Below are 230,686 nucleotides of genomic sequence, written 5' to 3' on the forward strand. Positions count from 1 at the left end.
GGCCATCTCTGATGCCAGCGCCGGCTGATTGCAGAACAGATCCACCAACCACGTGCACGATGTCGACTCCATGACAGATCGCTCTCCTCTCGGCAGGGCCCGCCCGTGGCGCAGCCGCAGGAAGACAGCCGCTCACGGCTCCGTCCTTCGGCACGCTGAAAGCGTTCCCTGCTCTGATGAGTTACGGAGACCTGTTCAGGTTGTGCGTGAATGATGCATCGCACTTCATTGCACGAAATCGCGTGCCGATGCGTAATGCGAGGCTGGCATGTGCATGAGAGCGGAAACGCTCACCCCCTCCACTCGACCAGAGGCGGACGCCCCGCGCGCAGGTACGTGATGCTCATGGTGCCAGCGCGCCCGAGCTCGTGGAGCTTTTCGCCACGGGTCGTCTTCATCGAGCCCGAGAGCGTGATCAGCAGGTCGTTGAACCTGTCGAATCCCGCCGGGCCTCCACAGATCTCGATGCATCCTGCCGTGGCATAGGCCTCGTTGTGCGGGTCGTCCGGGCCGTCGTGGATCAGGTAGTTGTCGAACACGTGCCACGCGCCCATCTCTGGCGACGCCGCGCTGTGGACGCTGTAATCGGGGAGCCACCCGCGGATGACGTACCGCTGATGGTCCGCAAGGCCGACCACCCGCGTCGATTCGGCCGGCGTCTTCCGGTGTACCCCGAAGCGGATCACCTCGAAGGTCTTCGTGACGGTGGCTCGTCTGGCGTCCGTTCCCCTGACCTCCAGGTTGTACGTCGGGATGGAATAGTGTTTCCCGTCATCGGACGGGTACGACCACGTCTTTGCCCTGCCAACCTCCGTGCCGCCGACGGTGAGTTCGATCTTTCGTAAGGCCATCTCGTTCCACCTCGACGCCAGTACACCAAACGGCCTGCGCTGGCGCGAGCCTCCTGACGAGGGGATCGCGCGGCGGCCGTCATTGCCCTGGTGGTAGGATGCGCTCGTGCACGTCACCACCACGTCTGCCGCTCTCCGTGTCGCCGCCCGCCCCTGGCCCACAGCGCGCGGCGGCTGGACGCTCTCCCTGGTCTGCAAGGCCACCTACCGCCTCCAGCCTGGTGAATGCCCGCTCCACGACGTCCCTGAACCCCTGTACGAGGACGACACCCACTGGGACGACGATCCCACCCGCAGCCTCGCCGTCGCTTCCGACCTCGCCCCCTTCAAGCCCCGCGCCGACGTCCTTCTCGTCGGCAGCGCCTTCGCCCCTCGGCGCCAGCCGGCGCGTTCCATCGCCGCGCGCCTGATCACCGCCAGCATCGACAAATCGCTCGAAGCTTGGGCCGACCGCGCCTGGACCCAGGACGGCCTGCTTCGCGAGGGCCCCCGGGTCACCAAGGTCTCTCTCCGCTACGAGCGTGCTGCTGGCGGCCCGGGATCCTGGAACCCCGTCGGCGTTCGCCCCGACGCGCAGCCCACCCTCTACGGCCAGGTTCCCCTTCCCAACCTCCAGCCGATGGGCCTGCACATCACCCGCCGCGAGGACTTCATCGAACCCATCGGCTTCGGCCCCATCGCTCCCACCTGGCCCAGCCGTCGCGAGCGCCTCGGCGGCCGAGCTGGCACGTGGCGCCACGAGCGCTGGTGGGAGCAGCCCCTGCCCGAGGGCTTCGATCTCGCCTTCTTCAACATCGCCCCCCTCGACCAGCAGGTCACCGAGTTACGCCACGACGAGCGTCTCGTCCTCGAGCATCTCCACCCCGACCATCCCCGCCTCGTCACCAACCTCCCCGGCCTGCGCCCTCGCGCCATGGCGGAGCGCCCCGGCGCCGCCCCGGAAGAGGTCGCGCTCCGCAGCGACACCCTCTGCATCGACACCGACCGTGCGCTCTGCACCCTCGTCTGGCGCGGCTGGCTCCCCCTGCGTCACGCCGACGAGCCGGGCTGCATCACCCTCAGCGCAGAGCGCCCGAGCACCTTCCGACTCTCCAAGCAAACGATCGTCTTGCCCGCCGCGGATGAAGACGACGAGGCGGGGCGCACCCTCCACGCCCCCCTGCACGGTCTCCAGCCTGCCAGCGTCCTCCCCTTCGTCTCGCGCCCGCCCACCGAGCCGCGCCCGCCTGTGGAGTCAGGGGCGACAGGAGCATCGCGAGGCGAGCTGCCTGCCAGCCCGCCACAGACACCCCTGCGGCACGACAGGGACGACGACGAGGACACCATCCGGACGCTACCCCCCATGGATCCATCGAGGGGAGATGCCGTTGCACCGCGGGGGCGCACGGAGGCGTTGCTGTTCCAGACCGAATCGGCACCGCTCGCCACGCCGGCCGACGCGAATGTCTTGCCGTTCCGTGAATCCGTGCCCGCCCTCGGCGCGGTCACGAAAAGCGACCGAGACCAGGATCGACCCGCCTCACCACCTCCGGCAGCATCGGTGGTTCCGGACGTGCCAGCCCTGACGGCGGCTCCCTTCCAGCGCGGGCTCGCGGAAGAGTTCCCGGTGTCCTGGCACCGCGTCCAGACGCCGCAGGACTGGCCGCCCATCACAGAGACTGCGCCGCGCGTCTTGCCACCGCCCCCACCCATGATCGGTCCCCTGTCGCGGCCAGATCTGCTGACGCACGAGCCCACGCCGGAGGAGCAACTGCCAGCGCAGACGGTGGCCACGCCTGCGTCTGAAGCGACGTCGGCGCTGCCGCTCGCGCCGCCCCCACCACCCCTTGCCGACGTCTCGCTGGAGCGCTGCGCCGCACTCACGGCGCGCATCGCGCGAAACAAGGCGAAGAAAGCTGAGATCCTCGAGGAGGAGGCGCTTTCCGACCGCGACTGGTCGAGCGCCGAGCGCCGGTGGGCCGAGGCGATCCGCGCAGAGACCTCCCGCGGCAAGCACGCCCAGCTCCGCAGATTCGATGCGGCCTACGTGAGCCAGCTCGAGCAGGAGCGGGGACCGATCGAGCCCGAAGAGTACGCGCGCATCTCGGTGGCGGGAGAGCGAGGTGCCCTCGACGACGTGCTCGCCGATCTGGATCTCCCCCGCGGATCGATCATGCGGATCGAGCGGGTGTGGCTTCATCGCATGGCGACGGAGCCGGCGACGGCGGAGCGGGTGCGGGTGGCCATCGACACGATGCGGGAGGAAGGATGAACCACCCGCCCTTCTGTCAATCACCGAGGAGAACGGTCGCATCCCCTTCCGCGATGACGCCACCGTGGCAGGTCGTGTCCCCCTTGCGTGCGGCCGGCAGGCCACCGAAGAAGACCGTGCTGGAAGCCTTCGCGATCTGATCCAGGAGGGGAACGCAGTCCGCGATGTCCCCATCACCACAGCCTCCGAGGAGCTGCGCCATCAACGGGTACAACTTCAGCACGTCCTCGCCGAAGTCATTGGGCGACGGGTTCGCATTCGGCTGCTTGGACGGCCCGAGATTGTAGAGCGACGCCAGGATGTCGGGTCGGTTGGCAATGGAGGGAAACGCCGGGTCCCACTGATCCTGGAAGTACTTCAGGTAGGCCGCTGCATACATGGCGTTGATGCCATTGTCTTCGAGCTTCGTTTTGCGCGCCATGTTCTCGCTGCCCGAGATGAGACCGATCAAAGGAATGTTCCAGCCGCTGGTGGCGGGCATGTAGCCCTGCTCCTCGATGAAGCGTGCCGTGGCGACCTGGACCTGGGCGAGCCCGATGGAGGGCTTCCCGACGGGTCCCCAGTCTTCGGAGAGGAAGCCCATGGGCATCTCCAGGAGCTCCTTGATGATGTTGTTGTCGGCATTCTCTCGCAAGATGATGGCCGCCAGCGTCCTGGGGTCGACGCCCTTCGTTCTGGCGGCATCGAGAATGTGCCTGGCATTGTCCCGGATGAGCTTCTGCAGATCCTCGGACAGGTCGGACAGGTCCGGCGTCGTCCCCGAAGAGCCTCGCGCTGCAGGGGAACCGCCAATGAGCACCGTCGTGCACCCGGGGGGAAGGATGGGACCTCCGACATGCGGCTCCGGCGCCTCCTCCGGACAGGTGTGCCAGTCTCCGACTCTCGCTGCTGGTTTCATGGCCGAATGTCTCCCGGGATTTCGCTAGCAGTTGACCTTCACCAGCGGCCCACCCTGGATGACCACCTCTCCTGCGATGGATCCGAGGGTGAGGCCCGAGACGCCTCCCACGTTGGCCTGACCAACGGAGGTCACATTGACGGCACTCGTCGCCCACAGGGAAATCGTCTTGGCGATCAGGGTGATCGCATCCCCCTCCAGTGTGATGGACGCTCCGGCGCCGGTATCGAGGACGATCTTCTTGTTCTGCATGAGCGTCGTCGTATTCCCGCCCCCGCCACCTCCCTCGCTCGGAGGCACGATGGTCACCACGTGGGTGTCTCCCACCATCGTCGAATCGATCGACCCCACCTGCGTCGCTCGATTCACCCCCACCGACCAGCGCTGGTTCATCCCCACGGAGACCTGCTCGTTCAACTGAACCCGGTGCGTCCGGTTCGCACCCACCATCAAGCTGTCGTTCGATCCGATGGACTTCGAGCGATTGCGACCGATGGTGACGCTCTCGTCATTCTTGACCAGCTTCTTGAGGTCCTTTTCTGCCTGGATGTTCAAGAGCTCCTTCCCCTTGGCATCCTCGAACATCATCTCGTTGTAGCCGCCACCGCCGCCGGTCGAATTGCTTCTCAATCCCGTCTGCGTCTTGTTGTCCGGCAGCTTGTACGGGACCTTCTGCAGGTTCGTGTACACCCGGCCCACGATCACCGGCCTGTCTGGATCGCCGCCGAGGAAGTCGACGATCACCTCCTGCCCGATCCGGGGCAGGTTCATCCCGCCGAAACCTGCGCCGCCCCAGGGCTGGCTCACGTGGATCCAGCACGAGCTGCTCTCGTCCATCTTGCTCTCGCGGTCCCAGTGGAAGTGGACGCGCACCCGCCCAAATTCATCGCAATGAATCTCTTCCTTTGCGGGCCCGACCACCGTCGCGCTCTCCACCCCGTTCGTCTTCGGCTTCGGCATGGTCAGCGGCGGCCGGTAGGACGCGTCGGCGCTCACCACCTCGCAGCTCTGGTGCCACTCACCATTCTGGGACCCACTCAGGTTGCACTCCACGACGAGGAGCTGCTCGTCCGCGCCCAGCTCGGACTTCGGATGGTCGAGCATGCTCATCACCATTCCCGGCGCCAGATCGTGCGCATCCGTCGTGAAGGTGCACCGGACCGCCGTGGACCGCTTCGCCTCCAGCCGCTTCCGCGCCACGCGCTCCCCCTCGTTCTCGTCGGTGCGCGTCTTCCCTCGGTCGTCGGCCACCGGGCTCTCGTCCCCCTTTTCCGAACGGAACAGGAAAGCCCCTGGCGTGTAATGGAATCGCTCCAGCTTCGACTCGACCTCCACGCTCGACGCTTCCGCCGACTTCGCCAGCCGATAGGTCGGTGAGCGCCGGTAATCGTGGTCCTGGACGGTGTAGCGCCCCGGTCGCACCCGCTGACCGATGCGGACTGCCGTCACGTGCTCATTCCCGGCGGCCGACGTGGCGTCATCGTGGAAGCGAATCTTCGGGAGCCGCAGCGCATTCGATTGTGGCGCATCGGAGAGCACCACCCTCGTCTCCCCCCCTTCCTCCGCGAAGTAGAACGTGACCCCCACGTCCTCGAGCATGCGGCACAGGAAGGCGAAGTCGCTCTCCCCGTACTGGACGCGGTACTTCCGTGGTTTGTACGTGTCGCTCAGCTTCTCGCTGAAGGGGATGCTCCACTCGTCGAGCAGCTTCCGCGCGATGTCCAGCTCCGACATCTGCTGGAACATGCGGTAGTTGCGCCGCTGGGTGAGCAACCACAGCGAGGGAACGATGCTCACCTCGTACGTCGACGCCCCATCCTCCTCGACGCGGACCTGCTGGATGTGATTGCAGATCCCCGTCCACGTGCGCCGATGACCCCCATGGGCCAGGCGAAAGATCGCCTCCCGACCGACCACCGCATCGAATGCGATGTCCGGATTCAGGCAATGCGCGACGACGCTGATGCTGAAGAGCGTGGACAGGCGCTCGTTGACCGAGAACTGGTTCACCTCCAGCGTGTCGTCCGAATCCACGGTGATGGCGACCCCGCCGGCCGGCGTTCCGTCCGGTCGTCGAGGTGAACCGATGGCATCGTCGCCACGGGGCACGGAGGCACGCGGCGGCCTGGGAGCAGCACTCATGCTGGAGACCTCTCGGGTAAGAAGGGATCCCTGTCCGCGGGCATGCGCTGCGTGGCATGCCAGGTCAGGTCAGGGCGGGGAGCAGGAAGGTCGAGACAGGGGAGAAGAGACGAGGCCGGCGTGGCCTCCGAGCCATCAAGACGGCGTAAACGCTTCGCTGGAAACCTCGAGATCACCCAGCGGGAAGGGGCGGAGGGCGCGACGAGCGCACCTCGGCCGCCCCACCAGGGGATGCTGGAGGCGACGACGACGGCCGAGGCACCTGGAGCCGGCGCCACGCCTTGCGTCGCCAGCAGCGCCCCTGGACGCCCGCGCTCCTGAGCTGGCGCGTCGTGCGGACCGTCCGTGGTGGGCCAGTGGAGCATCTGTGTTCGTTGGACCACAACGACCACGAGGTCGTCAAGCCGTCGTCACCGGTCGTCTCGGTGCACGCCGCCATGCGGCCAAGCCCTCCGCGGCAAGCCCTCCGCGGCCAAGACCTCGGCCAAGCCCTCCGCGGCCAAGACCTCGGCCAAGCCCTCCGCGGCCAAGCCCTCGGCCGAGCCCTCCGCGGAGACGTGTTGCGGCCAAGCCTCGGCGACAAAGCCTTCAGCGACACAGCCCTGAGCCGTAGCGAAACGCGGTCGACGCAGCGGAGCCGCGACCGTGGCGTGCAAAGACCGGGCTTCTCTAAGCGGACGACGCGCCGGGGCTACCTTTGGCGGGCGGCTTGGCATCGAGCAACGCCAGCACCCTGTCCCTCGCCGCGGCGGGAAACACCACGCGCAGCATGTGTGCTTCGCCCGGCTTCCAGCTTCGCACGGCCTCCGCCAGCACCTCGACGTACGTGTGGAGCTCCGCCGGTGCGATCGCCGGGAGGTCCCGGTGCACCAGGACGACCTCGTGGGCGGCCAGCCAGTGGAGGTCACGAAGGCAATCCGACAAGGCATCCCAGTTGAAGCCGAAATACCCTGGAAGCCGGAGCGCCTCGTACAGCGACGCGAGCAACGCCTCCACGCTCGAGAGCCCGGTGGGCACCTCGGCCACGAAGTCTCCCGCCTTGCTCGCTCCCGTGCCGAACTCGAAGACCTGCTGCTGACGACTCATCGACGCTGCCCTCAGTTGAGCGGAATGAAGGTCTGATAATGATCGGGCGTGTAATACACCTCCCCGCAGCGCCCGACGATGAGCCGCTGAGGGCCTGCGCCCGAGATGCCGGGCGTCGGGTGCACATACTCCGTGTAATAGCCGTAGGGCTCTTCGGGTAACGGAGGCTCCGTGCTGCCGGGCAAGGGGCGGTTGCTGAAGGTGCTCCCGTCGTTGCGATGCGGGTAGCTGCCGCCCGCCGCGATCCTGTCCAGCGTGGGCCCGAGATCGATGGGCCCCTCCAGCACGATGTCATCCCTCCGATCCTCCACCCGGACGCCATCGACGATGCGCCTCGGCGGGCCTCGGGGCGTGTCGAGGCAGGACGGGCCATCCACCCCGTCGGAGATCACGGATGCCTGGTCGGACGCCTGGTCATCCAGCCCTTCTGACGGCGCTGGCGGAGCGATGACCGCGGAGCCCGAGCTTCCACCGGATTCCACGCGCGTCTCCGCTTCGTGGGCGAGGAGCGTCTCGACGGCTGGCGTGCTCGCCAGGAGCGCCGGCCCTTCGTCCTCCGGGGGCGTCTCGGCGCTGGGCTCGTTCCGGGAAGGCGACGCGGTCATCTCTCCTGGTATGGATCGAAGCCATGCGGCGCGCCTGTCTGCGGGCGGGTGCCCTGCGGATCAGGATTACGCTGGGTCCACGAGCAGCCCGGGCGGTGACGCGCGGCGGCTGCCCAGCACGAAGCTGACCCCTCATGCAGGACGGAGGTCAGCGACCCGTCCGGGTGACCCCTCTCGATCGGGCGCGCGCACCAGCGGCTCATCCTCGCATCGAGCGTCACCACCAACCGCAAGGTGGGGCAGCGATGCTGCGCCTCCCGACGGTTGATGAGGCCGCTCCGGAGGGCTCTCTCATGGCCTGCTGCAGTGTTCTCGAACCAGCAGATTTCCCACAACCTGGGGTTTCGGCCGAGTGCGCGCCATTCCTTCTCGATACGCGTCAGCGCCTCCGGACCTGTGACCCCCCAGGGGACGAAATCGTCCATGGTGCGACCAAACTCGCCAACCACCATCAAGTCATTCGAAACAACGTAGCTGATGACAGCGATCGTGTTCTGAAGCCGTTCTTCGTCGAAGACGCCCGGGCGTGTGTCGGGGAGGCCCAGGCCCTCATTCACTCGAGACGATATCCAACCAAGGTAAAGCCAGTCGTCGTAGCCATCGACCACCACCTCATCGACAATTGCTTCCAGCTGTTTCGTCATCGATGCACCTCGAAACCCTCTCTGTCGAGCGGGTGGACATCGCCTCGGAGGGAGGATGAGTCGGAGGGGCAGAAGCTCACGGTGGGGGGACGATTCCCTCGTCGATCCTGCGCCAGAAGGTTTCAACCTGAGCCATTTCCTGATCGATCATGCGATCGTGAGCGTCGATGTCCTTGGCGACATGTGGCGGACCGAGGATGAGTTGCACCTTCCCCGTGGACAGTGTCGTGCAGATCCAATCCTCCGGTATGCTCGCATCGACGATCTCGAATCGAGACCTGGGTATGAAGACGTGATCATGCAGTCCTTCGCTCCAGAAACGCGCGGATTGCCTCGACGGTGGTGAACCACTCCGAGATGGGCCTGCCGCCTTCCGAGATGATGTGTCTTTCCTGCATCGAGTCTTCAGGCCTATCCAGCGAGAATGGTCGGTCGAGTTCTTCGAGGGGGCAGAACTGATCCTGCACGGCGATCAAGTCACCGGCACGATAAAAACCCCACCACCGGAAAAAATTCGCACCCGTCGGCTCGCAGATCGAAGCCATCATGAGGGCGCGGTCGTGGGTCATGATCCGCCGCGCCGCCCCGATCCATTGTTCTTCATACCGGTCTCTGGACCAGAAGAGGCTATCCAGAGCAAACTTCTCACGAAATGAGCCAATGCAAATTTCGCCGAAGTAACTGCCTTCCATGCCGGCAACGTAAAAATCGTCCAGGAAGTAGATGTCGAAAAAATCCATGGCGAGCCCTCTGACCCAATCGAGATTGAACCCGTATTTCCGGTCAGCTTCTGTTTCTGTCAAGCATTTCCCAGGAGACCGCCGTCGTGTGAATCGAACTCCTTGGTGATGTCGTTCTCCCCTTGGCTGAGTACCGGCTGACCGTCGAGCGCTGGCTCATGCGCGCACGAGTCGATTGTGAACGCTCGTCACGAAAAGGTCGTACGACGATGAACGAAATGGATGATATGGGCGCCAGAATGGACGCCGGTGCTGGCCTGGACCCTCGAACCGTACCCGGGGGTGCTGGCCCGTCATGGCAGTCGCCGCCGGTAGCGCTCTCCCCACGCCTTCAAGTCGAGCAAGATGGGCACCAGGCTCCGCCCGAACGGGGTCAGCTCGTACTCCACACGCGGAGGCACCTCGGCGTAGACCGTGCGTTTGACCAGCCCGTCTTGCTCGAGCTCGCGCAGTTGCAGCGTCAACATGCGCTGCGTGCAGCTGGGCAGCAGGCGGCGAAGCTCTCCGAACCGAAGCGTCCCCGTCGACAGCCAGTAGAGAACGACCCCCTTCCAGCGCCCCCCGATCACCGCGAGCGCCGACTCCACCGAGCACCCACTCTTGCCTTCCGCTCGTCGTGCCATCCGCAATGGTTCCTTATTTGATACTACATACCGAATTTGTGCGTACTTGCACCCGTTCGCTGCGAGGACGAGAAGCACCTGGGGAACGACCAGGAGGACGTCCATGCCGTCGAACAGCAAGCCACTCATCACGATCGTTGGCGCAACGAGCAAGCAGGGGCGGAGCGCAGCCCGTTCTTTGCTCCAGAGCGGTCGCTACCGCGTGCGCGCCCTGACGCGCAACACCGACACCCCCGAGGCCAGCCGCCTCGCCGAGCAGGGCGCAGAGCTCGTCGCCGTGCCGCTCGGGCTCGGTCACGAGAGGCTGCTCGTCGAAGCCTTCCGAGGCTCCCAGGGCGCGTTCCTCATGACGCCGCCGATGAAGCCCGGAACTGGCGAAGTGGAGGTCGGCAAGCAGCAGGCGGATGCGGCCGTCGAGGCGGGCGTACAGCACGTCATCTTCTCGGGCCTGGAGAACGTCGACGAGATCACCGGCGGAACGAAGTACGCGCCGCACTTCACCGACAAGGCCCGCGTCGAGGCGTACATCCGCACGCTTCCCGTGGTCAGCTCCTTCATCTACCTCGCGTACTTCTACTCGAACTTCGTCGAGTACTACCCACCGCGCCTGGAGGGCGACACGGTGGTGTTCCCCATCTACTTGCCGAAGGACTTCCGTGCGCCGTTCGTGGACCCGCTGACGGCGACGGGGCCGGCCATTCTGGAGATCTTCAGCAATCGGGACAGGTACGCCGACCAGACCTTGCCGGTCGTCGGCGAGCTGATCACGCCCGAGGAGATGGTCGAGACGTTCCGCCGCGTCACCGGGAAGAAGGCCGCCTACGCTTCTGCATTCACGAGGGAAGAGTTTCTGCACCACTTCCCGAAATTCGCCGGTGCCGAGGATCTCGTCCGAGAGTCCCAGGGAATGGTCCAGTACACCGTCGAGTATGGCTACTACCGGAAAGACCGCGACCTGAATTGGAGCAGGCGGGTAGACCCTGACGCAGCCACGTGGGAGCAGTTCCTTCGCAGGACCGGGTGGCAAGGCGAGCCACGAAACTTCGGCGTGTAGATCGCACGACCCTCGCCCCGTCTCTCGGTCGTGCCCCCTGGAGGTGAGCCGCTCCTCCCTTCCTGCACGGTGTTTCCAGGAGGGGCTGAGGCGGTGGGGCACGGCGGCTGCCCAGCACGAGGGTGGGCCCTGGAGCGGCGTATGCTGGGCGTGCTGTCGGAGCGCCGCGCCGCCCAGCGAGAGGTGGACGAAGGGGACGACGCCAGGAACTGGCGCTGACGGTCTCAGGAAGCTGTGGCGGTGAACAGCTCTCGGGCATCACGCACGAGCGCCGCCCGCCGGATCCAGCCGTCCAGCTCGGCGAGGTCCGTGCTGCCCAGGATCCGCTCGCGCACGTCCTGAGCGACTTCCAGCTCACGCGCTTCGAGGACCGCGATGACGGCCTCTGCCTTGGCTTTCAGCTCACCCTCCTTCTTGCCTTGCGCCACGTAGGATTTTGCGAAGTCGCTCTGATACTCGCGCCCAGGTCTCATGATCGCCTCCAGCCGTCGCCTCGCTGCCTCGTGGAGCGAGGATAGCACCAGGTCTGTATAGATGGCCCGCCGCTCCTCATCGAACCCAGCGGTCACCGCCATGAATGCCTTGCCAATGGCTTCTCCTTTTTCTCCCTTCCCATGTGCGATGGCCGAGAGCCTCGCTCGAGCCGCTTGTAGCAGAGCACCACGCCCGTGCCGTCCCACGTGAGCACTTTCACGCTCTGACGGCGCTTGCCGAAGAACACGAACAGCGCCCGCGAGCGCGGCTCGCGCTTCATCCGCTCGCGTACCAGCGCCCCCAGGCGCTCGAACCCGAACCGCATGTCCACCGGCTCGAGCGCGACGAAGATCTCCACGCCGTGCGGGATCATGTCGACACCCCCACCGACAGTGCCGCCACCACCGCGCGAAGCAGCTCGGCGTCGAACGTCGTCTTTACCCGGATCCGCGCTGCGCCCACCTCGACGACGAGCTCACGGTCTCGCGCTGGCGCTGCGACCACCAGCCGAACCAGCCCCGGCGCTCCGCTCCACGTCCCTTCGGCCGCCGCCCAATTCCGCAGCGACGTCTCGGTGTACCCGCGTCTCGCGGCGTAGCGCGCCATGCTTTCCCCGCTCGCACGCCAGCCCTGCACCTCGGCACGTCGCTCTTCCTCTGTCCATCGTTTGGCCATGCCCACACGCTCTGCTTCACCAGCCTGGGCCTCAACGTGGGGTCCGTGCAGCGGTTACGGGTCTCAGCGGGGGGAGGAGATCGGTGCGCGGGGAGCGGTGGGGTCCAAGCCGGGGAGAGGGCGGGGGAGAGGCGTGGTCCAGGCGAGTGAGCGTCTGGCCCAGGGCATGCGGCGGCACTTGCCCTCTTCCAGAGAACCCAACGGCGTTGGCTAGAAGCCCTCTCTCGTCGAGCTATGGATGGATGTGAGCGGCAACCTCGTCGGCTCAAACTTCAAGGGCATCTATCGCACCGAGGCCGAGTGCAAGGTGCACGGCTTCTCTTCAGAGCCGCGGCATGCCCATCGACAAGCCCACGCGATGCCCCTGGTCGATGCGCTCTTTCAATGGGTGCGTGAGACCCAGCCATCGCTCGTGCCAAAGACGCCTCCGGCGCGGGTCGAGCCGAGGGCCTGTCGCGTTCCAGACCGACGCCACCGAGGTGCGGCGACCGAAAACCCCGGCCCGACGTAAACACCTTTTCGTGAGCATCTTACCCATCGTTCTTCTTTGAAGATGGGTGTCGCACGGGAAAGCGGAGCGCCGAGTCTACCCCTCAAGGCCGCCATTCTCGAGTGATCCGGTGCGGCGTGGCCGCTGCACTACGTGGCCTCTGAGGGAGAATGAGTCGAAGGTCCAGAGTCTCAGGGTGGGGGGACGATTCCATCGTCGATCCTGCGCCAGAACGTCTCAACCTGGGCGATCTCCTGATCGATCATGCGATTGTAAGCGTCAATGTCCTTTGCGACATGTGGAGGGCCGAGGATGAGTTGCACCTTACCGGTGGACAGTGTCGTGCATATCCAATCTTCCGGGATGCTAGCATCAACGATCTCAAATCGGGATCTAGGTATGAAAACAGGGGTGGAGAGATCGTCGACCACCTGAAGGCATGTGATCCCGTCGTAGACTGAGACCGTATACACGGTATAGAGTTTTCCTCGTGTCAGAAAGGTCTGCTCCGGTGGAGAGAACGATACCTCTTCGACATCCAACTCATCGACAGCAACTCTGCAACTACGTACACGCATCCTCTTGTCTCTTTCCTTGGGCTATCGTTGAGGTTTTCGGAATACTATCTTAGAGTGCCTAACAGAACCGGGACACGAATCTGAAGCAGAGCAGCGCTACGCCCAACATCAAGAAAGCACGGTGGATATCCGCCCGACGCTCGTACCTGATCACCAAGCGTCGGAAGCGGTGAAGCCAAGCGAGGGTGCGTTCCACCACCCACCGATGACGTCCAAGCCTTTGGGAGGACTCGATCCCTCGACGCGCAATCCGGGCACGGATGCCTCGACGCCGACACGCTTGGCGGCATCGCCGGTGGTCGTAGGCCTTGTCAGCGTGGAGTTTGGAGGGACGCTTGCGGGGTCGTCCACGCGGCCGACGGATGGGAGACACCTTGTCTAGGAGGCGCTCGAATGGGATCGAATCGTGGACATTGGCGCCAGTCAATTCGACCGCGAGTGGAACCCCTGACGCATCGACAAGAATGTGGTGTTTGCTGCCTGCTTTGCCGCGGTCGGTCGGGTTCGGTCCAATCTCCGCGCCCCCCTTTTTGCAGGTACGCTCGCGCTGTCCAGAGCTGCCCGGTTCCACGAGATTCGATCGGCACGACCCAACTCATCCAACAGAGCTTGATGGAGTTGCGGCCAGACCCCTGCTTCGTTCCAGTCTCTCAAGCGACGCCAGCAGGTCATCCCACTGCCACAGCCCATCTCTTGAGGCAGAAGTTCCCAAGGGATACCCGTCCTCAACACGAAGATGATACCGGCGAGTGCGTTCCGCGCTGGAACACGAGGCCGCCCGCCACGAGGCCTGGAAGGATCAGCCGGGATGAGAGGAGCGATTCTTTGCCAGAGTTCGTCAGGCACCAACTGCTTGCCCATGGCCCCAACCGTAGCCGCGCTTCGCTAGCGCGCCACGGGTTCTGTTAGGCACTCTTAATGGTGCTGAGGGGTCGGTTGAGAGCGTCGTAGGTAGCAGCGCTGGTGAAGGTCTCGACCTCCAGGGCAGCGGCCGGGGTCGCTGCCCAGTCGAGCTGGTTCTGGTAGTCGACGGCCAGGGTGCGGGTGCTGCCGAGCAGGTTGCCCTTGAAGTCGAAGCCATCGCTGGTGACGAGGCCGGCGCCGTCGAACTGCTGGTAGACCTTGCCGCGCAGGTTGAGGGTGGCCGCGCTGGGGACGCCCTCGCCGTAGACGGTGCGCTCGGCGAGCACCTCGGGGTCGATGCCCTGCTGCACCCACAGGCCGGTGGGCCTGCGGAGCACGTCGTAGGTGGTCCGGAGGGTGTGGCCGCGGCTGTCCCATCCGCGCAGGGGGCTCCCGAGCACGTCCGAGAGCATCCAGCGGGGGCCAGCGTCGACGCTGTGCTGGTGGACCTTGCGACCGGCCACGTCGAAGGTGTGGACCATGCAGTCGTTGCCGCGGGCATCGGTGATGATGCGCGGGTTGCCCTCGAGGTCGAGCGTGCTCGTCGTATAGAGCTTCGTTCCACCTCCCAGGTCGGCGACGCTCACCACGGAGCGCCCGAGCGGGTCTACGTGGACAGCGGAGGGCGTGCCGGCATGCGCTGCGGCCAGGGTGGCGGCGCGCTGGTCGGCGGCGCTCGGCGTCGGGGTGGCTCCTGGCTGGCGGGCAGCAAACCAGAGGTTGCCCTCGTCGAGCACGGTGTCGTTGGCATCCCACGACGTTTGCGACCAGGGCGAGAACTCCACCCGCGCGCAGGTGCCATCCGGGAAGTCGGTCCGCACGAGCCGCCCCAGAGGGTCATAGCGAAGGACCGGCGTCACGCCCCAGTGCACGAGCACCTCGTCGTCCTCGAACTCGAAGGTGCTGCTGAAGTAGGGCTCGTACTGCTTGATGGGGTTGCCCTTGTTGTCGACGACGGTGCGGCCGTTGCCGCCCCACCGCGGAGTCGCTGTCGCCATCTCGGGCTTGCCGTCGAGGCCGAGCACGGGGTGACCCTGCTCGTCGAGCAAAGGCGCCAGGCCCGGGGGGGCCTGGACCTTGCGCATGATTTCGCGGCCCGACCCGTCGGAGTACGTGTAGCTCTCCTGCCAGCGGGTGTTCGGGTCTCCGTGGGTCTCGCGGGCGCGGGCGTGGATGACGCCAGGCTTGCCGGTGTTCATGTACCGGAACAGGTCGATCTCCAGCGTGGTGGTCGGATCGTCGAGCGTGTCGCCGTCGGGGCTCCCGAGCTTCCCCATCAACGCCGTGGCGATGACCATTCCCAGGGCGACGAGCTGTACGGCGCCACGGTTGCCATTGGGGTCCGTGATCATCACGGGTGACAGGACACGGTAATCGTTGGTGACGACCACCTCATTGCCCAGCGCGTCCTCGGTGCGCTCCACCAGCAGGTGGTAATCGTCGTACTCGACCGTGCTGACGGTCCCCCAGGGATCGATCACCGAGGTGGGCAGGAAGAACTTCGCCGCATCGAAGATCTGCCGCCCGGAGGGGATCCACCATCCCGCTTCATCGGGGAGCTGCACATAGCCACCTTCGAGCAGGATCGCCGAGGTGACCCGCGTCGAGCCGTCATTGAAGGTGGTGTCGATCTGCCCCAGCGTGAGGGCGAGCTGATAGCTCTCGTAGGGAATCGCATGCACGTCCGCCACGCCCAGCGCGAGGGGGGCCGGCAGGTCGTCGCTGTCCTGATAGCGCACGCGCAGGTCCTCGATGAGCCGCCGCTCGGGCAGCGATGGCATCGGCGCGCCGCCGGACGGAGGCCATAAGGCATGCGAGCGCGGTGCGTGCGAAAGTACTTCAGCTCGGTGGCGAGACTTTGACGACGTGGGTGTTGCTTCGTCAGGTGCACCAGCGAGCGGATGATCTTCGCAACACCTTTGGGATCCTCCAGCAGCACGTGCCGTAGCTTCTCGAACTGCGCACGGCACTTCACCGAGCCCTCACCGTAGGCGGCGACGAGGGCCGCATGGAGGTGCTGGGCGGCGTGGTAGAAGTCGACGACCTCGACCCCCTCGGGCAGCGCTTCGTGCAGAAACGTCCAGTTGTCTTTGGCGCCATCAGCGACCTTGACCACGGTGAGATCGGAGCGCTGGCGCAAGGCCACGCTGAGCTCCTCCGAGAGGATCGACTTGAGCGTCGCCTTACGGCACTCGGGCATCCTGCCGATTTGAACGGTGCTCAGGCGCTCTCCCTCGGCATCGTAGAACGAAACCGTCCCACATCCGACCTCCTGAAAGCCTGCCGGCCCGCTCGCCGGTCTGTCTCCCTTGCTCTCGTGTACGCGCCCGCTTGGTCACCCCCTCGCCATCGCGCATCGGCACGAGAATGCCATCCAGCGAGACCGCTACGGCCACCGGTTCCTCAGGCACGATGGCCTGGTCACGAAGCTGCGACTCGAAGTCCTGCCGTTGCTCTTCCCATCGTTCGCTCAGCCGCTTCGGCAGTCGATCCAAGCTGCTCTTGCCGGGTTGCATGCGCCCCAGCTTCGCGCAGAGCTGGGCACTCTCCTGCGGCGTGTCGACATGTACGTCTCGGTGCAGCGCAGCACGCGCCGGTACGGCACCCCTTCGATCTGCACCACCGTCACGTCGACGTCCTGCCGCTGGAGTTCCTCGGCGAGGAGCTTCCGTTCGATCTCGGCCATCCGAGCGTGAAGCTGTCGTTCGAACTCACCGAAGTTGTCGACTGGCGCACCACGCCGGCTCTGCTCGACGAGCAGCTGCTCGAAGAGTGCCTTCGCTTCCGAGGGAATCTCAGTCCGGTGAGCGTGCGTCACGTCGTTGGCAGGCAGCCGGATTCTCATACCCATAATAATTCCGGCCAGCCGTGACAGTTTCTCCCCGGCTATCGAAAACGTGTCACCGCGTCGCCCCTTACGACCACTGACTCTACTTTGCCTGCCGCTCAGTTTGAAATCCGCACCCAATACGGTTCGCAACTACGCCGCGATAGGGACGCTGGCCTGCGTTCTCTGCTGGCTACGAATTCAAGGACACGCCATAGATCAACGGAGGAGATCCCCTGGAGTTGTTATCTCCGCCGAGCAGCTCGGCCTTCGTGTGTAGAGCTGCAATACTAGTCCGATGGCCCCGGTTCACCTTCCAAATCGTCACCGTCAAAGCCGGAGAGATCCTTATCGACTAGGACCGATACCGCCGCCGTCTCAGGATCAATCGCAACCTCAAAAAATATCTCTGTCCGTCGGGGCGTTTTAAACACAATCATTTTTTCCATAGTTTTTGGATCGGTTTTTACAATATACCAATTGTTGTCCAGTTGCTCCCATTGCTCACCTTCGAGAAGGGGTTCTTTGTATGAGACAGAGAATGAGACAATCCACCTCCTTTGGTTGTCGCTGCTGGTTGAAATAGAGGTGCTTTTTCTAAACCATTTGGGCCACGTTTCACGGGGATGAAGTCTCTCAAACTCCTCAGCTGCAAAAGCTATGGCTATATCATCGTCCATGCGACTTTTCTTCCTCGTCATTTCCTATTCTCCCGTCCGTAATATATTTCCATCGCCTTTCGGCGGTCTTCAATGTCGTAGACGATATCCTCTACCGGTGTTCTGGAAAACCTCTTGGGTGACTCTGCATCCTGCGCCGACAGGCCATCAAAGCCTTTGCGCAGGTCCGTGGGCTCCGCCGCGACGTAAACCCGCACCGACGGCGGGAGCATCAGCATGCGCCAGCGCCTCCAGCCACACGGAGCACCCGCGCCAGCGTCGTCGTGTCGAAGCCCTCCTGCACCCGTACGATGCACCCATTGGGGAGCGCCAGCTCGATGCCGGTTGCGGTGGCAGGCGACGGCGCCACCCCTGCGCGCGTCAGCTGGGCCTGTGGCGACTTGACGACTCGGACCGGGAGAAACCTCGGCGGTGTGCCCTGAAGCGCCGCTCCAGAGGACGTACGGAGCCTCGACGTCCACCAGTACAACGACTGGACCGTCAGCCCCTCCAACCCGGCAAACGCCTTTGCGCTCAAGCCGCTCTGCTTCCAGCGCTCTACCCGCTCACTCCACTCCGCTCGCGTCGCCATCCCAACCTCCAGTGCCGTCGATGGCCTCTGGAGTTACCCGCACGCACTCGGCTGGTCACGATGGCGGTGACCGGACGGATACGGCGAAGTTGCCGGCCGCCTGAAATTAGAGCCGCTACTCGAACAAGGCTATCATTGCTGTTTTGAATCAATAATTCGGACGAGCTGCAGGTGATTCGTAATAACTTGAGCCACCAGAGCCGAGCACTTCCGTGAATATGCTTGCTGATCATGTTCTGAAGGCCGTTGCCGGTCTACAAGGCGGCTCATGATGAGATTTGGGGGGATAGGCTCTTGGCCGTTCATACTGCATGCAAGAGGCGCGTCTTGGCCCTTATGATCTCACGAGCGCTGTGAGTTCTTCGTGCAACTGCGGTGCAAGAACCTCGACCCAGCCGATGGACGCTTCGAAGTTCTCATCGATCCCCTGTTGAGCCAGAAGGCTGAATTCTTCGGGTATCCAAGACAGCAGCACTGGATGGCGACTATCATTATGCAGTGCTACTTCTTCTATAAAATCGACCCAGAGGTCGCAGTGTGGAAGGTTATGTCCGCCAAAAAACTCAGAACTTGCGACGCACGCCGCTCCATCCATCAGGTTATAAGATTTTACTACCAGCAGGAACCGTCCTGGCAGTAGCGGTGTTCGCGATGGTCCGGGCCATCCAGACTGTCTCAGCAGCTCGGCACGAGCATTCAGAAGCTTCGGCACGTGGTCCTCTGGTCGGACGGCTGCATCTTTTTCATTCACCGCAAGTCTGCTACGACGTTGAACCATTTTTTCTGGAGGAGCCGAGAGAGGCTTTTCCAGAACCCACCAAGCCATTGTTTCTGCTATCCGGATCGCCAGAGTAGGGTGTGTCATTTTTTTGCTCTCCGCTCACTCACTCAAGAGATTACCCAATTTATTAAGCAAAATTTCACGACCGAGCGCACTCGGATTTTTACTCTTATTCAGACGGCCGGTGACGTTGCCCGGGTGAGCCCTACGTTGGGCTCACCATGGTTCGCCTCGATCTCAGCAGCCGGGAGATCACTCAACTCGAGGAGATCTTCCAGACCACGACCGACCGCCGCTTCCGCAATCGGGTCCAGGCCATCCTGATGACCCATCGGGGCCGCACACAACCACAGATCGCAGCCGATCTGCTGGTGGACGAGCGTACGGTGCGGCGTTGGCTCACGGCCTGGCGCGACAAGCGACTCGAAGGCCTTCGAATCCACTGGGCGCCCGGAGCGCCCGCGCGGATCCGTGGGCCGCTTGTGGCAGAAGTCATCGAGTGGGTTCGCCTTGGACCTCAGGCGTGTGGCCTGAATCGGGCCAACTGGACCCGTGCTGAGCTGGCGCAGCACCTGTGGAGGACCCATGGCGTTCGCGTTGCGGAGCGCAGCATGCGTCGCTTCTGCAGACGCCATGGCATTCGACCCTACCGACCCACCTACCGCTTCCTGCGGGCCGACACCGCCCAGCAAGCGCAGGCGCGTCGAGACCTCCGGAGGTTGAAGAAAAGAGGCGTCCAGAGGCGAATGCGTCCTGCTCAGCCAGGATGAAGCCCGCTTTCCGATGGTCCCGACCCTGGTACGCACGCTCGGCGTGAAAGGGCACCGGCCCATCGTGGGCACCCGCGACAACAAGGACCTGATCTACGTCTTCGTCTCGATGAACCTGGTCACGGGAAGGCTGACGACTCGCCTTCTCCCGAGTCAAACCAGGCATCGGCGCCGGTACGGCACACACAAGACGCGGCGACTGCAACAAGCGTTCGCTCGGCACCTGCGGGATGTGGCGCGCGCCTATCCGGCCCAGCGACACCGCCGTGTTGTGCTCACCATCGACAACGCTCCCTGGCATCGGGGCAAGCCTATCCAAGAGGTACTTGCACAGTTCCCTCATCTCGAACTGTATCGACTCCCCAGTTACAGCCCCCAGCTGAACTGTGTCGAACGGCTATGGAAACTGCTCCGGCGGCGAGCGACCCACAATCGTCTCTTCGAGCACCTGGCGGAGATGGCTCACGCTCTTCGCGGAAGTCTCAGCTACTTCCAGATGCTGCCGCGGCGCATCCTGTCCCTCGTCATGTCACCTCGCCGCCGGGCGAAGTTACCGGCCGCCTGAATTAGAGTGCCTAACAGAACCGGGACACGAATCTGAAGCAGAGCAGCGCTACGGCCAACATCAAGAAAGCACGGTGGATATCCGCCCGACGCTTGTACCTGATCACCAAGCGTCGGAAGCGGTGAAGCCAAGCGAGGGTGCGTTCCACCACCCACCGATGACGTCCAAGCCTTTGGGAGGACTCGATCCCTCGACGCGCAATCCGGGCACGGATGCCTCGACGCCGACACGCTTGGCGGCATCGCCGGTGGTCGTAGGCCTTGTCAGCGTGGAGTTTGGAGGGACGCTTGCGGGGTCGTCCACGCGGCCGACGGATGGGAGGCACCTTGTCCAAGAGGCGCTCGAATGGGATCGAATCGTGGACGTTGGCGCCAGTCAACTCGACCGCGAGTGGGACCCCTGACGCATCGACAAGAATGTGGTGGTTGCTGCCTGCTTTGCCGCGGTCGGTCGGGTTCGGTCCAATCTCCGCGCCCCCCTTTTTGCGGGTACGCTCGCGCTGTCCAGAGCTGCCCGGTTCCACGAGATTCGATCGGCACGACCCAACTCATCCAACAGAGCTTGATGGAGTTGCGGCCAGACCCCTGCTTCGTTCCAGTCTCTCAAGCGACGCCAGCAGGTCATCCCACTGCCACAGCCCATCTCTTGAGGCAGAAGTTCCCAAGGGATACCCGTCCTCAACACGAAGATGATACCGGCGAGTGCGTTCCGCGCTGGAACACGAGGCCGCCCGCCACGAGGCCTGGAAGGATCAGCCGGGATGAGAGGAGCGATTCTTTGCCAGAGTTCGTCAGGCACCAACTGCTTGCCCATGGCCCCAACCGTAGCCGCGCTTCGCTAGCGCGCCACGGGTTCTGTTAGGCACTCTTAATTGAGTCTTGCAGCAACGTCCTGTATGCGTCCCGGAGCCGGAATACCTCCTCAGCCGAAACGCCCAGGGCCCTAGCTTCTTCGACCGTGATCGACATAGCCATTTTAATCGAATCTTCAGTGCCCGTCAGACCTGTACCCCACTTCAATTTGTCGCTTAAATCATTCATGTCTTTGAGGCCAGGCGGAGCCTTCGTGAGTTCAAGCGCGGCCTCTTTTACAGTCATGGAAAGCGTTTGCGCTCCCCTTCCGGCAGGTCTTGAAGCGTATCCGTCCGGTCACCGCCATCGTGACCAGCGGTGTGCGAGCGGGTAACTCCAGAGGCCATCGAAGGCACTGGAGGTTGGGATGGCGACGCGAGCGGAGTGGAGTGAGCGGGTAGAGCGCTGGAAGCAGAGCGGCTTGAGCGCGAAGGCGTTTGCCGGGTTGGAGGGGTTGAAGGTCCAGTCGTTGTACTGGTGGACGTCGAGGCTCCGTACATCCTCTGGAACAGTGCTTCAGTGCACACCGCCGAGGTTTCTCCCGGTCCGAGTCGTCAAGTCGCCACAGGCCCAGCTGGCGCGCGCAGGGGTGGCGCCGTCGCCTGGCACCGCAACCGGCATCGAGCTACACCGGGCCGCCTTCGAGAGTTACTGAGAGTGGCCAGGGCTCCAAGATGCACGCGAGACGAGGATAAACCATCCTGCCTCCTTCACATCGTTGCGAAGCACCAAGAAGCGCTCACACTCGCAATCGGTGAATGCTGGTCTTCTGCAAAACGTGGACACTTGCTGCCGCTGGTCTCCGAGCAGATCGACAACAGTGAAAGGCTGCCACGCGAACTCGACGCCATCACGTGAACGCGCGATTCCCTCCGTCCCAGCACGCTCCACGTCACGAGAACAAGGAGGCTTGTGAAACACCAGCCGCGCAGAATTCGTGGCTTCTGAGGGGCGCACTGCAGCGACCTCCGATCTCAGGGACGACCCCTTCGAACAGCCCTCCAGGGTCCACAGGTTCCTCGTGCGCTGCGTGCCCACAGATGCGTGACACACCACCCCGCGTTGATCGACGACCATGAACGCCTCGCCGCGAGAGGGGTTTCGAGCACTGTAGCCTGGCACAGAGGAAATGAAGAGTGTCCCGTCCACCGCTGGAATGACTCGGAACACGTCGACCCCTTCCGGTTCCACGACTCCTTGCCCTGGTGAAAAACGATAGGCTTGGTACGAGTTGCAACGTTCGGCAGAATAAAATTCAAAGGCTCCTCCCCCATGAACGTCGTCGCCACTGTAAATGCGACGAACATGAACGTCTTCTGTGCCTTCCGGACAGGCGAGATCAATCTCCGCTGCCTTTCGCACATGAGCCACGAGGCCATCGTCAGCACGGAGTTCATGCGGCAAGTGCGCCACCGCGGACTTCGAGTCAATTGGAACAGGGGGAGGGCACTGGCCCTGGTTCACGGTGATGAGCATGTCATCACGTGTACCGGCGCACCCGACGCAAGCCGAGACCAGAGCTGCAACGATGGAATACCGCAGCGACATGGCAGATTTGTTCTCAGAAAGCATCGTCGGCTTGAATCCTCGCACAGCTGAACATGCTCGTCGAGCACGGCGGGTTTCAAGGCTGTTGTCGAACCAAGGTATTGGGCAGCAATGAGTTTCCGAGCTCGAGTCAAGTCCAGGAGGTCACCCGACCACCGCTCGAGTCAGCGGCGGCGAGCCTGGTGGCGGACACGCTGACCGGCGATCAGGATCGTGGCATCGGGCACCCTCTTCAACTTCCGCCAGCGTCTCATCGACCACGATCTGGACCGCGAATTGGTCAGTTCTCTAGCGCCGTTGGAGTAGGCCGTGTCGCGTCACCCTGCAGTTCAGGGCGAGCCGGCTTGAGCGCCTGTCGCCCAGCGCTGACCTCTCGGGACACGGACGGCCCAGATCGCCTTCCTCAACGGGTACGAGCCGATCCAGGGACGAACTCGGGGAACCGAGTACTAGTGCAGCCCTTCAGAAGTTGGATCGGGGTTGGTGGACCACGACTTGGGGCGGTAGGACCATTTGAAAGGCCGCCCCCGTTCATTGTGTCACCCCATATAGGCATGCACCTTCTGTTGTAGGTCTTGTTTGGAGGCGAAACTGCCTCGGGCAAGCACCTGGCGCTCCAGGTCGGAGAAGGCGCACTCGATCTGGTTGAGCCAAGAGGCATGCTTGGGTGTGAAGTGCCTCTGCCAGCGAGGGTGCGCTTCAAACCATTCAAGAACATCCTCGGTGGTGTGCGCCGATAGGTTGTCCATGATGATGTGACCGCGCTCCTTCGGGTAACAGGTGTCTACCCAGTCGAGCAGGTCCACGAAAGTTGCGCTGTCATGGCGCTCTGCGTGGAAGCCGAAGAGCTTGCCACGGCGCACATCGTAAGCCCCCATCAGCGTGACTGTGCCGTGACGGATGTACTCGAACTCTCGCCGAACAGGCCTGCCAGCTTGCATTGGATAGTCAGGGTAACGGCGCTCCAGCGCCTGCATCCCCGTCTTCTCGTCCACGCAGATGATGTGCTCGTGAGCCGGGCTATCGTAGTAGACGCGCAGCACATCATCGCGCTTGCTACGGAACTCGTCGTCTTGGGAAGTCATCCACATCCGCTGGCGATGTGGCTGCAACTCCGCGTCGTTGAGGATGCGACGCACACTCGAGTCGCTCACCTGGAGCTTGAGCGACCGTACATGCTCTCCGAGGAGCGAGATCGACCACTGCGTGACAGGGATGCCCACCTCAGAGGGAGGTCGGGTCGCCTCCGCCACTACCCGGATGCAATCCTGCTCCGAGAGAGAGCGAGCGCGGGCGCCCCGAGCGAGGAGCGTCCGTCAGTTTGGCCACCGGATCACCGGAGGAGAAGCGCCTTCGCCACTTCTCCACCGTGCGGCAGTGGACGCCCAAGAGCTGAGCAATATCCGGGGCGGGGACGCCATCTGCCATCAGGAGCAAGGCTTGCCCACGCTGAACAATTCGCTTCTCCGCCTTCGCTGGTCGAATCCGAGCCTCCACGCTCCGTCGCTGCTCATCGGAGAGGACCAGCGGCATAGTCGCTGGTCCTGGGTGTCTGCGATGAGCCCATGGCGCAGAGTCAATCATGCCTGCTGCCTACACCAGGTCACGATCCCCGGCCAAATTTCCGACGGACGGCAACGGCACTAGAGAGCCCTCTCTCGTCGAGCTATGGATGCATGTGAGTGGCAACCTCGTCGGATCAAAATCCACACAGCCACACTACCCTCGACCAGTCGGGTGAGCACTCTGCGTCCCCGCCTTGGTCGGAGGTCCAAGTTCAATTCGCTGTGGGAGAGACCATCGCCGAGACGTACAGCAGCTCCGTCCTCTTCACCAGCTCCGCTGTCAACGCGACCGCGTGTCGCAGTGTGTTGTGCGACGCGATGACCTCTGCTGGAGCACTTCGGAGAAATCGAAAAACATCCAGCCGCTCCTCATCGGTCAGTACGGGTCGTCCATAGAAGGTGTCTTCATCCTGCCTCCATTCCTGAACACTGGGCGCCCACTTGAGCAGGTACTGATAGAGCGTTTGCCACCAGGGATCCCAGTGAGTGTCCTCAGCGCATACGTAGAGGAATGAACGGGAGAGTTGTTGTGGTACGTCGATGCGGATCGTATGAATATGGCGACTTCGAATGGTCATTTGGCCCTTGCCGGTGGAATGTGGACGATTGTCCCATGCTGTCTTATCAGTTCGACTGCACCAGGTTGAAAAATCCACTCCATTTGCTTCGGCATGTCGCTGATGGGTCGCGGAGTTAGTTGCCCGAGCGATCGGATACGGTTTGTAATATCACGAGGTATTGCTATTGCAACGACACCAACCTCTCCTTGGCCGGCCTTGGCGACAGTGCGTTGGCCGAAGTGCAGAGCGACGTCCTCGAACATTGCCGTGAAAAGTCGTTTTCCCGCATGCGGAGTAAACTCAGCCGCAGTTTTCGATGTTGTTCCGTGGAGGAAAATTTCAACTTGATGTATCGGCTCGTCGATGTGCTGTGAGACTATCTCACGAATCCTTGCTTGTGAGACCAGCCGTTCCTGGGTGAGTCCGTAGTTCTCAGCGAGGCTTGCAAGCCTCTGCGCATCCGTAATAGGACGGCCGCCGCCGCCCGATCCAAAGCCAACCCACCCCGGCATCTTCCCTGCCGCCGCTCGCACTCCCGTGACAATCCCGCCCCACGGGACAAGGCTGAGTCCAGCCTGCATAACCTGAGAAAACGTTCGGCCGTCGCTGTAACTGTTGTCCAGCTGAAATTTGCGGAGACCCTCTGCTCCAGCCGACGGTGCTTTTTCACCATGGAGCCATTTCATATCGACGAACAACGATGCCACTACTATCGGCGGTCCAGCAGGCAGGGCCACCGAGGCAAGTACGAAGTGCCCTGCGTTCTCGATCAAATCGTGCTTCGCGCCAGTTTTTGCTGCTTTCCATTTCTCCTGCTTCGTTGCGGGAGTGGCGCGGGCTTTCAGGGCCTCCTCTCGTGCAGATTCGGCTCTGGCCTTCGCGGCTTCGGCTGCCTGCTGCCCTTGAGCCTTCTGCTCTGCGGGAGTGGCAGAGGGGAGGTCGAGTTGGGCAGCATTGACCTGATTGATTCTCTGGAGCGCCTCGAGCCCGTAGTTCGGATCGTCTTCGTGCGTTCCGCTCGGATCTCTCAGGCGGACAGGGTTTCCTCGTACATACCCGTAGAGATTCGGACCATCCACCAGTCCCATTGGATCTGTACTCGTCCACCTAGCGAGCCACGGCGCGTAGTAGCGTGCGCCGTGATAGTAGAGCCCCGTTTCCTCGTCCTTCTCCTTTCCGGTGTAGCGATACCGCCTCCAGCTGACTTCCGTCGCGCCCTTGGCCGACCAGTACGATGTCGTTCCGAATGGGTGGTATTCTTCGTAGGAGATGATGAGTCCGCTATCATCAAGTTCCAGTGTTGAGGAGCCCAGGTTGTTTTCTAGCTGGTAACGAATGCACGAATGTGGCGTCACGAGCGGGCCCGATGTCGCTACCGTCTTGGTCTCCACCATGGCGACGCGCCGCGTGCCATCCATCACATGGAGCGTTTCACGCTCCAGAACGAGGTCTTGGTTGAGCCCTTCCCTTCGGCGGTACAGCTCGTACCCTCCGAGGTAAGTGCGCTCCTCCGTGATGCCGCTGTGCTCGTAAACTTTACGGACGCGCGCCCCGGCAGCGTCGTACACGTAGTAGGCGGTTCCACCGCCTCCGAGGTCGATTGTTCGCTGCTGGTCCTTGAAATCCCACCCGATGCCTGCCAGGTGAGGCATGGCGGTCATATTGCCGTGAGCATCATATGTGTAGTGCGCCGAGTAAGGTGCTGGTGGAAAGTCTCCCGGGAGGCTGTTGGAGAGCAGCCGGTTGCTGTTGGCGTCGATCTCGCAATGGCGTGTCCACCCGCCCCCGACAGCTTGGTGCGCCATGGTGAGGATGTTGCCAACTTCGTCGTAGTCGTACGATTCCGTGTAGTTGCGGAGTGCTTGAGGGTCGTTGGGGTGAGCAGCCTCGACGAGCGGGAAGCCTTCGGCGTCCTGCTGGATGTTTGCGTTCTGGCCAGCGTGCTCGCGGCCCTCGGCGTGGATCAGGCGATAAAGGGCGTCGTATTCGTAGCGGGAGACGGGCTCGACAAGCTGGCTGTTGTGGTAGAGGTCCTGTTGCGCTTTGTCCTCGGTGAGGACGATGTTGCCGACAGGATCGTGGGTGTAGCGTAGGTCTTGCAGGACCACGCTGTCCGAGGTGCGCGTGGTCTCGAGGCGCGTGAGTCGAGAGGTGAGGCGATTATAGGTGTATTCGGTGATAATCCCGTTGCCGTAGAAGATGCGCTCGCGCTGGCCCTTGGCGCTGTAGGCGATGTGGTCGACAAAGGAGGTCGGGGTGAGGGCGCCACGCAGCCGGACGTCGACGGCTTCGAGCTGGCCGGCTTCGTTGTACGTCGGCCGAGTCTCGCTCTGGTCGGGCTTGGTGGTGCTGACGGGCCGGTTGAGAGCGTCGTAAGCGGTGGTGCTGGTGAAGGTCTCGACCTCCAGCGCGGGGGCCGGGGTCGCGTTCCAGTCGAGCTGGTTCTGGTAGTCGACGGCCAGGGTGCGGGTGCTGCCGAGCAGATTGCCCTTGAAGTCGAAGCCATCGCTGGTGACGAGGCCGGCGCCGTCGTACTGCTGGTAGACCTTGCCGCGCAGGTTGAGGGTGGGCGCGCTGGGGACGCCCTCGCCGTAGATGGTGCGCTCGGCGAGCACCTCGGGGTCGATGCCCTGCTGCATCCACAGGCCGGTGGGCCGGCGGAGCACGTCGTAGGTGGTCCGGAGGGTGTGGCCGCGGCTGTCCCATCCGCGCAGGGGGCTCCCGAGCACGTCCGAGAGCATCCTGCGGGTGCCAGCGTCGATGCTGTGCTGGTGGACCTTTCGACCGGCCACGTCGAAGGTGTGGACCATGCAGTCGTTGCCGCGGGCATCGGTGATGATGACCGGGTTGCCCTCGAGGTCGAGCGTGCTCGTCGTATAGAGCTTCGTTCCACCTCCCAGGTCGGCGACGCTCACCACGGAGCGCCCGAGCGGGTCTACGTGGGCGATGGAGGGGGTGCCGGCATGGGCTGCGGCCAGGGTGGCGGCGCGCTGGTCGGCGGCGCTTGGCGTCGGGGTGGCTCCTGGCTGGCGGGCAGCAAACCAGAGGTTGCCCTCGTCGAGCACGGTGTCGTTGGCATCCCACGACGTTTGCGACCAGGGCGAGAACTCTACCCGCGCGCAGGTGCCATCCGGGAAGTCGGTCCGCACGAGCCGCCCCAGAGGGTCATAGCGAAGGACCGGCGTCACGCCCCAGTGCACCAGCACCTCGTCGTCCTCGAACTCGAAGGTGCTGCTGAAGTAGGGCTCGTACTGCTTGATGGGGTTGCCCTTGTTGTCGACGACGGTGCGGCCGTTGCCGACCCAGCGCGGAGTCGCCGTCGCCATCTCGGGCTTGCCGTCGAGGCCGAGCACGGGATGGCCATGCTCGTCGAGCAGGGGCGCCAGGCCCGGTGCGGCCTGGACCTTACGCATGATCTCGCGGCCCGACCCGTCGGAGTACGTGTAGCTCTCCTGCCAGCGGGTGTTCGGGTCTCCGTGGGTCTCGCGGGCGCGCGCGTGGATGACGCTGGGCTTGCCGGTGTTCATGTACCGGAACAGGTCGATCTCCAGCGTGGTGGTCGGCTCGTCGAGCGTGTCGCCGTCAAGGCTCCCGAGCTTCCCCATCACCGCCGTGGCGATGACCATCCCCAGGGCGTCGAGCTGCGCGGCGCTGCGGTTGCCATTGGGGTCCGTGATCGCCACGGTTGATAGCACGCGGTAATCGTTGGCAACGACCACCTCATTGCCGAGCGCATCCTCGGTGCGCTCCACGAGCAGGTGGTAATCGTCGTACTCGACCGTGCTGACGGTCCCCCAGGGATCGATCACGGAGGTGGGCAGGAAGAACTTCGCCGCATCGAAGACCTGCCGCCCGGAGGGGATCCACCATCCCGCTTCATCGGGGAGCTGCACATAGCCACCTTCGAGCAGGATCGCCGAGGTGACCCGCGTCGAGCCGTCATTGAAGGTGGTGTCGATCTGCCCCTGCGTGAGCGCGAGCTGATAGCTCTCGTAGGGGAGTGCGTGCACGTCCGCCACACCCAGCGCGAGGGGCGCTGGCAGGTTGCCACTGTCCTGATAGCGCACGCGCATGTCCTCGATGAGCCTCCGTTCGGGCAGCGAAGGCATCGGCGCGCCGCCGGTCGGAGGCCAGTCTTCATAAGCACGTGCAGCTTTCCCACGTGCCTCGGCGACCGCCGTGACGACGTCCTCGAAGGCATAAACCCCGGTGGGCGTGGTGAGGCCGTGCAGCTCGTAGGTGCGCGTGGAGATCGGGATGCCCAGGCGATACCCGTCCGACGCATTCGCCAGATGCACCACCTCGGTCTCCGTCAGCGTCACATGCAGCTCGTTCTGCGCTGCCACCGTGCTCGGCCCATGGCGCCTCGGGTACGCCACCGCGACACTCGCCCGCGCGACGCCGAAATCATCGACCTCGAGCGTGAACGCGTGCGACACCCGAGGATCGAGCCTCCCCTCTGCATCCTCGTGCCGCTCGTAGTACAGCGAGATCGCTTCCCGCGGCGACACCAGGAAGACCCCCGGCGTCTCTCCGCGCGCCGCTTGCTCCCGCCGCACCGCGTGACTGCTCTCCACCACCGAGTAGGGCCGCGTCTCCGCCTCCGACCCATCCAGCGCGTACACCTCCTGCCGCAGCGTCTGCCCTCGCAGCGCCCGACAGGCCTGCCGCATCTCGTCCGGCCTCAATCCAGCCGGCAAGATCGTATCCGGCAGCCGCGGCTCCTCCACGAGCCCCCCGCCGCCACCACGCTCGCCCTGATAGTACTCTTTCTCGTACTGCCGGCTGATCTCCGCCCCTTTCCGCCAGGCTCCCGTGTGCAGCCACGTCTTCGTCAGCACCGGCGGCTGCGGCAGCTCGCCATTGACCGGCGTCACCTCCGGAAACAGCCCCACCCCCCGCACCGCCGAGAATGCCTCGGTGTCCACCTGCTCCACGAGCCCGAACCCGCGGAACTCTCGCTCCTCCCCGTCGTAGTACCCGTGGTGATAGCGGTACTCCGACGCGAACCGCACCCGGCTCACGTGATCGTAGCTCTCCACCCGCTCGACCACGTGCACGGGGAACGGCAGCTTCGTCACCCACGGCGTCCCCGCCGCGCGATCCTGCAAGAAGAACTTCGTCGACGGCGCATACTGGAGCCTCGTTTCCAGCCCCAGGTTGTTCTTCACCGACGTCATCAGGTGCGGCTTCTTGCCGGCCAGCAGGTCCATGTAGCGCAGCGGTGCTGCCGCAAACCCGGGCAGAGGACTCGACCAGACGAGGCACCCCGTCCCCGTGCCGAGCAGGTCGAGCACGGCAAAGGTCGAGTGAAGGCTATGGTCCGGCATGCTCGGGAACTTCACCCCGGCGCCCAAGCCATTCCCCGCCTGGTTCGGGTACCACCAGATCCCGTCCCCGCGCACGTACAGCACATCGGTCGTCCCCGACCCGTCCACGTCCGCCAGCCGCACCCGCCGAGGATCGAACTTGTCCGCATGATCGAACCACGGCGCGCCGTGCAAGATCACCTTCGCGCCGAAGCGCCCGTGCCCCAGGTTCGGCCAGTAGCAAACATTGCCATTCGTGACCCGGACCAGATCGCTGAGCCCATCCCCGCTCATGTCGGCCAGGAACACCGTGTGGTGCCCGTCGGTGAACAAGAGCGCCGCCCCTCGCTCCCCATCACGTGGTGCCGCCAGCGTCACCGGCGGCTCGAACCCGCCCTTGGCCCGCGACGGATACCAGACCAGCGTCGTCCCCCGTGCAATGAGCACGTCATCGGACCCATCGCCATTCAGGTCGACGAACTGAAGGTTCGGGTCCGACCAGTCGATGACGGGCTGCGCCGGAAACGCTCGAAACGGCGCCCACGCCTCCTCCTCGGTTCGATCGAAATACCCCGCCACGGGCCGCTCGAAGAAGACCATCTCCTTCTGCCCATCGGCGTCCAGATCCAGCACCTGCAAGCCGCTCGCGCCGAGCGAAGGCCTCGACGGCAAGGCGCGCGCCGGCCCGAGCTGTCCCGCACCCAGGTTTCGCTTGTACAGCAGCGCGCTCCCTTGCCGCACCAGCAACCCCGGGAGCCCCTCGCCATCCAGATCGACCCACTGCGTCGACCCCTGAAGAGCACCCGCGAGGTCGCGCACGCTCTCCTTGTCGAGGAAGCGAACGGTGGTATCGAGCTCCGGCTCCGAATACCCGAACTCCACCGGCGGGAACGATTTCTTCTGGTAGCCGCTGCCGTTCGAATTCCGAACGTAACCCGAGTGCGTCACCGCCGTGAGCTTGGAGAGGACCGGGTTGTCGTCGTAAACGAAGTCCGTCGAGCGCACGAGCGTGGGCGCAAAGTCCCCCGGGGCGCTGGAGGTGGCCTCGGGGTCCAGCTCCGCCATGTGGTGGAACATCAGCACCCGCCGGCACAGCCGCGCGGTGCGCACCTCGAACCCGGCGCGGTACGTCGAGAAGGGATCCTGCCGCCGCGACCACGGCTGGACCTCCTCGGGCGTCGGCACGGCCTCGTCGTGCTCGCCATAATCGAAGACGACCTCGAACAGCATCGTCTCGTCATCCCCTGGCGTCACATTGCCGTAGCGAATGCGCTTCAGGTGCCGGTTGGCCTCCGGCGAGAGCCCCGCATGACGGTGCGCCTCGTACGTCGCTGCCTGCGACGCTCCCGCCAGGTCCTCGGCCTTGTACTCATAGGTCGTCACATGGCCCCGGTCGTCGCGCGTCTCCTCCAGGAGCCACGCGAAGACCCGCCGGGCATTCTTCGGGTCTGCAATGCGGCCCTCGTCCGCCTTGCCATAGAGGCTGGTGACGTTGTCGCGTGTCGTCACCTTCCAGTACGTGCGACCCGTGGTGGTGTTCGTCCGCCGCTCGATGCGCGCGAACAGCCCCTCGGTCCGAGGTCGATAGCGCAGCACCGACTCGTCCCCGTCGATCTCGGGCGTCAACGCGCCATGCTCGTCCGGCACGGGGACCAGATCCTCCGCGCCTGACAGCACGAAGGTGTCGGACTCCAGCGCATCCTCGTAGCGCGGCAATCCCTTGTCGGTCTTGCGCGTGATCCGCGGCGCCGAGAGCTGCCATCCTGCACCGAACAGCCCATTCCCCGTGCTCGAATCGTACGACAGCCCGAGGTCCGGCTGCGCGCCCGCCCGACCCGGGCTGACCGCGATGGGAACGGTGAGAGAGCCGGTGCCCGTCGCCGGGCTGACCGAGAACTTCTCACCGATCCCGCGAATGGCCCCGCCGCCCTTGGGAAGGGAAGGGGACGGCGCTGCGACGGGCGTCAGCCTGCGCGGAGGCGAAGCTCCTGTGCCCTCTTCGGCACCGACTGCCCCGCTGCGAATCGTATGAGGCGAAGGCTGCATCGACACGTCGTCCGTGGGGCTTCGCGGATTCATGAGGCGTTCCTTTCAGTGGGGCGAGGCATGAGCGAGCCCAGGGACCTCTGACGGTCCCTCGCATGGGCAGCCTTGCTGAACTCCCGTGGAGAAGGCGGCGAGGGATCAAGCGAAGGTAGATTCTTTGGGGGAACGGAGTCCGTCATCCCTCCCGCTCAGGGAGTACACGGTGCTCGTGCGCATCGTCGACATCTGCCAATGCATGCCGAGATGAGCGCGTAAAGCGATTGCGGTCGGCCCTCATGCAGAGCGACCCGGGCGAGTTCAGTTTGCCCCGTCGCTTCGGCGAGGGTCAATCATCGAACACCAGGCGAGATACCGCGACAGCGCCGTATCTCGTCGAATTTGGGATTTGTGTCTCGCGCGCGCACGAGTGGGTTGTGAACACTCGTCACGAAGAGTTCGTGCGAAAATGAGCGATATGGACGCCAGGGTGGATGCCGGCGATGGCTTGGACCCTCGCACCGTGCCCGCACTCGAGCGTCGCTCTGTCGCTCTCCTCGACTGTGAGGGTAGGGGGCGGGATCGCCGGGTCGCGTCTGGAAGTTGAGCGCCGCCCAGCGAGAGGTGGACGAAGGGGACGACGCCAGGAACTGGCGCTGACGGTCTCAGGAAGCTGTGGCGGTGAACAGCTCTCGGGCATCACGCACGAGCGCCGCCCGCCGGATCCAGCCGTCCAGTTCGGCGAGGTCCGTGCTGCCCAGGACCCGCTCGCGCACGTCCTGAGCGACTTCCAGCTCACGCGCTTCGAGGACCGCGATGACGTCCTCTGCCTTGGCTTTCAGCTCACCCTCCTTCTTGCCTTGCGCCACGTAGGATTTTGCGAAGTCGCTCTGATACTCGCGCCCAAGCCTCATGATCGCCTCCAGCCGTCGCCTCGCTGCCTCGTGGAGCGAGGATAGCACCAGGTCTGTATAGACCGCCCGCCGCTCCTCATCGAGCCCAGCGGTCACCGCCATGAATGCTTTGCCAATGGCTTCTCCTTTTTCTCCCCTCCCATGCGCCATGGCCGAGAGCACCACGTCTTCGGGGGAAGCCCGGGCTTGCTCGGGGTCGGTCACGACGGGAATGCCTTCGGGGCCGAGGACGATGGGCGTCAGCGACCAGCCCGGGTGACCCGTCTCGATCGGGCGAGCGCACCAGCGGGTCATGTTCGCATCGAGCGTCACCACCAGCAGTAAGGTGGGGCAGCGGTGCTGCGCTCTGGTCTGGATGACGTACACGGGCCAGGTGTACGGCTTGTCCGCGTCGGGGCCGAGCTGCACCTCGATGACGATGGCCCGCAGGGGCTGGCGCGCCTCGTCGTACAGCACCAGCACCAGGTCGGCGCGGCGGTTCGTGGGGATGAGCTCGGTCAGCTCGGCCATGTCGATGCTGGCTTCCTTGAAGGGGGGTAAGACGTGCCCGAGAGCGAGCCGGAGCTTTTCTGCGGCCAGTGTCGGCCGGTTCCGGAAGAGATCGACCAGGCCTTCGTGCGATAGCGAGGTCACGCAACCTTGTTCTCCTTTCGGCAAGGGGGCGTCTCGTGCTGAGCCGTTCACTGTCGGCCAGCCGCTGGCTGGTCCGCCTTCGGGCTCGCGGGGCGCATCCCCTGCATGAAGGAGTTACGAAGGGCGGTCTGATCTTGTCGTGACTCCTGGTTGCAGATTGTCCCACGCTGGAGCGATTGAACTCGTAATACGGCGATCGATGGGAATGCGGGAATGGGAAGGCTTTTCGTGTGGGGCAGCGAGGTTTCCGTCGGCGTAGCTGGGCTGTGGCTGGAAGCGGAAGTCCCTCCCGACGACACGAAGAAGGTTCACGTGGACACGAACGTCGTTCGTGCGACACGAAGGAACTTCCTGTGGACGTGAAGCGTAATCACGTCGCACGGTTTTTCTTCGTGTGGTCATGAAGATCGTTCGTGTCCACGTGAACCTTCTTCGTGTGGTCATGAAGTTTCTTCGTGCGACACGAAGATCTTTCGCGTGCTCACGAAGAACGACCGTGCGGCGTGAATGCGGTTCGTGTGGTCACGAAGATCGTTCACGTCGACACGAACGAACTTCGTGTCGCGTGAAGAGATTCCACGTCCACGTGAACGATCTTCGTGTCCACACGAAGCAAAACCGTGCGACGCGAAGTTGCTTCGTGTCCTCATGAAAAAACTTCGTGTGGTCACGAAGTGAATTCGTGTCCACGTGAGCCACCCTTCGTGTGGTCAGGAAGGGTGCTTCATGAGGACACGAAGATCGTTCGTGTGGTCAGGAAGGATGCTTCATGAGGACACGAAGTTTTTTCCTGCCCTCGTGAACGGTGGTTCACGTTGTCACGAAGATCGTTCGTGTGGTCAGGAAGGGTGCTTCATGAGGTCACGAAGATCGTTCGTGTGGTCAGGAAGGGTGCCTCATGAGGTCACGAAGATCGTTCGTGTGGTCAGGAAGGGTGCCTCATGAGGACACGAAGATCGTTCGTGTGGTCAGGAAGGCTCCTTCACGAGGACGCGGATGCAGCTCGCGTTGACAGAGAGTCTGGTTACATTGATGTAAGCGACCACCCAGTCGCGCAAGGGCGCCGTCATGCGCGCCGACTGCTCCGCACCTTCAGGTTCCAGAGCACAGACCTTCCGACTGATGCCTTGGTCTCCTCGTGAGACGTGGCGCCGTATCGTGAGTTCCTCGCGTCGAGGATGCGCTCTCTTCATCCAAGCGTTCGAATGGGTTCACGATTTGATCGTTCAACCGCGATCCGGGTCGCGTCCGAGAGCGCTCCCGCCCCTCGGCCATCGGCCCCACGCGACCTCTCGACGCGACGCTGTGAAGGCCATCCCGTGCGCCCAGGGCCTCCTGTCATCCTCCGCCGCGGATCTCCGACCAGAGCAAGTGGCATTCCACCTCAGACTGGCGTCGGCAATGGCTTCCAGCGGCTGCACATCAAGAATCGCGCCGCGAGCGACCTCACGCGCGCCGATTCCCACGCGCTGCTCGTTTTCTCTCGCAATCTCGCATCGATACAACATCGTGCGAACCGTCGGCCTGCCCCGCTCAGGATCGCGTCGCCCTCCTCGCCGGCAACTCCGAGGCGTGGCGGCGCCTCGACACCTTCGACCCTGCCGAGCAAGTCCCATTCCAGAGGGCTCGCCAATGTGCGCATCAATCACCCATTGCGCGCCGTCGTTGCACCGCCAGCATAAAAACGAAAAATCGTCATCCGGCTATTGACGGTTTCCGTTTCGAGCGCCATCTATGGGGCCGTGCGAAGCTGGTTTTTCACCAGCGCGTACATCCTTACCTTGCGCCCTCTTCTCGGAGGCGCGCCGCTTCCTTTCATCCCAATTCCAACATCAATCGTTCAGGAGTTTGCACCATGGCGAGCAGCATTGTTCAGCCGTACAAGGGCGCTCTCGTGCTGGATATCCAGCACCTGAGCAACGTGGTCGTCGACGTCGTTCCGGGGGCGACGCGGGGCCTTCGTCGAGAGAAAGAGGGGTGGGCGAGGGTCGACAAGGAGCTGTCGACCAACGTGCCATTCCAGGCCGAGCTTCTGGGCGTCGCGCCCGACATTTATGCACGGGTGGAGAGGCTGACGGAGCAGCTCGGCTCGGTTCGCGAGGCGCAGTTGTTCGTCAGCAAGCTGGCCCAGGTCCTCGACGAGACGGAGATCGTCCTCGAGGACGAGCGTGAGGGGGTCGTCGCGACGGTCGTCGATGCGGCGCGGCGGACCGCAAAGCGCAAGGATCCCACGGTGCTGGCGGCCTTCGAGCAGACCATTCGCTATCACGGGCAGGTGGCGCTGCGCGCCGCGAAGACGCGCCGCCGAAACGCCGAGGGGACCGAGGAAGAGTCGGAGTCGCAGGCGGACGCCGCCGAGTGAGGTAGGGCGCGGCGCCTGCGGGATTCTCAGCGGGCGCGGTCCTTGCGGGGCGCGGCGTGCGGGATTCTCCCTGGGCGCGGCCCTGCGGGGGGACGGCACGGTCGTGACCCGTCGGCGAGGCATGGCCATGGCGAGCCGTGAGGTGTCGCCGTGGCGCTTCGACGGCGAACGGCCGTGAGTGCTGGTGAATGAGGCCTCTCGGATGAATGCATCGGTACAGAGGCATTCGCTCGGATGGGCACCATGCATTCACCAGGTGGCCGCGCTCAGGCTGCCCATTCCCTGGAGCATTCGCGCAGCTTCAGAGCGCCCCGCCTGAATCGGCTCAGCGCAGCCAGCCTCTCCTCAGCGCAGCCAGCCCCGCCTCACTCCGCCACGCCCTTCTTCAGCGCCGCCAGCCGCTCTGCATCCGGGAACGCCTCCACCCGGTAGCGCGGCGGGTACGTCTCCACGGCCTCCAGTGCATCCCCCAGCACTTCGGCGACGTGCTCCCAGGGGCAGCACAGCATCTCCGCGTCCTCGGGGGCGTCGGGCTCCACGAACAGCACGTGGCCGGTCCTGGGCAACAGCGTGGGCTTGCCGGGTTGCAGGGCGCAGTAGGTCACCACGTCGTCGCCTTCGTCGTTCACCCGTGCCTGGTAGCTGGCGACGACCACGGATTCCTCGCGCTTCTCGTGCAGGGCGTCGAGGAGCTGCTTCTGGCGCAGGTACTCGGAGTTCAAGGTCGCCACGCGCAGGGCGGTGTACCGCGGGTACAAGGGGTGGTCGGGCTCGGGGACGAAGGGGACCCAGGTGTCGTCGTCGAGGAGGCAGACGGGGATGCAGGTGATGGCGCGGGGGGTCTCCATCACGGACTCGGTCATGGCGGCCATGGCGTCGAGGCCGGCGATGTCGTCGGTGCCGGTGATGATGAGGGTGTCGCGGTGGGCGACCATGGCGACGGGGTCGCCGCGGACGAGGAGGCGGCGGAGGGGGTCGACCAGCGTGAGGCGGGCGGCGTCGTGGTTGTCGCGCCAGGGGGAGACGTAGACGCCAGAGCGCACGCGCTCGAAGGGCTCCTGGCTGATGGTCTGGAGGTTCTGGCGGGCGATGGTCATCGCCTCCTCGAAGGGGATGCCCCACTGGGAGAAGGCGCTCTCGGGGACCTCGATGATGTGGTCGGGGAGGTCTTGCACCAGGCCGAGGGCGAGGTGCTCGGCGATGGGGCGAAAGAGGCCGCCGCGGGGGCCGGCGATGCCCTCGATCTCCAGGCGCAGGGGCATGGCCGTGTAGAAGAAGCGGTCGCGGACGCGCGGGAGGAGGCGCGGGAGGATGTCTTCGAGCCGGTCGCTCTCGGGGGAAGGAGCGGGGCCGATGGCGTAGCGGCGGAGGATCTCGCTGCGGAGGCGGCGCGGGGTGCGGAGGTATTCCTCGTAGCCGTTGGCGAGCCAGGCGACGGCGGCGGGTTCGTCGCCGATGCGGAGCTTGAAGCCCTGGGGCTCGTAGTGGATGGGGCGGGCCTCGCCCTTGGCCCGCATCGCCTTGATGATCATCTGGGCGAAGTCGTCCCGGGTGGGCTTGCCCCGGAGGCGATCCCAGAAACCCATCGAGCGCGGTCGCTCAGGTCGAGGCCGGCTTGGCCGACGCGGTGATGGGCACGAAGCTGCCGGTGCGGACGCGCTCGCCGCGGGCTTGCGCGGGGATGCCGGCCGGGTAGACGGTGACGCGCGCTTCGCCGACGGTCTGGCCGCGGCCGCGGACCCACTCTTCGCGCTCGGCGACCCAGGCGAGCACCGCCTCGCGGGCCTCGGGGGTGATGGGGCGGGTGTCGTTGACGTCCACCAGCTCCAGGTCGCGGTCGTAGCGGTAGCGGATCTCCATGGGGCGATCGGGCGGGGCGCTGGCCAGGGCGGCGCGGTGGGCCTCGGCGGTCGCTTGCTCGCGCTTCTGGGCCTCCTCGGCGCGCTTCTGGGCGTCTTCCAGGGCCTTGGTTTCGAGGGCCTGGGCCTTCTCGCGCTCCTCGTCGTCGAGGGGGCGGAGGGCAGCGCGCAGGCGGGCGTCGATCTCGTGGGCGAGGCCGGTCATGGCGACGCCCATGACTTCCTGGAAACGCGGGCGATCGTTGAGCCAGGTGATGGCCTCCTCCTCGGAAGGGAAGGAGGCGATGGAGCGGTCACCCGTGTCGAGGTCCCGGACCTGGAGGTCGATCGGCGGCATGCGCCCACGATCGCCGACTTGCTCACGGCGCGCAACGGGTACACGCGGGCGATCGGCACGGCGTACACTCGCCGTCCCCCGCGCGTCATGGCCGTGCGCGAAGGTCGGGCAGGTGTCGCCCGACCCAGAGGCGTGGGGATCACCGAAAGGATCGCCCATGCTGGCTGGACGCATGATGGATTTCCCGCTGACCGTGACGCACTTCCTCGACCGCGCGAAGAGCCTCTTCGGCGGCGTGGAGGTGGTGTCCCGGAACCCGGACCGCTCGCTGTCGAGGACGACGTACGCCGACATCTACCGCCGTTCGGCGCGGCTCGCCCACGCGTTGACGCGGCTCGGCGTGGCGCCCGGGGACCGGATCGGGACCCTGTGCTGGAACCACGCGCGGCACCTGGAGCTGTACCTGGCCGTACCGGCGATGGGCGCCGTGGTCCACACGCTGAACCTGCGGCTGCACCCCCGGGAGCTGGGGTACATCGCGAACCACGCGGGGGACCGGGTGATCGTGGTGGACCGGTCGCTGCTCAAGCTGTTCCGGGCCTTCAAGGACGCGGTGAAGACGCTGGAGCGGGTGATCGTGATCGGCGACGACGGGGAGGTCGAGGAGGCCGATGGGCTCGACTACGAGAAGCTGCTCGCGGCGGAGGCGGACGCGTTCCCGTGGCCGAAGCTCGACGAGCAGGCCGCGGCGATGATCTGTTACACGTCGGGCACGACGGGGGACCCGAAGGGGGTCATCTACACGCACCGGTCGATCGTGCTGCACACGCTGGCGTGTGCCATGGCGAGCGTGACGGGGGTCCGCGACTCGGACACGGTGCTGCCGGTGGTGCCGATGTTCCACGCGTCGGCGTGGGGGTTGCCGTACGTGGCGGTGGCGACGGGGGCGAAGCAGGTGATGCCCGGGCCGCACCTGGATCCGGCGTCGCTGCTGGAGCTGATGGCCGCCGAGAAGGTGACGGTGGCCGGCGGGGTGCCGACGATCTGGCTGGGGATGCTGGCGATGCTCGATCAGAGCCCGGGGAAGTGGGACCTGTCGTCGATGCGGGCGATGCTGATCGGGGGCTCGGCCGCACCACCGTCGCTGATCGATGGGTTCTGGCGTCGGCACAACCTGCGGGTGGTCCACGCCTGGGGGATGACGGAGCTGAGCCCGGTGGGGACGATGGCGCACGTGAAGGCGACGATGAAGCTCGACGAGGAAGCCGACCTCGCGGTGCGGTCGACGCAGGGCTACCCGCTGCTGTTCGTGGAGCAGCGGCACCGGGGCGAGGACGGGGAGCTGCTGCCCTGGGACGGGGAGAAGATGGGCGAGCTGGAGGTGCGCGGGCCGTGGGTGGCCGCGTCGTACCTGGGGGACGAGGGCGCCGATCGGTGGACCGAGGACGGGTGGTTCAAGACGGGCGACGTGGTGACCATCGACGCCGAGGGCTACGTGCGGATCACGGACCGCTCGAAGGACGTGGTGAAGTCGGGCGGGGAGTGGATCAGCTCGGTGGCGCTGGAGAACGCGCTGATGGCGCACCCGGCGGTGCTGGAGGCCGCGGTGTTCGCGGCGAAGCACACGAAGTGGGGGGAGCGTCCGCTCGCCGCGGTGGTGCTGAAGCCCGGGCAAGAGGCGACGAAGGAGTCGCTCTACGGTCAGCTCGAAGGGCAGTTCACGAAGTTCTGGATGCCGGACGACATCGTGTTCATCGAGCAGATCCCGCGGACGTCGACGGGGAAATTCCTGAAGACGAAGCTGCGTGAGCAGTACGGGGACTACCTGCTGAAGCAGGCGTAGGCGAGGGGAGGGCGCTCCGGGGGGGGGCGCCGGTTCGCCGAAGGCACCACGCGAGAGCGGGCCTTCACGACGCCACCGGGACAATCTCTACGTTGTAGGACGCCTCGGGCCGCTGGTGACGACGAGGCCCTGGATGGGGTTCGTCCTGGCGAGCTCTCGGTTCAGCACGACCACCTTGGGATTGAGCCAGCGGAGCTCACGCTTGATGGCCTCCGCGAGGGCCGACGCTGCGGCCGGCGAAGCTGGGCGATCTTCCTCCAGCCAGAGGACGACGGCGACTTTGCCAGCTCGGGCGACGAGTGGCTCGACGAAGGTGCGGAGCTGGCCGTCGTCGAGGAGGGGACGGTCACAAGCCCAGACCATGCCCGCCACCGTGTCTCGGACCTTGGCGGCCACCTCTCTGGCGAGGTCGCCGCTGGAGAGCCGCGTCTTGTTCTCGATGCGGGACGCGCGGAAGTCTTTGACCTCGATGAGCCACGGGCGGCTGTCGAGGTACGGGCCGAAGAAGTCGATGGCCTTGGTCTCTCGAAGCCTGCCGAATCCGTCGACGTAGGCGTGATGAGCGTCCCACTTGAGGATACGCCAGGCCTCGTCATCGAAGCAGAACTGGAGGTCCTGCTCCTGATGGACGGTCATGACGACGACTCCGTGGACTCGTCGAAGAGCTTCCGCTCGAAATCGTAATGACGGTTGAATTCTTCGAGGATGGGGTTCTCTCGGAGTTCAGCCAGGGTGGCGCCCGAGGACACGGAGACCGGGCCGTGACCGTCTTCACGGTGGAAGCTGAAGAATTTGATCGGCACGTCGGGGTGCTGTGTGTACTCGGCGAGGAGCGAGAGCTGGTGCGACAGCAGGTAGTCGTGGGTGGTCAGGAAGATCTGCACGCCATGCTTGCCGAGCTCGATCAGGAGTTCGACGACGAGCTTGACCAGCTTCGGGTTCAGGTTGGCCTCGGGTTCGTCCCAGAAGAGGAGGCCGTCCTTCGTGAGCGAGCCGTTGTTCACCAGGTGGGCGAGGCTCGCGATCTTGCGAAGCCCCTCGGCGACGAGGTGGGCTTCCATCTCGCCATCCTGATCGACGACGTAGAAGCGGTTGCCCTGGAGCTTGACCTTCCCACCGAGCGCTCTTTCGAGGGGCTCCGTGAGCCGCTGCGCTTCTTCGGAGCGTGGACCTCGAAGGGCGCTGCGGTTGAGTGCCATGCAGGCGTCGAAGTAGGTCTCGTCGAACGAGAGTTCGCGGTCCTGGTACGCAGCGATGAAGCCTTCGTACATGGCGAGGACCTCGCGCGTGGGCAGGTAGATGGCTGCGGATTCGCCCTTCCAGGTGTTCTCTTCCACCTTCACCGGCTGTTCGGTGGGCTCGCTGTCGAGCGAGAAGGCAATGCGGCCAGCGCTGCCTTCGATGCGCACGTTTGCCTGACGTTGCCCTGACTTGCGTCGCACGATTCGCCCGGCAGCGCGATCCTCGGGCATGAAGACGTTGGCCAGCTTCGCTGCCAGCCGCGACGCGATGGAGAGGTTCTCCTCTTTCGTCTCGAAGACCTTGAGCGTGGCGTACAGCGCCTTCATCGCGTGCGACTTGCCCGTCGCGTTGGTGCCGATGATGACATTGATCCCGGGCGAACAATCGATCTCGGCCCTTTGGAAGGCGCTGAATTCCAGCAGTTCGAGGCGCGTAACCGTCATCCCATGCTCCCTGCGGCGGGAGGCTACACCGACGGGGTGGAACCAGGCGAGGGGCGTGGCCAGGCGAAAGGCGTAGGGAGAGGGGAGGGGGCGACGGCGTGTGGCGTCGCCCTGCGGTGAGGCTTCAGCGGAGGTGGGTGCGGCCGGCGGTTTCGAGGAGCATGGCCAGCACCATCGGATCGCCCATGGTGCCGGTGGAGCCAGCCTGGGCGCGGAGGCGAGCGAGGCGCGCGGCGTCGGTGTAGAAGAGGGGCTCGCTCAGGGTCTCGGCGGCCTGGCGAAGGATGGCTTCGCGCTCCTCCAGCAAGGCGGCGGCGCCGGCGCGGTCGCCGCGGGTCATGTACAGGGCGGCGGTGGTCAAGGCCTCGCCCGCGGCGAAGCCCTGCACGGTGCGGGCGACGGAGGGGTTCTGCGTCGCGGCGCTCGCGGCGTCGCTGTCGGCGAAGCGGACCTGGATGGGGAACTCCTCGGTGACGTTCTTCTTCGCGAGGCGGTCCTTGTAGCGAAGCTCCACGGTGGCGACGCTCGACGTGCTGACGCCAGGAGCGGCGCGCAGCTTGAAGAGCAGGGCGTGGCTGTCGTCGCGCGAGAAGGCGGGCATGAAGAAGCGCATGCCGCCTTCGCGATCCTCGTGGCGGTTGGCGCGGATGCCGTCGCGCTGCTGGGCGTGGACGTCGGCGGCGATCTCCTGGGTGCGGACGCGCACGGCTTCGTCTTCGCCGAGGCGGCGGGAGCCGTAGACGCGGAGCAGTTCGACGCCCTCCTTGAGGCGGACGCGGACCTCGACGGCGGAGGCGACGGGATCGAGGCGGCGCTCCAGCTCGGTGGTGAGGGCCGGGGCGATCTGCTCGGGGTCGCGCAGGTAGTAGTAGCCGCCTGCGCCGTCGCTCGCGATCGCGCTCATCAGCTCGCCGTCATACGAGGTGCCGATGCCGAAGGTGCTGGTCTGGATGCCGCTCTGGAAGGCGTCGAGCGCGAAGCGGGCGAGGCGGCTGCGGGCGGTGATGCCGTCGCTGGCCTGGCCGTCGGAGACGAGGAGGACGACGCGCACGGCGTCGTCGGCGGTGCCGGGGAGGTTGGCCTGGCTGTACGCGAGGCGGAGGCCTTCGCCGATGTTGGTGCCACCCTGGGCGCGGAGGCCCGCGATGACTTGCTGGATGGCCTTGCGGCGATGGCCGACGAGGCCGGCGGGGACCTGGACGGTGGCGTCGCTCTCGAAGGTGGTCAGCGAGAAGTCGTCGGTGGGGTCGAGGCGATCGACGAGGGCCTGGGCGGCCTGGCGCGCGCGGGTGATGGACTCGCCTTCCATGGAGCCGCTGGTGTCGAGGACGAGGTGCACGGAGAGGTGGGGACGCGCGGCGGGGGCGTCGCTGCCGGAGCGCAGGGCGAGGCGAAGGTGGAAGGCGCCGCCGGCCGGGGGAAGCGCGGTGCGTTCGAGGTCGGCGCGCAGGCCGAGGGCGTGGCCCGGGGTGACGTTGAAGGTGGGGGTGTAGCGGGCGCCGACGTCGCTCACGATCTCGCGGTCGGCGTCACGCACGACGCCGCGGGCGACGGCGGACTCGAAGGCGGCGAGGTGGCCGCCACCCGGGCGGTAGGTGGTGGCGAAGCGGCCGTTGGGATCGATCGGGGCCTCGGCGGCGAGCTCGGGGTGGACGGGGGGCGCGCTGGCGCCGGCGAGCTGGTAGGCCTGCGCGGGCGATGCGCTGCCGCCGCCGAGGCGGCCGTGGCCCGCGCCGAAGCCTTGTCCTTGCTTTGCGCGACCGCGGGGGCCGATGCCGCCGCCGAAGCCCTGTCCGGCGCCAGCGCCAGCGCCATGGCCGATGGTGCCGATGCTGCCGAGGCCGATGCCCTCGCCCGCGCCTCCGATGCCGGGGCCGGTGCCCGCAGCATCGCCGATGTCTCCACCCAGGAGGCCCTGTCCCGTGGCGTTTGCGCCTTGGCTGACGTCACGGCCCCAGGGGGCGGAGGGGGCGTTGGGGTCGCCGCCGCTGCCGTGGTTGAGGAGGCCGATCATGCCGAACTCCGCTGCGTCGCGCAGGGCATGCTGCCGCGCGATGTGGGGATCCTGGGCGTCGGCCGGACCGCGGACGCCGTAGCGGTTGCCGCTCGTGCGCGTGGACGGGGAGCCGGCAGAGCCCTCTTCGCCGCGAGCGCGGGTGCCCATGCCACCTTCCTTGTTGTCGGCGCCGGGGAGCGCGACCTCCTCGGTCTCCGTCTCCTCCATCTCCCGCTCGGAGGCGGCGGCGAGGTACTGCTGCATCAGGAAGATCTGATCGGCGGTGGGGCCCTCGTCGTCCGAGGGAGGTGCAGGCGGCGCGAGTGCGAAGGCACCGATCGCAGCGGCGTGCGCGAGGGCCGAGAGGGCGACGAGGCCCAGCGTGCGGCGGCTGGCGCGGGGCTTGAAATCGTGGGCTTCGAGGGGCTGCGAGGCGGTGAGCTTCAGGTGGACGCCACCGAGGTCGACGTCGAGCGCGTCGAGTTCGTCGAGGGGGATGGCCACGGCGCCGTCGAGGCCATCGACGGGGTGGTCGGCGTAGCGTGCACGGGCTTCGGTGGTGGTGAGGGACGTGCCGGCGACGAGCAAGGTGCCCTCGGCGCTGGCAGGGAGCGCGAGGTGCGCGCGTCCGCGGTCGTCGTGGAAGACGAGGGCGAGGCGCAGGGTGCCGAGCACCTGCTCGGGGAGGAAGCAGTCGCAAGGGCGGCCGTCGGGGCGCGCTTCGCCGAGATCGAAGGGGCGAGGGGTCGCGTGGTGGGCGACGTGGAGGACCGTCTCGCCCCAGGCGATGACGATCTCGATGGCTCTCCCAGCAGCAGCAGATCGGGTGACGTCAGATCGGGCGCTCGAGTGGGTGGTGCTGGACATGGCTTTCCCTCTCCGCAACGGGTGCGGCTCTCCGCACGGGGTGCGGCACGGCATGGCGAGGCGCGTGGAGCCAGGCGCTGCGGTGACGAGCGGTGCATCTCCGCTCGTTTCCTCGCGTTCTTCTCGCGCGCTCCAGGCTGACAGCGAGGTCGGGAGAAGGTTCCAGAAACAGGCGACGAACGGTCCGCAGGGAGGAGGGATGCAGGAAATTGGTTCCCTGGGAAGCCTCGACGTAGGGTCCCGCCGCGTTCACGGGGTGCGGTGGGCCGCGGTGCCAGGGGTCGGTCTGGAGACCCACAGGTTTCCGCTCGGGACCGACCATCACCCACCTTCATCACCAGATGAAGGCAACCGGTGCCAGATGTCACACATAGGATCTGGACACCCGCCGGAACGCAATGTTAGTAGAAGGGCGTGACGATGTAGGTGGGTGCGCACATGAAGCGCACGGCGGCCCCTCGGCAGGACTGGCAGGCCCGGGAGTCGCGAAGTAGATGGCTTGGCGTTGGCAGTGCCACCCTCAGTGGATACCCGGAGAAGACCAATGAAACTTGCATGGGCCTGGATGAGCGTTGCGACGGGAGCACTGCTCATGGGGGGGTGGGGCTCCGTGGCTGCGGGTCAGGATGGCTCGAAGGCCGTGCAAGAGGTCCCCGCTGCTGCCGTCGCCGAGGCGTGCGGTCAGGAGATGGTGAGCTGGGCCTACGATGCAGAGCGTCAGGTGCTCGCGCTGAGCGACGGCAGCGTGCAGCTCAACTGCTGCGGGCAGCGGTCGATGCAGGTGGAGCGGGTCGACAACGTGATCGAGATCACGGAGCGTGACCGCCCCGACGAGGGGGGGCGCTGTGCGTCGTCCTGCACCTTCGACCTGGGGACCTCGGTGACGCAGGTGGCGCCCGGCAGCGTGTTCGTGAAGCTGCTGCGTGACGTGACGGACGAGAACGGGAGCCCGGTGCTGGTGTGGCAGGGCAGCCTGGACCTCGCGCAGGGGACCGGGCAGGTGGCGATGGAGGACGCGGCACCCGGGCCGTGCCAGGTCGCCGCGCGCTGAAGCCGAGTCGCCCGCGCCACGTTCGCCAGACGTGAGCGCAGGCCCGAACGCCCGCCCCTCGAGAGGCGGGCGTCGTCGTTTTGTGGCGCGGGGCCGCTCCACGAAAGGTCGCCGCTCTACGAACGGAAGGAAGACCTCCGCTGCCGTCTCCGGGCGGCGAGGGCGGTCAGGGCGGCGAGGGGGAGGAGGAGCGCGGACCCGTGACGCGCTGAGTCGGCCGCAGGGTCATGGCCCGGGGCGGTGCAGGTGCAGCCGCCGATGGGGCGCAAGGAGGGGGGAGCGGCGGTCGGCGGAGGGGCGCACATCTCCGGGGTGAGGGGGGTGGCGGCCATGCGCGAGGAGCCCTGGGTGAGGGGGGTCTCGAGGTTGCCGGTGTTGCGGTTGTCGTGGTGGAAGCTCTCCCACTCGATGCGGGTGTCGGTGGGGGCGTCGGTGTGCCAGGCGTAGAGCCAGCCGTCGCGGGTGCCGACGGCGACGTCGAGGAAGCCGTCGCCGTCGAGGTCGCCGAGGGCCGGGGTGGAGATGATCCACTGGCCGGTGAACTTGGGGAAGCCGGTGGCTTCGCGGCCGCACGCGTCGACGGCGCGGAGGAAGTAGCCGCCGGTGCCGGTGAGGACTTCGGGGTAGCCGTCGTCGTTCAGGTCGGCGATCGCCTGGTTGTTGAAGAAGGTGTAGTCCTCGAGGACGACGGGGGAGCCGGGGAGCATGGCGCCGGTCTTGCCACTCCACATGGCGAGGAGGTGGTGGTCGCCCGGGATCCTGGCGCCGCCCTGGAGGAGGCCCGCGAGGGCGAGGGAGCCGCCGGAGGTGACGATGTCGGGCACGCCGTCCTGATCGAGGTCGCCAACGGAGGGCTGGGCGAAGAGGGGGAGGAAGCTGTTGGGGCGGTGCGCGGTGGACGCGGGGCCGAAGTCGCTGCCGAGGGCGAGGCCGCGGGTGCCGTCGGGCTGGACGGGGAGGGCGTTCGCGGGGAGGTCGGTGAGCGTGCGCTGATCGCCAGGGCGGGCGGGGAGGACGAGGGGGGATGCGCCCTGGCCATGGGTGATGGTGGCGAGGGTGTCGTCGAAGCGGGCGATGGCGCCGGCGTTGGGGATGCCTTCGCCGATGAGGGGGAAGAGCTCGAAGGAGGTCATGGTGACGGGCCAGCCGGGGAGGATGGGGCCGTCAGGGGCTTCGTTGCCGCGGCCGTCGACGAGGTAGACGGCGCCGGCGTTGCCGTCGTCGCCGAGCTGTTCGCTGGAGCCGACGAGGAGGTCGGGGATGCCATCGTCGTTGAAGTCGCCGACCGCAGGGGTGGTGAGGATGCGGCTGCGCGCCGGTTCGTCGGCGAGGGGGCCGGTGTAGTGGAGGGCGACGGGGAAGCCAGGGAGGTCGTTGCCGGCGGCGTCGAAGGCGTGGATCTGGCCGTCGAAGGCGGCCTGCACGATGTCGAGCGCGCCGTCGCCGTCGAGGTCGACGAGGACGGGGGAGGCGAAGGTGCCGCGCGTGATGCGTGCCTCGGGGGACATGCAGGGGGTGACGACGGGCGCCGCGGGATCGAGGGGGCAGGAGGGGATGTCGGGGAGGCGGCGAGGCCAACCGGGTTTCGGCTGGCCGTCGTGTCCGATGACGTAGAGGGTGCCAGGCCAGGTGCTGACGACGATCTCGACGTGGCCGTCGCCGTCGAGGTCGTCGACGGCAGGGCTGCTGACGATGGCCTCGCGGGCGAGGTCGGGGCGGAGGTCGCCGGACTTGTACGCGGGCGCGGTGAGGTACGAGGGCCTGGCTGGTTGCGATGCGGGGTCGGCGAGGCCGTCGATGATCGCGGTGCGGAAGGGGAAGCCGGCGAGAGGGATGGGGCCGGTGGGGGTGATGCGGAGGACGTGGACTTCGCCGCCGGCGGTGGGGAAGACGAGGTCGCGGATGCCGTCGCCGTCGACGTCGGCCATCTTGGGGCTGCCTTCGCCGCTGTCGCTGCCGGTGTCGCTGCCGCCGAGGTGGATTGGAAAGCCGCGGAGGAGGGTGGGGTCGCGGTGGATGTAATAGGTGCGGCGCAGCTCGCCAGGGACGTCGCCGATGTCGCCGCCGTAGTGGGCGACGGAGCGGACGCGCACGGTGATGGCGCGATCGTTCTCGCCGCGGGGGCTGTCGGGATCGCGGGCTTGCTCGGGGCTGAACTGGACCGAGCGGAGTTCGAGGTTGGCGAGGGGGCCTTGCTCGCCCGAGACGATGGTCGAGGGGATGTTGTTGGCCTGGGCGAGGACGGTGAAGGCGTCGTCGAAGGGCTGGACGCCAGGGGCCCATTCCACGACGTAATCGTACGCGGTGGCGCGTCGGGCGGAGACGGTGCCCTGGATCGGGATGGGGCCGCTCACCCTGTCCTCGTAGAGGACCTGGAACCAGAGGGGGGAGGTGATGTCGACGGCCGGTGGGATGCGTCGATCGCGAATGGCTTCGACGGCGCGGTTGGCATTGACGCGGCCATAGCCGAACCGCTGGTCGAAGCCGCGCTGGGACCACGCGTACGGGGAGCCCTGCTCGCGCGACTCCGGTTTGTCGATGTCGTCGGCGGTCATGAAGAGGAGGCTCTGCGCCTCGCCGGGAGAGAGGGGGACGCTGTACTTGAGGGACGCGGCGTAAAGGAGGCCAGCGATGCCCGAGAGCTGGCCGGTGGCCTCGCTGGAGCAGCCCTTGCCCGAGGCCGAGAGGAAGTTCTGGCCGCCGTAGTTGGAGCAGGGGTGGAAGTCGAGGTACGTGGAGGAGGCGGTGGCGCTCGCGCCGTCGTACCGGATGGCGTGGACGGGGAGGGTATGGTTGCTGGTCGCGGGGTGGTTGTGGTGGCGTGAGCTCTCGTCCGCCATCGAGGTGATGACGAGGACGCCGTTCTTGTAGGCGTAATCGAGCGCGGCCTGGGTGAAGCGGGTGTTGTCGATGGTGCCGAGCGCGCACTGGACGACGCTCGCGCCGTTGTCGGCCGCATAGGCGAGGGCCTGGGCGAAGTCGGAGGCGTCGGCAATGAAGCTGTCGCCCACACGCAAGGGGATGAAACGGCAATCCGGGCAAGCGCCGGCGCCACCGATGCCGTTGTTGGCCTGGGCTACCGAGTCGCGCGCCTGGCCGGTGCCGTGGCCGTAGCGGGTGTCGTCGTGGGGGTCGTTGTCGTCCTTGAAGAAGTCCCAGCCGGCGATGTCGTCGATGTAGCCATTCTGGTCGTCGTCGATGCCGTCGGAGAAATTCAGAATGAGGTCGCCGGCGTCGAGGTGGCCGTTGCCATTGAGGTCGCCTCGCACCGAGGTGGAGCTGGGTGGCGGTTGCAAGGAGGGGGTGTCGCGGTAATCGGCGACGGTGAGCTTGCCGTCGCCATTGCAGTCGAAGCCGGCGAGTTCTCCCTCGCCACCGCAGGGGTCGTCGTTGGCGGTGCGGGGTTTGTGGCTGGTGAGTTCGCGGTGGTTCAGCCAGACCTGCTCGACGAGGTCGGGCTCGTCCCAGTGGATGCCGGAGTCGGTGATGGCGATGCGAACGCGGGGGTCGCCGGTGGTGAGGCGCCAGGCGAGGTCGATCGACATGCCGGAGGCGGTCTCCTCCGGGCGTGGGGTGATGAAGCCACTCGGGTCGGGGACGAAGGAGTAGTAGTTCCACTGGCCGTCGCTTTCGCTGCTGTAGGCATAAGCGGGATCGTTGGGCCAGTGCTGCGGGGTGGCCATGTCGGCGGCGGTGGCCGTCGGTGGAGGAGGCCAGGCCGCGGACGCGCCTCCGGGGACGAGGGCGCCCGCTCCCATGACCAGGGCCAGCAGGCTCGTCAGGGGGAGGTGGCGAGCGCGGTGCATGGGGATCAACCTACCACCGGGGGCGTGGCATGGGTAAACCGGGCCTCGATGGCGCTCGGGGATCTGTCGCGCTTGCCGCGGGTGGACCGCGTTTCTCAGCATCCGTCACTCGCGTCGCTGCGGCGTCGTCTCGGCGCGGAGGCGCTGACGCGGTTGGCGCGTCGGGTGATCGAGGAGGCGCGAGGCGTGGTGCGCGCTGGAGGCGCAGCGCCGAGCGAGGAGGAGGCGGTCGCGCAGGTGGCGGCGCTGGCGAGGGCGTCGCTGTCGTCGCGAAGTCGGTCGGTGATCAACGCGACGGGGGTCGTGCTGCACACGAACCTGGGGAGGGCACCGCTGGGTGCGCGTGCGGTGGCCGCCGTGGAGGCGTCGGCGCAGGGGTACGCGTCGCTGGAGCTGGATCTGTCGACGGGTCGGCGCGGTCCGCGAGGGGCGTTCGCGGAGGGGGCGCTGGCGTCGCTGGTCGGTGCCGAAGCGGCGCTGCTGGTGAACAACTGCGCGGCTGCGGTGATGCTGGCGCTCGGTGCGCTGGCGGCGGGGAAGAAGGTGGTGGTGTCCCGGGGGGAGCTGGTCGAGATCGGGGGCGGGTTCCGGGTGCCCGAGGTGCTGGCACGCTCGGGGGCGGAGCTGCTGGAGGTGGGGACGACGAACCGGACGCGGGTCGCCGACTATGCGCAGGCGCTGGATGGCGGGGGCGTGGCGGCGATCCTGCGGGTGCACCAGGGAAACTTTCGACAGGTGGGGTTCGTGGAGCGTCCCGAGCGGCGGGCGCTGGCGGCGCTGGCGCGCGAGCGAGGGGTGTGGCTGGTGGAAGATCTGGGGGGTGGGGCGCTAATGGATCTGGAGGCGTGGGGGCTTCCAGGAGAGCCGACGGTGCAAGCGTGCGTGGCCGGTGGGGTGGACGTGGTCTGCTTCAGCACGGACAAGGTGCTGGGGGGGCCGCAAGGTGGTGCGCTTCTGGGGCGCACAGAGGCGGTGGAGCGTGCGCGGCGTGATCCGCTGGCGCGGGCGCTGAGGATGGGGCGGTTGCCGCTGGTGGCGCTGGAGGAGACGCTGGCTTGCTACCAGGAGGGGGCGCTGGACGAGGTGCCGGTGCTGCGGATGCTGCGGACGTCGTGCGAGGCGCTGCGCGCGCGCGCCGAGGGGTGGCGTGCGTGGTTGTCAGCGCGTGGGATCGCGGTGGAGGTGGTGTCGCTGGAGGGGGCGGTGGGGGGCGGAGCGCTGGCGGAGACGCCGCTCGCGTCGGTGGGGATCGCGGTGGAGGGCGAGGAGGCGGAGGGACTGGCGGAGCGGCTGCGCACGGGAGCGCCAGCGGTGCTGGGGCGGGTGCAGGCGGAGCGGTTGCTCGTCGATGCGCGGACGGTGCTGCCCGAGGAGGATGAGAGGTTGCTGGCGGCGATCGAGGCGGCCGTGACGCAGGGGCGTGGAGGCCGGGAGCAAGGGCAGGCGTGAAGGCGGTGGGCTGCGGCGCGTGAGATGCGAGGCGAGCTGCGGCGCGTGGAACGCGAAGCATGCGGTGACGCGCGTGGTCAGCGCAGCGCTGCGGCGTGCTCGGTCACGGGAGGCAGAGTGCCGGGGTCGGGTAGGCGGCGCAGTGGGCTGGGTCGGTGGGGGGAGCGATGTGCAAGTACGTGCTCTGGGAGTTGAGGCGGCGTCGGCTGCCGCATCGATCGCCGCTCGCAGGTTCGAGATCGGCGCACACGCCTGCCTCGTTGGGGAGAGTCCACGCCTGGCCGGTGCCATAGACGAGGTTCATGGAGTAGCCGCCTTCGGGGAGGCACCCTTGCTCGACGCGGATCTCGCGACCGAACTGCCGTGAGAGGGCAGCGCCGAGGGCGTCGCGGTCCGGGATGATGGGGTTGCCCTGGCTGTCGTCGAAGTGGGGGACGACGAGGACGCCGCCGCGAGAGGGATCGGCCGGGAACAGGCAGAGGGCGGCAGGGCGGACGGCGATGAGGGCTTCGGGTTGTTCGGGCTCCGTGAGCGGGAGCTGGTTCAGTGCGGCCGTCTCGAGGAGGCTCTTGTAGAGGGTGAGGCCCTGGATGATGACGGTCGGCGAGGTCTGCCGCGCGATGGCTTCGCCAGGCGCCGCGAGCTTGTTGAAGGCGGAGATGGGGGAGAGCGCTGGCAGGAACGGGGCGTCGGGGACGACGTCGGGGGCGCCGTCGCCGTTCATGTCCTGGAATCCGTAACGGATGGTGGGCGTGGTGCCGCCGCCGACGGGGAAGAAGAAGGGGGACTTCGCAGCGTCGTCTCGCTCGTCGGCAGGGACGCCGGCCGCGAGGCGGAGCCGGACGAACGAGGCCTCGGTGTCGGAGGGCGAGCCGAGGGAGAAGTGCGCGAGCTGGTGATCCGAGGCCATGGTGACGGTGGCCGTGGTGCCAGGGGTGGAGGAGAGCGCGTCGGGGACGTGGAAGACGGGGCGCTCGGTGGGGATGGGGAGCGCGAAGGTGACGGCGACGTCGCTGACGCGGGCGCCTTGCTCGGGGATGCGGCCGCTCTGGCCGAGGGGGATGGGGCGGTACTGCGGGCGCGCGCCAGCGAGGACCGCGGCGGCATTGGTGATGGCGCCGCCGGCGATGTCACCTCGCGTGGGGAGGTTCGAGATGGAGAAGGTGGGGTCGAAGTCGCCGTCGAGATCGTAGAAGCCGCGGATCTGGTAGGTGCCCGCCGGCAAGGGGGCGATGCTCCAGGTGGCGCTGACGGTGATGTTCGGTGGGTTCGCGCCGGGGCAGCCCTCGGTGTAGCCGAACTGGGCGCGCACGCTGGCGAAGAGCTCGTCACCGGGGACGGCGTCGAAGCTCGCGGCGGTGGTGCCGAGGCCGTCAGGGGGCGGCAGGAGGCGGGTGTCGAAGGCGAGGAGGATCGCGGCACCGACGACGCGCCCGTTGCGGATGCACGGTGGCGGTCCGGTGTAGGTGATGGTGCCTTCGATGACGCCCGCGGGGCCGCCGAACTCGGGGCGCGGGATGAAGGTGTCGATGTCGCCGCACGCGGTGGTGGACGCGAGGGCGAGGGAGGCCGCGAGGAGGAGCAGGGGCTTCGAGGGGAGGGTGCTGTTCATCGCGGCGCCTAGAGGTTGTACGTGAAGAAGCCCATGAAGCGTCGGCCGACGCGGTTGCCGAAGGGGTGCATCTGCGGCGACTCGGGGCCGGTGATCCCTGCGAGGGCGTTGAAGACGGTGGCCGAGAGTTCGGCGTGGTCGCCGAGGAAGCGGTAGCCGAGGCGGGCGTTCACCAGGGTGTATCCCGGGAGGTCGAAGACCTGCGGGAAGATGCCGGTGGCGGTGGCGACCTGCTCCACCCACTGCTGGCTGGACTGGTAGTGGAACATGAGCTCGCCATCGATGCCGATCTTGGTGCGGGCCTGGACGCCGACGTTGATCTTGTGGCGGCTGGTGCGCCGGTCGGCAGGGACGAGGCAGCCGTCGCCGACGCTCTGGTTGGAGAGGTTGAGGGCGTAGTTGGCGATGACGTCGATGCCCTCGATCGGGAAGAGGCGTCCACCGACCTCGCCGCCGACGACGTTGTAGGTGTCGCACTGGTTGTCCCAGCCGCCGAAGCCGACGGTGTAGCGGCCCGTCGCAGGATCGATGCCGCCGAAGCCGTCAGCGCGGTTGGAGAGGGTGAGGATGCGTCGGTCGGCGAGGGCGATGAGGTCGGTGACGCGGTTGTAGTAGGCGGTGACCTCGAAGTTCACGAAGTCGCTCTGCTGGTTGAGGTAGCTGGCCTCGGCGGCGACGATCTGCTCGGGGTTGAGCTTGAAGCCAGGTCGGTCGCGGGCGTTGGTCTCCGAGAACAGCTCGGCGCCGGTCTGCGCGAGCTGGATGGGGAGCGCGAGGTAGGCTTCGAGGAAGGTGGGCGAGCGGAAGGCGGTGGAGCCGGAGAGGCGGATGGCCTGCTGGCTCGTCGGCTTGATGATGAAGGCGCCGCGCGGTGAGGGGATGACGCGCTCGAGGAAGGGAACGTAGTCGAGGCGGCCCGAGGCGACGAAGGTGAAGTGCGGGCCGATCTTCATCGCGTCCTGGAGGAAGATGGCGCCGTGATGCTCGGTCGGCGGGTCGTCGATCAGGTAGCTCCAGCGGATGTGCTTGAGGCGGTAGCTTCCGCCGAGGTGGAGGTCGTGCTCGACGGCCTCGGGGAAGCGCAGGGTGCGAACGAACTCCGCCTCGGCGTGGTAGAGGTGCTGGAGGGCGTTGGTGGGGTAGAGGGTGCGCCCGGCGTATGCCGCGTTCGACTGCGCATCCACGTCCATGTTCGTGTAGTAGGTGCGGACGTTCAGGAAGTCGCTGGTGAACATGGCCGTGGCGTCCATGTTCGTGCCCTGGAAGATGTAGTCGTTGAACGGGCCGATGCCGTAGATGTTCATCTCGTTGCGGGAGTAGCCACCACCGAGATGGAGCATGCGGCCCTTGCCGAGGCGCTGCGTGGTCCTGAGATCGAGTCGTACGTTCTGCGCGCCGAGGTTCTGGCTCTGGCTGGTGAGGTCGAGATCGATGCGGTCGGGGGCGACCTCGCGCGTCCAGCGGGGATAGCGGGTGAAGCCTGCGGAGAGGCGGTAGCCGAAGTCGCCCTCGCGGCCGGTGGTCCACACGGAGCCGTAACCCTGGACCTGATCACCGACGCCGACGCGGGCGCCGTCGCGGCCTTCGCCTGGCGCGATGGTGATGATGTTGACGATGCCCACGAAGGCGTCGGCGCCGTAGAGCGCGGAGCCAGGGCCGCGTACGACCTCGATGCGTTCGATCTGGTCGACGTCGATGGTCAACATCTCCCAGAAGGTGGAGCCGAGGATGTCGTTCTTCGCGGTGCGTCCGTTGATCAGGACGAGCAGCTTGTTCGAGAGGCGGCTGTTGAAGCCGCGCATCGAGACGCTGGTGTCACCACCCGTGATTTGCATGACGTCCATGCCGGCGACGCGGCGGAGCAGCTCCGGGATGCGGGTGATGCCGGAGAGGCGGATGTCCTGCCGGGTGATGATCGTGGTGGAGCTGGGGGCGTCGAGGGGGCTCTGCGCGTTGCGCGAGGCCGTGACGACGGTCTCCTGGTAGATGTCGTCGGTGCGCGCCTCGCCGACGAGCTGTCGGGTGTCGGGGGTGACGGGGGTGCCCGGCGTGTGCTGTTCACCCGAGGGGCGCTGAGGCTCGGTGGGTCGATCGGGTTGCTCGCCGGGCCTGGGGGGCTGGCCGGTCGGGGCCGTGGGGCCCGTGGGCGGTTGCTCGCCAGGCTGCGGTGGGGTCAGCGGTGGAGGCTGGGTCGTCGACGGGGGTCTGGGCGGCTCGGTGGCGGCGCGCTGGGCGGCGAGCTTCTCTTCGAGCTGGCGGAGGACCTGGGAGACCTTGTCGCGATCTTCGGGTTCGCTCGCGAGGTATTGACGGTAGCTCGCGACGGCCTGTTCGAGGTTGCCTGCCTCGGCGTGCGCGCGGGCGATGTTGTAGACGACGCTGGGGTGCGGGAGGATCTCGTTCGCCTTCTCGAGCTCCTTGATGCCTTCATCGAAGCGCCGCTTCGTGATGAGCTCCATGCCCGTCTTGAAATGACGGCGGGCTTCGGTGCGAGCATCGGCGAGGGCGCTCGCGGGGAGCAGGGTCGCTGCGAGCAAGGCGGCGAACGCGGTGAGCCGGATCCGCTGCGAGCGGCGGCGCCTTGGCGGCGTGGAGGCTGCGCTCGGCGTTCGGGAGACGGGATACGCCATCGATCCCGTTGTCGCTCAGGTGGCCTGCCCGGGGCAAGCTTCGCGGCAGGGCGGTGAGTGTGGTCGCGGCGGGTTGCGGGAGCGACGACGCGGCGCGCGGTCCACCAGCGGGAGCGCGACCAGGGCCCTGCTGGGCGCGTGGGTTCAGTTGCCGAACGGGTTGTCCTTGTACCCCTCGGGCTTGGGCGGGGGGAGGCGTCCGGCGGGTGCCGCTTCGAGCTTGACCTTTACCCTGTCCTCGGCGCCGATGACGCTGACCTTGGTGGGCTTGAAGCCCCGCTTCTCGAAGGTGAGCTCGTGCTTGACGGCCGGTGAGGCGTCGTCGCCGTGCCAGGTGATGCGACACGGCGTCGCTGCGCAGAGTTCCTTGGCGCCTTCGAGGACGACGGCGCCAGGGGGATTGCTCTCGACGTCGATGGTGAGGGACGCAGGCTTGTCGTGCGAGACGGCGAGGCTCGTGGGTGCCTGAGGAGCAACCGAGGGGGTGGGCGCGGGCGCTGCGGTCGTCGCCACGGAGGGGGCGCCGGTGCTCGCCTGGTCTGCGCCCGTGGTGGGCTTGGAGCCGCTGGAGAGGACCACGCCCACGCCGATGACGGACGCGAGGACGCCACCCACCGCCCAGGGGAGGAGCCGGCGCATGCCGCTCGGTGCCGCGGCGGGAGCGCCACTCGGAGGTCGCGGTCTGGGGCCCAGGGAGTCGGTGATGGGGGGCGGGACGAAGACGGGCGCGCCCGGGGGAGGTTGCGAGCTGGCGTCGGGTGAGAGCAGGCCCGGGTAGGCGATCGGGTTCGTGGGCGGGGCGGAGTGCGGACCCGAGTGCGCGCCGGAGTAGGTGCCGGAGTAGTTCCCCGTGTAGTTCGCGCCGTAGTTGACGGAGGCGGTCGAGTGCTCGCCGCTCGTCGCGAGCGAGGGGCGCGAGCTGCGGCTGTAGTTGCCCGCGACCGCCGGCAAGACGTCGTTCGTGTCCGTCAACGTCGCGCCACCCGTGCGCTTCAACGCGATGAGGACGTCGTTCATCGAGGCGAAGCGGGCCCTCGGGTTCTTGTCGAGGCACCGGTAGATGAGCCCCTCCATGGCAGGAGAGATGGCGAGCCCCGGGTAGACTTCGTGCATCGGCGGCACGGCGTCGTGCACGTGGGCCATGAGCGTGCTGACGCTGGCGCCACGATCGAACGGGACCTGGCCGGTCAGCATCTCGTACATCATCACGCCGAGCGCGTAGACGTCCGTGCGCGCAGAGATCTCGCCGCCGGTGATCTGCTCGGGCGCCATGTACTTCGGCGAGCCCATGAACAGCCCTTGCTGGGTGAGGTCCTGGCCGCTCTCGACGTCCTTCACCAGGCCGAAGTCGAGGACCTTCACATGGTCCTGCTCGTCTTCGTGGGTGACGAGCAAGACGTTGCCCGGCTTGAGGTCGCGGTGCACGACACCGAGGCCGTGCGCTTCGCGGAGAGAGCGGCAGATCTGTCGCGCGATGTACGAGGTGCGCTGCTCGTCGAAGGGACCTTCCTCGCGGAGGGCGCGGTGCATGGTCCTGCCCTCGATGTACTCCATCGCGATGTAGTAGATGTCGTCGCTCTGCCCGTAGTCGAAGACGGTGACCGTGTTCGGGTGGGTGAGCTTGGAGGCCGTCGCGGCTTCGAGGACGAAGCGGCGGTGGAACTCGGGATCGCGATCGCCGTCGTACTTGGGGCTGAGGACCTTGAGGGCGCAGATGCGTCCGAGCGGCGCTTGCTCGGCGCGGTAGACCTTGCCCATGCCACCACGCGCGATGACACTGACGATCTTGAAGCGATCGTTGATCACGCGACCGATGAGCGGATCCGACAGAGCAGCACCCTTCGGCGAGGTCGAGCTGCCAGTTCCCTCTCGCTGGCGGTCGTCGGACATGATCTGCGCGCTCCCCGCGCGGTTCAAGAAGGAGACGTGGCGGGGCTGACAACCGCCTCCGTCGCAGTCTGACCGAGGCGGCTCCGGCGTGTCAATCTGTCGACATCTCCTTCCTGTACGCACACCGGCAGGAGGGTCATGGCGACCGGGATGGCAGGTGACCTTTCCGTGATAGCGGCAGCCCAGCCGGGCGATGGCGGCCGGCCTGCGCGGAGGCATCCGGCGCTGGAGCCGAGCTGTCTCGAGGAAACGGTCTGGGGTTGGACGTAAGGGGAAACGCGAGCGATGATCCGCTTCTGCGGAGGCCGCGTTACCGTCGGGCCAGAACGACGAAGGTGGTGACGCCGCCTGGAAGGGTCAGGCCCACCCAGACCCGGTTGTCCTCGTCGGTGGTCAGCGCGAGGGCCGTGTTCGGGGTGGTGAGGCGGAGGACCTCGGCAGGCTCACCCTGGGGCTGCACCGTGGCGCCCGACGTGTAGGGGGTCGCCAGCGGGTCGAGGTAGTCATAGGTCGCGGGATCCGTCGGCTGGAAGACGACGAGGCCGGGAGCGTCCCCTTCGGGGGCCATGGCGGCCAGCGCGTCCCCAAAGCCAGGGAGCTCGAACAGCGTGGTCCCCTGGGTGGCCCCCGCACCACGAGCCACCTGCCCGGCTGCGTAGGCCCGCGCTTCCTGACCGTCCGAGAACGTCGGGAGGATGGCGAAGGCGTTGCCGGCGCGGTCGATGGTGAGCGGTCCGGAGAAGTCACCCCAGCTGTCGACCTCGACGGGGGCGGAGCAGGTGGCGTCGCCCTCGGGCAAGAAGCGCGGGTTCTGATCGGCCGTCCCGCAGCTGTCGGCGGCATACAGCGCGTTGGCGCCGCTGGCGCCTTCGCCGAGCAAGGAGAGGCCCGTGTAGAGCAGGCGCCCTGCCAGGGCCGTCGCTGCATAGAAGCCGTTCACGGTGTACCGCTCCGTGACGGTGTCGTTGGTGACGAGGAGGAGCTCCCCTTCGGTGTTGGGGAAGGCGCCCGTCCAGGAGAGTGCGGTCCAGTCGAAGAAGGGGAGGTCGAGCGCCTGGCCTCCGAAGTATGAGCCCGCCGGGGTTCCGGTCTCGATCGTCGTCACCGTGGAGGTCATGGCGCCGGTCGCGCCGGCCGGTGGCGAGAGGCGTACGAGATGCGCGGGGTCTCCGTGCTGGTTGTCCACCTCCAGGAGGAGGGGGCCGCCATGTCGGCCCCAGGTGACCGAGCCGAGGGAGACGTCTGCGGTGTAGACGCCGACCGCACAGAGCGTCGAATCCACGATCGAGAAGGCGTCCGCGTAAGTCGAAGGATCGAGGCAATCGCCGCTGTCACCCCCCGCGCCGCCCGTGCCGCCTGCGCCGCCTGCCCCGGCGCCTCCCGCGCCGCCCTGGCTGCTGGTCGATGCACCCGAGCCGCCCGAGCCATCCTCGTCGCCTCCTCCGCATCCGCTGGCGGCGGAGACACCCACGGCCACCATGGCGCACAGCCCGATCGACGTCCAGGAGAGGTCCCAGCGACCGCCCCGCATGCTTCTTTGCCGTCCCATTGCTGCTGTCCTTTCCGGGCGCCACACCGCGCCGTTCCACACGGTCGACTCCGTGCTCGGGGCAGCGCGCGGCCAGGCGAGGACAGGGCGAGACCTGATGCCCGCCGCATGCTCCACCCCGGAGCCGCGGACGGTCTCATGCAGCAGGTTTCCTGGCTCCCGGATCGTCCTCCAGCGGTCCTTCCCAGAGGCGGCGCTTCCTTGAAAGAAAGGCGCCGGAGCTCCAGTGGATGTTCCGCCTTCGTCCCCGGTCACAGTGGCGGGGGCCGCGCCGGTCTCTCACCGGCTTCCCTGTTGGCTGGCGCGAGGCGTCGCTGCGAGGACGACTGCCGCCCGGGACGAGCCCCGGGCATCGGTCGGCCGACACGGCTGTGCCTCGCGCCCACTGCGCGAGATCGGCAGGCCCGACAGGCCTGCACCCGCGACCTAGTTCAGGTCACGGTAGAGCGTCAAGCGCTCCGATCGGTGTCCTGGCGTCCCAGGCGTGCTGCAGGGGGCTTCCGGTGCGGGTTGGGTGGAGCCGGCCTCATGGGGATGGAAACTTCGAAGGCCGAAGGGTAGGAGGAGGGTAACGCCGGCACGTCTCTTCTCTGTAACGACTCGTTGCGCTTGTCGCTCAGATAGACGACGCTGTCGCCCAGGTTGGTGTCGGCACGCACCGGCGTTGAGGCTCTACCGTTTTGACTGAGGCCGTGACCAAGACGTCTCCCCCTCCCATCACTGCCGGAACGGTCATCAATGACCGTTACGAGATCCGTCAGAGCCTTGGTAAAGGCGGCATGGGCGAGGTCTTCCTGGCATTCGATCGCTCCACCCAGCAAACGGTGGCGCTCAAGGTCGTGCGTGAAGAGTCGCGCATGCCCGGAGACGACGAGGCGCTTCGTCAGGAGCTGCTGCTCGCGCGATCGGTCGGCCACCCCAACGTCTGCCGCGTCCATGACCTGGCGCCGAGCCTCTGGGGCCCGATCCTGGTCATGGAGCAGATCCCTGGCCAGACGCTGCACACGCACATCCGCAAGCGGAAGGCGCAAGGGGGGTACTCCGCCGACGAGTTCCGCAAGATCGCGAGCGAGGTCTGCAACGGTCTTGCGGCGATCCACGCCCAGGGGCTGGTGCACGGTGACCTGAAGCCCGGCAACGTGATGGTCTCCGAGGGGCGGACGGTGATCCTGGACTTCGGCTTCGCTCAGGAGCGCGCGCGTGCTTCGGCGCGCAAGCCGGGGGCGCCGCCCGACGGCGGGACGCCGAACTACATGTCCCCGGAGCGGTTGCGCAGTGGTGGTGCCAGCCCCGAAGACGATGTGTACGCGATGGCCCTGACGCTCTGGGAGATGTGGACCTGCCGCGTCCCCGAGCCTGGCTACAAGCCGCGGGTCAAGCCGATGAAGCAGCAGATCATGTTCGATGTGCCGGCAGGCCTGTCGCATGACGAGATCCGGCAGATCTTCCGCGGTCTCAACGAAGACCCGACGATGCGCCCGCAGGCGCGTCACATGCGGTTCTTCAACCCGTCGCAGCTGACGACGAGCCCCATCCAGCTACCGCGAGAGCGTCTCGATCCAGGTCCGCCGCCGGGTGGCGCGCTTCGGACGAACTTCACGCCTGGCGCGCAGTCGTTGCTGGTCAGCTACGCGAGCAACGCGCCGGACATCGTGGGGACGCTGCTGCCGCTGGACAAGTCGGTGATCACCATCGGGCGGCGGAGCGATCAAGACATCGTGCTCTCGGAGGCGACGGTCTCGGGAGCGCACGCGACGCTCCGGTGGCAGACGGGGACGTGGCTCGTCGAGGATCACGGGAGCACCAACGGGACGTACGCCGACTTCAACTACGAGCGGAAGACGCAGGTGTCGCTGCTGCATGGCGGCGAGGTGCAGCTCGGCGAGTGTCGGCTGAAGCTGGTCACCTTCGGCTCGGACTCGCCGCACCACAAGAAGGCGAAGCAGTACCTGGCGAAGCGAGACGGGCTCACGGGGTTGCTCGTGCGCGAGCATCTGATGAAGGCCATCGACGAGGATGGACTCTTCGCAGAGTGGGCCGAGGTGCCGATGCAGATTGCGCGCTTCGAGCTGCGGGGGCCGAACCGGCAAGTGAGCGAGCGGCCGACCATCCTGGAGATGCTCGCGCTGCGCAAGGCGGCGCAGCGGGTCATCGACTTGACCGAGATGCTGCTGCTCAGCCTGACGCCGGCGGTCGCGGGCCGTACGGGGCCCCTCAAGTTTGCGGTCTCGGTGGTGGGGCCGAGCCTCGAAGAGGCGCGCCACGTCGTGGAGCAGGTCGTGGCGCAGGTTCAAGGGACCTTGCCCGAAACGCTGGAGCTGGCGGCCACATTGGTGAAGTTCGAGCCCGGGCGACCCGCCCGGACGCTGGTGGATTGACGCAGTAGCGCGATGAACAGGCCGCTCTTTCCTTCCAGCCCTCCCTCGCAACCGTCTCCCTACCGCTACCTCGGTCGTGGCGGGGGTGATCGACCGGTCCGTCTTCAGATCATCATCGCGCTCGTGGCGGGTCTGATCCTCGTGGCGGTGCCGCTCTATCTCTGGCGACGACCGCGGCCCGAGCCGATCCCCACAGCGGATGCTGCGCAGGCCAATGCCAGCGTGCTGGCGCTCCCGATCCCGCTGCCGGAGACGTCCACGCCAGCAGCGGTGACGCTGTCTCCGTTCACCACAATCCGTTGCGAGAATCCTGGTCCTGGCAAGACGGCGCCAGAGCGTTGCGATCACGTGACGTTCTTCGAGGATGCGCTGTCACGCGCCATCCGCGAGAACGCGAGCTGTGCACCGTCTGGGAAGACGCCTGTCACCGTGAGCTTCGTCCTGGAAATGGATTTCCGACGCAAGCGGACCAACCTCTATTCGGGCAAGTCGAGCACCATCAAGCGCGCCAAGGCGAAGGAGCTGATCAAGTGCATCGACCGTGCGATGCCGAAGCCCGACTGGGGGACGATTCCGCATCAGTACGTGAAGTACAAGGTCAACGTCATCGCCACGTACCCGCCGGACACGTCCCTGTAACCAGAGCGCTTCGGGCACGCGGCGTCGTCCGGGCGATCCTGGTCGCGGGCTCTCTTCTCCTCCTCACGAAGCCGGGAGAGGCCGATGAGGGGACGGTCGCTCCGCGCCCTGCCGTCGTGCAACCGCGTCCCGGTGTGGCGCCTCCACGAGCACCCGGTGCGGGGCAGCTCCCACCCGAGCCGAGCGCTGCGGGCGCCGGCGCGCTCGCGGGGGCCCCGACGGCCGCCACGGATGCGCCGCTGCAGCTGCGCTACTCCCCTTACGAGGTCGAGACGATCCGGCGCGCGCTGGCGCGTCTCGACGCCTCCATCGACTCGGAGCCAGAAGGGAAGATCATCGAGGGGATCGAGATCATCCCGCTCGAGGTCTTCGAAGATCGCGATCCGGCGCCTGCGTTCGTCAACTGGTTCCACTCGACGTCGCGGCCGTTCGTGCTGCGGCGCGAGATGCTGCTTCGTTCGGGTGAGCCCTATCGGCAAGTCCTCGCCGACGAGACGGCGCGCAATCTGAGAGGGCGGAATCAGCTCTCGCTCGTCCTCGTGTTTCCGGTCCGGGGCAGCAGCCCCGATCGGGTGCGCATGGTGGTGGTCACCAAGGACGTGTGGAGCCTGCGGCTGAACTCGAACTACCGTTTCGCTGCGGGGAGGCTGGAGTACCTCCTGCTCCAGCCCAGCGAACAGAACCTGCTGGGGACCCACAATTCCATCGCGGCGCAGATGCTCATGGACCCGGCGACCGTCTCACTGGGCGGGAGCTACACGATGCCCTACGTGGGGGGCAGCCGGATCGTTCTCAGCACCGACGCCAACGTGATCCTGGGACGCGACAGCGGCGAGGTCGAGGGGTCCTTCGGGTCGTTCAGTTACGGTCAGCCGCTCTACGCCACCATCGCGGAGTGGTCGTGGGGGGCGGTCGTGAGCTGGCGAGAAGAGATCACCCGACGCTTCGTCGCAGGGCAGGTGGCCACCTTCGATGCGGATGCCACGCCGGAAGAGGACGACATCCCGTTCCGATACCGGAGCTCTGTGCTCGGGGGGAGCTATACGGTCACCAGGAGTTTCGGTCGCCTGCTCAAGAACGATTTCTCGCTCGGGATCCAGGCGAGTCGCCGAGTGTATCGGGCCGGTGACCTGTCGAATTTCGATCCTGATGCGCGTCGAGAGTTTCTTCGTCGAGCCGTCCCGACGAGCGACACACGCATCGGACCCGCGTTCGAGTACCACACCTATTCGGCGCACTTTCGACGGGTGCTGGATCTGAACACGCTGGGGCTCCAGGAGGATTTCCGGATAGGACATGATGTGTCGCTGAAGCTCTATCCGGTGCTCCAGGGGCTCGGATCGACGCGCAACTTCGCGGGCGTGGCCGTGGCGGCGGGCTACACGGTGCCGCTCGGCGACGGTCTGGCGCGACTCGTGGTGGAGAGCGTCACGGAGGCCGAGCCGTCCCGGATCGCGGATGGCTCGATCCAGATCGCTGGCCGTATCCATACGCCTCACTTCGGGATCGGGAGGCTGGTGTTCGATGCCGTCCTGATGCACCGCTACCGCAACTACATGAACCGGCTCACGCAGCTCGGCGGGGAGTCGCGCCTTCGTGGGTACGCGACCGGGGAGTTCATCGGTCCCGACATGTTCGCTGCCAACCTGGAGTTTCGCAGCGTGCCCCTGGAGATCTGGTCCGTGCAGCTCGCGGGGGCTGCGTTTTTCGATGTGGGGGATGCGTTCAGGGGCTTCGACGACTTCAGGGTCAAGCAATCGACAGGGGTGGGGTTGCGTATCCTGTTTCCACAGCTCGACCGGACGGTGATCCGGGCCGACTGGGGATTCCCCCTCACGCGCGGTTACGTGGCGAGAGATTCCTTCCCTGGAGACATCATCGTCACCTTCGGGCAGGCGTTTCAGCTCCCTGCCCCGTCGGTGTCTTCTCTGTAGTCGTTTTGGCCGACCTCGAGCCCATGCGCGCGATGCGCGTCCTGTACGCGGCGAACACGCCCTCGTGCTCGGAGGAGACCCGCTCCTTGTCGAGCGCAGTGAGCACTTCCGTGCGGGGTCGACCTGCGAGCAGGGTGTACCAGGCGCGCTCGATGGCGCGTCGTAGCCGGGTGGTCTCGTCGGGCGCTGTCGGTTCGGTGGATGGGGAGCGCGATTCCGTGGTGAGTTCTCTTGCGCGACGTGCGTGGTAGGCGCGCGCGGCGGCGCTCTGGCCTGTGTAGCGGCCGGATTCGAACGTGGCGATCTCGAGAAGGTCGGGCTGGAGCTGATCGGTCTCGACGGGCTGCGGGCGACCTCCGAGCGACAGCCCGCTCCCCGGCTCGATGTCGAGGGCGAGTGTGGGGAGGGTGGTGAGTTCGATCGGGTACGGGGTGGCACTGAACGCGCGGAGGGACCAGACCTCCAGCGTGCCAGCCTCGCTGCGGAGGACGACATCGAGGGAGCCATCGCCGTTGAGATCGCCCAGGGACGCGCGCTGGATGTCGTCGTCGTCCAGGGGCACGTCTCCGAGGAGAGGATGGGCAAGTAGCTCGGTGGCGCGGAAGTGGTCGAGGTCGCGCAGCGACCGAGGCCCGAGCGTCAGGACCAGTCCGCGAGAACTCACGACGCGGACTGCCGTGATGGGGCGCCCGAGCCGGTCGACGCCTCGATACCCACGCGCAACCACCTCACCGCCCCCCCGGGGGAGGTTGCCTCGGAGCTCCGTCACGACGGTCAGCCCGCGTGCTGCCGTCTCTTGATCGATGATCTGAAGCTGGGCGCCGAGGTCTGAGGCCTGGATGAGCACCGAGGGGGGCGGCGCTTCTCCCCCACCCCAGGGCGAGACGCTGTGGTTTCCGCCGCACGCGGTGACGAAGAGAAGGCACGCCGCCAACGTCTCGTTTTCTGTTACCTTGAGGCCTCGCATGCGTCTGCTCGTCGCCGACAAAATGAACCTCTCCGCCCTCGAGGAACTGCGGATCCTCGGGATCGAAATCCTCTATCGGCCCGAGCTTACCAGGGACACCCTGGCGGCCGCCCTGGATGGCATAGGCATCCTCGTGGTTCGCTCGACGGAGGTCACCGCAGCAGCGCTCAGCGCGGCGAAGCACCTCAACCTGATCGTCCGCGCAGGCGCCGGGGTGAACAACATCGACGTGCAAGCGGCCAGCGTGCGCGGCATCTACGTCGCCAACTGCCCCGGGAAGAACGCGATAGCGGTCGCAGAGCTGGCGATGGGGTTCATCCTGGCGCTCGACCGTCGGTTGGTGGATGCGACGACCGACCTCCGCGCTGGTCGCTGGGAGAAGGCGAAGTACTCGGCAGGTCGGGGGCTGTACGGTCACCGGATCGGGATCGCAGGGCTCGGCGCAGTTGGTCGTGAGCTGCTGGAGCGCGCGCGAACGTTCGGGCTCACACCCCACGCATGGTCACGCTCGCTGACACCTTCACGCGCGGCGAAGATCAACGTCGGCTTTGCCCGCACCCTGGAGGAGCTCGCGGCGAAATCCGACGTGCTGTCGATCCACCTTCCTCTCACGCCCCACACGCGCGGCGTGGTGAGTCGACGGGTCCTCGAGGCACTTCCCGAGGGCGCCATCCTGGTCAACACCTCTCGCTGGGAGGTTCTCGATTACGCGGCTCTGGCCGAATTTGCGCCGAAGAAGAACCTTCGGGTAGGTCTGGATGTCATCCCGGACGAGCCGAACGAAGGGAAGGGGACCATCGATCCTGCGCTGTTCAGCCAGGGGCTCATCTACGGCACCCCGCACATCGGCGCCTCGACCGAGCAAGCGCAGCTCGCCATCGCCATGGAGACGGCGCGGATCGTGCGCTCTTTCCTCACCAAGGAAGACGTGCCCAACGTCGTGAACATCGCGGCAGCCTCGCCTGCGCGCTTTGCGGTGGTGATCCGGATGCTGGACAAGGTCGGGGTGCTGGCGAACTGCCTCGCCGTCCTCAAGCGCCACAACATCAACGTCGAGGAAGTGTCGAACACGGTGTTCGAAGGCGCGCTGGCGACGTGCACCAAGCTGCGTGTCTCCGGTCGTCCGAGCGAGGCTTGTGTGAAGGAAATTCAGGCATTCGACGAGGTTCTGCACATCGATGTGGTAGCCTTGCCGAACCTTGCGTGAGGTCCTGACGTTCCGCGGGGCGCTCACTCCTTCGGCGGGATCGATGTCCGTGAGTGAGCTGGAAGTGCGGCCACAGAGGCCGGTTCGGTTCGAGTGAGCAGGGTCGGCCCTGCTGAAATCGTGAGCCCTGGGCCGCTATCCCGTCCTGGGACGGGATAGGTCTCCTCTTGCGCGCATGCGCATATGGGACTAGGGTGCCGGTCACAACTAGGTGGATCCGCGGGCCGGGTTCCCAGTTTGGGAATCGGCTCTTTTTTTTTGGCGTGTGGTCACCGGGATTGGAAAGCCCGGAGTTGGACGCCAGAGTCGAGCGGGGCCATCCGAAGGCGATCTTCTATTTCATGCAGCACTCGATGGGCGGCGAAACGAAAGGCACGGTAGATCTCGCGCGAGTTCGAGAGGCGATCACGCCTGCGCTCGTGGCGTACGGTGTCCAGCTCGTCGATGCGGAGTGGCTGACTGAGCGTGCGGGCTGGACACTGCGCGTCACGATCGAACGAGAGGGCGTTCTCGATCTTTCGGGTGGAGTCACCCTCGAGGACTGCGCCGAGGTCTCTCGTGATGTGTCTGCGGCCCTGGACGTTGCCGATCTGATCTCGTGTGCTTACAACCTCGAGGTCAGCTCTCCGGGCCTGGATCGACGCCTCAAGTCGCCTGCCGAGTTCAAGCGCTTCGTGGGGCGCACCGCGAAAGTGAAGCTCTCGCGGCCCGCTTCCGATGGGCAGAAGCTCCTGCGCGGCGAGCTGCTCGAAGCACCGGAGGGGCTGGTCGCTGTCATGGTCGATGGGAAGCGCATCGAGGCGGCCATTGAAGATATCGCCGAGGCGCGGCTCGTCTTCGAGCTCACGCCTCAGCCCAAGGCAGGCAAGAAAGGGCGGCGACGTCCTTCCGGCCAGGCTGAAGGGACAGAGCAGGGCGCTCAGCCTGCTACTCCAGGCCCCCGAAAGAGACCGTAAGAACGCAAGGACCAGGAGACACGAACGTCATGGCAACGATGGCAGCGGCGCCGTCCTCGGACACGAGCCTGGGCGGCATCCTCGAGCAGGTCGCAAAAGAGAAGGGGATCGATAAGAAGATCCTCGTCGAGACGATCGAAGCGGCGATTCTGAAGGCGGCTCAGAGCGTCTTCGGGCCAAGCCGCGAACTCGAGGCGCGCTTCAACGACGAGAGCGGGCAAGTCGACCTCTTTCAGTACATGACGGTGGTCGAGACTGTCTCGGATCCAGAGCGCGAGATTGCCTTGCCAGACGTCGAGCGGCTGAAGCTCGAGGCTGCGATGGGCGAGGAGCTGGGATTCCAGGTCTTCTGGCGCCCGGAGGACGCTGAGAAGGCGCGCGAGCAGGACAAAGAGTACGGGGACATCCTGAAGCTCAAGCACGGCCGGACCACGTTCGGACGTATCGCCGCTCAGACGGCGAAGCAGGTGCTCCTGCAACGTGTGCGTGACGCCGAGCGCGACCTCATCTACAACGAGTACAAGGATCGCAAGGGCGAGCTCATTCGCGGGATCGTCCGCCGCTTCGAGAAGGGGAACAACATCATCGTCGACCTCGGCCGCACCGAGGGGATCCTCCCCTTCCGAGAGCAGACTCCGCGCGAGACGTACCGTCCCGGCGATCGCATCGTGGCCTACGTCAAGGACATCGATCGCGAGGCCCGTGGGCCCCAGATCATTCTGTCGCGTGCCGATCCTCGTCTGGTCGAGAAGCTGTTCGAGGCTGAGGTGCCCGAGATCTACGAGGGCATCGTGCGCATCGTCTCGGTGGCACGAGAGCCTGGGGCGCGCTCGAAGATCGCGGTCACCAGCCGTGATGCAGATGTCGATCCGGTCGGCGCATGCGTGGGCATGAAGGGGTCGCGCGTGCAGGCCGTCGTGCAGGAGCTGCGTGGGGAGAAAATTGATATCGTTCCCTACGATCGGGATCCGGCGCGCTACGTCATCGCGGCCATCCAGCCTGCCGAGGTGCACAAGGTCATCGTCGATGAGGCAGACGGGCGCATGGAGCTCGTCGTCCCGGATGAGAAGCTGTCCCTGGCCATCGGGCGAAAAGGGCAGAACGTGCGGCTCGCAGCACAGCTCACGAACTGGAAGCTGGACATCATCAGCGAGTCGAAGTTCAAGCAGATGGAGGAGGAGGCGATCTCTGCCCTCCAGCAGATCGACGGCGTGAACGAGCAGATCGCCAAGTCCATGTACCGGCTCGGCTTCCGCGCACTGGAAGAAGTGAGTGAGGCCACGACCGAAGAACTCGCCGCCATTCCCGGGCTGGGCGGCTCCGATGTCGCGGATCGGATCAAGACGCAGGCGGAGACGACGATGGAGCGTCTCCGGCAAGAGCGAATCCGTGCCGCTTCGCAGCGGTCCGAGGCGCTCACGGATCGCGAGCGTCTCATGTTCATCCGCGGCGTGGGTGAGCGGACCGTGACGCTGCTGGAAGAAGCAGGGTACCGCTCGGTCGAGGATCTTCTTCGTGAAGACGAGGATCGGCTGGCGATCCGCACGGGGCTCGGAATCAAGAAGGCGCGCGCCATCAAGCAAGGCGCGCGTGATTTCGTAGAGAGCGAGCAGAAGGTGCTCGACGCAGCGCGGGCCGAGGCACGTCAACGTGCCGCCGCTGCCAAGCAGGCCTAGGAGGACGACGCGGGGAATGACGGAAACGACGGGTAAGCCGAGTACAGCAGAAGGGGACGCGGTGCACGAGGTCGAGCCTCGGGCATCTGCAGTCGCCCTGTCGCCTCATGGCCGCACGCGCATGTGTGTGGGCTGTGGTGAGCGTGTTGCATTCGACTCGTCCGAGGCGTCATCTCCGCTCGTGCGCCTGATTCTGGCTCCGGAGGGAGCGATCGCGGTCGACCCTGGCAACGGGGGGTTCGGGCGAGGCGCTCACGTTCATGCGCGGCCAGAGTGTTTGGCGAAGGCCGTACAACGGGGCCTTCCGCGGGCTGCGCGGGGTCGAGTTCATTCGATCTACCTGGATGACGCGCTGGAGCCGTCTCCTGCTCTCCCCGAAGCTCCCAACCTCCCCGAGGGTGCCGACCCGCGCCCAGAAGTCGAGACATCGGAGCGCACGGCAGGCCCTCGAGCGGTCGCGTTGACAGCGGAGACGCTGGCGCTGGCCATCCGCCAGGCAATGACCCGTCGGGTGGAGGGGCTGATTCGATCGGCCGTGCGGTCACGTGCTGCGGCCATTGGTGCCGACGCCGCCTCGCAGTCCCTGGACCGAGGTGCTCCGCTCGCGGTCGTCGCTTGCGATGCAGCGGCTGGATCTCAGCTCTCTCACGTGCAGTCCGCCATTGCTTCGGGCCGCGCTGTTGCATGGGGGACGAAGGTCTCCCTCGGCAAGCTGGCGGGAGGTCGTCGGGAACAGGGAGTTGCTGTAATGGCGATCACCTCTGTGAGGCTGGCGTCAGCCATCCTGGACTCCGTACATGTGGCAGACGCCTGCATGAGCGTCGAGCAAGGCACGGTGAGGGGGGTCAAGCGCCCAGCGAGGAGACCACGCGAGGAGTCGAATTCCTCGGAAGGTGGGAACAAGCGCGCAGAGACCGGTGAGTCGAGGCAACAAGCTGAGTCTCCCCGGGCGCATGCTGCCGAGGTGTCCGGTGCGACTGGGCACGGTGAGGCGAGAAAATCCCTGCAGCGCGGTGCGCCCCGTCGTAAACACGAAGCGGGCGCGTCGAACGATGAGAAGATGAGTGCTCGTGGCGGTACGGGGAGCGACGCGGCGGCGCGTCGAAGCCGGCGCGGGTGGGCGAGGCGGACTGGTAACGTGGAGCGAGGTGCATGAGTAAGGTTCGGGTCTACGAGGTGGCTAAGCAGCTCAACATGGATCAGAAGACGCTGGTCGCGCTCTTCCAGTCCATGGGGATCGGCGACGTGCGAAATCACATGAGCGCCGTCGAGGCTGACGTCGTCGAGCGCGTGAAGCGCCACCTCGAGCGACAGAAGGCGCCCGAGGTGGTCGAGGAACGCATTCGACCTACTGTGGTGAAACGCAAGGCCCGCCCAGGGGCCGAAGGAATTCCGGCGCCCTCGCCTTCGCAACCCGGAGCCGTGCGGCCGCCCGAGCCGGCGATCCCCGCGCGTCCAGCACCTGCTCCGGAACCGGTCGCCGCCCGGCCCGTAGCTCGCCCTTCGGAGTCGACGACGCCACGCCATCAGCCCGCTGCAGAGTCGGTCGAAGCGCGCCATGTCGCGCCCTCTGAGAGCCCCCCTGTGACGCCGAGCGCACCCACCAAAACGCCGGACCGCGAGCCGCAGGAAGCTGCAGCACCCGTGGCACCGGTCGCATCCGCACCTGTCGTCTCCACGACCGAGAGCGTTGCGGCCCCGACGACCAAGCCCGAACCCCCCGCAGCAGCCGCGCCTCGCGTCGAGGCTGCGCCTGTTGCTGCGACGGAGACTGGATCTCCGCCGGCAGCGGAGGCCGCTGCCAAGACGTCCGCGCCGGAGGCTCCCACGCCTCGCGCGGAGAGCGCGCCTGCTCCCGTGGCTGCTGCAACTTCTGCAGTGGCGCCCACGGCGGCCGCGCCTTCGCCGGAAGCCTCGGCGTCCACGCCTCGCGCTCCGGCGCCTGCGGTCGCCGAACCTCCGGCACCTGCTGCTACGGCGACGCCTCCTGCTGCTCCTCCTGCGACAGCGACGGCAGCTCCGGCGGCTCCCGTTCCGGCCGAGCCTCCTGCTCCCACGCCTGTGGCGGCAGCGCCGGCTCCGGCAGCCGTGAAGCCTGCGTCGGGGGCAGCTCCCACCCAGGCTCCGAAGGCAGCAGTTCCCGCGCAACCGTCGAGGACCGCTCCGCCGTCGCCGAGCGCGTCATCGACCGTCGGCACGAGACCATCGACTTCTGTTGCTCCTGGGCGCGCTGCTGCTCCCGGAAAACCGGACGAGCCGGCACCCGCCGCACAGGCGCCGCGTCGCCCCTCGTCGCCGCCGAAGACCGGAATCGAGGTGTGGCAGGGGCGGCCTGGCGTCACGGTGACGCAGCCGCGACCGAGTACACCCCAGCCGCGTCGCACGACGTTCGATCCGCGCGCTCCCAGCGCGCAGGGCGGACCTCGTGGCGCAACCACCGGCTTCGGTCCTGGTGGTCGACCGCGTCCTGGTCAGGGGGGGCGTCCTGGATTCGGGCGTCCGCGTCCTGGTCAAGCCGGGCCTCCCCGGAAGCCGGGCCCGATCGCGACGCAAGAGATGGCCTCCCACAAGAAGGTCATCAAGATCGAGGAACAGGTCACCCTGCAGCAGCTCGCCGCGAAGATGAGCCTGAAGGCGACCGACGTGTTGATGAAGCTCCTCTCCATGGGGATGACCGGAGTCAACATCAACAGCACGCTCGATGCAGACACCGCGAAGATCCTCGCCAGCGAGTTCGGCTGGACGGTGGAGGACGTCGCCGTCAGCGAGGAGCAGAGCCTCACGGCCGCCACCGAGGTGAGCGGCGAGTCCGAGGAGGGAAGCGAGGCTCGTCCGGCGATCGTGACCGTGATGGGTCACGTCGATCACGGCAAGACCTCGCTCCTCGACAGGATCCGGAAGGCGAGCGTGGCGGACGGTGAGGCTGGTGGGATCACCCAGCACATCGGCGCTTACCGGGTGGAGACGCCGCGAGGAACCGTGGCCTTCCTGGATACACCAGGCCATGAGGCCTTCACGGCCATGCGCGCGCGTGGCGCTTCGGTCACGGACATCGTGATCCTCGTGGTCGCCGCGGACGATGGCGTGATGCCGCAGACGCGCGAGGCGATCTCGCATGCACAAGCGGGCAAGGTGCCGATCGTCGTTGCGGTGAACAAGATCGACAAGCCGGCCGCCGATGCGGAGAAGATCATGCGTGATCTCTCTTCCCTCGGGTTGCAGCCCGAGGAGTGGGGCGGCGAGACGCAGTTCGTTCATGTCTCCGCGAAGACGGGGCAGGGCATCGATCGGCTTCTCGAGTCGGTCCAGCTCGTCGCCGAGATCCAGGAGCTCAAGGCGAACCCGAAGAAGCGCGCGAGCGGTACGGTCATCGAGGCGCTGCTCGATCGAGGCCGCGGCCCGGTGGCGCGTATCATGGTGCAGGACGGCACGCTGCGTACGGGTGACGTCCTTCTCGCTGGCAGCGCCTGGGGTAAGGTCCGCGCGCTCACCGACGAGATGGGCCGTTCCGTTGCCGAGGCTGGACCTTCGACGCCCGTCGAGGTGCTCGGTCTGAACGAGGTCCCCAGCGCTGGGGATCCCGTGCACTCGGTCAAGGACGGCAAGACCGCCGAGGAGATCGCCGAGACGCGCCGGAAGAAGGCAAAGACGCTGATCCCGCAGGATTCGCGTGTCTCGCTCGAGGCGCTCACCAGGAACCTGCAGGAAGCCGATCAGCTGGAACTCAAGTTGATCATCAAGGGCGACGTTCAGGGCTCCGTCGAGGCAGTCACCCACGCCGTCAGCAAGCTGTCGAACGAGAAGGTCAAGGTGACCATCGTCAACGCGGGCGTCGGTGGCATCACCGAAGGCGACGTCAATCTCGCCGTCGCGTCGAAGGCCATCATCGTGGGCTTCAACGTTCGATCCGCCGGGAAGGCGGGGCAGCTCGCGGAGAGCGAGGGCATCGAGATCCGCCTTTACAACATCATCTACAACGCTGTGGATGACATCAAGAGCGCGATGGAAGGCCTGCTCCCCGCCACCAAGGTGGAGAAGCAGCTCGGTCGCGCGGAGGTCCGCCAGGTCTTCAAGATCACCAAGGTGGGCATCGTTGCTGGCTGCATGGTCGTGCAAGGCACCATGAAGCGCACTGGCGAGGCGCGGCTCGTTCGAGACAACGTGGTGATCTGGACGGGACGGCTCTCGGGTCTCCGCCGCTTCAAGGAAGACGCGAAGGAAGTCGAGCAGGGATTCGAGTGCGGCATCTCGCTCGACGGATACAGCGACGTCAAAGAGCGCGACATCGTCGAGAGCTTCGAGATCGAGGAGATCAAGACCAAGCTCTTCTAACCAGACGAGGGGGTGAGCCCCCTCGTGCTTTCAGCCAATGTTCGTAGGTATCCTGAGGCTCCGTCTGGCCGTCGTCGGAGCTCGTTCCCTCAAGGACAAGCGCCGCGTGGTGAAGTCCATGAAGGAGCGAGCTCAGGCCAAGTTTCGGGTGTCCGTGGCCGAGGTCGGCCAGCTCGATGATCCTCGACACGCCACGCTGGGCGTCGCCGTGGTGTCGAACGAAGCGGCACAGTGTGACCGCGTGCTGGCGGACGTGGCGGCCATGGCGTCGACTCTTCCCGATGCGGTCCTGGCTGACCGCGCCACGGAGATCATCGCGCTGGGTGATGGTGGCTCAGGAGTGCAGGGGGGGATCGAGCAAGCGCTCGGATCCCCCCTGGATGCTCATGATGATGAGGAGGATGCTTGAAGGACGGCGGTAAGCGCACTGGCAGGGTGGGGGAGGCGCTCCGGGCCGAGCTGGCGAGGGAGATCCGGGCCCTCAACGATCCTCGCGTGCTGGGTGTGATCGTCAGCCGCGTGGAGATCGATCCGGATCTTGCGCGAGCAAAGATCTACGTGCGCCACGATCTGGGGGTGGCCGAGCCGTCCGCGCGGCGGGAGATCCTGAGGGGCCTCGCAGCCGCCTCGGGGCGTCTTCGGAGAGACGTCGCCCGCAGGCTGACGTTGAGGTCCATGCCAGAACTCCACTTCCACTACGACGAGGCTCTGGACGAGCAGCGTCGGATCGAAGAGATCCTGCACGAGATCAAGAGTGAGGAAGCGCAGAGGAAGCCGGGAGGCAGCTCGGGCGCTCCTCAGTCCTGACGGATCCTTCGCGCTCCAGCGCGCTCCAAGGTGCAGGGCTCACCTCCTGCCGCGCACTCATCCTCCGCTGGCCAGCTCATCTCGGCGCAGGAGATCAACGGCTTCAGCTGGCGAGAGATCGAATCGCCAAGGCCCCGGTCGAGTTGGCCGCTCGAGGCATGCACGCAGAGTTCGCAGAAACCTGCGGCGTGGCCACTCCACGGCACCAAATCGCTCCAGATGCGTCGTGTAGGCCTGGCAGTCGACGAGATCGAAACCCCAGTGGACCAGGTTGCCGAGCAGCGTCGCGAACGCGACCTTGGAGGCATCTGGGGCGCGGGCGAACATCGACTCGCCGAAGAACATGCCTCCGAGAGAGAGCCCGTACAGCCCCCCCACGAGCCGCCCTTCGTGCCAGCACTCGATGCTGTGTGCGTAGCCTTGCGCGTGCAGCCGCGCATACCCCGCGAGGAGCTCGTCCGTGATCCAGGTTCCTTCTTGACCGGGCCGAGGAGTCTCACTGCAGCTGCGCATCACCTCGGAGAAGGCCGTGTCGGTCGTCACCTCGTATGTCCCTCGGCGAGCTCGTTTGCGCAGCGAGCGGGGTAGGTGCGCTTCGGTCGGGACGAGGACGAACCGGGGATCTGGGCAGAACCAGAGAAGCGGGAGGCCTTCATGGGGCCATGGGAAAATGCCCATGTGATACGCGGCGAGCAGGCGCTCAGGGGACGCGTCTCCACCCACGGCCACGATCCCTTCCGGCGTGGCGCGTTCTGGCGAAGGAAATGCAATCGCGGGAGTGAGCACCGGGATGCGCATGAAACGCTTCAGGATCCTCGCATCTTATTTCGTCGTGGCAAACACCTACGACGCACAGATGTAGTCGCTGCCCTCCACGAACCCCTCGCCGTCGAGGTGTCCCCGGATCAGCGACCGCGCCCCTCGCGCCCCCACTGCAACGACCACCGTCCACTGCCCGCGCTCCAGGCCTGCCGGGTCCACGATGGGCGCCCCCTGGGCGATCCGTCCGATCTTGCGCGGGTCGATGTCGACGAACAGACCCGGCGAGACGCCATTCTCTCTCAGCGCGGCGCTCACGCGGCGGCCTGTCCGCCCCGCGCCCCACACCGCGACGGGCTTGCCTTCTCGCCGCAGTCGAGCCGCGAGATAGTACCCCTTCGCTTCGATGAAGCGCGCGAGTGCATACCGAGGATCCGTGAAGGTCGCTCTCCCAGCGCGATGCCGCCAGCGCAGCCCCACCTCCGGAATTTTCGCCATCCGCACGCCAGCGCCGATCATTCTCAGCCACAGGTCATAGTCCTCGGCCCAACGCGTCTCCTGAAAGCCTCCCACGGTGTCGAGCGCAGCCCGTCGCATCATCACCGATGGATGGCAGAGCGGTGACTCGACGAAGATCTCGCGGACATGATCCTCGGGCGTGATGATCCCGTTCAGCCACTCCACATAGCGGCGCATGCCTTCCCCCAAGTCGCCGTCGGCGAAGGCTTCCACACGCGCTCCCACCACGCCGAGGTGAGGATCTCGGGACAGCGCAGCAACTTGCTTCTGCAGCCGCTCGTTGATGGATACGTCGTCCGCATCCATGCGAGCCACGAACTCGCCGCGCGACATCGCCGTTGCCTGCGAGAGCGCGCGCGCGATGCCGACGCCCGCGGTGGAGATGGGCACGATGCGCGGATCGACGGCTGCCCTTCGCTCCACGAGGACCGGGCCTGCATCGTTGGAACCATCATTCACGGCGATGATTTCGAGATCGATCTCTCGCTCCGAGAGCACGCTCTCGAGCGCTTCGTCCAGCGTCTCGGCTGCGTTTCGGTAGGGTAGAAGCACGGAGACCAGGGGCTGCATCGACTCGCTCGCTCCTCGACCCTCGTCGCGTCGTCAGCGCGCAAGCCGGATCCCGCTTGCCTGCCAGCGTGCCGACGGCGGGAAGAAGTTCCGGTACGTGGTGCGCATATGGGACGCCGGCGTGAAGCAAGAGCCACCGCGCAGCACCATCTGCCCGCTCATGAACTTCCCGTTGTACTCCCCGAGGGAGCCCGCCCAGGCCTGGTAGCCCGGATAAGGAAGGTAAGCGCTGGCGGTCCACTCCCAGACGTCACCGAACATCGCGCGTGGCCCTCTGGCAGGCTCATCGACCTGGGTGGGTCGAGGATTCAGCCACCCACTCTCGGCGAAATTTCCCTGAACGAGCGCGCTCTCCGCGGCCACCTCCCACTCCATCTCCGTGGGGAGGCGCGCGCCTGCCCACCGCGCACAAGCGTCTGCCTCGTAGAAACTCACATGACAGACCGGCTCGGAAGGAGCGATCTCCCTCAGCCCGTGCAGCGTGAACACCTGCCAGTGATCTCCCTCTCGCTCCCAGTACAGCGGCGCCTCCCACCCTTGCTTCTGGACGGCGTCCCACCCTTCGGACAACCACAGCTCGGGGCGCCGGTAGCCACCCGCCGCCATGAAGGAGAGGTATTCCCCGTTCGTCATCGGCCGGTCCGCCAGCGCGAAGGCTTCGACGAAGGTGCGGTGCCGTGGTGACTCGTTGTCGAAGGCGAAGCCCCCGCCTCCGTGCCCCACCGACCGAAGCCCCTCTTCGAAAGGCGAGAAGTCCGTCGGCCGTAGCTCCGGGCCCGAAATGCCTCGAGCGGGTGACGCCCCGGTCCGCAGCGCTGGCCTCAGGGGATTCTGGGCGAACAGATGCTTCACATCGGTCAGCAGGAGCTCTTGATGCTGCTGTTCGTGATGGAGTCCCACTTCGATGGTGGCGATGAGATCCGCATGCGCGCCGTCGGCGAGTTCACCCCACAGGGTCCGCATGGCGGCATCGACATGCCGTCGATACTCGTACACTTCCTCCACCGAAGGCCTGGTCAGCATCCCTCGTTGCGGACGCTCGTGACGAGCTCCCACGCTCACATAGTACGAGTTGAACAGGTAGCCGTAGCGTGGATGGAACGACGTGAAGGGAGCGCGTCGAGCGCGTGCCGCAGGCTCGAGGACGAAGGTCTCGAAGAACCAGCTCGTGTGGGCGAGGTGCCACTTCACTGGACTCGCGTCGGGCATGGATTGCACGACATAGTCTTCGGGTTGCAGCGTCACACAGAGCGACTCGGTGAAGGCACGAATCGCTTCGTACCGCGCTGCCATTTCGGCCACCTGCTCCGCACTCTGGGCGGCTCCTCGCGCACTTCCCGCACCCTGCACCATGCTCATCCCTCGGAGACTCTTGGATGCCGCTTACTTCTTTTTGAAGCGGTTCAGGTGCGTGATGTACCAGCGACCTTGCCACGAAATGACGGTGTGGACGTCGAGCGAGTACGTCTTGCCTTCGAGCTCGTATCGCAGCTTTCCCCGGAACGAGCGGTAATAGCCGATCTTGTTGACCTCGTCCCCAGGCGGAACCCACTTGGGTGTCGACCCGAGCTGGAAACCGACGAACCGAGCGCCCTCCCATTTCTTGCGCTTGCGGTGCAGCGACCGGATGTCGTTCACGTAGGTGGCGTGCAGGTTGTCCCAGTACTTGCCGGGCCCTTTCACATCCTTGAGCGGGATGAAGGGCTCCTTGGGGAACCAGAACGGCTCTCCCAGCGGGGGTTCGTTCTTCACGATGGCCTCGAACAGGCCCTGCGCTCGCTCGGTCAGCTCTGCGCTTTCACGTGGCGGCAGGATCTTGTTGTCCGCCGCGAAGGAGGGAGCCGCCTCTGGCTCCTGGCCTGGTGCCCCTGACGTCCCGGAATCTCCACCGCCAGCGTCCTGTTCGGCCCCGAGCGCGCTCGGCACCTCTCCAGCGGCAGCTCCAGGCGCCGTGCCAGCAGGCGCCGACATCGCGCTGGCGACAGTGGACGCTGAAGCTGCGGCGGTGACGCCTGTTGCAGTCTCCCTGATCGGTTCCCCGATGGACGTGCCCATGCCCCTGGCAGACGTCACCCCGCGACCCTCGTCGCTCTCGCTCGAGGGGCCAGCGCAGGCGGTAGAGGCGGTCAGCAGCCAGCCGAGGAGTGCACAGAGACGGGCGCGCCACGAAAGGCGGCCTCCTCCCCGCGCATCGCCAGCATGCTCTCGTTTGGCAGAGGAGGAGAGGAAGCTCAATTCTTCTCGGTGATGATGAACTGCACGCGGCGGTTCTTCGCTTTGTTGGCGGGAGTCACGTTGGGCGCGATGGGCCTGTCCTGTCCGTATCCCTTCGAGGTGAGCCGGTTCCCGTCGACTCCCGCCTTGACCAGCCACGTCCGTACGGAGCTTGCTCGTGAGTCGCTGAGCTTCTGGTTGTGCTCCCGGCCGCCTGTGTTGTCCGTATGCCCCTGGATCTCCACCTTGCGGATGTTCGGATTGCGCTGGAGCACGTCAGCGATCTCTTCGAGCAGCGCGTTGGAGTCGCCGAGGATCTTTGCCGAGTCCGTCTCGAAGTGGATCTGCTTCGAGATCCTCAGTTCGTTGCCGAGCAGATTGACCAGTCCGCGCTTGGGTCGCTTGTTGACGGACACCGTCGCGCGGGTGTCCTCCGAGGCCCGGATGTCTGCCTGGTCGACATGGTTCATGTAACCCTGCGCCTCGACCTTCATCGAGAGCTGTCCCGGGGGCAGATCCTTCATCTGGAAGTTCCCGCTCGCATCCGCGGTCACGGACTGCTCTTTGCCGCTTGCGTCCGTGATGCGCACCACGGCTCCTGCCACGATGTCGCCGCTCTCAGCGTCTTTGACGGTGCCGAGCAATGTTCCTACTTTGGGCTCCGCTTCCAGCGCGCAGGCGATCTCCACATAAGATGGCCCTTGGGATGAGCCTTGCCCCGGCGCGGGAACGCCTGGCGCGTTGGGTTGCCCGAACTGCTGTGGCTGTCCAAAGGGCTGCGGCTGTCCGAACTGCTGCGGCTGACCAAAGGGCTGCGGCTGCCCGAACTGCTGCGGCTGTCCAAAGGGTTGCGGCTGCCCGAACTGCTGCGGCTGTCCAAAGGGTTGCGGCTGTCCGAAGGGCTGCGGCTGCGGCTGTCCGAACTGCTGCGGCTGTCCGAAGGGCTGCGGCTGTCCGAAGGGCTGCGGCTGCGGCTGTCCGAACTGCTGCGGCTGTCCAAAGGGTTGCGGCTGCCCGAAAGGCTGCGGCTGACCAAAGGGTTGTGGCTGCCCGAAGGGCTGCGGCTGTCCCGAGGGGGCGTCCGCGCTGCTGCTCGTTACCGTCGCCGAGCACGTCCCCGGCTTGAAGCCGGGTGCCTTGATGCTGAACGTGTAGGTTCCGGGTTCGAGGTGCCGCGTGACGAAGCGACCGTCGGGACCCGTTGCGACCGGCGCCTGGGAGCCTCCCTCGAAGCTCACGATGGCGTCGGCGACGACGATTTCAGGCTTGTTCTGCTCGTGGACGAGGCCACGGACGAACGTCTGCGGAGCCGGGACCACCTGCACCTGAGGAGGCGGCGGCGGCGGCGGCGCCGGAGGCGGCGGCGGCTTTTTCTCCCGGGTGTCATAGGCGTAGCCCAGCCCGAAATACAGCGTCCACGGCGCCTGAGGAGCTACCTCCTCGATGAAGGTGCTGGTCGCCGATAGCCCGATGTCGAGGCCGAGCTGCGCAGACAGCCCACGGAACGCTTTGCTGAACGGCGTCACGCGTGCGCCGAGCGACAGACGCGAAGGCACGGCCGCGTATCCTGGGCCTCCCTGATTCACAGGATCGGACGAGCTGAAGTCGTCGAGACCGAGGCAGACATCGCCACGCGACACACGGCCGGTGTGACACTCGTATCCCTGCCGGTTGACGGGCACATCGACCGAGTACTCGAGATAGGGCTGCACCCATCGGAAGGGCAGCTCGGCCCCGAGCGAAATCTGGAAGAAATCGACCTTGTTGATACCCAGACCGAAGCGTTCGATGCGGCTGATCGGTTGACGGGTGCGACCATCCGTGAACGCTTGGGCCCGCTGAATCTCGACGTCTTCGACCAGCTTGCCCGAGTTGTCGAGCTTGTAGCCCAGGTTCAAGTGGGTCCGCAGGGGGAACCCTTTGCCGTGGGGCTTGCGCAAATCCATCGTGGCGAGCCCACGGAATGCCGCGCTGGTCCCACCACCAGCGAGCCCCACGGAGCCCGTCCCGTTGAGCAACATGAGCTGAATCTCGCCGCCGAAGGTGAACAGCTTGCCGATCTTGGGCGGGGTGAATGCCTTCACACCGAAGGTCGTGTCACCGAGCACCTGGAGGAGGGTGGGGCGCCCCTGATCATTGGAGTTCGCGTACGTGCGGATGTTCGCGTAGCCCTCGAGCCAGGAGAATGGCGTCGCATTCAAGGTGAAGAACGCGCCGACATGGCTGGCCGAGTCCTTCGCGGCGTTGGGGCCGCACACGATGGGCACACCGGCGGGGGTGCTGTCGTCGGGATCGCACAGGAAGCCGCTCGTGGAGAACCAGTCCATCACGAACGCGACGCGGAATGTTCCTGGTGCGCCCGACCCCGCATAGGAGGTGCGCATCAAGCCCGTCGAGCCCCAGAGGTTGGGCTGGTTCATCAGGGAGAGGGCGCGCTCTTCCTCGTCCCACGCCGAGTCCTCGGGAACCTCGGTTCCCGCCTGCGTGCTGGCATCAGCGCCCGCATTGGCTTGAAAACCTTGCCCTCCGAAGGACGCATCCGCACCAAACGAAAAGCCCGCTTCTGCACCACTGCCAGGTTGCTGCCCAGGCTGCGGCTGCTGACCGAAGCCAGGCTGCGGCTGCTGTCCGAAGCCAGGCTGCGGCTGCTGTCCGAAGCCAGGCTGCGGCTGCTGTCCGAAGCCGGGCTGCGGCTGCTGTCCGAAGCCTGGCTGCGGCTGCTGACCGAAGCCAGGCTGCGGCTGCTGACCGAAGCCAGGCTGCGGCTGCTGACCGAAGCCAGGCTGCGGCTGCTGACCGAAGCCAGGTTGCGGCTGCTGCGCCCCTGCGGTTCCCGCTAGGGCGACGACACCGAGGAATGGGAGCGCGGTGCGCGCCATGCGACGCGTGTCAGCAAGGACAGCCTGAAGGAGGGTATGCATCGAGCCTCATGTGCGAGAGCGGTCGAGGGGCGTCTCCCGGAGCTGCCGCCGTGCCGCACGCGCGCTGGTTGTATCATTCTCCCCGTCTCTGACGAAACAGACGACATGCGGCGCCGTAATGCTGCGGGCTTATACATGTGCATTGGCGTCAGCCCGCATGCCCCGCGACCCTGCCCGTACCCTCGTGAGCCAGCCTCGGAGGTGCGCGACAGCGCGTCCTCGATGGTCTCGGCCGCGGGTCGCTGACGGCACCGTGCGCAAAAGGCAGCGGGAGTCCTGCTCGTCGGCGCCCGCGACAGGGAGTCAAAGGTCAGCCTGCTCGTGGGAGTGCAGGGCAGGCGTCGGGATGGCTCCCTCCGGGCCACCATGAAGGATGTGACGGCACTGTGGTTTGGAACACATGCGAAGCGTCCGTCCGCGAGCTACGTACCAGCATGGAGACCGCCGGATGCCTCGACGCCAGGCGTGGAAGAACGTCCACGGACATCGACGGAGCCATCGACGCATGCGTGTCACATAGGGCAGGATCGCTTCGCCTCATGCCCTGTACAGGTCCCCATTTGCCAGCATCTGGCGTCCTCCCGGACGGCCTCGTGCTGCCCGGAGCCTGCAGGGGCCTCGCCTCATTATCTCCGCCTGCTCTTCCGCGCTTCTCCCCTGGTGGATGGCTGCTCAGCGCTCCTCGGATCGAGAGCGCGCTTCCTGCCATCGGTGAACCTTCGTCCATCTCCGATGACATCGGCAGGGACTTCCGGGAGCGGCGCATCGTAACGCAGGGGGAGAGTTCGGTGGCGGGGGGACCCGGGGCGCCGCTCATCCCGAGGCAGCGAGGGGCGAGACGGCTCATGAGTTTCGAGCGGGGCGGGGGCCGCGGTCGTCGCGATGACTCGTCCCGAGCACTGTGGAGCGGCTCGGGGGAGTCAGTCCGGGTAAGGCCGTTCGATCACGTGAGTGGAGGGTAAAACGACATGTCCAAGCGCGACGTACTGGACTCGCAGCTTGCCGGGCAATTCGCGTGGCGCATGGCCCTGCCTGCGGAGTTCGTCTCGAGCACGGCCCCGCCGCCAGTTCCGAAGAGCGCTCCGCCAGCTCCTCCTCCTCCTTCAGAAGAGGCGGAGCCGCCCGCGGCCATGGCGGAGGCGGAGAGAGAGCGCTGGGAGCGCGCAGACCGTGAGTGCTCGGAGCTGGCCAAGCAGGTGGAGCGGGCATGGCAGATCTCCGAACCATCCCAGCAGGCGGCGGCCACCGCCGTGTTGCTGGAGCGCGCTCGGAAGCTGGGTCTCGATCTGTTCGGGATGAGTGAGTACCCGATGGCCAGCGTGCGTCTCTGGCGCCTGGTCGTCAGGCATTACCAGCGGTTTCCGGCGCGTGAACGCAAGCCAGGGGTGCACGCGCTCAGTGTCGCGGCAGCTCCCCCCGAGCAGCGGGAGACGGTGGACTTGCTCATCGAGGTCGCCGAGACGGGTGACGCCTGGCTCGCCTTCATGATGGAGCGCGGACCCGCCTGTGAGGCCATGGGTCGAAGGCATCCGGAGCTGGGCGCCCGACTCGCTCGTGTCCTCGATCATGGCAAGACCTGGGCGGCCCGCGAGACGGCGGCGCGCTGGCTCTCCTTCGCCGACCTTCGCGCCGCCATCCCGACGCTCCGGCGTGCCCTGCGGCGTCCACATGCCCGTGTGAGGTGGTTCGCGCTCGAGATTCTGCTCGAGCGTGCCCCCCAGGCGCTCACTGCGGACGATGTCCAGTGGCTCCTCGACGACGCCGTGGAGCATCCGCTCCCCGAGGGCTACGGGACGCGCTCCTACGAGACCTCCGAGGGGTATGCAGACACGCTGGTGACCGCGGTCGCCAAGGTGCGACCTCCCGATGGCTGGAAGCCGCTCATGATCATCGCCGATGGCGGCGGTGCTCACATCCAACGCGACCGCGCCGGCCTCGATGTCGGCTGGGCCCTCCGCGCGCTTGCCGCCGGCTACCCCGAGCGTGCGCTCTCTCGGATCGACAGGGAACTCGCGGAGACACGGAGCTGGCGTCGGATCGATGCTGTCGAGGCGGCGGGGCATCTCCCCGATGGGCTCCTCCGTCCTCGCCTCCTCGAAGCGGCCATCGGCCCAGGCTACCGCATCATCGAGCGCGCGAAAGCGCTCTGGTTCGAGCGCTTCGGAGCCGAGTGCCCGGTCGAGCCGCTCGCAGGTGTCCCCGTCGAGATCCTCGCGGAGCCACCGGGGGATCGGCTCCTCGCGCGCTTGACCGTGCTCCGTGGCTCCTCGGATGAGGCGAAGGGCGCGATGCTGGTCGCGCTGCTCACGGGAGAGCCCACGAGTCCCACCGAGAGCGCCACGGCGAGCGAGGCGCTCCCCGCAACCACTCCAGCAACTCAATCCGCCCCAGGGGCAGAGGCCGGTGCCGAGATCCCCGAGCCAGAGCTCTCGGCCGACCAGCGCGAAGCCCTCGCTCTCCTCCTGTACAGCTTGCGCGAACAGGGCGCTGCACACCGGCGGCCTGGGCTCCCCACCACGGAGGAAGCGTGGGCCGAAGCCCTGGTGCGGCGATTCGGCGACCTCGCCTTCGACGGCCTCACGGCGCTCGCCTCTCGAGGCGCCAGAGCTGGGGTCGATCATGAGTGGCTCGGTGCGCTCGCGTCGCTCGCCAGGCGCGGTGTGCTGCGCTCCGCGTGGCGTGAGCGCCTGCGAGACGTGGCTGTCGATGCGCTCCGGGCTCCTGGATGGGATGGCGCCACCGCGCCGCTGATCGTCCTGACCCAGGTCGGTGCGCCGCCCGACCTGCTCGACTTCCTGTGGGACATCACGCTGGAACCAGCGGAGAGCAGCAGCTCACGCATGCGTGTCTACACCGTCCTCTGGGCGGCCGACGTGCTGGTCACCATGAAAGACGCGCCCTCTCTCGACACCCGGATCACGCTCGAAGGCGAGAAGGCGCTCCAGGCCCGAACCTGGGAGACCCTCGAGCGCATCGTTCGCATCGGCTGTCGCAGGCGCCTCGAGGCTGCCTTCGCGCTCGCCAAGCGCTGCATCGCGCTGGTCGAAGACGAGCCGGAAGCGCAAGCGGGGGCGGTGCAATGTGCTCACTTCCTCGCCGAGGCCAAGCAGCTCGATCCGGCCTGGGTGCTGGCGTCGCTCCGACGCCCGGAGTCTCCGAGCTTCACGGTCGCCTCCCGCTTCGTCGGGGACGACTCCCCTGCCGAGGTCGTCGCTGCCATCGAGGAGGCGTTGACGTCTCCGGCTCGCGAAGGCGCGGCCGCAGCCGAGTCAGCCAGAGCGCTCGTCTGGCGGAAGGTCCTCGGCATCGAAGACCCTCGCCTGGATGGCATCCTGGAGGGAGCCCCCGCCCGCGCTCGTGCTGAGCTGCTTGGTTCCCTGCTCCTGCTGGATGCGCCCTTTCCGCCCCTTCGGCCCCACTATCACGCCCTGCTCCTGGGCCCAGACGAGAAGGCAGCGGCAGAGGCCTTCGAGGATCTCTATGTCAAGCAGCCCGAGGGCACCTGGGAGCTGCTCGAAGAGATCCTTCCTCTCGGCCCCAGCCCATCGGTGCGCGAATCCATCGCCCACTTCCTCCGCGAGCCGACGGATGCCGAGCTGTACTGGCGCCACTCGGATGACGACGAAGAAGAAGAAGACGAGCTGGAAGAGCTCCTCGGCGACGAGCTCGACTGAGAGCATCCCGCTGCTCCGCCTTGCGTGACATCTCCTCCCCCACGTCCGCCGCTCTCTCCCTCCACAGCGCCCTGCATCTCCGAAGCGGCATCGGCTACGATGCGGCGATGAGCGAGGAGATAGAGCAAGCGTTGCACCGGAAGGTCTCCGAGCTCTGTGAGCGAGGAGATGCCCACGTCGAAGCAGGGGAGCTCGATCGTGCGGTCGAGCGGTACGAAGAAGCGCTCTCCTTGCTACCCCGCCCCCTTCATCAGTGGCATGCCGCCACCTGGATCCTCACGGCCCTCGGCGAGACCCTCTACTTCCAGAAGCAGCATCAGGAGGCCGTTTCCGCGCTCCTCGAGGCCCTCCGCTGTCCTAGAGGCCTCGGTAACCCACTGGTCCATCTCCGCCTCGGTCAGGCTGCGCTCGGGCTGGGTGATGACTCGCTGGCGCGCGAGCACCTCGCCCGAGCTTACCTGGCAGCCGCTGAAGAAGTATTTCAGGGTGAAGACCCCAGGCACCTCGAGATCGCCCGCGAAGCTGCAGGTGCCCGGCTGGAGTCCGCCCAGGCCCATGTCGACGAGGTCGCTCTGGGGGACGCTTCCCGCGAACCGTGAGATCCCTGATTCCGATGGCCGGGGCTTTGCCCGCTTCCCGATGCCATGAGGTCAGGCCCGAAGCGGCGAGACATGACAGATTTCCCGAGTGGATCGCGGAGGGGTGGAGCCCCGACGAACTTTGCTCGGCCGGGCGGCGAGGGCGCGCGCCCCTGCCGTGTGAATGAGGGGCTGCGGACCCGGGCAGAACCACTGGTGTCGGAAGGCTCGATGCGCTGGATAACCCGTCTCTTCATCATGACCGCAGCGCTCGTTGCCAGCGGATGCATCCTCGACTTCGGCGGACTCTCCGACGGAGGCGCTGGAGGAAACGCTGGTGGAGGAGGCGGTGGCGGCGTCGCGGGTGGAGGAGGGGAGGGGGCGAGCGCTGACTGCCCCGCCTGCACTCTCTGCGAGGGGGCCTGTGATGAACAGGGCTGCCGTGCGCTCGCCGAGACTTCCGGCCAGAATGTCAGTCCGTTCCGCCTCGCCTACGCGCGGAGTGCATTTCATGCCAGCGACCCCGACGCGGGAGAGCTGGTGCGGCTCGCGCCAGGGGAGCCCCTTCAGCGCTTCCCCGTCGGAGGCAGACCCGCGGCCCTTGCTGCGAACGACGACTTTCTCGTCTGGTCCACGAGCGATGGTGGCATCCACCGCTGCACGCTGCCAGCGTGCTCCAGCCCCGCGACGCTGGCTCCCCCTGGCGAAGACACCGTGGCCCGTCAGATCGCACTCGACGGCGATCACATCTACTGGCTCAGCGGGCCGGACAACTACGACGCAAAGCTCCTCCGCTGCGCGCGGAACGCCTGCGCTCCCGAGACCCTCGTGCAGGGGCTGCCGCGGCCGCACGCCTTCGTCCTCGTCGGCGACCTCGTCTACTGGACCAACCACACCTCGGGAGGCGATCCCGACGGCTCGGTACAGCGCGCCAACAAGGATGGGACGGACGCTGTGACCTATGTCTCAGGCTTGATCGGTCCCTCGGGCATCGCTGTGAACGCGACCCATCTCTATGTGACGCTCGGAGAACCGGAAGGCCGCATCTACCGGTGTGAGCTCGGCCCCGAGCGCTGCGGCGCGCTGGAGGAGGTCTCACCGCGCTTCGCCTCGCTCCCCGATCCGCTTCGCTCTCCTCGTTCGATCGCACTGACCGACGATCGCGTGTGGTGGACCAACGATCATGTCGACACGGTGATGAGCTGTCCTGCAAGCGGCTGTTTCGAGACCAACGATGGTCTTCCCGATCGTGTCCTTCGGGGGATGTTGCGGCCAGAGGGGATCCTCGCCGCGGGAGGCTGCGTGCTCTGGACGGGCGCAGACGGGATCTACGGCACGAGGGCACGGTAGCCTCGAACCTCCTCACCCGGCTTCGCACCAGGCCGGCGTGACGTGCTCCCTCGAAGACGACTCAGAATCGGCCATCCAGGGTCAGGCCAGGTCCTGCCCCGTGGCCGAGATGGAGGCGTAGCGTGGACCTTGCACCCGTCGTCGTGGGGGTCGAGGTCTCCGGCTGGCTCATGAACAGCAGGACCACGCCCGTGCCCAGCGCCGCCACGCCAGCGCCGAGTGCGACGTTCGCCACGAGCGCCTCTCGCTTCGCGGCGTCGACGCGATCGGCGTCGCAGTGAGGCGCGCATGTCCCGCGCATCTCGCGCACGTCTCCCTGCGCGCGTGCTCCGAAGATGGCGAAGGTCGCGCCTCCTGCCACGGCGACACCACCGAGCACCCAGGACGACAGAGGTACATGCCACCCGTTCGAAGCGCGGACCTCGGGGGTCGGCGTCGCTCTCGGCTGCATCGAGGGCAAGACGAGGTCGACGATCCGGCCTCGCTCGCGCTCACGCACCTGGAGCACCTGCTCCACCGGGGCAAACCCCTGGGTCTCCACCCGCACCCGGCGTGAGCCAGGATCGACGGAGATGGCGCGCCCATCGAGGACGGTGGCCCGCTCCTCACCGTCGATCGACACCCGCACGTCGGCCCGCTCATGCCCTGCCGTGTCGCGAACCCGGAGCAGGATCGAAGGCTGACGCATGTCGAGATCCTCCAACCACGAGGCGCAGTCGCGCTGCACGACGGCCGGGCACTCGGCGGCTGCACAGGTCAAGAGCAACGCGCGCGCCGCGCGCAACTCTCCACGATCACGCCGCGCTTGCGCCTCCTCGGAGGCTTCGGCGCACGTTTCGATCACATCGGCACGCGCCGAGCTGCTCGCCGCGAAGAGCGCGAGAGCCGTGGCGGTGGCGAGCACTGCCCGCTCAGCGCAGGCATTCTCTCTTGTAACGTTTGTGACCCTGCTCATTGATCGTATAGGGCGGATTGCAGTCAGCCTTCACTGCGGGACGGGTCGTCATGGGGGCTGCGCGCGGCGACGCTGCCTTCACACTGCCCGACCCTGTGGGCGGCGTCACGCCAGTGGCACGCTCGACGCTACCCGTCGCAGCGCCAGCCTTCGGCGGGGAGAGGGGGGGCAGCTCGGGGCCACGCTCGGGCACGAGCGGCGCTGCTGCAGCCACTTCGGGGCCTCCCTCTGAGCGAAGCGAGGCCGTCGCGTCGCCGCGTGTCGGTGCTTCGGTCGACGCCGGCGGAGCTGCCGAGTGCGCGCTGGACGCGGCAGGGGGTGCCTCCGTGGCCACGAATGCGGCCGGCAGATCAGGGGCGGGCTGACCGCTGCGAAGGACGAGGATCGTCGCCGCACAGGCGCTGAGCGCCGCGCCGGCGAGGAGGACCGCGAGGCGTGCGTGTCGAGACCAGGACGCGAGCGCGGGCTGAGGCCGCGCCGTGGCATCGTGGGGCGCTATGGAGGCGCTGGGCATGGCCAGCTCCGTTGGACGCGACCACAGCATGGCGCTGCTGCTTGCGTCCGCGCCTCCGCTCACCTGGACGGGCGTCGAAGCGCCCGACGCCGACGAGGGGCTCGGGGGCCTCTCCTCCTGCAGCGCGCTGGTCCGAGCGATGCTCGAGGCCTCTCCGGCGGCTGACGACGTCGTGTCCGCCTGGTGCTGGAGGCGAGCGATCTCCTGGGCGCGCTCCTCCAAGGGGGCACCCCCGAGGGTATGCACCCAGGTTGCCACCTCGCCCGGAGGAGCCATCGTCAGCGCCACTTCGAGCGCCCTGGCCATTTCCAGGGTCGTCTCGAACCTGCTGGCTGGCTCGCGTGCGACCGCGCGGAGGACGACTTCATCGAGGAGAGGGGGCACGTCGGGGACGCGCAAGCCAGGAGGTTCCACCGACGCCGTGAGCACCTTGGCGAGCGCCGGCCCGTCATCCTCGCCTGCGAAGAGTCGCTCGCCCACCAGCGCCTCCCACAGCACGACGCCGGCAGCGTAGACGTCGACCCGACGATCGAGCCGCTCCCCATAGAGCTGCTCGGGAGGCATGTACCCGAGCTTGCCGCGGATCGAGCCATCCCGCGTCGTGTGCAGCCTGCCCGCAGCCTTGGCGATGCCGAAGTCGGCGACGCGGGTGATGCCGTCGGCGCCCACCAGGAGGTTCTGCGGCGTGACATCGCGATGGACGAGGTGGAGCGGCTGGCCATCGCTGCCCTTGGCCTCGTGCGCCGCGTGCAGGCCGAGGAGCGCGGAATGCACGATCGCCGCCGCGACCGGCGGAGGCAGCCGCTTACCCGCGCGATGAGCCGCCACGATCAAGCGCGAGAGCGTCTCCCCGTGCACGTACTCCATCACGAGCAGGAGTTCCCCCCCCTCGGAGACCACGTCCAGCGTGGGGACCACGCTCGGGTGCTGGATGCGCGACGTCAGCCGGGCCTCGTCGGTGAACATGGCGACCAGCTCGGGCTCGCGCGCGTACTGCGCGTGCAGCCGCTTGATCGCCACGACGCGCGTGAACCCGGCGGCTCCCTGGAGGCAACCGAGGTGCACGGAGGCCATCCCGCCACGGGCAATCTCGCCATGCAGGGCATACCGACCGGCAAGGAGAGGTAGCGGAGTGGCGCCTGGAGCACTCCGGAAGGCCGCGAGATCCGGGGAGGCGTGTCCCGTCATCCGCCTCCGGCGAGCTTTCGCGTCCGCGCCTGGATGACCTGGAAGTAGCGCCGCGCGATGCCCGAGGCCGCCGCGGCGCGGGCCACGTTCCCGCCGTGCCGGCGCAGGACGTCCTCCACGTAGCGCTGCTCGAACTGCTGCAGGATCTCGTCACGCGCACGAGGAAAGGGCAGCTCCAGGGCGAGCACGCGCGTGATGGAGTCCCCTTCGGCGCCCGCGAGGATGCCGCCGGCGGCCACCTTGCCTCTGGAGCCCGTCGAGGTCGCGTCGAGGGCATCCTCGGCGAGGTCCCCGAGCGCGGCGCGGCGGGCGACGGCGTTCTGCAGCTCGCGGACGTTCCCGGGCCAGGCGTAGCCCTCGAGCCGGGTGATGAAGTCCTCGGGAGGTACTTCACCAGGGCGCGCCATGCGGGACCAGAAATGCCGTGCCAGCAGGGCGATGTCCCCACTCCGGCGTCGGAGCGGGGGCAGCTCCACGCGCGCGACGGCGAGCCGATCGTAGAGATCCTCCCGCAGTCGCCCCGCCGCCACCTCCTGGTCGAGGTTGCGGCGCGTGGCGACGAGCACGCGCACATCGACGCGGAGCGGCTGTCGACCGCTCACGCGACGGAACTCCCCTCGCTCCAGCGCGCGGAGGAGCTTGGCCTGCAGCTCCAGGTCGAGGTCTGCGATCTCGTCGACGAGGAGCGTCCCACCGTGCGCCTCTTCGAGCGCACCAGCCCTCGACTCCGCGGCGCGCTCCATGCCGAAGAGCGCGGTCTCGAGCTGTGCGGGCGCGGTCGCCGCGCAGTCGAGGACCATGAACGGCCCGCTCGCGCGAGGGCCGGCCTCGTGGAGCGACTCGGCGAGCGCCTCCTTGCCCGTGCCCGTCTCCCCCTCGATGACCACAGGGACCTGGGTCGCTGCGAGCCGCTCGCACAGAGGGTACAGCTTGCGCATGGCCGGGCTCGCGCCGAGGAGCCGACCGAACCCCGTCGCCAGGGTGAGCGGCTCGTCGGTGCTCTGCTCGGCGCGCTGAACCTCGACGACGGTCGCGCCCAGCGTCAGCCGCTCACCGCCCGAGAGCAGCGCCTCGATGAACAGCGCCCCGTTCACCCGGGAGCCGTTGCGCGACCCGAGATCGGTCGCGCGCAGCAGATCATTCTCGGCGATGTCGAGACCGAGGTGCCTGCGCGACACCTCACGATCGTGCAGACACAGCTCGCAGGCCGTGCTCTGGCCGACGAGAACGCGCGAAGGTTGAGACGGCGGGATGGCGAGCGTGTGGCCGGCGTCAGGCCCGGCCGTCACGCGCAGGAGGAAGCCGACGCGACCTGCCGAGGGACGGGTGAGCCTGGGTCGGAAGGCCGTCTCGACGTCTTCGAAGCCCCTGCCCGAACTCATGGACGGTCGACTCTATCATCGAGCGCCTCGGTGCTTCCACCGGCCCGGGGTCGAGGCCAACCCCGCGCCTCGGTCAGCACGTCGGCCCGAAGCGTGAGGGGCACGAGCCGACGGCTGCGAGCATCCGTGAGCATCAACGGGTGGCGCAGAACCCGAAATCGGCGACCTCCGTCGGGTCGAGCGTGGCGTTGTGCTCCACACCGCGGAACCGGGTCTTGGCGCCAGCGGGCTCGGCGACAGCGTTCCAGATGTCGGTCATGGTGCCCTCCACCTCGCGCTCGAACGACCACGTGAGCGGCGAGCTGCCCTTGTTCGTCACCTTGACCGCAGCGCAGTAGCCGCTTCCCCAGTCGTTGTTGAGGTCGAACACCACATCCAGACCGGACGCGGGCGGCGGGTTGTTGGTGCCAGGCGGTGGATCGGTGGGCGTGCCCGGCGTGCCACTGCTCCCGCCATCGACGGGCTCCGTCTCGGACCCATCACCGACGCGCGAGGTGAAATGCCGAGCCTTCACCAGGCCGACGATGAGATCCTCCACCTTGAGCCCGCTCGCGGTCAGCTCCTCGCCCACGGCCTTCGCGGTACAGGAGAGCTGCGCGTCTTCCTCGACGCCGTAGCCGAAGCGCATCCACTGGAGCGAGAAGCAGTCGTGGACCTCGGGGCTGCCGGCGAGCTTCTGCGTCAGCTCGTCCGTGCCCGAGAAGGCGCCGTCGGTCTGCGTGCTCGCCACGATCTCACCGCTCACGTCGAGGGGCTTGCCGTTGTCGTCGTCCCGGAGGCGGCCGATGCCGTCGAACTGCTCGAAGGCGAACCCGATGGGATCGACCAGGCGGTGGCAGCTCGCGCACGCCATGTTCGTCGAATGCTCGGTGTACCGCTCGCGGCCCGTCTTCGCAGGATCGAGGGGCGGAGGCTGAGCGTTCAGGCCCGGGGGAGGCGGTGGGAGCGGCTGGCACAGAAGTTTCTCGCGGATCAACTCGCCACGGTGGATCGGCGACGAGCTGTTCGGACGTGCGTGCGTCGCGAGGACGCTCCCCTGGGTGATGATCCCGGCGCGCGGCGTACCACCCAGCTCGACCCGAGCAAGGCCGTCATCGCCGAGGTCACCTGGGCTCATCCCGTAAAACGCCGCGAGCTCCGGGTTCACGAAGGAGTATTTGGCCGTGAGTAGTTCGGTCAATGTTCCTTCGCCCTCGCGCACTACGTGCTGCACGAAGCGGCGCGTCTCGCTGCGCATCGCGGCGCGGATGGCCATGTCGAACTCGGGGAAGGTCACGGCATCCTTGGGGACGACACCGAGGCGCTCGATGTCGAGCCACTGCTCGATGAAGCGCATGATCGCCTCCTCGCTGCGATCATCGGCGAGCATGCGCCGCGCCTGAGCCTCCAGCTGCGCTGGCGTCGCGAGCTGCCCGGCGTCTGCGGCAGCGAACAGCTCCGCATCGGGCATCGTCCCCCACAGCATGTAGGACAGCTCGACCGCGATCTCGTACTGCGTGAGCTGCACCTCGCCCGCCACCTCGACCGGAGCGCCGATCTCGGTGCGGTACAGGAAGTGCGGCGACTGGAGCATGGCCGAGATCACCGTCTGCACCCCCATGAGGAAGCCCTCTCCCGCAGCGACCGTCTCGTACAGCGCCGTGTACCGGGCCTTGTCCTTGTCGGTGAGCGGGCGCCGGAACGCGCGTCGGCCCAGGTCCTCGACGAGCTTCTCGGCGCACGCCGTGTTGCCTGCAGCGACATCGCAGGACAGGAGCGCGCCCGGGTTCTCCAGCGCCTTGGCGGCGATCTCGTCGGCCGCGCGGCGTGCCTGATCCGCGAGCAGTGGGCTCACCCGCAGCGCCGCCGCATTGTTGTCGAAGCCGTTCACTACCGTGTCGGCCGTGAACCCGGCTCCCCAGTGGCTCTCGATGCTGAACAGATCGCGGATGGTCGCGTCGTACTCGGCGCGGGACAGCCGGCGCAGCATGCGCGCTCCCGGCGTGGGGACGTCGCAGCTCGCGACCGGCACATCGCATCCCTGGCCCTTGTTCACGCGGCTGACGAACGTCTCCAGCGCTTGATATTGCGGGCTCCCGCGTCTCATCAGCTCCCCGCCCGTGTGCCCGTTCTCGTGCAGGTTGGCGGGCTTGAGCAGCAGCACGGAGTTGCCCCCGGCATCCGTGTCTGCGGCGAGCGCCTTGGCCATCTCGAAGTTCGCTTCCATGGCGGCCGGGTCCGTGCCGCGCTGGAGGCTCAGCCGCGTACCGGCCGCGAGGCCACCCTCGCTGTGACAGATGACACACTTCTTGGACAGGATGGGCTCCCAGACGTTCGCCTGGAAGTAGGCCGCGTCGTTCGCGCAGCCGCCCTTCGAGGCGTCATCGTCGCTGCCGCCGGAGCAAGCGGGAGCGAGCGTCGCGAGCAAGGCCGCGCCGCCCAGGAGAGGCGCGAGAGAAGACAAGATCCGGATCGGGGGGCTGAACTTTCGCATGATCACACCGGCTTCCAGAGGGTCATGGTTTCGAGCGCGCTCACGCGAGGCCCGGGAGGGGGCCGGTGCCCTTCGACGCATCGCCGAAGGTCTGGTTGTCGAGGCCCACGGAGTGACAGAGCGAGACGAGGAACTGCTGGTGCGGCGCGCCCCCGAAGTTCATGTAGCGGCCCAGCGGGAAGTACTTACCGCCAGCGATGATCATCGGGACCGAGCGACAGTCGTGCATGCGCGGATCCCCGAGCTCCTTGCACCAGACCAGCGTGGTCGTGTCGAGCAGCGTCCCGCCTTCGGGGTCGGGCGTCGCGGCGAGGCTCTCGATCAGGTAGGCGAACTGCTCGGCGAACCACCGCTCCGCCTGCACGAACTGCTGCACGCCGGACACGTTGCCGTCGTCCATGTGAGAGAGCGAGTGGTGGCCTTCGCTGATGCCGAGCCAGCTCGGGACCACCGGACCGACCGTGTGGCTCCACTGGATGGACGCGACGCGGGTCATGTCGCAAGCGAGTGCCATCACGAGCAGGTCCATCTGGGCCTTGCCGATCTCGGGGAAGTTGTCGTTCACGTGGGGTGAGAGCTGCATCGGGGCGACCGGCGCCGTGCAGCTTCCCGCCCCACCCGTGAGCCCTGCCTCCAGCTTGCGCACCGCCGTCAGGTGCTCTTCGAGCTTGTCCTTCTCGACCTTGCCCACCCGGCGCTGGAGATCCTTCAGCTCGCCACCCACCAGGTCGAAGACGCTCTTCTTGCGCGCGATGGCGCGCTCGATGTCCTCGGGATCGCCGATGAGATCACCGAACATGCGCTGGAAGGAGCCGGTCGGGCTGTCCTCGGGCGGCACGAACTGGCCAGGCCCCAGGTACGACATGCGGGTCTGGTTGCTGCCACCCCAGGCGCTGGTCTGCACGCCGAACTCCAGCGACGGAAAGCGGCTCTCTTGCCCGATGCGGCCGGCGACGTACTGATCGATCGACATCCCCCCCGACGCCGAGCCGGCGTCACCGTTGCCGGTGAGCATCGCGGCCATGCCCGGCTCGTGGTTGTCGGTCGCGTGGAAGTCGATCCCGTCGCAGACCACCAGCTTCGACTTGTGCGCCGTGAGCGGCTCCAGGATCGAGCCAGCAGGGAAAGAGAAATTCGTACCACTCCCCGTGGGGCGCCAGTGCTTGTGGATGGTGCCGTTCGGGGAGAAGAAGAGGACCAAGCGCTTGGACAGCTTGCTGGTGTCGGCACGGGTGGTGCCGGAGAGCAGGCCGAGGATGGGCGCAGCGAGAAGAGAAGCGCCCAGGCCGAAGGTGAACCGCCGTCGGGACATCGAGGTCTTCTTCATGGCAGCCCAGGCTAGAGCAGCCTGTATGCCATCGAAAGCGCTGGATTTTTCGGTGTGGGGGGTGATCTGACCGATCGCGGTTGCCGGTCGCGCTCGGGCGAAGTGGAGGGGGGTGATCCGATCGATCACGGGGGGGTGAGCGTCTCGATCGTGGTCGGATTGACCACCCCCCCTGGACGATTGGTGGTCCAGGCGCCGAGGTAGGTTGCTGGGCCACGGCCTCGCGCGTGGTAGGTAAGATCCATGCCTTCGCGGGGTCGGATCCTGATCGTGGACGACGAGGCCAACGCCCGAGCGGCGCTCTCCGAGATTCTTCGGGAGGACGGCTACACCACGGAGACCGCGGCCGATGGCTTCAAGGGGCTCGGTAAGCTCGAAGAGTTCGGCCCCGATGTCGTCCTCACCGATCTGAAGATGCCAGGGCTCGACGGCATCCGGATGATGGAGAAGGCGCACGAGGTGCTCCCGGATACGACCTTCGTGGTGATGACGGCCTTCGGCACCATCTCCAGCGCGGTCGAGGCCGTGAAGAAGGGCGCCTACAACTACCTCACCAAGCCACTCGACTTCGCGGTGCTGGCGGTGGTGGTGGAGCGCGCCGTGGAACGAGCGCGCTTGCTCCAGGAGAACTCACGCCTGCGCGAGCGGCTCCGTGAGCGGAACGCCTTCGGACATTTCATCGCCAGCCATCCGAGCATGGTGAAGCTCCTGCGCCTCGTGGAGCAGGTCGCGCCGAGCCGCGCCAGCGTCCTCCTCATCGGCGAGACGGGGACCGGCAAGGAGCTGGTCGCGGAGATGATCCACCGCTCGAGCCCGAGAGCGCGCGCCCCGTTCGTGCGGCTGAACTGCGCCGCGCTGAGCGAGTCCCTGCTGGAGAGCGAGCTGTTCGGCCACGAGCGAGGCGCCTTCACCGGCGCCATCGGCCGGCGCGAGGGCCGCTTCGAGCAAGCGAACGGCGGGACGCTCTTCCTCGACGAGGTGAGCGAGATCCCGCTCGCGACGCAGGTGAAGCTCTTGCGCTTCCTGCAAGAGCGCTCGTTCGAGCGCGTCGGCGGCAACGAGACGCTCAAGGTCGACGTGCGCATCCTCGCCGCCTCGAACCGTGATCTCCGGCAGCGCATCCAGGAGGGCCTGTTCCGGGAGGATCTTTACTACCGGCTCAACGTGGTCACCCTCGAGATTCCCCCTCTCCGGGAGCGAGGCAGCGACATCCCCGAGCTCGCCACGTTCTTCCTTGGCCGCTACGCACAGGAGAACGGCAAACGGCTCGAGGGCTTCTCCGACGAGTCCTTGCAAGCGCTCCTCGCCTACCCCTTCCCCGGCAACGTGCGCGAGCTGGAGAACCTGGTGGAGCGTGCGGTCGTGCTTTGCGACGGCCCACGCATCGAGATCGCCCACCTTCCCGCTGCGCTGAACACCGAGCCGCAAGCGGCTCCCGACGTCATGCCCCAGGTTCCAGGGAGCACGATCTACGAGCTGGAGCGGTTCGCCATCCTGCGGACGCTGGAGGCGTGCAAGGGCTCCACCTCCAAGGCGGCGACGATCCTCGGGATCAGCCCCCGTAAAATCCAGTACAAGCTTCACGAGTACAGCGCGGCGAAGCGGGCAGAGGGCCGCGAAGGCGCGCTCGGCCCTATCGACGGTGCGGGTGATGGCCAGGACGACGAGCCCCGCTCCCGCGCTGGATCCTGATGCGAGCGAGGTGGCGACGGTGAGCGAGGCGTTGGTGGAAGAGCGGAGCGCGGCATCCAGCGCCTCCAGAGAGCCCGATGGACGCGCGTCGGGAGCACCAGAGCGCGAGGAGCGACCGACCGCGGATGTCCTCATCGACGTCCGCGACCTCGCGAAGACGTTCAAGATCGGCTTCATCGGCAGGAAGCAGGTGCACGCGGTGCGCGGCGTCAGCTTCGAGGTCCGGCGTCGAGAGATCTTCGGCTTCCTCGGGCCGAACGGCGCCGGCAAGACGACCACGATCAAGATGCTCACCGGCCTCATCGCGCCGACCAGCGGCGAGGCATACCTCTTCGGCGAGCGCGTCCCTTCACCCGAGGCGCGGCGCCGGATCGGCTTTCTCCCCGAGAACCCCTATGTCTACCCGTACCTGACGCCGCGCGAGTTCGTCTCGCTCTGCGGTCGCCTCTCGGGCATGGGCGGCTCGAAGCTTCAGCGCCGCACGATGGAAGTCCTGGAGCAGGTCAAGATTGCGTATGCAGCCGATCGACAGGTGCGACGGCTCTCCAAGGGCATGCTCCAGCGCACAGGCCTCGCCGCCGCGCTGGTGTCAGACCCCGAGATGCTCATCCTGGACGAACCGATGAGCGGTCTCGACCCCGTGGGGCGCAAGGAGGTGCGCGATCTGATCTTCTCCGAGCGTGAGCAGGGGCGGACGATCTTCTTCTCGACCCACATCCTGAGCGACGTCGAGTCGATGTGCGATCGCGTCACGATCCTCCGGGAAGGCAAGGTGGTCGTGAGCGGAAGCATCCGCCAGCTCTTGCGTGGAGAGGTGCTGCGGACGGACATCACCTTGGCCAACGCCTCCGAGCCCCTCGTGGCCATGCTGGAGCAGACGGGGGCGAAGGTGAGCCGCCATGCGGACGTGGTCGTCATCGAGGTCGAAGGGGACGTACGCGTGCGGGAGACCCTCGAAAGTGCCCTGAAGGGGGGCGCACAGGTCGTCGAGGTCACACCTCGCCGCGAGACGCTCGAAGATCTGTTCCTTCGCCGTGCCCTTTAGGGCTTCCCCCGCCTGACGCCCTACGCCGAGCGCCGGATGCGGATTCAGGAACCTATCGGTTTCCCGCGCTGTCTCGCCAGGATAACTACAAGGGTACGCACCTCGTAGGCAGTCCTGCAGGATCCCAACCCACTGTCGGGCGGCCCTGATGGGCCCTCGCATGCTCCCCCCCGGGTATGCTCTACAGCCCTCCAACGACTGACACAGGGCCTCTGGATCGTCGCTCGGACTCCTCTCCGGAAGAGTCCGCGGAGACACGGCCCGAGGTCCCCGCCCCGCTCCACGGGGCGTCCTGTGCCCAGAACTATGCGGATTCGACCGCAGCGGAGGCGACGATGCTCCTGGAGGAGACCCGGAGGACGGCGATGCGACTTCGCATCATCGCCGAAGCCTCCGAACGCTTCGCCGAAGTTGGCCTCGATCTCTCCGCGCTGCTCCGAGAGGTCGCGCGCAAGATCACCGACGAGATCGGCGACATGGTGGTCGTCTGGATGCTGGCCGACGACGGCGGCGCGCTCGAGCCCGCGGCGATGCGACACCGTGACCCGCAGAGCCATGAGGCCCTGGTCGAGCTGCTTCGAGCCGTTCGGCTGCAGCCGGACGAGGGGCTGAACGGGCGGGCGATGGCCGCGGGGCAGAGCATCTTCCTCCCGCGCACCTCGACCGCCGACGTCCTCGCCGCCATCTCGACGAACCCCCGAGCGCATCCAGGGCGGCTGGGGATGCACAGCTTGATCGTTCTACCTCTCGTCGGGCGCGGGTGCGCCTTTGGCACCCTCGTGGTCGCCCGTTCACGCGGGAGCGCCGTCTTCTCGGAGGTCGACCGCGAGCTGCTCGAGGACCTCTCTCGCCGTGCAGGTGTCGCGATCGAGAACGCGCTGCTCTTCGCGAAGGAGCGAGAGGCGCGGCGTGCCGCCGAGGTCGCGCGGGAGCGGCTGACGTTGCTCGCGGACGCGACCACCCTCCTCGGCTCTTCGCTCGACGTGGAAGCGACCGTGGAATCGCTCGCGAGGCTGGTGCTACCGGGGTTCGCCGATCTGTGCATGGTCGATCTGCTGGACCTGGACGGTGGACGCTGGCACGTCGCGCTGGCGCATGTCGACCCACGAAAAGAGCGCCTTTTGCGCGTCGCGCGTGGACGACTCGACGATGGCGAGCGGAGCTGCGCCTCGCACTCGACCCTCGAAGAGCGGCGGCCTCTGCTCGACCAGCACCTGCCTCGGGTCGACGGGGGGGACGGGGGACCTCCGTCCCTGCGCGAGGACGACGAGCTGCTGGTCGCGCTCCGACAGGCGGGCGTCCGCTGGTCGATCTTGGTCCCGCTGTGGGCGCGTGGCCGCCCCGTGGGCATGATCTCGTTCGGTCGTGAGGTCGGTGCCGCCTATACCGACGAGGACACGACGTGGGCCGATGAGCTCGGGCAGCGGGTGGCGGTCGTGATCGACAACACCCGCTTGTTCCAGCACGCCCAGCAGGCGGTGCGGGTCCGGGACGATTTCCTCGGCATCGCCGGGCACGAGCTGAAGACGCCGCTCACCGCGCTTCAGCTCAGCCTGCAAGGCCTGGCGAGGCTCCCCTCGGTGGCTGGCGCGGGGGGCGAGCAGAACGTGGCATCCAGGCGGCTCGGGTCCTGCCTGCGTCAGGTCGACCGACTCGGGAAGCTGACCAACGAGCTGCTGGACGTCTCACGGATCACCTCGGGGCGTCTGTCGCTTCACCTCGAGAGCGTGGAGCTCACCGCGCTGGCCCGTGATGTCCTCGCTCGCATGGCGGACGAGCTGGCGCGCGCCGGGTGTGACGTGCGGCTCCGCGTGGAAGGCGAGCTGGTCGGTCACTGGGATCGCGCGCGGGTCGATCAGATCCTCTCCAACCTGCTCTCGAACGCAGCCAAGTACGGCAAGGGCAGGCCGATCGAGCTGTCGCTGCGGCGCGGGGAGGGCACCGCCCAGCTCGTCGTGCGCGACGAAGGCATCGGTGTGGCCCCCGAGGATCAGGGCCGCATCTTCGAGCGGTTCGAGCGAGCCGTGTCGGAGCGCAACTACGGCGGGTTGGGCCTAGGCCTGTGGATCGTGCGTCAGATCGTCGAGGTGCATGGTGGCGCTGTGCGCGTCGACAGCGCCGTCGGTCAGGGCTCCACCTTCACTGTGGAGCTGCCGCTGCTCGACGCGTGACGCGGGCATACGGGGCGCCGACGTGCTCGGCGTAATCCACGCCGATCTTCCTGCTTCGTGTTTCCTCGCGAGCGCCGCGCGCAGGGACTTCCTCCTGCTGCATCGAAGCTCGGAGGGGATGCACATGACGAAGCGCGGACACGGCTTGCTCGTGATCGGCTTGATGCTCGGCGTTTCTGGCGTCAACGTGGGCTGCGGCGCGGAGGAAGGCGTCACGGTCGAGGAGTACGGCCGACTGCCCGACCGAGGCGGTGATGGAGGTGGGATGGGAGAAGGCGGCCCTGGTGGCCGCGGGGGGAGTGACGACGGAAGGCCCGAGGTCACTCCACAGTCGGAGCTACGCGTCGCACACCTCTCCCCGAACGGCGCGGCGTTCGACGTGTGCTTGATCCACGGCGACGAGCGGCTCGGGCCGCTGATGGGCGGCCTCGGCGTCGAGGGCGGGATCAAGTACACCTCGGTGACCCGCTATTTCTCGTTCGCGCCCGGCACGTACACGATCCGGCTGGTGGACGTGGGCGCGCTCGACTGCGAGTCCCATTTCCTGGGCGCCAGCGACATGGACAACGTGGTCCTCGCGCCGGGACGGCGCAGCACCCTGGCAGCCCTGGGAGAGATGGACGCCGTGCTCACGGCCGAGAGGTTCAGGTTGGAGCTGCTGCCCGACGAGTCGTCCGTCGCGAGCGGGTCGACGAGCGTGCGCCTCTTCCATGCGGTGCCCGACGCCAAGCTGGTGGACATCGGAGAAGGCTCGGGCGCGGCCTTCTCCGCTGTGGTGACCGAGGTGCCCTTCGGGCGCTCGGGCGTCGGAGCCGACGGGCTCGGGTTTCTCTCGCTCCTGCCGCGCTCGGGGACGACGATCTCCGTGCGGTTGACCGACGAGGCCGACGATCTGATCACCAGCCCTCCGCTGACATTCCACAGTCAGCAAGCGTCGTCGGTGTTCGTGGTGGGGAACCTCGACGATCTGCCCAGGCCTCTCGCGGTCATGCACTGCAACGATCTCGCGGAGCCGTCCGAGCACATGACGAACTGTCAGATCTTCTGACCCTGCTCCCCGAACTCTTCGGACGATCGATCCACGGGCCTGTGTCCTCCGCCGACGGCTTGGATACAGGCCGTGCGCCCAGCCAGGCGCTTCGCAAAGCCTGCGCTGCTCCCGGCGTTCATCGTGGTGTCGGCGGACCGTGCAGCGCCCCCTCTCCTCGATGGTCAGAGCGAGCTGCGTCACGATCGGGAGAACCCATCCCGGAGGCGAGAGACTCCCGTTCGTCTCAGGACCATCTCCAGGTCATGGTGGAGTGACTTCCAGATCGCGCTCATGGACCACCAGGTCATGGTCGACGACCACCAGGTCATGGTGAGGTGACCACGAGGGCGAGGTCATGGACCACCAGGTCATGGTCGACGACCACCAGGTCATGGTGAGGTGACCACGAGGGCGAGGTCATGGATCACCAGGTCATGGTCGGCGACCACGAGGTCATGGTGGGGTGACCACGAGGGCGAGGTCATGGACCAGCAGGTCATGGTCGACGACCACCAGGTCATGGTCGGCGACCAAGAGGTCGTGGTGACGTGACCGCGAGGTCGAGGTCATGGACCACCAGGTCATGGTCGACGATCACGACGTCATGGTGGGGGTGACCTCCAGGTCATGGTGGGGGTGACCTCCAGGTCCCTTTCAGTCAACTCGTTGAAATCGCTCGAGAGGTGCCCGGACGGCCGGACAGACCCCTGGAACAGCCGGTCGTCCTTTCAAGGACCGAGCCTCCCCCTGCATCCCTCGCTCCTCGATGGGCTGGCCGGTTCTCACCGAAGCTCCCCGGAGCGACACTCCCGCTTTGCTGTGCCGCCGGCAGGTCGACCGATCCGCTCGGTCCAGCCTGCTGGACAGGCTCTCCACGTTCCGCCGGATCGGGTAGAGTAGGATCAGCGGAGTAGCGTCGAGATCATCGCCGTCCGCTAGATCCAGGGATGCCTCCCCAATGGCGCGGAGTTGAAGATCGTGAAAAGGTTGGCTCGGATTCGGACGGGGGTTGCAGCGGCAGCGCTTGCTCTGAGCGCGGCGATGGGAGCGGCCTCGTGCTCCGGCTCCAAGGGGCAGCTGATGCTCGTCTTCCAGACGGACATGTCGCTCCCCAAGGACATCGACGCGATCCGCCTCCTGGTGACGGTCGAAGGGGCCGTCGTGTTCGACGAGACGTACCGGCGGCTCGGCGAGGAAGACAGCATCAAGCTGCCCGCGACGCTCGGGTTCCTGACACCGGACGATCCCTCGCTGCCGCTGCGTCTGCGGGTCATCGGGAGCCGGGGCAGTGACGAGGGTGTGCAGGTGCTCCGAGAGGTGGTGACCACCGTCCCCGATGGCCGGACCGCCATGTTGCAGGTGCCGATCCAGTTCCTCTGCTACGGCTCGGCCGAGGTCGAGCGCGACGAGCAGGGGAACGTCAAGCGCGACGCGGATGGCCAGGTGGTGGTGAAGAGTTCCTGCGCGGAGGGCCAGACGTGCATCGCCGGCTCTTGCGTGGTGGCCGACCTGCCGTCGGATGATTTGCCTGATTTCGTGCGCGCCGAGGTCTTCGGCGGAGGGAGCGGCGCAGGCGACGGCCTGTGCTTCGACACGCTGAGCTGCTTCGGGCAAGGGGCTGCCACACAGCCGAAATTCATGGCCCTTGCCGATGGCCAGCGGGCCTGTGTGGCCGATGTCCCCCCCGGGGGCGCTGCGCTGAACGTGGCGCTGAGGACCCAGGGCGGTGGCATCTGTGGGGAGCTTGGCTGCTTCGTTCCGCTCGACGCTGGCGTCGATGCGGGGTGGAAGTCCATCGAGGGCGATCGTCTCAGGTTGCCGGACGCCGTGTGTGATCGCGCGGAAGCCGGGACGCTGCTCGGCCTCACCATCGCTGCGGCGGGGGTGGACACGTGCAGGCAGAAGGGGACCGACCTCCCGACCTGTGGCCCCTGGTCCTCTTCAGGGGTGCAGTACACGCAGGCCGATGTCGCGCGCCCGCTGCCGATCGCGCTCGGCCTCACGCACCCGGTCGCGCTGACCGTGGCGCCCAGCGGCATCTACTGGATCGAGTCGGGCAAGTTCGATGCGAGCGGGGCCTCGGCGGGCGAGGGGGCGGTCAAATCGGTGCCGCTCGGCGGCGGTGAGCCGAAGAGCCTTGCGACGAACCTGGTGGCGCCGCGCGATCTCGCGGTGGACGAAGCATCGGACCTCGTCTTCTTCACCACGGCGGGAGCTTCGGTCGAGGAAGGGGCCTTGCTCGCGGTGTCGCCTTCCCTGGGCGTCGTGACGACCTTGCTGGGAGAGCGCAGGTTGCCGGACGGCATCGCGCGACGCGCTGGTTCGCTGCTGTGGGCGGAGATGTGGGGGGACGAGCTGATGACGATCGCCACGACGGGCGAGGGGACGAGCCTCACGGTCCAGGGGCAGCCCAGCTCGGTCTCGCCCGGAGCCACGCTCGGCAAGTCACCGCACCGTGTGGAGGCCACGGTGGATGTCGCGTGCTGGACCTATCAGGGGACGCTCGCCGTCGGCGATGGCGCCGTGGCATGCCAGCGTGGGACTGCGCCGCCCGAGGTGATCGCGCAGCAGCAGCTCACGCCGCGCGCCCTCGCCTTCGATGTGGATGCGGATGGCCGCGCCACGGCCGTTTACTGGGCCAGCTTCGACGGCGGGACGATCTCGCGGGTGGCCATCGACAGCAGCGCTTTCGGGGCGCCGGAGGTGCTCTTCCAGGACCAACCGCTGCCGAGCGGCGTCGCCGTGGATGACGCTCACGTGTACTGGTCCAACCGGGGAGATGGGACGATCCTGCGCGCTCCGAAGGCGGGAGGGGCTGCCGAAGTGATCGCCAGCGGTCAGCGCCGGCCTGGTGCCATCGCGGTGGATGGCGAGGCCATCTACTGGTTGAACGGAGGCTCTCCCGACGCGGAGCCCGGCGTGCCGGCGCGTGACGGGGCGCTGATGAAGCTGCTGAAGTGATGCGCGGTCTCTCCGCCCGAGGAGAGGCAGGTTCTGGTGGCCGAATCTGCCCTCGCACGCCACCTTGGGGGTAGCGTTCGAGGCGCAGCTCTTTCAAGGTGGCCGCATGACCAAGCTCGTCCTCATTCGCCATGGCGAGAGCCTCTGGAACCTGCAGAACCGCTTCACCGGCTGGACCGACGTCGATCTGACCGACAAAGGTCGCGAAGAAGCCCGCGAAGCGGCCCGGCTGCTCAAGGAAGGCGGCTTCGACTTCGACGTCGCGTACACGTCCGTTCTGAAGCGCGCCATCCGCACCCTGTGGATCCTCCTCGACAACATGGATCGCATGTGGCTCCCGGTGCACCGGAGCTACCGCTTGAACGAGCGTCACTACGGCTCCCTCCAGGGACTCGACAAGACGGAGATGGTCGAGAAGTTCGGCGAGGAGCAGGTGAAGATCTGGCGCCGCAGCTACGCCACGCCGCCTCCGCCGCTCACGGCCGACGACGAACGGCACCCGAGCCGCGATCCCCGGTACGCTGGCCTTCGTCCCGAGGATCTCCCGCTCTCCGAGGCGCTCAAGGACACGGTCGCGCGCTTCTTGCCGTACTGGCATGAGACCATCGCGCCCTCGATCAAGGAGGGCAAGCGGGTGCTCATCGTCGCTCACGGCAACAGCCTGCGCGCGCTGATCAAGTACCTGGACGGGATCTCCGACGAGGCCATCGTCGGGCTCAACATCCCGACCGGGGTGCCGCTGGTCTACGAGCTGGACGAGAACCTGAAGCCGCAGAAGAACTACTACCTGGGTGACCAGGAGGCTGCCCGGCAGAAGGCGGAAGCCGTCGCGAACCAGACGCAGAAGCGCTGAACCCACGAGGCCGCTGTTCGAGCGGCCGCGGCCTCCCTCTTCGTCCAGCCGCGGTGCTCCCCAGGCGACCGCGGCTCACCTCGATCCGTCACACCCTCCTCGGGCGACCGCGGCCCTCTTCAGCCCGCGGGGGCTGACAGATCGAGCCGCGCGGCTGCCAGGATGTCCTGTGCGAAGGTGCGGATCTTGTCCGCGTCTTCTCCCTCCACCATCACCCGGAGCTTCGGCTCGGTGCCGCTCCACCGCACCAGCACCCGCCCGCGATCGCCAAGCTCCTTCTCCACCCGGACGACGGCGGTCTGCATCTTCACCATGCTTTCCGTCGGCAGCCGCGTCTTGAAGGTCTCGTTCTCCAGCACCTGCGGCACGCGCTGCATGGCCTGGTTCGCGAGCTCGCTGAGCGGCTTGCCTTCCTCGATCATGATCGCCAGCACCTTGAGCGCGGCGACGATCCCGTCACCCGTCGTGGCGTGATCCAGGAAGATGAGGTGCCCCGACTGCTCTCCGCCGAAGCAGTACCCTCCAGCGCGCATGGCCTCGACGACGTACCGATCTCCCACGGCGGTGCGCTCCACGCGCCCGCCATGCGCCTCGAGGGCTCGCTCCAGGCCGAGGTTGCTCATCACCGTGGCCACGAGGGTCCGCTTGGGGAGCCGCTCGTGGCGCAGCATCTGCAGCGCGCACATCGCCATGATCGCGTCGCCGTCGACCACCTCGCCGCGCTCGTCGACCATGATCACGCGGTCTGCGTCGCCATCCAGCGCGATGCCCAGCGCTGCCTTCCGCTTCAGGACCTCGTGCTTCACGTGCTCGGGGTGCAGCGCGCCTGCGTCGCGGTTGATGTTGCAGCCGTTCGGCTTCACGCCGAGGGCCGTCACCGATGCCCCCAGCTCGCTGAAGACGGTCGGCGCGACGCGGTAAGCGGCGCCGTGCGCGGCGTCGACGACCACCTTCACTCCGTCCAGGGTCAGGTGGGCCGGGAAGGTGTTCTTGCAGAACACGACGTAGCGGCCGCGCGCGTCGTCGAGCTTCACGGCGCTCCCGATGTGGTTGCCGACGGCGCGGCCCTCGTCGAGTTCGTCGCTCTCCATGAGGCGCTCGATCTCCGCCTCGTCGGCGTCGGGCAGTTTGAATCCGTTGGGGCCGAAGATCTTGATCCCGTTGTCGTCGTAGGGGTTGTGGCTCGCGCTGATCACGATGCCGGCGTCCGCGCGCATGCTCTGCGTGAGCTGAGCGACCGCGGGGGTCGGGATGGGACCGCTCAGCATTACCCTGCCGCCCATCGCGCAGATGCCCGACGCGAGCGCGGTCTCGAGCATGTAGCCGGAGAGGCGGGTGTCCTTGCCCACCACGACGCGCACCTGCCGGTTCTTGCTGCGCTTGGCGACGTAGGTGATCGCTCGACCGAGCCGCAGCGCCATCTCGGGCGTCATCGGCGGCACATTGGCCACGCCGCGCACGCCGTCGGTGCCGAAGAGCTTGCGGAGAGGAGGGGTCGTGGCCGCGGTGGACGCGGCGGGGGAGGTTTTCTTCGTCTGCTTCGCCACGGTCAACCCTGGGTTCGTTGGTGGACCGCGATTTCTAGCAGAGCGGATGGAGGCCGACTATCGCGATCGGCTCGCTTCACGGGCCGCTGATGGCGGCGCCTCGTTGTTGTTTCGCGCTGCGTCGTCCGACAAGCGCACGGCCATCGACCCGGGCAGAGCGCTGTCCACGTCGCGGCCTCGCTGCACGCGCGGAGCTTCTTCGGCGTCCTGCGGCTCGGACGACGGGAAGAGACTGCCGGCGGCGGCGATCGCGCGCGTGGTGAACCCCGGCGCCATGCCATGCGCCAGGCTGGCCGCGTGGGCGGAGAGGCCGAGCTTCACCTCCTGCCGCCCATCGAGGGTCGCTCTGACGATGGCGCGCGCGGCGTGGCGCGCGCTCACGCTCACGATGGGCAACGACGCCAGCACGCTGAACCACGCGAACTCGGCCTCCGCGTCGCCCCCGAACGTGGCGTTGTAGATGGACCCCGTGCGCATCAGGCCCGGCACGACCGTGGTCACCTTGATCCCGCTTCGAGCGAGTTCCACGCACAGACCTTCGGAGAAGCCGGCCATCGCGAACTTCGACGCGGCGTAGCCCACCATGTGCGGGATGGCGACGCGGCCCCCCACCGAGGTGATGTTCACGATCCTGCCGGCGCTCCCGCGCGCCTTCAGGTGGGGCAGTGCGTGCAGGGTCACGTAGGTCGCGCTCCAGAAGTTCGAGCGCATGGCCTCCTCGATGCCCTCGACACCGCTCTCCTCGACCGGGGCGACGTGGATGGCGCCGGCGTTGTTCACCAGCACGTCGATGCGCCCGAAAACATCGACCACACCGTCGACGAAGGCCTCGGCCTCCTCGCGCTCGCCCAGATCGCAGCCGAGCGCGTGGACCTCGATCCCCAGCGTCTCCAGGTGCGTGCGCGCCCTGGAAAGTGCGTCGGCGTCGCGGCCGCAGATGGCGATACGGGCCCCTGCGCGGCCGAACTCTTCGGCCATGAGCAGCCCGAGGCCACGTGAGCCGCCCGTGATCACCACCACCCGACCACGCAGGTCGAGCCGCCTTCGACGGGCGAGGAGGTTCCGGGCCAGAGCGACCGAGGCCAAGCTCGCTCCGATGAGCGTGAGAATGCGGGCTGAACGCCTTGAGACCCTGAGCATGCCCCGGACGAGGCACGGTGTAGGCCAGCACGGTCGGGCGCGCGATGCTCACCTCGGTGCCGGAGGGGGGGCTGGAGGACGGCAGAGGGGCGAGCGCGTCGACGGGAGGTGGCGGATCAGAGGGCGATCGCGGGGTCTGGCTCGAAGCCCAGGATCGAGGCCCGCAGGGCGCCCACGAGGTAGATGGATCCTGCGATGAGGCACAGCCCGCCCGGGGGCGTCATGGCGAGGGCGCGTGCGAGCGCGGCCTTGGGTTCGGGCTCGGTCTCGCCGGAAGCGATGGCCACGAGCGAAGCGAGCGGCGCCGGGGATCGCCCCTGAGGTGCGGTGTAGACCCGTCGTGCAGCGAGCGGTGCGAGCAGGCGCAGCATCTCGGGCCACGCCTTGTCTTCGAGGGCGCCGAACAGGAGCGTCACCTGCTCGGGCTCGATGGCTTCCTCGGCGAGCGCCGTGGCGAGCGCAGCAGCGCCGTGGGGGTTGTGCGCGCAGTCGAGCAGCACCTGCACGCCGGAGGCGTCGAGGCGTTCCATGCGCCCGGGCCACTTCACCCCTTCGAGCGCGTCTGGCAAGGCCGTCGCGATGGCGGGCCAGCGCTCCGCGAGGTGCATGCCGATGCCACAGGCCACGGCCGCGTTGTCGGCCTGGTAGGCGCCCGCGAGGCCCAGCTTCGCTTCGATGGCGAGCCCACGAGGGCCTTCGACGCGCACCTGTCGCCCCGAGCGCGCGACCACGAGTTCGCCTCCCTCACCCGGGTGACGCACGCGCCAGACGGAGCCAGCGCCCACGGCGCGCGCCTGGTCGAGGATCGCGGCCTCCGCTGAGGTGTCGAGCGGGCCGAGCACCACCGGCGCACCTGGCTTGAGGATGCCGGCTTTCTCACGCGCGATCTCGGGCAGGGTGCTTCCGAGGATCTGGGTATGCTCGAGCGCGATCGACGTGATCGCCGTGCAGAGGGGCGCTTCCACCACGTTGGTGGCGTCGAGGCGGCCCCCGAGGCCGACCTCCAGCACGGCGAGTTCGACCCCGGCTTCGTGGAAGGCAACGAACGCCGCCACCGTCATCGCCTCGAAGAAGGTCAGCTCCAGAGGGACCCGCGTGAGCGCGGCTTCGAGGGCCGACGCCAGGGCGGCGTCGCCGATCGGCGCGCCGTCGATCCGGATCCGCTCGGCGAACCGCGACAGGTGAGGGGAGGTGTAGAGCCCGGTCCGCAGGCCCGCACGTCGCGCGGCCTCTTCGACCATCGCGCACACGCTGCCTTTGCCGTTCGACCCGGCGACGTGCACGCATGCGAGCGCGCGATGTGGTGCGCCGAGGGCGGCGAGCGAGTCCTGCATCCGGTCGAGCCCCAGCTCCATCCCACGGCGTGTGCGGCCCTGGAGCTCGACGAGCATCTCGGAGAGGCGGTTCACCCCCTCGGCCGCGCTCCCGCGAGCAGGTGTCCGAGCATTGCCGAGAGCTGATCGCGCAGCTCGTGCCGGGAAACGATCACGTCGACCATGCCGTGGTCGACGAGGAACTCCGAGCGCTGGAACCCCTGGGGGAGCGTCTGCCGGATCGTGTTCTCGATGACCCGCGGCCCCGCGAACCCGATGAGCGCCCTGGGCTCTGCGAGGTTCACGTCCCCGAGGAAGGCGAAGCTCGCTGCAACGCCTCCGGTGGTCGGGTGGCGCAGCACGGACAGGAACGGCAGGCGCTTCTTGCGGAAGCGTTCCAGCGCCGCGACGCACTTGGCCATCTGCATCAGCGACAGGATTCCCTCCTGCATGCGAGCGCCGCCCGAAGCGGAGAGGAGCACCACGGGCAGCTCTTCTTCCCCTGCGCGCTCGAACAGGCGGGTGATCTTCTCACCGACCACCGAGCCCATGCTGCCGCCCATGAAGTCGAAGATGAAGGCTCCATAGCCGATGGGGCGCCCGGCCATGCGCGCTCGCCCGATCTCGATGGCCTCGCCGGCGCCGCTCTTTCGCTGCGCGACGCTCACGCGATCCTTGTAGGCCTTGCCGTCGCTGAACCGGAGCGGATCGGTCGGCATGAGGTGTGCGTCCCAGGCCGTGAGTTCGCCTCCGTCGAGCAAGAGCTTCCGCCAGCCGGCGGCGTCGAGCCGATGGTGATGCCCGCACTCGGGGCACACCTCGAACTTGGCCGCCAGCGCTGCGGCGTCGAGCGTCTGCCCGCAGCCGTCGCACCGGCGGAAGACGCCAGCGCCCAGGGAGCGCTTCTCGCTCGCGTCGAAGGAGGGAGGGTTCTTGTCGGGCCAGCCCATGCGTACTCCAGGGTCAAACACTGAAGCGCATCTCGGTGAGGTCAGGGGGCACCTTGACCGTGGGCTCGGTGCGCTCCTGCACGTCCCGCGCGCTCACACCAGGGGCCAGCTCCTTGAGGATGAGGCCCTCGGGCGTCACGTCGAGCACGGCGAGGTCGGTGATGATGCGGTGGACCACCCCGCGCCCGGTCAGCGGGAGCTGGCACTCCTTCAGGATCTTCGGTGCGCCGCTCTTGGCAGCGTGATCCATGATCACCACCACCCGCTTTGCGCTCACGACGAGATCCATCGCCCCGCCCATCCCCTTCACCATCTTGCCGGGGATCATCCAGTTGGCGAGGTCGCCCTTCTCGGAGACCTCCATCGCCCCCAGGATGGCGAGGTCGATGTGCCCTCCGCGGATCATCCCGAACGAGTCGGCGCTGGTGAAGATCGACGAGCCGGGCAACATGGTCACCGTCTCCTTCCCCGCGTTGATGAGGTCCGCGTCCTCCTGCCCGGCGACGGGGTAAGGCCCGATGCCGAGCAAACCGTTCTCGCTCTGGAGCACCACCTCCATCCCGGTGGGGATGTAGTTGGCGACGAGCGTCGGCATGCCGATGCCGAGGTTGACGTAGTAGCCGTCCCGGAGCTCCAGGGCGGCGCGCTGTGCGATCTGCTCACGTGTCAGTCCCATCGTCGTCCCCGTCAGGCTTTCTGGACCGTGCGCCGCTCGATCCGCTTCTCGTATCCCTCGCCTTGGACGACGCGGTGCACGAAGATCCCGGGCGTGTGGATGTGGTTCGGGTCCAGCGAGCCGACCGGGACCAGCTCCTCGACCTCGGCGATCGTCACGCGCCCCGCCGTCGCCATCATCGGGTTGAAGTTCATCGCGGTGTGCCGGTAGACGAGGTTGCCGTAGCGATCCCCCTTCCACGCCTTGACGATGGCGAAGTCGCCGGTGATGGCGGGCTCCAGCACGTACTCACGGCCGTCGAAGGTGCGGGTTTCCTTCTTCTCCGAGTACTGCTTCACCGACCCGTCGGCGTCGTACAGCACGGGGAGGCCCCCCTCGCTGATCGCCGTCCCGGCGCCCGTCGGTGTGTAAAACGCGGGGATCCCGGCGCCACCTGCGCGGATGCGTTCCGCGAGCGTCCCCTGGGGCGTCAGTTCCACCTCGAGCTCCCCGGTGAGGTACTGGCGCTCGAACTCCTTGTTCTCGCCCACGTACGACGAGATCATCTTCCGGATCTGCCGGTTGCGCAGGAGGATGCCCAGCCCGAAGTCGTCGACGCCGCAGTTGTTCGAGACCACCACGAGGTTGCTCGTGCCGAGCTCGCGCAGCGCGCGGATGCAGTTCTCCGGGATCCCGCACAGCCCGAACCCGCCCGCCAGGATCGTCGCGCCAGCGGGGATGTCCCGCACTGCGTCGATGGCGCTCTTGTAGACCTTGTCCATACGGACCGGGAGAGGTAGCGCATCTCGACCCCAGGCAAAAGGCCGGCTTTTTGCCGCGCCGCGGCGCGACGGGCTATTCCTGCGCAGGCCCGGTGGGGACGAGGCCCGTACGAGGACCCACCCCCACAGGCGACCGTTCGAACCGGAGATCCCGATGGCCGAGCTCCCCCTTCCTGGCGCCGATGACGCGGTCTACCTGCTGGACATCGCGGGCTGGGTTCATCGTGCCTTCCACGCGATGCCGCCGCTCCAGTCTCCCCGTGGCGAGCCCATCGGCGCCGTCAGCGGCGTCGCTGGCATGCTCGTCAGGTTGCTGGTCGAGCGTCGCCCCGGTTACCTCGCGGCTGCGCTCGATCCCCTCGCGCCCTCGTTCCGGCAGGCCCTCTTCCCTGCGTACAAAGCGAGCCGACCTCCTCGTCACCCCGACCTCGATCCGCAGTTTCCCCTGGTGCGGCAGCTTCTCGACGCGCACTGCATCCCCGTGTTCATGGCCGAGGGCTTCGAGGCCGACGATCTGCTCGCCGCGGCCACCACACGCCTGCGCGCGGCCGGGCTCCGCGTGGTCATCGTCACGCATGACAAGGACCTCTGCCAGCTCGTGGGAGATGGGGTCGTGATCTGGGATGGCCGGGATCGCGTCACGGGGCCGGAGGAAGTCCGCGCTCGCTGGGGCGTGGGACCCGAGCTGCTCGGTGATCTGCTCGCCCTGTCCGGCGACGCTTCCGACGGCGTGCCAGGCATCCCGGGCGTCGGGGCGAAGACGGCCGCCGAGCTGCTGCAGAAGCGCGGCTCGCTGGAGACGGTCCTGCACAAGGCGGACTGGGAGTCCTCGCGCACCTTGCGAGCAAAGCTTCGCCGTCACGCCGAGGAAGCGCGGCTCAGCCGGCGCCTCGTCGCGCTCCGGGACGACGCTCCCCTGGAGCTGAGCTTCGACGCGCTCCGGGTCGGCTGGGGGGATCCGGGACCCATTCGCGACTTCTATGAAGCGCTGGGCCTCACCCGGCTCGCCGCCGAGGTGGAGCCGCTCGACAAGCTGCCGGTTCCCCCTGCGCTCCTCGCGCGCCTCGACGCGGCGCCGGTGAACGACGCGTGAACATCAGCCGCGCGGCCGCACGTCCTCCGCGCGCACCGCGTTCACGAGCGGCTCCCCGCGCTCGAAGGCCTCGACGCTCTCGAGCGTCGTCCTGGCGATGGCTCCGAGCGCCTCGCGCGTGAGAAACCCCTGGTGTGAGGTAATCAGCACGTTCGGGAACGTGAGCAGGCGCGCCAGGGTGTCGTCCTTCAGCACCTGGCTCGACAGGTCCTGGAAGAACACGCCTTCTTCCTCCTCGTATACATCGAGCCCCGCCCCTCCGATGCGTCCCACCTTGAGCGCGTCGATGAGCGCCCGACTGTCGATCAGCGCCCCGCGCCCGGTGTTGATCAGCAAGCTCCCAGATTTCATCCGGGCGAGCGCCGAGGCGTCGATGAGGTGATGCGTGGCTGGCGTCAGCGGCACGTGCAGCGAGAGGATGTCCGCCTGCTCGTAGATCTCTTCGAGCGGCACGTAGCGCAGCCCCAAGGCAGCCTCCAGCCGCCCGTCGGGCTGCCGATCATGGCCGAGCAATCGGCAACCGAATCCGTGGAAGATCCTGGCAGCCACCGCACCGATATTCCCGGTGCCGACCAGACCTACCGTTTTGCCGTGAAGGTCGAATCCCACCAGCCCATCGAGTGAAAAGTTCCATTCGCGCACCCGCGCATAGGCGCGGTGAATCTTCCGGTTCAGGGCCAGCACGAGGGCAACCGCGTGTTCGGCCACGGCGTGGGGCGAATAGGCAGGGACCCGGACGACGGAGAGATCGAGCCTCTCGGCGGCCTCGAGATCCACGTGGTTGTAGCCTGCGGAGCGGAGAGCGATGAGCCGCACCCCTTCGCGCTGGAGAGCTTCGAGCGCCGAGGCGTCCAGCTCGTCGTTCACGAAGGAGCAGACGGCGCCGAAGCCTCGGGCCAGCGACGCCGTCGTTCGAGTCAAGCGTGGCTCGAAAAATACGAGTTCATGCTCGCGGCCCTGGTTTGCGTCTTCCAGAGCCTCGCGGTCATAACGGTGAGTGTCGAAAATGGCGATCCGCATGCTTCTCCGCGCATCTTACCGCACCGCCGCCGCCGGCTGCAGAAGGCCGGCAGGGGACGCTCGGATGAGCGGAGTATGCTCAGTCGGTCACTTGCTTCGCCGGGTCCTCTTCGGCGCATCGGACTTCGATGGGCTCGAAGTCTGTGCTCTCCGGTGACACCTCGTCGTGGCTGTCACCCTGGAAGAAGAGGTCCTGGTCATCGATCTGGTCCATTTCTGCCCAGACCTGCTCGTCGCTCGTGGGGGTGCTCATATCGATCTCCTTGAGCGGCAAGGCAGCTGCCGCCGTGGCAGCGAGCATGGCGCCGAGACGTAATCGTAACACGGTTCAGCCGATTGACACCCCCCGCCGCGTCATTTTCTTCGCATGTCCAGTCGGTGGATCGGTGTGTATGGCTTCGCCCAAGACGAGCCGACACGTTGACGGTTTCACCTGCCGTCTCCACGTAGACCTTCGAGGGAGGAAACCATGGCGGGACCGCAAGGCGGAGTGGAGCAGAAGCGCTACGTGGATGCCGACGAGGTGGACGCCCGTGAGAGCGCGCCGGGAGTGCATGGGCGGCTCGATCCTGCAGGCGCGGATCCCGACCGCTCGGGGCGCGCTGGCGCGGAGCCCTTCAGCGAGGCGGAGCCGGCAGGGTGGGGGGACGAGGGGGGCGCTGGCGTGCATCGGGGTGGTCCCATCATCTCGGACACGGACGATGACGCGGAGGACGAGGTGGACAGGCGCCGCCGCGCGGCGGGAATTCGCTGAGAATCGTCGAGATTGCCGAGGTGAGGTGAATGCACCGCGTCACGTCGCGGATCGCCGTCACCGCCGCTGCCACGCGTGCTCCTGGCGGGTCGTTCTTGCCGGGTGATCGATGTGTCGCCTCGCTGCCCCGTGATACAAGGCCTCGTGCTGATCGAGACTTTTCAAGCAGGCCCGCTCGGGTGCAACTGCTCGCTGCTCATCGACCCGGCGACGAAGCAGGCCATCGTGGTCGACCCGGGGGGCGACGTCGACGTCATCCAGGGCCGCCTGGAGCGCCACGGCGCCACCATTGCGGCGATCGTTCATACCCATACCCATATCGATCACGTGGGGGCCACGGCGCCATTGCAACGATGGTCCGGCGCGCCGGCGCGCATTCACGAGGCCGATCGATTTCTTTATCAAATGCTCCCGGTCCAGTCCGCGCTCGTGGGATGCGCGCTTCCCCAGAAGGCCGAAATCGACGGTGATCTCCGCGACGACATCACGGTGCGTGCGGGGGGGCTCGACCTCCAGGTCCTCCACACGCCGGGTCACACGCCAGGGAGCGTCTGCTTCGTCCTGCGGGCCGCGGAGCGCTCCATCGTGTTCGCTGGGGACACGCTCTTCCGGCGCAGCATCGGGCGCACCGATCTGTGGGGTGGGGACAGCGATCTCATCCAGCGATCCATCCGTGATCGCCTCTACGCGCTCGACGAGGACACGCAGGTCGTCACCGGGCATGGTCCGGCGACCACCATCGGAGAAGAGCGACGACAGAATCCCTTCGTGCGGGCGCGCTGACGGAGGCATGCCGAAACGCCGGCATCGCGATCGCGCTGGACGCATTGAGGAGGAAGCGAATGCAGTGGTAGTGTCCGCGCAAGATGCGCTCACCATTTCATGGTCGTGGCGTCGAGCGGGCTCCATTCCGATCTCGTGCCGTCGTCATCGGCGGGGGCATTGCCGGGTTGCTCGCCGCGCAGGTGCTCTCCAGGCGCTTCGAATCGGTCATGCTGGTGGAGCGCGACACGCCCCCGCAGCAGCCGGCACCCCGGGCGGGGGCGCCGCAGAGCCGCCACTGTCACCTGCTGCTCTTGCGCGGGCAGCAGCTCATGAACGACATGTTCCCTGGCCTCGCGGCGGAGCTGTGCGCCCGCGGTGCGGAGCCGATCGACTGGATCGACGACATCGCCATGTTCTGGCACGGCCGCTGGGTGCCCCGCTTCCCTTCGGGCATGCTGGGGCATTGCAGCAGCCGGGACCTGCTCGAGCTGGTCCTGCGCGAGCGGATCCAGCGCATCCCGAGCGTCACCTTCGTCTCGGGCCACGAGGTCACCGGGCTGGTCCAGGAAGCACGGCAAATCCGCGGCGTCTGCGTCCGGGCGCGGGACGGGGGCCGCTCCGACATCCTCGACGCCCCCTTCGTGGTGGACGCCAGCGGTCGGTCGTCCAGGGCCCCCCACTGGCTCCAGCTCCTCGGCCACGACGCCCCCGAAGAGACCCGCGTCGACTCCCGCGCAGGCTACGCCAGCCGCCTCTACGAGCCGCCGCCCGACGCGAGCCATGACTGGAGGGTCCTCGTGGTCCGCGCCCTCTCCCCGTCCAGCCGCGGCGGCGGCATCTACCCCATGGAGGGCCGCTGGCTCGTCACCTTGACCGGCTACGCCGACGAGGCCCCGGAGGCCACCGAGCGTGGGTTCGACGAGTTCCTCCGCGCGCTCCCGGATCCCGCGATCGGCGACGCCTTGCGGGGAGCACGCCCTCTCTCTCCGGTCTGCGGCTACCGGGGGACCGCCACCCAGCGGCGCCATTACGAGCGCCTCCGCCGCGCCCCCGACGGATTCGTCACCGTGGGGGACGCCTTCTGCGCCTTCAACCCCGTCTACGCCCAGGGGATGGCGCTGTCCGTGCTGGCCGCGCAGGCCCTCGACCGTGGCCTGATGACGCAGCGCCTCCGCGGCGACTCCCTGACCGGCTTCGCCGCGCGCTTCCACCGCGAGCTCGCGAAGATCACCCACGGCCCCTGGCTCATGGCCATCGGGGAGGACTTCCGTTACCCCACCACCCAGGGCCCCCGCCCCCCGGCCAGCGTACGCCTCGCCCAGCGCTACATGAACCTGCTGATGGCGGGGATGGGCGACGACCCAGCGCTCCTGCGCGACATGATGGAAGTCATGCACATGCTCAAGCCGCCCCAGGCCCTGTTCACGCCGACCATCCTGGCGAGGACGCTCCTGCCCGCGGCGAAGCGGGCCGCTGGCGTGGCGCTCGGCGCCGGCTGAGGCGACACCGCCGCAAGGAGGTCAGCCCTCGCTGCGAGCACGTGCGAGGGCGTCGACCGCCATGACCCCCATGTCGTCTTCTCCCCGGCCTGCCGCGATGAGCTGATCCATCCTCGCCGCGATCCCGGGCAGCACCGCGAGCGGCAGATCCCCTGCCGTCTCCAGCATCAGCCGCACGTCCTTGCGCGCCATGGCCAGCGCGAACGACGTCTGGGAGAACTCCCCCCGCGCCATCCGCGCCCCCCGCAGCGGGATGGTCTCGCCCGGGTTGAACCTGTCGAACAGCCCGAGGGCGTCCTCGGGCGAGATCTTCATGGCCGCCGCGATCGAGAGCACATCGGACAGCCCCGCCGACAGCGTGACGATGATCGCGTTGCCGAACAGCTTGTACGCCGCGGCCAGGTCGGATCGCTCCCCCAGATACCAGACCTTCCCCGTCATCTGCCCCAGCCACGCCTCGGCCTTCTGGAACAGCGCCTCGGGGCCGGCGCAGAGCATCATCCCCTTGGCCTCCCGGCACATCGCGGGCGACATGAACACCGGCGCGTGGAGCAGCGCGACCCCGCGCTGCGCACAGTCCGCGGCGCGGGCCGCCGTCGCCTCGGGCTGGGTCGTGGTGTGATCGATCACCAGCGCCTCGGGCTCCAGACTCGCCCGCATCAGCTCCACCACCCCGTTCACCGCGGCGTCGTCGCTGAGCGCCAGATGCACCCGCGTCGCCCCGCGCACCGCCGCAGCGGGCGACTCGGCGACCCGCGCCCCCTTGGCTTCCAGCGCCTTCGCCTTGTCGAGGCTCCGGTTCCACACCGTCACCTGCTCGCCGCGGCCGAGTGCTGCTTCGACGAGGCCCGCTCCGATCAGGCCAGTCCCCAGGAATGCGATCGTCATGGCGCGCATGTTCCTCATCGGGCCCACCGCGACAAGCGCGCTTGCCGCTCCGGTCCGTCCGTCGGCGCGTCTCGACCCGACGGGGCACGGCGTGGGGTTCCCCGCCGCCCGCGAGCGGAGCCCGACGCGCTCAGGGGATCTGGAGGATCTTGTGGGTCTGCAGGCTCAGCCGCCAGCGCGGGTGCTCCAGGCAATACCGCACGGCCAGCTCGGTGTGGCGCTCGCGCCGGGGCCCATCCATGGGCTGCAGCAGAAAATGCTCGAACGCGAGGTGCTCGTACCGCTCCGGCTCGGCGCCCTCCTGAGGGAACACCAGCTTCAGCTCGTGCCCCGACCGCAGCGAAAGCTCCGTTCCCGCCTTCGGGCTCACGCAGATCCAGTCGATGCCGCGTGGCGCCGGCCGCGTCCCGTTCGTCTCCACCGCGACCTCGAAACCCTCGTCGTGCAGCGCCGAGATCACTGGCTCGTCGAGCTGCAGCAGCGGTTCTCCGCCCGTGCAGACCACGTACGGCTTTCCCCCCGAAACCCCCTGCGGCCATGCCGCCGCGACCGCGCGAGCCAGCGCCCCGGCCGTGGCGAACTGCCCGCCGCCCGGCCCATCCGTGCCCACGAACTGCGTATCGCAGAAGCGGCAGATCGCCCGCGAGCGATCCTCCTCACGCCCCGTCCACAGATTGCAGCCCGTGAAGCGGCAGAAGACGGCGGGACGACCGGCGCGCAGCCCCTCGCCTTGCAGCGTGTAGAAGATCTCCTTGACGAAGTACGCCATCGCCTCGATGCATCGCGGGCTCGTTCACCGCGCTTCCGCACCCGTAAGCGTCACCCGACCCCCTGTCAACGGCCCGTGACCCGTGGGGGGCTCCTGGCCCACGAGGGCGTCGTGGATCGCCGCGCGCAGCTCTTCCACGGAGAAGGGTTTGTGGAGGAAGCCCGCCTGCCCCAGGTCACCGTACCGCTCGATCACGTCCTCCTCGAGGTAACCGCTCATCAGGATCACCGGCACGTCCGGCCGGAGCTTCCGGGAAGCGCGCACCACCTTGTCGCCCGACACCTCTGGCATCGTCAGATCGACCAGCACGAGCGTCAGGTTCGGGATCCCCGCGCGCATCATCACCATCCCCTCGGTCCCATCCTCGGCGACGCGCACCACGTACCCCAGGCGCCCGAGCGTCTGCTCCAGGGTCACCCGCATGACCTCCTCGTCGTCGATCACCAGCACCGTCCCGCGCCGCGCTGGCAGCTCCACGGTGCGAGCCGGCCCCAGCGGCTCGGGCGTCTCGGCACTCGCGGGCAACCACACCCGGAACGTCGTCCCCTCGCCCGGCGTGCTGGCCACGGTGAGCACCCCCCGGTGGGAGCGCACGAGCCCCTGCACGGCCGCCAGCCCCAGCCCGCGACCGCTGACCTTGCTCTTCGTCGAGAAGAACGGGTCGAAGATCCTCCCGATCAGCTCCGGCGCCATCCCCGCACCGGTATCGGTCACGGTCACGCGCACGTATGACCCTGGCTCCCGGTCGGCGCCGGGGGCCAGCTCGTCCAGCTCCGAGCGCGACAGCCGCTCCACCGAGGTCGACAGCGTGATCGTGCCCCCCGCCTCCTGCGAGATCGCGTCGGAGGCGTTCCCCAGCAAATTGAGCAGGATCTGCCGCAGCTGCGCGGGATCGGCGATCACCGCGGGCAGTCCCTCACCGAGCCGGTAGATCACCCGCGCGTGCTTGCCGACGACGGCCCCGAGCATCTCGTCGAGCCCCCCGATCACCTCGTCGAGCGAGACCGGCCGCGGCACGACCCGCCCTTTGCCAGCGTAGGCCAGCATGTGCTTCACCAGCTCCGAGGCCCGCTTGGTCACCGAGATCACCGCATCGACGCTCTCCCGCGCTGCGGGTCGCGCGCGCAGATCCAGGCTCAGCACCTCCGCGTGTCCCAGCACCGCGGCGAGCATGTTGTTGAAGTCGTGGGCGATCCCCCCAGCGAAGACCCCGAGGCTCTCCAGCCGCTGCGCCTCGGTGATCTTCACCTCCATCCGCCGACGCTCCTCCTCGGCCTGCCGCACGTCGGTCACGTCCAGCGCGATCACCAGCCCCGCGACCACCGCGCCGCTCTCCCCCCGCACCGCGATGGGCTGGCTCATGAAGAACCGTCCGGCGTACTCCACCGGGATGGCCTCCTGGGGCTCTTCCTTCAGCGCGGCCAGGAAGATGGGCGCGACCTCCTCGTACTTCTCCGGCGTCAGGGCCTCGCGCAGCGTCCGCCCCTCGAGCTGCTGCTCGGCGCGGCTCACGACCTCGATCGCCTGTCCATCCGCGACGAGGAAGCGAAGATCGTGGTCGAAGAGGAACACGGCGCCCCCCGGGAAATGCCGCACCAGCGTCCGGAGCCGTGCCTCGTTCGCCCGGAGCACGCTCTCTGCGTGCGCGCGCTCGACCACCTCGCGCCGGAGCGCCTCATTGGCCTCCCGGAGGGCCCACGCCTGATCCCGCGCCTTCAACCAGAGCACCACACCAATCAGCGCCAGCGCGATCAGCAGCCCGGCGAACACCAGGTCGGTGAGCACGGAGCCGCGCTCCACCGTGGCCAGGTACGCCACGGAGCCCAGAAAGATCAGCGTCACCGCTCCGACGACGAGAAGAGCCAGGGAGAGTCGGAGCCGGCGCATCGAGGACATCGAGACCATCCAGCGCCATCAGCACGAAGGCCCGAGGCCGATCGCGACCTGGAGTGCTGTTCGAGGCGGATGGTTCATCTCCGGAACTCCAGGCATGTGTGCGGAAACCTCATGTCGATAATCGCAGCCCACTCGGATCGATGAACACCTGCCTGCGCATGATTCACGGTTCCAGGGCCGTGCGGACCACGGTGCGAAGCTCGTCGAGCGAGAACGGTTTGTGAAGAAACGCCGTGTGACCCAGCTCCCCGTACCTCGCCGTCACGTCTTCCTCGCAGTAGCCGCTCATCAGGATGACGGGAACATCCGGCTTCACCTTCAGCAGCTCGCGTACCACATGATCCCCTGGCATGTCCGGCATGGTCAGATCGACCATGGCCAGGGCGGTGTCCTGCCGATCCTCCTGCAGCATCGCCAGCCCCTCCTCCCCGCCCTCGGCCATGCGCACCACGAAGCCGATGCGCTCCAGCGTCCGCTGAAGCGTCACCCGCACCACCTCCTCGTCGTCGATCACCAGCACCGTCCGCTGCCTGGCGGCGATCGCCGCGGAGGGCGGGGGTAGCTCCTCGTCGGGCCTCAGCTCGCTCGCGGGCAACCAGACCCGGAAGGTCGTCCCCTGTTTCGGCTCGCTCTCGACCAGCAGCAGCCCCTGGTGCGACTGCACGATGCCGTGGACCGCGGCGAGCCCCAGCCCTCGACCGACGAACTTGGTGCTGAAGAACGGCTGGAAGATCTTGGTGACGGTCTCTGCGTCCATCCCCGTCCCGCTGTCGCTCACCGTGAACTTCACGTAAGGACCCGGCGCGCGTTCGGTCCCTGGCGCCAGGCGTTCGAGGGTCGACGACTCCAGCGACTCCAGTGCGGTGGATACCAGGATCGTGCCCCCTCTCGCTGTCCTGCTGGCTTCCCCCTCTCTGGCGTCATCGCCCTCCTTGGCGTCGTGCCCATCCTCCCCGCTCGTGTGCGCCTCGATCGCCTCGGAGGCGTTCACGATCAGGTTCATCACGATCTGCCTTAACTGAGCGGCATCGGCGACCACCGCCGGCAGCGTATCGGCCAGCTCGTACTGGACGCGCGCGTGCTTGGCCACGGAGGCGCGCAGCAGCTCGCCGAGATCGCGGATCAGCGCGTTGAAATCGAGCGGTCGCAGCGAGATCCGCCCTTTCCCTGCATAAGCCAGCATCTGCTTGACCAGATCCGACGCCCGCTTCGTCACCGTGACGATGGCATCCACGTTCTCCTGCTCGGTCGCGTGGGCTGGCAGGTCCTGCCGCAGCAGCTCCGCGTGCCCCAGGATGGCCGTCAGCATGTTGTTGAAGTCGTGCGCGATGCCCCCAGCCAGCACCCCCAGGCTCTCCAGCCGCTGCGCCTCCTCGAGCTTCTCCTGGATCCGACGCCGCTCCTCCTCGACCCGCCGCACCTCGGTGACGTCGAGCGAGATCATCATCGCCGCGATGATCTCGTCTCCGTCCCCGCGCACCGGCACCGGATAGTCGACGTACAGCCGGTCACCGTACCGGATCTCGATCTTCTCTGGCGCCGTCCCCGCCAGGGTCGCCCGGTAGAGTGGCTCGAGGCGCTCGTACTCCTCGGGCGGCACCGTATCGATCAGCGCCTTGCCTTCCAGCCCTTGCCTGGACAGCCCTGCTGGATGGAGCGCGCGACCGTCGGCCACCAGGTAGCGAAGATCGCGGTCGACGAGAAAGATCGCCCCGTTCGAGAAGTTGCTCACCAGCGTCCGGAGCCGCGCCTCGCTCGCGCGCAGCACCTCCTCGGCGTGCTGCCGCTCCTCCACCTCGCGCTTCAGCGCCGCGTTCGCCTCGGCCAGTTCCGCCGCGCGCGCCCGCTCCCGCGCCCTGAGCCAGAGCGCCAGGATCGCCAGCGCGAGCGCCACCAGCCCGCCCACGAGCGCTCCGAAGTCCAGCTCCCGCTCCATCAGGGCAGGGGTGCTTCCGAGCGGCGTGAGTGGGAGCAGGTTTGCTCTCAAGGACCTCCGGGGGGGTTGCGGAGAAAAGGTGAGCATCACCACGCCTCTCGAAGCGTTTACTACCTCATCGTCCAGATCAAGACCTTTGGTCCACCACCGAGCCGTCCCCATCGAGCCCCGGGGAACCGCGTGGTACCGTGCGCGCTCCGTGCACACCGAGCGCTCAGAGCTACAGGCCCAGACCGTGGATGTCGGCCCTCCACCAAGCTTCGACGAGCAGGCCCTTGGTGACTGGATCCTGGACGCCCTGAAGAGCGAGTTCCCGATCGTCTCGGGATCCCATGCGCTGCGCCTGGCCCCTTTGTCGGACGAGAGCCGGGAGGCATGGGGAGGGCAGACCGGCCCTCTGGTCTTCACCCGGCATCTCATCTACGCCCATCTCCACTTCGAGAAGCCCGATCACCGGGGAGGCTCCTTCAGCACCCCCTTCGTCGCTTTCCTGTGCGAGCGCTCCGAGCGCTCCGAGCGCTCCGAGCGCTTCCGTGAGCGCATGTCCTTGCTCGTCGAGGCCTTTGCCCGCGTGGCCCGGAGGCTCATGCAGGACGCCCAGGACACCTCTTTCGACGATCGCCCCCCCCTTACCCCCTCCCATTTCCTGGCGGCGCTTCGGGCGCTCTGGTCCAAGCCCAGGACCCGACACGACGAGCCACGCCTCTCCCCGACCAAGACGCGCACCCTCGCCGAATGCGAGGCGACGATGCTCGGCGCTCGGACACTGGAGAAGATCCTCGTCATCCCCGCCGCCATTCGAGAGAACGCCGTCGCGGCGCTCGACACCTGGCTCGCCGCGCACACACCCCTCGTGGAGACCCCCACTTTCCAGCTCGTCCACGTCCCGGACCCGAGCTGGTCCCCCACCTCGCGACCCTCGCCCCAGGGGGTCGAGACCTCGCGGGCCGGGCTGCACGTGACCTTGCGCACCATTCTCTGGTCCCTGGAGAACGGCACGCCAATGATCACCGACGTCAGAGAGCAGCAGGTGCTCCTCGTCCTCCCCTCGATGGCCGGCGACATCGAGCGCGTGATCGCATTCCTCGACGGTCTGGTCGCCACCATGCCGCGCGCCGTCGAGCAATGGGAACGATCCGGAAAGCTCTGCAGCATGCTCCCCCTCGACGTCATGGCGCTTTCGGTGCTGGATCTGAAGAAGCCCCAGACGTCGCAGGACTTCGCTGCCGCCCTCGCAAAACACTGGAAGCTCCCCCGATAGCGTCGTCCGCTTCGGGTCGTCACCCGCGCGACACCCTCCACGGATCCAGTGCCCATCCCATTTGCCCATGGCGACCCCATCACTGCGGCCGCGCATTTCATCGATCAATGAGCAACGTCCTCGAGGGGATAACGCGCGCGTTACACGAAGAGGCAACTGAACTCGCAGGCACACGGCGAAGCTCCTCTCGTCGCGCCTCGGGACTGCATGGCGCGCTGCTTTCATCCGGAAGGCCGCGCATGAGGGGTTCTGGGTGATCGAGATCCAGTTTCCGTCTCGTGCAGGCGACGCACTGCACCAGCGGGTCCACGCCGCTGCTCCAGCATTGAGCGATCCGAAATGCAGATTGAAATCGACGCCGCGACGCCCAGGGGACGATGACGGCCAGGGTGTCATGCTGCCAGACGAGCGCCGTGCCGAAGCCGTGCCTCAGCGCAGAAGCGAGGAGCAGCTCGGGCGCAGAAGCGAGCAGCAGCTCGGGCGCGGAAGCGAGCCACGTTTGGGCGTGGTGGCGAGCCACGTTTCGGGGTGCAGACGACCGGTAAGACTCAGCGCTCCGAGAGCCGTTTCCATGGATGTTTGCACGAGGAACGGTGAGGCGATTTGCCCACTTGATTCTGAGGATGACTCCATGCTTCAGATGTTCTCGACATGGCGGCATCCAGCCCGATGCGGAGGGATCGCTGCGCGTACTGCTGATGGCATTTCGGGTATGCCGAGTGGCACATGTGGTGCGGTCTCGGCGAGTGTCAGCGCCGGTCCTTCAAAATCCCCAGGAGGCAGGATGAGTTCGTCAGTTATCGAGCTTCCTCGATCTTCGCCTCCAGTGTCCCCGGTGGTCGGAGAAGTCGTGCAATCGAGCGAGCAGGTCACACAGCGCATTGCCGTCGGACGACACACCCTATGGCGCGAGCCCTCGGACGTCGTCCGAGCGGTCGTCGTCGGTGACGTCTCCGCCGAGGAAATGCAGCAGATCCTGGAGATGTACCAGAGCGCCGCCGCCGACCACGGCTATGTGCTGGTCATGGCCGACGCCTCGCTGCTCGGCACCGTCTCGGCGAGCGCGCGCAAGGTCATCACCCAGCGCACCGGCCTCCCCATGCGCGGCACGGTCCTTTTTGGTGCAACATTCCAGGCCCGCGTCGTCGCCCGGCTGGTCGTGGCGGTGTTCGGCCTCTTCTCGGGAGGCTACCCGCTCGCCTTCTTCCCTACCGAGGAAGAAGCCCGGCGCTGGATCGACGAGCGCCGCGCCGAGCTTCGCTGAAGCTCCTCTCGCGCAGGCGGCGGGGGCGCGTGCCCTTGCCGTGGGAAGGAGGGGCAGCGCGTCGGGGACGCTCTCTCACCATCGCGGCCTGCACCGCGCTTTTTCGACTGACCCTGGTTCGATTTCCAAATCCTCGCGGGCACGGCGACACAATGGAGCTGTGTGAAGATCCCTCGTCCCGCTGGCCCGAGCCGTCGAGCGACCCGACCTGGACAGGTCCACGACGTGGACCCCGAAGCCCCCATCGCCCCCGTCGAAGGCCTCTGCCCACAGCCCATCCGGTCCTCCGGGACCACGCCCGGCGGAGACGGCGCCCTGGCGCCAGCGGCCGACGAGGGCAGCGGAGCGACGCTCGCGTTCACGCAGGAAGTGCGCTCGTTCGTGGTCGCCTACCTGTCCCACCTCGGTGTCATGGCCAGGGACGTCGAGGATGTCGCCCACAACGTGCTGATGGTGGCGTGGCGTAGGCGTGCCGATTTCGATCCCGACAAAGGCAGCGCCCACGCATGGCTCGCCGGCATTGCCCACAGCATTGCACGCAACTATCACCGCCACCTCGTCCCTCGCCGGAACCGAGAGCACGCGAGACCGCTCGACGATGCCACCATCCTGGCCATGGAGAGTCACGGCCCCCACCCGGAAGAGCACGCCATTGCGACGAGCCGGGCCGCGTTTCTCGGCGCGTGCCTGGAGGCCATCCCGCCCGTGCAGCGGCGCATCATCGAGGCCCGTGATCTCCAGGGCCAGACCTACGGCCAGATCGCCGCCGAGCTGCACATGCCGGACGGCACCGTGCGCGACAACCACCGACGCGCCTGGGCGAGGCTGCGTCAGGCCTGCGCGCGGTGGCAGGCCCTGCAGCGGCGTCGTGGCCTGTCCTCGACCCCCCTGGTCCTCGCGCCGTTCCTGATGCTCCGTGACGCCTGGGCGGCCCGTCGCTCGTGGCTATCGAAGGTCGTATCCCTCGCCGCCGTGGGCGCGGCGGGGCTCGGGTGGTCCCCCACCGATCTCACCCAGCGTGCTCCTGGAGCCCCATGGCCGGCTGACGCCCTCACGATGCACCCCGCCTCCCAGCCCACCGAAGCGCTCGGCGCCTCCCTGGTCGAGCGCCCCGTGACCCCCTCCGAGCCCGACCCCCCCACCGTTGCTCCCACGCCACCCTCGCTCCCGCCACCCTCGCTTCCGCCACCCTCGCTCCCCTCCAGCCCCTCCGCGCCGCCGCGCTCGCCCGAGACCTGGCCTCACCGCCAGGAGCCCCTCGAGACCGCCGCAGCACGCCCCCGGGAGGCCCGCTCCTCACCCCCTGAGCTTCCCTCCCTCTCGACCGAGCGAAAGCTGATGCAGGAAGCACGCGCCGCGCTCCTCGCGGGGAACCGGGCCGTCGCGCGACGCCTCCTCGAACGACATGCCCGTCGCTTCCCCGAGGGCCATCACGCCGGGGAGCGCCGCACGCTCCTGCGGACCCTGAGCGAGCCGAGCGCTTCCTGAGCATGTCACCACCGACCCATCGCGGCTGCCCCCGCCTGCGTGGGCGACACCGCGGGCAGAACCTGGACGGCCTGCCGCGATGCCCGACCGCCCCATGGCGTCCACCAGGTCGACGCGAGGGCGGCGGCGCCGAGCGTCCCCGCAGCGACGAAACCGATCATCGCCCCACCTGCCAGCCGATCGCGCGCCTCCGCGAGCTGGCTCAGCGCTTTGCACGCCTCGCTCGGCTCGCGCCCGGAGCAACCATGCAGCCCCAGGGCGCTGGAGCGCTCCACCAGCGTCCCCTGGAGCGACGCCGCCCCGAAGGCCAGGCCAGCACCGAGCGCCAGGCTCACGCCCGCCGCCGAATAGCCAACGATTCGTGCCACCGCCGCCGTCGCCCCGGTCGCCTCCTGCTCGGGCGGGCATGTCGCGCCGACCCTGGGGAGAGAGGGCGTGGCGGTCGCTTCGGGCGGCAGCGGGCGCAGCGCGAGGCCGAGATCCAGCGTCGCGCCAGCGCGCGCGGTGACCGTGGCGAGGGCATCGCGATGACCTGGCAAGCTTGCGCGCAGTGCATGGCGACCCGGATCGAGAAAGACGAGGTACGTCGGCCGAGGCGCACCGAGCGACCGACCATCCACGAACACCTCCGCCGTGATCGGGCTGCTGCTGATCGCCACGGTCGCCACCTCGCGCTCGGCGCGCACCTGCGCCAGCTCGAAGCGCCGCCGCTCCACCGGCGTGAGCTCTCCGGATCCTTCGAGGGCCACATGCAGGTGCTCCGCGGCGTCTCGGTATCGCCCCAGCACCACCTCGCAGACGCCCAGCTCCCCAGCGATCTCGCTCCGACGTTCGGGTGAGGGCACCTGCTTCCACGCCGCCCCGAAGGCCTCGACCGCTTCCGCCCAGCGTCCGGCGTCCCGCGCCTTCGCGCCCCGCTGGAGAAGCACCTCCACCGACGCGGACCGCCTCGCTGGAGGGCCCGACGCGGGCGCCCCGGAGGCCGGGGTGGCGACTTGCTGCGGCGGCTCTGCCGCAGCCGCGCTGGCGAGGGCGAATCCCGTGCATCCCCCCACGAGCATCGCCGTGGCGATCCTCCTCCCGCTCGGCGACACGAACGATGAACCGAATCTGACGGCACGCGACATGAAATGCTCCCTCGGACGACTGCTCCCCGACATCCATTGTCGCGGGTGCGGCGTGCTGATTTGTGAATCGACGACAACCGAAGGCAACGTGTGAAAGCACCGTCTGGCGCATCACGTCTGGCCGGGACGTGCATCACGCGGTTGCGCGCATGGCAATCGCTGACACGGGTCCGTAAGCCAGAACCTCAGGACGGCGCGCACCCCACGAAGTGGCGCGGCATTGCGGGCGCATTGCAAGGCGTCTACCCTCTGCGCCCCCTGATCCGAGGCTGGAGATGAATACGACCACGCGACGAATCCGGAATGCGACCGCTGCGAGGAGAGGGACCGGAGACTCCCCGGGGCGGGCCGCCACCCTGGTGGTCCTGATGGGGGTGACGGCCAGCGTCGGGTGCGAAGGGCTGAGCTATTACCCGTACGACTGCAAGGAGCTGTCGGAATGTCCTGGCGCCGCATGCACAGGGCAGTGCGTGCCGCTGGCCCCGCTGGGGTTCGACGGGCCGGCGTTGCTGTGGACGGGTCCCGGGGAAGAAGCGCCGGAATGTCCTGCGCGTGCGCCAGTGGAGGTGTACACCGGGTATGCCGGGCTCGAATCGTCGCACGTCTGCCCGGAGTGCGCCTGCTCTGCACCAGCGTGCGTGCTTCCGACCGGGGTGACGGCGAGCAACACGCAGCAGTGCCAGGGGCCGGTCTTCACGCCGGTCGACGCGCCCGCGAACTGGACGGGCACGTGCCAGGCGGCGGAGACGGTGATCGGCCCAGCCTCCTTGCGCTCGGTGACGATCGAGCCCGTGACCGAGCGGCCATGTGCTCCGCTGCCCCCGACCACGCCAGCCGGCGTGGCGCCGACCCGGTGGACGCAAGTCGCGCGGGCCTGTGCGGGTGAGGCCGTGCCTGGCGTGTGCAACGATCCCGGGCTGACGTGCCTTCCGAGCGCCGCGCCACCGCCGCCTGGGTTTCAGCAGTGCATCATGCACCTCGTCCCTGACGACGGGAAAGGTGTGCACTGCCCGGCCAGCTACCCGGACAAGAAGGTGTTTTACGGCAGGTACGAGGACACGCGGGCTTGCGAAGCGTGCACCTGCACCGAGACCGCGCCGAGCTCCTGCTCTGCGTGGGTGTCGCTCTACCAGGATGCCGCGTGTAATCCCGGGGAGATGTTTTTGACGATCGCCATCGACCCCACGGATGCGTTGTGCACTTCCGTCCAGGCCTCGATGGCGAACCTGGGGAGTATCTCGGCCTCGTGGATGACGAACGCCCCCGGCTCATGCGAAGCCGCTGGCGGCGAAGCGCTGGGCTCCGTGGAGCCAGCGGATCCCCGGGTTTTCTGCTGCCAGCCGCTGCCAGGAGGCCGACTCGATGAGTAGACCCGTGCTCGTTCCATCGGTTGTGGCAGGGGGGCTGGTGCTGGTCATCGCCAGCACCGGGTGCGAAGGACTGAGCTATTACCCGTACGACTGCAAGGATCTGTCGGAATGTCCCGGCTCCGCGTGCACTGGGCAGTGCGTGCCGCTGGCCCCGCTGGGGTTCGACGGGCCGGCGTTGCTGTGGACGGGCCCTGGGGAAGAAGCGCCGGAGTGTCCTGCGCGTGCTCCGGTGGAGGTGTACAGCGGGTATGCCGGGCTGGAATCGTCGCATGTCTGCCCCGAGTGCGCCTGCTCTGCACCAGCGTGCGTGCTTCCGACCGGCGTGACGGCGAGCAACACGCAGCAGTGCCAGGGGCCGGTCTTCACGCCGGTCGATGCGCCCGCGAACTGGACGGGCACGTGCCAGGCGGCGGAGGCGGTGATCGGCCCCGCCTCCTTGCGCTCGGTGACGATCGAGCCCGTGACCGAGCGTCCATGCGCTCCGCTGCCCCCGACCACGCCAGCCGGCGTAGCGCCGACCCAGTGGACGCAGAGGGCGCGCGCTTGTGCCGGTGAGGCCGTGCCTGGCGTGTGCAACGATCCCGGGCTGACGTGCCTTCCGAGCGCCGCGCCACCGCCGCCCGGGTTTCAGCAGTGCATCATGCACCTCGTCCCTGACGACGGGACCGGCGTGCACTGCCCGGCCAGCTACCCGGACAAGAAGGTGTTTTACGGCAGGTACGAGGACACGCGGGCCTGCGGAGCGTGCACCTGCACCGAGACCGTGCCGAGCTCCTGCTCCGCGTGGATGTCGCTCTACCAGGGTGGGGCGTGCACCAACGAGCTTCTGTCAGTGGCGCTCAGTCTCGGCGACACCGGCTGTACATCGATCCTGATGTCTCCTGCGACCCTGGGGAGCATCTCGGCTTCTTGGATGACGAACGCCCCCGGCTCATGCGAAGCCGCTGGCGGCGAAGCGCTGGGCTCCGTGGAGCCAGCGGATCCCCGGGTCTTCTGTTGCCAGCCACTGCCAGGAGGCCAGCTCGATGAATAGACCCACTCTGGTGCCATCGATTGTCGCAGGGATGCTGGTCCTGGTCACGGCCAGCACCGGGTGCGAAGGGCTGAGCTACTACCCGTACGACTGCAAGGAGCTATCGGAATGTCCTGGCGCCGCATGCACGGGCCAGTGCGTGCCGCTGGCCCCGCTGGGGTTCGACGGGCCGGCGTTGCTGTGGACGGGTCCCGGGGAAGAAGCGCCGGAATGTCCGGCCCGCGCTCCGGTGGAGGTGTACAGCGGGTATGCTGGGCTGGAGTCGTCGCACGTCTGCCCCGAGTGCGCCTGCTCTGCGCCAGCGTGCGTGCTTCCGACGGGCGTGACGGCGAGCAACACGCAGCAGTGCCAGGGGCCGGTCTTCACGCCGGTCGACGCGCCCGCGAACTGGACGGGCACGTGCCAGGCGGCGGAGACGGTGATCGGCCCAGCCGCCTTGCGCTCGGTGACGATCGAGCCCGTGACCGAGCGGCCATGTGCTCCGCTGCCCCCGACCACGCCAGCCGGTGTGGCGCCGACCCAGTGGACGCAAGTGGCGCGGGCCTGTGCTGGTGAGGCGGTCCCGGGTGTGTGCAATGATCCCGGGTTGACGTGCCTTCCGAGCGCCGCGCCACCGCCGCCCGGGTTTCAGCAGTGCATCATGCACCTCGTCCCAGACGACGGGACCGACGTGCACTGCCCGGCCAGCTACCCGGACAAGAAGGTGTTTTACGGCAGGTACGAGGACACGCGGGCTTGCGAAGCGTGCACCTGCACCGAGACCGCGCCGAGCACTTGCACTGCGTGGGTGTCGCTCTACCAGGACGCATCATGTGGTGACGCGCTCCACTCGACAACGATCGGACTTGGCGATCCGGTATGCCTCCCCGTGCAGCTCTCGACGGCGACGCTGCACAGCATCTCGGCCTCGTGGATGACGAACGCACCCGCCTCGTGCGAAGCAGCCGGCGGCGAGGCGCTGGGCTCCGTGGAGCCAGCGGACCCCCGGGTCTTCTGTTGCCAGCCTCCCCCAGGCACTCCATCCAGCGGCTAGCACTTTTCTGGAGGGCCGGCGGCGGCGCTGCGACGTCGATGTGCGTCGACATCGCCTTCGTTCATGCGAGCGGCCTACTGCTCCTCACGCATCTCGTCGCTGGGGGCGAGACCTGTGGGCCTTCGTTCTCCTCGTCGGCGTGGATTGACGGTCTTCGTGGCGGTGCTGTTCCCTCGACCATGCCTCCCGGAGCTGGCGCCGCGCCCTCGCATGTCGCTTGTACACCGTCGATGTCGGGATACCGAGCCACGCGGCGATCTCGATCATCGGCGTGTCGTCGAGATCGTGAGCCGTGAGCACCACGCGCAGGTCCGTGTCCACGTGCTGGTGGAGGAGGCTGAGCAACTCCTTGCGTGTTTGCTCCCGGACGAGCTGTTCCTCGGCGGTTGGTCGCTCGTCCTCAAGGGCAACCTGGAGCGCTGTGGTCAGCTTCGTGCGCCGGTTCCGGCGAACTTCGTGGTACTTCGACGCAACGCGTACGGTGATTTTGTTCAGCCAACGCTCGGGCCGAGCGCGCCGCGGGTCGTAGCTCTGGAAGCTCTGGTGCGCCGCGAGCAAAACGTCCTGCCGTGCGTCGTCGCGGTCCGTTGAAGGGACACCGAGCCGAGCGAGCCATGCCTTCACGGCGCATCGTGTCCTCGGGTCGAAGATGGCGGTGTAGGCCATTCGTCTTTCCTGCTCCCAGGTTCCGGAGCGTGCGCCTTGGACTCGTCGCATCGGGGCTCGAGAGGCCATTGTGACGACGAGGCCTGCTCGATGTGGAAATCGACGGCCGATGCATGGATGCTCACGCTACAGGAGCGAATCGTCGGCATGCAGGAGGGCGCGCAGGGGCGTCATGCTGGGCATGAGGCGTTCCGCGCGGTGGATGCTGGACGGCACCCATCGAATCGGTGCGTCGTGCAGGGAGCCAGTCACGCAGCGATGACCGAGTAACTCGTGATTCTCGGCATCGCGGCACGTGCGTCGTGGCGAGGTGAGACTCGTCGGTCGATTAGGATGCGAGGCATGTCTCATCGGGCTTCATTGGCCTGCCAGGAGATAGCGCGCCCATGCCGACACAGGCCTCCCGCCCTCAGCACGCCTTGCCCTCCGTATCGGGTTGTTCTTTCCCCTCGCAACGACGCCGTCCCCTCCCTCCAGCGTTGCTCCTCCTCATCGCCGTGCTCCTCGTCGGCGCGTGCAGCGACGCTGGCTCACCCCTGGTCTGGTCCAGCGCCTCCCAGACCCTCTGGGATGCGTCACCGATCCCGCCAATCCCCCCGCTCCTGTGCCTCGGTCCCGACGAGGGTCCTTCCCCGTTCCCACCTGACCTTGCGCAGGGCACCACATCCGCCGCAGGCACCCTTCCAGGCTCCTTCTCGGTCACGAGCACGGGCGAGGCGACGTACACGATCCCGGTTCCCACGCTGCCAGGCCGCGCCGGCATCGAGCCTTCGCTGGCGATCACCTACGACAGCGCGCAGGGCGAGGGGCTCCTCGGCATCGGCTTCCACCTGCAAGGCCTCTCGTCCGTCGAGCGATGTCCGCGGAATGTGGCGCAGGATGGTCACATCGCGCCGGTCCGGGATGCCGAGGACGACGCGCTGTGCCTTGATGGGCAGCGGCTCGTCCCCGTGGACCCGCAGCCGGGGCGCGTGGCGCGGGAGTACCGCACATTCCCGGACAGCTTTACGCGCGTCGAGGCCGACTTCGCGGAGAGCGAGGGGTGGCCAGCGGAGCGTGGGCCGAAGCGGCTGCGGGCGCATAGCAAGGCGGGGCTGATCTACGAATACGGTGGAGAATCGTCGGGAAGGGTGCTCGCACGGGAGGAGGTGGTGCGGTCCTGGCTGCTGACGCGGCTCAGCGACCGGGATGGCAACACGATGGAGGTGGTCTACCGGAATGACCTCCACGCGAAGGGCTACACGGTCGAGCATGCGCCGCAGCAGATCACGTACACCGGGCATCCGAGCGTGCCGGCGTCACGCACGGTGGAGTTCGCGTATGGGCCGCTGGAGTCGGCGGACGTGCGTGTGCTCTATGCCCGGGGGATGGAGCTGCGCCGCTCGCTGAGCTTGCGCTCGATCCAGATGTTCGGGCCGGGACACGTGCTCGCGAGGGAGCTGCGCTTCGGTTACGGGCATGGGCCGGCGACGGGTCGCTTGCGACTGGAAGCCGTCCGGGAGTGCGGGGGAGATGGGACGTGCAAACCGCCGACGCGCTTCACCTGGCACACGGCTGGAGCGGCTGGCTACAGGCAGCAGCAGACGCCCGTGGAGGTGCCACTGTCGGAACGCGGGACGCTGATGACGATGGACGTCAGCGGCGATGGCCTCGACGACCTGGTGACGTCCGACATGGTGGTGGAGGCCGGCACGGAGCAGCCGATCACCCGCTGGTCGGTCACGCTCAACCGGAGCCAGGAGCTGACGCCGGCGTTCTTCGAGGCGGCCGTCACTGGGCAGGAGCAGCCGCATTTCATCGACGCGGAGCCGCCGTACCAGCCGGAGCTGGGGACGCCGCTCGACTACGACCACGATGGCCGGATGGACCTGTTCCTGCACGATGTGCACGGGCAGGCGCTGACGTGGGAGGTGCTGCTGTCGGATGGGGATGGGACGTTTACGCGGCGGGATACGGGGGTGCCGCGACCGTTCACGATGGGCATGACGCCGGCGGGACTGCGCAGCCCGGATGCGTCAACGCACCTGGTGGATGTCGACGGCGATGGGATGGTGGATCTGCTCCAGTGCTACAAGAGCGCGCACGAGCAGCTCTGGTACTTGCACCGCTGGACGGCGGCGGCAGGAGGCTTCGAGCCGCACGGGGATCGGGTGCATGCGCTGACGCCGTACCCGTGCCACGCCGAGCTGCATGCGATCGATGTCGATACGGATGGGCGGGTGGACCTGGTGATGCAGGAGCTGGTCCTCGTCGGCAGTCAGGTGCGGGCGGGGTCGCAGTACGTGGCGTTCGCGTACGAGCTGTCCGATGGATCGTGGACGCGTGCGCTGATGAACCTGCGGCTGACGCCACCGGGTGACCGGGTGTTCTTTCTCGACGTCAACGGGGATGGGCTGCCCGATGCGGTGCAGAGCAACCGGGACGATGAGCAGCTGTACACGTCGATGAACACGGGCGCCGGTTTCGCGGAGCCAGTCCCGAGCCTGGCGACGCCGATGCTCGGGGCTGCGAGGTTCGTTCGCTTCGCGTCGGTGCTCGATCACAACGCCGATGGGCGGCAAGACCTGCTGCTGGCCATGAGCGACGGGGGCTCGGAATCGCTGCCCGCGTGGAAGGTGCTTCAAGCGACGGGGGAGATCGGGCCGGGGACATTCGAGATCGTCCATCCCGGGCTGCCGATGGGCGTGGTGCTCCAGCAGGATGAGCTGCCCACGCCCGACCATCCGCTCACGCCGCGCGTCACCGATGTGAATGGGGATGGGGCGCAGGATCTGCTCTATGCGTTCAACAACCAGGTCCATGTCTTCGAGAACGTCCTCGGCCAGGAGGACCTGCTCGCGGCCGTGACGGACGGCATGAACGCGCACGATCCGGAGGACGCCGAGTACCTGCCCAACGTGCAGATCCGGTACGACCACCTGATCGATCGTGCGCGGACGACGGCGGGCTTCGAGGACACGACGGGAATCCCGTCACCCGAGCAGCGGACTTACCGAACCCTGGAGCACAGCGATGAGGACCAGTGCCGCTATCCGGTGCGGTGCGTGGTCGGGCATCGGCGGGTGGTGAGCGGCTATGTGCTCAACAATGGCGCGGATCGGCCGCGCACATTCCAGGTGGCCTACCGCAACGGCCGTCATCACCGCCTGGGCCGAGGATTTCTGGGGTTTGGGACGCGGATCGTGCGTGACCTCGACACCGGCGCGGGCACGGCGGAGTTCTACGACAACGTCACGTTTGATGGCGCCTTCCAGGCCTTTCCCTTCCGAGGACAGGTGCAGCGCTCGTGGCGCTGGAGCCCGAGCTTGCCGCTGGATGCGCACAGCGCGGAGCCGGTGTCCGTCGAGCTGCTGACGACGCGGAGCTACCCGGTGGTGATTCCCACGCAGGCGGGGACGTACTTCACGCTCTCGCTCCTGGAGGGGAAGAGCCGTCATCAGGGCACGTTCTTGCCAGGAGGTGGGAAGGGGCTCGAAGAGAGCGTGAGGGATCTGGAGGGCGATCTCTCGACACGGATGAGCGACACGCTGCGTACCGTCAGCGACTTCGACCTCTACGGGAACATCCTCGCCGAGCAGACGCAGACCGACGGCGTCGACCTCGAGCTCACGGTCACACGCAGCTTCGACAACGACCCGCTCTCCTGGCGCCTTGGAGAGCTGACGCGAGAGACGACGTGCAGCAAGGCGGCCGGCGAGACGCAGTGCCGGGTGATGCACCGGAGTTACGACGGGCGCGGGCATGTCCGCATGGAGCGCGTTGGAGGAGAGCCCTTCGACCCCGAGATGCAGCTCGATGTCTGGTTCTCCCGGGATGCGCTGGGCAACATCCACAACACCCGCTCGCGCGACGGGACCGGGCAGGTGCGCGCGAGCTGCATCAGCTACGACGCGCTGGGCTTGATGCCTCATGCGCATCGCAATCTGGAGGGCCACCAGAGCTACACACGCTACGACCCGGCGCTGGGCGTGCTGCAGGCGTCGGTGGATCCCAATGGCCTGGTGAGTCGCTGGGCCTACGATGGCTTCGGGCGGGTGACGCTGGAGAGCCTCCCGGGGCGCATGCCCACCGCCATCCGGCGCACGTGGACGAAGGACGGTGGAGCGGCTGGCAACGCCTGGAATTTGAAGATCCGCACGTCCTCGGCGGGGGGCCAGGACGAGACCGTGCAGTTCGATGGTCTCGGGCGGGAGGTGCGCTGGTGGTGGCAAGCGCTCGACGTGGGGGAAGAGCAAGCGCCGCGGATGATGCAGGAGGTCGGCTTCGATGCGCGGGGCGAGCACCTCGCCTGGCGTTCGCTGCCGATCGCGGCTCCTGCGCCACCAGGCTCGATGCAGGTGCGAGAGACGTGGCAGTACGACGGGATGGGGCGGGTGCTCCGGCACGTCACGCCGTGGGGGGCGGCGACGACGCACGAGTACATCGGGCGGGACGAGGTCATCACGGCGCCCGGGCAAGCGGTTACCCGCATCGCCAGCGACGCTCTCGGCAGGCCCACGGCGGTGGGCGATCCTGAAGGTGGAGTCACCCGCTACACCTACGGTCCCTTCGGCGGTCTGCGGACGGTGACCACGCCTGCTGGCGCTACCACGCTGACCGAGCGCGATGCGTTTGGCCGGGTGCGACGGCAGGTGAGCCCGGACCGGGGGGTCTCTACTGCGCACTACGATGGCTACGGGCAGAAGGTCTCATCGCTCGACGCGGCAGGCCGTGAAGTCACGACCAGCTACGACACGCTGGGTCGGATAACCAGGCAGGTCGACGAGGACGGCGTCACCGAGTTCCGGTGGGACGATGCTCCGCATGGCGTCGGGCAGCTCGCGCTGGTGGTCAGTCCGGATGGCCATCGGCTGCGCTACGGGTTCGACCACCTCGGGCGACCAGCGACGACGACGCTGGAACTCGGCGGGGAGAGCTTCACCAGCCGGCTGTCCTACGATCTGAGCGGGCGGCTCAAGCGGATCGAGCACCCGAGCGCGCCAGGGATCGGCAGCTTCGCTGTCGAGCGGGAGTACGATCCCTACGGGCGGCTGCGGGCGCTGAAGGACGCGGGGTCCGGCGCGGAGTTCTGGCGGGCGACGGCCATCGATGCGGGGAACCGGATCACGGGGGAGCGCTTCGGTGGAGGGACCGCCTCCACGCTCCGCACGTTCGATGCGGCACGAGAGCGGGTGAGCCGCATCGCGACGCAGGCGGCGGGCGTGCCTGTCCAGGAGTTCGCCTACCTCTGGAACGATCGCCGCAAGCTCGTCGAACGCTCCGATGGCATCCACGCCAACGTCGAGCGCTTCCGGTACGACCTGCTGGACCGACTCACCTGTGCGCAGTTCGGGCTGATCAACGCCGCCCTCTGCCCGCGACCGTTCATCTACGGACCCGATGGCAACCTGCTCCAGAAGCCCGGCGTTGGCGCCTACGAGTACGACCCCGCGCAGCCCCATGCCGTCGTCCGAGCTGGTAGCGCGTTCTACGGCTACGACGCCGTGGGCAACCAGACCTCGCGACCAGGCGCGACGATCGCCTACACCGCGTTCGACCTACCGAAACAGATCTCCCTCACCAGCGGCGACACCGTCGACATTGAGTACGACGGCCTCCAGCAGCGGGTGCGCAAGACCACCGCGACCCAGGAGATCGTCTCCTTCGGCGAGCTGTACGAGCGCGTGACCGATGTCGTCACGGGGAACGTCGAACACCGCTACCACGTCCACAACGACGAGCGGGTCGTCTCGCTGGTGCGGCGCTCGACAGCACAGGGCACGCGCACGCTGCACGTCCATGCCGACCACCTCGGGTCGATTGACGTGCTCACCGACGGTGTGACCGGGAGCGTCGCCGAGCAGCGCAGCTACGACGCCTTCGGCGCGCCACGCCACCCCGACTGGGGTTCGGGGCAGACGGCGTCACCCCACGAGCTGTCCTCGCTGGGCTTCACCGGGCACGAGGCCGACCTCGACCTTGGCCTCGTGAACATGAAGGGCCGTATCTACGACCCGAAGCTCGGCCGGTTCCTCACGCCGGATCCGCTCGTGCCGCGACCTCTCTTCGGGCAGAGCTGGAACAGCTACTCCTATGTGCTCAACAGCCCGCTGTCGCTGGTCGATCCCAGTGGGTTTCAGGAGCAGCCACCTGCGACAGAGGACGGATGCTCGCAGGGCTGCACCATCTGGGTGTTCGGTCCTCCGCGCGAACCCAAGCCGCCTGCGCCACCCAAGGTCGTCGAGGGCAACCTGGAGGAGGCCGCGGGCGCTGGTTCGACGCAGGCGCCGATCGACGTCGGGACCTCAGGCGTGCGCGGTGGGTGGAGTCCACAGCTCCCAGCCACGCTGCAGGCCCTGGGCCGTGGCGACGCCATCGCCAGGCGCATCATGGATGGCGTTCGCATCGGGATGGCCAGGATGCTGCTGGAGTCTGCCAAGCTCGGGGTGCTAGGTGGCACCAGCCGTGTTTACGTCGCGTACACCACGATCACCGCTGCCTGGAATGGTTACAAGGAGAGTGGGCTGCCCGGTGCTCTCGATGCCGTCAATCCCGCCAGCCAGATGGTGGAAGCCGGCGTGGAGGCCTACGACGCCGCCGCCGCAGAGGACTGGGAATCCGCGGGGGCCAGCTTGTTCAAGGCGGGCTCGATCGGGATGTCCATCCTCGCCACCGCTGTCGGGGTGGGGGGCGCCATCTCCGCGACCATCGGATCGACGGCACGCACCGTGGGAAGGGCGTCTGTCGGACCTACAAGGGGCGGTGGGCCGGGAGCCCGCCCGAGTCAGCCCTTTTCGAAGGCCGGGAAGGACGAAGTATGGAAACAGAACGCGACGAAGCACAGCGGCGTCAACAAGTGCGAAAACTGCGGCAGCGACGTCATCAAACCTCAGCAGCATACAAAGGGGGTCACTCCCCCAACCAACGAGGGACATGTCGACCACGTCACCGCGCGTGTGAAGGGTGGTTCAGGAACGCCTGATAATGGCCAAGTGCTTTGTCGCGGCTGCAATCTGGAGAAGGGAGCCCAGTGATTTCTGCTTTCAACGAGAATCCCCGCCTCGGAGTCTTGACCACTGCTCCAGTTTTGGCTGGAGCGCCCATCATGATGGTCTCTCACGACGCCGATGATGGGGGGTGGCAATTCCTGTGTGGCACAACAACTGACCCTGCAGACGGGCGTATCGTTCACTTGCAAGAGATTGTGGACATGGACCCGTCTCTCACTGTGCTGGCGGACCTTCCGAGCGGATGGGTTGCCTTTCGCACCAGCGTCGATGGTGAGTGGACGAGGGAACGCTGTTGAAATTTTGCCTCGAAAAATAACCAGGACTGTCAGCGACCGTTCACCTACGGACCCGATGGCAACCTGCTCCAGAAGCCCGGCGTCGGCGCCTACGAGTACGACCCCGCGCAACCCCACGTCGTCGTCCGAGCTGGCAGTGCTTTCTACGGCTACGACGCCGTCGGCAACAAGACGTCGCGAAGGCACTGGACGACATCGAGGGCGCGACCGGTACACGTCCCCGATTTCACCCTTACAACTGAGAGCAACCATGGGACATCAGGTGAATTTCTACGTCACGCCGGCGGACGTCACACAGCTGCACCTGCGCATCAGTGAGATCGAACCGATGCGCATTCTCCACGATCGTTCAGCCACGGCCGAACCACGGGAAGTGCGCAGTCTCAACTTGGTAGAAGAGACGCAACCCTTGCTTTTCTACTTCCTGGTGCGTGAGCGCGACCTGGCAAAGTCGTCACCGAGCACATTCCTGCACAGGGGTGCTCGACGGTGGACTACCTACGATCCCCAGTCGTCCAGTTCAACAGCTGCTACTTCGACGGCAAAATCCTTCGGCGCGGCGGGTGGAGTCCGCAACTCCTGGCCACGCAGCAGGCCCTGGACCGTGGCGACGCCATCGCCTGGCGCATCCTGGATGGCGTCCGCATCGCAATGACCAGAATGCTGCTGGAGTCCGCAAAGCTCGGCATCCTGCGCGGCACTCCCGCGAGCCGAAGTCTGCCTCCTCGGCGATGAACAGCGCGCCCGTCCTCCCGAGGCAGGCGAGGACGGGCGCCTTCATTCTCACGAGCGGCCTACTGGCCCTCGTGCATCACCCCGCGGCCGGCGTCGCTCCCCCCGTCATCGACGGCGGCTCCTCGTCCAGCGCCTCCTCCTCCTCGATCCCATCGAGCCCCCTCTCCAGCCCCTTGGCCGGAGAGCCTCCCAGCGGCGGCGTCGACGACCCTTGCGCTGCCGCCCGCGCCCTCCGCGCTGCCCGGGCCGCTGCGCGCTGCTGGAGCCGCTGCCCCTCGTAGGGCCCCAGCAGCTCCCGCTGCATCGCCGTGTTCCCCTCGTAGTCGACGACCACCTGCGCCGCGAAGCGCACGAACGCCTCGTGCCACGCCACGCTCGCCAGCTCCGTCGCGCGCCCTGCGCCGCCGGCGTCCTGGCCCAGCGAACGCCCGTAGCGCTCCACGTGGGTCACGAGGTGCAGCACCTCGGCCTCCAGCCCCAGCGCAGTGACCGCAGCGTCGACCTCCGGCTCCCCGAGCCGCTGCCGCAGATCGGTCAGGTGCTTCAGCTCCATCTCCATTGGCAGCCGGATGAAGCTCGTCCCCTTGGGAAACAGGCGCGTCCGCAGCAACCGCACCTGACCCAGCACCTCGCGCTGCGCCGGACCCAGGGGAACGAGCGTGTCGAGCAGCATCTCCTCGCGCGCTTCGAGCATCCGGTGAAACGCCGTCACCACCGTGTCGGTGGCCTGATCGGCGGCCCTCGGCGGGACATCCCGCACATTCAAGAGCGCCAGCGTCGAAGCGATGACGGCATCTCCACGGGTCCGTGTCGCGCCTTGGAGCGGTGTGGCTCGGGGCGCTGCCAGGATGGGGCCCAGCGCATTCCCGACGTTGATCTGACGGTCCACTTCCAGACGGGTCGTATTCAGCATGTCTAAAAGCCTCATGGTTCTCATTCGGTGAAATTCCGTAAATAAGGAAAGCTCCGGAGGCCCCTAACCTGGATCCTGGAGAGCCTCCGCGCAAGGCGGACAAGCACGGCCAGATGAAAAATAGGTAGCACAAGGTGGGTAAACGTCTGCTGGAGCTGCCGAGGCCATGGCATCGCCAGCGTACCCGTCGCGCCGCGTGGGCCACCGGATGCAGACCGCTCGAAGAAGCTCGAATCTATTGGCTTTTCTTGCTGCCACCGTGCGGTGGCGCTCGCGGACGTCGGAAGCTCGCGGAGGTTCCCTGACACGCGTCGGAAGCTCGCGGAGGTTCCCTGACACGCGTCGGAAGCTCGCCGAGGTTCCCCGACACGCGTTGGAAGCTCGCGGAGGTTCCCTGACACGCGTTGGAAGCTCGCCGAGGTTCCCCGACACGCGTCGGAAGCTCGCGGAGGTTCCCCGACACGCGTCGGAAGCTCGCGGAGGTTCCCCAACACGCGCTGGAAGCTCGCCGAGGTTCCCCGACACGCGTCGGAAGCTCGCGGAGGTTCCCCGGCGCATGCTGTGTAGTCCAGTTCACCGATTGCATGAAGCCGGAGGGGTTGAACCATCACCCGCACGTCTGGGTCCGTCAGAATCTCTGCTCGGCTCGCGAGGCGCTTGGGCCTTCGTGCTTCACGTCGGCGTGAAGTGCCGCGTTTCGTGGCGGTGCTGTTCCCCCGTCCATGCCTCCCGAAGCTGGCGAAGCGCCTTCCATGTCGCTCGTACGCCGTCGATGTCGGGATGCCCTGCGCGACAGGTGATCGCGTCGCATGCGAGGCGCTCCAGCCGCAGAGAGCGCTCAGGCAGGGTCTGTCGCCCGCAGACGACGCGCCCCCTGCGCAATCTGCTCCCACGCCTCGGTATGCTGGAAGTGATAGCGGACCTGTTTGGGCGTGATGCCCGACTTCACCCGCCGATCCATCGTGCGGAGCAGTTCGAGCGCGTCCAGTCTTTTCCGATCGACGCGCCGCTCGGGCAGATAGCTACGGAGCGCCGCGATCTCGCTGTCCAGCAGGCCCGCATCGCTCGCGCTCCCGAGCAGCGACGGGTAGCTCCGGTCCGCATAGAAAGACGATCTGGCGAGCCCGATGAGCTTCTTCTGCGTATCGACACCGATCACGCCATCGCGAACCGCACCCGCGAGCGTCGCGCGGATGTCGACCATGGCCACCGACAGCGGTCGATAGCCGCCCTCGGCCGGCGCGTGGGCCGTGGCGACCTCGTCGTCGGCGTCGATGTGGCCGCGGCGGAAGGATTCGTAGACGTCTCCGATGCCCTCCATGCCGAATGTCGCCAGCTCGGCGGCGCGCAGGGCGCCCATGCTCGCCGCGCCGAACACGTGGATGCCCTCTTTCATGGTCCAGAGGATTTCCTTGTGGGAGACGGACGGGACATGATCGAAATAGCCGTCGATGATTCCGATCGCTGCGGGTCGTTCGCACGCGGCGCGATAGACGTCTCCTTGCGCTGCCGGGGGCAGGTACGTGGCCTCCAGCACGCCGCTCGCCTCGGTGACGGAGAGCGTGGGCCCGAGGAAAATGACCACCTTCATTGCACGTTCTCCAGGAGGCGCCTCCGCGCTCGCGCGCCTGGCCTGTACCCGGGCACATCGCTCAAAGGTTCGAGGCCCGGGACGATCACCCGCACGACCGGGATCTCGAAGAGGTCCTTGGTCAGGTCCACGGCCACCACCTCCTCGATGCCGACGGCGCGCAGCCGCTCCAGGAGCTGTGCCAGGTCGTCGTCGAAGGACTCGTTCCACCTGTCTGGCGTCTCGTGAAAGTGTCGCGTGCGGGGCTCGGCGGCGAGCGCAGCCGTCATCCTCCGCGCCGCCTCGACGTCGCGGCTGGCGCTCTGCGGGGCCTGATGAAGCACATCGTCGCGTGAGCCCGTGATGAGCGTGAGGCGGCTCTGGGCGGCTTCGGTGAGGGCGCGCGAGAGTGCCACCGCGCGGCTGAGGTGACAGCCGAGGCCACCCATCGGGCCGATGAGGCGGTTCGGGTTTGGCTCTCGGTCGACGATGGTGCACATGAACGCCGCCACGCCGACGTCGGAGGTGGTGTCCCAGATGGCCACCTCGACGCCCGCGCGCTCGTACATGCCGAGCAGCTCGCGACAGCCGGCATCGTCCACGGTGTCGGGATCGACCCGGCGGCTCCGCTGAATCGCTTCCGTCGAGCTCCGATGCAGCGTCGTGCAATCGTGCTCGATGAGTTCGCACAAGGCGTGAGCCAGCGCCTCCTGAGGGGCGTTCCCGGAGGCCAGGCCGCGGGAGCTCATCAAAAAGGACCCGCTCCCCGAAGGAAGTGGCAGCGTGTAGTCCATGTGCACCATCTCGTGAGGCACCCACGTCGACGCGCCATCGAGCAGGTTCGTCCCTTCGATCCACAGCGTGCGGTAGTTCTGGTGAAACTGGCCGACCAGGAGCGCCGGCAGGGCGGCGACGCCGACCAGCCGGTGGGTGAACCGCAGCTCGTTGAAGGTGGCGAGCTTGAGGGGCCGGTCGATCTGCTCGGCGTGCCAGAGTTCGAGCGACTCCATGAGGCCCGAGGCCCTCGCGGCGTCCAGGTCCATGCCCTTTCCCTGGGAAACAGAGAGCGAACGCGCGTTGGGCCGGACGACCATCACCACGGGAATGCCGATCGTATCGAGCCCCGTGACGTCGGCGATCCGGGTGATGCCCGTGATGGGCATCATCCGTCGCATTCGTTCCACCGTCTCGGTCGGGGTCACGAGGCGGTGGGTGCCAGCGAGATGACGCTTGATGGCGGGCATGGATCCATTCCTTGGGATGCGCAGGGCGTCAGTCGCCGTCCGGTCCCGAGTGTGCGGCTGGAATGGTCTGACTCAGCGCTTTCATGTTCAGCACGAAGCACGTGACGAAGTAACTGGGAACGCCGCGCGGGGCTGGGGGCTCGACCCAGCTCACGACCGTCCCATGGTGCGCCAGTACGCCCACTTCGGCTGGACCGCTCTCCATCGAGGCGAAGCTCCACTGGTTCTTCGTGCTCATGTCGATGAACCAGTACTCGCCATCCGGGCCATACACGATCATCGTCTTCTTCGGATCGCATCGATTGTTCGTGCACACGTACACATCGGTCCTGGTTTCGTACGTCTGACCTTCTTCTTCGTAGGTCGCCGTGATGGTCCCCCGGACGAGGAGGGGAAGCTGCGCTGCTGTCTCCGTCTGCTCTGCCGTCTCCGGATCCCCCGCTGGATCACGCGTCAGCGTGACCGATTCCACGATCAACATCCCGGCCAGACCCAGACCCTCCAGGCATTCATGGGTCGGATCCGGTTGGATCACGCTGTATTCGACGTCAATGGCCGTGCCTTCACCCTCGCCTGCAACGCGAGGAAAGACGACGTCCCATCGGGCCTTGACGCTTCTGGTGGACAGGTCGCCGTTGCATCCCGTCGACAGAGAAGCCCTCAGTGGTATGCCTTGCCCCTCCTGGCTCAATCGAACGATGGCGTTCGTCGGGTCGATGTTCAGCTCGGGTCTGGGGTAAAAACAGCCGTCTCGGCATGGTTCGATCTCGATTCCTGGTTTGCCATCACGTGCTCTCCTTCCAATGAGTGGTTGACGGGTCCACCACGCTTTCATGCCTCGGAGATTGCGATGCGTGACGTCTCCGGCGAGCGCAGGGAGAGCACCGCCTCTTCCGTGCAGCTCCAGAGAGCGGCAATGCGTAAGGCGGCGCTCGGCGGAACGACCGCAGCTCTCTGCGCCATCGACATCACACCATTCCCCGCGTCGCGTCGTGATGGTTTCGCTGCGCTCGGGCCTCACGTCCAGTGAAGAGCCTCGATCGCTTCAGGACCAGCCGTATCAGGCACACATGGGCACGCCAAGAGTGCGCGTCGTCGCCCTGATCCCGCTACTGGATCATCGATCTCGGTCGTGACGTCATGGCATTGCCTCGCTCGCTTTGGAGAAGCTCCGGTCTCTCGTGCATTGGTTCCCGTAATGCCTTTCCGGGAGGTGCCGATTGCTGGCTCGACGTGGGCACCCTCGTGAGCGACGCGCAGGTGCTCCGCGCGCTCGCGCGCTCGCTCACGAGCTGATGCCACACTTCGGTGAGCTCAGTGGCTCCTCGCTCACCTCAGGCGTGAGGGGTCGACAGCAACAGGCCCGGACCGATCGACGCGACGGTCAACGCTGCGCAGGGTTTCGTCTACCATCTCCTACCAACACCTGCCTGCGTCATCCTCCACGGACGTTGGAGGCCTGGTGGGCACAGGGCATTTGAAATTCAATTTCAATCGTGACGGCCGCGCGCCAGGCGGAGGTGCCTTGTGCCCAGGACGACATCGTTTCGTGACGGTGGTGCGATCTCATCGATGTCTCCCCGAGCTGGAGCCTCGGCTTCGCGTGCCACCCGTACGCCGTGGCGGTCGAGCTGTCCTGAGGCTCGGCGCTCTCGATACTCGGAGCGCCGTCGCGATCCTGAGCCGTGAGCGCCGTCGCGATCCTGAGCCGTGAGTGCCATCGCGATCCTGAGCCATGAGCGCCGTGCGCGGGTCCGTGTCCACGTGCTGAGCGCAGATCCGCGTCCACGGCTGAGCGCAGATCCGTGTCCACGTGCTGAGCGCAGATCCGCGTCCACGTGCTGTCCGTGAGCCCTGCGCGATGCGGAAATCAGCGGCCGGTGCGCGGTCGCTCACACCACCGGAGCGCGCAGCAGGGTTGCACGGAGAGCGCGCAGGCGGGTCATGCTGGGCAGAAGCCTCCCGTATGGCGCACGCATGGCGCACGCGTGACGCTCGCGCGGGATGCACGCAGGGGCGATAAGCCCCGCGCGCTCCGCGAGCGTGACGAGCGCTGGGGCGAAGAGTCCCGCACGAGGGGCGTGCCTCGGTGCCCCCTGGTGAGGTATGCGGGGTGCATCGTGTCCCGGGTGTCGCGCATGCTGGACTGCGCCAGTTGAAGCGGTGCGTCGAGCTGCGCATCGGGCGTCGGCGGATGCCCACGACCTGCAACCCGTGAGACCGGAGAGCAGCCCGTTTGCGGCGGGCGCGCTATCCTGGAGGGGACTTCATGGCCATCAGCGTCTTCGATTTGTTCAAGATCGGCATCGGACCGAGCAGCTCTCACACCGTCGGCCCCATGCGCGCGGCGCGCTCGTTCGCTCTTGCGCTGCACGAGGCGGGCTTGCTGGACCGGACGGCGGCGGTGCGCTCGGAGCTGTTCGGATCGCTCGGGGCGACGGGGCGGGGGCACGGCAGCGACAAGGCCGTCATCCTCGGCCTGCTCGGCGAGACGCCGGACGAGGTGGACGTGGAGCGGGTGGACGACATGGTCACCGAGGTGCGGCGCGGCGGGGCCCTGCGTCTCCTCGGTCGCCGCGTGGTGGCCTTCCGTGAGCCGGCGCATCTCGCGCTGGTGCGGCGGAGCTTGCCGCATCACCCCAACGGGATGCGCTTCACGGCCCTGGACGAGACGGGGGCGTCGGTGCTGTCGCGCGTCTACTACTCGGTCGGGGGAGGCTTCGTCGTGGACGCGCCGGAGCCGGTCGACGAGGCCGGGTCGACGTCGTCGCGCTCGCCCACCGCCCTGCAAGGCGCGCGGGATGCGGAGGACTCGTCGCTGCCGCACCCGTTCCATACCGGGGCGCAGCTCCTCGCGCGTTGCCAGGCGTCGGAGCTCTCCATCAGCCAGCTCATGCTCGCCAACGAGCGCGTCACGCGCTCCGACGCGGAGATCCGCGCCGGCCTGGACCGCATCTGGCAGGTGATGCAGACGTGCGTCCAGCGGGGCTGCCGCACCGAGGGCATCCTGCCGGGAGGGCTGAAGGTGCACCGGAGAGCGCCCGCGCTGTACCGCAAGCTCATGGATCACCCGGAGGCAGGGCTCCGTGACCCGCTCACCGCGCTGGACTGGGTGAGCCTCTATGCGCTCTCCGTCAGCGAAGAGAACGCCGGGGGAGGGCGGGTCGTCACGGCGCCGACCAATGGGGCGGCGGGGATCATCCCTGCGGTGCTCCACTACTATCGACGCTTCGTGCCCACCGCCACGGACGAGGGCGTGCAGCGGTTCCTGCTCACCGCGGCGGCGATCGGCGTGCTTTACAAGGAGAACGCGTCCATCAGCGGCGCCGAGGTGGGGTGTCAGGGCGAGGTGGGATCGGCATGCTCCATGGCCGCCGGGGCGCTGTGCGAGGTGATGGGGGGCTCACCCGCGCAGGCCGAGAATGCCGCGGAGATTGCGATGGAGCACAACCTCGGCCTCACCTGCGATCCCATCGGGGGGCTGGTGCAGGTGCCGTGCATCGAGCGCAATGCAATGGCCGCCATCAAGGCCATCAATGCTGCGCGCATGGCATTGCATGGCAACGGCCAGCATTTCGTGAGCCTCGACAAGGTGATCCGGACGATGCGGATCACGGGTGAGGACATGAAGGACAAATACAAGGAGACGGCCCGCGGTGGGCTCGCCGTTCGTTTCGTGGAGGCGCCCGCCGACGTGAGTGTCGGATTGCCGGAGTGCTGAGCGCACGACGTCGGACGGGGTGCAACCTCGACACCATTTCGCCACCATTCCGTCGGATGTGAAAAGCGCGGGGTGTGTGTCCTGCCCCTCTGTGCAATTTCTTCCACTGAGCCAGACTCTCGGGCGCTCATGGATTCATCTCGTGAGGCGTATGTGGTGTCAGCCCACAATACGCGTTCATGCCCCATTCCTTGCATTCGCTTTGCTGTGTCGCCGTCGCGACGGCTGGGCATAAGCTGAGCTGGGAGGATTGTCTTATGACGACTACCGAAGCGGCTCCGGCGAAGTCGATACGCTCGGTTGAACTGGACCAGACCATGCTGACCTGGGAGACGGACAGCGGTCTGCTGGGCCACCACGGCCGCCGCTCCGCCATGTTCTGGCTGGAGCCCTCGCTGTTCCAGCTTCTCGCGCCGCTCGTCGAAGAGCTCGGGGTCCCGCTCTTTCGCCTCACCGTCGCGTACCACGCGAGCCTTGGCGCTCGGGACGATCACCGCATCAGCATTGCGAACGAGGGGGCCTGTTTCCCGGAGGTGCTGGAGGGGTGGGGGCGCTCGGTGGAGGTCTGCGGCTGGGGAAAATTCGAGCTGAAGTGGTTCGACGAGGAGGCGTGTCGCGCGCTGGTGCGGGTGCATCACCCGTGGGAGCTGGCGGTGCAGCGCGCCGCGAAGGAGCGGTGGGGGAGCCCATTTCTGTTCGGCAAGCTGGTGGGCCTGTTTTCGCTGGTGAGCGGGTTCAATTGCTGGGCCGACGAAATGGAAGGGGAGGACGAGAATGGCGTGCCCATCGTCGACTTTCTGCTCTACCGCTCGGACCGCACCATCGAGGAGGAACTGAAGATTCTGCGGCGCGAGCACGATGAGGAGGCGAGGCGGCCGCTGCGGCAGAAGATGCAGGAGCTGTGGGAGAGCAAGGAGCGGCAGCGGGCGGTGCTCGCGTCGCTGGGGGAGGTGGTGCTGACGGTGGACCGGGGGGGAAGGATCACGAGCTTCCACGTCCCGCGGGATCAGGCGGCGTTTCACCCGTCGCCGGAGCTGGCGATCGGCAAGAGGCTCGAGGAGGCGCTGCCTCCGGACGTGGCCGCGGCCCTCGGGGAGGCGGTGCAGCAGGTGCTGGGGGGGGAGCCGCACCTGCCGGCGAGCTACGAGATCGCGGCCGCGGGGGAGGTGAGGGGCTACAGCGCGAAGCTGACCTCGATCCACGATGCCGCTGGTGCGGTGGTGGGGGTGACGGTGCTGGCGCGCGATCTGACGGAGCGGCTCCGGATCGAGCGCGCGCTGGAGACGCAGCTCGCGGTGATCGAGCAGCAGCAGGAGGCGATCCGGATGCTGTCCACGCCCGTTCTCCAGGTGTGGGATGGGGTGGTGGCGCTGCCGATCATCGGCGGGGTGGACGAGCGGCGGGTGGCCGACATCACGGCGACGCTGCTGGACACGGTGGCGCGGACGCAGGCGCGCTACGCGATCCTCGACGTGACCGGGGTGGACGCGATCGACCGGCGGACGGCGGATCACTTCACCCGGATCCGGCGGGCGGTGACGCTGCTCGGCGCCGAGTGCCTGCTCTGCGGCATGCGGCCGGGCGTGGCGCAGGCGATGGTGGCGACGGGCGTGGAGATGGATCAGGATCGCGGGCCCCGTGCGCGGAACTTCGGCACCATGCAGGCGGCATTGCAGGCTGTGATCGGTCGGCGGTGACCCCTCCTGCCGAGGTGTCGCGGCGGGGTCGGAGCCGGAGCCTCATGCACTACGTCGAGCATCCCCCTGCGCCAGCCCTTCGCGAGGTCGTGCGCTGTCTCTGGAGCCACGAGGGCGTGACGGGGAGCGTGCCCTTCCACGTGCTCCCCGACGGTTGCCTGGACCTGGTGTGGGACGGCGTGGCGCTGAAGGTGGCGGGCCCGGACACGAGGCCCTTTCTGACGACGCTGCCGGAGGGGTACGCGATCACGGGACTGCGCTTTCATCCAGGGGTGGCGCCGACGGCGCTGGGGGTGCCTGCGTCGGCACTGCGTGACAGCCGGGTGGCGCTGGAGGATCTGTGGGGCGTCGAGGCGGTGCGTCTGGCCGAGGCGCTGGGCGAGGCGCCGTCGACGGACGCGAAGGAGGCGCTCCTGGCCTCGGCCCTCGCGCGACGGGTGGTGAGTGCGCCGGCGCCCGATCGCCTCGTGAAGGCGCTCGTGGGGCGGTTCATGCGCGTCGTGGGGGAGGCCAGCGCCCCGCCTCCCTCGGTGGAGCTGCTGGCGGACGAGCTGGGGGTGAGCTCGCGGCAGCTCCTGCGCCGGTGCACGGACGCGGTGGGTTACGGGCCGAAGGTGCTGCTGAGGGTGCTCCGCTTCCAGGAGTTTCTCCGGCAGGCTCGTGCGCAGCCGGCACTCCCGCTGGCCCGGCTCGCCGTGAGCTGCGGGTACACGGATCAAGCGCACCTCGCCCACGAGGCGATGGCGCTCGGAGGGAAGACGCCCGGCGCGCTGCGCGGGGTCGTGGACGGGTGAGGCCTGGTCGCTGGCTGCTGCGCGAGGGCGTCGATGGGGGGCGTCCGATTCTTACAAGCGAGGGGCGAGGGAGGGCGGCACGCTGGGGGCATGCGACACCTCGATCTTTCGGCCCTCGAGGCGGCCGAGCGGTTCGTCTGGCTCTCCGGTCGTGTGCTGGAGCGGTTGCGCTTCGCTCACCTGTTCCGTCATGGCGACGCGGCGCGCGTGCTCTCCGCGCTGCGGCCGTACCAGAACCCGGACGGGGGTTTCGGTGAGGCGATCGAGCCCGACTTCCGGGGGCCGGTGAGCCAGCCTCTCTCCGTGGACTTCGCGCTGCACATCGTCGACGAGGTGGGCGGGTTCGAGGATCCGATGGTCGGCGCGGCGCTCGGCTACCTGGCCTCCATCACCTGCGAGGACGGCGGGGTGCCCAATGTGCTTCCGGACGTGCCGCGCTACCCGCACGCCTTCTGGTGGGCGCCGGCGCCTGGGCCGCTCGTGGGATCGTTGCTCCCGACGGCGTCGATCGCGGGGCTGCTCCACAAGCACCGGGTGGCGCACCCGTGGCTCGAGCGGGCGACGTCGTTCTGCTGGGAGGCCATCGAGGGGCTGCCGGCGCGTGTGGCGGTGGCGGAGGGGCGCATCCCTCGGCTCCAGATCGCGTACGAGACGCGGGCCGCGCTGGTGTTTCTGGAGCACGCGCCAGAGCGAGCGCGGGCGGCGCAGACGGCGCGGGCGCTGGGCGAGCTGCTGCTGGGTCGGGGAGGGTTCATCGCGGCCGGCGAGGGGACGGCGGGGGAGATGTCGTTGCTCGATGTCGTGTCGCGCCCGGGCTCTCCAGCGCGCGCGTGGTTCTCCGATGCGCAGGTGGAGCAGCACCTCGACGCGCTGCTGGCCGAGCAAGGGAAAGAGGGCGGGTGGTCGGTGAGCTGGCCGGCATGGACGGCGGCGGCAGGGCTGGAGTGGATGCCGATCCAGACGGTGGAGCGTCTGAAGACGTTGAAGGCGTACGGGCGCTTGACGCTGCCCGCGGCGGGCGGGTGAGTGCAGGAGGAGCTGCGGGGGCGCCTGACGGCATCGTCGTCACATGCCTTCGTGGCGGGCAGAAGCGGCACAGCGGCGTGGTGCGTTGCAGGCAGGTCTGGCTCCGAAGGGGACAGACGGGGCGACGAGGTGTCCCCGGCACAGCCAGACAGACCCCGGCATATGGCTTGCTCCACGTGAGGGGGCTCCACGAGAGAGGCGGAGCCAACCGGGCCGAGCGCCCGGTAAATCCCTGTCAATTCACGAAGAGGAGACTGTCATGAGCAACGAAAGCAAGCGCGCCGAGGGAGCAGCGGAGGAACTCGGGGGCAAGATCAAGAAGGGGATCGGTCAGCTCATCGGCAACGAGCAGATGGAAGCCGAAGGCGCCGCCAAGGAGCTGAAGGGCGAGGCCAAGCAGGAGGCAGCCAAGGCGGCCGAGCGCGTCAAGGGGGCCATCGAGGAGGCCACGGGGGCGATCAAGAACCGCGTGGGGCACCTGATCGACAACGAGCAGATGCAGGCGGAGGGGCGCGCGCGTGAGCTGAAGGGCGAGGCGCGCCAGAAGGCGAACGAGTAGCTCGCCTTCTCATCGACGTCGCGGCGCGGGGTTCGGCCTTTACTGGTCGAGCCCCGCGGCCGTTTCGACGGTCGGATGGCGCGTCGGTCGGAGGGGGCGTCGGTCCGGTGGCGGGGTCGGGTCTGTCGCACTCTGGCCGAGGAAGGCCTACAGGCTGGCGGGGCTCGCGGGGGTCGCGGCGGTCGGGAGGGGGTGGAGATCGCGGAGGACGCGGAGGACGCGGAGGACGCGGCGATCACGGGCAAGCGAGCGACGGTGCGGCGCTCATCGGTCGGGGACCATCGGTCGGGGACCATCGGTCGGGTGACGGTGTCGTCGTCGTGCGCGAACGGCAGCGCGTGGCTGTTCGTCGCTGTATCCTGCAAGGTCGAGAGAGGGAGGCCTTTGTGCAGGAACAGACGATCGGCGGATGGAGCGCGGATTTCATGCGGGAGCTGCCGGAGAAGCCGAGCGCGCACCGCGAGGACGCCATTCTTCGGGCAGCCCGCGACAATCGCCTGGCGCCCATCACCTGGATGGAGGTGACGAGCAAGAAGAACAACCGCACGGTGGTGCTGTTCGTGAGCGCCGATGCGCTGCGGCTGGGCGACGAGCACGCGTCGGTGCGGGTCACGGTGAGCGCGAGGACGACGCAGCGGATCGCCGATGCGCTGGGCTGCGTGCTGCCGACGACGAAGATCTGTGACCTCATCTGGGAGCAGGCAGCGGTGAAGCTCGCGCCCTGCATCCAGTCGCCCGACAAGGCGATGGGCTACACGTCGCGGATGATCCAGCACCACGACCGCGTGGAGAAGGCGCGCGCGGGGCGCCCTGGGCTGATCGAGAACGTGGGCAAGCACTGGGTGCTCACGAACCGGCTGGCGAGCAAGCGCGATGCGTCGGCGAACTACGGCTGGTACGACCACCGGGCGCCGTACCTCTCGGGCAAGCACCGCGTGTGGCAGCCGCTCGGGCTGGCGCACAACCTGGATCACGTGGATTACTCGCAGGTGGTGCGGCTGGTGCAGCAGTGCTGTCTGGTGGACGGGGAGGAGCGGGATCTCAAGGAGGTGCTGGTCGACCGGGAGCTCTCGCCGCTGGTGTCGAACGAGGGGCCGCTGAAGTTCACGCGGTTGCCAGGGGTCAAGCTCGACGCTTGATGGGCGTGCGCGCTGCGGCGGCAAAAGTGCAGCGATGAGGCCGGTTCGGTGGTGCCACGGTGGGTCGTGCGCCTTGCTCGCCGCGCTCGCTCTTGTATGGTGCTCCCGAGGAGCGAGCGGGGAGCGGGCTCAGGGAGGCGCCGGAGATGGTTGTGACGCCGGGTTCCATCGTGGGAGGGAAGTACCGCATCGAGCGGCCTCTCTCGCGCGGTGGGATGGGAGCGGTCTGGGCGGCGCGGCACGTTCTCCTGGGCTCTCCGGTCGCGCTCAAGCTGATGGATCAGTCGTTCGCGTCGTCTCCGGCGTTCGTCGCGCGGTTCGAGCGCGAGGCGCGGACGGCGGCGCAGCTCGAGAGCCCCCACGTGGTGCGCGTCGCGGACTACGGCGTGGAGGACGGCACGCCGTACCTCGTGATGGAGCTGCTCGAAGGGGAAGACTTGAGCGCGCGGCTCAAGCGCGTGGGGCGGCTGTCGTTGATCGAGGCGACGGAGATCGTCGCGCAGGCCGGGAAGGCCGTCCGACGGGCCCACGCCGCGGGGCTGGTGCACCGCGATCTCAAGCCGGGGAACCTGTTCCTCGCGCAGGTCGACGAGGGCGAGATCGTCAAGGTGCTCGACTTCGGGATCGTGAAGGAGACCCGGGGACAGATCCTCGGCGAGGTGACGCGCACGGGAGAGGTGCTGGGATCGCCGCACTTCATGAGCCCCGAGCAGATCCGGGGGGAGCGAAATGTGGATCACCGGAGCGATCTCTGGTCGCTCGGCGTCATCCTCTACCGGGCGTTGACCGGCGTGCTGCCCTTCGGTGGTGATCAGCTCGGGGCGGTGATGGCGAAGATCCTGATCGATCCCTTCACCCGGGCGACGCAGCTCGTCCCGGAGCTGCCGCCGCAGATCGATGAGTTCTTCCAGCGGGCGCTCGCGCGCGATCGGCTCGTGCGGTTCCAGTCGGTCCGGGAGATGATCGAGGAGCTGCAGCGCATCGCCGGGGTGCCCAGTCAGCTCGGCGCCGGGGACTCGTACGGGCACAGCATGGTCCCGGTCGGCGCGACGACGACCCTGGGGAATCTCGGGTCCGGGGACCGTGAGGAGGTCCCCGTCAAGCGAAGCAAGCGCGTCGCGGCGATGTTGATGAGCGGCGGGCTGGCTCTGCTCACGGCGGGCGTGATCCTGACGGTGCTCTGGCAAGGAGAGCGCGAGAGCGCGTCGTCCTCGTCGACGCCGGCAGACATGCAGGTCCCCTTCACCGTGCTCGCGGTGGCGTCGGCGGTGATGACGTCGTCGGACGACGAGCGAGGTCCGGGGGGCGACGCGTCGGCCGCACCACCCGAGGTGGAAGGCTCGCCCCCTGTCGCGCTGCCGCAGCAGGCCTCGGCGGCTGGAGGTGTGGTCGCCGTCTCGGCCTCGTCAGCGCAGCTCTCCTCGCCAGCGCTCGCGTCCTCGGCGACACCGGCGGCGCCAAGAGGCCTTGCGCCCAAGCCCGTCTCGTCCACGAGGCCGCGCAAGCCGCCCATGGATCCGAGCGAGATTCAGTGAGCCTGGAAGCGCGGAGGAGGACCGGGGGTCGATTGCGGTGGAGGAGCTGAGAACTATGGTTCCCTCGTTCCTACAAACGAAGGGGGAAAAGCATGGTTCGTTCCTTGACGGCGCGGACGACGCGCGTGGGTCTCGGGCTCTCGGCGGTGCTGCTGGTCGCGGTGGCTCCGGCCTGCGGTGACGAGGACGGGGGCAGCGGTGGCGCGGGAGCGACCGGGGGAACGCCGGCCCGAGCCGCCACCGCCGAGATCGCTCCGCTCGAAGACAGCGGGGTGCAGGGTACGGCGGAGTTCTCGGTCGCGGGCGAGGAGGTCACGCTCTCGATCACCATCGAGGGCGGGGGACCCGGAGAGCATGGGCTGCACATCCACCAGAACGGCGTGTGCGAGGGCGATGGGACCTCGGCGGGAGATCACTGGAACCCCGAGGGGCACATGCATGGGCACTGGAACGAGGGCGAGTTCCACCTCGGCGACATCGGCAACATCACCCTCGACGCCGCCGGGCGCGGGAGCCTGACGCTGACCACGACGCGGTGGAGCGTGGGCGATGGGGCGCCCACCGACGTGGTGGGACACGCCGTGATCCTGCATGCGGATCCCGACGACCTGGCGAGTCAGCCCTCGGGCAATGCCGGGGCGCGGATCGCGTGCGGCGTCATCGAGTGATCTCCGCCGTCGTGCGACCCGGCGCGACCCGCTGGTGAGGCCTCCGAGGACACTTGCCGTGTCACGGGAAGGCGAGGTCGATTTCTGGCCCACATGACGCACCTCTGAAGAGACCTGCGCGGGATTCATCATGGTAACCTCCCCTGGCCGCGCTGCAGTCGCGCGGGCCTTGGGAGGTGTGTGGTGAAGCGAAGGTCTTGGCTTCTCTGGGGATCCCTGGTCGGCATGCTCGGTCTGGGGAGCGTCGCGGCGCCTGGTTGCTCTGGCTCGGATCAGGGGAGCACGGGCCAGCCCTCGGGGGGCACGGGGGCAGGTTCGGGGGAAGGTGGCTCCGGCCAGGGTGGGGATCTGGGGATCGGCACGAACTCCTCGGGCAGCGGCTTCAATCCCGATGAAGCGTGCGCGGCTCAGTCGGCCGAAGCGACGCTGCAGAAGCGGCCGGTGGACGTGATCTTCATGATCGACAACTCCGGCAGCATGACGCAGGAGATCGTGTCGGTTCAGAACAACATCAACGACAACTTCGCCGGGATCCTCCAGACGGAAGGCGTCGACTTCCGGGTGATCATGGTCGCCCGGCACGGCAACGCGGCGTCCAACCAGTCGATCTGCGTGTCGATGCCGCTCAGCGGGACGAGCTGCAGCCCGATCCCGAACCAGCCGGTGAACAACCCGCCCATTTTCTACCATTACAGCCTCGCCATCGGCAGCCACAACTCGCTCTGCCGGGCCCTCGACAGCTTTGCGGGCGGCGTCGCCGATCAGTTCGGGTTCGCGCCCGGCGGCTGGTCCGAGTGGCTGCGCCCCGACTCGTTGAAGGTCTTCGTGGAGCTGACCGACGACGGCGTGACCTGCTCGACGACGAGGCTCTCGCCCAACGTGACCCTCAACGACGGCGACAACGAGGCGGGTGGCATCACCGCAGCGGCGCAGTTCGATGCCGCGTTGCTGGCGCTCTCGCCGGAGCACTTCGGAACCGCGGACAATCGAAACTACGTGTTCTACAGCATCGTGGGTGTGTCGGACAACAACCCCCCCACGGCGCCGTACGTCGCCGCCGACCCGATGGTGACGACGCGCTGCAACACGGCGGTGGCTCCGGGGACGGGCTATCAGGCGCTGAGCCGGACGACGGGTGGGCTCAGGTTCCCGCTGTGCCAGGTCGGATCGTACAACGCGGTCTTCCAGGCGATCGCAGAGGGCGTCATCGCCGGGGCGACGCTGGCGTGCGAGTTCCCCGTGCCTGACGCACCGCAGGGCGAGACGATCGATCTGAAGTCCGTTCAGGTGCAGTACACCCCGAGCGCGGGTGATCCGCAGATCTACGACCAGGTCGATGGCGCATCGGCATGCACCGCCGGTGCGTTCTACATCGAGGCGGACACGATCCGGCTCTGCCCGGATGCTTGCGCAGTCGTTCAGGCCGATGCGGCCGCGAAGATCGACGTGCTCTTCGCATGCGCAGCGAACATCGAGTGATCCGTATCGCCAGGTTCCCTGGCTGCGCTTGACTTGCGCGTGGGTGCGCGGAAGATGACCCCATGGTCCGGTTCCAGCGCCGCGCACCCCTCGTGTTCACCTCGTACGCGCCGCCACCTCCCGAGTCGTCGGAAGGGATGGTGCTCAACCAGGGGTTCCTGTTCACCCTGATGAGCACCGTCGCGGCCCCGGAGCTCAGCGAGGAGACGCTGGCGGCGCTCCGCGAGGTGGATCCGGAATCCTGGTACGACGGGCAGCACATGGAGACGATCCTGAGCGAGCTGGAGGATCGGGATCCAGAGCTGCCGAGGAGCATCGGCTACAGCATCTACTTCATGCTCCGGCCCGAGATGGAGAAGGGCGGCACCGTCACCGGGTGCGTGTCGCTCCTCGAGCAACTCCCCATGATCTGGCGCATGGTGCTCCGGGGCGATCGGGGGGAGTTCCGCACCGAGCTGCTGGGCCCTGGCTGGGCTCGTGTGGAGATGGAGCAGCCGTTCAACTGCCGCTTCGAGGAAGGGGCGCTGCACGGGCTGCTCGAGTCCTGGGACGCGCGTGACGTGGCGATCGTCCACAACCCCTGCATGCGCGATGGCGCCGCGTGCTGCGTGCTCGACGTGCGCTGGTCGGGGTGACGCGGCCGCGGGACGGGGAGGAGGAGCTAGTGAAAGACGGCGAGGTCGAAGGACCACTGACGAGCCGGCTGTCCGCCGAGGAGCTGAAGCTCGTCCGCAGCATCGGCGCGTGGATGCTCCGGTTGCTCCAGGGGCGCTACGACGAGGTGCCCGTCGTTTCCCCCAAGCGTGACGAGCTGGGCATCCTGGCGAACATGGTGGGCCGGGTGGCGACCTCGCTGCAGGTGGCGCGTGAGAAAGAGATCTCTCACCGCAGCGCCCTCGAAGAGAAGGTGCGGGAGCTGGAGGACGCGAGGGCGCAGCAGGAGGAGCTGATCGCGCTCATCCGTCAGCTCTCGTGTCCGGTGCTGGACGTGGAGGAGGGGATGCTGCTGGTGCCGCTCGTCGGCGAGGTGGATGCCGCCCGCGCGGAGCTGGTGACCACGGCGCTGCTGAGCCGCGCGTCGGCGACGGGCGCGGACACGGTGATCCTGGACGTGACCGGGGTGGCGCGGCTCGTGGGGCACGTGGCGACGCTGCTGGCGCAGGCGGCGCAGGCGGTGCGGTTGATCGGGGCGCAGACGATCGTGTGCGGTCTGTCGCCAGAGAGCGCGCGGGAAGCCGTCGCGGAGGGACTCGACTTCGCCGGTCTCACGCCGTGCAGCACGCTCGCCTCGGCGCTGGCCATCGCGCGCAGGCAACGTCAGTCACGGCGCGGTGGTGGCATGACGGCGCCCGCCTCGTCGCGCCGCTGAGCGCGCTCAGAGGCAGAGCAGCCAGCCGCGGAGGCCCTGGCAGGCGTCGAACCGATCGCGGTCGCGGGCTGCTCGACGGGCGAGCGGGTGGTTCCAGCGGGTGTAGCAGGTGAGGCGGGCAGCGAGCTGATCTCGGTCCCAGGGGGGGTGCGGCTCGACGTCGGCGAGGGCGCGCACGCAGAGGTCGTGCTCGCGCTGGGTGCCGGCAATGGCGATGCGGGTGGTCCTGCGGGCCTGGTCGAGGATGTGCACCGCGAAGGGCTCTTCGAGGGCGTCGAAGAGCAGCTTCGCCACCGGATCGGGGGGGCCGTCGGTCCGGCCGGGTGGGGCCGCGGTGGCCATCTCGCGGGCCAGCTCCAGCGAGCGGCCGATGACCTGAGGGGATGACCAGGGGTCTCGGCGCATCTCCGTGAAGACGCGCGCGAGGCTCGTCGCGGCCTGTGCGCGCGCGCCTTTGCGGAACTGGAGGCGCGCGCGGTGGGCCTCGGCCTCCAGGGGGTGGGTGCGTTCGAGCGCGGTGATGATGGAGAGGGCGCTGTCGTCTCCGGCGTTGGCCATGCCTTCGGCGACCAGGGCCAGCTCGTTGATGCCGCGGGGAGGTCGCTCCTGGAAGCGCCACTTCGCGAGCGCGCCGTCGATGTTGCCCGTCACCCAGTTGAGGGCAGCCTGGGCACGGATCTCCCGGTCGAGCGCCAGGTCCTCGGGGATGGTGAATTCGGAGCCGTCGCCAGCGATCTGGAAGAGGCGATCCTCGTCGACCAGGTCCCAGTCCACGACGCCGTTCTGGAGCGCAGGGCGGCGGGTCTCGTCCTTTCGCAGCGGGAGGAAGGCGTCTTCCACGGTGCTGGAGCTGCCGACGTGCCGGGCGAAGCCGAACTCGACGCGGTTGTGGTCGTCGGTGTTCAGGGGGTGGGTGAGTTCGGCGCCAAACGTGGAGGCGAAGGCAGGAGAGGCGAGGTGGTGGGCGAGGAACCCTTCGAGACCTTCGGTGCGCCACACGCGGGTGAGCGCGTCCCGGTAGGGGGGCGCTGCGAGCCGTGCGCGCAGTGCCGTCACGTCGTGGATGGGTTGCTCCATGGAGCCCACGAGGAGGAGGTCGTGCCAGCCGATGTACCAGGTCTCCACGTAAGGGAAGACCGAGCCCAGGGTCGCGTAGAGGGTGCGGAGGGTGTCGACGTCGATCTCGTACGCCTGGACCCACTGGAGGAACAGGCCGCCGGCGTTCATGCGGCCGCGAGCGGCCTCGTAGTACTCGCGGGTGAACAGGCTGGCGATGCCTGCGCGGTAGGGGTTCGAGGGTTCGGAGAAGATGACGTCGTAGCTGGCAGGGACGGTGAGCAGGATCTCGCGGGCGTCTCCGACGAGCAGGCGGAGGCGCGGGTTCTCGAGCGCGTCGTGGTTCACGAGGGCGCAGCGCTCGCCAATCTCCCGCATGGCCGGCTCGAGTTCGGCGACGTCGACGCGGGCGATGGACGGGACGGCGGCGAGCCACCCGGCGGAGCTGCCGGTGCCGAAGCCGATCACCATGGCGCTCTGCGGGTCGGGGTGGAGCGCTGCGCCGATGAGGCCACCCATGATCTGGGTGGAGGCGTCGCCGCGGGCGTTGCCGTCGACCTTGCCGTTCACGACCATGGCCAGGCCGTCGGTGGCGTCGAGGGCGACGCTGCTCTCGCGGCCCTCGGTCTCCCAGACGATGACCTGACGCGCGTTCTGAAGGAAGGAGCGCGCGAGCGCCGGGGCGTCGAGGTACATCCTGTCCACGCGGCCTGCGCCGATCGGGCTGTGTCGGAAGGCCGCCGTGGGGCCGGTCGCCGCCAGGCAGAGGAGCGCGAGGACCATGGCCGCCGGGGCGGTGATGCGGAGCCTGCGGAGGGGGCGCTCTTCCGTGAGGGGAGACGCTGGCGCGGCGGCACGCTGGGGGGCGCGCAAGGGGAGGAGCCAGGCCGCGAGGCCCATGAGGATCAGGGTGACCACCACGGCGCGCCACGAGCCGATGGCCGTCAGGCCAGGCAGCAGGATGAAGCCGCCGAGCAGCGAGCCCGCCATGGCGCCGAGGGTGTTGCACGCGGCGGCCGCGCCGACGTGCCGTCCGACGTGTTCGCGGCCTGCGCCCAGCAGCGCGATGAGGAGGGGGTACTGCACGCCGGCGACGAGGGCCGCGGGCAGGACGACGATCGCGGTGAGGGCGAACCAGCCGGGGAGGAACTGGAGGAGCGGCGCGCCGGCGTCGGGGCGGAGGGCGAGGGCGAGGAGCGCGAGGCGATCGCCGAGCGCGAAGGGGATGGCCAGGCAGAGGGCTTCGAGGGCGCAGGTGAGGGCGAGGCCTTCCGCGGTCGGTCCGCGGCGAGTGGCTGCGGCGGTGGGGAGGGCGTCGGGGCGGCGTGAGGGGCGAGGTCTGCGGCGCGGGGCGGCGCCGTAGAGCAGGCCACCCAGGCCGATGCCGAGCAGCGCGACGGCGAGGATGAGGCCGAAGGTGTAGACGGAGCCGCCGAGGAGCGGTCCGAGCATGCGGTACCAGACCAGCTCCATCCAGAAGAAGACGAAGCCGGAGATGGCGGCGAACGCGAGGACGAAGCGGGGCGGGAGGGGAAGCTCGGGAGACGCTTCAGGCAGGGCGTCGTGAGAGGGCTCCTGGGCGAGGGCGGGGGCGGCTTCGAGCGCGTGCGTGTCGGTCGAGGAGGGGGTCGGCTGGCGTGCGCTCGAGAGGAGCCAGCCGAGCAAGGCGACCACGACGTTGGCCACGCAGGCCGCCCAGAGGGTGTGGCGCGTGCCGAGCTGCTCGAGCAAGCCGAAGGTGGCGCCGACACAACCGAGCACGGCGCCCAGGGTGTTCGCTGCGTAGAGCACCCCGACGACGCGGCGCTGGGGGTCGTGCGGTGACGCGACGCTGCGGGCTGCGGCGGGCAGGGTGCCGCCCATGAGCACCGTCGGAGCGCCGAGCACGAGCGCTGCGAGCACCAGGCGGAGCAGGGTGCCGACGCCCATCCCGAGGTGGAACGTGCCCCCGACGCCACGGTAGGCGGCGCGCGCGAGGTCGAAGAGGGGCGGCGAGAGCGCGGCGAAGGCGGCGATGGCCAGCTCGAGCACGGCGTAGAGCCGCAGCGGACGCGGGTGGGCGTCGGCGCGGCGGCCGAGCAGCAAGCTGCCCGCGCCCGTGCCGCCGATGAAGATGGCGAGCACGGCGGCCGAGGCAGCCGTGGACGAGCCGAAGATCAGGCGAAATTCGCGCTGCCAGGCGATCTGGTAGACGAGGGCGGCGGCGCCCGATCCGAAGAGGAGGGCGGCCACCGCGAGCGGGGATGACACGCCCGGGCGCGGGCGCGAGCGCGAGATCACCCGCGGCGCCTTTGCGGTGTTCTGGATCCGGTGGCCATGAGCGCATAGGCGAGCGCGGCGCGCAGGGAGCCGAAGCTCTGCGCGTCCAGCTCGACGCCATGCTCGGTGAGCATGCGCGCCACCCCGGGGCCGAGACCGGAGATCAGGCAGGTGGCCCCGAGGAGCCTCGCCGCACGCACCAGCCGCCCGAGGTGGTTGGCGATGGAGGAGTCGACGGCGTCGGCGCCGGTGAGGTCGAGGATGGTGTAGCCGGCGCTTCGATCCACGATGGCCTGGAGCAGCGCTTCGGTCATCCGCCCCGCGCGCCCCTCGTCGACGGCGCCGAGGATGGGGACGACGAGCACGCCGTCCCAGAGATCGAGCACCGGCGTCGAGAGCTGGTCGATGGTCGCCGCTTGCTCGCGCTCACGCTGCCGCAGGTCTTGCTCGGCCTTGTGGCGCTCCGTGATGTCGAAGATCAGCGAGGTGACCCCGACGACCTCGCCGTCCGTGTCGGCGAGGACCGCGTTGTGCCACTCGCAGACGATGATCCGGCCGTCCTTCCGCACGTTCTCGTTCACCGTGCGCGCCGTCATCCGCTGGTCGAGGATGCTCTCCCAGTAGGCCTGGATGTGGGGCTTCAGGTCATCACCGACGATGAGCTCGGGGCCGAACTTTCCGAGCGCCTCGCTGCGGGAGTAGCCGAAGATCTCTTCCGTCGTGGCGTTCCACTCGGTGACGCGGAAGTTGCCGTCCCACTCGATGACCCCGACCGGGGCGTGATGATAGAGCAGCGCGAGCTTGCGCCGCGCGTGAGCGAGCTCTTCTTCCAGGCGCCGGATGACTTCGTCCCGTTGTTCACTCATAGGCAGCCCCTATCCTCGATACCGCGCGTCATACTGGAAGGCGCGCTTCGAAGCGGCTTCCTTTCCGTCTGGGTTTCGTACCACCACGTCCACCATCTGCCCGTCGGTGCCAGGAGGTGTGGTGGCGTCGATCGTCGTCGCGTTCACCAGCTTGGTGCGTCCGGCAGGTTTGCCGCCGATCAGCACCTGGGTTCCTGCGATGAAGCCCTTGCCGCTGATGCTCAGCTCCGTGCCCCCGCTCACGCTGCCCCGGTTCGGTGCGACCGACTCGATGACGGGAGGGGGAGCCGCCTCGTAGCGGAACGCGCTCTTCGCCACGGCGACGCCCGCCTCGGGCAAGGAGATCTCGACGTCCACGAAGCCTGCTTCTCGCGACGCCGGCGTGAGGATCTCGATCTGCGTACCCGACCGCACGACGATCCGGCTCGGCACACCTGCGCCGATCCGCACCGTCGCGCCAGGCGCGAAGTGCTCTCCCTCGACCACCACCCGCGTGCCCCCCACCAGCGAGCCCGTGCGCGGCGTGACCCCCGTGATGCGGGGCGCCGGCCTCTCGACGTAGACGAAGCCATCTTCCCGCCGCACGGAGACGCCGTTGCCATCGACGAGTTCGATGGCGACCACGCCGGGGGCGGTGCGCGCTGGCGTCTCGATGACCAGCTCGTTCCGGCTCAGCAGCCGCGGCGCGACCCGGATCTCTCCGATGCGGACCACCGTCGCCTCGTCGAAATTGTCTCCGAGCAGATGGATCTCTTGACCACCTGCCAGGTAGCCCCGGTCCGGGCGCACCTCGATCAGCTTCGGTGGGGCAGGGGGGAGCTCGTAGGTGAAGGCGCCTTGCGCCCGAGCGATCTGGCCGTCGAGGTTCTCGATCTCCACGTCCACCGGTCCGGGCTGCGCGGCCGGCGGCACGATGAGATCCACCGTGTGCGAGCCGCGCCAGGTGAGCGTCGCGACCTGACCGCCAATCCGGCCCACGCACCCCGACTCCAGGTCTTCCCCGGTGATGGTGATGCGCTTGCTGCCGCCGAGATACCCGCGATCCGGCGAAACGCCGAGGATGCGCGGGTTTCCGAGCCGGTAGCCGAACCCCTCGGGCGCGTCGGACGAGAGCCCGTCGGGGTTGGTGAGGCGCACCTCGCCCCGCATCGAGCCCTCGTCGTGGGCCGGCGTGACGAACCAGACGCGCGTCGCACTCTCGTACCGGACCGCCGGGGATCGCGTCCCGTGGAAGGAGATCACGCACCCCGGCTCGAAACCGGTGCCCTCGACGAGCACCTCGGTGCCGCCCCGCGGTGGTCCCTCTACAGGGAGGAGCCGTGCGATCGTCGGCCCCTGCTCGTACAGCACCGCGCCCGCCACGACCTGTCCATCGGGGTTCTCGACCTCGATCGCGCAGGGGCCTTGTGCCCTCGCAGGGCCATCGACCTCGAGCAAGCCCGAGTCGAGCCACCTCACCTCGCACGCGGTCCCACCGAAACGAACCGCCACCCCCTCGGCGAAATTCGCGCCGAGGATCCTCACCGTGCCTCCGTTCTGCGAAGAGAGCTTGTTCGGTCGCACCGACATGATGAGCGGTGCGGGCGTTCCGACATGCTCCGGAGGCGGTGGCACCTCGCTTCGGGGAGCCTCGGCGTCAGCCGCCTCCTCGTTGCTCTGGGCTTCTGCCGCGGGATCCGCCCCGCTTCCCGGTGCTTCGCGCTCGTCGTCCTCGCCGCCGTCCTCGGCCAGGCTCGCGTCGCCCTCCGGTGAGCGCGCGGCCTCCTCGGCGGCGGGCGCGGGCGCTGCGGGTGCGTCATCGACGTCGACGGCGTCGCTGGGAGCCTCGTCCGTGTTCTCTGGCGTACCGCTCTTCGTCTCCGTGGGCGCTGCTGCCTCGGAGGACTCCGTGGGCGCTGCTGCCTCGGAGGAGGCGGGTGATGCCGTCTCGGTCACCGCGGTCTGCTCGCGTGGGACGGGGGCCTGTTCGAGCGTGATGAAGCGTCCCTCCGGATCTCGGATCCAGAGACACCGCTCGCCGTCGATCTCCTCGTCCCGCTCCAGATCGATGCCGCGATGTTCGAGCCGGCGAGCCAGCGCGGCGAGATCGTCCACGAGCAACATCACTGCTGCATCCCGTGACCCCTGTCTCAGGACATCTGGGGTTCCTTCCAGGATCAGCCGTGGTCCGTCCTCCTTCCCGATGCGGCCTTCGAACCGCTGGGCGCTCGTTCGCGTGAAGCTCACACCGAGCAACCGCCCGTACCACCCGCTCAGAACTTCGGGGTCGTTCGCATAGAGGACGAAGCCACCCACGCCATGGATCCGCATGCCATCCCTTTCGTCTTGGTCCCTGGACCCTGGCATCCTATCAGAGCATCGATGACCGACGCCTCCCGGCTGCACGAGGCCCAACGCGGGCTCGGTGACATGAGCCCCGCCGACTTCCGTGACGCTGGCGCGCGCGTGGTCGATCAGGTCGCCAGCTACCTCGCGCGCCTCGAGACCTTGCCGATCCTGCCGCCCATCCAGCCCGGAGACATCCGGCGACAGTTTCCCTCGGGTCCCCCTCTCGCGCCCGAGCCCATCGAGCAGATCCTCGACGATTATTCCCGGCTCATCGAGCCGAACATCACCCACTGGCAGCACCCGGGTTTCATGGCCTACTTCGCCTCGGTGGCATCCGGCCCGGGCATCCTCGGAGAGTGGCTCGCTGCAGGGCTGAACTCCAACGTGATGTTCTGGCGCAACGCGCCTGCATCGACCGAGGTGGAGGAGGTGACCGTCGACTGGCTCCGGCAGCTCTTCGGCTTGCCTGCGGTCTTCGACGGGATGTTCACGGACACCGCCTCGGTCTCGTCCTTGCTCGCGGTCGTCGCCGCACGGCACGCGGTCCCGGGCCTCGACGCGCGCGACGAGGGGCTCGCGGGCCGGCCCGAGCTGGGCCGCTTGCGGATCTACTGCTCCACGGAGACCCACTCCTCCGTCGAGAAGGCCGCCATCGTCGCCGGTGTCGGCCGCGCTGGCGTGCGCCGCGTCCCGGTCGACGACGATTTCCGCATGCGTCCCGAGCTTCTCGCGGAGGCGATCCGCGAAGACCGCGCTGCGGGGTGGCTCCCGTTCTGTGTCGTCGCCACCATCGGGACCACCTCCTCCACGAGCATCGACCCGGTCCCCGCGATCGCCGCCATCTGCCGGGAAGAGCGCCTCTGGCTCCACGTCGACGCGGCCTACGGTGGCGCTGCGGCGGTGGTCCCCGAGATGCGGCCGCTGTTCGAGGGCTGGGAGCTCGCCGACTCGATCGTGGTGAACCCACACAAGTGGTTGTTCACACCGTTCGACGCCTCCTTGCTCCTGTTCCGCTCGCCAGAGGTGTTTCGCGACGCCTTCAGCCTCGTCCCCGAGTACCTCCGGGTGAAGCGGGAGGGGGAGGCGCACGACTACCACGAGTACGGCATCCAGCTCGGTCGGCGGTTCCGCGCGCTGAAGCTGTGGATGCTGATCCGCTACTTCGGCGCCGACGGCCTCGCCGCGCGTGTGCGCGAGCACTGTCGGATGGCGCAGGAGCTGTCGGGGTGGGTGGACGCCGAGCCCGGCTTCGAGCGGGTCGCGCCGACGCCGTTCTCGACCGTCTGCTTGCGCCATGTCCCGGCCGAGCTGGCAGGACGGGAAGAGGATGCCGACGCGCAGCAAAAAATCGACGCCCTGAACGAGGCCATCCTGGAGCGAGTGAACCGGAGCGGGCAGATCTTTCTGTCGCATACCCGCCTGCGCGGCCGGTACACGATCCGCGTCACCCTGGGGAACCCGAGGCAGACCATGGAGCACGTCCATCGCTGCTGGACCTTGCTGAAGGAAGCCGCCTCGAGCGCCTCGTCGGGCTAGCGCCGGGGGACCTGGACCTCCTGCCGTGAGGCTCGCCGTCCGGCCCGTCGGTGTGTCGCGTCGAGCGCGGCACGCAGGCCCCTTTCGACGCCCCTTCTCGACGCATCCGCTGTAGAAAAGAGTGAGCGCATGGAGCCCGAGCCCGTCGTCCCCGAGCACGACACGCTGGAGGACAGCGCTTCCCCTGTTCACCCGGGCGGATGCGCCAGCCCCCAAGCGGAGACCGCGATCGTCCCGCCGTCGGGGCCCCTCGTTTCGGGACTCACCGCCGAGCACGCCATCGACGTCACGCCGGGCACGGTGATCGCTGGGAAGTACCGGGTCGAGCGGCTGCTCGGCAAGGGCGGCATGGGCCAGGTCGTCGCCGCGGAGCACCTGGAGCTGCGCGAGCGGGTGGCGTTGAAGCTGCTCCTCCCCGAGTGTCTCGAGAGCGGTCAGGCGCTCGCCAGGTTCCTGCACGAGGCCCGCGCCGCCGCGAAGATCAAGGGCGAGCACGTGGCCCGGGTCCTCGACGCCGGCAAGCTCGACACGGGCGTCCCTTACATCGTCATGGAGTACCTCGACGGGCAGGACCTCGCCGCCGTGCTCGTCAGCGAGGGGAAGATGCCCGTGCGCGACGCCGTCGAGCTGGTGCTCCAGGTCTGCGAGGCGATCGCCGAGGCGCACACCGTCGGCGTCGTTCACCGGGATCTCAAGCCGTCGAACCTCTTCCTCACCCGCCGCCCCGACGGGTCGGCCATGGTCAAGGTTCTCGACTTCGGCATCTCGAAGACGATCCGCCGAGACGGCGAGGAGGCTCCGGTGAGCCTGCACATGACCCGCACCCGGCAGGTGCTGGGGTCACCGCTTTACATGTCCCCCGAGCAGCTCACCTCGGCGCGGAGCGTCGGCCCGACGGCGGACATCTGGTCGCTCGGCGCAATCCTCTTCGAACTGGTGACCGGCGCGCCCCCCTTTGCTGCACCTACCATGTCCGAGCTGCGGCAGCAGATCCTGTTCGAACCTGCGCCGTCGCTGCGCTTGCAGCGCCCCGACGCCCCTCGACGGCTGGAGAAGATCATCCATCGCTGCATGGAGAAGGACCCGGCGAATCGCTACGCGGACGTCGCTGCACTCACCCGCGACCTCCGGGCGCTGGCGCCGCCCCGAGCACGTCCGTCGATCGATCGCGTGCATGCCATCTACCGGAACGCCGGCATGTCGGAGGCCGATCTCGGGATCGCGCCCGTCGGCCGGCGGAGGGGCATTTTCGTGGCCGTCGCGGCGGGCTCGCTGGTGGCGGGCATCATCGCGGCGTTCGCATGGAGCGGCCTCACCACGAAGCCGTCGGAGGCTCCTGCTCCAGCGCTCGAAAGCGCCGACCATGCCGACAGCGCCGACCGCGTAGAGGTCGGAGAGGTGCCAGCGCCTCCCTCTCCACTCGAACCGAGCGCTCAGCCTTCGGCGCTTGCCCTCCCTGCGAAGGCGGCGGACATCTCGCCGGCGACGAAGTCCCCCGAGGCGAGATCCGCGGCGACCAGTGGGCCAGCGCCAGCGCCCACGCTCGGCGCTGGCTTGCCTGCCGCCATCGGCAGACCCGCAGCGCCGGTGGTTCCTTCCACCGTCGCCCCCTCCGCCGCCAGGGCCTCGGAGCCCAACTCACCCCCTTCGCCCTCGGCCTCCACGCCGTTCCTCTACAACAAGGCACCCCTCAAGAAATGGTGATCTCCAGGCGATGGCTCCTGGGTCACGCGTGGCCCCTCGCGCTCTCCGTACTCTTCGCACCAGGCGTCTCCGGCTGTGGTGTCGAGCAGGGCGAGCTCATGGTCGCCCTGGAGACCGATCTCATCATTCCCAAGGACATCGACGAGGTCTCCCTGGAAGTCCTCGCGGGTGGCCAGGTGCGGTTCGCGGCGAGCTTTCCTTCCTCGGGCGATGAACTGCGGCTTCCGGGCACCCTGGGCGTCGTCGTCGATGACCCCTCAGACCGCCTCACGGTCCGAGCGACGGCGTTCGCCAGAGGCACCCGGCGCATCACCCGGCAGAGCGTGACCCGCGCACCTGACGACGGCGTGGGGCTCCTCCGGCTGCCGCTCTCCTGGCTGTGCGACGGCGTGAGCTGCGAAGCGGCGGGCGGACCGGCCGACTCGCAGAACGTGCAGACCTGCGACGTCGGTCAGTGCGTGCCGGCGAGCGTCGAGGTGGCGAACCTTCCTGCTTACGATCCGGCAGATGTGTTCGGCGGAGGGACGGGGACGGAGGACGGCACCTGCTTCGACGTGGCACGCTGCTTCGCGTCCCCGGTATTCCGGGACCTCGATCCCGACACCTGTACCGTCGACGCTTCCGCTGGCGTCGCGGTCGCAGTGCAGACCGAAGGAGACGGGGCATGCAACCAGCAGGGCTGCTTCGTTCCGCTGCGCGCGTCTCAGGTCGTTCCCGTCGCGGGGGGCACGGCGCTCGCGCTCCCGGCAACCCTGTGCGCGCGCCTCACGGCCAGGCGCGTGGTAGGCGTCGCCATCTCCCACACCTGCGCGTCGTGGTCCGAGACGCAGCCAGTCTGCGGTCCCTGGGCCTCCGCCGCGAGTGAGAGCTTCTCGCCGACGACGCCGGTCACACTGGCCGGCGGTCAGCAGCAGCCCCAGTCTCTGTTCCTCCACGAAGAGCACGTCTACTGGACGAACAAAGGCGGGCGCGCTTCGAATGGCGAGGTGAAGCGTGTTCCACGCGCCGGCGGGAGGGCCGAGCGCCTGGCCTCGACGCAGGCGCAGCCGTCGGGGGTCGCGGTCTTCGAGCCCGGCGGGGGTGAGGCGACGCGTGTCGCCTGGCTGAACGAAGCGAACGACGCAATCCTCAGCAAACCCGTGCTCGGCGGTGGGTCACCGACCCGCCTTGCGGGGCGCGAGGGGACGCGTGGCGATCTCTTCCTCCTCACGAAGACCGACACGTCGACGGTCGACAGGCTTTACTGGACCACCTCGCTCGGCTTCGTCATGACGGTTCCCGCAAAAGGTGGACAGGTCGAGGTGCTCGCCTCGGGCGAGCAGGATCCGAGTTCCATCTCCGCAGTCGACGATGGCGTCCTCTGGCTCGCGCGCGGTGAGCAGGCGATCCGCGGGTTCATGAACGGAGGGACATTTCACGTCGTCGACGTGGAAGGTGTCCCGAACCGTCTGGCGGTCGACGCCACGCATGCCTACTGGACCGTTGGCGGCGTGCCGGGCCAGGCCAACGGCAAGGTGATGAGAGTGCGCTGGCAGGGCGAACCCTTGATCCCCATGCCCGAGGTGATCGCCGAGGGGCAGGATTATCCGTACGCCATCGCCGTGGATGGCGCCGACGTGTACTGGACGACCTGGGGCGATGGAGCGCTCCGACGTGCGGCCCTGGATGGCAGCGAGATACAGACGCTGGTGAGAGGGGAACCTCACCCGACGGCACTCGCGGTGGATCCTTCGCACGTGTACTGGCTCAGCGCGGGCACGTCTCGGGCCGGCTTTGCGGACGGCGCTGTCCGACGGGTCTCACGAGACCGCACGCCCTAGCGGGCACGCTGGACGAGGAAGAGACATGGTCGACCCGGGTCAGGGGATGGTCAGCAAAAGAGGGCGGCTTGCGGTCGTGGCGTTGCTCGGGCTTGCGTCGCTGGGCGCAGGTGGCTTGCCCGAGTTCGGACCGGAGCGCACCGTCAGCGAAGAAAGCTGGAGAGACGAGGTGTCGGCGCGACGGTTCGTCACGGTCACCTCCGGCTCGGAAGGCTTCCTCGTTGGCTGGCGGGCTGGCCTCCCCGACGTCAGCGCCTCGGTGGCCCGCGCCATTCGCCTCGACTCCAGTGGGCAGCCCGTCGACGCCCACGAGTTCACCCTCAGTGCGAGGTCCGGTTATCAGGCTGGGGCGCCTGCCCTCGCCGCTGGCCACGATGAGTACCTGGCCCTCTGGCATGAACCCAACTTCCTCGGGGTCGCGGCTCAGAACTCGTTGCTCCGCGCCGCCCTCGTCCGACCTTCTCCCAGCCCGGGCGATGCCACCAGAAATCCGGTGATCGCGCGGTTCCCGGTCCACAACGGTAGCTGGGACAACGGCTCACTCGCTGTCGCATTCGACGACAGAGTGAACCGCTCGACGTCGAATCGATACCTGGTCGTCCATCGTGCTCACGAGGGGCTCGTCGCTCAGTGGATTGACCCGGTCACCCGGAGCGCAGGTCAGACGACTGTCCTTCGCGGCGCTCCTTTCCTCTCCTCGGGTTTCGGTGACCAGCTCGCCCTCGCTTGCGGGGCCGCAGGTTGTCTCGTCGTGTGGAAAGAGACCGACGAGAGCCACACGCGCGTCCTCGCGCGGACGATCGCCGTCCAGGATGCGCCGGATGCGCTCGGACCGGTGGTCGAAGCCTGGAACCCGCAGCCTGCTTCTCCGAGCACGCTCGAACTCTCCGCGGATGGTGACGACTATCTCCTCGCCATCGGGACGACGGCTCCCATGCTCGGCGTGATCCGTCTCGACAGTGGCGGCGCACCCCTGGCCATCCAGCCTGTACCCCTCCAGATGACGGGGTATGTCTTCGGCTCTGCGCTGGCGCGAAGCGAAGCACACCATCACCTGCTCGCCTGGCACGGCATGATCGGCGCGCTCCCGAGCGTTTTCTCGACCACCGTGAACACGGCATCGTCGAGCGAGCCGCCGATCGTCACCGATGTCCAGATCCCTGTCCTGAACGTCCACAACGAGTCCTTCGCGTCCGGTCTTGCCTGCTCCGTGCAGGGTCCTCGTTGCCTGCTTGGCTACGTTTCTGGCGAATGGGGGGACATGGGGCAGCTCTTCACGGTTCCTCTCACGCGCGATCGTGCAAGCGTCGATGGTCTCCCGCGGCAGGTCCCGGAGCGACCTGCGCTTCAGCGCGCGCCATCCGTCGCATGTGATCGGGCTGGTGCGTGTTTCTCCGTGTGGCACGAACCCGGGCAGATGACAGGCGGCAGCGGCGAAGTCGTTGGCGCGCTCCTCGACGGGACGAGCGGGGATCCTCTCGAGTTCGGGGTGGGGCCGGTGAACCTCTTCGGCGCCTCCTTCGTGTACGCCAAGCTCGCCGTGGCGGCGGCCCCAGCGCTTGGAACCTCGCACCGCTTTGCGGTCGCCTGGACCGGGACCCGCGACAATCGATGGCAGGACGAGGTCGGCGTGCTGGCGAGCCTTCTCAATGGCTCCCGAGAACCTGAACCCGTCACCATCATCCAGCCCAGCACCCAGAGAGTCTTTCAGGGGCCCGCGCTCACCGCGAGCGAGCGGTATTATCTCGTCGCCTGGGTCGAGCAGGTGAACGGCGAGGCCACGCGGCGATGCAAGGCTGCACGACTCGGTTTCGACGAAAACCCTGCGACGATCCCCAGTGTGCAGGTCTCCCTCGAACCGACGACCGGCGAGGACGCTGTGCCGATGGAGACTGCTCCCCTCGCGATCTACAATGGAAGAGACTTCGTCGTCGTCTGGGAAGCACGACGGGGCGGCCGGACATTTCTCTACGGGCAGCGGCTGACGACCGGAGGGGCGCAGTTGACCACCCTCGGAGAACCCTTCGAGCTCTTGGAGACCATACCGTCGGACGAGGGATCGGCGTTCGCTCTGGCCTCCGACGGCGAAGGCTCCTCTCTTCTCGTCTGGAACCAGGCAGATCCCAGCGGCTCGCTTCTGCATTCGCTCAAGGCAACTCGTTTCAGCTCCGTGGGGGACAGGCTCGAGACACCGTTCGTCATCAGTGAGGGACCGCGCGCCTTTCGGCCCCGCGCGGTTTTTGATGGCAACAGCTACCTCGTGACCTGGAGCGACGGTTCGGGAGACGGCGAGCTGATTCACGGCGCGTGGATAGGCAAGGATGGCAGGCGGCTCTCGCTGGAAAGCAGCCCGCTTTCACCTCACCCGAGCACGGATGCGGCCCCGGCCACCCCGCGTGAGCCGGCGCTCGCCAGTGCAGGTGGCGGCCGCACGATGCTCGTCACCGTCCGTGACCGCTTCGAAGATGAAACGGGCTACGTCGACATGGAACGGGTGAGGGCCATGTGGCTGGGCAGCCCCTGCAACTTCGAGATGCCGGAGGTGCTCTGCACCGCGACCCCCTGCATGGAAGCTGGCTGGTGCAACCCCGTCACCCGCCTCTGCGAAGCCCAGGTCCCCAAGCCCGACTTCACCGCCTGCGCAGGTGGCCTCTGCGTCGCTGGCGAGTGTGTCCAGCGGACGCCGGCTCCGCAGCCCGAGCCGCCGCCCCCTTCCCCCGACGCCGCATCTCCGACCGATGCGTCCGGGTGTGGCTGCCGGACCGCGGGTGATGCCGTCCCTGTCGCCCCATCGGCCCCCCTGACCCTCCTCGCCCTGCTCGGCCTGGGCCTCACCCGTCGCCGAGCGACATCATCCCGTCGCCGCCCGACGTCAGACCACCCGTGAGCCCGCGCGGCAGCCCATCCCCGCGCTGCCGCCCGCTCTCCCGACCTCGACCCGTGGCTCAGTGACGCTGTCGCTCCAGTGCCCGCAGCGCTGCCCGTGGCGTCGCCTGCGTGACCACCCCGGAGAGATCGGCGCCAAGGGTCACCAGCGTCTGCGCCACGGCCGGCCTGATCCCGGTGATCACCGCCTGCGCGCCCAGCAGGCCGATCGTCCGCACGATCCCGATGAGCCGCCCTGCCGTGCTCGTGTCCACCGTCTCGATCCCCGTCAGATCCAGGATCACGTGCTGCACCTGGTGATCGGTGATGGTCCGCAGCAGCCGCTCCGTCAGCGCCGCCGTCCGCTGTGCGTCCAGCTCGCCCACGAGCGGCACCCCGATCGCGGACGCCCCCATCTCCAGGATCGGCGCGGACAGCGTCATGATCTCCAGGTTCTGCGTCTGGATCACCGCCAGCCTTCGGTCCAGCTCCGCGGCCAGCGCCGCCTTCTCCTCGGCCTCGCGCTTCGCCTGTTCCACCGCGGCCGACAGCTCGCGCACGGCCTCGTCTCGGGCCTGCTCGGCGCGGTACCGCTCGGTGATGTCGATGCAGAAGCCCAGCACCTGGACCTCCCCCGAGCGCCGCTGGATCGGCCGCTTCGTCGTCTGCATGTGGTGCACCTCCCCGCTCCTGTGGGTGAAGCGATCCACCAGCGTTTTCTCGCGGCCCGTGCGGATCACCTCCGCGTCGACCCGCAGATACCCCTCGCCCTCCTCCCCCTCGTGGACGTCGATCTGGTTCCGCTGAAGGATCTCCTCCACCGTCGTCTCGTAGAGATCCGCGTACGCCTTGTTCACCATCACGTACCGACCCCGGCGATCCTTCAGGAAGAGCAGGCTCGGCATGGCGTCGATCACCGCCCGGAGCACCTCGTTTTCCTCCGCGATCGCGCGGTGGCGCGCCTCGTCCTCCCCCTCACCGAGTGGGCGCGCGTGGACCAGCGCTCGCGTCTCGGTGCCCGGCACCAGGATCACCGTGCAGCGATGGCTCGGCGCCGCCGCGCCCTGCGCCGCCACGACCACCTCGGCGCGCGCGAGCCGACCCTCCAGCACCGACACGACCGCCATCCGCAGGGAGCTCGGCAGCTCTCCCTGCGCTTCGGTGGGCAAGGCGCGTCGCCACGCGGCGTTGCGCTCGCAGAGGTTCAGGTCACGGTCGAGGAGAGCGATGGGTTCGGGGAAGAGTTCGAGGACGACGTCCATGATGATGTGACAGGGCTGCAGCGAGAAGAATCGTCGAGAGTCCTTGCTTCGAGACGGATCGTCAAGCGCCCGCGCAGCAAGCGTGAGCGCGCGTACTCCGCCGTCCTACGACCCCTGCGCGATGGACGGCTGCCGCACGATCCCAGCTTCAACGATCACACGCTCGCATGTGTGCTCTCTTGCCCGCGCTTTGCTTCCTACGCGAATGGCCTCATGCCTTCACGTGCGTTCAAAACAGCGCGCTCTTGTCACTCTCCAGCGCACCACGGCGAGGAGCGGCCGTCGTACCGGACCGCGGCTGCACACTTCGTCGGGCAGGCGTGATCTGCCGAGGCGCCTCGGACTCCGGAGCGAGGGCGGCGTCGACCATCGCGGGAGCGTCGGTCAAGGTCCAGGTATGCGCCGGGGACACCTCGTGTCCTTCTCGCTGGCTGGTGGTCCCTGCATGCTGCGAGCGCTTCGGCTCGGGTGATGGCGTCCCTTGCGCGCCGACCATCGCCCCCGACGTGTCGTGTCCTCTCCTGGACGGCTCCATCGGCGCACCTTCCGCCTCGTGCGCTCCGTCGTGCAGCACCATCGCCGCCGTGCAACCCACCGCCATGATCACTGCGCCGGCGAGCAGCGTCGTGCCGATCCAGCTCGTGTTCCGCGCTCTCCGGAGCTTCTGCGAGGCCGTCGTCTCGCACGCGGATCGGGTCGTGATCGCCAGACGGAACGCCTCCAGCATCTGCTGGACCGAGCGGAAACGCCGATGCGGCTCGGGGGCGAACGCGATGGCGAACCACCCGTCGAGCCCGTAAGGAAGCGAGTTCCGCAGCAGCGACGGCGACGGCGCCGTTTGCAGCAACAGCTTGGTGAGCACCTTGGACGGCGTGTCCCCTCGGAACGGCGAGAGCCCGGTGAGCGCCTCGTAGACGATCACCGCCAGCGACCAGAGATCCGCCTGCTCGTTGACCGGGAGACCCTGGAGCTGCTCCGGGCTCATGTACGAGAGCGTCCCGAGGATGGTGCCGTAGGCCGTGCGCGGCGGGAGATCCATCGACAGGTCCGGCCGCAACCCTTTGGCGAGCCCGAAGTCGGCCACCTTCACGCGGATCCGATCCCCGGGGCCGTCCACGAGGAGGAGATTGGACGGCTTCAGATCGCGGTGAATGATGCTGTCCTGGTGCGCGACGCCGAGCGCTTCTGCGACCTGCTCGAACAGCGTGAGCGTTTCGTCCACCGTCATCGGGCCGTACTTGTTGAGGTGCTCGCGCAGCGTCCGACCCTGGACGTACTCCATCACCATGTACGAGCCCAGGAAGGGGTCATGTCCCGTGTCGTGTGCTGCCACGACGTGGGTCGTCCGACCCGCGAGCCTCGCCTCGACCTGCGCCTCGAACCGGAAGCGCAGCCGGGTGAGCTCCTCGCCTGGCAGGTACTTCGGGATGAGCAGCTTCAGGGCGACCTGGGAGCGGAGTCGCGTGTCGAGCGCGCGCCACACCTCACCTGCGGCGCCTTGACCGATCCGCTCGAGGAGCAGGTAGCGCCCGCCCACCGTCCGCCCCGGACCGCCGCGCATCGACGAGCGTGGCGGCTCCTCCCCGGGCATGTGTGCGTCCAGCGTCTTCACGTCGGCATCCTGTGTTGAAGCCACTTCCGCGGTGTCGACATCTGATGTGATGCAGGGGGGGGTTGCCATGAGCCTCCATGGACTTGGTGCGACGCCTCGCGTGGCTGCGCAGGGCAGACAGGGCAGGTGTGGCACCAAACTCGGTCGACGCATCCGGGAGGGGGGGACTCTCTGGAAAAGCGAACGCTGTGCCGCTCCCTGGCCGGCCAGAAGTCCGTCCCGCTTTCGGCAGAGCCACCGCGGCACGAGAAACTTCACAGTTCTCTGGAAGCGGTGGCGCTTCGATGCCGGCGGCTGTGCTCTTCGGTGACGGCACACCGCGTCACCCGTACCGGCGATGCACACCGGGACGTCGGGCTGCGCTGACGTCTCTTCGCTTGCCTGCGCATCTCTGCACAGCGTCGCGTCGAGCAGTGATCCGACGGACGAGTGGGACCCGTGACGATCGCGGGCGCCCTGGACCGAGCGCCCTCACGACACCTCGTGCGTTGCATCCTGCGGGCCACACCTGGCGTGCTGCTCGCTGCGCGATGCGCCGGGGGCGCTCCCTTCTGCAGACGATGGGTCGCGCGCTCTAGGCTGCCCGGACGACCCGCGCGTGTCGCACCTGCAGCCAGCTTCGTGCTCCACCCTCGCCGGCGAAGAAGGCGAGCGGGTTGTCCCTGTCCTCCGCGAAGAGCTGGTACGCCATCAGCACCATCCGGATGATCAACCGCGCCTGAAAGCTCGCCCCGTGCACTGCGATCCCCCTCAAGGGCAGGTCGGTCGCCAGCCGCACCATCTTGCGGGTCGAGACGGGCACATCACCCATCTCCGACACGTCCAGCAGCGTGAGCACATGGCCGTATTGCGCTGCAACGAAGCGATCGTACGCGATGATCTGCTCCACCTCGTCGGGTGACACTGCGCCTCGCAGTGTGAGGCACAGGAGCCCCGACGGCTCCACCCACAAGACGTGCTGCCCGATGGCCGCCTTCTGCGCACCTCGGACGACGAGGCGCGAAGGTTCGGGTGATCTCGAAGCCCATCTTGGGGCGCTGTGTCGCATGATTCCCTCGGACGCGGGCTGGCCCATCGCAGCCCGCTCCTCGGCAGTAGCAATCTTGGTGCTCGCACTTCCGGTGAGGCGCCTCGCCCGGTGCGCTGCGCGCTGTGCGGTGGTGACTCGACCGATCCGACCGGCGCGGTCACCACGCTCGGTCGCCGCGCGACTTCAGCGCAGGGAACTCACGGGTGTGCCGGCTCGTATCACGGACCATGGCCCTTCGAGCGCTCCGATGTCCGGAGCGGCGCTGGGCGTGAGGTCGAAGGACCGAGGTAGGTCTGGCTATGCGGCGCACTCCAGCAGTGCGAGCCGCGCCATGAGCCAGCTCCGCGCTTCTCGCTCGCAGGAGAAGAAGACCAGCGGGTTGTTCTCCTGCTCCTCTGCGACCAGCTCGGCGGCCGTGAGCAGCATCGTGGCGCGTATCCGCGCCTGGAAGCTCGCCCCGAACACCCCGATGCCGCGCATGGGAAGTTCCTGCGCCCGGCGCACCGTCTTGCGTGTCTCCGAAGGCACCTCGCCGAGCGCGGACACGTCCATGAGCGTGAGCACGCGCCCGTATTGCGCGGCGACGATGCGATCCCAGACCAGGATCGTCTCGACCTCTCGGGCCGATACGTCGCCGCGGAGTGTCCAGCACATCAGACCCGACGGTTCCAGCACCAACTCGTGCTGCCCGACAGCTGCCATCGCGACGCCCGCGACGACGTTTCGTGTGCGTTCCGGCGGCGTCACTCTCGACCTGGAGGCGATGTAGCGCATGTTTCCCCCGAGCGCAGGCGCCCTGCTGCCCGCTCCTCTCCGCGTCACCTAGCAACTTCGATGCACATCCGAGCTGCGCGCGTGTCTCACCCTGCGTCACCGACATGTCGCCAGACGCTTTCAAGCGGGCTCACTGCCGCCTACCCTGCCTCCCATGTCGTTCGAGGTAGCGTCTCCCTTCGATCGCTCGATCACCCTCGTCGCCCTCGAGGACGCTGCCGAGCGCGACGCGCTCCCAGCATTCCGTCGCATGCTTCTCGAACACGCCGCGCAGCTCCCACCGGGAGCACCTTCACGGCTCGTGTTCGAGGGGCTCGCCGCGGCGCTCCTCCTCGATCTCGCCCTCCTCCGCGCTCACCCGAGCACGCTCCTCTCCGCGCTCTACGCCCGCTGCGCCTTCCACGGGCAGGTCTCCTTCGCCACACCGAGCGCGCCGGATGCGCGTCTATTGCCGGCCTGGGGCAGCGGCCCTCTCGCGGAGCTCGCGCAGCGCTGGCGCGTCGAGCGTGCGCGCACGCGACCCACGTCGGGCTGGGTCCGCGCGCTCCTCCCGCCGCCTCATCGCGCAGGCGGCCCGCTGCTCGCCGAGATGGGCGCTGCGGGATCGCACGAGCTTCTGGGGGTGACCGACGAAGGTCACGTCCTCGTCGGGCCACCGCCTCCCGCTCGGCGAGGTCCCATCCAGCGGTGGATCCTCTCCGAAGGCGCCCTCTCCGAAGCCACGATGGCCGACCTCGCCGCCGTCGCGTCGCGAGCGCCCCCCCTGACCGTCGTCACGCACGCCTGGCAGAGTGCGGCCTTGCACGACGCGACCACGGGCGCACTCCACGCTCCCCTCGACCTCCCCGAGGGCGGCAACCCCGGCTCCTGGAGCTTCTCTCCCGACGGCTCTCTGTGCGCCCTCGCTGGCTGCGGCGATGAGTATTCCTTCGGCTTCGTGCGCCTCTACGAGACCGCGACCGGGCGTCTCGTCCGCGACTGGGAGACTCCGAGGCCCATCTGGAGCACCCCCGTCTTCGCGCCCTCCGGGCGCCTGCTGCTCACCGCGAGCGAGCGAGGTCTCTTGCTCCACCACCTCGACACCGGCGCCGAGGAGCTGCTCGCCACCCACCATGCCCAGCGCGCCGTCCTCTCTCGAGACGAGAAAACCCTGGTCACCACCGACGGCATCACCCTGCGCGTCTGGCGTCTGGACACCCTGCGCACGGAGGGCCTCCCGCCGGATCCTCCGCCAGGCGAGCTGGCCTTCTCGCCAAATGGCGAGCGCCTCGTCCGAGGTGACTGGCTCTGTGACGGCGTGACCGGACTTCGCCTGGGCCGCCTCCCTCTCCACCGCGCGCCTGCCCTGGAAGGCGGACCTCCCCGGAACGCCTTCCTGTGCGGTGACCAGCGCATCCTCTTCCTGGATGGCGACGTGCGGGTCTGGAGCGCGCACGATGGTTCTTCCATCGCCTCCCGCATCGATGCCTCGCGCAGCGACCGCTCGGTCTACGGCCAGAGCGACCTGATCGCCTTCACGCCCGACGGCCTGCGCTACGCCGCCGCGAGCGAGCACCGTGCCCGCGTCCACGTGCATGACACCGACACCGGCGCCCTCGTCGGCGCCTTCGACGCAGGTCTGCGCGATCTTCGATGCCTCGCGCTGTCCCCGGACGGCCAGCGCCTGGCCGCCGGGACGAAGACCGGCCAGGTCGTGGTGTGGAGCGCGGCGACGGGCGAGCGCCTGGTCACCCTCCCGGGCCACGAGACCTGCGTGACCGATCTCGCGTTCTCGCAGGACGCTCGGCTCCTCGTCTCGGCGGGCGACGACGAAGCCTTGCGCCTCTGGGACCTCTCGACCGGCGCGCTCCGCCTCGAACGACCCCTCGACGCCCGCGACCCCGCCTACCGGACGGTCGCTGCGCCGAGCACCAGCGACCAGGTCGTCACGCGACGCTCCTGGACCGCCACCCCGGAAGCGCTCCGTGCCCTTTCCGGCTGGGGGGATTTCCCGGGCCCGAGCGTGGGCCGGTATGCCGTCGATGGGCTCCCAGGCGCCACCTGCTTCATCGAGCGGGAGACGGGCCGTCACCTCGCCGTCTTCCCTGGCGGAGGCTCATGGCGCATGCATCCGGAAGGTGACGTCTGGGCCAGCCGCTCGGCCCACGTGATCGTCGAAGCGCCGCACACGACGACCGAGACCGCCAAGGTCCTCGCGCGCTACACGCCCTCACGACCCGACCCGATCTCCTTCCGCCTCGGTGACCCCGTGCAGCTCGACGGCCGAGACGATCTCTGGGAGGGCAACCGCTGGGTCTGGGCCACGAACGCAGGCGGCCACGGCGGCTGGATCCCTCCCCAGGCCGTCGTGCCCGCCGAGGAGGGCGCTGGCCACTGGATCGCCCGGCGCGACTACTCGGCGCGCGAGCTGGACGTCCACCCCGGCGACCGCCTCGACATCCTCCGCCGTGAGCTGGGCTGGTGCTGGTGTCGCACCGCGCAAGGCGACTGCGGGTGGATCCCCGAGCGAGATCTCCAGACGGACGCCTGAGCGTTCCTGACGCGCTCAGGCGGGATCGATCACGGCAGCGCCGGTACGGGCGCCTCGAACGACACGTGGCTCGACACCACCGGGCTCTGCTCCGCCGTTTCCCACGGCAGATCGGGCCACCACCGGCCCAGCTCCCCGAGCGCCGTGGGCTCGAACGCCTGCCCAGGCTTCGGCGTCGCCACCGTCACCCCTGCGCGCCCCGCCGCCGCGAGCACCCGCTCCACCGGCTCGGTCCAGCCGTGGAACGCCAGGTTGAACAGCCCCCAGTGCACCGGCAGCATCACCTTCCCCTGGACCATCTGGTGCGCCACCACCGCTTGCTCCGGCCCCATGTGCCAGTCGGGCCACGCCTTGTAGTAGGCGCCCGTCTCCAGCATCGTCAGATCGAACGGCCCGAGGCGCTCCCCGATCTCCTTCATTGCCGGGAACAGCCCCGTGTCCCCCGAGTAGTAGACGCGGTTCCGATCCCCGAGGAATGCGAAGCCGCCCCACAGGTTCTGCCCACTGTCGAAGACCGCCCGCCCCGAAGCGTGCCGCGCGGGCGTGCACACCACCTCCAGCCCTCGGACCTTCGTTCGCTCCCACCAGTCCAGCTCCACGATCCGGTCCTCCGGGATCCCCCAGTAGGCCAGATCGGCGCCGATCCCCAGCGGCACCACGAACGTCGTACCCCAGCCCTTCATTGCCGAGATGGTCGCGTCGTCGAGGTGATCGAAGTGGTCGTGCGAGATCACCACCACATCGATCGGCGGCAGCGCATCGAGCGCGATCAGCGGCGCGTACCAGCGCTTCGGCCCGATCCACCCGAACGGCGACGCCCGCTCGGCCCACACCGGATCGGTGAGCACCCGGTGCCCATCGATCTCGACCAGCATCGTCGAGTGCCCGAGCCAGGTGACCCGCAACCCGCTCTCCGGAGGCGTCTGGAACCGCGCAGGATCCACCGCCACCGTGGGCAGCGGCGTCGAGGGCGTCGCGTGCGGGCTGACGTTCATCATTCCCCGCATCATCAGCCAGAAGTCGTTGCGGAGCGGCTGCGGGTTCTCGAACTTCCCGCCCTTCCACTGCGGCGAGCGCTCCATCCGTGCCTTCCGCGCCCCATCGGCGCGGCGCCCGAACGCGCGCCAGCCATCGACGAGCATGCCGACGACGGCGAGCGCCGCCAGCACCCCGAGCCATTTGAGGACCCGACGAACCCATGGCCGTGACTTGCTCGTCTCTTTCATGACCTCTCCAGTGACAGGCACACCGCGCGCGCCGCGATGCGCATTCCCTCGACGAACTCCGCGCGCGTCGCGACGCGGTGCTTCAACCCGATCCCTGTCGCGTTCAGCGTCTCTGCGAGCTGGCGCGCCGTGATCCCGGCCGGCCGGTACGCCGCCACGAGCCCCGACGCGCGGAGCACCTTCGCCACCGCGTCGAGGAGGCTCTTCTCGTGATCGCTCACCGACGCGCCGCCGAGCGCCTTGCTCGCCTCGTTCAGATCCGCCGCGTCGGCCCCGAAAACCCCGACGTACCGGCCGATCCACGCATCGAACGCGCCCGTGAGCCGCTCGTGGAGCGGTGCGGACTCGTCTCCGAGGCGTCCGAGCGCCTCCTCCAGCGCCGTCTCGAAGGCGTGCTGGAGGGTCGCCCGGAACAGCTCCTCCTTGGTCGCGAAATGCAGGTACAGCCCTTGCCGTGACACCTGCGCTGCGCGGGCCACCTCGTCCATCGACGTCTTCCTGAAGCCGTACCGGATGAAGACGCCCAGCGCCGCTTCGAGGAGCTGGCGCTGGCGCGGTTCGGCCGTGGAAGGTTTCGAGCGTGCGTCCCGTGTCATGGCGACAGTGTTGACAAACTAGGCACGGTTTGTCCACCGCGCGAGGGGTCTCCTCATTTTCTTCCAGACAGGGCCCAGGCCTGGTCTTCCCGACCCGGGCCGCCCCGGCGGACAGGACCTCGCCTCCTGGCCGACCCGTTGCACCTCTGGCCTCCCGACCCATGGAGTGTGATCCGCACCGGCTGTGCAGCTTGCCGCTGACGGAGATGCTCGGGCGACTCGGCGCCTCGCCTCGGGGGCTCACGAGCGACGAAGCGCGACAGCGCCTCGCTCGCTCGGGCCCCAACGAGCCCACGGGCGCGAAGCGGGAAGGGATGGTCCTCCAGGTACTTCGCCGCTTCGCCAACCCCCTCATGGGCATTCTTCTGCTCGCGAGCCTCGTCTCCGCGGTTCTGGGCGATCTGGCGAACGCTGCCCTCATCGTGATCATGGTGGCGCTGAGCGTCGCCCTGGACGCCTTCCAGACGCGACGGTCCCACCACGCGGCCGAGCGACTTCGTACGCAGGTCGCTCCCACGGCCACCGCGTTGCGGGACGGCTCCTTTCAGGAGATCCCCCGGCGTGACCTCGTCCCTGGTGACGTCCTCAAGCTCACGGCGGGCGCGCTCGTGCCCGCAGACGCCCGCCTCCTGGAAGCGAGGGACCTGCACGTCCAGCAAGCGGCGTTGACCGGGGAGTCCCTGCCCGTCGAGAAGCAGCCCGATCCTGGGGCGCGGCAGGCGACGAACCCGGTCGAGATGACCCACGCCGTGTTCATCGGCTCCTCGGTGGTGAGCGGCACAGCGACCGCGGTCGTGTTCGCGACCGGCGCCGACACCGCCTTCGGCGAGATCGCCCACACCCTGTCCAAGCGACCACCTCCGACCGAGTTCGAGCGCGGCACGGCGCAGTTCGGGATGTTCATCCTCCGGGTCGTCTTCTTCCTCGTCCTCTTCATCGTCGCGGTGAACGCCGCGCTCCGGCGAGACCCCCTCGAGACGCTGCTCTTCGCGGTCGCCCTCGCCGTCGGCCTCACCCCCGAGTTCCTGCCGATGATCACCACCGTCACCCTCGCGCAGGGGGCCGTGCGGATGGCGCGCGAGAAGGTCATCGTCAAGAACCTCGCGGCCATCCAGAACCTCGGCAACATCGACGTCCTCTGCACCGACAAGACGGGCACGCTCACCACCGGGGAGATGGTGCTCGACGCCCACCTCGATCCTTTCGGCGAACCCTCCGAGCGGCCGCTGCTCCTCGCCTACCTCAACAGCTACTTCGAGAGCGGGGTGGACAATCCCCTCGATGAAGCCCTGCTACGCCGCGCGAAGGTGAACCCGCTCGACGCCGCCGTGCTGCGGCACGAGCACCCCGACATCGACGGCTTCGCCAAGATCGACGAGATGCCGTTCGACTTCGAGCGCCGTCGCGTGAGCGTGGTCGTCGAGCGCGGTGGCGAGCGGCTGCTCGTGAGCAAGGGCGCCCCGGAGCACATCCTCGCCGTCACGACCTCCTTCGAGCACGGTGGCGAGGTGCGCCCGCTCGAACCCGAGCCCCGCGCCCGCTGTGAGGCCACCTTCCGAGCGCTCAGCGAGCAGGGCTTCCGCGTGCTCGCGGTCGCCTACCGTCGAGTGTCCTCGAAGCCGGTGTACGACCGCGAGGACGAGCGTGATCTCACCCTCGCCGGCCTGCTCGCCTTCATCGACCCGCCCGTCTCCGACGCGGCCGAGCTCGTGGGGGCCCTCCGTGAGGCGGGTGTCTCGCTGAAGATCCTGACGGGCGACAACGAGCTCGTCGCGGCGCACCTCTGCGCGCAGATCCAGCTCGACGCCGGCGACATCGTCGTCGGTGCAGCCATCGACCGCCTCGACGAGCCGACCCTCTCGCACCTCGTCGAGCGCACCCAGGTCTTCGCGCGCGTCTCCCCCGCGCAGAAGCACCGCATCCTCCGCGCGTTCAAGGCCCGTGGCCACGTGGTCGGCTACATGGGCGACGGCATCAACGACGCCCCCTCCCTCCACGCCGCCGACGTCGGCATCTCCGTGGCTGGCGCCGTCGACGTGGCCCGGGAGGCCGCGGAGATCGTGTTGCTCGAACGGAGCTTGCGGGTACTCCGCTCCGGCATCCTCGAAGGCCGGAAGGCCTTCGGCAACGTCATGAAGTACCTGCTCATGGGCACCAGCTCGAACTTCGGCAACATGATCAGCATGGCCGGCGCCTCGCTCTTCTTGCCCTTCCTGCCGATGCGCCCCACCCAGATCCTGCTGAACAACTTCCTCTACGACCTCGCGCAGATCACGATCCCCACGGACAACGTCGACCCGAGCTTCGTCCGTCGGCCGAGGCGATGGGACATCGCGCTCATCCGGCGCTTCATGCTGTTCATCGGCCCGCTCAGCTCGATCTACGATTTTCTCACCTTCTACGTACTGCTCCGCGTCTTCGCGGCCCCAGCGCCTCTCTTCCACACGGGCTGGTTCATCGAGTCGCTGGCGACGCAGACGCTGGTGATCTTCGTCATCCGCACCATGGGGAGTTCGATCGAGAGCCGCCCGAGCCGAGCCCTCACCGCGACGACCCTGGGCGTCGTGGCCGTCGCCCTGGCGCTGCCCTACACCCCCGTGGCGGCGCCGCTCGGCTTCGTGCCGATGCCGCCGACCTTCTTCCTGTTCCTCGTCGGCGCGACGCTGACCTACCTCGCCCTCGTCGAGGTGGTCAAACGCGCCCTGTTTCGCCGCGTGTTCGCTGAGCCTCCCTCGCCCTCGCGCGCAGCCTGAGGCGTGCTGCGACGTGATCGAGCCGGTGCGTGACGACGCGGGCGGGCGCGGACGACGGTCTCACGCTCAGGGGGCCGAGCCCTGACGGGGCAACGTGCACTGGTGCCTGTCCTACAAGGCCCCTGGCTGGCGCACATGGAGGGGGCCATGGCGTAGGGTCGACGGGTCAGCCTGGTTCCCTGGAGGACCCGCGGCCGCGTGCGCCGCGATGTGAAGGAGGGGCGAACGTCGACGATGCCCATCGATCCGCGTCGAGCTGCGCCCATTCAGAGCCAAAGTGGACGTTCCGAGCGGAGGGTATGGAGGCGCCTGAAGGAAGGTGTCGACCAGCCTGGAGGGTCGATGAAGCCGTTCTTCCTGGGGGCCTCCGGGGAGAGGGTCGGGTGGTGAAGGCATGAAGAGGGGTGGCTGGGGACAGTGGGAGGGCAGGGGGAGAGGGCGCTATCCGTCCTGAGCCGACGTGGATTGAGTGGAGGGGGCAGGGGACGGTCCGCTGAGTGGCCATGGACGGGGGGCCGAGGAGGGGTCGGAGGCTTCTGCACGTACTTGGGGAAGCACGAGCACGTGCTTGGGGAAGCACGAGCACGTGCTTGGGGAAGCGCGAGCACGTGCTTGGGGAAGCACGAGCAGGAGGTGGGGCAAGCACGAGCAGGAGGTGGGGCAAGCACGAGCACGTGCTTGGGGAAGCACGTGCAGGAGGTAGGGCAAGCACGAGCACGTACTTGGGGAAGCACGTGCAGGAGGTAGGGGAAGTACGAGCACGTACTTGGGGAAGCACGTGCAGGAGGTAGGGTAAGCACGAGCACGTGCTTGGGGAAGCACGTGCAGGAGGTAGGGGAAGTACGAGCACGTGCTTGGGGAAGCACGTGCAGGAGGTAGGGCAAGCACGAGCACGTGCTTGGAGAAGCACGTGCAGGAGGTAGGGGAAGCACGAGCAGGTACTTGGAGAAGCACGTGCAGGAGGTAGGGGAAGCACGAGCAGGTACTTGGAGAAGCACGTGCAGGAGGTAGGGGAAGCACGAGCAGGTACTTGGGGAAGCACGTGCAGGAGGTAGGGGAAGCACGAGCAGGTACTTGGGGAAGCACGTGCAGGAGGTAGGGGAAGCACGTGTGGCTCGAAGGTCGAGATGACCTTCTCCTGCGCTGGCACGGACCGTCCTCTCAGTACCCGTCGCTCCGCTTGGTCGAGCACACGCTCGGCTGCCGGGACGTGATGGCTCAGCTGCTCCACCAAGCTGTTGACCTCGGCATGAGCCTTTTCGCCTCGAACCGAGGGCAAGATGCTCAGCGCCGTACGCGCTGCGATGAGCGTCTTCTTGGTCACTGCGATCAGAGCCCGGTACCGGGGCAGCCGCTGCTCTGCCGACCTGGCATGCGCAAGGGTCAATGCCCGCCGCTTGGGTGCTTCGCTCGAGGGTGATCGCGCCACGGCTGCGTGAGGTGTCGCTGGCGGTCGAAGCTCTTGCGCATCGGAGCGACGTCTTCCCTGACGGTGCAGGGGACCGCCGTGAACGCGGTCCCTCCGACGAACAAAACTGCGGACAGCTAGCCGCTTTTCTCTTCTCGCCTCTGCGACTTGGAGGAGCCTCTCGCGCCACGGTCGTCTTGCGGTCAGTTTCTCGATTCTCTCCATCGCACGAAGTCATCCCGTTACCGGCGAGAGGCGTGGCGTGAGAGTCCACTCAAGCCGAAGGATCGTGGCTTCCCGTGTTTCGGGACGGGCAGAGCCTAGTGAGTGCAGAGGGGAATCGGGCCATTGCATATGCACATCACATTGCCTGTACAGCTTCCGTAAAGGCATTTGATGGTGCATTCAGCGTGCGGGGGCGGTTCGGACATCACGTCCCCTGGTTCTGCGAGTTCGGCTGCGGTGAGATCGCCGCCTTCTTCGGGTTCCCCGGTCTCGACGAGACATGCTCCGAGCAAGGGAACGGAAAGGGCGAGGAGAATCTGTGGGAGCATTCTGGCAGGATTCATGGTGGCCTCTGAACACGGCAATGAGTACGCGCGTGTTTGTGGAGATTCATGCGGTCCGTCCTGCGTGTGTCAAGGCGTTGCCTTCATGTCACCGAGTGGGCGATTTCAGCGTATGTCGTCGGGGAAGCGGTGTGTGACGAGCGACAGGCGAATGACGTGGGGACGATTCCGCTCAGTCTCCTCGCGAACGAGCTTTTCGCGTGCCGTCCGCGATGATCGGCCCATTCGAGCGCTCGTGGCGCTGCTCTCCCGGCTGCCTCACGTCCCCGCCTGCGCCCAGGCGCGTCGTCCGCTCTGATTCTCGAACCATCCATGGAGCGCCGTCCGGAGCTGCGGACCCAGCTCGCTCGCGCGGCGCGGTCGCTCCAGCGGGTCCTTGGCGAGACACTGCAGCACCACCCCGTCGATGGCGCTCGGGAGTGGCGCGAGCGACGAAGGCGCCTGGGGCGACTGCAACACGTGCGCCCGGCGCACGATCGGCGGCGCCCCGACGAACGGTGGGCGGCCCGTCAGCAGCTCGAACGTCACCACACCCAGCGCATACACGTCCGCCGACGGTCCGGTCGTGTCGAGGCCGAGGCATTGCTCGGGGGCCATGTAGATCGACGTCCCGAGCACCTCGCCAGGGCGGGTCACCTTGGGGCCCAGCGCCGCCGTGCCCGTGACCAGACCGAAGTCGAGGAGCGTGACGCCGCCGTCCTCGCGCATCCATGTGTTTTCAGGCTTCACATCGCGGTGGACGACGCCGACGTCGTGGGCTGCGTCGAGCGCCTCGCCAAGGGCAGTCACGATCGCCAGCGCGTCCGATGGCGCGGCGCTGCCCGTGCCGGGTAAGCTCGCCATCCAGTCGGCGAGAGAGCGACCCGCGAGGCGCTCCAGCACCAGGTAGGGGCGCCCGCCAGCGGTGCGCCCGCTGCCGAGCAGCTCGGGCACGAGGGGCGGGGCGAGGCGGCTCAAAGCGACGATTTCGCGCTGCATTCGCACTTCACCGGGACGGCGCGCCACCTTGATCGCCACGGCGCGGCCGTCGTGCATCCGCCGGGCCGCGTGTACGCGGGCGAAGCCGCCCTCGCCAATCAAGGCCTCGAGCTGGAAGCCGGGGATGGTCGGCTCGGGCTCCGAGGCGGTCGCGGTGTCGTCTTCTTCTTGGGCTGCGGCCGCCATGACGGCCTGGATGGCAGCGGCGGCGCGTGAGACCTTCGCGGTCGAGGGCGTGTCCGTGAGCCGGACGGTCTGCGCTGCGTGGGCGGCGACGGCATCCGGGTGTACGGGACACGCGGCCTCGGATCGAGCGGGGAGGCGGCGAGCGCAATGGGGGCAGCGCATCGTGGGAGTATACGGGCCATCCTGTCCATGCCGACTTGAACGGTGAGGGAGGCGCACGTTCCGCCGTAGCGAGGGCCTCGGATGGCCGTGAGGACGGCTGCCACGGACGTTGCCGCGAAGGCCTGAGGTGGTGTGCGGAGGAGGTGCGACGACGCGCTACAGGTTGCTCTTCACGCCGGCGATGAAGCTCTTCAGGCCGAACAGAAAGCGCGCTTCGTGGTCCTCGTCGAAGATGTCGTCGAGCGCGTCGAGCACCGTCGGGAAGCTGGCAGGTGAGAAGGTCTGGAACTCGGCGCGGCGTCGCGACAGATCGCCGAGGTCGGGGTTCGAGCGCGGATCGAGGGCTTGTTCCTCGACGGTGAAGCCGATCACGTAGTGGAACAGCGCGAAGGTGCCCCACGCGGCCACACGGTTCGACGCGCCGCCCTTGCGCAAGGCCGCCATCGCCACCTCGCTCACGCGCAGCACGTTCTCGGTCACCATGTAGGTACCAGCGAAGACGCGCGCGCCATCACGCCGGGCGAGGAGCGCCCGCCGCAGCTCGCAGGCCAGCGTCGTGAGCGTGGTCTCCCACTTCACCCTGGGCTTCACCGTGCGCCCCACGGGCTCGATCAAGGCGTCGGCGAGGCCCTCGACGAGCGACAGCTTGTTCGGGAAATGCCAGTAGAGCGAGGGCGCCTGGATGTTCAGCTTCTGGGCGAGCTTGCGCATGGTGACGCCCTCGATGCCCTCCTCGTCCAGCAAGGTGAGGGCGGCCTGCACGATCTGGTCTTTCTGGATGCGCATCGGTGAGGTCCTGCTGCTTTCGCCATGAGGTCCGGCTGTGGTCTCGGTGGCGTGGCCCAGGCTTGACAGCCTAACACCGTTAGTTAAATCTAACGGTGTTAGGTTCGAGGAGGTGCTCAATGAAACGAGTCGAGGTGGACGTCGCCATCGCTGGCGGCGGGCCCGTGGGGCTGATGCTTGCCTGCGAGCTGTCGTTGGCGGGGGTGAAGGTTTCGGTCTTCGAGCGGCGGGAAGCGCGGGTGAAGCAGTCGAGGGCCCTGACGCTGCACCCGCGATCGCTGGAGATTCTCGCGCTCCGAGGCATTGCCGAGCGATTCATGGCGCGTGGGCGCCCGCTGCCTTCGGCGCATTATGCGGCCCTCGACACGCGGCTCGATCTCGCGGCCCTGGACACGACCTTCGGGTGGACGTTGATCCTCCCCCAGACCCTCACCGAGGAACTACTGGAAGCGCGCGCCCTGGAGCTGGGGGTGGGGATCCACCGGGCGCACCGGGTCACCGGGCTCCAGCAGGACGACGAGGGGGTGTCGATCGAAGGGAGCTGCCCGGAGGGGGCGTTTCACGCGAGGTCTCGGTTCGCGGTCGGCGCGGATGGCGCGCGGAGCGCCGTGCGCACGCTGGCGGAGATCCCCTTTCCGGGGACGGAGGCGACGATGAGCGTCCTCCTGGGGGACGTGGTGCTCTCCGAGCCCCCTTCGGCGCCGGCGGTGGTGCGGGTGGGCGCCGAAGGGACGCTCCTGATGATGCCGCTGGGCGATGGCGTGCACCACCGGATCGTGGTGTGCGACCCGGATCGGTTGCGGGTCCCGCTGTCCGAGCCGGTGACGCTGGAGGAACTCTCGGTCGCGACGCGCAAGGTGATGGGCAGCGATTACGGGATGAAATCACCCTTCTGGCTGTCGCGCTTCGGGAACGAGACGCGCATTGCATCGACCTATCGTCAAGGGCGGGTCTTTCTCGCCGGCGATGCGGCGCACATTCACTTGCCTGCCGGGGGGCAGGGGCTGAACGTGGGGCTGCAGGATGCGATGAACCTCGGCTGGAAGCTCTGCGGGGTGCTTCAGGGGCTCGCGCCGGCGTCGCTGCTCGACACCTACCATCGGGAGCGGCACCCGGTCGGGCAGCGGCTCATCCAGGATACCCTGAGCCAGTCGGCGCTGTTCTTCGGGTTCCACCGGGAGGGGCTCGCGCTGCGGGAGGTGGTGGCGAGGCTGCTCCGGGTCCCCGAGGCGAACCGGGTGCTCGCCGAGCAGATCGCCGCCCTCGACGTGGCGTATCCAGAGGCGGTGCTGCCTGCGCCGCCCGGGATGGAGGCGCCTCCGGAACTCGTGGGGAGGCGCCTGCGCGATCTGCCCCTCCCGTCCGGCGACGGGACGCGCCGTTCCCTCTACGAGCTCCTGCACGATGGGAAGTGGCTGTTGATCCGCAGGCCGGGGGCGCCGACGGCCACGTCAAGGGCACCGCGCGCCGAGCTTCCCGGAGCGTGGGCGCGCTGGACGTCCGTGGTCGTCGCAGACCTGCCCGGGGAGCCAGCGGCCCTGCGCGGGGGCTCGGCCGTGCTGATACGTCCGGATGGGAGGATCGGCTTCGTGGCGCGCTGAGGTGTCACGCCGTCGCCGTCGGACCCGTCCAGGGGAGCCGCCACCCGATGGCGCTGCTTCGTGGCGCGCTGCGCTCAGGCGGTGCTCTTGGCAGCGCAGCCGCGGGCGACCCATCCACCCCCGGCCTGGCGTTCCCGGTACTCGGCACGCAGCTCGCTGCGCGCGTTGTCGCCGAGCAGCTCGCAGGGGTCGAACCAGTGGGTGGTCACTGCCCGGTCCAGCACGGCGATGAGGCTCCCTTCGAACTCGGGGTTGTCGGGGCAGCGGTGCTTCCAGAGTGCGCCTCGGGCGGGCAGCTCCGAGAAGCAGAGCACTTCCTTCACGCCGCCGTTACAGTTCGTGGCGACGATGAGGTAGGCGCCGGGCAAGATGTCGCCAGGCGCGACGCGCAGGACGATGTCGTGATGGAACTCGCCCTGCTGCCAGTGGTCGAGCAGCTCGTAGCCACCCACGGTCAGACGCAGCTCCTCGAGGAGGGCTCCCAGAACGAGCGTTTCCGCCAACCTGCGCACCAGCATGTCGAAAGGCTAGCACGTCGCCCTGGCTCGGGCGGTGCGGGGGGCGAGGATCGGGCGGGGTGACGCATCTTCGACGCCCGACGAAAATCGTCATCCGTTCGGGGGTCGATGAGCCGTACGGTCGAGGTTGGCTGGAGCCTCGTGGGACGTCGGCCACCAGGAGTCGGCTGGTAGGCGTGCCCGTGCGTGTCCGTGGGTGAGGGGGGCCGCTGGCGAGCGCTTCACTCGGTCAGTTCCATGACCCGCTGCTCCAGCCGTCGCCCCTTGCTGATGCTGCTGATCCTGGCCTGGTGGTGATAGAGGACGCTGCAAGCGCGGCGGATCATCTCCTCGGCATCGACGGCGGTGCGATCGAAGGTGACGACCAGCTCGCGGGCGCTGCCGTCGAAGGTCACGGTGGTCACGGCCTCGATGCCGCGCACGGCGTCCTCGGGGACGGGGCCCGCGGCCAGCTCGAAGCGGATCTCGGACGAGGAGGCGGTCAGTTCGGCCATGCTGCCGTGGGCGACGACGCTGCCGTGATCGAGGATGGCGGCGTGGTCGCAGATCGCCTCCAGCTCCTGGAGGTTGTGGCTGGAGATGACGAGGGTGCAGCGGCCCTTGCGGGCGCCGATGATGCGGCGGACGCCGTAGGCGACGCGCGGGTCGAGGCCAGCCGTGGGCTCGTCGAGGAGGACGACGCGGGGCTCGCCGAGGAAGGCCTGGGCGAGGCCGACGCGCTTGGCCATGCCGTGCGAGAGCGTGCCACAGCGGCGGTTCCACCAGTCGGCGCCTTCGACCTCGGCAAGAGCGGCGCGGGCGGCGTTCTGCGCCGCGCTGTGCGTCATGCCCTGCAGCTCGGCGAGGAAGGAGACGTAGGCGCCCACCTGCTCGCCAGGGGGGAGCAGGGCGTCCTGCGGGAGGACGCCGACGCGGCCCTTGAGGGCCTCGACGGCGTCAGGATCGTGGTCGAGGACGGAGATCAACCCACGGGTGGGGGCGAGGTAGCCGGCCAGCATGGAGAAGGTGGTGGTCTTGCCGGCGCCGTTGGGGCCGATGAGGCCGAAGACGCTGCCCTCGGGGACCTCGAAGGAGAGGTCCTTCACCGCGGCGACGTTGCCGAAGCTCTTGAACACGCTCTGGACCGAGATGGCCGAAGGGATCAGCGGGGCGGCGATCTTGACGTTGTCGTGCTGCTCGGGGCTCATCAGATGTCCCTCTTCTGCAGGATGAAGGAGGCGAGGGCGGCGCAAGCGCTACCCCAGAGCACGAACAGGCCGATGCTCCGCGCGACGAGGAGGGGATCGGGCGAGACGAGGTGCGTCTCGTAGGTGCCGGGGAAGGCCCAGGTGAGCAGCCGGGTGGACTCGAAGTACCCGAGGATGGAGTTGGCGAGGCCGAGGACGAGCAAGAGGCCGGCGCCAGCGAAGAGGGCAACGGCCGGTGTGCGGAAGAGCGAGCTCACGAGGCCCGTGAGCCCGACGTACGCAAAGGCCTGGGCGATGCAGAAGAACCAGAGGCGGCCGCCCCAGGACAGGACGGCGAGGGGCTGGGCGTCGCCCTGGAGGATGGTGGCGACCCAGACCACGCCGTGGAGGACGAGTGCCATGCAGGCGATGATCACCCAGGTGCCGAGGGTCTTGCCGAGGACGATGGAGCCTCGGTACGCGCGGCCAGCGAGATACCGCAAGCTCCGGTGCTGGACCTCGCCCGCGAGCTGGTCGTAGCCGATGAGCAAGATGAGGAGCGGCAGGAAGAAGAGGGTGCCGCGGAGCAAGAAGAGGAGGACCGTGGGACACTCGATCAGGTAGTCGGCGGTCGGCTCGTCGTAGATCCGCTGGAGGAGCACCTTGCGCATGGCGCGGGTGGGGTCGTCGACGCCAGGAGGGGGCGCCCCTGCTTCGGTCTGGAGGCGGGTGAAGAAGAGCTGGATCATCACCGGCAAGGCCCCGCCGAGGAGGAAGAGGACGAACATGGCGATCCCCTTCCTGCTGCCGAGGTTCCGGCGGATCTCCCGCGAGGCCACGAGGACCACTTCGCGCGCTGCGAACATGACCCCTCGTACGCCAAGGCAGGGGGCGCTGATAGAGCCAAGGTGGGGGTGGAGCGGGGGGAGTTCGTGCTCGGTGGCGGGGGGGAGGGGAGGAGGCTGGTCCGGGCGAGGTCCACTTGCCTCCGGGCAGGCCGGCGCTTAGGGACACCCATGATCATCGTCCACCACCTGAACAACTCCCGCTCGCAGCGTGTGCTCTGGTTGCTCGAAGAGCTCGAGGTGCCCTACGAGGTGAAGCGCTACGAGCGTGACCCGAAGACCATGCTGGCGCCGCCCGAGCTGAAGGCGGTGCACCCGCTGGGCAAGTCCCCGGTGATCACCGACGGTGACAAGACCATTGCCGAGACGGGGGCGATCATCGAGTACCTGGTCTCCACCTACGGGGAGGGGAAGCTGAGCCCCCCGGTCGGGACACCGGAGCGGCTCCGCTACACCTACTGGCTGCACTACGCCGAGGGGTCGGCGATGACGCCGCTCCTGCTGAAGCTGGTGTTCAGCATGCTGCCTGCCCGTGCGCCCATGCTGGTGAAGCCGGTGGTGAAGTTGATCTCGGCCAAGGCGCAGAGCACGTTCATCGATCCGCAGATCAAGACGCACGTCGACTACTGGGAGAGCGAGCTGCGCAAGTCGACCTGGTTCGCGGGCGAGGAGATGACGGCCGCAGACGTTCAAATGAGCTTCCCGGTGGAGGGAGCCGCGGCGAGGGCAGGGCTGGGGGCAGAATACCCGAGGCTGAAGGCGTTCCTGTCGCGCGTCCACGAGCGACCCGCGTACAAGCGGGCGCTGGAGCGTGGTGGGCCCTTCAGCATGGTCGGAGGCGGGTGAGCGAGGCGGGGGAGTGGAGCGACTGGCGAGGGAGGCGCAGCCCTAGCCCAATGAGGCGTAGGCCGCGTCGATCAGTGACTTCCAGCGGGGGTCGCCGCCGAGACCGGCGATCAGCGGCTGGTTGACGACGAAGCCGAAGCCGAGCTTGGCCTCGGCGTCGGCGAAGCCGAGGTTTCCACCGACACCCGGGTGCCCGAAGGCGTGTGGGGGGCCGAAGGGGCGCATGGGGCTCGGGAGCATGAAGCCGGAGGCGAAGCTGTCCGGAAGGCCGAGCACGGCGTCGACGCCGCGGACGCGCTCGCGGGCGGCGCTCTCGAGGGTCTCGGGCTGGAAGAGGCGTACGCCGTCGAGGATGCCGCCAGCGGCGAGGCCGCCGTAGAAGCGCGCCAGGCTGCGGGCGTTGCCGTGCCCGTTGCTGGCAGGGATCTGCGCCCTGCGCCACGCCGGGTCGTTGACGATGGTGTGCTCGCGCAGCTCGGGCGGGTTGCCGAAGGCGAGGAGCAGGACGTGGCGGTCCTCGTCGGAGAGGGGGCCGAAGGGGTTGCTCGGAGCGCCCGGGATCGGCACGGAGGGCGCGACTTCTGCGGCGCGGTGGTCGTCCTCGGCGGGGAGGCCGATGTGGTAGTCGAGCGACCAGGGGCCGGCGATCTCGCGCGCGAGCAGCGTGCGGACGTCGACGCCAGAAGCGCGGGCGAGGACCTCGCCGACGAGGAAGCCGAAGGTGACGGCGTGGTAGCCGTGGCGCTGACCTGGCGCCCAGAAGGGGCGCTCGGCGGCGAGGGCGGCCGTCATCTGCTGCCAGTCGGTGAGGGTCCCTCGGGGCAGGAGCGTGCGCACGGCGGGGAGGCCCGCGGTGTGATCGAGGAGCTGGCGGGTGGTGATCGCCTCCTTCCCCTCGGCAGCGAACTCGGGCCACAGGCGCGCGACGGGCGCGTCGAGATCGAGCTGGCCCCGCTCGGCGAGCAGGTGCGCCAGCGCGGCGACGAGGCCCTTGCCGGTGGAGGTCGTGTTGACCACGGTGTCCTCTCGCCACGGGTGCTGTCGCGCCTGGTCCGCATGCCCCGCCCACAGGTCGACGACCACGTTGCCGTCGTGGACCACGCTCAGCGCTGCGCCCAGCGTGGGGAACGCCTCCAGGGCGATCGCGAAGGAATCTTTGACGCGGGTGAAGGCCGGCAGACAGTCGCCATCGATGTGCATGGTGTGTGAAACTCCTCCCAGGCGTACGCCACACGGCGTGGGCATCTCGGGGAGGCTATAGGGCCAGCGTGTTTCTGGCTCACCAGGATTCGTACCCCGCGCCGTGACTCGGTCGAACGGCGCGACCCGATGGTGGCGAGGGCGAGCGCCGGAAGCATGACCGGTCGAGGAGGTCCTTCGCCCCAGCGCTCGCTTGAGCTGAGGCATGTCCCTCGGTAGCGTGCTCGTCGTCACCATGGAGTTCGAGTCAGTTTCCTGGGACGTTCAGGATGAGGAAGCGTCACGAGGCGCGGCGTTCGCGGCGTTCGGGCACGATTTTCGTCTCTCGCTGGGCGGCCTTCCGGAGGCCGACATCACCGTCGTCGCCTTCCGACTGACGGAGGCAATCCAGGCGCTGTACGAGGCGGAGGTCCTTTTCTTTCTACGCACGGAGGCAGACGGGGATCCTCTGGTCGACGCGCTCGGGCGAGGAGCTCGGCTGACCCTGCCCTCCGAAGGGCAGGATCGCGTGGTGCATGGCGTCGTGGGAGACGTGGCGCTCGTCAGCGCGCACGCCGATCGCCGGGTCTACGTGGCGCGCATCATGCCCCGGCTCTGGCGGCTGACGATGGTGACGGACACCCGTGTGTTCCAGTCCATGACCGTGCCGCAGATCGTCGCCGAGGTGCTCGGGGCCCACGGGATCGCCCACACGGCCCGGCTCTCTCGGACCCATGCATCGCGGCGGTACTGTCTCCAGTACGGCGAGACCGATTTCGCTTTCGTGGCCAGGCTGCTCGCGGAAGAGGGGATCGCCTTCTGGTTCGAGCACCCGGCGGGCGCGGACCAGGGGGAAAGCGAGGTGCTGGTGCTCGCCGACAGCGAGGCGTTCTATCAGCCGCTCTCCCCCATGGACCGGCTGACGTTCCGGCCCGATGCAGGGGCGCTCGAGGGGTCGGGGGGAGACGTGCTCGCGCTGCGGCTGCTGCGGCGGGTGGCGCCAGGGGCGGTGACGCTCCGGACCTACGATCATCAGCGGGCGGCGCCGACGCTCTGGCGGCAGGTGCCGACGCCTGAGCCTGCGAGCGTGCCGACGCGTCTCGGCGGTGTGCTCAGTGTGGCGGTGGAGGCGAGAGGGGCTGCTGGAGGGCCACTGGAGGACTATGATCCGCACGGGCACCACCAGGAGCTGGAGCTGTCGGCGAGCGCTGCGGCGACGCGGCTCGCGCAGCATCGGGCACTCGCGAGCACGGTGGCCGGAACGACGGTGTGCAGGCAGCTCGTGCCCGGGCGCACCTTCACGGTGGTCGGGCACGAGGTGCTGGAGGAGCGGGAGCGGCTGGCGGTCGTGCGCGTGGTGCACCATGGCAAGAGCCTGATCGGTGCGGCGTTTCGTTACCGCAACGAGCTGCTCGCGGTGCCGAGCGGTGTGCTGTGCAGACCGCCGTACCCGCCGCGCCGCGTGGTGCAGGTGGTCGAGAGCGCGGTGGTCGTCGGGTCGGAGGGGCAGGAGATCGAGCCGGACCATCTCGGCTGCGTGCGCGTGCAGTTCCACTGGGATCGGCACGGAAAGAACGACGAGCGCAGCTCGTGCTGGATCCGCGTGCTCCAGCCGTGGGCGGGCCCGACGTACGGCTTCCAGTTCACCCCGCGCCTCGGGATGGAGGTGCTGGTGTCGTTCGTGGGTGGTGACCCGGATCAGCCCGTCATCCTCGGCTGCCTGCCGAACCCTGCGAACGCGCCGCCATACCCGCTGCCAGAGCATGCGACGCGCAGCGGGATCCGCACGCAGTCGTCGCCCGGGTCGGTGGCTGGCCACAACGAGCTGATGTTCGAGGATCGTCAGGGCAGCGAGACGGTGATGCTGCGGGCCCAGCGCAACCACCAGGAGGTGGTCCTGAACGATCAGCACGTGAGCGTGGGGCGGGATCAGGAAGAGACGGTCGGGCAGGATCGGTCGGTGAAGGTGGGGGGGGTCGACGCGCTGCGCGTGGACGGGAGCCGCCGCGTGGAGGTGGGCGAGGTGTCGTCCACGGTGGTGGGCGGGGACGAGTATTCGAGCGTGGGGGGCCAGCGCTTCCAGCGTGTGGAAGGGGGGGCGCAGCTCACGGTCGGCGCCGAGCTGGGCTTCAAGGTCGGCGAGGGGCTGAACCTGTACGTGGGCACCTCGATGATCAGCGACGCGACGGTGCAGACGAGCGGCGCCCTGCGCCTCGTCGGGACCGAGATGGTGCGGGTGCAGTCCTCGAAAGGCATCGAGCTGACCTGTGGCTCGTCGGTCGTGTCGATCTCGCCCGAGGGCATCACGCTGCGCGCCGCGCGGGTCCGGGTGGAGGCAGTGAAGGAGGAGATCACGCTGCAGCGTGGCGAGACGCAGCTCCGGGTGGGCGAAGCGATGGAGGTGGAGAGCGCCACGGTGCGGCTCACCACGTCGTCGGCCGCCCTCACGCTCGATCAGAGCGCCGAGCTGCTGGGCAACCCCGTGAAGCTCAAGGGGCCGGGCAACGCGCAGCGCTCGCGCCCGGACAGCGTGGAGGCCACGCCCGGTCAGGCGCGCTTCAAGGTCGATCCTCCCCCGGGCCACGTAGGGCCGCTCGTTCTGGTCATCGCGACGCCGAGCGGCGAGGTCGTCGAGCGAGAGACCGACGGCAATCACGAGGTCGTGCTCGACGGGGTGGAGGGAGACCGGTTCGAACTCGTCGAGGTCCGGATTCCCGGGGGGGACAGGCTTCAGCACCAGCCGCACGAGGCGTAGTCCACGGCTCTCCAGCCCGAGGTCCTTTGCAACCATGGCCAGCGTCTTTTCTCTGCTGCTCGACACCCTCCCCCTCACCGTGGCCTTCAAGGCGGCGTGCCGGGCATCTGGCTCGCCGCGCGAGCGACTGACGGTCAACCAGATCTTGCCGTTCGTGCGCGCTTTGCCGAAGAGCGGGCGGTTCTCTCCCACGGCACCGTCGCTTCCTCGGGCATCGACACCGTTTCCAGCACGTCGTCTCTGGAAGTGGACGCACGATGGCGGCACCCCGAACCACATGACGGACCTCACGTGCCGCGTGCGGGACACGGGCTACAAGACCCAGCTCGTCACCCGCTCGATCGTGTGGGGCCACGAGGAGGATGGCGGTCCGATCCAGCCCTTCGTCCGGGTGGTCCGGGCGGGCGGCGAGGTGCTGGATTTGCCTCTCTCCCCGGACTTCCTCCACAGCCGCTGGCTGGTCACGGGCGGCTGGATGGGGCAAGGAGAGAGCCACAGGTTCCCGCTCGAAACGTACCTCGACAGCAGCCTGGTGCTCGCGTTCGCCTACGACCTCGCTGGCCCGAGGGACGGCGTGTCGGCGTACCGGCCCCCGGATGGAGATCCCGGTGAGCTGGCGATCTCGCAGTACATGGCCGGGTCGGGTTCGTGCCCCGACGAGGCGAGCGATCGGTGGCTCACCCGGGCTCTGGCGGGTGATTTCATGCGCCAGGTGGAGGAAGCAAGGCCGGCGGCAGCCGAGGTCGGCGGGAGCGCGCGCATCACGGTGAGCGCTCCGCGTGTGCTGGTGGTGCTCTCCTTTGCCACCTGCCGAGAGCGGGCCGACTTCGAGCCGGGAGGCCTCGTGGGCATGGCGCGCTTTTACCCTCAGATCATGGTGCGCGCCTCCGTCCCGCTCCGCTCGGTGCATGGGTCGGTGCGGCTGACCCGGCCTGCGACCACCACCGTGCTGGACCGTGGGGATGGCACCGTGGAGGGCACCTGCTGCAACGCCTACGAGGAGATCAAGTCCTTGCTCGTCGCCGACATGAACGAGGATTTGCCGGGCCCCGACGACGCGTACAAGCCCTTCTGGTCGGGCACGTTCTCCCATTACGAGGTCGATCCGGACAGGCGCTTCCGGCAACGCCCCCTCCACGTGGTTCGCCGCGATCTGACCAGCACGCGGACGATTGCGAGTTGCGGCGTGCGCGACCTGCCGACGTATCCGTCCGATCTCACGAGCGTCACCAAGCTGCCGCGCCAGGGGGAGTTCGACAACATCCACGTGGCACCTCGCTTGAGACTTCCGGCCACGCACATCCTCATCCCCAACTATCTGTGGGGGAGCGTCGATCGGGTGGCCATCGATCCTGGGCGGATGCGCCTCGATCCGATCGTCATGGCGCCCTTCTGCGCGCACGATTGTCTGCACATGCACTGGCGGTGGGGCCCGGGCACCGCGCGATGGACGCTGGGGTGGGGCTCGGCTGGGCCCTATACCGAGCCCGGCGCGCCCCTCGTGCCACCGTATCAGGACGTGGACATCACGATGCATGGGCCCAACGAGTTCACCTACACGGAGCACGTGCATCCCCGCCCTGCGAGGGGGTCCGATGCTGCCGAGATCCCGGCGGATCGATGGAGTCACCTCGTCTATGCCGGTGCGGCCTATGCGCAGGGGATCGTGGAGTGGCGGCAGAGCAGGGCTGCTTCGGTCATGGCGTTCGGGGCTCACTTCCGCACGGCCGTGAGCGGGAATGGGTTCGCCGACGCCACGGGTCGCGTCCTTGCGATGTTCGATGCGCCGGCGGTGCTCTACTGGAACCTCCGCTACTATGCACATCGCACGGCTTCAGGCGATTACGAGGCCAGAGAGTGGTTGAGCATGAGCCGAGCGGACGTCGATCGGGCCCGCCTGGGGTGAGGTGATTCCATGCATGTGCTTCCCGAGAATCATCACCGCCTCGTCGCCAACCGTGCGGCTTCGCCCGCGTCGGCGGCGGAACTGGCCTCCGCGCTGTGGCCGCTCCTGCTCGCGCTCCGAGCGTGCTGCACCACGCTCGACCTGTTCAGCGGGTACGACGAGATCTTCCAGATCGTGCCCGTGAACGACGAGGAGACGCTGGCGCGTTTGCTCGATGGGGGGGAAATCGAGTGGCACGGACCGCGGCCCCCGGGAGAGCCCACCCATGCGACGCGGCTGTTCAACGGGAAGGACGGCGCCCACTTCGCTGATCTCTACGTCCGCTGGATCCAGGGGAGCGAGGCGGGGTCCGCTGGGCTCTCGGTGGAGCTTCGGCTCGGGCGGGATCCCGAGGTGCGCCAGGCACTCCTGCTGCGGCAGGCCTTCGAGGGGCTGGTGCAGGCCGTGGCACCCACCGTGGCGTTCGGTGAGACGTGCTTCCAGACGCCGCGTGCGAAAGAGCGCTCGCTGAGCCCCTGGCCCGCCTGGCTGACCTTCGTGCCAGCACGGCTGGGGGCGCCGCCGTCGTTCGAGGCGCCGACCGAGGTCGATGCGCTGGAGGGGCTGGGGGCGGTGGTCGTGGCCGTCCCTGGGGCGCTGGATGACGACGCCGCGGGGGCTGGCATCCGGAAGCGCGTGGCGGCTTTGCTCGAACCGAAGCTCGGAGCTCCACCGGCGAAGCGTGTCGAGGCCTCTGTGCCGCCGCCTGGCGTCGCATCCGGCGCTGCGCCCTCGGGGGCGGCTCTCCCCTCCTACCTGCGTGCTCCTGCCGAGGCGAAGCGCATCGAGCCCGTCGTTCACGCAGTGGCCGAGGCAGCGGCGCCGTCCGTACCGACGGCGCCGCCAAAGGCGCCCCAGATGCCCCAGGTGCCCGCGGTGGTGATGCCGCCAGCCGTCGTGCAGCAGTCCGCGGCATCCAGCTGCGCGTGCGGGCCCGTGGCGCGAGGGCCCGCTGCGGCAGGGCAAGGGCCGGCAGGTATTCCTGCGCTCGGCGTGGGGCCGTCCGCTCCACTCGCCGTGGGGCAGGTCCGGTGCGCGACGCTGGGGTGGAGGATCGAGGGCGCGTATTACCTCACCACGATCGTCAAAGCGTCGTTCGTCCTCCGTCCCGGAGGCGGCCTCTCGCTCACCGACCCCGCCCCGGTACAGCTGACCGATGCGTACCACAACGGGCCGCTGTCGAGCCTCCAGGACCCCAGCGATCTCGTCCCGTATCTTCCTTCTGCCGAGGTGATGCTCACGGGTCATGCCGTCGTGCCGCGGGGAGGTCGAGGGACCGTGCGCCTGAGCGTGCACCGGCTCCATCCGGGCCGCACGTCTCCGGAGGTGCTGGTCGACAAGCGGCTGGTGGTGCGGGGCGATGGCGACGCGGGCGGCGCGGCGGATGGGCTCGTGCGGGTCCCGCTGCGGTACGAGCATGCGCGCGGAGGGCCAGGGAATGCCGACAATCCCGTGGGGGTCGGGCATGGCCCGGGTGACCCGTCACCGCGGCTCGTCCACCCCGACGACCCCAGCGTGGCAGCGTGCTTCGGGCCCATCTCTCCCTTGTGGGCGTCCAGAGCGCGGACGGTGTCGTCGGAAGAGCGTGAGGGGCTCCGGCAATCTCTCCCCTCGCTCCCGGCCAGCTTCTCGTGGGCGTACTACATGGCGGTGCCTCCCGATCAGCGCATCACCGGCTTCCTACGCGGTGACGAGGTGCTGATCCTCGAAGGCTTCGGCCCGGACCGCGGGCGCGTCGAGGCACGCCTGCCAGGGCTCTCGGCGCGGTGTCTGGTCTGGGCGCCCGACGCACCGCCCGAGGTCGTGCAGCTCGCGGCCGACACCCTCCGCGTCGATGTGGATCGGGGCGTCGTGTCGGTGACGTGGCGTGGCTACATGCCCGTCCGAGGCGAGGGCGCGTTCCCGCGGCTGGTGGCGGCCGGAGCGCTGTCCTTGCCGACGGAGGCGGTGCACTGGCCGACGCCCGCGGTGATCGAGGACGTGCGCCAGCGGTTCCGGCAGCAGTCGACGACGGGGGCGGTGGCTCGTGCGCCCGTCCATCTGGGCATGACGGCCGATCTGCCGGACGGCGCCCCCTCCTCCGGGCCGATGCCCTTCGCGCCGTCAGCGCCCTCGTCTCCGTCGGCGCCGCCCTCTGTGAGGCCGGCCGCTCCTCCTGGGTCGCCGCTGTGGTCCGATGCGCGTCCCGCCCCGCGCGTCACGGCGCGGCAGCGCGAGACCGTGGCCATCAGCGCGGTCCCCGAGCCGGAGGTGCCTGTCGAGGAGTCGTCGTCGACGCGCGGCCCGAGCGAGAAGACGTAAGCCATGCCGTGCCTCGTCGTCCATGGAGCCAGGCTCCGCTGCAGTCAGGGAACCTCGCAGGCCACGCTGACCGTGCTCCCTTCCTCCGAGGCCCGCGGGGACGAGCAGCCTGCGGCCACGGTGATGGATCACAAGCCGCTGTTGAACGTGGCCACGTTCGGGATGTGCCAGACGCAGGCCAACCCGCAGGTCGCTTCAGCGACCGCGGCCGCGCAAGGGGTCCTCACCCCGATGCCCTGCGTTCCTCTGGTGACCGCGCCGTGGTCGCCTGGAGCGAGCTTCGTCAAGGTCGGCCAGCACGCGGCGCTCACCGCCGACTCCACCTGCACCTGCCAGTGGACGGGTACCGTGGAGGTCGTCGATCCGGGGAGCGTGATCGAGGTGGAGTGAAGCGTGTCCGGGAAGCAGAGGCATCGACCCCACCTCGCCAACGGAGGTACACCACCCCCATGAGCACCCAGCGCCTCCAGCAAGCTGCGAAGAGCCCCTGGCTACTCGGCTTTCGCGCCGTCTCGAACCCTCGCTTGCGCCTGTTCTGCTTCCATCACGCCGGAGGCAACGCGGGCAGCTACCGATCCTGGGCGACGGCGTTGCCGTCGGACATCGAGGTGCTGGCCGTGCAGCTCCCTGGACGTGGCACCCGCTTCAAGGAGCCGCTCCTCACCCGGCGTACCCCGCTCCTCGACGCTCTCCTGCCCGTCATCACCCAGGCCGCGTCCGGCGCACCGTTCGCCTTCTTCGGTCACAGTCTAGGCGCGCTCATCGCCTTCGATGTCACCTGCGCGCTGCATGCAGCCAGAGCGTCGTTGCCGCGTCTCTTGATCGCGTCCGCGCACCAGGCCCCCGGCCTCCCCGACACCGACGAGCCGCTCCATGCGCTGCCCGACGCCGACTTCGTGGCGGCGCTCCGTCGTTTCGGAGGCATGCCACAAGCCGTGCTCCAGCAACCCGAGCTGATGGAGCTGGTCCTCCCCATCCTCCGGGCCGACTTCGAGCTCAGCGAGTCATGGCGCACCGCGTCCGACGCGCCGCTCCCCGTTTCCATCACCGCGCTCGGCGGTCTCGCCGACGTCAGCGTGTCCGAGACCGCCCTCGAAGCGTGGCGCATGCACACGCAGCGTGATTTTTCTCGGCACATGTTCCCTGGTGATCACTTCTTCTTGCAGAGTTCCGAGCGCGCGGTCATCGACCTCATTGCGCGAGCCGTCGCACACATCGAGTAGAGCCGAAGAGGATTTTGCCGCTGAATCTGGTGCCCATTCGTGCGCTGACGCATGTCGCCATTTCTCCTCGAAGACAGACACCGCCGTCCCTTGTGCGCAGGAAGAGTCTCCTTGTAGGATCGCGCGGCTATTCATCCAGCGCCCCTCTCTTGCGCTACGAGCGACGAGGGGTGCTCCAGGAGGCAGCGTGCGATGGCGACTCTGACGCTCAGCTTCGCGAACGGCGAGAACTCCCTGTCGGTGAGGAGGTTCTCCGTCGAAGAGGCGATCTCGAACCTCTTCACGGTGTCGGTATGGGCCCGCTCGGAAAGCCCGAGCATTGACCTGGAAGGCATCGTCGGGCAGCGCGCCAGCCTGAAGGTGGAGAGCGGCTACACGCACAACCGCCTCGGCGGTGCGCGGCTCTGGAGCGGCGTCGTCCGCAACATCCAGCAGGTGCACGCCGTCCAGCCCACGGGCAACGGCGAGCAGCTCTCGACCTATTACCTGAACATCGTGCCGCGGCTCTGGCTGCTCACGCAGCGGCGGAACTACCGGATCTTCCAGCACCTCAGCATCCCCGACATCATCGATCGCCTGCTCGGCGAGTGGGACGTGTCGCCGACGTGGAAGATCGATCGCGGCCGCTACCCCAAGCTCGAGTACCGCGTCCAGTACGGAGAGAGCGACTTCTCCTTCTTCAGCCGGCTCCTCGAGGAAGCGGGCATCGCCTACGTCTTCCCCGAGGAAGACCGGAACGGCGCCGGCATCATCTTCGGCGACGAGTTCCAGGCAGCCGAGCCGCGCGCGGGCGGTGCGCTCCCGTTCGTGGACAACGCCATCAAGCTGACCGAGGCCGAGCACGTCACCAACGTGCGCCTCGCCCATGCGGTGCGCCCCGGCGCTCACGTCATCCGCGACTACGACTTCCGCAACCCTGCCTTCTCCCTCTTCGGCGAGGCCCCCAAGGCTGGCAGCATCGAGGACAAGTACGAGCAGTACCACTACGAGCCCGGCACCTTCCTCGTCGAAGGTGGCGGCGGTGGTGGCACGCCGGTCGCCGACGACAAGGGCGCCGCGCGGTACGAGCAGGGCTTCGGCACCGGCCGCGCCGGGCGCCTCCTCGGCGGCACGCGTGGCGACAAGCGCCTCGTGCCCTTCGCGACGAACACCGTCGACCTCTGGCCTGGCCACATCATCTCGATCGAGAGCCACCCGCATGCCGAGCTGTCGTCGGGCGCGCGGCTCCTCGTCACCCAGTTCTCGATGGACGGCACGCCGGGCGGTGAGTGGTCGATGGCAGGCCAGGCCGTTTTCGCCGACTCCCCGTACCGCCCCGTGCAGAAGACACCGAAGCCCAAGATCGAGGGCGTGCAGACGGCGACCATCGTGGGCCCCGCGGGCGAGGAGATCCACACCGACGAGTTCGGGCGCGTGCGCGTCCAGTTCCCCTGGGATCGAGAGGGGAAAGAGGACGACAACAGCTCCTGCTGGATCCGCGTGAGCCAGGGCTGGGCCGGCACGGGCTACGGCATGATCGTCCTGCCCCGCATCGGTCAGGAGGTGCTGGTCGGCTTCCTCGACGGTAACCCCGATCAGCCCATCATCGTCGGCCGCGTCTACAACGCGAAGCAGGCCGTGCCTTACAGCCTGCCCGAGAACAAGACCCGCTCCACGTGGAAGAGCGACTCGTCCCTCGGCGGTGGTGGCTTCAACGAGATCATGTTCGAGGACAAGAAGGGCGAGGAGCTGGTCTGGGAGCAGGCCGAGAAGAACCGCCGCCGCCTCGTGAAGAACGACGAGACCATCACCGTCGGCCACGACCGCCAGAAGATGGTCCAGAACGACGAGTTCGAGAAGACGCTCGGCTACCTCAAGGTCTTCGTCGGCAAGGACCAGGACATCGTCGTCCGACAAGACAAGCGCGAGCGCGTCGAGGGCAGCAGCCACCTCATGGTCTTCGGCAAGCGCAACCAGCGCATCGAGGGCAACCAGTCGCTGTCGGTGAAGGGCAACCGCCACGAGTACGTGGGCGAGAACCACGGCCTCGCGGTCGAGGACCAGATCCACATCAAGGCCGGTGGCGCCCTCGTCCTCGAAGCGGAGGACATCACCCTCAAGGCGCCGGGAGGCTTCATCCGCATCGATGGCAGCGGCATCGTCATCCGCGGCAAGGTCGTTCGCATCAACAGCGGCGGCGGTGCCGGGAGCGGCAACGGCTCGAGCCCCGAGGCGCCCGCCGAGGCGATCGAGGCCGAGGTCGATGACGTGAGCAAGACCCTGATCGGTCAGTGACGTCGCGAGCCCAGAGGAGAGAGGAGACTTAGCGATGCCTCCCGCAGCGAGAATCACAGACAGGCACGTGTGCCCGCTCCACCCGCCGAACGTCGACGCGACCGGCGAGGGGACGGTGATCGTCGGCTTCCAACGCCAGGCCCGGGTCACCGACCTGGAGGCTTGCGGGGCCTCGATCGTCAAGGGTGAGCCGACGGTGATCATCGGCTACCAGGACGCAGCCCGGAAGGGCGACCCCACGTCGCACGGCGGGGTCATCGCTTCGGGCTGCCCGACGGTGATCATCGGCTCCAACCCGACCTCGCTGAAGACGGACAAACCGTTCTGCGAGGACTGCGAGCGCAAGGCCGCCGAGCAGGCCGCCCGCGAGAAATCGGGGAGGGACGCGTGAATCCCCCCCGGCTGATCGTGGAGGTCCGCTGGGGAAAGCTGGCCGGGACCAAGACGGCGCTCGCTTCCGGCGACGCGCTGACGGTCGGTCGGACCGATCTCGCGGATCTCATCGTCGGCCACGACAGCGAGATGTCGGGCGCGCATTTCGAGCTGGCCTGGCGTGACGGCGTCTGCTCGGTGCGCGATCTGGAGAGCATCTCCGGGACCCGGCTCGGTGGCGAGAGCGTCACCGAGGCCGAGGTTCCGCACGGCTCGTGGATCCAGGCCGGCGCGACCGACTTCATGGTCTACGTCGAGGGCAACTCGAAGCCCCCGCGCAAGGTCCTGAGCGAGCAGGAGCGCGCCCGCGAGGAGGTCCGCCTGGACGCCGCGCACCGTGCCCTCGCGACCCTCCGCCAGAAGGCCGCCGAGGCGCCCCTCTATGCCGTGGTCGACGGCGCCCGCGACACCCGGATCCTGGGCATCCTCCGCGAGCACGTGGAGCGCCTCCAGTCGCTCTACGACGGGCTGAAGGGCGAGGTCATGGAGGAGATCGCGCCTTACCTGGTCGGCCCCATGCAGCCCGACTCGCAGCTCCTCGACCGCCTCGTCCTGGAGGGCTGGGGCAAGCGCTGGGGCATCTGGTGCACGAGCGACGAGCCCTTCGTCGAGGTGCGCCGGCACTGGCGCAGGTTCCTGATGGTCGACCTCGAAGAGTCCGGCGAGCGCGTCTACTTCCGTTTCTACGATCCCGGCGTGCTGCGGGTGTTCTGGGGGACGTGCGATCAGGCCCAGCTCAGCTCCCTGTCCGCGGACCTCACCGCCATCTTCGTCGAAGCGAAGGATCACGCCTTCGTCTCCCTCCCGCTCGTGCTCGCAGGCCGGCACGATGCATAGCGCTGCGCTCAGGGTGCGCGTGGAGCAAGCGCAGGCGCTCCGCGAAGTTTCCTTCGAGGGATTCGAAGCGAAGCTGACGTGCATCCTGAGCCAGTTCTATCCGGACGAGTGCGCCGCACTGGGCGCGGTCGGCGTTCGCGATTTCATCCGCAGCAGCGTCCGTCGCGCCGAGTTCCTCGGCGCCACGCGGGAGCGTGACCAGGGCAAGTACGTCACGATGGAGCTGGCCCTCGGTCCCGAACTCATGGGCGAGCTGGTCACGGTCGAGCGAGAGCGCCGGCGTGCCCACGGTGCCTCCGAGCATGCGTCGGTGCTGATCGGCGCCGTGTGCCGGGCCGGAGTGGCGCGGCTGTCGGGCGATGACGCGCTGCCGCTGGACGACGACGCGGTGCTCCTGGACGAGGAGAGCTGACCATGGCGACGGCCGAGTCAGCGCAGGGAGCGCTCGACGCCGTGAAGGCGCAGTCCGACCCTCAGTGCACGTCGGACAAGCAGCAGTGCCCCAAGAAGGTCGTCATCCTCATCACCGTCACGCGAAAGTACAACTACCACGACCTGGGGACGCCCGGCGATTTCGACGCCCGCCTGAAGGGGGAGTCGAAAGCGAAGATCACCGGCTCGACCACGGAGCAGCCCCCCGGGAGACGGGACCTCAAGTCCGGCAACGGCGAGAAAGAGTACCCCGTTCCGGCGGGCACCTACGTCGGGCGCGTGAAGTCGGGAAGCAAGCGGAACCGCAACGTCCCCGGTCACAAGGGGAAGGCCGTGGAGCTGCTCGACGTCCCCAACTTCTCGGACATCCTGATCCACACCGGCAACTACCCGAGCCACTCGGAGGGCTGCATCATCCTCGCCGGCTCCAACGCCGAAGGCGACCAGAACATCGAGTCCAGCGTGCCCAAGGTGAAGGAGCTGATGGACTGGATCGCCGAGGTCAATGACGAATACGGTGAGGAGAACGTCTCGATCGAGGTCGTCGTGAAGGACCCTCCCGCGGGCGCTCAGCCTCCCGCACTGCCCAAGAAGTGACCCCGTGCCGTCGCCTTTGATTCGCCTCGCGAAAGCCTGCCATTCGGCAGCAACGTTCCACTTCGAAAGGACGGAAGGATAAGCCGTGTCCACCCTCGAGATCACCCTCGCCTCTGGCTCACGGGACCTCACCGTGCGGCGCTTCGCCGTGCAGCAGGCGGTCTCCTCACCGTTCACGGTCTCGCTCTGGATCCGGTCTCGCGACCACAGCCTCGACCTCGCCGGCATCGTCGGAGAGCCCGCGACCTTCCGCCTCGAAGCCGGCTACGCGCACGTGGCCGGAGGTGGTGCCCGCTCATGGTCCGGCATCGTCTCGTTCATCGAGCAGGTGGGCGCGCTGCAAGCGACGGATGGAGACGAAGGCATCTCCAGCTACTACCTGCGCATCGTGCCGCGCGTGTGGCTCCTGAACCAGCGCGCCGGCAACCGCATCTACCAGCACCTCTCCATCCCCGACATCATCGACAGCTTGCTCGGCGAGTGGAACATCACCGCGAGCTGGCGCATCGATCGCGGCACCTACCCGAAGCTCAACTACAAGGTCCAGTACAACGAGACCGACTACGACTTCATGTGCCGCCTGCTCGAAGAGGCCGGCATCGCCTTCACGTTCACCGGTGGCAAGGATGACCCGTCGGTGCTCACCTTCGGTGACCGCATCCAGGCGAACGAGAAGCGCAGCGGCGTCATCCCGTACTCCGAGGAGCCGAACGAGTCCGCCGAGCAGGAGTTCGCGACGGAAGTCCGCCTGAGCCGCGAAGTGAAGCCTGGCGGCTATGTCACCCGCGACTACAACCCGCGCAACCCGGACTTCGCCCTCTTCGGCGACGCTCCGCCTGCCGAGGGCCCCGAGGCGCGCTACGAGCAGTACCACTACGACGCTGGAGCCTTCCTCGCCGAGACGGGGCGTCCCGACGCGACACCCGTCGCCGACGACAAGGGCCTCGCGCGGCACGATCCGAAGCTCGGCAAGGAGCTCGCCACCCGCGGCCTCGAAGGCGAGCGCGTCGGCATCCGTGAGCTGAGCTTCCGCTCGAATACGTTCGATGTCGGCCCTGGGACGGTGCTCTCGATCAGCCACCACCCGCACCCGGAGATCGGCGAAGGGCGTGGCTTGCTGGTCCTGGAGAGCACCATCGAGGGCTCCGACACCGGCAACTTCGAGATGACCTCCCGCGCCGTCTTCGCCGACGCCCCTTACCGCCCCCTGCGCCGCACGCCGAAGCCCATCATCCGCGGCCTACAGAGCGCCACCGTCGTCGGCCCCTCGGGCGAAGAGATCCACACCGACGAGTTCGGTCGCGTCCGCGTGCAGTTCCCCTGGGATCGCGAGGGCAAGAACGACGACAACAGCTCCTGCTGGGTCCGCGTCAGCCAGAGCTGGGGCGGCATGGGCTGGGGCACCTCGGTCATCCCGCGCATCGGCCAGGAGGTGCTCGTCGCCTTCCTGGAGGGCGATCCCGACCACCCGATCATCGTCGGTCGCGTTTACAACGCCGCCCAGCAGGTTCCCTACAAGCTGCCGCAGGACAAGACCCGCAGCACCTGGAAGAGCGACTCGTCCATGGGCTCGAACGGCTTCAACGAGATCATGTTCGAGGACCTCAAGGGCCAGGAGCTGGTCTGGCAGCAAGCCCAGAAGAACCGCGACCGCCTCGTCATCAACGATGAGTTCTCCACCATCGTTCACGACCGCCAGAAGCTCGTGAAGAACGACGAGAAGGAGACCACCAGCAACAACCGCCAGAGCTGGGTCGGCAAGGACAAGGACATCGTCACCAAGAAGGACAAGCACGAGACCGTCGAGCGCGACGTGCACCTGGAGGTGAAGGGCAACCGCGCCGAGCGCATCGACGGCGAGCAGAGCCTCGTCGTGAAGAAGACTCGTCAGGAGCAGGTGCAAGGCAGCGCGGCCCTCGCGGTTGGCGGCGACATCCATCACCTCGCCGGTAAAGAGTGGGTCGGCGAGAGTTCCGACTCAACCATCCGCGGCCCTGGCGGCTTCATCCGCCTCGACGGCGGCGGCATCACCATCCGCGGGACGATGGTGTGGATCAACGAGCGCGGCGAGCCTGGCAGCGGCGTCGGGAGCAAGCCCCAGCTACCGGAAGGCCCCGAGAAGCGTAAGAAGGAAGAAGAGGAAGAGTCCGAGGAATCACCGGCCGCGCCGGCGGGTGAAGCAGAAGACTCGGACTACTGACCTACGCGGAGCGGGATGGGCCGCTCGACACGCGGTGCTGGCCGATTCCATGGATCGGCTGCCACCGCGTTGCTGTTTCTGGAGGTAGCCCCCCTCTCCTGGAGGGGTTCGTCGACCTCCTCGAAGACGCCGACGTTGCATGCAAGTGAACGGGGCGCGCGTCCCAGGGCCTCCAGGGCGACGACGCCTTGCCATTCCCCTTCGAGGCGGACGTCGACGAGAGCACCGCGCTTCGGCGCACGTCACGTGGGGCATGCTGTCAGGTGGTGGCGAAACGAGCGCAGGTGACCAACCGCTGGGGGTCCGTACCCGCGCAGGTGCTATCGGTGCTCAGCCGAGAGCATCCGAGAGCTTGAAAGCCTTTCCGCCTTTGCGGCGGGCGCGAAGAAGGTTGTAGCTGAGGTCGCGCAGCCAGCCGTCGCGACGCTTCTTGTTCGAGCTGCGGTGGCGGTCGAGATACGCCTCGGCAGTCTTGGCGCTCGATTTGGCCTGGCCGCGAGCGAGCCGCTCGAGGATGCGGGTGAGGCCTTTGCTCTGCTTCTTGTTCTTGCGCTTGCGCTTCACCTCGATGCGACCCAGGCCGCCGCCGAGCGCGGGCTGATCCAGGGTCTTGAGGATTGTGATTCGCTTTACAGACTTCGGGAGCTTCTTGGCTTTGATTGTTCTCAGCTTCATCGGTTGTCCTCATCCTGAGGCTAGTCAGCCCTGATGCCACCCCCTCCCAACTATACTTCACCAGATTTTCCGTTCATGCCCAAGTTGACAGGAACGTCCCTGCTGGTTAGCCTCCACTCGTTTGAAATAGCAGTTTGAACATAGTGAGCCTTACTTTTTCGGAAGCGAGCAGGGACACGGCACCTCGAACCCTGAGCATCCAAGGGCTCACAGCAAACGGAGGGTACCCATGGCAGTCGATGTCGAAGCCACCGAAGCAATCAAGGCCGCAACCCGGCCTGGAACCACTGGTGAGGCGGGTGGCAAAGAACCGATTATTGTTGACCTGGGTAAGAAGAGCCGAAAGCAGGTCCGCAGCCTGAGCAAGGGGAAGCCCTGCCGCCTGCTACGACGGGTGGAGGAGACCGTCGAGCAGCTGCGCACGAGCGGGGAGATCGGCGACAACGTGAGGCCTCTCATCGTCGTGGTGCGACAGCGCCCGCGCAAGAAGGGGCGCCGCGCCGCCAAGTTGTGGGGGCTCGGATAGGCGTCTCGGTCCAATCGCCCCACGTGCCCTGCTCGAGCGTTCGGGATGCAAAAGAAGAGCCTCATCCCGACTCCGCTCATCCCGAATCAGCCTCGTAAGGCTATCGAGATCGTCGAGCCCTCTCTTCCCACTCGACAGCGCCTCTTTCAAATCCTCTCGTTTTTCTTCGGCCTTGCGGGCGGTGCCATTGTCGCGCGGCTGTGGCCTTCGTTGGCTCCCGTCCACGCCGACCCGGAGAAATATGCGCTGCGTGTGCGCCTGTTCATGGAGAGCATGGGCGGGCTGTGGGTCAAGGTTGGCCAGATTCTGGCCATGCGCCGGGACCTTTTCTCCGAGGCGTTCTGTAACGAGCTTTCTCGCCTCCAGAATCGAGCGCACGGATTTCCGGCACACTACGCGCGAAGCATCATCGAGGAGGAACTGGGCGCGCCAATCGACTCCATCTTCGTGGAGTTCGATGATCGACCTCTTGCCGCCGCGTCGGTCGGACAGGCGCACCGCGCGCGCCTGAAAGACAATGGCGTCGAGGTCGTGGTCAAGGTGCAGCGACCCAACGCCAAGGCGAGCTTCGAGAAGGATTTCGTTCTCCTGCGCCGTCTCGTGAGATTCTTGACGTTCATCCGATTCAGCCCGGAGTCCCGCTGGTCGGAGATGTACACGGAGGTCGAGAGCGCAATCCTCGAGGAACTCGACTATCGCCAGGAGGCGACGTCGCTGCGACGGATGCGCAAGAATCTCCGTGACCACAAGATCTATGTGCCGAAGGTCTTTCTGAGCTTCTGCACGGATCGGGTGCTGGTGATGGAGATGGTGCACGGGGTGTACATGTCCGAGTACATCCAGACCGTGGTCGCCAATCCGGACCGCGCACGCGCGTGGCTCAAGGAAAACCAGATCTCTGCGAGTCGTCTCGGCAAGCGATTGTGGTTCTCCTACCTGCGACAGCTCTTCGAGGACAACCTCTATCACTGTGACCTTCACCCAGGGAACATCCTGGTGATGCGCAAAGGCCGCATCACGCTCATCGATTTTGGCTCGGTCGCGACGTCGGACCGCTCGCAGCTCGAGAAGTTCCGCCTGCTCTACAAGGCAATGGGGGACAAGGACTTCCGCAAAGTCGCGGAGATGTTCCTCCTGCTCGCTCCGCCGCTTCCAAACAAAGATCTGACAGAGGCCAAGGAGGACGTGGTCCGTCTCTTCCGTGAGTTCGAGTCGCTGGTGAAGGTCAAGGCGCTGCCCTACCACCAGAAGTCGCTGAGCCGATTGCTCGGCGATACGGCGAATGTGCTCGCGAGCCACGGCGTGCCGGCTGCATGGGATTTCCTGCGTGTCACCCGATCCAGCACCACCCTGGACGCGTCGCTGATGTTCCTGGTGCCGGACATCGACTTCCTGAAGATCGCACAGCAGCACGTGCGCAGTGAGAGCGGGCGCCAGCAGAACAAGAAGAGGTCGGATCCGAAGCTGGTGCGCGCCCAGCTCGCCAATATGGCGGAGCAGGGAGGGATGTTGACCAAGTTCGCCGAGAATGCCTATTTCGAAGGTGAATACCTGCGGCAGCGCGCCCTCCCGTTCGAGGGATACATCTCGAAAGCGACGCACGTTGGATTCACGGTGTTCCACCTCCTGGCCCGGGCCGCCTTGCTCTCTGCGCTGGTCCTCATCGTGGGCTATGCTCACCAGCACTTCGACGCGTTCGGGGCACTCCGCGGGCAGTGGGTGTACGCCCAGCTCGAGCGCATCCCGCGTCTTTCGAGCACGTTCTGGCTGCTCTGCACTTTCGTGGCCCTGTACACGGTCCACGAGTTCACCTTGATGAGGGGCATCTTCGAGGAGCCCGAACCGACTCGCCCGGAAGGGGACCGCCGCTGAGCGGCAGAGGCAGGCACACAGCAATGGCCTCGCGTAAATTCAAAGAAGAGTGGGCGCCGACGCCATTGCGGTTCCAGGCCGACGTGCGGGCCAGGGCCGAGAAGTCGGAGTTTTCCCGTCCAGTCAGCGGTTTTGGGGGACTGTTCGTCGCTGGCTGGTTCTTCCTGGTCATGGCCTTTCGTGTCCTCGCGATCCGGCTATGGCCAGCGTTCGGGCGAGGGCGTTACGATTCGCGGGAAAATGGTCGCTATGTACGCCGGTTCGTCGAGCGAATGGGCGGCATGTGGGTGGTCATGGCGCGCATGGCATCGCTGCGTGTCGACCTCCTCGGAGCAGGGCTGTGCCAAGAACTCTCGCTGACGCGTGATCGCGCCATGCCCGTGCCCATGGGTGTGCTCCGCAAGGTGATCGACGAGGAACTCCAGAAGCGCGGCGCCACGGTCGATCAGGTGTTCGACGAGCTTCATGAGCGCCCCATGAATGCGAGGGCGTTCAGCCAGTTCCACCTGGGACGCCTCAAGGAGGGTGGGCACCAGGTGGTGGTCCGGGTGCGTCCGCCGGATGCGGTGCAGCGAGCCAAGACCGACTGGGCGCACATGCAATTTTTCCTGGGGCTGTTCGAACGCTTCGGGATCCTGCCGCATCTTCGCTGGAAAGCGCTGATGTTCGAGGTCAAGAAGGCGACGGACGATCAGCTCGACTTTCGCACCGAGGAGGCTGAGGTCCGACGCATCAGCAAGATCCTGCGCTCGCGGCGAATCTACGTGCCTCGGCTTCACCGCCGCTACACGGGCGAGCGCCTGCTGGTCTCCGAGTACATCCGCGGGGTGAGCGTCGAGGACCTCGATGTCGCTCTCCGTCAGGATCGCGAGGGGGTCGCTCTATGGATGCAGCAGAATGGCATCAATCCGCCGCGCATCTGTCGGCGCCTGTTCCAGGCTCGCCTCGAGCTGCTGTTCGAGCACAACATGTTCTACACGGAACTCCTGCCGCGGAACGTCTTGCTCTTGCGCCGGAACCGGATTGCCCTGCTCACGCTCAACACGATCGGGACGCTCGAAACAACCGTCGTGCGTCAGTACCAGATGCTCTGCCAGGCGCTCGTGGCTGAGGACTACACCAAGGTTTGCGACAGCTTCCTGTCCATGGGGCCGCCGCTCCCGCGCAAGGACCTCAGTGGAATGAGGACTGCGGTCATGCGCTCACTGAAGGTCTGGACCTCGCGCACATACATCAAGAGTTGCTGGTACTCAGAGAAGTCGCTCAGCGCAGCGATGCTGCGGCTGGAGGTCTGCGCAGGCCTGTACCGTCTGCCTGCGTCGTGGGACCTGACGCGACTGCACTTTGCGGAACAGACGCTCGATCGAACGCTGGAGATCCTCGATCGGGGCCTCAGCTGCATCAAGGAGCTCGGCAACTACGCTCGGGCCTCGCAGCGTCGCGCCATCGAGCGCGCCGTCTCCATGAAGTCCATGGGGCAGATGCGAAACCTCTCCGACCTGGTGCAGGTCGGCATGCAGCTTGCGGAGAACTTTCAGTTCGATAATGACTATCTGCGACGTCGTGTCATGGGCTTCCAGGGGAGCGTGGGGCGTGCGGTTCAGGTCGCCAGGCGCATGGTGACCATGCTGATGCGTGTGGCCATGGTCGTGATCGCGCTCGAGGGCTTCCTCTATTTCAAGAACGGGGATCACCTTGCCATGGGACAGGAGGGAGGGCTCCCGGGTCGATGGTTGGGCGACCTGCTCACGCAGAGCCGCTGGACGTGGGTCGTGGTTCTGGCTGGAGTGCTCTACATCGGGCGCTACGTGCTGGGTTTGACGAGGGAACTCTTCAAGGAGGAGATCCGGCCCGTGGGGTCGAGATAATTTCGAGCCTCCGGTGACGCGTCGTGCTTGGAATTTGAATGCGAGGGGTGCATTCTTCCGCGTGCGCCGACACACCAATGCGTGTCGTTGCGCAATGTCCTACAATTTGGGTTCCCGTTCAGTCAGCCCATCCAGCAGGCCAGCCTGAGGCTGTCCTGCATTCGGGGTGCAGGTCGGGGCGCCGTCGGTGTCGCTCGCTCCAGGAACGCAATCCTGCGGCCATGCCCCTGCCATATCGCTCTCCGTGAGAGGAATTGGGAGTCTGAATCGAAGGACCCATAGCCCGCGCTGACCCATGAAAATGCACGATGATCGTGGGCTTGGGGGAGCCTCCATTGAAGAGAACTGTTCGACTCTGGTGGAGCTGCTCCGCCGGAGGGCAGAGCTGCAGCCTTCGGACAGTGCGTATGTGTTTCTGGAGGATGGCGAGGAGGAGGCAGGACGCCTGACCTGGGCGTCTCTCGATCTCGAAGCACGCGCCATTGCTGCGCTTCTGCAGGAAGAACTCAAAGGCGAGCGGGCGCGTGCGTTGTTGCTCTATCCAACGGGCCTCGAGTTCGTCGCGGCCTTCATGGGTTGCCTTTATGCTGGCGTCGTCGGCGTCCCGGCTCCCGCTCCGACGCCAGGACGTGTCGGCAGGACGCTCCCGCGGCTGCGAGCGATCGCGAAGGACGCGCAGGCTTCGCTGGTCCTCACGACGGCGGCCATCGCCGCCGAGCACCGGCTCCTGAATGCTCCGGGGTTCGAGCACGTGCGCTGGGTGCCCACGGATGACATCCCGGGACGGCATCCCGAAGGCTGGCGCGATCCAGGGGCTCGCAGTGAGGATCTGGCCTTTCTTCAGTACACCTCGGGCTCCACGAGCACGCCACGCGGCGCGATGGTCAGCCACGCGAATTTGCTCTGCAATGTCCGAGCATTCACCGTGCCCTGGAGTCACGGGCCGGACAGCGTAATCGTGTCCTGGTTGCCGCATTTTCACGATCTGGGGCTGGTTTACGGCATCGTGCACGCCCTCTACAAGGGATGCCCGTCGATATTGATGTCACCCGTCTCGTTCGTGATGCAGCCAGCACGCTGGCTCCGTGCGATCTCGCGGTATCGGGGGACCCACAGTATGGGCCCCAATTTTGCGTACGAGTTGTGCGTCAGCAAGGTCAAGGACGAGGAAAAAAGACACCTGGATCTGCGCTCGTGGCGCGTCGCCGTGGACGGTGCGGAGCCGATTCGCAGCGAAACCGTCGAGCGATTCACGAAGTCGTTCCAGCTCTGCGGCTTTCGCCGGGAGACCTTCTGCCCAGGCTATGGGCTCGCCGAAGGCACCTTGGTGCTGTCCGCGAAGCCCGCGGAGGAGCTGACTCGGTTCTGTACCGTGGATGGCGAGGCGCTGGACCGGCAGTCTCGTGTGATCGAGGTGGCGGAGGGGACGCCGCATGCTCGAAGGCTCGTGAGCTCTGGCCGCGCGGTGCCAGACACCCAGATCGTGATTGCACACCCGGAATCGTCACGCTCTTGCGGTCCCGGCGAGCTGGGGGAGATCTGGGCCCGGGGCCCGAGCGTGGCCCTCGGGTACTGGAACCGCAGCGACGAGAGTCGGGCGACCTTCGGCGCATCGCTCGAGGATACGGGGCAGGGACCTTTCCTGCGGACTGGCGATCTCGGTTTCCTTCGAGACGGCGAGGTGTTCGTCACTGGCCGGATCAAGGACATGATCATCATACGCGGCCATAACCATTATCCGCACGATATCGAGTGGGTGGTTCAGGACGCACACTCCTCCTTGCGACCGGGTTGCTGCGCAGCCTTTTCAGCCGACGTGGAGGGGGAAGAGCGTCTCGTGGTGGTCGCAGAGATCGACCCGAAGGCGTCGGACCTGCGCAAGGAAGGCGAGCTACTTCAGTCTGCTCAGGCTCAGGAGATCCTTTCCGCAATCCGGCACGCAGTGTCCGAGCAGATCCAGCTGGAGATTTACTCGGTGGTCTTGCTCCAGCCGGGAACGATTGCGAAGACATCCAGCGGAAAGCTCCAGCGCTATGCGTGCCGGGCGATGTGGCTGGAGGGCACCCTCGAGACCCTTGCGAGCTGGCAGCATCAGGCTGCTGCTCCGCCAAGCACGGGCGAGGCTGCTTCGACGACGTCCTCTCGATCCTGGACTGCCGATCGTCTCGAGGAGTGGCTGATCGCGCAGGTCTCGAGCCGTCTGGGCGTTCCGAAGGATGCGATCCAGGTCACGCAGCCCTTCGCCAGGTACGGGTTGAGCTCACTGACCGCGACCAGCCTGGGAGGAGAGCTCGAAGTCCTTCTGGGTCGTCGCTTGCCGCCCACTGCGCTGTGGGATCATCCGAGCATCGCGGCGCTGGCGCGCTACCTGTGCGACGAGCCCGCAGCCACGCCCGTGCAGGTCGTGACCACGAGTCCCGTACATGACGAGCCGATCGCCATCGTGGGAATCGGTTGCCGCTTCCCTGGGGCACGAGGTCCGAAGGATTACTGGCGTCTGCTGCGTGAGGGCAGGGATGCCATCACCGAGATCTCTCCCGACCGCTGGGATCCGGGGCGATTCTTCGAGGCCACGCCGAGCGTGGGGAAGATGAGCACGCGCTGGGGAGGTTTCCTCGATGAGATCCAGCGGTTCGACGCGGATTTCTTCGGTATCGCCCCGAGGGAGGCGGAGCGGATGGATCCGCAGCAACGCATCCTGCTCGAGGTCGCATGGGAGGCGCTCGAAGACGCAGGACTTCCACCCGACCAGCTCGCGGGCAGTCGCACCGGCGTGTTCATCGGTGTGTTCGTCGATGATTACGCTCGGATGCAAAGCACGCCCGAGCAGATCGATACGTACACCGCCACGGGCGGGGCCCGGAGCATCGTGCCCAATCGCCTGTCCTATCTGCTCGACCTTCGAGGCCCGAGCATGGCGGTGGATTCCGCTTGTTCATCGTCACTCGTCGCCATTCATCTGGCATGCCAGAGCTTGCGTTCCGGTGAGTCTACCCTCGCCATCGCGGGCGGGGTCAACGCCATCCTCACCCCGCACAATACCATTGCGATGTCGCAGCTGGGGGCCATGGCGCCTGACGGGCGTTGCAAGGCATTCGATGCGCGCGCCAATGGGTATGTCCGCAGTGAGGGCGCCGGTGTCGTCATCCTCAAACGACTCTCCGACGCACTTCGCGATCGGGACCCGATATACGCGGTCATCCGGGGCAGCGCCGTGAATCAAGATGGGCGCACCAACGGTCTCACCGCGCCCAGCCGTCAGGCGCAAGAGGCTGTGCTTCGAGAGGCCTTCGGGCGGGCGGGGGTTGCCTCGACCGAGGTGCAGTACGTGGAAGCCCACGGGACCGGCACGCCGCTCGGTGATGTGATCGAGGCGAGCGCGCTCGGTGCCGTCCTGTCGTCCGGTGCAAGCCGCCTCTGGCCATGCGCCGTGGGGTCGGTCAAGACGAACATCGGTCATCTGGAGGCGGCCGCGGGGGTCGCAGGGCTCATCAAGGTGGCGCTCGCGATCAAGGAGCGCGAGCTGCCGTCGTCGCTGCACTTCGAGACGCCGAACCCCGGCATTCCCTTCGATGCCCTCGCGCTGCGGGTGCAGCAGACGCTGGGTTCGTGGCCAGCTCCTGATGCGCCGCTGCTCGCCGGTGTGAGCTCGTTCGGGTTTGGAGGGACCAACGCGCACATGGTCTTGCAGGAGGCTCCTCGGGTCCTGAAGCAGACCGCCCCTGAGCTGTCGGCTACCCCTCCGCCGGATGAGTACCTCGTGCCTGTCTCGGCGCAGAGCCGAGCGGCGCTTCGCGAGCTGGTCCGCTCCCTTCGTGACGGCGAGATGCTGCATGGGGTCGACATCGCGGATCTCGCTTACACGGCAGGTGTCCGACGGAGTCATCATGCGCACCGCCTCGCCATTGTCGCGCGTACGCAGGACGAATTGACCGAGCGCCTCTCGGGCTACCTGGAAGGGCGGGAATGCGCTGGGGTGTTCTCGGGAAGCGAGACGTCGAGGCGTCAGCGCAAGATCGTGTTCGTGTTTCCCGGCCAGGGGTCGCAGTGGGCGGGGATGGGGCGGCGCCTGCTCGAGCGCGAGCCTTCCTTCCGGGAGGCGCTGGATGCGTGCGACCGGGTCTTCGAGCCCTACCTGGGATGGTCGATTGTCGGTGCGCTTTCCGGGCCGATCACGGAGGAGCGCCTCTCCGAGGTGGATGTCATTCAGCCGCTCCTTTGCGCGATCCAGATCGCTCTCGCGGCACAGTGGCGTGCCCATGGCGTGGTTCCGGATGCCGTCGTGGGGCACAGCATGGGCGAGGTGGCCGCGGCGCACGTCGCTGGTATCCTCAGCCTGGAAGATGCTGCGCGGATCATCTGCCGCCGTAGCCGACTGCTTCGGACGGTGAGCGGGCATGGGGCGATGGCGCTCGTGGAACTCACGCGGGACGAGGCCCTGCAAGCCCTGGCCGGACACGAGGAAAGTGTCTCGATTGCCGCGCTCAACGGCCCGAGAAGCATCGTGCTCGCGGGTGAGCCCGGCGCGCTGAAGAGCATTCTCCAGACGCTGGAGCGGCGAGACGTCTTCTGTCGCATGATCCGGGTCGATGTGGCCTCGCACAGCCCACAGATGGATCCACTTCGGGCCGAGCTTCTCCAGGCACTCGCGGACGTTCAGCCTGCCGCCGGCGAGGTCCAATTCTACTCGACCGTCACCGGAGAGCGGCTCGAGGGGCAGTCGCTGGACGCTGACTACTGGACGCGGAACCTGCGCGAGCCCGTGCTGTTTTCGAGCGCTGTCGAGGCGCTGCGACGTCATCGGTATGACCTCTTCGTCGAGCTGAGCCCTCACCCGATCCTGGTGCCTGCGTTTGCCAGCACCCCAGTCGCCGCTGCTGGTGTCGCGAGCAGGGAAGAACCGCAGAAGGATACGCCGCTGTGGGCCTTCCCCTCCATGCGCCGTGGAGAACCGGAGCGGGCCGTACTGCTGGAGTCGTTGGGCGGGCTGTATGCGCTCGGGCACCCAGTGAACTGGGCTGCGCTTCACCCTCAAGGGGGTCGCTGCGTCCCTCTGCCCTCGTATCCGTGGCAAGGAGATCGGTACTGGATCGATCAAGCCACCACGTCGTCGCCGGCCACCGCCTCCCGGACCGTGTCACCTCCGACGGAGGGGGCAGAGGGGACGCCGATGCGCTTCTACGATGCCCTGGCCAAGGCGACAGGAGCGAAGCTCGAAGAGCGTTACCTCACCTTCGGCGTCCTGCCTCGGACCGTCGGGGATTTCTCCTGGATTCTCTCGGCGTATGGCATGCACGAGCGCCCGGAGCACGCCGAGGTGCTGCTCGAAGGGCAGCGAGAGCTGCGTCGGGTTCTCTTCGGCAGCATCGATTTCTCCGAGGTGCGGAGCGTTCTCGACTTCGGCTGCGGTTACGCTTCCGACCTCATCGCTCTGGGGTCGCGTCACCGGCACCTCACGCTCGACGGCTATACCCTCTCTGCAGAGCAGGCGACGGTTGGTCGTGAGAAGATCGCCGCGGCTGGACTCGCTGGGCGGATCGCCATCCACCATCGTGATAGCTCGAAGGACGACTTTCCGGAGGCGCGGGACCTCATCTTCGGCTTCGAGGTCGCAACACACATCAAAGACAAGAACGCCCTTCTGTCGAACATCCGTCGCCACCTGAGCGACGGCGGCGTCCTCGCCCTGGCGGATTTCTTCTCCACGGGCTCCTCCATCGATTTCCAGGACACGGCGTCGTACAGCGTCACGCCGAGCGAGTGGACCGAACTCCTGTCTGGCAATCAGCTGCGGGTGCTGGAATGCATCGACATCAGCGCGGAGGTCGTACGCTTTCTCCATGACCCAGCGTTCGAGGAGCACCTGTCGCGGATCGAAGCGAGCGTCGGTCTCACGGAGGTCGAGAAGACGTACTACCGCGCCATGGACAACTTCGGGAGAGCGCTCGAACGGGGCATCTTGCGCTACGTCCTGATGGTCTCACAGAAGGACAGGCGAGCGACGCAGGACGCGCTCACGCGCCTCAATCAGCGGGTGCTCGCGGCACCGACGCCCTATGCCTCGTACGAGCGCGCGCTTCGTAGTGAACCTGTCCGGTACGAGGACTGGTTCTACGAGGCACAGTGGGAGCCCCGGCCGCGACGAGGTGACGTCGTGGCGGCACCTTCGGGGAACGCGCCCTGGATCCTGTTCGCTGATCAGGGCGGCGTGGGGCAAGCGCTCGAGGCGTTGCTCACACAGAGCGGGGAGCCTTGCGTGCTGGTGACTGCGGCATCCACTTACGAACGGCAGCAGGCCGATCGTTATGCCATCCGACCGCACCACCCCGAGGATCTTCAGCGCGTCATCGAGGAGGTGCTCGGGGCGAATCCCTCGGGCTGTGGTGGCGTCGTGCATCTGTGGAGTCTCGATGCGCCACACCCGGCCGAGGGAGGCGTCAGCGCGCTGGGCAAGGCCATGGAACTCGGCTGTGTGAGCGCCTTGCATCTGGTGCAGGCGCTTGCCGACAAAGCGACGAGCTCGCGTCCTCGACTGTTCATCGTCACACGTGGTGCTCAGCCGGCAGGAGAATCCACGAGGTCCGTGGCCGTGGCACAGGCGCCCCTGTGGGGTCTCGGCCGGACACTATCGCTCGAACTCCAGGGCCTCTGGGGGGGCCTCATGGATCTCGATCCCGAGCCCTCGCCAGCAGATGCCGAGCACCTTTTCGCCGAGCTGCGCGCGTCCGACGAGGAGGATCAGGTCGCCTTCAGGCAGGGACGACGGTGGGTCGCGCGTCTCGAACGGCGTGCGGCCCAGCAGGGGACGGCACCGCCGTCGTTGCGCGGTGACGCGAGCTATCTAATTACGGGTGGGCTCGGAGATCTCGGGCTGCGCGTGGCGGGCTGGATGGTTGATCGAGGGGCCCGCCATCTGGTGTTGATGAGCCGGACCCGGCTGCCCGAGAGGGACACCTGGCATGCCCTCGCTCCGGAAAGCCGCGAGGCTTCATGGGTCGAGGCCATCACGGCGATGGAGGCCAGCGGCGCCACGGTGCGCCATGTCGCTGTCGACGTGGCCGACGCGGATCAGATGAGAGCCTTCCAGGAGATGGCTCGGCGCGAGGCGTGGCCCCCCATCCAGGGCGTGGTGCATGCCGCGGGGGTGGCCCGCCCCCAGTCTCTCCTCGATGTGGATGACGCCACGCTGTGGGAGACCCTTCGCCCCAAGGTGACTGGTGCCTGGCTTCTGCACGAGATGTTCGAGGACGCACCGCTCGATTTCTTCGTGCTGTTCTCCTCGGGATCGACTTTGTTGAGCTCGCCGGGGCTCGGAAGTTATGCGGCAGCGAACGCCTTCCTCGATGCCCTGGCGCATCATCGACGCGCGCAGGGCAAGGCCGCGTCGAGCATCAACTGGGGCTTCTGGGCCGAGGTCGGCATGGCCGCCCGGGAGCAACGACGACTGGGCTCGAGCGCTCACCAGGGCTTCCGTCCCGAGGAGGGGCTGGAGATCTTGGGAGGACTGCTCGGCGAGCTGCCCGTTCAGCGCGCGGTGATGCGTGTCGACTGGCAGCAGTGGCGTGCGCACTACCCGAGCGCAGCGAGTGCACCCTTCCTGTCGCGGCTGGTCGAGCCCGTGCAGATCCAGGCGCCTGCGGAGGTGCTGCCCCCTGATGTTCTCCGAACGCTCACGGCTGCACGTACGGGATGGCAGCGCCGTTCGCTGCTCGAAGCCTTCCTGCGTGAGCAACTGGCGCTGGTTCTGAAGTCGTCTCCGGCACGTGTGGACGAGGCGGCACCGCTGCGCAGCATGGGTGTCGACTCCCTGATGGCGATCGAGTTCCGCAACCGGCTCGAGGCCAGCCTGGGCCTCGTGCTGCCCGCAACGCTGGTCTGGACCTACCCGACGCTCTCCGATCTAGCCACCCACCTTGCAACCAAGCTCGGGCTTTCCCTAGAAGACAGGGCGGAGCGCGAGATCGAGCTTTCACCCACCCCCCCCGCTGCTCCAGCGCTGGACGGGCTTTCCATCGATGAGGTGGCCTCCCTTCTGGAGGAAAAGCTGTCCGCCCTGAAGCCCGGATGAGTCCAATGAGCAACGACGCGACTGCGTATTACCAGGGGCTTCTCAAACGCTCCCTTCTGGAACTGGACCGGTTGCAGGGGCAGCTCTCCGCCAACGAGCGTGCCTCGCGCGAGCCGATCGCCGTCATTGGCCTCGGTTGTCGATTCCCAGGGGGAGGGCAGACGCCGGCGTCCTTCTGGGAGGCGCTGCGTGAAGGGGTCGATGGGGTAGGTGATATCCCACCGCAGCGCTGGGACGTGGGCGCACGTCACGACGACGGGCCGGAGGCCTTGGGGAAGACGTACACGCCCCAGGCGGCGCTCATTGAAGGGATCGACCTGTTCGACGCCGCATTCTTTGGCATCTCCCGGCGAGAAGCGGAGAGCATGGACCCGCAGCACCGGCTGCTGCTCGAGGTGGCCTGGGAGGCGCTCGAGGACGCGGGGCAGACCGTGGAGGGGCTCGCCGGCAGCAAAGCGGGGGTCTTCGTCGGGGTCTGCAGCACCGACTATGCCTGGCGTCAGCTCGAGGCGCCCGGGACCATGGACCCAACCTATTTCGGGACCGGGAACGCTCATAACATCCTGGCAGGGCGGCTGTCGTACTGGCTCGATGTCCGAGGCCCGAGCGTGGCGCTGGATACGGCCTGCTCGTCTTCGCTGACCGCTGTCCACGTGGGCTGCCAGTCGCTGCGCCAGAAGGAGTGCGACCTGGTGATCGCGGGCGGCGTGAACCTCATCCTCTCGCCCCTGTCCCTCTCGCTGGCCGGCAAGATGGGCCTCATGGCGCCAGACGGCCGCTGCAAGACCTTCGACGCGAAGGCGGACGGCATGGGGCGAGGCGAAGGCTGCGGCGTCGTCATCTTGAAGCGACTCTCCGATGCGCTGGCTGCTGGCGATCGCATCGCGGCCGTCCTTCTCGGCTCGGCGGCAGGGCAGGATGGGCGCAGCAACGGACTGACCGCGCCGAACGTGCTCGCGCAGCAGGCGATCATTCGCGAGGCGATGGAGCGCGCGGGGGTGGGAGCCAGCGACATCTCCTATGTCGAGGCCCACGGGACGGCGACCGTCCTCGGGGATCCAGCCGAGATCGAGGCGCTGAGAGCTGTGCTGGGTGAGCCGCGGGCGGATGGCGGTCAGTGCGCACTCGGGTCCGTGAAGACCAACATCGGCCATCTGGAGGCGGCCGCAGGGATCGCCGGACTCATCAAGGTGATCCTGTCGCTCCAGCACCAGACAGTGCCGCCACACCTGCACTTCGAGCAGCTCAACCCCAACATCTCGTTCGACGGCACGCCCTTCGTCATCCCCACCACGGCACGGCCATGGGACGCTGGCGGGCGGCCACGTACGGCGGGGCTGAGCGCATTCGGGTGGTCGGGGACCAATGTCCACATGGTGCTCCAGGAAGCGTCTCCGCGCCCGGAGCGACGGAAAGCGGCACCGCGCGATCTCCACGTCCTGCTCCTGTCGGCGCGTGGCCCGGAGGCGCTTCAGGCTTCGTCCAGAGCCTACCAGGGCGCCTTGTCGGCGCTCGATGCTGCCGAGACCACGCTCGAGGACCTTTGCTACACGGCGTCGGTTCGTCGGACCCATCACGAGCATCGCGTCGCGGTGGTAGGCCGCTCACGGGAGGAGATCGCCGAGCGGCTCTTGGCGTTCACGCAGGGCGAGAGCCGACCGGGTCTTTCGGCAGGCCGAGCGGAGAAGGGTCGACGCCAGGGGATCGTCTTCGTCTTTCCTGGCCAGGGCTCGCAGTGGCTCGGTATGGGCCGGAAGCTCGTCGAACGAGAGCCCGTGTTCCGCGCCGCGCTCGAAGCGTGCGAGCAGGCGCTGAAACCTCATGTGGACTGGTCTCTGACGGAGCAGCTCGAAGTCGACACGTCGGCCTCGCGATTGCACGAGATCGACGTGATTCAACCCACGCTGTTCGCCATTCAGGTGGCGCTGGCAGCCGTGTGGCGCGCATGGGGCGTCGAGCCTGACGCCGTGATCGGGCACAGCATGGGAGAGGTCGCCGCGGCGTGCGTCGCCGGGGCGTTGAGTCTCGAGGACGCTGCGACCGTCATCTGCCTTCGCAGTCGCCTGCTGCGACGGGTGAGCGGCCAAGGGGCAATGCTCTTGGTCGAGCTGTCGCGAGCAGACGCTGAACAGCTCATCGCTGGCCGCGAGCACCTGATCTCGGTGGCGGTGTGCAACAGCCCCCGCTCGACGGTGCTCTCGGGTGATCCAGCGGTGCTCGACGAGGTCGCGCAAGAGCTGGAGCGTCGCGAGATCTTCTGCCGCCGCGTGAAGGTGGATGTCGCATCGCACAGCCCGCAGATGGACCCGCTGAAGGAGGATCTCTTGCGCCTCCTCGCAGAAGTCCAACCGCGCACCGCCTCGGTCCCGATGCGTTCGACGGTGACCGGCGCCTTGCTCGACGGGGCCGAGCTGGATGCCTCCTACTGGGTGGACAACCTCCGGCGGCCCGTCCTGTTCTCCTCGGGCGTCGAGGCGTTGCTGCGGGAGGAGTACCGGTTCTTCCTGGAGCTGAGCCCTCATCCCGTGCTGTTGCCCGCGATCGACGGCTGCCTGCGTGAGCATCCAGGGGGCGGGACCACCGTGCCCTCCCTTCGCCGAGAGCAGGATGATCTGGAAGTGATGCTCGGCTCTCTGGGGGAACTCCACACCCGGGGGTATCCGGTGAGCTGGGACCGGCAGTACCCGGAGGGGGGGGACGTGGTGTCCCTGCCATCCTACCCGTGGCAGCGGGAGCGATTCTGGGTGCAACCTGCGCAGGAGGGCGTCACCGCGAGCCAACAGCGCGCGCTCCCCTCGAAGAGGGATGACGGGGCGCGTGGTGAGGTCGAGGGCAGCTCGCTCGTCGCCGACTTCTACGACTCGTTCGTGGTGCAGCAGTCCAGCGTGGAGGGGGAGGCTGACGAGAACGCCGAGTACCTGTCCTGGGGTATCTTCCCCCAGGTCATCCCGGGCTTCTCGTGGCTCAGGACGGTCTTCTTTCCTCGCGAGGTGTCGCGCCACGTCGCGCTCCTTCACGACGCCCAGCGCGAGGCGCGACGTGTCCTCTTCAGTGCCGTCGATATCGAAGCCATCGGGAGCGTCTTCGATTTCGGCTGTGGCCACGCCTCGGACCTGCTTCAGCTCGCGCAGGAGCATCCGCACCTCGAGCTCGATGGGTACACCATCTCGCCAGGGCAGGCGGCACTCGCGGCACGAAAGCTGCGCGCTACCGGGCTCGAGGCGCGGGTGCGTGTCTTCAATCGTGACAGCGCGAAGAATCCCTTTCCGCGACACTACGACCTGATCCTCGGTATCGAGGTTGCGGGGCTCATCCAGGACAAGGAGGCCCTTTTCTCCAACATCGGTCGGCACCTCAACCCGGGTGGCTTCCTGCTCCTGGCCGACTTCTTGGCCAACACCGTGTCACCCATCGAGGTCCAGGAAACCTCGACGTTCTCGAGCACGCGCGAACAGTGGATCAAGCTCTTGAGCGAGCATCGATTGCGGCTCGTCGAGGGCATCGATATCAGCCCCGAGATCGCCAATTGCTTGCAAGACCCTGATTACGACGCCAATCTCGAGCGTGTCCTCCAGGAGGTTCGCCCCAGCGAGGTGGTTCGGCGGAGCTTCGAGTCTTACCAGAACGTGCGTGTGGCGCTGGAGCGAGGCCTCATCAGCTACGTATTGCTCCAGGCGCAGAAGGACCCGTTTGGTCGCATCGAGGAGCTCACCATCGCCAACCGGGAGCGGCTCATGCGCCTGGTCCAGTACCAGGAGGTCGTCCGGCGGAGGCGAAGCGGTCCCAGTGCGTCCGGCGCCATCGACCAATGGTTCTACGAAATCCAGTGGTGGCCTTCGCCGCTGCCTGCAAAGCCCCGAAGCGAGGCGACCGCGGCTCAGGGCAAGCGCTGGCTCGTCTTCGCTGACCAGCAGGGGGTAGGGGAGGCACTCCGGGCCGAGATCGAGTCGCGGGGCGACACCTGTGTCGTCGCCTTCCTTGGAGAGCAGCTTCGGCAGGTCAGCCCCGGCCGCTACGAGGTGAGCCCCGACCGCGCAGCGCTCGCTGCCCTTCTCGCGGCGGAACGCGTGGACCTGACCGGGGTGGTGCATCTCTGGAACCTGGATCTCGTGCCTCCGGCGAAGACCTCCCTCCCCACGCTGCACGACGCCGAGCGTCTCGGCTGCGGCAGCTTGATGGCGCTGGTACAGGCGATCGCTGGGGCGGGCATGCGCGATGCTCCACGTCTCTGGATCGTGACCGCCGGGGCGCATGCGGTCGGTACGCGCGAGGGGGTGGCGATTGCACAAGCGCCGGCATGGGGCCTCGGGGCCACCATCGCCCATGAGCACCCCGAGCTGCGCTGCACCCGGATCGACCTCGACGGTGGCGCGGGACCTGCGGATGCTTCCACGCTCCTGGCTGCCCTGGGCTCCGTGGACGGCGAGGATCAGATCGCCCTGCGCAGTGCTGTTCGGTACGTCGCCCGTCTTGCCCGCACAGCAAGCGCGGCGCAGCAGCAAGACTTGCCGACTGCGCTGCGCGACGACGGCACCTACCTGATCACCGGCGGGCTGAGTGGCATCGGGCTCACGGTCGCCGAGTGGATGGTGCAGCGCGGTGCGCGCCATCTCGCCCTGGTGGGTCGCAGTGGCGCGTCACCAGCAGCCGAGTCGGCGCTGGCTCCCCTCCGAGCGGCGGGCGCGGAGATCACGACATTCCAGGCGGACGTGAGCCAACCGGAAGCGATGGCCCGCGTGTTTTCGCAGATCGACGCAAGCATGCCGCCGCTCCGTGGGGTCATCCACAGCGCGGTGGCGCTCGATGACGGCGTGCTCCTCCAGCTCGATCCGGCACGGCTGCGGTCGGTCATGGCAGCCAAGATGGACGGCGCCTTCAACCTGCACCTCCTCACCCAGGAGCGGCCGCTCGATTTCTTCATCCTGTTCTCCTCGCTGGCCTCGATCCTGGGCTCGCCTGGACAGGGGAACTACACCGCGGCCAATGCTTTCGTGGACGCGCTGGCGCACCACCGCAAGAGCCTCGGCTTGCCCGCCCTCAGCCTGAACTGGGCGCCGTGGAGCGAGGTGGGGCTGGCGGTCGTCAGCACGAAACGGGGAGAGCGGCTCGCGTACCGCGGTTTGAAGAGCATCACGCCAGAGCAGGGGAAGGACGTCATGGAGCGAGTCCTCGCCAGCGCGTCGCCGCAAGTGGGAGTCATGCTCCTCGACCTGCGACAATGGCGGCAGTTCTACCCGCGCTCTGCCAGCTCTCCCTTGCTGTCGGAGATTGCCCGAGAGCAGGGGAACGGGGCGGCTCCGGTCGAGCCAGAGGCGCCGCTGCGCAGCGTGCTCATCGCCGAAGAATCCGTGGAGCGCCGCAGGACGCTGCTGGAGACGCACGTGCAGGAGCAGCTCGGACACGTGCTCAGACTGTCACCAGGGCAGATCGACCCACAGACGCCGCTCAAATCGTTCGGGTTCGACTCGCTGATGGCCGTGGAGCTGCGCAACCGCCTGGAGGCGAGCCTGGGACTCACGCTCTCGGCGACGGTGGTGTGGAGCTATCCGACGGTCGCGGCGCTCGTCGCGCACCTGGCCAGCAAGATGGGGATACCCATCACCCTCGCCGCGCCCACGCCAACGGCGGTGAGCGCGACGCCGGTGGATGCAGACATGGAGCGGCTGGCGGACGAGCTACTGAGTGAGCTGGAGGGCATGTCGTGATCGGGTCGAGCTATCGCGGGCTGTGGAGGCGTGCGGCTGACGCCGCCGTGCGTGCGGGACGACGGCGATGAGCCAGTTTCTGGAGCGAATAGCGGCCTTGCCGCCGGACAAGCGCGCCGCACTTGCCGAGATCCTGCGATCGGCTCCGGAACCCATCGCCATCGTCGGCGTGGGCTGCCGGTTCCCTGGCGCTGACACGCCGATGCAGTTCTGGGAGGTCCTGGAGAGCGGTCGCGACATGATCCGCGAGGTTCCCCGCGACCGTTGGGACATCGACGCTCATTACGACCCCAAGCCGGACGCCCCCGGGAAGGTAGCGTCGCGCTGGGGTAGCTTCATCGAAGGTGTCGATCGGTTCGACGCGCACTTCTTCGGGATCGGGACCCAGGAGGCGTCGCGCATGGATCCGCACCAGCGCGTGTTGCTCGAGGTGGCCTGGGAGGCACTGGAGCACGCCGGCGTGAATCCCGAACAGCTCGGTGGCAGCAAGACCGGCGTCTTCGTCGGGATCTATCACAGCGACTTCTCCAACCTGGAACTCGCCGATCCAGACCGCATCGATCTCTATAGCGGCACAGGGACGTCGAACAACGTCGCTGCTGGCCGACTCTCGTACCTGCTCGACCTGCGGGGACCTGCCATCGCCGTGGACACGGCTTGCTCCTCATCCCTCGTTGCCGTCCACCTGGCCTGCCAGAGCCTGCGCAACAAGGAGTGCGACATGGCCCTCGCCGGCGGGGTCACCATCCTCCTCAGCCCCCTGCCGCTGCTGATGGCATCGCGGATGGGCCTCATGGCGCGGGACGGGCGTTGCAAGACCTTCGACACGCGCGCCGACGGCATTGCCATGGGGGATGGCTGCGGTGTCGTGGCCCTCAAGCGCCTGAGCGACGCGCTGTCGAGCGGGGATAACATCCTCGCGGTCATCCGAGGATCTGCCGTCAATCAGGATGGCCGAACCAATGGCCTCACGGCGCCGAACGTCCTCTCGCAGCAAGAGCTCCTGCGCAGCGCTCTCCGCGACGCCAGCCTGGAGCCGGCTCAGATCTCCTACGTGGAGGCCCACGGAACAGGCACCTCCCTGGGCGATCCCATCGAAATGGAGGCACTCGCAGAGGTCCTCGGCCAGCCAGGTCCCGAGAGGCGCTGTGGTGTGAGTTCCGTGAAGACCAACATGGGTCACCTCGGCGCTGCTGCCGGCATGGCGGGGCTCATCAAGGTGGTTCTCTGCCTCCAGCACCGACGCCTCGTCCCCCACCTGAACTTCCAGGAGCTGAACCCCAACATCTCGCTCTCCGGCACCCCCTTCTTCATCCCGACCAGCCTCCAGTCCTGGGAGGCGAACGGCGAAGCTCGGCGCGCCGGCGTGAGTGCCTTTGGTTGGTCAGGCACGAACGCCCACGTCATCCTCGAAGAGGCCCCGCCCGCACGGCGTGAGCCTCGGACTGCAACTCGCCCCCGGCACCTGCTCGTGTTGTCGGCCAAGCGTGCGTCGGCGCTGAGAGAGCTGGCGCGCCGCTACGAACGCCACCTGGAGGCCAACGACGCACAGGACCCGCTGGACGTCTGCCACACCGCGGGCGTGGGACGCGCACACGCTGCGCACCGCCTCGCGGTGGAGGGCGAATCGATCGGAGAATTGCGGACCAAGCTCTCGGCCTTCGTGGCTGATGGGCCCGCCGAAGGGTGGTGGACCGGCGAGGTGCGCGGTCGGAAACCGCAATCACCCGTGTTTCTGTTCACCGGGCAGGGTGCGCAGTACGCAGGGATGGGGCGCCGCCTGTACGAGTCACACCCCTCGTTCCGAAGCGCGCTCGACCGTTGCGACGAACTCTCGAGACCGCACCTGCGCAGGTCCCTCCTCGAAGTGATGTTCGCGGGTGAGGGGGATGGCACCGCGCTCGACGAGACGGAGTACACCCAGCCAGCTCTCTTCGCGCTGGGGTATGCGCTTGCTGAACTCTGGCGCTCCTGGGGCGTCGAGCCATCGGCCGTGATGGGCCACAGCGTGGGCGAGCTGGTCGCCGCTTGCGTTGCAGGCGTGTTCAGCCTGGAGGACGGCATCAAGCTGGTGGCTTCGCGCGGGGCGCTCATGCAAGCGCTGCCGCGTGACGGGTCGATCGCCGCCGTGTTCGCGGACGAAGCGACCGTGGCTGCGGTGGTCGCGCGGTGGTCGAGCGAACTCGCCGTTGCCGCGATCAACGGACCCTCCGAGGTCGTGATCTCCGGTGCCACCCGTGCGGTGCACGCTGCCATCGAGGAACTCGGCGCGCGGGGCTTCAAGGCGCGCCTGCTGAGGGTCTCGCACGCCTTCCATTCCCCCCTGATGGATCCCATGCTCGACGATTTCGAGCGTGTTGCGGCGTCAATCGCTCACGCACCGCCACGCATCAAGCTGGTGTCCAACCTGACGGGGACCTTCATCGAGCGAGGTGAGGTGACGACGCCTGCCTACTGGCGGCGGCATCTGCGCCATCCCGTACGCTTTGCTGCAGGGATCGAGGCACTTCACGCGCAGGGACACCAGGTGTTCCTGGAGCTGGGGCCGAGCTCGACGCTCCTCGCGATGGCACGACGCTGCTTGCCAAACGGAGTGGGGACGTGGCTGCCTTCTCTTCAAAAGGGCAAGGACGACTGGCAGCACATCCTGAGCAGCCTGGGTCAATGGTACGTGCAGGGAGGGGACGTGAGCTTCTCGGCCTGTGACGCAGGCTTCGACGCGCGTCGCGTGTCGCTCCCGACGTACGCCTTCCAGCGTGATGACTACCCGCTGCCTGTCTCGAATCCGGCTTCTCGCGGGACGAGTGAGGCCCGCTCGTCGGACACGCAAGATGGCCACCCTCTGGTGGGGGCACGGGTGCGTTCGCCGCTGTTGAAGGACCTCGTCTTCGAGGCGCACATCCAGCCCAGCAGGCTTCCTTATCTCGACGATCACGCCGTCTACGGTGTCCCCTTGCTGCCGATGACGGGGTACCTGGAGATGGCCTGGGCCGCGGTGGTGCGTGGATTCGGCCGAGACCACGGCACGCTGACGGACATCCAGATCCTGGAGCCCATGGCCTTCCCGGACGGTGAAGGGCGCGTGGCGCAGGTGGTTCTGAGGACCGAGGAGTCCGGGCGCGCCCTGTTCCACATCTACAGCAGGGAGCAGGAGGCAAGCGACGCGGAGGTGGAACCCCTCTGGAGGCTCCACGCGACGGGCGGCTTCCGACGTGCCGGAAGAGATGAGCGGCACATCCCCTCCGAGCGTCTCGAGGAGGTGCAGAAGCGCTGCCGCGCCCCCATCTCGGTCGAGCGCTTCTATGCGACGCTGTCTCGTCAGGGCCTCCAGTACGGGCCCAGCTTTCGAGGCATTGAACAGCTCTTTCGCTCCGAGACCGACGACGAGGCGCTGGGGCGGATCGCGTTGCCGGTAGCGCTCCAGAGCGAGCTGCCGTCCTACCATGCTCATCCCGCCTTCCTCGACGCTTGCGATCAGGTCTTCGCTGCGGCGCTGCCCGGTGCGGGCGAGGCCGTGCAGGGAGAGGATGTCTACCTCCCGGTGCGTGTGGAGCGCGGACGCATCCTGCGCGCTGCCGTGGGGCAGGGGTGGAGCCACTGCAAGGTGCGCCGTGCTCCGGCCGGCGCGGAGGCCCTCGAGGCGGACCTCTGCATTTTCGACGATGCCGGTGAGGTGGTGGCAGAGGTCACGGGGCTACTCCTCAAGCGTGCTCCGCGCGGCGTCCTACGAGCGGCCGTCCAGCGATCGGACGAAGGCTGGTTTTACAAGATGGAGTGGCAACCTGCGCCTCCTCCACGCCTGGACGACCCGCGGCCCGGAGCGTGGCTCGTCCTTGCCGACGCAGGAGGTGTGGGGACGCAGCTCGCCGAACGTTTGCGCGCGGGCGGCGCCGCTGTGGTGGTGGCCGTCGCAGAGAGCACCTCGACGCAGGGCGATCCCCAGTACGTCACCGTGCGCCCGACCGAGGCCGAGGATCTGAGCCGACTCTGGCGGCAGGTGCGGGAGACCCACGGCGCGATTGCGGGCGTGGTGCACTGCATGAGCCTCGACGCCGATGCGGCTGTGGAGATGAATCCTGGCTCCTTGCGAAGAGCCCAGGAGTTCGGTTGCGGTCTCGCCCTGCACCTGAGCCAGGCGATACTGCGCGACGAACATCCGATCCCGCCTCGATTGTGGCTGGTGACGTGGGGGGCCCAGGCGGTCGGGACACCGTCGTACGACGTGGCCGTGGCGCAGGCTCCGCTCTGGGGGCTTGGCCGCACCATCGCGCTCGAACACCCCTTGCTGCGTTGCACCCTGGTCGATCTCGATCCCGAGACCGAGGACCTCTCCCTTCTCCACCGGGAACTCCTTGGCAACGACGACGAGGCCCAGGTGGCCTTCCGCGATGGTGGACGGCTCGTCCCGCGGCTCGTCCCCGTTCCCGCCAGGGCCCATGGGGAGCGTGTCGGCGCGCCCATGGCGGGGCACGAAGGCCAGGCGTCCTTGCCGGTGCGGGCCGACGGTGCCTACCTCATCGTTGGCGGAACGGACGGCCTGGGCCTCCAGGCAGCTCGGTGGCTGGTCGAACAGGGAGCGCGGCACCTCGTGCTGGCAGGGCGGCGCGGGCGCACCCCCGAGGTGGCTCGGGCCGTCGCGGTGCTCGAGGAGGCCGGTGCACGGGTCATGGTGGCGCGCACGGACATCTCGCGCGCGGAGGAGGTCGAGGCGCTCGTTGCCGAGATTCAGCGGACTCAGCCTCCGCTGCGGGGCCTCATCCACAGCGCGGGAACGGTCGACGATGCGACCCTGCTGCAGCAACGCTGGTCGCGCTTCGGACCCGTGATGGGACCCAAGCTCGAAGGGGCGTGGCAGCTGCACTCGTCGACCCTGGAAGCCCCCCTCGATTTCTTCGTGATGTTCTCCTCCATCGCCTCCCTGTTCGGCTCCCCAGGACAGGGCAATTACGCCGCCGCCAACGCCTTCCTCGACGC

157 protein-coding genes, 6 pseudogenes and 1 riboswitch (2 of these 164 cut by a window edge) are annotated in these 230,686 nt (G+C 67.6%); of the genes and pseudogenes, 79 read left to right on the top strand and 84 right to left on the bottom strand.

What is annotated here, in order from left to right; translation table 11 throughout:
• Positions 1–72, bottom strand: the beginning of a protein-coding gene (locus tag CMC5_RS44460) for a hypothetical protein (RefSeq protein WP_050430888.1). It extends 363 nt beyond the left edge of the window; the window shows 72 of its 435 coding nt (coding positions 1–72); its start codon is at positions 70–72; its stop codon lies off the left edge, out of view.
• Between the two features lie 218 nt (positions 73–290).
• On the bottom strand, positions 291–851 hold the full coding sequence (locus CMC5_RS14000; RefSeq protein ID WP_050430889.1) for a hypothetical protein: 561 nt from the start codon (positions 849–851) through the stop codon (positions 291–293).
• A gap of 106 nt (positions 852–957) precedes the next feature.
• Between CMC5_RS14000 and CMC5_RS14005 the strand changes: the two genes are divergently transcribed.
• The gene (locus CMC5_RS14005) at positions 958–3,102 is read left to right on the top strand and encodes a DUF2169 family type VI secretion system accessory protein (protein WP_050430890.1); all 2,145 of its coding nucleotides are present in this window, start codon (positions 958–960) and stop codon (positions 3,100–3,102) included.
• A 16-nt stretch (positions 3,103–3,118) separates the two neighbouring features.
• Here CMC5_RS14005 and CMC5_RS49140 read toward each other — a convergent pair whose 3' ends face one another.
• The 8 genes and pseudogenes from CMC5_RS49140 to CMC5_RS14045 all read right to left on the bottom strand — a co-directional run bounded on the left by CMC5_RS49140 (position 3,119) and on the right by CMC5_RS14045 (position 9,840).
• The gene (locus CMC5_RS49140) at positions 3,119–3,691 is read right to left on the bottom strand and encodes a PAAR domain-containing protein (RefSeq protein WP_425394834.1); all 573 of its coding nucleotides are present in this window, start codon (positions 3,689–3,691) and stop codon (positions 3,119–3,121) included.
• Positions 3,692–3,874: 183 nt separating this feature from the next.
• Positions 3,875–4,000: pseudogene (locus CMC5_RS48950) on the bottom strand (PAAR domain-containing protein); the annotation flags it as partial.
• 24 nt (positions 4,001–4,024) lie between these two features.
• Positions 4,025–6,142 carry a type VI secretion system Vgr family protein gene (locus CMC5_RS14015; RefSeq protein WP_082362475.1) on the bottom strand — a complete coding sequence of 706 codons (2,118 nt, stop codon included), beginning with the start codon at positions 6,140–6,142 and terminating at the stop codon, positions 4,025–4,027.
• Between the two features lie 669 nt (positions 6,143–6,811).
• Complete coding sequence (locus CMC5_RS14025; RefSeq protein WP_050430894.1) at positions 6,812–7,228, bottom strand: barstar family protein; 417 nt, start codon at positions 7,226–7,228, stop codon at positions 6,812–6,814.
• Between the two features lie 11 nt (positions 7,229–7,239).
• Positions 7,240–7,833, bottom strand: a complete 594-nt coding sequence (locus CMC5_RS14030) for a guanyl-specific ribonuclease (RefSeq protein WP_050430895.1) — start codon at positions 7,831–7,833, stop codon at positions 7,240–7,242.
• Positions 7,830–8,477 (bottom strand): hypothetical protein, encoded by a 648-nt coding sequence (locus tag CMC5_RS14035; protein ID WP_050430896.1) that lies wholly within the window; start codon positions 8,475–8,477, stop codon positions 7,830–7,832. Before CMC5_RS14035 ends, CMC5_RS14030 begins: the two co-directional genes overlap by 4 nt.
• Positions 8,478–8,773: 296 nt before the next feature.
• The gene (locus CMC5_RS14040) at positions 8,774–9,217 is read right to left on the bottom strand and encodes a hypothetical protein (RefSeq protein WP_050430897.1); all 444 of its coding nucleotides are present in this window, start codon (positions 9,215–9,217) and stop codon (positions 8,774–8,776) included.
• Between the two features lie 293 nt (positions 9,218–9,510).
• Positions 9,511–9,840, bottom strand: a complete 330-nt coding sequence (locus CMC5_RS14045; RefSeq protein ID WP_050430898.1) for a winged helix-turn-helix transcriptional regulator — start codon at positions 9,838–9,840, stop codon at positions 9,511–9,513.
• Between the two features lie 103 nt (positions 9,841–9,943).
• Between CMC5_RS14045 and CMC5_RS14050 the strand changes: the two genes are divergently transcribed.
• Positions 9,944–10,894, top strand: a complete 951-nt coding sequence (locus CMC5_RS14050) for an NmrA/HSCARG family protein (RefSeq protein ID WP_050430899.1) — start codon at positions 9,944–9,946, stop codon at positions 10,892–10,894.
• 224 nt (positions 10,895–11,118) lie between these two features.
• Here the strand turns inward: CMC5_RS14050 and CMC5_RS14055 are convergent, their stop codons facing one another.
• The 11 genes and pseudogenes from CMC5_RS14055 to CMC5_RS44470 all read right to left on the bottom strand — a co-directional run bounded on the left by CMC5_RS14055 (position 11,119) and on the right by CMC5_RS44470 (position 18,918).
• Complete coding sequence (locus CMC5_RS14055; RefSeq protein WP_050430900.1) at positions 11,119–11,469, bottom strand: hypothetical protein; 351 nt, start codon at positions 11,467–11,469, stop codon at positions 11,119–11,121.
• Entirely contained in the window at positions 11,460–11,726 is a 267-nt protein-coding gene (gene tnpB / locus CMC5_RS14060; RefSeq protein ID WP_169796539.1) for an IS66 family insertion sequence element accessory protein TnpB, read from the bottom strand. Before tnpB ends, CMC5_RS14055 begins: the two co-directional genes overlap by 10 nt.
• 11 nt (positions 11,727–11,737) lie before the next feature.
• A complete protein-coding gene (locus CMC5_RS14065) occupies positions 11,738–12,043 on the bottom strand; it encodes a hypothetical protein (RefSeq protein WP_050430902.1) in 306 nt (101 codons plus the stop codon).
• A gap of 681 nt (positions 12,044–12,724) precedes the next feature.
• On the bottom strand, positions 12,725–13,111 hold the full coding sequence (locus tag CMC5_RS14075; RefSeq protein ID WP_156338568.1) for a hypothetical protein: 387 nt from the start codon (positions 13,109–13,111) through the stop codon (positions 12,725–12,727).
• A 97-nt stretch (positions 13,112–13,208) separates the two neighbouring features.
• Positions 13,209–13,972 (bottom strand): annotated as a pseudogene (locus tag CMC5_RS42505) (IS5 family transposase); the annotation flags it as partial.
• A 44-nt stretch (positions 13,973–14,016) separates the two neighbouring features.
• Complete coding sequence (locus tag CMC5_RS14080) at positions 14,017–15,795, bottom strand: hypothetical protein (protein WP_050430905.1); 1,779 nt, start codon at positions 15,793–15,795, stop codon at positions 14,017–14,019.
• Positions 15,796–16,484: 689 nt separating this feature from the next.
• Entirely contained in the window at positions 16,485–16,859 is a 375-nt protein-coding gene (locus CMC5_RS46480; protein ID WP_050430906.1) for a hypothetical protein, read from the bottom strand.
• 272 nt (positions 16,860–17,131) lie between these two features.
• On the bottom strand, positions 17,132–17,521 hold the full coding sequence (locus tag CMC5_RS44465; RefSeq protein ID WP_156338570.1) for a hypothetical protein: 390 nt from the start codon (positions 17,519–17,521) through the stop codon (positions 17,132–17,134).
• A 17-nt stretch (positions 17,522–17,538) separates the two neighbouring features.
• On the bottom strand, positions 17,539–17,739 hold the full coding sequence (locus CMC5_RS14090) for a hypothetical protein (RefSeq protein ID WP_050430907.1): 201 nt from the start codon (positions 17,737–17,739) through the stop codon (positions 17,539–17,541).
• Positions 17,733–18,092, bottom strand: a complete 360-nt coding sequence (gene tnpA / locus CMC5_RS14095; protein ID WP_050430908.1) for an IS66 family insertion sequence element accessory protein TnpA — start codon at positions 18,090–18,092, stop codon at positions 17,733–17,735. The genes CMC5_RS14090 and tnpA (CMC5_RS14095) overlap by 7 nt, the downstream gene beginning before the upstream one ends.
• 334 nt (positions 18,093–18,426) lie before the next feature.
• Entirely contained in the window at positions 18,427–18,918 is a 492-nt protein-coding gene (locus CMC5_RS44470) for a hypothetical protein (protein WP_156338571.1), read from the bottom strand.
• Between the two features lie 176 nt (positions 18,919–19,094).
• On the opposite strand from CMC5_RS44470, the gene CMC5_RS49145 reads away from it, so the two are divergent.
• Positions 19,095–19,643 (top strand): helix-turn-helix domain-containing protein, encoded by a 549-nt coding sequence (locus tag CMC5_RS49145; protein WP_082362477.1) that lies wholly within the window; start codon positions 19,095–19,097, stop codon positions 19,641–19,643.
• Positions 19,644–19,656: 13 nt separating this feature from the next.
• Complete coding sequence (locus CMC5_RS14110; protein WP_050430911.1) at positions 19,657–20,208, top strand: transposase; 552 nt, start codon at positions 19,657–19,659, stop codon at positions 20,206–20,208.
• A gap of 49 nt (positions 20,209–20,257) precedes the next feature.
• Here the strand turns inward: CMC5_RS14110 and CMC5_RS42520 are convergent.
• A pseudogene (locus tag CMC5_RS42520) lies at positions 20,258–21,021 on the bottom strand (IS5 family transposase); the annotation flags it as partial.
• A 405-nt stretch (positions 21,022–21,426) separates the two neighbouring features.
• On the opposite strand from CMC5_RS42520, the gene tnpA (CMC5_RS49150) reads away from it, so the two are divergent.
• Complete coding sequence (gene tnpA / locus CMC5_RS49150) at positions 21,427–21,714, top strand: IS66 family insertion sequence element accessory protein TnpA (RefSeq protein WP_050430912.1); 288 nt, start codon at positions 21,427–21,429, stop codon at positions 21,712–21,714.
• Positions 21,715–23,146: 1,432 nt separating this feature from the next.
• Here tnpA (CMC5_RS49150) and CMC5_RS14120 read toward each other — a convergent pair.
• The 5 genes and pseudogenes from CMC5_RS14120 to CMC5_RS14130 form a co-directional block, all read right to left on the bottom strand.
• Positions 23,147–23,896, bottom strand: a pseudogene (locus tag CMC5_RS14120) (IS630 family transposase); the annotation flags it as partial.
• Positions 23,832–24,191 (bottom strand): helix-turn-helix domain-containing protein, encoded by a 360-nt coding sequence (locus tag CMC5_RS49155; RefSeq protein WP_082362478.1) that lies wholly within the window; start codon positions 24,189–24,191, stop codon positions 23,832–23,834. The pseudogene CMC5_RS14120 and the gene CMC5_RS49155, both read right to left, overlap by 65 nt.
• A gap of 193 nt (positions 24,192–24,384) precedes the next feature.
• On the bottom strand, positions 24,385–24,750 hold the full coding sequence (locus tag CMC5_RS44475) for a hypothetical protein (protein ID WP_156338574.1): 366 nt from the start codon (positions 24,748–24,750) through the stop codon (positions 24,385–24,387).
• Positions 24,747–32,120, bottom strand: coding sequence for a SpvB/TcaC N-terminal domain-containing protein (locus CMC5_RS14125; protein ID WP_050430914.1), 7,374 nt, complete (start codon positions 32,118–32,120; stop codon positions 24,747–24,749). The genes CMC5_RS44475 and CMC5_RS14125 overlap by 4 nt, the downstream gene beginning before the upstream one ends.
• A 608-nt stretch (positions 32,121–32,728) precedes the next feature.
• Positions 32,729–33,610, bottom strand: coding sequence for a hypothetical protein (locus CMC5_RS14130; protein ID WP_050430915.1), 882 nt, complete (start codon positions 33,608–33,610; stop codon positions 32,729–32,731).
• Between the two features lie 1,855 nt (positions 33,611–35,465).
• On the opposite strand from CMC5_RS14130, the gene CMC5_RS14140 reads away from it, so the two are divergent.
• Complete coding sequence (locus CMC5_RS14140) at positions 35,466–35,972, top strand: hypothetical protein (protein ID WP_050430917.1); 507 nt, start codon at positions 35,466–35,468, stop codon at positions 35,970–35,972.
• 365 nt (positions 35,973–36,337) lie between these two features.
• Here CMC5_RS14140 and CMC5_RS14145 read toward each other — a convergent pair whose 3' ends face one another.
• Together CMC5_RS14145 and CMC5_RS14150 are read right to left on the bottom strand one after the other, a co-directional pair.
• Positions 36,338–37,558 (bottom strand): DUF1444 domain-containing protein, encoded by a 1,221-nt coding sequence (locus tag CMC5_RS14145; protein WP_050430918.1) that lies wholly within the window; start codon positions 37,556–37,558, stop codon positions 36,338–36,340.
• Positions 37,559–37,571: 13 nt separating this feature from the next.
• Positions 37,572–38,168, bottom strand: coding sequence for a hypothetical protein (locus CMC5_RS14150; protein WP_050430919.1), 597 nt, complete (start codon positions 38,166–38,168; stop codon positions 37,572–37,574).
• A gap of 157 nt (positions 38,169–38,325) precedes the next feature.
• Here CMC5_RS14150 and CMC5_RS14155 point away from each other — a divergent pair, with 157 nt between their 5' ends.
• Complete coding sequence (locus tag CMC5_RS14155) at positions 38,326–39,951, top strand: long-chain fatty acid--CoA ligase (RefSeq protein ID WP_050430920.1); 1,626 nt, start codon at positions 38,326–38,328, stop codon at positions 39,949–39,951.
• A gap of 87 nt (positions 39,952–40,038) precedes the next feature.
• Here CMC5_RS14155 and CMC5_RS14160 read toward each other — a convergent pair whose 3' ends face one another.
• The 3 genes from CMC5_RS14160 to CMC5_RS14170 all read right to left on the bottom strand — a co-directional run bounded on the left by CMC5_RS14160 (position 40,039) and on the right by CMC5_RS14170 (position 44,499).
• Positions 40,039–40,587: a hypothetical protein gene (locus CMC5_RS14160; RefSeq protein WP_050430921.1), complete on the bottom strand. Its 549-nt coding sequence runs from the start codon at positions 40,585–40,587 to the stop codon at positions 40,039–40,041.
• On the bottom strand, positions 40,584–41,636 hold the full coding sequence (locus tag CMC5_RS14165; RefSeq protein WP_050430922.1) for an AAA family ATPase: 1,053 nt from the start codon (positions 41,634–41,636) through the stop codon (positions 40,584–40,586). The genes CMC5_RS14160 and CMC5_RS14165 overlap by 4 nt, the downstream gene beginning before the upstream one ends.
• A 124-nt stretch (positions 41,637–41,760) precedes the next feature.
• The gene (locus tag CMC5_RS14170; RefSeq protein WP_050430923.1) at positions 41,761–44,499 is read right to left on the bottom strand and encodes a vWA domain-containing protein; all 2,739 of its coding nucleotides are present in this window, start codon (positions 44,497–44,499) and stop codon (positions 41,761–41,763) included.
• A 565-nt stretch (positions 44,500–45,064) separates the two neighbouring features.
• Between CMC5_RS14170 and CMC5_RS14175 the strand changes: the two genes are divergently transcribed.
• Entirely contained in the window at positions 45,065–45,550 is a 486-nt protein-coding gene (locus CMC5_RS14175; protein ID WP_156338576.1) for a hypothetical protein, read from the top strand.
• Between the two features lie 116 nt (positions 45,551–45,666).
• Here CMC5_RS14175 and CMC5_RS14180 read toward each other — a convergent pair whose 3' ends face one another.
• Positions 45,667–49,356 (bottom strand): S8 family serine peptidase, encoded by a 3,690-nt coding sequence (locus CMC5_RS14180; RefSeq protein ID WP_050430925.1) that lies wholly within the window; start codon positions 49,354–49,356, stop codon positions 45,667–45,669.
• A gap of 24 nt (positions 49,357–49,380) precedes the next feature.
• On the opposite strand from CMC5_RS14180, the gene selA reads away from it, so the two are divergent.
• Positions 49,381–50,805 (top strand): L-seryl-tRNA(Sec) selenium transferase, encoded by a 1,425-nt coding sequence (gene selA / locus CMC5_RS14185; protein WP_218920264.1) that lies wholly within the window; start codon positions 49,381–49,383, stop codon positions 50,803–50,805.
• Positions 50,806–50,908: 103 nt separating this feature from the next.
• Here the strand turns inward: selA and CMC5_RS14190 are convergent, their stop codons facing one another.
• The 4 genes from CMC5_RS14190 to CMC5_RS14205 form a co-directional block, all read right to left on the bottom strand.
• Entirely contained in the window at positions 50,909–52,417 is a 1,509-nt protein-coding gene (locus CMC5_RS14190) for a hypothetical protein (RefSeq protein ID WP_050430927.1), read from the bottom strand.
• Between the two features lie 8 nt (positions 52,418–52,425).
• Positions 52,426–55,047 (bottom strand): porin family protein, encoded by a 2,622-nt coding sequence (locus tag CMC5_RS14195; protein WP_050430928.1) that lies wholly within the window; start codon positions 55,045–55,047, stop codon positions 52,426–52,428.
• A gap of 144 nt (positions 55,048–55,191) precedes the next feature.
• Positions 55,192–56,937 (bottom strand): serine/threonine protein kinase, encoded by a 1,746-nt coding sequence (locus CMC5_RS14200; RefSeq protein ID WP_050430929.1) that lies wholly within the window; start codon positions 56,935–56,937, stop codon positions 55,192–55,194.
• A 310-nt stretch (positions 56,938–57,247) separates the two neighbouring features.
• Positions 57,248–58,486: a hypothetical protein gene (locus tag CMC5_RS14205; protein ID WP_156338577.1), complete on the bottom strand. Its 1,239-nt coding sequence runs from the start codon at positions 58,484–58,486 to the stop codon at positions 57,248–57,250.
• A gap of 145 nt (positions 58,487–58,631) precedes the next feature.
• Positions 58,632–58,779, bottom strand: a riboswitch (cobalamin riboswitch).
• A 399-nt stretch (positions 58,780–59,178) separates the two neighbouring features.
• Between CMC5_RS14205 and CMC5_RS14210 the strand changes: the two genes are divergently transcribed.
• From CMC5_RS14210 to CMC5_RS14220, 3 genes are all read left to right on the top strand, one after another.
• Positions 59,179–60,864, top strand: a complete 1,686-nt coding sequence (locus CMC5_RS14210; protein ID WP_082362479.1) for an FHA domain-containing serine/threonine-protein kinase — start codon at positions 59,179–59,181, stop codon at positions 60,862–60,864.
• 12 nt (positions 60,865–60,876) lie between these two features.
• Positions 60,877–61,503 carry a hypothetical protein gene (locus CMC5_RS14215; protein WP_050430932.1) on the top strand — a complete coding sequence of 209 codons (627 nt, stop codon included), beginning with the start codon at positions 60,877–60,879 and terminating at the stop codon, positions 61,501–61,503.
• A 116-nt stretch (positions 61,504–61,619) separates the two neighbouring features.
• Complete coding sequence (locus CMC5_RS14220; RefSeq protein WP_050430933.1) at positions 61,620–63,437, top strand: BamA/TamA family outer membrane protein; 1,818 nt, start codon at positions 61,620–61,622, stop codon at positions 63,435–63,437.
• On the opposite strand, the gene CMC5_RS14225 is transcribed toward CMC5_RS14220, so the two are convergent.
• Positions 63,385–64,371, bottom strand: coding sequence for a VCBS repeat-containing protein (locus CMC5_RS14225; protein ID WP_156338578.1), 987 nt, complete (start codon positions 64,369–64,371; stop codon positions 63,385–63,387). The genes CMC5_RS14220 and CMC5_RS14225 overlap by 53 nt on opposite strands.
• Before the next feature lie 31 nt (positions 64,372–64,402).
• Between CMC5_RS14225 and CMC5_RS14230 the strand changes: the two genes are divergently transcribed.
• The 5 genes and pseudogenes from CMC5_RS14230 to CMC5_RS49165 all read left to right on the top strand — a co-directional run.
• Entirely contained in the window at positions 64,403–65,611 is a 1,209-nt protein-coding gene (locus CMC5_RS14230; protein ID WP_050430935.1) for an NAD(P)-dependent oxidoreductase, read from the top strand.
• 194 nt (positions 65,612–65,805) lie between these two features.
• Positions 65,806–66,567: a ribosome maturation factor RimP gene (locus CMC5_RS14235; RefSeq protein ID WP_245678431.1), complete on the top strand. Its 762-nt coding sequence runs from the start codon at positions 65,806–65,808 to the stop codon at positions 66,565–66,567.
• Positions 66,568–66,596: 29 nt separating this feature from the next.
• A complete protein-coding gene (gene nusA / locus CMC5_RS14240; RefSeq protein WP_050430936.1) occupies positions 66,597–68,243 on the top strand; it encodes a transcription termination factor NusA in 1,647 nt (548 codons plus the stop codon).
• Positions 68,244–68,364: 121 nt separating this feature from the next.
• The gene (locus tag CMC5_RS49160) at positions 68,365–69,399 is read left to right on the top strand and encodes a YlxR family protein (RefSeq protein WP_425394835.1); all 1,035 of its coding nucleotides are present in this window, start codon (positions 68,365–68,367) and stop codon (positions 69,397–69,399) included.
• Positions 69,396–69,539: pseudogene (locus tag CMC5_RS49165) on the top strand (translation initiation factor IF-2 N-terminal domain-containing protein); the annotation flags it as partial. The gene CMC5_RS49160 and the pseudogene CMC5_RS49165, both read left to right, overlap by 4 nt.
• 676 nt (positions 69,540–70,215) lie before the next feature.
• Here CMC5_RS49165 and CMC5_RS47515 read toward each other — a convergent pair.
• Positions 70,216–70,428 (bottom strand): hypothetical protein, encoded by a 213-nt coding sequence (locus CMC5_RS47515; RefSeq protein ID WP_245678432.1) that lies wholly within the window; start codon positions 70,426–70,428, stop codon positions 70,216–70,218.
• A 371-nt stretch (positions 70,429–70,799) separates the two neighbouring features.
• Between CMC5_RS47515 and infB the strand changes: the two genes are divergently transcribed.
• The 3 genes from infB to rbfA are packed head-to-tail and all read left to right on the top strand — an operon-like array spanning position 70,800 to position 73,382.
• On the top strand, positions 70,800–72,575 hold the full coding sequence (gene infB / locus CMC5_RS47520; protein ID WP_245678433.1) for a translation initiation factor IF-2: 1,776 nt from the start codon (positions 70,800–70,802) through the stop codon (positions 72,573–72,575).
• A gap of 37 nt (positions 72,576–72,612) precedes the next feature.
• Positions 72,613–72,984, top strand: a complete 372-nt coding sequence (locus CMC5_RS14255) for a DUF503 domain-containing protein (protein WP_050430938.1) — start codon at positions 72,613–72,615, stop codon at positions 72,982–72,984.
• Complete coding sequence (gene rbfA / locus CMC5_RS14260) at positions 72,981–73,382, top strand: 30S ribosome-binding factor RbfA (protein ID WP_050430939.1); 402 nt, start codon at positions 72,981–72,983, stop codon at positions 73,380–73,382. The genes CMC5_RS14255 and rbfA overlap by 4 nt, the downstream gene beginning before the upstream one ends.
• A gap of 57 nt (positions 73,383–73,439) precedes the next feature.
• Here rbfA and aat read toward each other — a convergent pair whose 3' ends face one another.
• From aat to CMC5_RS44480, 5 genes are all read right to left on the bottom strand, one after another.
• Positions 73,440–74,180: a leucyl/phenylalanyl-tRNA--protein transferase gene (gene aat / locus CMC5_RS14265; protein WP_050430940.1), complete on the bottom strand. Its 741-nt coding sequence runs from the start codon at positions 74,178–74,180 to the stop codon at positions 73,440–73,442.
• 45 nt (positions 74,181–74,225) lie between these two features.
• Entirely contained in the window at positions 74,226–75,230 is a 1,005-nt protein-coding gene (locus CMC5_RS14270; RefSeq protein WP_050430941.1) for a glycosyltransferase, read from the bottom strand.
• Between the two features lie 33 nt (positions 75,231–75,263).
• The gene (gene egtB / locus CMC5_RS14275) at positions 75,264–76,523 is read right to left on the bottom strand and encodes an ergothioneine biosynthesis protein EgtB (RefSeq protein ID WP_245678434.1); all 1,260 of its coding nucleotides are present in this window, start codon (positions 76,521–76,523) and stop codon (positions 75,264–75,266) included.
• Between the two features lie 90 nt (positions 76,524–76,613).
• On the bottom strand, positions 76,614–77,201 hold the full coding sequence (locus CMC5_RS14280; RefSeq protein WP_082362482.1) for a hypothetical protein: 588 nt from the start codon (positions 77,199–77,201) through the stop codon (positions 76,614–76,616).
• Positions 77,202–77,461: 260 nt separating this feature from the next.
• Positions 77,462–79,864, bottom strand: a complete 2,403-nt coding sequence (locus CMC5_RS44480) for a carboxypeptidase regulatory-like domain-containing protein (protein WP_156338580.1) — start codon at positions 79,862–79,864, stop codon at positions 77,462–77,464.
• A 90-nt stretch (positions 79,865–79,954) separates the two neighbouring features.
• Between CMC5_RS44480 and CMC5_RS44485 the strand changes: the two genes are divergently transcribed.
• From CMC5_RS44485 to CMC5_RS14300, 4 genes are all read left to right on the top strand, one after another.
• Complete coding sequence (locus CMC5_RS44485) at positions 79,955–80,284, top strand: hypothetical protein (protein ID WP_156338581.1); 330 nt, start codon at positions 79,955–79,957, stop codon at positions 80,282–80,284.
• Between the two features lie 1,049 nt (positions 80,285–81,333).
• Positions 81,334–84,039, top strand: a complete 2,706-nt coding sequence (locus CMC5_RS14290) for a hypothetical protein (RefSeq protein WP_050430943.1) — start codon at positions 81,334–81,336, stop codon at positions 84,037–84,039.
• A 107-nt stretch (positions 84,040–84,146) separates the two neighbouring features.
• On the top strand, positions 84,147–84,638 hold the full coding sequence (locus tag CMC5_RS14295; RefSeq protein WP_156338582.1) for a tetratricopeptide repeat protein: 492 nt from the start codon (positions 84,147–84,149) through the stop codon (positions 84,636–84,638).
• 210 nt (positions 84,639–84,848) lie between these two features.
• Positions 84,849–85,967: a hypothetical protein gene (locus CMC5_RS14300; protein ID WP_156338583.1), complete on the top strand. Its 1,119-nt coding sequence runs from the start codon at positions 84,849–84,851 to the stop codon at positions 85,965–85,967.
• A gap of 61 nt (positions 85,968–86,028) precedes the next feature.
• Here the strand turns inward: CMC5_RS14300 and CMC5_RS14305 are convergent, their stop codons facing one another.
• The 5 genes from CMC5_RS14305 to CMC5_RS14325 form a co-directional block, all read right to left on the bottom strand.
• Entirely contained in the window at positions 86,029–86,871 is an 843-nt protein-coding gene (locus CMC5_RS14305) for a hypothetical protein (protein ID WP_050430946.1), read from the bottom strand.
• A gap of 7 nt (positions 86,872–86,878) precedes the next feature.
• Entirely contained in the window at positions 86,879–88,624 is a 1,746-nt protein-coding gene (locus CMC5_RS14310) for a serine/threonine-protein kinase (protein ID WP_082362483.1), read from the bottom strand.
• Positions 88,621–90,006: an FHA and sigma-54 interaction domain-containing protein gene (locus CMC5_RS14315; protein WP_050430948.1), complete on the bottom strand. Its 1,386-nt coding sequence runs from the start codon at positions 90,004–90,006 to the stop codon at positions 88,621–88,623. Before CMC5_RS14315 ends, CMC5_RS14310 begins: the two co-directional genes overlap by 4 nt.
• 133 nt (positions 90,007–90,139) lie before the next feature.
• Positions 90,140–92,479 (bottom strand): DUF1592 domain-containing protein, encoded by a 2,340-nt coding sequence (locus tag CMC5_RS14320; protein WP_169796541.1) that lies wholly within the window; start codon positions 92,477–92,479, stop codon positions 90,140–90,142.
• A gap of 40 nt (positions 92,480–92,519) precedes the next feature.
• Positions 92,520–93,806, bottom strand: coding sequence for a DUF1552 domain-containing protein (locus tag CMC5_RS14325; protein ID WP_063796272.1), 1,287 nt, complete (start codon positions 93,804–93,806; stop codon positions 92,520–92,522).
• 243 nt (positions 93,807–94,049) lie between these two features.
• Between CMC5_RS14325 and CMC5_RS14330 the strand changes: the two genes are divergently transcribed.
• The 7 genes from CMC5_RS14330 to gpmA all read left to right on the top strand — a co-directional run bounded on the left by CMC5_RS14330 (position 94,050) and on the right by gpmA (position 103,558).
• Positions 94,050–95,498 carry a sigma-54-dependent transcriptional regulator gene (locus tag CMC5_RS14330; protein ID WP_050430950.1) on the top strand — a complete coding sequence of 483 codons (1,449 nt, stop codon included), beginning with the start codon at positions 94,050–94,052 and terminating at the stop codon, positions 95,496–95,498.
• The gene (locus tag CMC5_RS14335; protein ID WP_245678435.1) at positions 95,458–96,543 is read left to right on the top strand and encodes an ABC transporter ATP-binding protein; all 1,086 of its coding nucleotides are present in this window, start codon (positions 95,458–95,460) and stop codon (positions 96,541–96,543) included. Before CMC5_RS14330 ends, CMC5_RS14335 begins: the two co-directional genes overlap by 41 nt.
• A gap of 365 nt (positions 96,544–96,908) precedes the next feature.
• Positions 96,909–98,714: a sensor histidine kinase gene (locus CMC5_RS14340; protein WP_169796542.1), complete on the top strand. Its 1,806-nt coding sequence runs from the start codon at positions 96,909–96,911 to the stop codon at positions 98,712–98,714.
• A 124-nt stretch (positions 98,715–98,838) separates the two neighbouring features.
• Positions 98,839–99,762 (top strand): DUF4397 domain-containing protein, encoded by a 924-nt coding sequence (locus CMC5_RS14345; protein ID WP_169796543.1) that lies wholly within the window; start codon positions 98,839–98,841, stop codon positions 99,760–99,762.
• A gap of 72 nt (positions 99,763–99,834) precedes the next feature.
• On the top strand, positions 99,835–100,083 hold the full coding sequence (locus tag CMC5_RS14350) for a hypothetical protein (protein WP_050430953.1): 249 nt from the start codon (positions 99,835–99,837) through the stop codon (positions 100,081–100,083).
• A gap of 741 nt (positions 100,084–100,824) precedes the next feature.
• Positions 100,825–102,705 carry an NHL repeat-containing protein gene (locus CMC5_RS14355; RefSeq protein WP_245678436.1) on the top strand — a complete coding sequence of 627 codons (1,881 nt, stop codon included), beginning with the start codon at positions 100,825–100,827 and terminating at the stop codon, positions 102,703–102,705.
• 106 nt (positions 102,706–102,811) lie between these two features.
• Complete coding sequence (gene gpmA / locus CMC5_RS14360) at positions 102,812–103,558, top strand: 2,3-diphosphoglycerate-dependent phosphoglycerate mutase (RefSeq protein WP_050430955.1); 747 nt, start codon at positions 102,812–102,814, stop codon at positions 103,556–103,558.
• A gap of 119 nt (positions 103,559–103,677) precedes the next feature.
• On the opposite strand, the gene glmM is transcribed toward gpmA, so the two are convergent.
• The 6 genes from glmM to CMC5_RS14390 form a co-directional block, all read right to left on the bottom strand.
• Positions 103,678–105,105, bottom strand: a complete 1,428-nt coding sequence (glmM, locus tag CMC5_RS14365; protein WP_218920265.1) for a phosphoglucosamine mutase — start codon at positions 105,103–105,105, stop codon at positions 103,678–103,680.
• A 57-nt stretch (positions 105,106–105,162) separates the two neighbouring features.
• On the bottom strand, positions 105,163–106,191 hold the full coding sequence (locus CMC5_RS14370; protein ID WP_245678437.1) for an SDR family NAD(P)-dependent oxidoreductase: 1,029 nt from the start codon (positions 106,189–106,191) through the stop codon (positions 105,163–105,165).
• Positions 106,192–106,361: 170 nt separating this feature from the next.
• Positions 106,362–107,654 carry a bifunctional folylpolyglutamate synthase/dihydrofolate synthase gene (locus CMC5_RS14375; protein WP_245678438.1) on the bottom strand — a complete coding sequence of 431 codons (1,293 nt, stop codon included), beginning with the start codon at positions 107,652–107,654 and terminating at the stop codon, positions 106,362–106,364.
• On the bottom strand, positions 107,651–108,508 hold the full coding sequence (accD, locus tag CMC5_RS14380) for an acetyl-CoA carboxylase, carboxyltransferase subunit beta (RefSeq protein WP_050430957.1): 858 nt from the start codon (positions 108,506–108,508) through the stop codon (positions 107,651–107,653). The genes CMC5_RS14375 and accD overlap by 4 nt, the downstream gene beginning before the upstream one ends.
• Positions 108,509–108,521: 13 nt before the next feature.
• Complete coding sequence (locus CMC5_RS14385; protein ID WP_050430958.1) at positions 108,522–109,184, bottom strand: CoA transferase subunit B; 663 nt, start codon at positions 109,182–109,184, stop codon at positions 108,522–108,524.
• A gap of 11 nt (positions 109,185–109,195) precedes the next feature.
• Positions 109,196–109,945, bottom strand: a complete 750-nt coding sequence (locus CMC5_RS14390) for a CoA transferase subunit A (RefSeq protein WP_050430959.1) — start codon at positions 109,943–109,945, stop codon at positions 109,196–109,198.
• Positions 109,946–110,099: 154 nt separating this feature from the next.
• On the opposite strand from CMC5_RS14390, the gene CMC5_RS14395 reads away from it, so the two are divergent.
• On the top strand, positions 110,100–111,038 hold the full coding sequence (locus tag CMC5_RS14395; RefSeq protein WP_050430960.1) for a 5'-3' exonuclease: 939 nt from the start codon (positions 110,100–110,102) through the stop codon (positions 111,036–111,038).
• Positions 111,039–111,041: 3 nt separating this feature from the next.
• On the opposite strand, the gene CMC5_RS14400 is transcribed toward CMC5_RS14395, so the two are convergent.
• Both CMC5_RS14400 and CMC5_RS14405 read right to left on the bottom strand, forming a co-directional pair.
• On the bottom strand, positions 111,042–112,058 hold the full coding sequence (locus CMC5_RS14400) for a 2-hydroxyacid dehydrogenase (RefSeq protein ID WP_050430961.1): 1,017 nt from the start codon (positions 112,056–112,058) through the stop codon (positions 111,042–111,044).
• Positions 112,059–112,137: 79 nt separating this feature from the next.
• Positions 112,138–112,359 (bottom strand): hypothetical protein, encoded by a 222-nt coding sequence (locus CMC5_RS14405; RefSeq protein ID WP_050430962.1) that lies wholly within the window; start codon positions 112,357–112,359, stop codon positions 112,138–112,140.
• A 168-nt stretch (positions 112,360–112,527) separates the two neighbouring features.
• On the opposite strand from CMC5_RS14405, the gene CMC5_RS14410 reads away from it, so the two are divergent.
• The 3 genes from CMC5_RS14410 (at position 112,528) to CMC5_RS14420 (ending at position 115,076) form a co-directional block, all read left to right on the top strand.
• A complete protein-coding gene (locus CMC5_RS14410) occupies positions 112,528–112,812 on the top strand; it encodes a hypothetical protein (protein ID WP_156338585.1) in 285 nt (94 codons plus the stop codon).
• Between the two features lie 144 nt (positions 112,813–112,956).
• Positions 112,957–113,595, top strand: coding sequence for an MBL fold metallo-hydrolase (locus CMC5_RS14415; protein ID WP_082362487.1), 639 nt, complete (start codon positions 112,957–112,959; stop codon positions 113,593–113,595).
• Positions 113,596–113,678: 83 nt separating this feature from the next.
• The gene (locus CMC5_RS14420; protein WP_063796273.1) at positions 113,679–115,076 is read left to right on the top strand and encodes an FAD-dependent oxidoreductase; all 1,398 of its coding nucleotides are present in this window, start codon (positions 113,679–113,681) and stop codon (positions 115,074–115,076) included.
• Between the two features lie 21 nt (positions 115,077–115,097).
• Here the strand turns inward: CMC5_RS14420 and CMC5_RS14425 are convergent, their stop codons facing one another.
• From CMC5_RS14425 to CMC5_RS14440, 4 genes are all read right to left on the bottom strand, one after another.
• A complete protein-coding gene (locus CMC5_RS14425) occupies positions 115,098–115,964 on the bottom strand; it encodes an NAD(P)-dependent oxidoreductase (RefSeq protein ID WP_050435897.1) in 867 nt (288 codons plus the stop codon).
• A 130-nt stretch (positions 115,965–116,094) separates the two neighbouring features.
• Positions 116,095–116,733: a 7-carboxy-7-deazaguanine synthase gene (gene queE, locus CMC5_RS14430; RefSeq protein WP_050430966.1), complete on the bottom strand. Its 639-nt coding sequence runs from the start codon at positions 116,731–116,733 to the stop codon at positions 116,095–116,097.
• 24 nt (positions 116,734–116,757) lie between these two features.
• Entirely contained in the window at positions 116,758–118,629 is a 1,872-nt protein-coding gene (locus CMC5_RS14435; protein ID WP_050430967.1) for a hybrid sensor histidine kinase/response regulator, read from the bottom strand.
• A gap of 163 nt (positions 118,630–118,792) precedes the next feature.
• Positions 118,793–120,565, bottom strand: a complete 1,773-nt coding sequence (locus CMC5_RS14440) for a hybrid sensor histidine kinase/response regulator (RefSeq protein ID WP_050430968.1) — start codon at positions 120,563–120,565, stop codon at positions 118,793–118,795.
• 199 nt (positions 120,566–120,764) lie between these two features.
• Here CMC5_RS14440 and CMC5_RS42555 point away from each other — a divergent pair, with 199 nt between their 5' ends.
• The 3 genes from CMC5_RS42555 to CMC5_RS48490 all read left to right on the top strand — a co-directional run bounded on the left by CMC5_RS42555 (position 120,765) and on the right by CMC5_RS48490 (position 124,578).
• Entirely contained in the window at positions 120,765–121,826 is a 1,062-nt protein-coding gene (locus CMC5_RS42555) for a hypothetical protein (protein WP_169796545.1), read from the top strand.
• Positions 121,827–122,610: 784 nt separating this feature from the next.
• Positions 122,611–123,090 (top strand): STAS/SEC14 domain-containing protein, encoded by a 480-nt coding sequence (locus CMC5_RS45810; protein WP_169796546.1) that lies wholly within the window; start codon positions 122,611–122,613, stop codon positions 123,088–123,090.
• 162 nt (positions 123,091–123,252) lie between these two features.
• Positions 123,253–124,578, top strand: coding sequence for a sigma-70 family RNA polymerase sigma factor (locus CMC5_RS48490; RefSeq protein ID WP_156338588.1), 1,326 nt, complete (start codon positions 123,253–123,255; stop codon positions 124,576–124,578).
• 5 nt (positions 124,579–124,583) lie between these two features.
• Here the strand turns inward: CMC5_RS48490 and CMC5_RS14460 are convergent, their stop codons facing one another.
• On the bottom strand, positions 124,584–125,639 hold the full coding sequence (locus tag CMC5_RS14460) for a PEGA domain-containing protein (protein WP_156338589.1): 1,056 nt from the start codon (positions 125,637–125,639) through the stop codon (positions 124,584–124,586).
• A gap of 4 nt (positions 125,640–125,643) precedes the next feature.
• Here CMC5_RS14460 and CMC5_RS44495 point away from each other — a divergent pair, with 4 nt between their 5' ends.
• From CMC5_RS44495 to CMC5_RS14480, 4 genes are all read left to right on the top strand, one after another.
• Positions 125,644–125,799 (top strand): hypothetical protein, encoded by a 156-nt coding sequence (locus CMC5_RS44495; RefSeq protein WP_156338590.1) that lies wholly within the window; start codon positions 125,644–125,646, stop codon positions 125,797–125,799.
• 181 nt (positions 125,800–125,980) lie between these two features.
• Positions 125,981–127,075: a hypothetical protein gene (locus CMC5_RS14470; RefSeq protein ID WP_156338591.1), complete on the top strand. Its 1,095-nt coding sequence runs from the start codon at positions 125,981–125,983 to the stop codon at positions 127,073–127,075.
• Positions 127,068–128,108: a hypothetical protein gene (locus CMC5_RS14475; protein WP_156338592.1), complete on the top strand. Its 1,041-nt coding sequence runs from the start codon at positions 127,068–127,070 to the stop codon at positions 128,106–128,108. The genes CMC5_RS14470 and CMC5_RS14475 overlap by 8 nt, the downstream gene beginning before the upstream one ends.
• Positions 128,101–129,141 (top strand): hypothetical protein, encoded by a 1,041-nt coding sequence (locus tag CMC5_RS14480; RefSeq protein WP_156338593.1) that lies wholly within the window; start codon positions 128,101–128,103, stop codon positions 129,139–129,141. Before CMC5_RS14475 ends, CMC5_RS14480 begins: the two co-directional genes overlap by 8 nt.
• Positions 129,142–129,225: 84 nt before the next feature.
• Here the strand turns inward: CMC5_RS14480 and CMC5_RS49170 are convergent, their stop codons facing one another.
• Positions 129,226–129,876 carry a sigma-70 family RNA polymerase sigma factor gene (locus CMC5_RS49170; RefSeq protein WP_082362492.1) on the bottom strand — a complete coding sequence of 217 codons (651 nt, stop codon included), beginning with the start codon at positions 129,874–129,876 and terminating at the stop codon, positions 129,226–129,228.
• Positions 129,877–130,193: 317 nt separating this feature from the next.
• On the opposite strand from CMC5_RS49170, the gene CMC5_RS14495 reads away from it, so the two are divergent.
• A complete protein-coding gene (locus CMC5_RS14495; protein ID WP_082362493.1) occupies positions 130,194–136,820 on the top strand; it encodes an FG-GAP-like repeat-containing protein in 6,627 nt (2,208 codons plus the stop codon).
• Between the two features lie 1,083 nt (positions 136,821–137,903).
• On the opposite strand, the gene CMC5_RS14505 is transcribed toward CMC5_RS14495, so the two are convergent.
• The 4 genes from CMC5_RS14505 to CMC5_RS14520 all read right to left on the bottom strand — a co-directional run bounded on the left by CMC5_RS14505 (position 137,904) and on the right by CMC5_RS14520 (position 142,089).
• Positions 137,904–138,740: a hypothetical protein gene (locus CMC5_RS14505; protein ID WP_050430981.1), complete on the bottom strand. Its 837-nt coding sequence runs from the start codon at positions 138,738–138,740 to the stop codon at positions 137,904–137,906.
• An 838-nt stretch (positions 138,741–139,578) separates the two neighbouring features.
• Positions 139,579–140,331, bottom strand: coding sequence for a TfuA-like protein (locus CMC5_RS14510; RefSeq protein WP_050430982.1), 753 nt, complete (start codon positions 140,329–140,331; stop codon positions 139,579–139,581).
• Positions 140,328–141,554: a YcaO-like family protein gene (locus CMC5_RS14515; protein WP_050430983.1), complete on the bottom strand. Its 1,227-nt coding sequence runs from the start codon at positions 141,552–141,554 to the stop codon at positions 140,328–140,330. The genes CMC5_RS14510 and CMC5_RS14515 overlap by 4 nt, the downstream gene beginning before the upstream one ends.
• Before the next feature lie 28 nt (positions 141,555–141,582).
• Positions 141,583–142,089 carry a hypothetical protein gene (locus tag CMC5_RS14520; protein ID WP_156338594.1) on the bottom strand — a complete coding sequence of 169 codons (507 nt, stop codon included), beginning with the start codon at positions 142,087–142,089 and terminating at the stop codon, positions 141,583–141,585.
• A 1,734-nt stretch (positions 142,090–143,823) separates the two neighbouring features.
• On the opposite strand from CMC5_RS14520, the gene CMC5_RS14530 reads away from it, so the two are divergent.
• From CMC5_RS14530 to CMC5_RS14580, 11 genes are all read left to right on the top strand, one after another.
• A complete protein-coding gene (locus CMC5_RS14530) occupies positions 143,824–145,275 on the top strand; it encodes an L-serine ammonia-lyase (protein WP_050430986.1) in 1,452 nt (483 codons plus the stop codon).
• 179 nt (positions 145,276–145,454) lie between these two features.
• Entirely contained in the window at positions 145,455–146,972 is a 1,518-nt protein-coding gene (locus CMC5_RS14535) for a PAS domain-containing protein (RefSeq protein ID WP_082362494.1), read from the top strand.
• Positions 146,973–147,016: 44 nt separating this feature from the next.
• Positions 147,017–147,766, top strand: coding sequence for an AraC family transcriptional regulator (locus tag CMC5_RS14540; protein WP_050430988.1), 750 nt, complete (start codon positions 147,017–147,019; stop codon positions 147,764–147,766).
• A 90-nt stretch (positions 147,767–147,856) separates the two neighbouring features.
• The gene (locus CMC5_RS14545) at positions 147,857–148,792 is read left to right on the top strand and encodes a hypothetical protein (protein WP_050430989.1); all 936 of its coding nucleotides are present in this window, start codon (positions 147,857–147,859) and stop codon (positions 148,790–148,792) included.
• Between the two features lie 259 nt (positions 148,793–149,051).
• Positions 149,052–149,351 (top strand): CsbD family protein, encoded by a 300-nt coding sequence (locus CMC5_RS14550; RefSeq protein WP_050430990.1) that lies wholly within the window; start codon positions 149,052–149,054, stop codon positions 149,349–149,351.
• 386 nt (positions 149,352–149,737) lie between these two features.
• Positions 149,738–150,490 carry a hypothetical protein gene (locus CMC5_RS14555; RefSeq protein WP_245678440.1) on the top strand — a complete coding sequence of 251 codons (753 nt, stop codon included), beginning with the start codon at positions 149,738–149,740 and terminating at the stop codon, positions 150,488–150,490.
• Positions 150,491–150,636: 146 nt separating this feature from the next.
• A complete protein-coding gene (locus CMC5_RS14560) occupies positions 150,637–152,025 on the top strand; it encodes a serine/threonine-protein kinase (RefSeq protein WP_050430991.1) in 1,389 nt (462 codons plus the stop codon).
• 92 nt (positions 152,026–152,117) lie between these two features.
• Complete coding sequence (locus CMC5_RS14565) at positions 152,118–152,693, top strand: superoxide dismutase family protein (protein ID WP_050430992.1); 576 nt, start codon at positions 152,118–152,120, stop codon at positions 152,691–152,693.
• 183 nt (positions 152,694–152,876) lie between these two features.
• Positions 152,877–154,172, top strand: coding sequence for a hypothetical protein (locus CMC5_RS14570; RefSeq protein WP_156338595.1), 1,296 nt, complete (start codon positions 152,877–152,879; stop codon positions 154,170–154,172).
• Positions 154,173–154,234: 62 nt separating this feature from the next.
• Positions 154,235–154,807: a hypothetical protein gene (locus CMC5_RS14575; RefSeq protein ID WP_050430994.1), complete on the top strand. Its 573-nt coding sequence runs from the start codon at positions 154,235–154,237 to the stop codon at positions 154,805–154,807.
• 29 nt (positions 154,808–154,836) lie between these two features.
• Positions 154,837–155,541, top strand: coding sequence for an STAS domain-containing protein (locus tag CMC5_RS14580; protein WP_050430995.1), 705 nt, complete (start codon positions 154,837–154,839; stop codon positions 155,539–155,541).
• Positions 155,542–155,547: 6 nt separating this feature from the next.
• Here CMC5_RS14580 and CMC5_RS14585 read toward each other — a convergent pair whose 3' ends face one another.
• From CMC5_RS14585 to CMC5_RS14595, 3 genes are read right to left on the bottom strand one after another with little or no spacing between them, the layout of a single operon-like run.
• Positions 155,548–158,877, bottom strand: a complete 3,330-nt coding sequence (locus CMC5_RS14585; RefSeq protein ID WP_050430996.1) for a fused MFS/spermidine synthase — start codon at positions 158,875–158,877, stop codon at positions 155,548–155,550.
• On the bottom strand, positions 158,874–159,722 hold the full coding sequence (locus tag CMC5_RS14590) for a PAS domain S-box protein (RefSeq protein ID WP_050430997.1): 849 nt from the start codon (positions 159,720–159,722) through the stop codon (positions 158,874–158,876). The genes CMC5_RS14585 and CMC5_RS14590 overlap by 4 nt, the downstream gene beginning before the upstream one ends.
• A 9-nt stretch (positions 159,723–159,731) precedes the next feature.
• Positions 159,732–162,032 carry an IPT/TIG domain-containing protein gene (locus tag CMC5_RS14595; protein WP_050430998.1) on the bottom strand — a complete coding sequence of 767 codons (2,301 nt, stop codon included), beginning with the start codon at positions 162,030–162,032 and terminating at the stop codon, positions 159,732–159,734.
• A gap of 51 nt (positions 162,033–162,083) precedes the next feature.
• Here CMC5_RS14595 and CMC5_RS14600 point away from each other — a divergent pair, with 51 nt between their 5' ends.
• The 4 genes from CMC5_RS14600 (at position 162,084) to CMC5_RS14615 (ending at position 169,997) form a co-directional block, all read left to right on the top strand.
• A complete protein-coding gene (locus tag CMC5_RS14600; RefSeq protein ID WP_050435899.1) occupies positions 162,084–163,586 on the top strand; it encodes a pyridoxal phosphate-dependent decarboxylase family protein in 1,503 nt (500 codons plus the stop codon).
• Positions 163,587–163,715: 129 nt separating this feature from the next.
• Positions 163,716–165,290 (top strand): serine/threonine-protein kinase, encoded by a 1,575-nt coding sequence (locus CMC5_RS14605; RefSeq protein WP_050430999.1) that lies wholly within the window; start codon positions 163,716–163,718, stop codon positions 165,288–165,290.
• On the top strand, positions 165,284–167,110 hold the full coding sequence (locus tag CMC5_RS14610; RefSeq protein WP_050431001.1) for an SMP-30/gluconolactonase/LRE family protein: 1,827 nt from the start codon (positions 165,284–165,286) through the stop codon (positions 167,108–167,110). The genes CMC5_RS14605 and CMC5_RS14610 overlap by 7 nt, the downstream gene beginning before the upstream one ends.
• 25 nt (positions 167,111–167,135) lie before the next feature.
• Positions 167,136–169,997, top strand: coding sequence for an MYXO-CTERM sorting domain-containing protein (locus CMC5_RS14615; RefSeq protein WP_050431002.1), 2,862 nt, complete (start codon positions 167,136–167,138; stop codon positions 169,995–169,997).
• Between the two features lie 58 nt (positions 169,998–170,055).
• Here the strand turns inward: CMC5_RS14615 and CMC5_RS14620 are convergent, their stop codons facing one another.
• From CMC5_RS14620 to CMC5_RS14635, 4 genes are all read right to left on the bottom strand, one after another.
• Positions 170,056–171,237: a PAS domain-containing protein gene (locus tag CMC5_RS14620; RefSeq protein WP_050431004.1), complete on the bottom strand. Its 1,182-nt coding sequence runs from the start codon at positions 171,235–171,237 to the stop codon at positions 170,056–170,058.
• Between the two features lie 229 nt (positions 171,238–171,466).
• Complete coding sequence (locus tag CMC5_RS14625) at positions 171,467–172,849, bottom strand: serine/threonine-protein kinase (protein WP_050431005.1); 1,383 nt, start codon at positions 172,847–172,849, stop codon at positions 171,467–171,469.
• Positions 172,850–173,423: 574 nt separating this feature from the next.
• Positions 173,424–173,753: a hypothetical protein gene (locus CMC5_RS14630; protein ID WP_218920267.1), complete on the bottom strand. Its 330-nt coding sequence runs from the start codon at positions 173,751–173,753 to the stop codon at positions 173,424–173,426.
• Positions 173,754–174,176: 423 nt separating this feature from the next.
• On the bottom strand, positions 174,177–174,533 hold the full coding sequence (locus tag CMC5_RS14635; RefSeq protein WP_156338597.1) for a hypothetical protein: 357 nt from the start codon (positions 174,531–174,533) through the stop codon (positions 174,177–174,179).
• Between the two features lie 274 nt (positions 174,534–174,807).
• Between CMC5_RS14635 and CMC5_RS14640 the strand changes: the two genes are divergently transcribed.
• Positions 174,808–177,183 (top strand): SH3 domain-containing protein, encoded by a 2,376-nt coding sequence (locus CMC5_RS14640; protein ID WP_050431008.1) that lies wholly within the window; start codon positions 174,808–174,810, stop codon positions 177,181–177,183.
• A 29-nt stretch (positions 177,184–177,212) separates the two neighbouring features.
• Here the strand turns inward: CMC5_RS14640 and CMC5_RS14645 are convergent, their stop codons facing one another.
• Positions 177,213–178,409 carry an MBL fold metallo-hydrolase gene (locus tag CMC5_RS14645; protein WP_050431009.1) on the bottom strand — a complete coding sequence of 399 codons (1,197 nt, stop codon included), beginning with the start codon at positions 178,407–178,409 and terminating at the stop codon, positions 177,213–177,215.
• Positions 178,406–179,005, bottom strand: coding sequence for a TetR/AcrR family transcriptional regulator (locus CMC5_RS14650; RefSeq protein ID WP_050431010.1), 600 nt, complete (start codon positions 179,003–179,005; stop codon positions 178,406–178,408). Before CMC5_RS14650 ends, CMC5_RS14645 begins: the two co-directional genes overlap by 4 nt.
• Before the next feature lie 161 nt (positions 179,006–179,166).
• On the opposite strand from CMC5_RS14650, the gene mgtA reads away from it, so the two are divergent.
• Positions 179,167–181,758: a magnesium-translocating P-type ATPase gene (gene mgtA, locus CMC5_RS14655; RefSeq protein WP_050431011.1), complete on the top strand. Its 2,592-nt coding sequence runs from the start codon at positions 179,167–179,169 to the stop codon at positions 181,756–181,758.
• Positions 181,759–182,863: 1,105 nt separating this feature from the next.
• Here mgtA and CMC5_RS44500 read toward each other — a convergent pair.
• The 3 genes and pseudogenes from CMC5_RS44500 to CMC5_RS14665 all read right to left on the bottom strand — a co-directional run.
• Positions 182,864–183,157, bottom strand: a pseudogene (locus CMC5_RS44500) (hypothetical protein); the annotation flags it as partial.
• A gap of 836 nt (positions 183,158–183,993) precedes the next feature.
• Positions 183,994–185,061, bottom strand: a complete 1,068-nt coding sequence (locus CMC5_RS14660; protein WP_050431012.1) for a serine/threonine-protein kinase — start codon at positions 185,059–185,061, stop codon at positions 183,994–183,996.
• A gap of 156 nt (positions 185,062–185,217) precedes the next feature.
• Positions 185,218–185,847, bottom strand: a complete 630-nt coding sequence (locus CMC5_RS14665) for a TetR/AcrR family transcriptional regulator C-terminal domain-containing protein (protein WP_050431013.1) — start codon at positions 185,845–185,847, stop codon at positions 185,218–185,220.
• A gap of 119 nt (positions 185,848–185,966) precedes the next feature.
• Here CMC5_RS14665 and CMC5_RS14670 point away from each other — a divergent pair, with 119 nt between their 5' ends.
• Positions 185,967–187,448 carry an FAD-dependent monooxygenase gene (locus tag CMC5_RS14670; RefSeq protein WP_050431014.1) on the top strand — a complete coding sequence of 494 codons (1,482 nt, stop codon included), beginning with the start codon at positions 185,967–185,969 and terminating at the stop codon, positions 187,446–187,448.
• 74 nt (positions 187,449–187,522) lie between these two features.
• Here the strand turns inward: CMC5_RS14670 and CMC5_RS14675 are convergent, their stop codons facing one another.
• From CMC5_RS14675 to CMC5_RS14685, 3 genes are all read right to left on the bottom strand, one after another.
• A complete protein-coding gene (locus CMC5_RS14675) occupies positions 187,523–187,966 on the bottom strand; it encodes a hypothetical protein (RefSeq protein WP_050431015.1) in 444 nt (147 codons plus the stop codon).
• A 221-nt stretch (positions 187,967–188,187) separates the two neighbouring features.
• Positions 188,188–189,153 (bottom strand): ABC transporter ATP-binding protein, encoded by a 966-nt coding sequence (locus CMC5_RS14680; protein ID WP_050431016.1) that lies wholly within the window; start codon positions 189,151–189,153, stop codon positions 188,188–188,190.
• Positions 189,153–189,998 carry an ABC transporter permease subunit gene (locus CMC5_RS14685; protein ID WP_050431017.1) on the bottom strand — a complete coding sequence of 282 codons (846 nt, stop codon included), beginning with the start codon at positions 189,996–189,998 and terminating at the stop codon, positions 189,153–189,155. The genes CMC5_RS14680 and CMC5_RS14685 overlap by 1 nt, the downstream gene beginning before the upstream one ends.
• A gap of 150 nt (positions 189,999–190,148) precedes the next feature.
• Here CMC5_RS14685 and CMC5_RS14690 point away from each other — a divergent pair, with 150 nt between their 5' ends.
• A complete protein-coding gene (locus CMC5_RS14690; protein ID WP_050431018.1) occupies positions 190,149–190,823 on the top strand; it encodes a glutathione S-transferase family protein in 675 nt (224 codons plus the stop codon).
• A gap of 42 nt (positions 190,824–190,865) precedes the next feature.
• Here CMC5_RS14690 and CMC5_RS14695 read toward each other — a convergent pair whose 3' ends face one another.
• Positions 190,866–192,023, bottom strand: a complete 1,158-nt coding sequence (locus CMC5_RS14695; protein WP_050431019.1) for a serine hydrolase domain-containing protein — start codon at positions 192,021–192,023, stop codon at positions 190,866–190,868.
• A 205-nt stretch (positions 192,024–192,228) separates the two neighbouring features.
• On the opposite strand from CMC5_RS14695, the gene CMC5_RS14700 reads away from it, so the two are divergent.
• The 11 genes from CMC5_RS14700 (at position 192,229) to CMC5_RS14750 (ending at position 206,998) form a co-directional block, all read left to right on the top strand.
• Complete coding sequence (locus tag CMC5_RS14700) at positions 192,229–194,757, top strand: type VI secretion system Vgr family protein (RefSeq protein ID WP_050431020.1); 2,529 nt, start codon at positions 192,229–192,231, stop codon at positions 194,755–194,757.
• A 34-nt stretch (positions 194,758–194,791) separates the two neighbouring features.
• Entirely contained in the window at positions 194,792–196,663 is a 1,872-nt protein-coding gene (locus CMC5_RS14705; RefSeq protein ID WP_050431021.1) for a hypothetical protein, read from the top strand.
• Positions 196,664–196,672: 9 nt separating this feature from the next.
• Positions 196,673–199,003: a DUF2169 domain-containing protein gene (locus CMC5_RS14710; RefSeq protein WP_050431022.1), complete on the top strand. Its 2,331-nt coding sequence runs from the start codon at positions 196,673–196,675 to the stop codon at positions 199,001–199,003.
• 3 nt (positions 199,004–199,006) lie between these two features.
• Positions 199,007–199,393: a DUF4280 domain-containing protein gene (locus CMC5_RS14715; protein WP_050431023.1), complete on the top strand. Its 387-nt coding sequence runs from the start codon at positions 199,007–199,009 to the stop codon at positions 199,391–199,393.
• Between the two features lie 59 nt (positions 199,394–199,452).
• Positions 199,453–200,226 (top strand): thioesterase II family protein, encoded by a 774-nt coding sequence (locus tag CMC5_RS14720; protein WP_063796275.1) that lies wholly within the window; start codon positions 199,453–199,455, stop codon positions 200,224–200,226.
• A 192-nt stretch (positions 200,227–200,418) separates the two neighbouring features.
• Positions 200,419–202,500, top strand: coding sequence for a type VI secretion system Vgr family protein (locus CMC5_RS14725; RefSeq protein ID WP_050431024.1), 2,082 nt, complete (start codon positions 200,419–200,421; stop codon positions 202,498–202,500).
• Between the two features lie 34 nt (positions 202,501–202,534).
• Positions 202,535–202,891, top strand: a complete 357-nt coding sequence (locus tag CMC5_RS14730) for a PAAR domain-containing protein (protein WP_063796276.1) — start codon at positions 202,535–202,537, stop codon at positions 202,889–202,891.
• Positions 202,888–203,769 (top strand): DUF4123 domain-containing protein, encoded by an 882-nt coding sequence (locus CMC5_RS14735; RefSeq protein ID WP_050431026.1) that lies wholly within the window; start codon positions 202,888–202,890, stop codon positions 203,767–203,769. Before CMC5_RS14730 ends, CMC5_RS14735 begins: the two co-directional genes overlap by 4 nt.
• Positions 203,762–204,181, top strand: coding sequence for a hypothetical protein (locus CMC5_RS14740; RefSeq protein ID WP_156338598.1), 420 nt, complete (start codon positions 203,762–203,764; stop codon positions 204,179–204,181). Before CMC5_RS14735 ends, CMC5_RS14740 begins: the two co-directional genes overlap by 8 nt.
• Before the next feature lie 2 nt (positions 204,182–204,183).
• Positions 204,184–204,798 carry a DUF5675 family protein gene (locus tag CMC5_RS14745; protein WP_050431028.1) on the top strand — a complete coding sequence of 205 codons (615 nt, stop codon included), beginning with the start codon at positions 204,184–204,186 and terminating at the stop codon, positions 204,796–204,798.
• An 85-nt stretch (positions 204,799–204,883) separates the two neighbouring features.
• Positions 204,884–206,998 carry a type VI secretion system Vgr family protein gene (locus tag CMC5_RS14750; RefSeq protein ID WP_050431029.1) on the top strand — a complete coding sequence of 705 codons (2,115 nt, stop codon included), beginning with the start codon at positions 204,884–204,886 and terminating at the stop codon, positions 206,996–206,998.
• 330 nt (positions 206,999–207,328) lie between these two features.
• Here CMC5_RS14750 and CMC5_RS14755 read toward each other — a convergent pair whose 3' ends face one another.
• Positions 207,329–207,673 (bottom strand): DUF6312 domain-containing protein, encoded by a 345-nt coding sequence (locus CMC5_RS14755; protein ID WP_050431030.1) that lies wholly within the window; start codon positions 207,671–207,673, stop codon positions 207,329–207,331.
• A 229-nt stretch (positions 207,674–207,902) separates the two neighbouring features.
• Here CMC5_RS14755 and CMC5_RS44505 point away from each other — a divergent pair, with 229 nt between their 5' ends.
• The 6 genes from CMC5_RS44505 to CMC5_RS14780 form a co-directional block, all read left to right on the top strand.
• Positions 207,903–208,199 (top strand): DUF6200 domain-containing protein, encoded by a 297-nt coding sequence (locus tag CMC5_RS44505; RefSeq protein ID WP_156338599.1) that lies wholly within the window; start codon positions 207,903–207,905, stop codon positions 208,197–208,199.
• A 210-nt stretch (positions 208,200–208,409) separates the two neighbouring features.
• Positions 208,410–210,071: an ABC1 kinase family protein gene (locus CMC5_RS14760; RefSeq protein ID WP_218920268.1), complete on the top strand. Its 1,662-nt coding sequence runs from the start codon at positions 208,410–208,412 to the stop codon at positions 210,069–210,071.
• Between the two features lie 23 nt (positions 210,072–210,094).
• Positions 210,095–211,939, top strand: coding sequence for an AarF/ABC1/UbiB kinase family protein (locus CMC5_RS14765; RefSeq protein ID WP_082362497.1), 1,845 nt, complete (start codon positions 210,095–210,097; stop codon positions 211,937–211,939).
• A gap of 295 nt (positions 211,940–212,234) precedes the next feature.
• Complete coding sequence (locus CMC5_RS14770) at positions 212,235–220,007, top strand: type I polyketide synthase (protein ID WP_082362498.1); 7,773 nt, start codon at positions 212,235–212,237, stop codon at positions 220,005–220,007.
• A 5-nt stretch (positions 220,008–220,012) separates the two neighbouring features.
• Positions 220,013–225,712, top strand: coding sequence for a type I polyketide synthase (locus tag CMC5_RS14775; RefSeq protein ID WP_063796277.1), 5,700 nt, complete (start codon positions 220,013–220,015; stop codon positions 225,710–225,712).
• Positions 225,713–225,779: 67 nt separating this feature from the next.
• Positions 225,780–230,686: the 5' portion of a type I polyketide synthase gene (locus CMC5_RS14780; RefSeq protein WP_063796278.1), read on the top strand. Its footprint extends 730 nt past the window's final position; only the first 4,907 of its 5,637 coding nucleotides appear in the window; it begins with the start codon at positions 225,780–225,782; the stop codon falls past the right edge of the window.

Origin of the sequence: Chondromyces crocatus, assembly GCF_001189295.1 — a bacterium.
In the GTDB taxonomy this organism is placed as follows: Bacteria; Myxococcota_A; Polyangia; order Polyangiales; family Polyangiaceae; genus Chondromyces; species Chondromyces crocatus.

What these genes read in the sequence shown, in the direction of transcription:
- CMC5_RS14550 (WP_050430990.1), top strand. Translation starts at nt 149,052, where the DNA reads ATGAGCAACGAAAGCAAGCGCGCCGAGGGAGCAGCGGAGGAACTCGGG.
- CMC5_RS14355 (WP_245678436.1), top strand. Translation starts at nt 100,825, where the DNA reads ATGCTCGTCTTCCAGACGGACATGTCGCTCCCCAAGGACATCGACGCG.
- CMC5_RS14045 (WP_050430898.1), bottom strand. Translation starts at nt 9,840, where the DNA reads ATGGCACGACGAGCGGAAGGCAAGAGTGGGTGCTCGGTGGAGTCGGCG.
- CMC5_RS14195 (WP_050430928.1), bottom strand. Translation starts at nt 55,047, where the DNA reads ATGGCGTATCCCGTCTCCCGAACGCCGAGCGCAGCCTCCACGCCGCCA.
- CMC5_RS14675 (WP_050431015.1), bottom strand. Translation starts at nt 187,966, where the DNA reads ATGCTGGTGCGCAGGTTGGCGGAAACGCTCGTTCTGGGAGCCCTCCTC.
- CMC5_RS14565 (WP_050430992.1), top strand. Translation starts at nt 152,118, where the DNA reads ATGGTTCGTTCCTTGACGGCGCGGACGACGCGCGTGGGTCTCGGGCTC.
- CMC5_RS14330 (WP_050430950.1), top strand. Translation starts at nt 94,050, where the DNA reads ATGCCTTCGCGGGGTCGGATCCTGATCGTGGACGACGAGGCCAACGCC.
- CMC5_RS47515 (WP_245678432.1), bottom strand. Translation starts at nt 70,428, where the DNA reads ATGACGCGCTCGGCGACGGCGGAGCGGTCCTCGACGGTTGCGCGGGAA.
- CMC5_RS14535 (WP_082362494.1), top strand. Translation starts at nt 145,455, where the DNA reads ATGCCCCATTCCTTGCATTCGCTTTGCTGTGTCGCCGTCGCGACGGCT.
- CMC5_RS14495 (WP_082362493.1), top strand. Translation starts at nt 130,194, where the DNA reads ATGCCGACACAGGCCTCCCGCCCTCAGCACGCCTTGCCCTCCGTATCG.
- CMC5_RS14435 (WP_050430967.1), bottom strand. Translation starts at nt 118,629, where the DNA reads ATGTCCTCGATGCGCCGGCTCCGACTCTCCCTGGCTCTTCTCGTCGTC.
- CMC5_RS14280 (WP_082362482.1), bottom strand. Translation starts at nt 77,201, where the DNA reads ATGTCGGCGCCTGCTGGCACGGCGCCTGGAGCTGCCGCTGGAGAGGTG.
- CMC5_RS14150 (WP_050430919.1), bottom strand. Translation starts at nt 38,168, where the DNA reads ATGCCGCCGATCGACCTCCAGGTCCGGGACCTCGACACGGGTGACCGC.
- CMC5_RS14090 (WP_050430907.1), bottom strand. Translation starts at nt 17,739, where the DNA reads ATGCTGATGCTCCCGCCGTCGGTGCGGGTTTACGTCGCGGCGGAGCCC.
- CMC5_RS14405 (WP_050430962.1), bottom strand. Translation starts at nt 112,359, where the DNA reads ATGCTCGCTGCCACGGCGGCAGCTGCCTTGCCGCTCAAGGAGATCGAT.
- CMC5_RS14730 (WP_063796276.1), top strand. Translation starts at nt 202,535, where the DNA reads ATGCCTCCCGCAGCGAGAATCACAGACAGGCACGTGTGCCCGCTCCAC.
- CMC5_RS14725 (WP_050431024.1), top strand. Translation starts at nt 200,419, where the DNA reads ATGGCGACTCTGACGCTCAGCTTCGCGAACGGCGAGAACTCCCTGTCG.
- CMC5_RS14395 (WP_050430960.1), top strand. Translation starts at nt 110,100, where the DNA reads ATGGCCGAGCTCCCCCTTCCTGGCGCCGATGACGCGGTCTACCTGCTG.
- CMC5_RS14600 (WP_050435899.1), top strand. Translation starts at nt 162,084, where the DNA reads ATGACCGACGCCTCCCGGCTGCACGAGGCCCAACGCGGGCTCGGTGAC.
- CMC5_RS14065 (WP_050430902.1), bottom strand. Translation starts at nt 12,043, where the DNA reads ATGGCCAAACGATGGACAGAGGAAGAGCGACGTGCCGAGGTGCAGGGC.
- CMC5_RS49160 (WP_425394835.1), top strand. Translation starts at nt 68,365, where the DNA reads ATGTGTGTGGGCTGTGGTGAGCGTGTTGCATTCGACTCGTCCGAGGCG.
- CMC5_RS14615 (WP_050431002.1), top strand. Translation starts at nt 167,136, where the DNA reads ATGGTCGACCCGGGTCAGGGGATGGTCAGCAAAAGAGGGCGGCTTGCG.
- CMC5_RS14030 (WP_050430895.1), bottom strand. Translation starts at nt 7,833, where the DNA reads ATGACCGCGTCGCCTTCCCGGAACGAGCCCAGCGCCGAGACGCCCCCG.
- CMC5_RS14035 (WP_050430896.1), bottom strand. Translation starts at nt 8,477, where the DNA reads ATGACGAAACAGCTGGAAGCAATTGTCGATGAGGTGGTGGTCGATGGC.
- CMC5_RS14650 (WP_050431010.1), bottom strand. Translation starts at nt 179,005, where the DNA reads ATGACACGGGACGCACGCTCGAAACCTTCCACGGCCGAACCGCGCCAG.
- CMC5_RS14775 (WP_063796277.1), top strand. Translation starts at nt 220,013, where the DNA reads ATGAGCAACGACGCGACTGCGTATTACCAGGGGCTTCTCAAACGCTCC.
- CMC5_RS14715 (WP_050431023.1), top strand. Translation starts at nt 199,007, where the DNA reads ATGCCGTGCCTCGTCGTCCATGGAGCCAGGCTCCGCTGCAGTCAGGGA.
- CMC5_RS14290 (WP_050430943.1), top strand. Translation starts at nt 81,334, where the DNA reads ATGTCCAAGCGCGACGTACTGGACTCGCAGCTTGCCGGGCAATTCGCG.
- CMC5_RS14125 (WP_050430914.1), bottom strand. Translation starts at nt 32,120, where the DNA reads ATGAATCCGCGAAGCCCCACGGACGACGTGTCGATGCAGCCTTCGCCT.
- CMC5_RS14320 (WP_169796541.1), bottom strand. Translation starts at nt 92,479, where the DNA reads ATGCGAAAGTTCAGCCCCCCGATCCGGATCTTGTCTTCTCTCGCGCCT.
- CMC5_RS14295 (WP_156338582.1), top strand. Translation starts at nt 84,147, where the DNA reads ATGAGCGAGGAGATAGAGCAAGCGTTGCACCGGAAGGTCTCCGAGCTC.
- CMC5_RS14755 (WP_050431030.1), bottom strand. Translation starts at nt 207,673, where the DNA reads ATGAAGCTGAGAACAATCAAAGCCAAGAAGCTCCCGAAGTCTGTAAAG.
- CMC5_RS14765 (WP_082362497.1), top strand. Translation starts at nt 210,095, where the DNA reads ATGGCCTCGCGTAAATTCAAAGAAGAGTGGGCGCCGACGCCATTGCGG.
- CMC5_RS14480 (WP_156338593.1), top strand. Translation starts at nt 128,101, where the DNA reads ATGAATAGACCCACTCTGGTGCCATCGATTGTCGCAGGGATGCTGGTC.
- CMC5_RS14705 (WP_050431021.1), top strand. Translation starts at nt 194,792, where the DNA reads ATGGCCAGCGTCTTTTCTCTGCTGCTCGACACCCTCCCCCTCACCGTG.
- CMC5_RS14025 (WP_050430894.1), bottom strand. Translation starts at nt 7,228, where the DNA reads ATGAGTCGTCAGCAGCAGGTCTTCGAGTTCGGCACGGGAGCGAGCAAG.
- CMC5_RS14170 (WP_050430923.1), bottom strand. Translation starts at nt 44,499, where the DNA reads ATGTCCAGCACCACCCACTCGAGCGCCCGATCTGACGTCACCCGATCT.
- CMC5_RS14440 (WP_050430968.1), bottom strand. Translation starts at nt 120,565, where the DNA reads ATGGAGCGGGAGCTGGACTTCGGAGCGCTCGTGGGCGGGCTGGTGGCG.
- CMC5_RS14720 (WP_063796275.1), top strand. Translation starts at nt 199,453, where the DNA reads ATGAGCACCCAGCGCCTCCAGCAAGCTGCGAAGAGCCCCTGGCTACTC.
- CMC5_RS14590 (WP_050430997.1), bottom strand. Translation starts at nt 159,722, where the DNA reads ATGAGTGAACAACGGGACGAAGTCATCCGGCGCCTGGAAGAAGAGCTC.
- CMC5_RS14050 (WP_050430899.1), top strand. Translation starts at nt 9,944, where the DNA reads ATGCCGTCGAACAGCAAGCCACTCATCACGATCGTTGGCGCAACGAGC.
- CMC5_RS49140 (WP_425394834.1), bottom strand. Translation starts at nt 3,691, where the DNA reads ATGCCCATGGGCTTCCTCTCCGAAGACTGGGGACCCGTCGGGAAGCCC.
- CMC5_RS14145 (WP_050430918.1), bottom strand. Translation starts at nt 37,558, where the DNA reads ATGGGTTTCTGGGATCGCCTCCGGGGCAAGCCCACCCGGGACGACTTC.
- CMC5_RS14160 (WP_050430921.1), bottom strand. Translation starts at nt 40,587, where the DNA reads ATGACCGTCCATCAGGAGCAGGACCTCCAGTTCTGCTTCGATGACGAG.
- aat (WP_050430940.1), bottom strand. Translation starts at nt 74,180, where the DNA reads ATGCGCATCCCGGTGCTCACTCCCGCGATTGCATTTCCTTCGCCAGAA.
- CMC5_RS14325 (WP_063796272.1), bottom strand. Translation starts at nt 93,806, where the DNA reads ATGAAGAAGACCTCGATGTCCCGACGGCGGTTCACCTTCGGCCTGGGC.
- CMC5_RS14165 (WP_050430922.1), bottom strand. Translation starts at nt 41,636, where the DNA reads ATGACGGTTACGCGCCTCGAACTGCTGGAATTCAGCGCCTTCCAAAGG.
- CMC5_RS44480 (WP_156338580.1), bottom strand. Translation starts at nt 79,864, where the DNA reads ATGAACCAGCCCAACCTCTGGGGCTCGACGGGCTTGATGCGCACCTCC.
- CMC5_RS14545 (WP_050430989.1), top strand. Translation starts at nt 147,857, where the DNA reads ATGCGACACCTCGATCTTTCGGCCCTCGAGGCGGCCGAGCGGTTCGTC.
- CMC5_RS14660 (WP_050431012.1), bottom strand. Translation starts at nt 185,061, where the DNA reads ATGCGCTGCCCCCATTGCGCTCGCCGCCTCCCCGCTCGATCCGAGGCC.
- CMC5_RS14670 (WP_050431014.1), top strand. Translation starts at nt 185,967, where the DNA reads ATGAAACGAGTCGAGGTGGACGTCGCCATCGCTGGCGGCGGGCCCGTG.
- CMC5_RS14390 (WP_050430959.1), bottom strand. Translation starts at nt 109,945, where the DNA reads ATGGACAAGGTCTACAAGAGCGCCATCGACGCAGTGCGGGACATCCCC.
- gpmA (WP_050430955.1), top strand. Translation starts at nt 102,812, where the DNA reads ATGACCAAGCTCGTCCTCATTCGCCATGGCGAGAGCCTCTGGAACCTG.
- CMC5_RS14190 (WP_050430927.1), bottom strand. Translation starts at nt 52,417, where the DNA reads ATGAACAGCACCCTCCCCTCGAAGCCCCTGCTCCTCCTCGCGGCCTCC.
- CMC5_RS14745 (WP_050431028.1), top strand. Translation starts at nt 204,184, where the DNA reads ATGGCGACGGCCGAGTCAGCGCAGGGAGCGCTCGACGCCGTGAAGGCG.
- CMC5_RS14040 (WP_050430897.1), bottom strand. Translation starts at nt 9,217, where the DNA reads ATGGATTTTTTCGACATCTACTTCCTGGACGATTTTTACGTTGCCGGC.
- CMC5_RS45810 (WP_169796546.1), top strand. Translation starts at nt 122,611, where the DNA reads ATGAGTTCGTCAGTTATCGAGCTTCCTCGATCTTCGCCTCCAGTGTCC.
- CMC5_RS14080 (WP_050430905.1), bottom strand. Translation starts at nt 15,795, where the DNA reads ATGCCATCGCTGCCCGAGCGGCGGCTCATCGAGGACCTGCGCGTGCGC.
- CMC5_RS14410 (WP_156338585.1), top strand. Translation starts at nt 112,528, where the DNA reads ATGGCGGGACCGCAAGGCGGAGTGGAGCAGAAGCGCTACGTGGATGCC.
- CMC5_RS14075 (WP_156338568.1), bottom strand. Translation starts at nt 13,111, where the DNA reads ATGCGTGTACGTAGTTGCAGAGTTGCTGTCGATGAGTTGGATGTCGAA.
- CMC5_RS14530 (WP_050430986.1), top strand. Translation starts at nt 143,824, where the DNA reads ATGGCCATCAGCGTCTTCGATTTGTTCAAGATCGGCATCGGACCGAGC.
- egtB (WP_245678434.1), bottom strand. Translation starts at nt 76,523, where the DNA reads ATGGCAGCGCGGTACGAAGCGATTCGTGCCTTCACCGAGTCGCTCTGT.
- CMC5_RS14385 (WP_050430958.1), bottom strand. Translation starts at nt 109,184, where the DNA reads ATGGGACTGACACGTGAGCAGATCGCACAGCGCGCCGCCCTGGAGCTC.
- CMC5_RS14505 (WP_050430981.1), bottom strand. Translation starts at nt 138,740, where the DNA reads ATGCTGAATACGACCCGTCTGGAAGTGGACCGTCAGATCAACGTCGGG.
- CMC5_RS14175 (WP_156338576.1), top strand. Translation starts at nt 45,065, where the DNA reads ATGAGCGTTGCGACGGGAGCACTGCTCATGGGGGGGTGGGGCTCCGTG.
- CMC5_RS14400 (WP_050430961.1), bottom strand. Translation starts at nt 112,058, where the DNA reads ATGCGGATCGCCATTTTCGACACTCACCGTTATGACCGCGAGGCTCTG.
- CMC5_RS14475 (WP_156338592.1), top strand. Translation starts at nt 127,068, where the DNA reads ATGAGTAGACCCGTGCTCGTTCCATCGGTTGTGGCAGGGGGGCTGGTG.
- CMC5_RS14015 (WP_082362475.1), bottom strand. Translation starts at nt 6,142, where the DNA reads ATGAGTGCTGCTCCCAGGCCGCCGCGTGCCTCCGTGCCCCGTGGCGAC.
- CMC5_RS14575 (WP_050430994.1), top strand. Translation starts at nt 154,235, where the DNA reads ATGGTCCGGTTCCAGCGCCGCGCACCCCTCGTGTTCACCTCGTACGCG.
- CMC5_RS14640 (WP_050431008.1), top strand. Translation starts at nt 174,808, where the DNA reads ATGTCGTTCGAGGTAGCGTCTCCCTTCGATCGCTCGATCACCCTCGTC.
- CMC5_RS14680 (WP_050431016.1), bottom strand. Translation starts at nt 189,153, where the DNA reads ATGAGCCCCGAGCAGCACGACAACGTCAAGATCGCCGCCCCGCTGATC.
- CMC5_RS14200 (WP_050430929.1), bottom strand. Translation starts at nt 56,937, where the DNA reads ATGTCCGACGACCGCCAGCGAGAGGGAACTGGCAGCTCGACCTCGCCG.
- nusA (WP_050430936.1), top strand. Translation starts at nt 66,597, where the DNA reads ATGGCAACGATGGCAGCGGCGCCGTCCTCGGACACGAGCCTGGGCGGC.
- CMC5_RS49155 (WP_082362478.1), bottom strand. Translation starts at nt 24,191, where the DNA reads ATGATTGACTCTGCGCCATGGGCTCATCGCAGACACCCAGGACCAGCG.
- CMC5_RS14055 (WP_050430900.1), bottom strand. Translation starts at nt 11,469, where the DNA reads ATGGCGGTGACCGCTGGGTTCGATGAGGAGCGGCGGGCCATCTATACA.
- CMC5_RS14690 (WP_050431018.1), top strand. Translation starts at nt 190,149, where the DNA reads ATGATCATCGTCCACCACCTGAACAACTCCCGCTCGCAGCGTGTGCTC.
- CMC5_RS46480 (WP_050430906.1), bottom strand. Translation starts at nt 16,859, where the DNA reads ATGAGAATCCGGCTGCCTGCCAACGACGTGACGCACGCTCACCGGACT.
- tnpA (WP_050430912.1), top strand. Translation starts at nt 21,427, where the DNA reads ATGGCGACGCGAGCGGAGTGGAGTGAGCGGGTAGAGCGCTGGAAGCAG.
- CMC5_RS14110 (WP_050430911.1), top strand. Translation starts at nt 19,657, where the DNA reads ATGGTCCCGACCCTGGTACGCACGCTCGGCGTGAAAGGGCACCGGCCC.
- CMC5_RS14470 (WP_156338591.1), top strand. Translation starts at nt 125,981, where the DNA reads ATGAATACGACCACGCGACGAATCCGGAATGCGACCGCTGCGAGGAGA.
- CMC5_RS14740 (WP_156338598.1), top strand. Translation starts at nt 203,762, where the DNA reads ATGCATAGCGCTGCGCTCAGGGTGCGCGTGGAGCAAGCGCAGGCGCTC.
- CMC5_RS14335 (WP_245678435.1), top strand. Translation starts at nt 95,458, where the DNA reads ATGGCCAGGACGACGAGCCCCGCTCCCGCGCTGGATCCTGATGCGAGC.
- CMC5_RS14340 (WP_169796542.1), top strand. Translation starts at nt 96,909, where the DNA reads ATGCGACTTCGCATCATCGCCGAAGCCTCCGAACGCTTCGCCGAAGTT.
- CMC5_RS14300 (WP_156338583.1), top strand. Translation starts at nt 84,849, where the DNA reads ATGCGCTGGATAACCCGTCTCTTCATCATGACCGCAGCGCTCGTTGCC.
- tnpA (WP_050430908.1), bottom strand. Translation starts at nt 18,092, where the DNA reads ATGGCGACGCGAGCGGAGTGGAGTGAGCGGGTAGAGCGCTGGAAGCAG.
- accD (WP_050430957.1), bottom strand. Translation starts at nt 108,508, where the DNA reads ATGGGCTGGCCCGACAAGAACCCTCCCTCCTTCGACGCGAGCGAGAAG.
- CMC5_RS14620 (WP_050431004.1), bottom strand. Translation starts at nt 171,237, where the DNA reads ATGGACGTCGTCCTCGAACTCTTCCCCGAACCCATCGCTCTCCTCGAC.
- CMC5_RS44465 (WP_156338570.1), bottom strand. Translation starts at nt 17,521, where the DNA reads ATGGACGATGATATAGCCATAGCTTTTGCAGCTGAGGAGTTTGAGAGA.
- CMC5_RS14420 (WP_063796273.1), top strand. Translation starts at nt 113,679, where the DNA reads ATGCGCTCACCATTTCATGGTCGTGGCGTCGAGCGGGCTCCATTCCGA.
- CMC5_RS49170 (WP_082362492.1), bottom strand. Translation starts at nt 129,876, where the DNA reads ATGGCCTCTCGAGCCCCGATGCGACGAGTCCAAGGCGCACGCTCCGGA.
- CMC5_RS14205 (WP_156338577.1), bottom strand. Translation starts at nt 58,486, where the DNA reads ATGGGACGGCAAAGAAGCATGCGGGGCGGTCGCTGGGACCTCTCCTGG.
- CMC5_RS14700 (WP_050431020.1), top strand. Translation starts at nt 192,229, where the DNA reads ATGTCCCTCGGTAGCGTGCTCGTCGTCACCATGGAGTTCGAGTCAGTT.
- CMC5_RS14310 (WP_082362483.1), bottom strand. Translation starts at nt 88,624, where the DNA reads ATGACGGGACACGCCTCCCCGGATCTCGCGGCCTTCCGGAGTGCTCCA.
- CMC5_RS14635 (WP_156338597.1), bottom strand. Translation starts at nt 174,533, where the DNA reads ATGTGCTGGACACTCCGCGGCGACGTATCGGCCCGAGAGGTCGAGACG.
- CMC5_RS14770 (WP_082362498.1), top strand. Translation starts at nt 212,235, where the DNA reads ATGAAAATGCACGATGATCGTGGGCTTGGGGGAGCCTCCATTGAAGAG.
- CMC5_RS14665 (WP_050431013.1), bottom strand. Translation starts at nt 185,847, where the DNA reads ATGCGCATCCAGAAAGACCAGATCGTGCAGGCCGCCCTCACCTTGCTG.
- CMC5_RS14230 (WP_050430935.1), top strand. Translation starts at nt 64,403, where the DNA reads ATGCGTCTGCTCGTCGCCGACAAAATGAACCTCTCCGCCCTCGAGGAA.
- CMC5_RS14605 (WP_050430999.1), top strand. Translation starts at nt 163,716, where the DNA reads ATGGAGCCCGAGCCCGTCGTCCCCGAGCACGACACGCTGGAGGACAGC.
- CMC5_RS14215 (WP_050430932.1), top strand. Translation starts at nt 60,877, where the DNA reads ATGAACAGGCCGCTCTTTCCTTCCAGCCCTCCCTCGCAACCGTCTCCC.
- CMC5_RS14155 (WP_050430920.1), top strand. Translation starts at nt 38,326, where the DNA reads ATGCTGGCTGGACGCATGATGGATTTCCCGCTGACCGTGACGCACTTC.
- CMC5_RS14510 (WP_050430982.1), bottom strand. Translation starts at nt 140,331, where the DNA reads ATGAAGGTGGTCATTTTCCTCGGGCCCACGCTCTCCGTCACCGAGGCG.
- CMC5_RS14685 (WP_050431017.1), bottom strand. Translation starts at nt 189,998, where the DNA reads ATGTTCGCAGCGCGCGAAGTGGTCCTCGTGGCCTCGCGGGAGATCCGC.
- CMC5_RS14645 (WP_050431009.1), bottom strand. Translation starts at nt 178,409, where the DNA reads ATGAAAGAGACGAGCAAGTCACGGCCATGGGTTCGTCGGGTCCTCAAA.
- CMC5_RS14000 (WP_050430889.1), bottom strand. Translation starts at nt 851, where the DNA reads ATGGCCTTACGAAAGATCGAACTCACCGTCGGCGGCACGGAGGTTGGC.
- CMC5_RS14515 (WP_050430983.1), bottom strand. Translation starts at nt 141,554, where the DNA reads ATGCCCGCCATCAAGCGTCATCTCGCTGGCACCCACCGCCTCGTGACC.
- CMC5_RS49145 (WP_082362477.1), top strand. Translation starts at nt 19,095, where the DNA reads ATGGTTCGCCTCGATCTCAGCAGCCGGGAGATCACTCAACTCGAGGAG.
- CMC5_RS14270 (WP_050430941.1), bottom strand. Translation starts at nt 75,230, where the DNA reads ATGCAGCCCCTGGTCTCCGTGCTTCTACCCTACCGAAACGCAGCCGAG.
- CMC5_RS14255 (WP_050430938.1), top strand. Translation starts at nt 72,613, where the DNA reads ATGTTCGTAGGTATCCTGAGGCTCCGTCTGGCCGTCGTCGGAGCTCGT.
- CMC5_RS14425 (WP_050435897.1), bottom strand. Translation starts at nt 115,964, where the DNA reads ATGACGATCGCATTCCTGGGGACTGGCCTGATCGGAGCGGGCCTCGTC.
- CMC5_RS14560 (WP_050430991.1), top strand. Translation starts at nt 150,637, where the DNA reads ATGGTTGTGACGCCGGGTTCCATCGTGGGAGGGAAGTACCGCATCGAG.
- CMC5_RS44475 (WP_156338574.1), bottom strand. Translation starts at nt 24,750, where the DNA reads ATGACCATTCGAAGTCGCCATATTCATACGATCCGCATCGACGTACCA.
- CMC5_RS14180 (WP_050430925.1), bottom strand. Translation starts at nt 49,356, where the DNA reads ATGCACCGCGCTCGCCACCTCCCCCTGACGAGCCTGCTGGCCCTGGTC.
- CMC5_RS44470 (WP_156338571.1), bottom strand. Translation starts at nt 18,918, where the DNA reads ATGGCTTGGTGGGTTCTGGAAAAGCCTCTCTCGGCTCCTCCAGAAAAA.
- CMC5_RS14595 (WP_050430998.1), bottom strand. Translation starts at nt 162,032, where the DNA reads ATGCGGATCCATGGCGTGGGTGGCTTCGTCCTCTATGCGAACGACCCC.
- CMC5_RS14140 (WP_050430917.1), top strand. Translation starts at nt 35,466, where the DNA reads ATGGCGAGCAGCATTGTTCAGCCGTACAAGGGCGCTCTCGTGCTGGAT.
- infB (WP_245678433.1), top strand. Translation starts at nt 70,800, where the DNA reads ATGGCCTCCCACAAGAAGGTCATCAAGATCGAGGAACAGGTCACCCTG.
- CMC5_RS14315 (WP_050430948.1), bottom strand. Translation starts at nt 90,006, where the DNA reads ATGAGTTCGGGCAGGGGCTTCGAAGACGTCGAGACGGCCTTCCGACCC.
- CMC5_RS14460 (WP_156338589.1), bottom strand. Translation starts at nt 125,639, where the DNA reads ATGCTCGTGGGGGGATGCACGGGATTCGCCCTCGCCAGCGCGGCTGCG.
- mgtA (WP_050431011.1), top strand. Translation starts at nt 179,167, where the DNA reads ATGGAGTGTGATCCGCACCGGCTGTGCAGCTTGCCGCTGACGGAGATG.
- CMC5_RS14610 (WP_050431001.1), top strand. Translation starts at nt 165,284, where the DNA reads ATGGTGATCTCCAGGCGATGGCTCCTGGGTCACGCGTGGCCCCTCGCG.
- CMC5_RS14345 (WP_169796543.1), top strand. Translation starts at nt 98,839, where the DNA reads ATGACGAAGCGCGGACACGGCTTGCTCGTGATCGGCTTGATGCTCGGC.
- queE (WP_050430966.1), bottom strand. Translation starts at nt 116,733, where the DNA reads ATGGCGTACTTCGTCAAGGAGATCTTCTACACGCTGCAAGGCGAGGGG.
- CMC5_RS14695 (WP_050431019.1), bottom strand. Translation starts at nt 192,023, where the DNA reads ATGCACATCGATGGCGACTGTCTGCCGGCCTTCACCCGCGTCAAAGAT.
- CMC5_RS14540 (WP_050430988.1), top strand. Translation starts at nt 147,017, where the DNA reads ATGCACTACGTCGAGCATCCCCCTGCGCCAGCCCTTCGCGAGGTCGTG.
- CMC5_RS14710 (WP_050431022.1), top strand. Translation starts at nt 196,673, where the DNA reads ATGCATGTGCTTCCCGAGAATCATCACCGCCTCGTCGCCAACCGTGCG.
- CMC5_RS44505 (WP_156338599.1), top strand. Translation starts at nt 207,903, where the DNA reads ATGGCAGTCGATGTCGAAGCCACCGAAGCAATCAAGGCCGCAACCCGG.